Here is a 223,448-nt window from a genome sequence, read left to right on the forward strand (position 1 = left end):
GCAAGATGCCGCCCGTTGCAAAGGCGCGGGGCGGCGCCTCTCGCCTCAGGCGAGCTCTGCCTCGGGATGCTTGCGCACGTAGGACCCGTAGGACAGCATCGTGACGCCGCTCGAGATCAGCTCGATCGCCAGCAGGATGCCGAGCAGTGAGACCGAGGCCGCGAGGAAATTGCCGAACACAATCACCGCCAGCACCACCGAGATCGCACCGGAGAGCAGTGAGAGCCAGAAGAAGCCCGATCCGCGCAGGCTGAAGGCGAAGACGATCTTCAGCACGCCGTTCACCAGGAACATGATGGCGGCCATCACGGTCAGCGTGACGATGCCGGCGAGCGGGTGAAACAGCAGGCCGAAGCCCAGCACCACATAGGCCACCCCGAGCAGGATGCCGAGCAGGCGCGCGCCCCAGCCACCGGCCCGGAAGGCCGCGCCGAATTGCAGCACCCCGCCGATCAGAAAGAACCAAGCCGCCATCTGTTCTGCCGCGACCGTGGCGACGAACGGGTTCATCAGCGCGAAAAAACCGCCGATGATGAGCAACACACCAAAGATGATCCACAAGACTGAATTCTTCATTCTATTTCCTCCTGACAGCGGGCCGGGCCGCGTCTTCAATGCGTTGAGTATTCAATGAATTCGCGTCGTTTCCTATCGAAAAGCGACCGCATCGGGCGAATGGCGGCCATGCAAATCCCGCGCCACCGAGGCTCTGGGCGCGCGCGGCGTGCTGCACGGGCCGCGCGTCGCACCGGCATCCGAGCGGAGAGCGGATCGCCCGGCTTGGCATGGCGAGCGCCGCGAAAGCACGGGATCGGTGCCTGGCCGGCGCGTCCTCTTCGCCCGGTCGGGCCGCCTGGAAGGGCGTCCGGCTGAAGCAGGAAGGCCCCCTGCGACGATGCCGCGCGGCGATTCAGCCGCTAAGCGTTGACCGGGGCAGCTCCGCTCTCTAGCCTGTTGAAAACAGGTCGATTGCCGGAGGTCGTCATGCGTTTTCTGAGATTCCTTCTCGTCCTGGTGATTGTCCTCGCGATAGCGATCGTGGCGCTGCGCCTGCTCTACCCGCTGCCCGATCTCGAGGGGCGCACCGAAAGCAGCCATCTCCCGATTTCTTCCGACACCACTCTCGGACAGAGCGTGATGACGGCGTCCGAGGCGCATCCCGGCGAAAGTGGCATCTGGCCGCTGGCCGACGGGCGCGAGGCCTATGCTGCGCGCATCCTTCTGGCGCGCGCCGCCGAGGAGAGTATCGACCTGCAATATTACATCTGGCAGACCGACACGACCGGCTGGATCCTGCTCGACGAGCTGCGCAAGGCCGCCGAGCGTGGCGTGCGGGTGCGGCTGCTGGTCGATGACAACGGCGTGCCGGGGCTCGATGCGGAGTTGGCGGCGCTCGACGCGCTGCCGCAGGTCGAGGTGCGGCTGTTCAATCCGTTCACCCTGCGCGATCCCAAGCTGCTTTCCTACGCGTTCGACTTCTCGCGCCTGAACCGGCGGATGCACAACAAGGCGATGATCGTCGACGGGGCCGCCACCATCCTCGGCGGCCGCAACATCGGCGACATCTATTTCGACTATGGCAGCGGCGTGCATTACTTCGACGCCGACGTGCTGGCGATCGGGCCGGTGGTCGGGGACGTGTCGCAGAACTTCGATGCCTACTGGGCCAGCGAGAGCGCCTATCCCGCGGAGCGCATCCTGCCGGAGGCCCCGGAGGGGATGGCCAGCCTGACGGGCGCCGCCGAGACGGCCCGGACCAGCGCCGAGGCCGCCGGCTATGACGAGGCCATCGCCAGCACCGCGCTGATGCAGGAGATCACCGCCGGCACGCTGGCCTTCGAGTGGGGCAATGTCACCTTCTTCAGCGATGATCCGTCAAAGGGCGTCGGGAAGGCCAGCGAGGACGAGCTCCTGCTCACCCGCATCCTCGAGATCGCCGATCCCACCACCTCCTTCGATCTCGTCTCGGCCTATTTCATTCCGGGCGACAGCGGCACCGACCGCCTCACGGGCTTCGCCGAGGCCGGCGTCGCGACGCGGGTGATGACCAATGCGCTGGCCGCCACCGATGTCGCCCCGGTGCACAGCGCCTACATGACCTACCGCGAGCGGCTGGTCGACGGTGGAGTCACGGTGCTGGAGCTGCGCCCGGAGGCCGAGCGCAAGCGCGAGCGAAACCTGTCGAGCATGATCGTCGGCTCCGCCTCGAGCCTGCACGCCAAGACCTTCAGCGTCGATGGCGAGCGGATCTTCGTGGGCTCGTTCAATTTCGATCCGCGCTCGGCCCGGCTCAACACCGAGATGGGCGTGCTGATCCCGAGCCCGCGGATGGCGGCGGGGCTGGCGCAGGTGATGGAGGCAACGCAGCAATCCTACCTGGTCGAGCGCGACGACGCCGGCGATCTGGTGTGGATCGCGACTGCCGAGGACGGCAGCCGCAGCGTGCTGACCGAGGAGCCCGAGACCGGCTGGTTCAAGATGCTGGTGGTGCGGGTCATCAGCTGGCTTCCGGTCGAGTGGATGCTCTGAGCCGGCGCGCTGCCGGGCTGAGGGCCCGGCGGGGCGCGGATGCGGGCTGCCGAGACCGGGATTTCCTGCCGCGGTGGCGCAATCCCTATGGCGTTGTGGCCGACTGCGTGTAGCATCGTCTTCCGCAGGACTCTCATCGACCGGATAGACTCATGGACGCCACCACCGCAGCGTCGCTCTACAAGAACATAGAGCTTCCCTCCTTGACGCTTTTGATGATCGCGCTGATCCTCTGCGTCAGCCTGCCGGCGATGGCAGTGATCGGCTATTGGGGCGGGCGGGCGCGGCGGCGCATGGTGCTGAGCGCCGGCGGCGAGGTCGATCACGTGATCGGAGAGACGACGCTCGCGGCGATCCTCGCGTTGCTCGGCCTACTGCTGGCCTTCAGCTTCGGCGATGCGCTGAGCCTGGCGCAGGCCCGCAAGGGGGCAACGGTGAACGAGGCGGCCGCGCTCGGAACCGCCTTCCTGCGCGCCGATTACCTGCCCGAGAGCGGCGGACGCGCGCTCCAGTCGGCGCTGCTCGCCTATGCAGAGACCCGGCTGCTTCCCGGCGATGCCGGCCTGGCCACCGCCGAGGATGCCCGCCTCTTCCTGCAGCGCTCGCTCGAGGCGCAGGCGCGGCTCTGGCCGCTGACCCTGGAGGCCACGCAGGATCCGGTGGCGCCGCCGATCAAGGCCTTCGTCGCCGGCGCGGTGAACGAGGCGATCGATGCGCATCTCTACCGTTTGCAGATGATGAACAGCCCGATGTCCGAGGTCGCCCATCTGATGTTGCTGGCCACCGCGCTGACCGCGCTGTTTCTGCTCGGCAACCGCGCCGGGCTGCTTGGCCGCAGGCTGACCTGGCGGATGTTCGTGTTCTCGGGCTTCCTGTTCATCATCATGTTCACCATCCTCGACACGCAGCGCGCCCGCGAGGGTTTCGTGCGCGCCGATGACCTGCCGCTGCGCGCGACGATCTTCGACATGCGCGCCGCGCTCGAAGCGGCGGGCTAGACGCGTATGGCGGCTGCGCAGGGGGCGCTGCCCCCTCTTGGCGCTCTGCGCCAATTCACCCCCGAGGTATTTGGAAACCAGAGAAGGCAAGGGCGCGGCGCCCCTGTCTTCTCTTCGTCAAAAATACTCCCGCCGGAGGCGCCTGACCCTGCCGCGGGCGCCGGGGCCGGGAGGCTGGCGGAGGCGGCGCCGTCTCGCTTCTGCGCGACGGGCGCGTGCGATCGCTGACGGGGAGACTCGTCGCGGGCGGAAAAAGGCGCTAAGCGGGCGGCATGGACGAGACATTCGAGATCTTCCTGGCCTGCGCGCCGGGGCTGGAGACGACGCTGACGGCGGAGGCCAAGGCGGCGGGGTTCGGGCCGTTGCGGCCCGCGGCGGGCGGCGTCGCCTTCGACGGTGGCTGGGCCGAGGTGATGCGGGCCAATCTCTGCCTGCGCGGCGCCGCGCGGGTGCTGGCGCGGATCGGCGGCTTTCCCGCGGTACACCTGGCGCAACTCGACAAGCGGGCGCGCAAATTCCCGTGGGGCGAGGTGCTGCGCGCCGACCAGCCGGTCAAGATCGAGGCGGTGAGCCGGAAATCGAAGATCTACCACGCCGGCGCGGCGAAGCAGCGGGTCGAGACCGCCATTGCCGAGACGCTGGGCGCGGCCCGCGGCGATGACGGCGTGCGGCTGCTGGTGCGCATCGAGGACAATCTCGTGACCTTCTCGGTCGACACGTCCGGCGAGCCGCTGCACCGGCGCGGCCACAAGGAGGCGGTCGGCAAGGCGCCGATGCGCGAGACGCTTGCGGCGCTGTTCCTGCGCGAGTGCGGCTATCGCGGCGCGGAGCCGGTGGTCGACCCGATGTGCGGCTCGGGCACCTTCGTGCTGGAGGCCGCGGAGATCGCCGCCGGCCTGGCGCCGGGGCGCAGCCGGCACTTCGATTTCGAGCGGCTGGCCGGGTTCGATCCCGAGGCCTGGGCGGCACTCAAGGCGGCGCAGGCGCCGCACGAGACCGCGCTGCGCTTCCACGGCTTCGACCGCGATGCCGGCGCGGTGCGTTCGGCCACCGCCAACGCGGAGCGGGCCGGCGTCTCGGAGATCACCCGGTTCGCCTGCCAGCCGGTCAGCGCGCTGGAGCCGCCCGAGGGGCCGCCGGGGCTCGTCATGGTCAACCCGCCCTATGGCGCGCGGATCGGCAAGCCCGGGCCGCTGCACGCGCTGCATCGCAGCCTCGGCGAGGTCCTGAAGGCGCGGTTCCGCGGCTGGCGCGTCGGAATCGTCACCTCGGAGCCGGGGTTGGCGCGCGAAACCGGGCTGCCCTTCCTGCAACCGGGCCCGCCGGTGGCGCATGGCTCGCTGAAGATCCGGCTCTACCGGACCGACCCGCTCTGAGCTCTCCTCTTCCCAGGGGCGCCTGAGGCCCTATATTCAGAGCCATGAAACAGCTCGCCGCCCTCTGTCTCTCGGCCAGTCTGCTGGCCATGCCCGTCGCCGCACAGGATGCTGGCGAGGAGGCGCCCGATGGCGGCGGCCTGATGAAGCGCGGCGCGCAGATGTTCTTCGAGGGGCTGATGGGCGAGCTCGACCCGGCCCTGCGGGGGCTCGAGGATCTTGCCGGAGAGATGGAGCCGGCGCTGCGCAGCTTCCGCGAGGAGATGGGCCCGGCGCTGCAGGACCTGATGGGGAAGGTGAAGGACTGGTCGGTCTACCACCCGCCCGAGATGCTCGAGAATGGCGATATCATCCTGCGCCGCCGCGAGCCTCTGGAGAGCGAAGACGACGGCATCCTCCCGCGCGACCGGGACTGGCCGGAGCGCAGGCGCGAGCTGCCGCCGCTCGACGGTACGCCGCCGGATCGGCAGTCGGGAGACGAGATCGAGCTCTGAGGTCGTCTCGCTTCGGAGCCCGGGGCGATGTGGGGCAATCCCGACACAGGAGGCGCGCGGCGATGCCGCCCGGCGCGCAAGGCCGAGGCTCCTGCGATTGTTGCACCGGGGAGATCCCGGCTGCTTGGTTTGCGGCGGAGGGGAGGTGGAGAGGTCTGGCTCAGTCGATCTCGACCTGCATGTCCTCGGCATTCAGCGCCCGCGCCAGCGACTTGAACCGCGCCTCGGCGACCTCGCCATAGAGCGGCGCCACGTCCGGCGTCATCCGCAGCGACAGCCGTCTGGCCTTGCGGTCCCAGGCGAGGGCGGCGCCCTCTTCCTTGCTGACATCCGACATCCACAGCATCGAGCCGAAGCGCATGGCCTTGCCGAGCACCTCGGCCTCCTGCAGTTCGTCCTCGCTCAGAAGCGCGTAATAGGCCTCGAACAGGCCTTCGCGCTTGTTCTTGTAGCGATGCAGCAGGGCCAGGCCGAGGAACACCCGTTCGGGGTGGGTGAGGCCGCCGAGATTGGCGCGGGTGGCATTGTCGAAGCAGGTCTGCGCCCGGTAATCGGGATGGGCGCGCCAGCTCACGTCGTGGAGCAGGCAGGCGGCCTTGACGATGCGCGTGCGGTCGGGGCCGGCATCGGCAAACAGCGGCTCGACGAAGCGGTAGAGCTTCTTGCCGAAGCCGGGCAGGCGGGCATCCTTGGCCTCGGAGAAGCGGCAGGCCTCGACCAGCGGGTCGCGGTCGCGCAGCTTCTGCGGCATCTGCTCGTAGAGCAGCCCCTCGCGGATGCCGTAGGAGGAGATCGCGATGCCGGCGGGCGAGAAGGTCTCGATCAGCCGCGCCAGCACCTCGCTGGCATAGGGCACGAGGCTCATCCGCGCCGAGGAGATCGAGCAGGCGCCGCGCAGCGCCTCGAGATCGGATTTCTCGATGAATTTCAGCGTCTCGGCGACCGCGTCCTTGTCCATGCGGTATTCGTGCAGGACATGCAGGGGATAGCCGCGGCGCTCCATGTCGATGCGGGCGATGGCGCGCCACGAGCCGCCGACGAGGAAGAGCTGCGCATCACGCCGCCCGATCACCTCGGCGAGCTTGTCGATATGCTTGGCGATGTGCTTCTCGCGGGCCTTCTTGCCGCCCTCGAGATCCTTGAAGCGCAGCGGACCGAGCGGCGAGGTGACGCGGCGGCCGACCTGACCGTCGGAGAGCTCGGCCAGCTCCATCGACGAGCCGCCGATGTCGCAGATCAGCCCGTTGGCGCCGGGCCAGCCCAGCAACACGCCCTGCGCCGAGAGCCGCGCCTCTTCCTCGCCGTCGATGACCCAGATCTTCAGGCCGGTCTGCTTCTCGATCTCGGCGCGGAAGGCGGGTCCGTCCTCGGCCTCGCGCATGGCGGCGGTGGCCACGGCGGTGAGCGGCGGCAGGTCCATGCCACGGGCCAGCGTCTGGAACCGGGCCAGCGCCGAAAGCGCGCGGGCCTTGCCCTCGGGATTGAGCCGCCCGGTCTCGGGCATGCCGGCGCCGAGGCCGCACATGATCTTCTCGTTGTAGAAATAGGCCGGGCTGCGCGCCGCGCCGTCGAAGACGACAAGGCGCACCGAGTTCGAGCCGATGTCGACAACCCCCACGCGCGACAGGCGTCGGGCCTGCGGATCCTCGAAAAGCGGGCGGCCGAAAGGCCCCCAGTCGCCTTGGGCGGAGTCGCTCTGTCCGTCCATCTGCATCCCCGGCTGTGGTCCGCCTCCGCTCTACCACGCTTCGGGCGCGTGGCGAAAGCTCTTCATTGGGGCAACGTCGCGGGGCGGGCAGTCGTTCCGCGGCAGGATCAGCGGAACAGCGAGAGCAGCGCGCCGGGAGCGCCGTTGGCGATGGAGAGCGCCTGGATGGCGAGCTGCTGCTGCACCTGAAGCGCCTGCAGCCGGGCCGAGCTTTCCTCGAGATCGGCATCGACGAGCACGCCGATTCCCGAGGTCATGGCATCGGTCAGGCTGGCGTTGAAGCTGGCCTGGGTCTCGAGTCGCCTCTGATCGGAGCCGAAGGCGGCGGCGGCGTTGGTCGAGATGTCGAGCAGCCCCTCGATCGTGGCCAGCGCATCGGCGGCGCCTTCGGCGGTGCTGACATCGAGATCGGCGAGCAGCTCCAGCCCGCCGCCGATGGTGTTGTCGGCATCCGCGTCGAGGGTATCGAGCCGCACCGCGATGGTGTCGCTCGCGGTGGTGACCTGCGAGGTGAGGGTGAGCGCGCTGCCCGAGGCCTGCACCTGCAGCACGGAGCTGTCGATCCCGGTGCGGGCGGCATAGCTGGCATAGCCGAGCGACAGCCGCGAGAGCACGTCGCCGATGCCGTCGCCGTCGCGGGCGACATAGGAGATCGGCGCGCTGGTCATCTCGGCGCGCGACTGGGTGGCCCCGGAGGTGGTGCGCAGGTCGGCCTGCACGAAGGTCGAATCGTCGCCGTCGGTGCCGTAGAGCGACAGGGAGAAGGCCATGCCGGCGGTCACCGTGATGCCGCTGGCATCGAGCGTGGCGCTGCGGGTGAGGGTGAGCGTCGCCGAGACGGCGGCGGCGCTGTAGGTGCCGCCAGAGGCGGTGATGACGCTGCTCGCGGTCGAGAGATCCTGCTTGCCGATGCTGATATCGACCCCGCGAACGCCCTGCGGATCGCGCTGCAGGAAGCCCAGCACCTGCTCGCTGCCCGAGCCCGCTCCGGCGTCGCGATTGTTGAGCAGGTTGAGGCCGTTGAACTGCGCCGCATCGACCACCGCGGCGATTTGGTCGCGCAGGGATGAGACGGTGTTCTGGATCTTGCCGCGGTCGACATTCTCCTCCTGCGCGGTGACCACCTGTGCCTTGATCTCGGTCAGCAGGTCGGTGATCGTCTCCGCGCCGTTGCGCGCCACCGCCAGCGTGGCACCGCCGAGCGCGAGGCTGTCGGACACCTTGCGGTAGCCCAGCACGTCGGCCTCCATGGTCTTGGCGATGGCCCAGACCGCGGCGTTGTCCTCGGCGCCGGCGACGCGGCGGCCGGTGGAGATCTCGGTCTGCACCTCGGCGATGTTGGTGTTGATGCTTTGAAGGGTCATCAGCGCGATGGTCGCGCTGTCATTGGTCAGGATACTGGACATGGGGTGCCTGTTCTCGGGGATGCCTGTACGGGGGCTGTTCGGGAAAAGCGCGCAGTTCACGCGAAGCGGGCCCGGGTCGGGGCATTCGTGGCAGCGATTTCGCCGCAAGCGGTGCGTCGTCCGGACCGGAAGCCGAGACAGTCTACGCCCGCGCCGCCGCCCCCATGGCGCAGTCCTCAGAGTGAGGGGGGCGGGTAAAGCGGGGGCTAAGGAAATGCGGCGCCGGAAGGGTGATTTGGCGGCGGTTATGCGGCGTAGTGGCTGGCTGCGGGCAGCGGGGTAGGGCAGGCGTCAAGAGCTGGACCGTCGCGGTCCGCAAGCTTGTCACGCGCGCCGATCCCGCATATGCAAGGGCTAAGGTGCCGGGCACCTGCCGCCTGCGGACGCAAGTCTCGGTGAAGCCCGGAACAAGACGACATCTCACCCTCGATGCATTTCGCTGGTGGGCAATGCAGGCTCCCTCCCGTTCCGAAATGCCTCTCACGAGGAGATTGCGATGTCTGTCCGACGCGCCAAGCCATCCTTTGCGGACCCCTGTCCGCCCCGCCCCGACCGGCGGTTCCGCCGGTTCGCCCCCCGTCCCGGGGTCCGCGCCTTGCCGGGCACCGCGCCCCGGGAGGTCGCATGACACCGGCGCTCCTGCCCCTCGACGCCGCCAAGGCGCAGGCCAAGGCCCTGCGCGAGGCGCTTGCCGCGCGCGGCACCGAGATCAGCCATTCGCACGCCCTCGAACTGGTGGCACGCCAGCACGGTGCGCGCGACTGGAACACGCTCCACGCCCGCCTGTCGCAACGCAACGCCCCACCCGAGCTGGCGCTCGGCGACCGGGTGTCGGGGCGTTATCTCGGTCAGGCCTATCGCGGGGTGATCGTGTCGCTTTCGGGCACGGGCAGCCACCGGCAGGTGGGCATCAAGCTCGACGCGCCGGTCGATACCGTCAGCTTTGCGAGCTTCTCGAACTGGCGGCACCGCCTGCGCGGCACCATCGACGCCGAGGGGCGCAGCCCGCGCCGGACCTCGGACGGCATGCCGCAGCTGACCGTGGAGAAGGCGCCGTCCTGAGCGGCCCACAACCCCGCAAACGAAAACGGGCCGCATCCCCTGCGGCCCGTGTCGCCATGTCCCGAAGCGTCAGTCCTCGCCGTGGGTCAGCTTCGGCACGTCACCGGCACCGGCGGAGCCGCGGCCCGAAAGCGAGGGGTTCTCCATGAAGAAGCGGTGGCAGCTGAACGGCGTCTCGCCCTCGCTCACCGGGTGGCGGGCGAACTTGCCTGTAGGCTCCATCACCCAGCTCTGCGCGGTATCTGCGAGATTGGCCGCCATGATCTGGCTGACGATCTGCGCCTTGACGGTCTTGTTGAGGATCTCGACCCCTGTCTCGATGCGGCGGTTGAGGTTGCGCCCCATCCAGTCCGCCGATGACATGAACACCCGCGCCTTGTCATGCGGCAGGCCGTGGCCATTGCCGAAGCAGGCGATGCGCGAATGCTCGAGAAACCGTCCGATGATCGATTTCACCCGGATGTTTTCGGACAGCCCCGCGATGCCGGGCTTTAGGCCGCAGATGCCGCGGATCACGCAATCGATCTCGACGCCGGCCTGGCTCGCTGCATAGAGCGCGTCGATCATGTCGGGTTCGATCAGCGAGTTCAGCTTGAGCCAGATCCGGGCCGGGCGTCCGGCGCGGGCGTGTTCGGCCTCGGCGGCGATCAGCTCGAGCATCTTGGGCTTCAGCGTGTGCGGCGAGATGACGAGGTTCTCCATTCCCTCGGGCATGGCGTAGCCGCTGAGATAGTTGAAGATCTTGGCCGCATCGCGCCCCAGTGCCGCGTCACAGGTGAAGAACGACAGGTCGGTGTAGATCTTGGCGGTGATCGGGTGGTAGTTGCCCGTCCCCCAGTGGGTGTAGGTCACCAGCTTGTCGCCCTCGCGGCGCACCACCTGGGAGATCTTGGCGTGGGTCTTCCATTCGAGGAAGCCATAGACCACATGCGCGCCCGAGCGCTCGAGCCGGCGCGACTGGCGGATGTTGGCGGCCTCGTCGAACCGCGCCTTCAGCTCGACCAGCGCGGTGACCGACTTGCCCTCCTCGGCGGCCTCGCAGAGCGCCTCGACGATGGGCGAGTCCTTCGAGGTCCGGTAGAGCGTCTGCTTGATCGCCACCACGTCCGGGTCGAGCGCCGCCTGCTTGAGGAAGCGCACCACCATGTCGAAGGTTTCGTAGGGGTGGTGCAGCAGCATGTCCTTCTGGGCGATGGCCGAGAACATGTTGCCATCGTGGTCCTGAACCCGTTCGGGCACGCGCGGGGTGAAGGACGGCCAGAGCAGGTCGGGGCGGCTGCTCAGGACGAGCTCCTTGAGATCGGCGATGCCGATCATGCCGTCGAGCTCGATGACCTCGTCATCCTGCACGTGCAGCTCGTTCTGCAGGGTGCGGCGCAGGTCCTTGGGCGCGCCCGCGGTCATCGTCAGACGCACCACCTCGCCGCGGCGGCGGCGCTTCAGCGCCACCTCGAACTCGCGCACCAGATCCTCGGCCTCTTCCTCGACCTCGAGGTCGCTGTCGCGCAGCACGCGGAAGCCGAAATGATCCTTCACCCGGTAGCCGGGGAACATGCTCTCGATGTGCAAGAGCAGCACGTCCTCGAGGAAGATGAAGCGGTGCTGGCCCTCGGGCGCGGGCAGCGCCATGAAGCGGTCGATCTGGTGCGGGATCGGCAGCAAAGCGTCGCGGGTGCGCCGGTCGCGCTTGCGCTCGAGCGAGATCGCGAGGCAGTAGCCCATGTTGGCGATGAACGGGAACGGGTGCGCCGGGTCGATGGCCAGCGGTGACAGCACCGGGAAGACCTGCGTGAGGAAGGCCTGCTCGAGATGGGCGCGGTCGGCCTCGGTGAGCTCGTCGCGGGGCACGATGTCGATGCCCTCGGCGGCCAGCTCGATCTCGAGCGCGTGCAGCACCTTCTGCTGATGCGCCATCAGCTTGCGGGCATCCTCGTTGATCTCTACGAGCTGCTGCGCCGGGGTCAGACCGTCGGCGGCGGGGTTGGTGTTGCCGGCATGGGCCAGTTCGCGCAGGCCGGCCACGCGCACGGTGTAGAACTCGTCGAGATTGGTGGCCGAGATCGACAGGAAGCGCAGCCGCTCGAGCAGCGGCACGCGCGGGTTCTCGGCCTCTTCGAGGACGCGCCAGTTGAAGCCGAGCCAGCTCAGCTCACGATTGTAGAAACGGCCCGGGCCTTCGAGATCGAGCTCGGTCATCTCGGTCGGGGCGGGCAGCGGGGCTTTCAGGAAATCTGCGATACTCATGTGGGGCTTATGCGCGTCCATTTGAAACAGGTTCGTGACGGTCATAGAGATTAATCTGCCTCCGGGCGCTGACCTGGATCAAGCCGGGTGAGGATGTCGCGGGCCAGGCTGCGGGTGATGCCCTTGGGCCGCCCCATGGCGTTGGCGTCGAGTGCCGTCACCAGCTCGCGCGCCATCGCGAAGCTGCGCGGCATGTGGCGCACGAGATAGGGGATGACGTCGGGCGCCGGCACGCATTGCCGGTCGGCCAGCATCTTGGCGATCACCGCCGCCAGTAGCGTGTCGTCGGGATCGGGCAGGGTGGCGGTCTGGGTGCCTTCCATGCGGCTCTTGAGGTCGGGGATCACCAGCGGCCAGAGCGAGGGCGCCGACCGGGCGGTCACCAGCAGCGGCTGGCGCTGCGCCAGCGCGAGGTTGTGCAGGTGGAAGAGCGCCTCCTCGGCGGCGCGGTCGCCGGCGATGCGGTCGCCATCCTCGACGCAGATCGGCGCCATGGCGAGGGACGGGATGTCGGCCTCCGGCAGGCTCGCGGCGGGCACGATGGCGGCGCCGGTCTCGGCGGCCCAGACATGCGCGAGATGGGTCTTGCCGGCGCCCGAGGGCCCCACCAGCACCATCTTGCCGTTGGGCCAGCTCTGCCAGTTGTCGAGCAGCGCCACCGCCAGCCCGTTGGACTGGCCGACGAAATAATCCTCGCGTCCCAGCGCGGCGCGAACCGGCAGGGGCAGGGGAAGCTGGTCGGGGGTGATCATCCTTGATCCTCGTCCGTCTCGAGACCGCGATAGAGCCGGCTGTCGGTGTACTGGTCGACGAGGAAGCGTGCCACCACGCCAAGCGCCGCGGCCAGCGGCACGGCCACGAGCATCCCGACGAAGCCGAAGAGCGAGCCGAAGACCGACAGGGCGAGGATCAGCCAGACCGGGTGAAGACCCACGGATTCGCCCACCAGCTTGGGGGTCAGGAAATTGCCCTCTAGGAACTGGCCGAAGAAGAAGATCCCGGCGACCGCGGCGATCCAGACCCACTCGCCCCAGAACTGGAACAGCGCCAGCCCGATGGCCAGCGCGCCGCCGACGATGGCGCCGACGTAAGGGATGAAGGTCAGCACCCCCGCGACGACGCCGACCACGAGGCCGAAATTCAGCCCCACCAGCCACAGCGCCAGCGCGTAGTAGATGCCGAGGATCAGGCAGACCGAGCCCATGCCGCGGATGAAGCCTGCCAGCGTGGCGTCGATATCGCGCGCCAGCCTGCGGATCACCGGCGCATGGTCGCGCGGCAGCAGGCTGTCGATGCGGGCGACCATGTTGTCCCAGTCGAGCAGCATGTAGACCGCCACCACCGGCACGATGACGAAGAGCAGCAGGATGTTGATCACCGACATCGCCGAGGTCAGCACCGCGTCGATCAGCTGCGCGCCGCGCTCCTTGATGGTCTCACCGATCGAGACCAGCGTCTCGCGCACTGGGCTGCCCTCGACCATGATCGAGGGGAAATGCGTCGCCAGGAAGGTCTGCAGCTGGCGGAACAGCTCTGGGGCGGTGTCGATCAGCTGGCTGGTCTGCCGGACCAGCGCCGGCACCACCGCCAGCGCGAGGATCACGAAGATCAGGATCATCGCCACGGTGATCGTGCCCGTGGCCATGCTGCGCGACAGGCCCATGCGCTCGAGCCGGTCGGCCACGGGATCGAGGAAATAGGCCACCGCGCCGCCCACCACGAAGGGCAGCAGCACATCGCCGAGAAACCACAGCACGACGATGAAGATCGCCGCCGCGAGGCCCCAGTATTTCAGCTGTGTCCGCACCGGCAGCGCCATGATCGGCCATTCCTTTTTGAAAACGTGTCCCTACATCGCGTCTCGCGCGCGATCTTGCAAGACTGGGCTGCGTCCGGCCGCGTGCTCTGCCCGGCCCCCCGCGCACGGCCTCTTGCTCTTGCGCGGCCCTTCGCTTAGGCCATCCCGGACCGTTTTCCAGCCCGGGAGCCCTGCCTCATGCGTCTGAGCCGCTATTTCCTGCCCGTCCTCAAGGAGACGCCTTCCGAGGCGCAGATCGTCTCCCACCGCTACATGCTGCGCGCCGGCATGATCAAGCAGGCCAGCGCCGGGATCTATTCCTGGCTGCCGCTGGGCTTCAAGGTGCTGCGCAAGATCGAGAACATCATCCACGAGGAACAGGCCCGCGCCGGCCACATCCCGATGCTGATGCCGACGATCCAGTCCGCCGAGCTGTGGCGCGAGTCGGGCCGCTACGACGCCTACGGCGCCGAGATGCTGCGCATCACCGACCGCCACGAGCGCGAGATGCTCTATACGCCGACCGCCGAGGAGCTGATCACCGACATCTTCCGCGCCAATGTCTCGTCCTATCGCGACCTGCCGCTGACCATGTACCAGATCCAATGGAAATTCCGCGACGAGATCCGCCCGCGCTTCGGCGTGATGCGCGGCCGCGAATTCTACATGAAGGACGGCTACAATTTCGACCTCACCAAAGAGGACGCGCTGCACGCCTACAACCGCCACCTGGTGAGCTACCTGCGCACCTACGAGCGCATGGGCCTGCAGGCGATCCCGATGCGTGCCGACAGCGGTCCGATCGGCGGTGACGACACGCACGAGTTCCTCGTGCTGGCCGAGACCGGCGAGTCGGAGGTGTTCTACGACAGCGAGATCACCGAGCTGAAATTCGGCGACCGCGCCATCGATTACGACAGCGTCGAGCAGTGCCAGGCGGTGCTCGAGGAGTTCACCTCGCGCTACGCCCGCACCGACGAGACCCATGACGAGGCGCTGTTCAACCAGATCCCCGAGGAGCGCCGCCGCACCGCCCGCGGCATCGAGGTCGGCCAGATCTTCTATTTCGGCACCAAGTATTCCGACGCGATGGGGGCCACGGTCTCCGACAAGGACGGCAACCAGGTGCCGGTGCACATGGGCTCGCACGGCATCGGCGTGTCGCGCCTGCTGGGCGCGATCATCGAGGCCAGCCACGACGACAAGGGCATCATCTGGCCCGAGGGCGTGACGCCGTTCCATTGCGGCATCGTCAACCTCAAGACCGGCGATGCCGAGGCGGATGCGGCCTGTGAGAAGATCCACGCGGCGCTGATCGCGCAGGGGCTCGATCCGCTCTACGACGACACCAACGAGCGCGCCGGCGCCAAGTTCGCGACGATGGACCTGATCGGCCTGCCGTGGCGCATCACCGTCGGCCCGCGCGGGCTGAAGAACGGCGTGGTCGAGCTGACCTCGCGCCGCAGCGGCGAGAGCGAGGAGCTGCCGCCGGAGGCGGCGGTCGCGAAGATCGCGGCGATCTACGGCGTCGCCTGATCCCTGGCGGGCCTGACAGGCCCGCTGATTTGCGCTACCCTGCTCCAATGGCCCCGCAGAGGGCTGTTGGAGGCAGTCATGATCATACGGGCGCTCGCCCTCGCCGCCGGGCTCGCCGGCGCGGCAGGGTTTTCCCAGTTTCCCGAATTCACCCAGCAATACGTGCAGCGCCTCGGCGGCGCGGTGGACGAGCTCGCGCGCAGCGTCGCGGCCTTCGACCGCGATGCCGCGGCGCTCGGCCTCGACAGGGAGGCGGCGCTGGGTCAGCTCGCCACCGGTGGCGCCTTCGGCGCCGCCCGGGCCGAGACGATGCGCGCGACGCTGGCGCGTCACGCGCGGCTCTTCGGCGATCTCGCTGCGCTCGAGGGCAGGAGCGCGCTGGCGCGCGTGCCGCTGGTGGCGCATTTCGCCGACCCCGAGATCGCCGGACGCACCTGGCAGGCCTACCGCCCTGGCGTGCCGGTGACCGCAGAAGGCGCGATCTTCGCCGGCACGGGCTTCGTCAGCGGCTGGCTGGCCGTGGCCTTCCTGCTGTCCTTGCTGAGTCTGCCGTTCCGGCGCCGATCATCTCGCAAGGCGGGGTACAGGGTCGAGCCGGTGCTGCATCGGCCCATGACGATGGAGCGCAAGCCGAGGCTTCGTGCCACCAGGGGCGCTGCCTCTGCGCGCGCCGGGGCGCGCTTACCCCGGGATATTTAGAGCCAGAAGAAGCCAGGGGTGCCTTTTCCCAGGTTTCTTCTGGCCACAAATATCCCCGCCGGAGGCTGCCGGAGGGCTCCGCCGGCGCAGCGTCGGGGAGGCGCGTCAGATAAGGGCCGCGCCGAGACGACGGGCCGGGCCCGGCGGCGAGATGACCTGCGCGCGCTGGCGCGCTCCGCAGGATGAGAGGGCGCGGATCAGACCGCGGCCTTGACCTCGGCGACGATGCCTTCGACCACCTGGCTCAGCAGCGCCTCGTCCTCGCATTCCGCCATCACCCGGATCAGCGGTTCGGTGCCCGACTTGCGGATCAGCAAGCGGCCCTTGCCCGAGAGCGTGGCCTCCGCCTCGGCGATGGCGCCCTGCACGCTGGCCGCCTCGAGCGGCGCTTGGCCGGCGGCGAAGCGGACGTTCTGCAGGAGTTGCGGCACCGGCTCGAAGCTGCGCGCCAGGCGCGAGGCGGGCTGGCCGGTGCGGACCATCTCGGCAAGGAACTGCATCCCCGCCATCAGCCCGTCGCCGGTGGTGGCGTAATCGGTCATCACGATATGGCCCGACTGCTCGCCGCCGAGATTCCAGCCCTTGGCGCGCATCGCCTCAACCACGTAGCGGTCGCCGACCTTGGTGCGCTCGAGACGCAGGCCGCGGCCGGTCAGGAAGCGTTCGAGCCCGAGGTTCGACATCACCGTGGCCACCAGCGTGCCGTCGACAAGCCGGTCTTCCTCGGCCCAGCGGGCGGCCATCAGCGCCATGATCTGGTCGCCATCGGCGATGGTACCGGTCTCGTCGATCAGCAGGATCCGGTCGGCGTCGCCGTCGAGGCAGATGCCCACGTCGGCGCCATGCGCCACCACCGCCTCGGCGGCGGCCTGCGGTTTGGTCGAGCCGCAATTCTGGTTGATGTTGACCCCGTTGGGCGCGGTGCCGAGCGGGATCACATCGGCGCCGAGCTCCCAGAGCACCTCCGGCGCGGTCTTGTAGGCGGCGCCGTTGGCGCAGTCGACGACCACCTTCATGCCGTCGAGCCGCATGCCGTGGGGCAGGGTGCCCTTGAGCCGCTCCTGGTAGCGGAAGCGGCCGTCGTCGATGCGCTTGGCACGACCAATATTGCCCGCCTGCGCCGGCGCCACCCCGGCCTCGACCAGCGCCTCGATCTCGGCCTCGGCCTCGTCGGAGAGCTTGAACCCGTCGGGGCCGAAGAACTTGATGCCGTTGTCGTCGGCCGGGTTGTGGCTGGCCGAGATCATGATGCCGAGATCGGCGCGCATCGAGGGCGTCAGCAGCCCCACCGCCGGGGTCGGCACCGGGCCGAGCAGCAGCACGTTCATGCCGGTCGAGGTCAGGCCCGCGGTCAGTGCGTTCTCGAACATGTAGCCCGAGAGCCGCGTGTCCTTGCCGATCACCACCCGGTGCACGCCGCCCTGTTCGCGGCGGAAATAGCGCCCGGCGGCGGCGCCGATCATCAGCGCCATCTCGGCGGTCATCGGGAAGGTGTTGGCGGTGCCGCGCACGCCGTCGGTTCCGAAAAGCTTACGCGTCATGGCCTGCTCCTGCTCCCTGTTCCACCGCCTGCCACAGCGCGATGGCCTGGCGGGTTTCCGCAACATCGTGGACCCGGAAGATCTGCACCCCCTGCGCGATCCCGGCGAGCGCCACGGCGATCGAGCCGGGTGCGCGTTTCTTCGGATCGGGCGCCTCGCCGATGCGGCCGACGAAGCCCTTGCGCGACACGCCCAGCAAGATCGGACAGCCAAGCCCGTGGAGCAGCGCCAGCCCGTTCAGCAGCGCGAGATTGTGCTCTTGGGTCTTGCCGAATCCGATGCCCGGATCGACGACGATCTTGTCGCGCGACAGCCCCTTGGCCTCGAGCATCTCGACCTGGGCTTCGAGGAAATCATAGACGTCGAGCAGCACGTCGTCATAGCGCGGCGCGTCCTGCATGGTCTCGGGGCCGCCCTGGCTGTGCATGATGCAGACCGGCAGGGCGTTCTCGACACAGAAATCGGCGAGCGCCGGATCGAAGGTCAGGCCCGAGACATCGTTGACCAGCGCGGCGCCGGCGCGGATCGCCGCCTTGGCGACCGGCTCCTTGCGGGTGTCGATCGAGATCGGCACCCCGGCCAGCGCCCGGATCACCGGCTCGGTGCGCGAGATCTCCTCGCCCAGAGGCACCTCCTCGGCGCCGGGGCGGGTGCTTTCGCCGCCGATGTCGAGAAGGTCGGCGCCGTCGGTCATCAGCCGCCGGCCGCGCAGCGCGGCCTCGGTGCTGGAGCCGTCGAGCCCGCCATCGGAGAAGCTGTCGGGCGTGACGTTGAGGATCGCCATGATCTGCGGCTGGTGCATGTCGAGCCCCAGCAGCGGCGCGCGCGGCGCGGTCAGCCGGGCCAGCGCCGCCTCGGGGATCTCGGAGGCGGGCATCCGGGTGACGCTGCCGTCGCGACGGTGCCGGGCGACATGGGAGAACCAGCGCGGGCCGCCGGCCAGCGGCAGGGCATCATCGGGGCGGGGGGCGTCGGAGCGGACGAGGGGGCGGTAATAATCTCGCATGATCGGGTTTTGACGCCGCGCGCCGGGATTGGCAAGCAGCGGCGTCGCCGCCTGTTTCAGACTGTGACAGCGCGCGCCGGGACGGTGACGTCCTCGGGCAGGGATTCGCCGATCACCACCAGCTCGGAGGCCTCCATGTGCTCGGCGAACCATCCGGCGAGCGCCACGCTGTCGCGCGGCCGCGTTGCCGGCCCCTGCGTGGCGTCGAGCACGATCTTGGAGGGTGCCCAGACGCAGATCTGGCCATTCTTCATCGCCCAGTCGAGTTCGGTGCGGGTGGCGACGACCTTGCAGCGCGGGTCGCGCGCGGCCAGCACCCAGCCGTTCTGCTCGATGGCGAGCAGGTCGACGCGGCGCTGCGCCAGCGGATGGCCGGCCTGCGGGCGCGCGAGGTCGGGGAGACCGACGCAGAGGATCAGCGGTGCGGGCTCTTCGGCGAAACCGTCGATCCAGCCGGTGAGCTGGTCGGAGGCGATGGCCGCGTTCGACAGGTAGATGATGCGAGGATGCGGGCGCGGCTGGGCCACCTCGTTGAGATGGGCGCCGAAGTCGCGCCGGGTGCGGACGATCTCGACCCCGAGCGCCCCGGGGCCGCGATCGAGCTTCTCGATGCGGACGAAGGCGCGCATGGCCTGCGGCTCGAGCAGGATGCGCTCGGCGATGCGCTCGGCAAGCGTCTCGAGGAGGTTGAGCCGCTCGGCCTCGAGCTCGGTGCTGATCGCCTCGGTGACCCGGTCGTAACTCAAGATGCGGTCGACATCGTCATCGAGATGGCCGCCCGAGGGGGTGACCTCGACCACCACGTCAAAGCGGATGCGCTGGGTGTGGCCGCGCTCCGCCTGAAAGGCACCGATCTCGACCTCGCGCACATGCTCGCGGAGCGAAATGCGGTCGCGCGGGGCCTCGCCCTCTGTGGCGATGGCGCGCTCGGACGGATGGGCAAAGGCTAGGCGGATTTCGTCGGCCATCGGGGGCCCTCGCATCTGGGGTCGTCAGGAGACCGTCGCGATGTGGCGCGGGGCGGCCGGGCGATCGGGCCATTCCCACACCGCGCGGTCGCGCGGATTGCCCGCAACCCTATCGCAGCGAATGGCCGCGCGCGAGGGCCGGAAAGCGGCGCTTTGCGCCGCGCCCGCGTCAGTTGCTGCTGATGCGGTAATCGGGGCGGTAGAACTGGTGCACGCCGATCGACGCGGTCTGGTTGAACTTGCGCGACCAGGACGGGTTCACCGCGTTGGTGTGGTAGTAGGTGGCGCCGCCGGTCAGCGCGCGCGGGGCGCCCGAGAGCATGATCTTGGCAACCTTGCCGACGCGCTCCCAGGCGCGGGGCTCGTTGATATGCTCGGGATTGCCGTCGCAGGTATAGGTGAACTGGCACGCGTATTTCCGGCCGGTGCCCTGCTTGATGACGCCGCAGACCGAATCCGGGAACTTTGCACTGTCGACGCGGTTGAGGATGACCTCGGCCACCGCGAACTGGCCCTTCACGGTCTCGCCGCGGGCTTCGAAATAGAGCGCCTCGGCAAGGCACTCCCACTGGGCGCCGCCGCTGGCCTTGGGCTGGCTCTCGAGCCAGGCGCGATCGTAGGAGAAGCCGCCGGTGGGCGCCTCGGGCGAGACGAGGGCGTTGAGATGCGCCTTGGTGGCGGCGTTGAGGCCGCGCTGCTCAAGCTTCACCAGACGGCGGAGATTGTCTTGTTTCACTTCGGCAGCAAGCGGAGAGGCCGCCGCCAGCAGCGCCAGCGCGGTAAACATAGCCTTCATTATCTGTCCCTCTTTACGTCACGTCCCCAGGTGGCGATTTCCCCAAAATCGCTCAAAATCGCGGCGTGATTAGTAAAATTGTTCCGAGCGGTCCAGCGTAAGGCGCAAAAATGGGCGGAAACCGGCCCAAGCGCGCGGGTCGGTTGACAGATCTTGTGGCACGGATGCCGCAGTCCTACCCGATTTTGTCACGTATTGCGAGTTGTGCTGCAGCGAGGCGTGCAACCGGAACGCGAAATGGCGAGCAGCTGACGTAATCGATTCCCGCTTCTCGGCAGAAGGCAATCGATTCGGGATTGCCGCCATGCTCGCCGCAGACCGACAGCATGACCCCGCCATTGCCCTGTCGCCCGCGCTCGACCCCGACCCGGATCAGCTCGCCGACGCCCTCGGCATCGAGCCGGTGGAACGGATCTTCCGGGAAGACTCCCTGTTGCACGTAATGCGACATGAAGCGCCCGGCGTCGTCGCGCGAGAGGCCGTAGGTCATCTGGGTGAGGTCGTTGGTGCCGAAGCTGAGGAAATGCGCGTGCTGGGCGATCTCGTCGGCGCGCAGGCAGGCGCGCGGGGTCTCGACCATGACGCCGAGCGAATAGTCGAACTCGCGGCCGCGCTCGTTGCGCACCGCCGCCGCCACCGCGTCGATCCGGTTGCGCACCAGCTCGACCTCGCGGCAGGCGGAGACCAGCGGCAGCATGATCTCGGGCACCACCGGCGCGCCCTCCTTGGAGGCCTCGAGCGTCGCCTCGAAGATGGCGCGGGCCTGCATGTCGTAGATCTCGGGCACCGCGATGCCGAGCCGCACGCCGCGCATTCCCAGCATCGGGTTGTATTCGCCCATGCTTTCCACCCGGCGGGTGACATCGGAGACCGGCAGGTCGAGCGCCTCGGCCAGATCGCGCAGACCGGCGCGGTCGGAGGGCAGGAACTCGTGCAGCGGCGGGTCGAAGAGGCGGATGCAGACCGGCATCCCCTCCATGATGCGGAACAGCTCGATGAAATCGGTGCGTTGCATCGGCAGCAGCCGGGCGAGGGCGGTCTTCCGGTCGTCGGGGCTGTCGGCGAAGATCATCTCGCGCATCGGCGTGATGCGCTCGGCCTCGAAGAACATGTGCTCGGTGCGGCAGAGCCCGATGCCCTGGGCGGCGAAGTTGCGCGCCGTGGTGGCGTCGGCCGGGGTGTCGGCATTGGCGCGGATGCCGATATCGCGCTCGGCATCGGCCCAGGACATGAAGACATGGAAGGTCTCGTCGAGCGCCGCCTCGATCATCTTCGGCGCCCCTGCGAGCACCTGCCCGGAGCTGCCATCGACGGTGATGGTGTCACCCTCGTGGAAGCGGCGGCCATCCTCGGCCAGTAGCGTCTTGTCGTTGAGGCGGAAGCCCATGCGCGCCGCCCCCACCACGCAGGGCAGGCCGAGGCCGCGACCGATCACCGCCGCGTGGCTGGTCATGCCGCCGCGCTCGGTCAGCACCGCCGCCGCCGCGTGCATGCCGCGCACGTCCTCCGGCGAGGTCTCGCGCCGGACAAGGATACAGGGCTCGCCGCGCGCCGCGCTGGCCTGCGCCTCGGAGGAGGAAAACACGATCTTGCCGGTCGCCGCGCCCGGCGAGGCGGCCACGCCGCGGCCGATGGCATCGCGCGTCGCCTCGGGATCGACCTGCCGGTGCAGAAGCTCGGAAAGCCCGCGCGGCTCCACCCGCATCAGCGCTTCCTGCTGCGAGATGATGCCGTCATTGGCCAGCCGCACCGCGATCTGCAGCGCCGCGCGGGCGCTGCGCTTGACCCGCATACCGTCGAGGATGTGTACCGCGCCGTTCTCGAGGGTGAACTCGATCTGCATCTCGGCACGCAGGCGGCGGCGCACCAGCGCGGCGTAGTCCTTGAGCGTCTCGAAAGCCTCGGGCGCCTGCTCTTCCAGCGAGGGACCGCGCGGATCGCGCTCGAGATAGAGCGAGCTCTGCTCGCAATGCAGCGCCTCGCGGCCCTGGCTCTGGCTCATGTAGCGGCCGGTGATCTGCGGCTGGCCGGTCTCGGAATTGACCAGCTGCAGCACACCCGAGCCGCATTCTCCGAGGCCCAGCCCGAGCGCCATTTCCTGTACGATGAGCCCGAGCCCGGCATCGACCGGCGCCCCCTTGGCCTGGCGCAAGAGCCGCGCGGTCGTGCCTTCCCAGGCGCGCGCCATCGAGCGCAGCACCTCGGCCAACTGTACGGCGGGATCCTGCGGGAAGGGCTCCTCGGCCTCTTCCTCGTAGCAGCGCAGCACCGCGTCGAGCCCTTCCTGGCCAGGGCTGTCGATCTCCTCGAACACGTCGGGATCGAGCCGTGCGACATGGATCGCGTAGGCGCTGACGAAGCGCTTGTAGAGATCGGTGGCCACGGCGCTGCCCATGCGCTCGGAGAAGGCGCGGAAGGCGGCGTCGTTCATGCCGATATTGAGGATCGAGCCGGGCCCGCCCCAATCGGGATCCTCGGAGGAGGGGCGCACGCAAAGCAGCGCGCCGGGGCCGAATTCCGAAAGGATCGCAGGGACATCGGGCATCTCGCCGGCGGCGATGCGATGCACCGTGTCGAAGCTCAGCGCGACGGTGCGCGGCACTGGCAGGTCGAGCCGCACGAGACGCTGCAGACACTTGGCACGCCCGCCATGCGTCGGCGTCGCGATCGGCGCCGATGGGGTGATGAGCGTGACCCGCGGGTCCTGGTCCTGTCGCAGCGTGTCGGGCACGGGAGATCCTGTTTTTCCGCGGTGCAGCATAGCCCGGATCGGGGCCTCCGCACCATCACCTTTTCAGGAGTACGTAAGGTTAAGACGCTGTGCCCAAGATGCCATCTGGTGGCACGCGCGTGCAAGAAATCTCGGCACGCGCGCTGCAAGTCTCTGGTGCGGAAGGGCTTTCGCGCAACGCGTGGTCAGCCCTCGAGGCGGTTCAGATCCGCCACCTGCAGACAGCTCGTGCGGATGCGCGACAGCAGGTTGAGGCGGTTGCGGCGCACCACCGGGCTCTCGGCATTGACCTGCACCGCCTCGAAGAAGGCGTCGATCGGCGCGCGCAGACCGGCCATCGCGGTCATTGCGGCGGCGAAATCTTCCTTATCCAGCGCGGGCTTGATCTCCGCATCGGCGGCATCGAGCGCCGCGAAGAGCGCCTTCTCCTCCTCGACCTCGGCAAACTTGGGATCGGCGCCGAAGCTGTACTCGACCCCGTCCTTCTCCTCGGCCTGGGTGAGGATGTTGTTGGCGCGCTTGAAACCCTGCACCAGGTTGGCGCCGTCCTCGGTGCCCAGCACCTCGCCAAGCGCCGTGGCGCGGTTGACCACCTGCGCGAGATCGTCATTGCCGGGCATGGTCAGCACTGCGTCGATCACGTCATGACGCACGCCTTCGCCCTTGAGGTGCACCTTGAGGCGATCGTGGAAGAACGCCAGCAGGTCGTCGCTCAGGTCGGGGCTGTGGTCGGTGACTTCCGAGACCCACTCGGCCGCGTCGCCCTCGATCTGGTCGATCACCGCCTTCACCGAGGAGCCGAACACCCCGTGTTGCGCGATCTCGCGCAGCAGCGCGTCGCGCAGCGCCTGCTGGTCGCTGTCTTCGCCGGTGTCGATCTTGTGGCGCAGGATCTGCGCGTCGAAGAGCCGGTCGAGATGCAGGCGCAGCCCGTTGACCAGCACCAGCCGGATCACCCCGAGCGCGGCGCGGCGCAGGGCGTAGGGGTCCTTCGAGCCGGTGGGCTTCTCGTCGATGGCCCAGAAGCCGGTCAGCGTGTCGAGCTTGTCGGCCAGCGCAACCGCCACCGAGACCGGCGCGGTGGGCACCGCGTCCGACGGCCCGAGCGGCGAGTAATGCTCGTCGCAGGCCGCGGCGACCTCTGCCGGGAGGCCAGCGGCCTCGGCGTAATAACGGCCCATAAGCCCCTGAAGTTCGGGGAATTCATAGACCATCTCCGAGCTCAGATCGGCCTTGGCCACGCGCGCCGCCTGCTCGGCCAGCGCTGCATCGGCCCCCACCATCGGCGCGATCTCGCGTGCCAGCGCGGCGATGCGCTCGATGCGGTCGCGCTGCGAGCCGAGCTTGTTGTGGAAGGTGACGTTGCCGAGCCGCTCGGTCCAGGCCTCTAGCCCGGCCGTCTTGGCGACGCGGAGATCGTTCTCCCAGAAGAACTTGGCATCCGACAGGCGCGCCGAAAGCACCTTGTTGTTGCCCGCAAGGATGGTCGCGCCGTCATCAGGCGTTTCCACATTCGCAACCGTCACGAACCCTTCGATGCGCTTGGTGGCTGGATTCTTGACCGAAAAGAACTTCTGGTGCTCTTTCATCGAGGTCTGCAGGACCTCCGGCGGCAGCCCGAGGAAGGCGTCATCGATCTTGCCCATCAGCACCACCGGCCATTCGACCAGGCCGGCCACCTCGGCCAGCAGCCCGCGATCCTCGACCACCTCGAGGCTCTGGGCGAAGGCGCGATTTGTCGCGTCATGCCAGATGGTTTCGGCGCGTTCCTCAGCCGAGAGGATGACCTTCGAGCGCTTGAGCCGGGTCTCGTAATCGGCAAAGGAGGTTACCTCGAAAGCGCCGTCGCCCATGAAGCGATGGCCTTCGGTGGTCTGGCCCGCAACAATGCCGTCGATCTCCAGCGGCACGACGTCATCGCCCGCCTCCGAGCTCAGCAGGCAGGTGATGCGGTGCAGCGGACGCACCCAGCGCAGGGTGCCGGCGCCCCAGCGCATCGACTTGGGCCAGGGGAAGTTGCGGATCGTCGCCTCGAGCACCTCGGCCACGATCTCGGCCGCCGTGCGGCCCGGCTTCTCGATGACGGCGTAGAGGAAGGTGCCCTTCTTATCCTCGCGCGCCTCGCATTGCTCGCGGCTGACACCGGCGCCGCGCAGGAAGCCCTCGATGGCCTTCTCCGGCGCATCGACCTTGGGGCCGCGGCGTTCCTCGCGGGTGGCGGGGGAGGCGTCGAGCAGCCCCTGCACGGTGAGGGTCAGGCGGCGCGGGGTCGAGAAGGCGGCGGCGCCGGCATAGGTGAGACCGCTTTCCACCAGACCGTCGGTGACGAGTTTCTTCAGATCCTCCGCGGCACGCGTCTGCATGCGGGCGGGGATTTCCTCGGAAAAGAGTTCGATCAGAAGGTCGGGCATAGTCTCACCAAAGCATCCGCCCGCGCCGGGATCGGCACGGGCTGTTGTTCGCTTCGGTGGATAACGGCCCCGAGGGCCGAGGTCCAGCGGTTAGCCGTCAGGCGGTGGCCTCTTGCAGCTTGCCCTCGGCCTTGAGCTTGGCGCGGCGCGCCAGGGTCATGACGTCGTCGCCGGAGCGGCGCGGCACGATGCGGTAGGCGGCCTCGATGAAATTCTCCACCGCGAAGCCGATCAGCCCCACCGCGATCACCCCGAGCAGCACGCGGCCATAGGCCACCGAGCGGATCTGGTCGAGTGCGGTGCCGACGCCGCCGGCCTCGCCGGGGCTGTGGGTCAGGCCCGCGTAGAAGATCGAGGCGCCGATGATGCCGATGACGACGCCCTCGGCGATCAGGCCGAACTTCATCACCGGGTCGAGCTTGCGCGCTAGCGGGGTCACGCGGATGTCGCGCTTGTATTTCTCCTTCAGCCCCTTGTGGGCGTAGTAGATGCCGGCGCCGATGGTCACCAGACCCACGGCCATCACCAGCCAGGTGCCCCAGGGCATCGCCATGAGCTTCTGCGTCGCGGTCTGCGCCCCGCCTTCGCCGCCGCTGTCGCCGCGCATCGCGGTGGTCGCGACCGAGACCCCGATGGCGCCATGGATCACCCCGGTGACCGCCTGGCCGGCGCGGGCCACCATGCCCTTGGCGTCGGTGCCGTGGCACTCGAGATCCATCCAGGCGTCGATCAGCCGCCAGACCATGTAGGCCATGAGGCCGATGGCAATGGCCCAGAGCAGCGCCACGCCCCACGGGACGCCGCGCAGCTCGGCCAGGGCATCGGTGGTGCCCTCGGCCTGTCCGCCACGCCAGGCGGCGAGCAGCGCCAGCCCCCCGACGACGGTATAAACGGCTCCGCGCGCGGCATAACCGGCGCGCATTACGGGAACGACCCAGGCGGGGGCTTTGTCTGACATGGCTGAACTCCTCGGTTGGGAAGACAGCGCCCAGAGCCGCAAAAAGTTCCCCGCGGCCTCACCACCCGCGCCCAAGCCCCTGTCTTCTCTGGTTCAAAAATACCTCGGGGGAATCGCAGCCCTGCTGCGATGGGGGCAGCGCCCCCGATGACCCATCCGCCAAAGCCGACCCTGGTTGAATGCGCAGACCATGCCCCTCTGACCGGGGTCTTCTTCTGGCTGAAAATATCCCGGGGGAATCCGCGGCACGCGGATGGGGGCAGCGCCCCCAACCCTGTGCGTCAACCGGCCAGGCGGAGCTCAGGACCCGGTCTCACAACACCGGTCCCCTCAGCCTCACTCCCGCGGGGGGCAATCCTCGCCGAGCGGCGTGCCGTCATAGGCCTTGTCGCCGCAATCGTTGATCTCTTCCCAGATGTAGCCGCGCCCGTTCTCGGTCACCGCGACCACCCGGTCGATGCCGTATTCAATGTTGCGCTCCGCGGTATAGACATGCGCCTCGCCGGTCTCGACCAGTTCCCCGATCGCCTCGGCGTCGAAGCAGCCGAACCAGAACGGCGCGTTGCGCGGCTCGGCGCCCTCGTAGCGCTCGAAACGCGCGTCGAGCCCCTGCGGGCGCTCCGGTGTGGTGAAACAGCCGCGGAAGCGGATCGGCGAGCTGCTGGCGTCGATGCCCTCGAAATCGCCATAGGGGATATGTTCGGGCGCGCCGCCATCCACCGGGGTCAGAAAGACCTGCCCGGCATCATCCTCGACGCGCTCGTAGTAATGGAAGACCTGGAAGTAATAGACCCCGGCACCGAAGAGCAGGGCGGTCACGATGATGGCGATGCCGAGTATCTTGCCGCTCATGTCTGCGCTCCGGTCGGGGTCTGTCTCAGTCTGTCTGGCTGTCAGCCTGCGCGGCTCACGCGGCGTAGCCGCCGGCCTCGGTCATCACGAAGGCGTCGGCGCAGCGCTTGGCCAGCGCCCGCACCCGGCCGATATAGGCCTGCCGCTCGGTGACCGAGATCACGCCCCGCGCGTCGAGCAGGTTGAACAGGTGGCTGGCCTTGATGCACTGGTCATAGGCCGGGTGGGCCATGACGATGCGCTTGCCGGTCTTGGGATCCTCGGCCTCGGCCTCGAGGATGCGCTGGCACTCGGCCTCGGCGTCCTCGAAATGCTTGAGCAGGATCTCGGTGTCGGCGACGTCGAAGTTCCAGCGCGAGTATTCCTCCTCGGTCTGGCGGAACACGTCGCCATAGAGCAGCGGCTGCGGCGATTGAGGATCGTTGAACGGCATCTCCATGACGTGGTCGATGCCCAGAACATACATCGCGAGGCGCTCGAGCCCGTAGGTCAGCTCGCCCGAGACCGGCGTGCAGTCATGCCCGCCGACCTGCTGGAAATAGGTGAATTGCGAGACTTCCATGCCGTCGCACCAGACCTCCCAGCCAAGCCCCCAGGCGCCCAGCGTCGGGCTTTCCCAGTCGTCCTCGACGAAACGCACGTCATGCATCGACATGTCGATGCCGATGGCCTCGAGCGAGCCGAGATAGAGATCCTGCAGGTCCGGCGGCGACGGTTTGATCAGCACCTGGAACTGGTAGTAATGCTGCAGCCGGTTCGGGTTCTCGCCGTATCGCCCGTCGGTCGGGCGGCGCGAGGGCTGGACATAGGCCGCCGCCCAGGGCTTGGAGCCGAGCGCGCGCAGGGTGGTCGCCGGGTGGAAGGTGCCGGCGCCGACCTCCATGTCGTAGGGCTGCAGCACGGCACAGCCCTTGGCGGCCCAATAGGTCTGCAGTCGCAGGATGATCTCCTGGAAGCTCCGCGGTTTGCTGCTGGTGTCGGTCATCGCATCGGCCCTGTCTGAGAGTTGCCGTCTGATTATGCGCCACAGGCGCAAGGGTCAATTGCGGGGCTGACCATATTTTGAGGTGACGGCCCGACCCGCTCTGGTAAACACGGGGACAGAGCAAAATAAGATTTCCGACGCAAGGGACAGATACAGGGATGTTGAGGTCAATACTGATGGCGGGCGCGGCAAGCGTTCTGGTCGCGCAGGCTGCCATCGCGCAGGAGCGGGTGTTTATCCAGATCGAGGCCCAGCCCAGTCTGGCGCAGGCCGAGGCGGCGCTGCGCGGCTACGCGAACCGCCTCGACAACGTCAACGGCTTCTCGCTGGGCGGCGGCTGGTATGGCATCGCGCTCGGCCCCTACAGCCCAGACGATGCCGGACAGCTGCTGCGCAACCTGCGTGCCAATGGGCTGATCCCGCGTGACAGCTACCTCGCCGCAACCTCGGAATACCGCGATCAGTTCTGGCCGGTGGGGGCGGGGCTCGCCACCGACGCGCCGGTGCTGCCCGCGCCGCAGCCCGAGCCGGAGGCCGAGGCGGCGCCCGCCGATACCCCGGTGGTCGAGGCCGCACCCGAGCCCGAGCCGCAGCCGGTGATCGACGAGACCCCGCGCGAGGCCCGGGCCAGCGAGGCGCTGCTCAACCGCGCGCAGCGCGAGCAGTTGCAGATCGCCCTGCGCTGGGCCGGGGTCTATGACGCCGGTATCGACGGCGCCTTCGGACGTGGCACCCGCAACGCCATGGCGGCGTGGCAATCGCAGAACGGCTACGAGGTCACCGGCATCCTGACCACCGCGCAGCGCGCCGCGCTGATGGGCCAGTACAACGCCGTGCTCGACGGGCTCGACATGCGCATGGTGCGCGACGAGCGCGCCGGCATCCGCATCGAGATGCCGACCGGCGTGGTCGGCTTCGACCGCTACGAAGCGCCCTTCGCCCTCTACGAGCCGACCGGCGATCTTCAGGCCCGCGTGCTGCTGATCAGCCAGCCCGGCGACCGCCAGAGCATGGGCGGGCTCTACGAGATCATGCAGACGCTCGAGATCGTGCCGCTCGAGGGCGCGCGCGAGCGCAGCCGCGACGGCTTCACCCTGACCGGCGCCAACAGCCGCATCGTCAGCCACACCGAGGTGAGCCTGCGCGACGGCCACATCAAGGGCTTCACCCTGATCTGGCCCGCCGGCGACGAAGAGCGCCGCGAGCGGGTGCTCGGCGTGATGCAGTCGAGCTTCGCCAGAACCGATGCGGTGCTCGATCCGGCCGAGGTCAGCGATGCGGGGCAGTCGGTCGATCTGGTCTCCGGTCTCGAGATCCGCAAGCCCATCGCCACGGTCTCGGGCTTCTTCATCGATGCCGGCGGCGCGGTGGTGACCTCGGCCGAGGCGGTCGCCTCCTGCGGCCGCATCACCCTCGACGATGTCTACGAGGCCACGGTGGTGGCGCGCGACAGCACGCTTGGCGTCGCCGCGCTGCGCCCGGAGACGGCGCTGGCGCCACGCTCGGTGGCGATCTTCCGGCAGGACACGCCGCGGCTCAATTCCGAGGTCGCGGTGGCCGGCTACCCGTTTGGCGGCGTGCTGAGCGCGCCCACGCTGACCTTCGGTGCGCTTGAGGACCTGCGCGGCCTCGGCGGCGAGGAAGAGCTGCAACGGCTGGCACTGGCGGCCCAGCCCGGTGACGCCGGCGGCCCGGTGATCGATGCCGGTGGCGCGGTGCTGGGGATGCTGCTGCCGAAACCGCGAAACGGCCAGTCGCTGCCCGGCGACGTTGCCTTCGCTGCCGATGCCGCGGCGCTTCAGGCCTTCCTGACCGGCGCCGGTCTGCGCAGCGCCGCGACGCAGGGCGAGGGCGCGATGGCGCCCGAGGATCTAACCTCCGCCGCCGGGGCAATGACCGTCAAGGTCAGCTGCTGGGAGTGATCCCGGCGACTGCCAACGCATAACCGCTTGATCCGGCCCGCCCTTGCGCGGTTATCCTTCGGGGGAGAGTTCCCCCGGAGGTGCAAATGCTTGGCTATCTCACCCTGATTTTCACCTGCCAGCTCGCCGGCGAGCTGCTGGTCGGCACGCTGGCCATGCCGGTGCCCGGGCCAGTCGTCGGCATGGTGCTGCTGTTGCTCTACCTCGCGCTGCGCCGCTCGGTGCCCGAGGGGCTGGGGCAGGCGGCGGGCGGGCTACAGCGGGCCATGTCGCTGCTCTTCGTGCCGGCAGGCGCTGGGGTGATGCTGCATTTCCACCTGCTGGCCGAGGCCGCGCTGCCGCTGGGACTGGGCCTGCTCGTGAGCACCGTCGCCACCATCGCGATCACCGGCCTGCTGATGAGCTGGCTCGGACGCGGGGCGCGCGACGATGGATAACCTCGAGAATCTCGCTGAGACCTGGGTCTATCTCAGCGCCTCGCCGCTGTTTCACCTGACCCTGACACTGGTCGCCTTTCAGGGCGCCTCGTGGCTCTTCGAGAAGGGCGGGCGCAATCCGCTGCTGAACCCGGTGCTTGGGGCGGTGATCGTAGTGGTGGCGGTGCTGGTCGCCACGGGCACCGATTACGCCACCTATTTCGAGGGCGCGCAGTTCGTGCATTTCCTGCTTGGTCCCGCCACCGTTTCGCTCGCCGTGCCGCTCTACCGGCAGTGGGCCTTGGTGCGGCGCTCGGCGCTGGCGATCACCGTCAGCCTGCTCTGCGGCTCGCTGACCGCGATCCTGACCGCGGTGGGCGTGGCGGGGCTGGCGGGCGGCGGCGGCGAGGTGCTGGCCTCGATCGCGCCCAAGTCGGTGACCGCGCCGGTCGCAATGGCCATTGCCGAGGAGCTCGGCGGCGTGCCGTCGCTGACGGCGGTGCTGGTAATCGTGACCGGGATCCTCGGCGCCATGCTCGGCCCGATGGTGCTGACCTTCGCCGGGGTCAGGGACTGGAGCGCCCGCGGCCTCGCCATGGGCACCGCCAGCCACGGCATCGGCACCGCCCGTGCGCTGCAGGTCAACGAGACCGCCGGCGCCTTCGCGGGGCTGGCGATGGGGCTCAACGCGCTCGCTACGGCGCTGTTGCTGCCGATCCTCTGGGGGCTGCTTTTCTGACGCGAAGTCAGGGGAATGAAGTTTGCGTGACGGCACTGGTCCTCCCCATTTTCGCGGGCTAGGTCCCCTCCTGATACAACTGGAGGGGAATCGGACATGGGTCTTTTCGGAATCATCCTGTCACTTGGGCTGCTGATGTATCTCGCCTATCGCGGGATCAACGTGCTGATCCTCGCGCCGCTTCTGTCGGCGCTTGCGGTGCTGATGTCGGGCGGCCTGCCGGTGCTGGCGACCTACACGCAGGTCTTCATGGAAAGCCTCGGCGGCTACGTCATCACCTATTTCCCGCTGTTCCTGCTGGGCGCGATCTTCGGCAAGGTGATGGCCGATGGCGGCGCCGCGCGCACCATCGCGGAGCGCATCGTCGACTGGGTCGGGCCGGGGCAGGCGATCCTCGCAGTGGTGCTGGCCTGCGGCGTGCTGACCTTCGGCGGCGTCTCGCTCTTCGTGGTCGCCTTCGCGATCTATCCCATCGCCAACGCGCTGTTCCGCCGCGCCGACGTGCCCAAGCGGTTGCTGCCAGCGGCCATCGCGCTGGGCTCCTTCACCTTCACCATGACCGCCTTCCCGGGCACCCCGGCGATCCAGAACGCCATCCCGATCCCGTTTTTCGGCACCAACGTCTTCGCCGCGCCGCTCTTCGGCACGCTGGCGGGGGTCATCATGCTGGGCGGCGGCACGCTCTGGCTCAACCGCCGCCGCGCCAGCGCGCAGGGCCGCGGCGAGGGCTATGGCGAGCATGACAGCACCGGCGCCGACAGCACGCTGCCCGCCGACGTGCAACTGCCGAACTTCGCCGTGGCCATCGCTCCGGTGGTGGCGGTGATCGGGCTCAACGCGCTCTTCACCTATGTGCTGATCCCGATGATGTCGGCCGATTATCTTGCCGAGCCGCAATACGGCGAGACGTCGCTGAGCTCTGTCGCGGGCATCTGGGCGATCATCGTGTCGCTGACCTTGTCGATCCTGCTCGCCATCGGGCTCAACTGGAGCCGTTTCAAGGACGTGCTCGAGACCGTCAACACCGGCACGATGGGTTCGCTGCTGCCGGTCTTCAACACCGCGTCCGAGGTTGGCTACGGCGCTGTGATCGCCTCTCTGCCGGCCTTCGGCATCATCCGCGACGCGGTGCTGGGGCTGTTCCCGAACAACCCGGTGGCCTCGCTGGCGGTGGCGGTGAACGTTCTTGCGGGCATCACCGGCTCGGCCTCGGGCGGCATGTCGATCGCGCTCAATGCGCTCGGCGAGCAGTTTGCCGAGATGGGGCAGGCGCAGGGCGTGAGCATGGAGCTGATGCACCGGGTCACCGCGCTGAGCTCGGGCGGCTTCGACGCGCTGCCGCATAACGGCGCGGTCATCACGCTGCTGGCGATCACCGGGCTGACCCACAAGAAGAGCTATGGCGACATCTTTATGGTCGCGGTGGCAATCCCGGTGCTGGCGACGATCACGGTGATCGTGCTGGGCTCGCTGGGGCTCTGAGACGCGAAACTGCCGCTTTCTTGGGCAGTCTGCCCGGGTTCTGGCGGAAAAGGCGGAGGGGTCATGCTGCATTGCAGCATGACCCCTCTCCATTCATTCGATCTTCGGGTAGGGTGAGAGCGGGAGGACCGGACCAACACGCATTGAAGGACCTCTCCCCATGTGCCTGACCGCCGAAGCGCTCTTCCTCTTTCTCTCTGTCCTGCCGCCCGAGATCGTCGAGGTCTCAGACACCCGCATCACCGTCGCCGCCGAAACCCGCGAAGCGGTGTGGCTGGCGAAGGAGGATGAGTGGTGTACCTCCGCGCCGCAGATCGATGCCGCGATCCGGCTCAAGAAGGGCGAGGCGCTCTGAGACCCCTTGAGACGCAAAAGCCCGCGCCGGTGAGGGCGCGGGCCTGATCCGGCCCGAGGGCCGGAGGGGTCAAGGGGCGATCAGTTCTTCGCCTTGTCGACCATCTTGCCGGCGGAGATCCACGGCATCATGTCGCGCAGCTTTTCACCGACCTGCTCGATCTGGTGCTCGTCATTGGCGCGGCGCGAGGCCTTCAGGGTCGGCTGGCCAACGGCGTTCTCGAGCATGAAGTCACGCACGAACTTGCCCTGCTGGATGTCGGTCAGAACCGCCTTCATGCGCTGCTTGGTCTCCTCGTAGGGGAGGATGCGCGGGCCGGTGACGTACTGGCCATACTCGGCGGTGTTGGAGATCGAGTAATCCATGGTGGCGATGCCGCCTTCATAGATCAGGTCGACGATCAGCTTCACCTCGTGGAGGCACTCGAAATAGGCCATCTCGGGGGCGTAGCCGGCTTCCACCAGGGTCTCGAAGCCGCAGCGGATCAGCTCGACGAGGCCACCGCAGAGCACGACCTGCTCGCCGAAGAGGTCAGTTTCGCACTCTTCGCGGAAGTTGGTCTCGATGATGCCCGAGCGGCCGCCGCCGATGGCAGAGCAGTAGGACAGGCCGATCTCGAGCGCCTTGCCGGTGGCGTCCTGGTCGACGGCCACGAGGCAGGGCACGCCGCCGCCCTTGACGTATTCGCCGCGCACGGTGTGGCCCGGGCCCTTCGGTGCCATCATGATGACGTCGACGCCGGGCTTCGGCTCGATCAGGCCGAAATGCACGTTCAGGCCGTGGGCGAAGGCGATCGCCGCGCCGTCCTTGAGGTTGTCATGCACGTACTTCTTGTAGGTCTCGGCCTGAAGTTCATCGGGCATGGTGAACATGATCAGGTCGCACCAGGCCGCCGCTTCGGCGATGCCCATGACCTGCAGGCCTTCGCCTTCGGCCTTCTTGGCCGAGGGGGAGCCTTCGCGCAGGGCGACGACGACGTTCTTGGCGCCGCTGTCGCGCAGATTCAGCGCGTGCGCGTGGCCCTGGCTGCCATAGCCGAGGATCGCCACTTTCATGTCCTTGATCAGGTTGATGTCGCAATCGCGGTCGTAATAAACGCGCATGGTCTCGTCCTTCCTAGGTGATCTTGTTTTTGATCTCGTTGTGGCGGGCAATCTAGCGGGCTGCGGACGATGGTGCTTGCGTAGTTCTTGAATTTTCCGCCTGATGGTGAAAAATCATTCTCGCATTTCTGATCTGGCGGTGAATTCATGCTCGACGATACCGACCGGCGTATCCTGCGCCAATATCAGGCCGCGCCCGAGATCGCCTCGACCGAGCTGGCCGAGCGCGCCGGCGTCACGCCCTCGACGCTGGCGCGTCGGCTCGCCGCGATGCGCGAGGGCGGCGTGCTGCGCGGGGTGCGTGGCGTGGTGCATTGGCCGGCGCTGGGCTATGACATCGAGGTGATGCTGCGGGTGACACTGGAGAAGACCCACCCGCGCGCCTTCGACGAGTTTCTCGCCGGCGCCCGCGAGGTGTCCGAGGTGACCGAGATCCAGACCTTCCTCGGCTCGGTCGACATCCGGCTCGTGGTGATCGCCCGCGATCTGGCGCATTACCAGGCGCTCTACCGCGAGAAGCTGCTTACCCTGCCGCATATCGCCGATATCGAGGGTCTGATGCATGTCTCGCTGGTGAAATCCGACGAAACGGTGCCGCTGTGAGCGCGCTGGAGGATCTCGACGAGATCGACCGCGCCCTGATCCGGTCGTTGGCCGAGGATGCCAATGCCAGCGCCGGGGCGCTCGGGCGCCGGCTCGGCCTATCGCAGCCGGCCTGCTGGCGCCGCATCCAGCGGCTGCGGGCGGCGGGAGTGTTTCGCGGCGCGCGACTCGATCTCGATCTCGAGCGGCTGGGCTTCGGGGTGACGGTGTTCCTCGGCATCAAGCTGGCCACGAAGGGCCGGGTGAGCCTCGAGGATTTCGAGCGCGCGGTGCGGGCGATCCCGGAGGTACAGGTGGTCGACCACGTGCTCGGCGCCTTCGATTACCGCCTGCGGGTGGTGGCGCGCGACCTGCCGGATTTCGAGCGGGTGCTGCGGCGGCGCATCATGACGCTGCCGGGCGTCGGCAACGTCGAGGCCAACGTGATGCTGAGCGAGGAGCGCCGCCCCGGTCCGGTCTGAACGCTCCGAACGGTGGGACGGCGCTCGCCTGCGGCAGTCGCCCCGCCCGCCGTCCCATGAATGCCGCCCTTCGGAGGCGTTGCGTTTGGCGCTCTATGGGGTATCGAGAGGGTCAAACAGACAGGAGCTTGCCATGCCGCTGCGCGATGATGTCGATCCCAACGGGCTCGAGGAATTCTCGGTCGTCTTCACCGACCGCTCGCTGAACCACATGTCCGCCGATTTCCAGCAGGTGATGCGCGACATCTCCTCGATGCTGCGCGAGGTCTACGGCGCCGAGGGTGTCGCGCTTGTCCCCGGGGGCGGCACCTTCGGCATGGAGGCGGTGGCGCGGCAGTTCGGCCAGGGCGCGAAGGCGCTGGTGGTGCGCAACGGCTGGTTCTCGTTCCGCTGGTCGCAGATCTTCGACGCCGGGGCTTTTGGCGGCGAGGTCACGGTGATGAAGGCGCGCCAGACCGGCAACGAGCCGGTGGCCCCCTTCGCGCCGGCGCCGATCGAGGAGGTGGTCGAGGCGATCCGCCGCGAGGCGCCGCAGATCGTCTTCGCCCCGCACGTGGAGACCAGCGCCGGCATCATCCTGCCCGATGATTACATCCAGGCGCTGGCCGAGGCCGCGCACGACGTTGGCGCGCTGATGGTGCTCGACTGCATCGCCTCGGGCTGCATCTGGGTCGACATGGCGGCGACCGGCGTCGACGTGCTGATCTCGGCGCCACAGAAGGGCTGGTCGGCGACGCCCTGCGCCGGGCTGGTGATGCTGTCGCAGCGGGCGCTCGAGCGGATGGAGGAAACCGCCTCGAACTCCTTCGCCATGGACCTGAAGAAATGGCGCGAGATCATGGCGGCCTACGAGGCCGGAGGCCATGCCTACCACGCCACCATGCCGACGGACGGGCTGAAGATGTTCCGCGACGCGATGATCGAGACCCGCGACATGGGCTTCGATGCCGCGAAGGCTGCACAGTGGGAGCTGGGCAACAAGGTGCGCGCGCTGCTGGCGTCGCGCGGTATCGCCTCGGTCGCCGCGGAGGGCTACGGCGCTCCGGGCGTGGTCGTGAGCTACACCGACGATCCGGAGATCAAGACCGGCCGGGCCTTTGCCGAGAAGGGCACCCAGATCGCCGCCGGCGTGCCGCTGCAATGCGATGAGCCTGCCGGGTTCTCGACCTTCCGCCTCGGGCTCTTCGGGCTCGACAAACTGGCGGATGTCGATGGTACCGTGGCGCGGCTCGAGGCGGTGTTCGACCAGGTGATCTGAGCGAAGCTGTCGGAGAAGGGGGGGGGCGCTGCCCCCTCTTGGCGCTCTGCGCCAATTCACCCCCGAGGTATTTTGAAACCAGAGAAGACAGGAGCGCCGCGCCCCTGTCTTCTCTTCGTCAAAAATACTCCCGCCGGAGGCAGGCCGATGCTTGCCGCCTATGCGCGCTCGGGCAAGGGCGCGATCTTCCGGCGTGGGCGAGGACGCCCGTCAGGGCGGAGGAGCGGCGCCCCCGATCAGGTCTTGGTGCCCAGGCCCAGCTGCATCAGGGTGCGGCGCACCGGTGCGATGCCGTAGAGCGCATCGAGGGCTTTCGCGCGGGCGTCTCGCAGCGGTGGTGCGGAGAGCATCGAGGTGCGGTTGAGAAGCGTGATGCCGGCCACGCGCGCGCGGATGTCGACGATGCGCTGGCGGTGGTAGGTTTCGAGCATCTGGCGGTCGCCGAGCCGGTCGGGGGCGCGGATCGCCAGCTCGTTCAGCGCGCGCAGATCGTTCAGCGACATGTTGAGCCCCTGCGCGCCGATCGGCGGCACCACGTGGGCCGCCTCGGCGACCAGGGCCAGCCGCTCGCCGGACAGGCGCTCCGCGTGCTGGGCGATGATCGGCCAGAGCGTGCGCTGCGAGGCCAGCTTGAGCGGGCCGAGGATGTGACAGGAGCGCTCCGACATGGCCGCTTCGAGCGCCGGCGTGTCGAGCTTGAAGAGCGCTTCGGCCTTCGGCCCTTCCTCCATCCAGACCACCGCCGAGGAGGGCGCCCCATCCAGATCCGGCAGCGGCACGAGGGTGAAGGGGCCGCCGGTGCGGTGGATCTCGGTCGAAACATTGCCATGCGGGATCGGGTGCGTCACCGCGAAGGCCAGCGCCTTCTGGCCGAACCGCGTGGTCTTCACCCCGATCCCGGCGGCGCGGCGCATCGGCGAGTTGCGCCCGTCGGCGGCGATCACCAGCCGCACGGTGGCGTGGCTGCCATCCGACAGACCGACGCGCGCCGCGGCCTCGCGGGTGAAGAGCGTCGTGGTGCCGGTGCCGGGGCGGAAATCCACCCCCGGCATCTCGTGCAGATGGGCCGAGATCTCCCGCCGCAGCAGCCAGTTGGGCAGGTTCCAGCCGAACGGCCGCTCCGAGATGTCCTCGGCGTCGAAATCCCGCGTCACCCGCGGCTCGGGCCGCTCGCCGCCGGCATCGATGATGCGCATCACCTGCAGCGGCATGGCGTGGCCCTCGAGCCGCGCCCAGAGCCCGCACTGGTCGAGGAAATCCCGCGCCGGCTGCAGGAAGGCAGTGGTGCGCAGATCGGCGCCCGCGGCCTCGCGGTCGGTCACCGGCGGTGCTGGATCGACGCAGAGCACCGAGAACCCGGCGGAGCCGAAGGCGGCGGCCGCGGTCAGACCCGCGATGCCGCCGCCCGAGATGACAATGTCGTAATCCATGACCGCTCTCCTTTGCCTCTCTATCTAGGGCAGGCGCAGGCAAGAGGCCATGCCGCTCACTTGCCGACGGTGATCAGCAGGATCGCCGCGTAGCAGACCGGCACGCAGGCCAGGGCCGACATCGCGAGACCGGCGGCACCCCAGATCACCGTGGCGGTGATCACCAGCGCGAGAAACACCGCGACGCCTGCGAAGAGCTTGGCCTCGATGCTGATCCCGCCCGAGCGGGTCTGGCTGGCGGTGAGGGCGGTGTCGGCGGCGTTGGTCATGGTCATGCAGGGATCTCCCTGGAACGGTTGCGGCGCCGCCTGGGCGGCGGCTGGTTCGCAGCGGAGATAATGATGCAGGCCGCGCATATCATCTGTCAGAATTGCCGCAGGCACGAAATGTCGCAGCCGGCCGCGCGCGGGGGATCAGCGCAGTCCGCGCAGGAAGTCGGCGAGATCGTCCGTGTGGTGCTCGATATGCGCGCCCTCGCCGCGCTCGGGGGCGACATGCACCGTGCGCATCCCCATCGCATGCGGCGCGCTGAGATTGCGCGGGTCGTCCTCGAACATCGCGGCCCGCGTCGGATCGGTGCCGTCGAGCGCAAACACCGTGCGGAAGGCGCCTTCCTCGGGCTTGGGGCGATATCCCGCATGTTCGACCCCGTAGATCGCGTCGAAGGCCGCATCCAGACCGCGCGCCTGCAGCACCTGCGCCGCGTAGGGGGCGCTGCCGTTGGTGTAGACGATCTTGCGCCCGGGCAGGTCGGCGATCAGCTCGGCCAAGTGCGGATCCGGGCTGAGCGCGTCGAAGGTGATGTCGTGCACCTCCTCGAGATAGGCGTCGGGATCGATGTGATGCTCGGCCATCAGCCCCGCCAGCGTGGTGCCGTGCAGGTGCCAGTAGGTCTTGCGCAGGGCGTCGGCCTCGCCGTGGTCGGCGCCGGTGACGCGCATGACGAAATCGGTCATCTTGCGCTCGATCTGGTCGAAGAGCCGGGCGGCGGGCGGGTAGAGCGTATTGTCGAGGTCGAAGACCCAGTGACGCACGTGGGAGAAATGCTGTTTGACCATGCGCGCGACCCTAGTCGCGACGCGGCGCCGCGGCAATGGGCGCATTGATCCCGGTGGCGTGATGGCGCTATCGTCGCGGAACCGCCCGAGGAGACATGCATGAACCAGATCCGCACCCCCAACAAGGACGCCTACACGCTGATCCTCGAGGCCATCGATTCCGGCGTCTATCGGCCCGGCGACCGGCTCGTCGAGAGCGAGCTGGCAGAGCGGTTCGGGGTCTCGCGCACGCCGATCCGCGAGGCGCTGCAGCGGCTCGAGACGCAATCGCTGCTGGCCCGCGACGGGCGCTCGCTGATCGTCGCCTCGCTCGATCATAACCAGATGGCCGAGCTCTACGTGGTGCGCACCGAGCTCGAGGGGCTCGCGGCCCGGCTGGCGGCGCGCCATGCCACCGAGGAGGAGATCCAGGTGCTGCGCGACATGGTGGCCGAGGACCAGGCGCTGGTCGACGATCCCTCGGCCCTGGCCCGCGCCAACCGGCGCTTCCACCGCATGATCCACCTCGCATCGCACAATCGCTTCCTGGTGCAGCAGCTCGACCTGGTGCACCGCTCGATGGCGCTGATGGCAACGACCTCGCTGGCGGCACAGGGCCGGGGCGAGATCGCGCTCGGCGAACACCAGGCCATCGTCGACGCGATCTCGCGGCGCGACGAGGATGCCGCCTACCGGGCGCTGCGCGACCACATCTCGGTGGCCTTCGTGACCCGGCTCAAGCTCGACAGTCAGAAGATCGACTGACGCCCCGTTTCGCGGCCCTCGGCTGCGGGCAGATCCGCGCCGGGATGGTCGGGCGCCGAGTGCCCGTGCATGGTCTTTTCCCAGTGGAACGGCCGCGCGATCAGCTCGAAGAGCGCCTTGTAGATCGCCACCGTCGCCAGCGGAAAATAGAGAAACAGCGTCGGCACCCAGGGCAGCAGGCCAGCATGCGGGCTGCGCGCCACCGCGAAGACGCTGACCACCAGAGAGACCGCCTCGCTGGCGATCAGGCAGCCGAAGAGCAGGCGCAGCTGACCCGGGTCGAGCGCGGCGATCATCTCGGGCTGCCAGCCCGCCAGCAGCAGCCAGAAGGCCCAGAGCGCCGGGGCGAGCAGGAATTGCAGGATCGTCGTCAGGAACAGCACCTGCATGCCGAAGAACCGCCACGCACCGAGCGCGCGCAGCAATGCGAGCGGGCGGCGCGAATGCACCAGCCAAGTGATCATGTAGCCCTTGAGCCAGCGCGAGCGCTGCCGCACCCAGGGCCAGGGCCGGTTGTTGGCCTCTTCTCGGGTCACCACGGGCAGCAGCTCGGTGACATAGCCGAAGCGGGCGAGGCGGATGCCGAGATCCGCATCCTCGGTGACGTTATGCGCATCCCAGCCGCCGACCCGCTCAAGTGCCTCGCGGCGGAAGAACACGGTGGTGCCGCCGAGCGGGATGGCGAAGCCCAGCCGGGCGAGGCCGGGCAGCACGACGCGGAACCAGGTGGCGTATTCGATGCAGAAGCAGCGCGACAGCCAGTTGGCGCGCGGGTTGTAGAAATCGAGGATGCCCTGAAGGCAGCCGGTTTCCGGGGGCGCGCGGCAGAAATGGCCGACCACGTGCAGAAGCTGGTCGGGGGCGGGGGAATCCTCTGCATCATAGATCCCGATGATCTCGCCACGGGCGAAATTCAGGCCGTAATTCAACGCCCGCGGCTTGGTGGTGATGGGCCCTGTCGGCACCTCGATCACCCGCACCCACGGCGGCAGCCGGGTGGCGGCGAGCGCGGCGCGCGTGGTGTCGTCGCGGGCCTCGAGCAGCAGCAGCACCTCAAGCCGGTGGCGCGGATAGTCGAGCCGGGAGAGCCGCTCGATCAGCGCGCTCGCGATGCGCTCCTCGCGAAACAGCGGCACCAGCAGGGAGACCATCGGCCAGCGTTCGGGGCGCGGCGGTTCGGGCGGTGCGGGGCGGCGGCTGGCGAGCAGCGCGGCGAGCCGGGTGAGCTGCGCGAGGGCCAGCATGGCGATGGCGATCGCCGCGGCGCCGGCGAAGAACAGCGCCGGTGCGAGGGTGAGGGCGCAGAGCCCTGCGAGCGCGACCCCGCCGCCGATCAGCGCGCTGTGCAGGGTCAGGCGGTTGAGATCGCGGCAGCTGAGCTCGGGGCGCAGCCCGGTCTCGGCCCGGCGGACGAGGGCCTCGCCGTGGCGCGCCGCGATCTCGGCCTCGATATCCTCGAGCGTGGCCTGTGCCATGACCACCTCGCCGCAGCCGGCGGGCAGGGCGGCGCGCGCCGCCGCGAACCCCTCGGGCTGGGCGGCGGCGAGAAACAGCGTCTCGCCGACGCGCAGCCAGGGCAGGGCCGTGTGGCGCAGGCACAGATCGGCAGGCAGGAGCTCGGCAAGGGCGGGATCCGGCGGCCGGCTGGCCCGCTCGAAGCTGAGCGGCGGGCCACGCCAGACCGGCCCGGGGGCCTCGGCGAGCCGGCGCGCGCGGGACGTCGCATTGGCGAAGCGCCGCAGGTGATCCGCGACCGGATCGCTTGGCTCGCCGAGCGCAGGCGGCGCAGGCGGCGCAGAAGTCGAACCCGGCGCATGCCGGGACGAATGAAAGACCGGTTTGAGCTCTGGCATGGCCCCCTCCTGTGCCGAGACAGGAGGGTTGTCGGCCCGTTAAGGTAAAGCGCGAGTTAATTTCGGCGGGTCGCGCTGAAAATTTTGCCTCACTCACATTGCCTGAACGAAGCGCTCGAACAGGTAGAAGCTGTCTTGCGGGCCAGGGCTCGCCTCGGGGTGGTGCTGGACCGAGAAAACCGGACGGTCGCTCATGCGGATGCCGCAGTTGGAGCCGTCGAACAGCGAGACATGGGTCTCGACCACGCCCTGGGGCAGCGACTGGCCATCGACCGCGAAACCGTGGTTCATCGAGGTGATCTCGACCTTGCCGGTCTCGAGCTCCTTCACCGGGTGGTTGGCGCCGTGGTGGCCGTGGTTCATCTTGACGGTCTTGCCGCCAAGCGCCAGCGCCAGCATCTGGTGGCCGAGGCAGATGCCGAAGACCGGCAGCTCGGTATCGTCGAGGATGCCCTTGATCATCGGCACCGCATAGGCGCCGGTGGCCGCCGGGTCGCCGGGGCCGTTCGACAGGAACACGCCGTCGGGATTGTGCGCCAGCACCTCTTCCTTGGTGGCGGTGGCGGGCAGCACGGTGACGTCGCAGCCGGCGGAGGCGAGGCAGCGCAGGATGTTGCGCTTGGCGCCGTAATCGATGGCGACCACCTTCTTCTTCGGCGCGGTCTGCGGCGCGTAGCCCTCGGGCCAGGCCCACCGCATCTCGTCCCAGCGGTAGCTCTGGGCGCAAGTGACGCCCTTGGCGAGATCGACCCCGGTCAGGCCCGGGAAGGCGCGCGCAGCCTTGACCAGCGCCTCGACATCGAACTTGCCCTCGGGATCATGCGCCAGCGCCACGTGCGGCGCGCCGGATTGCCGGATGGCGCGGGTCAGGCGCCGCGTGTCGATGCCGCCGATGGCGATGCGCCCGCGCGAGGCCAGCCACTCGGAGAGCTCCTGCACCGCGCGCCAGTTGGAGCTCTGCGTCGGCATCCACTTGACCACCATGCCCGCGGCCACCGGATCCTGGGTCTCGTCATCCTCGGGATTGACGCCGACATTGCCGATATGCGGGAAGGTGAAGGTCACGATCTGGCCCGCGTAGGACGGGTCGGTCATGATCTCTTGGTAGCCGGTCATGGCGGTGTTGAAGCAGAGCTCGGCCTCGGTCTGGCCGGTGGCGCCGAACCCCTGTCCGTAGAACAGCGTGCCATCGGCGAGGGCGAGGCAGGCGGTAGGTTTGGCGATCGGCGGCATGGCGCGACTCCTTTTGGCAGCTGGCAGACGGCAAATTGCGCCTTAGGTAAGGTGCGCGGGACTTGGGGTCAAGTGCTATCCTGAAAACGGAATCTGTTTAAAATCAATGGCTTGTCGCGGGGTCGCGCAGAGTTGCGCCGCGCCGGGGCATTCGGTAGGTTGGGCTCTTGAAACGTCAACGGGGATTATCGTTTCCATGCAATTGCGAGAACGCATCTCGGCTGCGACCAAGCAGGCGATGAAGGACCGAGCGACCGACAGGTTGTCGACGCTGCGGCTGATCAACGCCACGTTCAAGGATCGCGACATCGCGGCACGGGGCGATGGCAACGAGACGGGGGTCGACGAGGCCGAATTGCTGGCGCTGCTGGTGAAGATGGTCAAGCAGCGCAAGGAAAGCGCGCGGACCTATGAAGAGGGCGGCCGGCTCGACCTTGCCGAACAGGAACTGGCCGAGGTCGAGGTGATCGAGGAATTCCTGCCAAAGCCTTTGAGCGACGAGGAAATCTCGCAGGCCGTCGACAGCGCCATGAGCGAGGTCGGCGCCAGCTCGATCCGCGACATGGGCCGGGTGATGGGGGTGCTCAAGGGGCGCTACCAGGGCCGGATGGACTTCGGCGCCGTGGGCCCGATGGTCAAGGATCGGCTCGCCGCGGCGGGCTGATCGGGGCGCGGCTCAGGGCTCCGGGAACTGCTCTCGGGCCGCCGCCCAGTCCTTTGGGTCGACGGGAAAGCGCTGCACGAAGCGGGTCTTGAAGCCGACCCGGCCGCGCCGCGCGCCGAAGTTTTCACCGTGATTGAGCACGTAGAGCACCGCCGGGCGGCGCAGGGCCGAGAGGCTGCGCCCGGCGAGTCGCGCCAGAAACGGGAACATGCGGTGCTCATGCGCCGTCATCTCGCGCAGGAAGGCGGCGCTCTCGGGCAGATCGGGATCGTGCAGCAGCGCGGTGCAGGAGCCGCAGAGCTTCCAGAACGGCTTACGCAGCGGCTTTGTCAGGCTACGCGGACCGGCCAGCGCCACATCGCCCGTCGCGTGATCCATGACATAGCCGCTCTCGACGAGGTAGCCGGCCTCCTGCCGCTCGAGCATCTCCGACACCGTGCCGTCGCGCAGCAGATCGTCGGCATCGAAGCTCATGACATAGGCGGCGCCGGTCTCGCGCGCGGCGAGGTCATCGCAGAGCGCCGCGAGCTTGCGCCACTTGTCGTTGCCGGGCGTGGGGTCGTCGAAGGGCAGCCAGCGCAGGCGCGGGTCGTCGGGCAGGGGCGGGCGCTCCTGGCAGCAGATCACCGCCTCCCACGCGCCGTCCTGCCGGCGGAAGCTATCGATGGTCGCCTGCAGCCGCTCGGTCACCGCCTGCCAGTCGCCCACGTGATGCGGGCCGACCAGCGGCACGAGGAAGATCACCTTCTCGGCCCGGGGCCTTGCCTTGCCGCGCGTCGCTGCGCGCAGCGCCAGCGCCGCCTGCTCGGAGGGCGCGGGCGAGAGCCGCGCGGCCAGCGAGGGCGCGAGCGCCGCGGCGGCGCGCAGGGCGTAGCGTTTGAGCTTGGGCGTGGCGGGGGCCTGGGCCATGGGAAATCCTTGCGGGGGCCGGGCGGCTTTAGGGGCGGGCGAGCACGCGCACCCGGTCGCTCAGCTCGGCGAAGAGGGTCTTGCGCTCGTCTTCGCTCAGAAACGCGCCGATCTCAACCTCCCGCCCGCTGCCTTGGAGCGTCACGTAATAGGGCACCGGGCCGCCGCGCTCGTGCATTGCGACCTTGACCCAGTAGGGGTTGCCCTCCCAGTCTTGGTCCGGGCCGCGCGGGTTGTGGCGCACGAGGCGCAGGGTCTCGTGGTCGATGGTGAGGATCTCGAGGATCTGCCGGTCGCGGTTGTTGCGCCGGATGGCGAGCCAGATGCCGCCCACCGCCAGCAGCATGAAGGGCAGCAGGCCCCAGAGCAGCACGGTGCCGATCAGCCCGAAGAACGGGATCAGCGCCAGCAGGAAGAAGCTCAGGATGAAGATCGAGAAGCCCTCGGCCGAGAGCGATTGGTGCGGCCAGAGATGCAGCTCTGCCCGGTCGGATGGTGCGTTTGTCTGTTCCCAGCGATACGGCATGACGGGCGAAATTTAGCACCTCCAACGCACCGGTCGACAAGAAAGATGCCGCAGCCCTGCAGCTTTGGCGGGGGAGGCGCGGTTCAGCCCGAGAGCCAGCCTGTCTCGAGCGCGCTCGCCCATTCGTCGCGGCCTCGGGCGCGGGCGAGCGCGGCCATGCGGCGGCTGTCATAGGGCACGTGGCGGTGGCTCACCTGCCAGTCCTCGCCCACGCGGGTCAGCACCGCGTAGCAGGCATCGGGCGTGCCGGTCTCGACGACATGCGGCACCGGGTGGATGTCATCGTAGCCGGGGCAGCCGACGCTGCCGGGGTTGACGATGAGCTGACCGTTCAGGCGCAGGGCGCGGGGCAGGTGGGTGTGGGCGCAGAGGATCAGCGGCCTGGTGACGCCGCCGAGTCGCGCTGCGATGGTTGCATGCGGGGCAGGGTGAACGAGGCCCTGCGGGCTGACCTCGTCGAGCCAGTAGGTGTGATCGTTGCCGGGGGTGGCGTGGCAGAGGAACGCGTCGCCCAGCTCCAGCACCATCGGCAGGCTGCGCAGCCAGCCCATCGCCTTCTCGGGCAGCTCGTCGCGGGCCACGCGGTCCGAGGCCATGAGCTCTTCGCGTGGGTGGTCGATCAGGTGACGGTCGTGGTTGCCGCGCACGGTGGGGAAGGCGCGGTCCTGCAGGATCTCCCAGGTCTCGGCGGCGGCGAGCGGGCCGCTGAACACGTCGCCCAGGTTGACCACCGTGCCGATGCCGAGCGCGTCGATGTCGGTCAGTACCGCGCGCAGGGCGTCGGCGTTTCCGTGAATGTCGGCAATGGCGGCGAAGCGGTTGGGTAGGGTCATGGGGCAAGTGCAGCCGGTTTTGCAGGTCCGCGCAAGGAGGCAGATCAAACCGAGGGGGGATGCCTGCAAAAGAAGAAGGCCCCGGGGCTATGCTCCGGGGCCTTCGATCATTTCGGAGTCAGCCTGGCTCAGTGAGCGTGCTGCTTGTCCCAGTCTTCGCGCTTCGGCAGTTGCTCGAAGGTGTGCTCCGGCGGCGGCGAGGGCAGGGTCCACTCGAGCGTGTCCGCGTATTCGTTCCAAGGGTTGCGCTCGGTGGCCGGTGCGCCCTTGCGGATCGTGTAGATCACGATGCCGAAGAACAGCAGGAACGAGGCGAAGGACAGGAGCGCACCCCAGCTCGACACGAAGTTCCAGGTGGCGAAGGCCTCCGGATAGTCGATGTAGCGGCGCGGCATGCCTTGGCGGCCCAGGAAGTGCTGCGGGAAGAAGGTCAGGTTCACGCCGATGAAGAACATCCAGAAGTGAAGCTTGCCCAGCGTCTCGGGGTACATCTTGCCGGTCATCTTCGGCAGGTAGAAATAGACCCCTGCGAAGATGGTGAAGGCCGCGCCCATCGACATGGTGTAGTGGAAGTGCGCCACGACATAGTAGGTGTCGTGATAGGCGCGGTCCACGCCGGCCTGGCTCAGCACGATGCCGGTCACGCCGCCGATGGTGAACAGGATCAGGAAGCCGAGGGCAAAGAGCATCGGCGTCTTGAACTCGATCGAGCCGCCCCACATCGTCGCGATCCACGAGAAGATCTTAACGCCGGTGGGCACCGCGATCACCATCGTGGCGAGCATGAAGTAGCTCTGCTGACGCAGCGACATGCCGACCGTGTACATGTGGTGCGCCCACACGACGAAGCCGAGCGCGCCGATCGCGATGATCGCCCAGACCATCGGCAGGTAGCCGAAGACCGGCTTGCGCGAGAAGGTGGCGATCACGTGGCTCGCGATGCCGAAGCCCGGCAGGATCACGATATACACTTCCGGGTGGCCGAAGAACCACAGGATGTGCTGGTAGAGGATCGGGTCACCGCCACCTGCGGGGTCGAAGAAGGTGGTGCCGAAGTTGCGATCGGTCAGCAGCATGGTGATGGCGCCGGCCAGGACGGGCAGGGCCAGCAGGATGAGCCACGCCGTGACGAAGATCGACCAGGCGAAGAGCGGCACCTTGAACAGGGTCATGCCTGGGGCACGCATGTTCAGGAAGGTGGTGATGATGTTGATCGCGCCGAGGATCGACGAGGCGCCCGAGACGTGCACCGCGAAGATCGCGAGGTCGGTCGACATGCCGGCTTCGGTGGTCGAGAGCGGCGGGTAGAGCACCCAGCCGATGCCCGAGCCGAGCTGGCCGTTGCCGCCGGGCGAGAACACCGAGCAGACCGCCAGCGTGGTGCCGGCCGCGTAGAGCCAGAACGACAGGTTGTTCATCCGCGGGAACGCCATGTCCGGCGCGCCGATCTGCAGCGGCATGAAATAGTTGCCGAAACCGCCGAAGAGCGCCGGGATCACCACGAAGAACATCATCAGGATGCCGTGGCCGGTGATCATCACGTTCCAGAGATGGCCGTTGGGCGTGCAGTTTTCGGTGGCGGTCGGAATCAGACGCGCCCCTTCCATGCACATGAATTGAACGCCCGGCTCCATGAGCTCGAGTCGCATGTATACGGTGAAGCACACCGAAATGAGGCCCACGATCGCCGAGGTGATCAGGTAGAGAATCCCGATATCCTTATGATTCGTCGACATGAACCAGCGGGTGAAGAACCCCCGGTTATCCTCATGTTCGTGGCCGTGAATGGCGGCGTCTGCCATTGTCTGCCTCCTGTTGGTCCGTCCCTGGCGGCTGCTTGAGAACCACAACCCACCTCTCTATCAAGTGTCTCTTTTAGAATGTCACTAAGGACGCGGCAATATTGCCGTTTGATCTGGATCAAACTTTATTGTCGCACCTCCCTTGCAGCGCGCGCAGCTCTTCCCATGAGCGCCGGTTGAGCGCATTTCGGCTCAACCCCGCTGTGATCGGCGCTTTCTGGCGCAACCGTTGGGCGTATGCGCGTGCTGCTTGACGCGTTGCTGCCGGCCACGTCAGGTTTTCCGGACCTGCCGGCATCGGTGTTCGGTGCTAGCGTCATGACATTGATACCAAGTTTTTTGTTTTCAGCGGAGAAGCCTTCAATGGCCTATTTCGAGCAGACGGTTTTCGAGACCCTGTGGCGCACGCTGATGCGCCGGCTGGCAGCGCCGGTCAGCAGCCGAAGGAAACAGGTTCTCGAGCAGCGCGCGACGCTGCGCAGGATGTCGGATGACGAGCTCCGGCAGATCGGTCTGACCCGTGACGATCTTCGCGACGAGATGTTCCGAACGCCCTGATCGGGGCTCCTCCCAGCCCGGAACCACCCGTGCCGGCAGTGCCGGACGGGTGCGCGCGCCTGCCGGTGTTGTTCCCCACCGAGACAGGCTAGCCTGACCGGAGCGGCGCTTTTCCCCTGACGCGCCGCTCCGGTCTCTTTGCACAAGGAACTCTGCCATGACCGAGACGCCCCCGCGCATCACGCAAGCGGTGCCGCCCGATCTTGCCGAGGTCGAGGCGATCGTCGAGGCCGCCTACCGGCCCTACGTGGCGCGCATGGGCATGCTGCCCGGCCCGATGCGCGACGATTACGCCGCCCATATTGCCGCGGGGCAGTTGCGGCTGTTGCGCGATGCCGAGGGGGTGGCGGGGCTTCTGGTGCTGATCCCGGAGGAAGGGCACATGCTGCTCGACAACGTGGCCATCGCGCCGCGGGCGCAAGGCCGGGGCTACGGGCGGCGGCTGCTCGAGTTCGCGGAGGACGAGGCGCAGCGGCAGGGATTCGCGGTGATCCGCCTCTACACCCATGTCAGCATGACCGAGAACATCGCGATCTACGGCAGGCGCGGTTATGTCGAGACCCATCGCGCCGAGGTCGCGGGGCTGCACCGGGTCTACATGGAGAAGCGCCTGGGCTGAGCGCCTCAGTCGCCGAATACCTCGTCGAAGCTGCGCTTCAGTGCCACGTCGAGATCGTCCATGCAGACTGGCAGTCCGAGATCCACCAGGCTGGTGACGCCGAACTCGGTGATGCCGCAGGGAACGATGCCCTCGAAATGCGACAGCTCCGGTTCGACATTGATCGAGATGCCGTGGAAGCTCACCCATTTGCGCAGGCGAATGCCGATGGCGGCGATCTTGTCCTCGGTCATGCGCCCGTCGGGCAGCCGCGGCTTGTCCGGACGCTCGACCCAGACGCCGACGCGGCCCTCGCGGATGTGGCCAGTGACGTTGAACTCGGCCAGCGCCGCGATCACCCAGGCCTCGAGCTGCTGCACGAAGCGGCGGATGTCGCGGCCGCGCCGGTTGAGGTCGAGCATGACATAGATCACCCGCTGGCCGGGGCCGTGATAGGTATACTGTCCGCCGCGCTTGCTCTCGTAGACCGGGAAGCGGTCGGGCTCGCGCAGATCCTCGACCCGCGCCGAGGTGCCGGCGGTGTAGAGCGGCGGGTGCTCGAGCAGCCAGATCGCCTCGTCGGCCTCGCCGGCGGCGATGGCGGCGGCGCGCGCTTCCATGAAGGCAACCGCCTCTTCGTAGCCGGTCAGGCCATCGGTTGTGATCCACTCGGTCATGCTGGATCGGCTAGGCCCAGTCGGGCAGGGCGTCAAGAGCACCCGGTGCCGCGCGGGCCGGGGGCTGCGACCGGATTGAGATATTTTTGCATCACTCTTTGATTGACAGAATCGTGAAGGCCGCCGACCCTGAAGCCATAGAACGTCGACTTTCGCCACTTCATGCGCGACCGCGACTGCAATTTTCCTCGCGGTACGCTCCATTGCTTCAGGAGATTGACCGTGAGACACAGACTGATCGCAACTATTGTTACCTCCAGCATCGCGCTGACCCCGCTGCCCGCCCTGGCCGACAACGCCTTCGTCGGGGGCCTCGTGGGCGGCTTCATCGGCAGCGCCATCGCCAACCAGCCCAAGCAGCAGAAGGTCTACCGCGCCCCCGCCAAGAAGACCTACACCCGCAGCAGCTCGAGCAGTTCGGTCAGCAGCGCCCAGCGGCAGATCAACCGCGACACCCAGACCGCGCTGAACTATTTCGGCTTCAACGCCGGCAGTGTCGATGGCGTGATGGGCAGCCGCTCGCGCTCGGCGATCTCGAGCTACCAGGCCCACATGGGCTATAGCCCCACCGGCCAGCTGACCCAGTACGAGCGCGACTTCCTGATCGGCTCCTATCACCGGGCGCAGGCCGGCGGCCCGGCCACGTCGCAGCTGATCGCCTCGAACCCGCTCGGCGTGAAGGGGCTTCTGGTCGCCTATCGCGACGAGCAGATGAATGGCGGCGGCCGCGCCTCGACCGCCTCGATCGGTGGCCATTACGGCCTGCCGAGCGTTGTCGCCGCGGCGGTCAACGAGATCGCCAAGAGCTCGGACCCGACCGCCGAGCAGCTGGTGCAGCGCAGCGGCTTCATCCAGCTCTCCGACATCAACGGCGATGGCCAGACCGATTACATCATCGATACCTCGGTTACCGGATCGGCCTTCTGGTGCAGCGCCCAGAGCTGCATGGTGCGGGTCTTCGCCTCGACGCCCGATGGCTACGAGCGCAACGATTTCCAGGCCTTCAACGTGACGCCTGCGATGTTCACCTGCACCCGCGGTACCTGTTCCAAGACCGGCGGCCCCTCCACGATGACCGCCGTGGCGCCCGCGGTGCCGGTGCCGCCGGCGATCCGCACCCCCGACAGCCAGATGGCCGCCGCGCCATCGCCCTCGGCGACCCAGGCCGTGCCCGCGACCACCGCCGCCGTCAACGCCAGCCCGGCGCTGCCCAATTTCTTCGGAGGCGAGAGCGCCCCGGCCGAGGCTTCGCTGGCCTCGCATTGCAACACCGTCAGCCTCGTGACCTCCACCAATGGCGGCTACATCACCGCCGACACGCTGACCGACGCCAATGCCGCCATGGCCGAGCAGCTTTGCCTGGCCCGGACCTACGCGATCTCTGCCGGCGAGACGCTGATGGGCCAGGTGCAGGGCGCCAGCCAGCAGCAGATCGCCGATCAATGCGCCACCTTCGGCGCGCTGCTGAAGGAGCAGGTCGCCTCGGTTTCGCTGCAGCCGCGCGATCAGGTGCTGCAAAGCGTGGGCAAGTTCGTGCTCTCCACCGGCATGTCGCCGGCGCAGCTCGAGAAGACGGCGCAGATCTGCCTCGCCTCGGGCTACAAGTCGGATGACATGGGCACCGCGATGGGCGCGGCGCTGATGCTGGTGGCGCTGGGCAAGGGCCCCTATGCCGAGCTGATGGGCCACCACCTGAGCCAGGGCTTCGGCGCCACCCAGCGCGAGGATCTAGCGGTGGCGTGGTACGATCAGGCGCTGACCTCGCTCGACGGCGGCGCCACGGCGGTCTTCGGCCCCGGCCAGCCCGAGCGCGCCGGTCTGCTGCGCAAGGCCTCGATGATGATGGGCGGCAAGGCCGATGCCGGCGGCGAGACGCCAGAAGTCACCCAGGCAGGCCTGCCGGTATTCAGCATTTCCGAGTGATCGCGGGCCTGGGCCCCTGGTGCCGCGGCGGGCTCGAAAGGGCCCGCCGCGCCGCGTTTTCCGGGGCGTGCGAAAAAATCGTCACGCGGATGCATTTCCCTCTTTTCATCCCCCGCAGGCTTTTGTAGAGAGCCCCTCACCAAGTCAGGACAGTGCGGTCGTGGCGGAATTGGTAGACGCGCAGCGTTGAGGTCGCTGTGGGGTAACTCCCGTGGAAGTTCGAGTCTTCTCGACCGCACCATTCTCTCCGAACATCGGTGAGTGAGCCTTCGGGCGAGTAGCTTGCAGAGCATCGCTCGCAACGCGTCGGCCGCTTGCTCGGCCCGTCCTCGACCTTTCCCCGACTGCGACATTTTCCGCCCCCGCGCCTTGCGCTGGTCGCTTGCGCCATGGGCCCTGCTTGGCGACACTCGGCCGCGAGCGGCGATGCGGGGAAGTGTCATGAAGATCAATCTGTTCAGGGGCGTGTCCTTTCATTTTCTGCCGCTGATGCTGGGGCTCGTGCTGTTTGCCGCCTCGCTCACGCCCTCGCTGACGCCGCGAAGCTGGGAATTCCAGGGCGCGCTCGGCGGCGTCGTGACGGCGATGGGCTACCTGACCGGCCGCGCGGTGCAGCTGCTCTGGGCGGCGCTCGGCCTGCCGCCGCTCGGCGGACGCGCGGCGAGGATCGCGGCGGTGCTGGTTACGCTCGCGGCGCTGGGCAGCTGGATCTTCGCGGTGGCCCGCAGCACCGACTGGCAGAATTCGATCCGGGAACGGGTGGCGATGGCGCCGATCGAGAGCAGTCACCTGATTCCGATGATCGGCACGGCGCTCCTGGTCTTCCTCGCCTGCTTCGCGCTCGGCCTACTGATCCGGCTGCTGTTCCATACCCTTCGCAAGCGCCTGCTCAGAATCATGCCCGAGCGCACCGCCAACGTGCTGGGCGTCGCGGGGGCGGTGCTGCTGCTGTTCATCCTGACGATGGACGGGCTGGTGCCGCAGGTCATCCGTATGCTCGACAGCTCCTATGCCGAAGCGCAATCGCTGTTCGACACCGCGCCGCCGGCGCCCGGCGATCCGCGCAAGCCGGGCAGCGCCGAGTCGCTGGTCGATTGGCAGCTCATGGGCCAGCCGGGGCGCAATTTCATCGAGCGCGGGCCGGATGCCGCTCGGATCAGCTCGCTGACCGGCCGGCCTGCGATGGATCCGATCCGGGTCTATGTCGGACGCGCGCAGAGCAAGGATCCGCAGGTCCGGGCCGAGATCGCGCTCGAGGAGCTCAAGCGCCTCGGCGCCTTCGAGCGCAAGATCCTCGTCGTGGCCTCGCCCACCGGCACCGGCTGGCTCGATCCCGGCGCGCAGGACAGCATCGAGTACCTGCAGGGCGGCGACGTGGCGACGGTGGCGACGCAATATTCCTTCATGCAATCGCCGATGGCGCTGATCTTCGAGACCAGCACCGGGCTCGATCAGGCCGAGGCGACGCTCAACACAATCTACCGCTACTGGCGCGGGCTGCCCGAGGACAGCCGGCCGGAGCTCTACCTTCACGGGCTAAGCCTCGGCGCCTGGTCCTCGATGTATGCGCTCAATTTCTTCGAGGTCTTCGCCGACCCGATCCAAGGGGCGCTCTGGGCCGGGCCGCCCTTTGTCTCGACCAAGTGGCGCCAGATCACCGCCGCCCGCAACCCGGGCTCGCCCTTCGTTTCGCCGGTGATCGCCGATGGCTCGCTGGTGCGCTTCATGACCCAATTTGGCGGGCTCGAGCGCGCCACTGCGCCGTGGTCGGCGATCCGGGTGGTCTATCTTCAGCACGCCTCGGACGGCATCGTGTTCTACGAGCCGGCGTCGTTCTGGCGCGCGCCGCGCTGGATGCGCGAGCCGCCGGCGCCGGACGTGTCGCCGCTCATGCGGTTCCTGCCGATCGTCACGCAGTTCCAGCTGGCGCTTGACATGCTTCTCGCGACCGATTTGCCGGTGGGGTTTGGCCACAGCTACGCCGCGCACGAGTATATCGACGCGTGGATCGCATTGACCGATCCCGAGGGGTGGACGGAGGACGACACCGCCGCCCTCAAGGCGCGCTGCACCCGCGAGGTGCTGGGCTGCGAGGGCTGAGGCGCGGGATCAGTTGACCCGGTAGATGCGCAGGGCGCTATCGCTGTCGCCGGTCGGGATTTCGGTCAGGAAGCCCGGCACCGCGCCGTCCTCGAGCGCGTGGCCGAAGCCGTCGAACCCGGACTTTGCGAGGGTGGTGAGTTCGGGATCGGCGGGGCAGACCAGCATGTAGTCGATGCCATGCGTCTCGAGCGCCGCCTGCGCCGCCTCGGGCGTCTCGGCCAGGGTGATCTCGAGCTGGGCGCGCATGCCGTCCTGATTGCGGTGATAGGGGGCCGAGAGCGTGCGGTGCGGGCTGTGCAGCAGCACGTGGGTGCCGAAATTCGACGGCGCCGAGACCACGCCCTCGGGCAGCGCGGCGAGCGCCGCCATCGCGTCAGGGGTGAAGCAGGCCTGCGCTGGCGCATCCTTTGTCGCGGGAGCGGCGTTGGCGGGGCGGGCGACGTGGTCCATCACAGATTCCGCGCCGGTGGTGATCTGCACCCAGCTCATCGGGAGTGCGAGCAGCACGCAGGCCAGCGCCGCGAGGCCGCGGCTGGTGCCCCGCCCGTCGCGCCAGGCTTGGTGCAGGGCCGCCGCAGTGGTGCCGATCACCGGGGCGGAGAGCGCGGTGAGCACGAAGACGCCGCGCAGCTGGTAGCTGCCGATGGCGAAGGCGACGGCAAGCAGCAGGGCGACCAGCAGCCAGCCCCCGTCTCGGCGCTGCCACGCCTGGCCAAGCGCCAGCATGCAGGCCGCGAGGCCGAGCAGGTAGTAGCCGAAGAGGAACGGCTTGGCGTCGGTCGCGATCAGGTCGGCGAGGCTGCGCGCCTCGCGCACGAAGGCGAGCCAGCGGGCGTCGAGATAGGGATCGAGCCCGCCGTAGGGCTCCGAGAGGCAGGCCGGGGTGACGGCGAGCGTCAGCGCGCCGACCAGTGCGAAGAGCCCGAGCAGGACAGCGGCGCGGGTCTTGAGGGGCTGGTTCGAGACCAACGCCGCTGCCAGCGCCATTGACCCCACGCCGAGCGCCACGGGCAGGGCGAGGTCGATCGAGAAGGCATCGCAGAACCCGCCGACATAGGCCGAGGCGGGCGCCAGCGCCGGAAAGAGCAGTGCCAGCCCGCCCACCGCGCCGAGGGCGAAGCGCAGCACCGGGCCGCGCTCGGGGGCGCCGTTGACCAGCCAGAAGGCTGCCATCGCGAAGGTGCAGAGGGCCAGCAGCGGCAGCGTCTCGACCCCGATGGCGAGGCTCGCGGCCAGTGCCAGCCCCGAGGCCACCGGCAGCACGCGGCGGTCGCGGCGGTCGATGACGCCCCAGAGCAGCAGCAGGAGCAGGGTGATCTGCGCGTTGTGGTGGTCGATGGCTCCCGGCAGAAAGCGGGCGTCGCCCCAGAACATCAGCGCCGCCAGCGCGCCGGAGACGGCGCCGGCGGCCGGTCCGGCCAGCGCCGCGCCGATGCGGCTCACCAGCGCGACCACGGCGGCGAGCATCAGTAGCGGCCAGAAGGTCAGGGCGAGATATTCCGCCTGAAGCCTGCCGGCGAAGGGTTCGGCAAGCAGCACCAGCGCCCCGAGGGGGGCGTCGATCAGGCGCGACCAGTGCATCTCGAAGCCGCCCTCGAGCCCGAGCCGGTTCTGGGTCAGGTCGAACCAGCCCTGGCCGGCGAGCAGGTCGCGGATGCTCACCAGCCGCATCGCCGAATCATTGGCCAGCCCGTAGAACAGCTCGGAGGCGCCGGGAGCGCGGGCCAGCGTCATCAGGGCGACATAGGTGAAGGCGATGACGGGGAGCCAGCGCAGCTGCGGGCCTGGTCTGTCGGTCTGCTGGGTCATTCTGACGGCTCGGACATTCTCAACTGGTTAACAGAACCGCGCCAAGCTGGGCGCGGAAAACACTCGTGGCGGGCTCGCCACAACGGACGGGGCGCGGGGCGCTCCGACCTTGATCGAAGCGGGCAGGGCGGCGCATATCGAAGCCATCCGCAACCGCGAGGTGCCCGTGCCCGAGCGCTCCCAACCGATTGCCGCCCGCGAGCGGCGGCGCCATCTCGGTGGCTTTGCGCTGGCCGGTCTGGCCGGATTCGGCGTCGATGCGGGCGTGCTCTCGGCGCTGGTGGCGCTGGGCCTGCCCGCCGGGCTGGCGCGGGTGCCGTCCTTCGTGGCGGCGGTGCTCTCGACCTGGGCGATCAACCGGACCCTGACCTTCCGCACCTCGACCCGTGCCACGCTGCGTGAGTTCCTGCGCTACATCCTCGCCATGGGGCTGGGTCTCGCGATCAACTACGCCACCTTCCTGCTGGCGCTGCGTCTGAGCGAGACCGCCGCCGCGCAGCCGGTGCTGGCGCTGGTGCCCGCGACCGCTGCCGGCATGGTGGTGAATTTCCTCAGCTCGCGCCATATTCTTCACCGCTGACCGCATCGCCACCGCGCCCCGTCCGACCTCAGCCGTGCGGACCGGGGATCTGCAGATAGGTCATGTAGCGCGCCTCGCGGCGGCCACGGGCAACGGTCTCGAGGATCACCGCGCAGACCAGCGACAGCGCCGCCAGACCGATGCCCGAGAGCGACACGAAGAGTGACGGGAAGCGCTCGACCAGCCCGGTCTCGAGGAATTCGCCGAGCACCGACAGGAACACCGCCGCCGAGGGCAGGAAGAGCAGCGCCGCGACGGCGGAGAAGAACTGCATCGGCTTCTCTTCCTTCACCAACAGCCCGATCATCTTGAGGATGCGGAAGCCGTCGGAATAGGTCGAGAGCTTGGAGCTCGAGTTCTCGGGGCGGGCATAGTAGGGCGTCTCGATCTCGTCGGCGGGCATGCGCAGCTGCAGCGTGTGCACGGTCAGCTCGGTCTCGATCTCGAAGCCCTGCGACAGCGCCGGGAAGCTCTTGACGAAGCGGCGGCTGAACACCCGGTAGCCCGAGAGCATGTCGTCGAACTGGCGGCTGAACAGGCGGCGCACCAGCCCGGTGAGCAGGCGGTTGCCGAACTTGTGGCCGGCGCGGTAGGCGGCCTCGTCGGTGCTGCGGCGCGCGCCGTTGACCATGTCGAGCCCGCCCTCGCAGAGCCGCGCGATCATCGCCGGCGCGCTGGGCGCGTCGTAGGTCGCATCGCCGTCGGCCATGACGTAGACGTCGGCTTCGACGTCGGCGAACATGCGGCGCACCACGTTGCCCTTGCCCTTGCGGGGCTCGCGGCGGACGATGGCGCCGGCCTCGCGGGCCACCTCGGAGGTGTTGTCGGTGGAATTGTTGTCGTAGACGTAGATCTCGGCGCGGGGCAGGGCGGCGCGGAACTGGCGCACGGTCTGACCGATGGCGGCGGCCTCGTTGTAGCAGGGCAGGATCACCGCGACACGGGGCTCGCCCATCGGCGGACGGCCATTGCGGAGCGGACGATCGAGCAGGTCGAGCCCGCCATGTAGGTCGCCATGCGTCACGTCGCTGTCAAACGGTGTTGCGTAATCTCTCATCCGGCTGCCCCGTCTCGATCCCTGGTCCCCCCAACCTCGCGAAGCCGCCAGCCTGCTGGGGCGCGTTGCGTGGTCGCGGTCTGGCATCGTGGATAGAGGGGCTTTCGGGCGCCACTTGGCTCAGATTATGGCGGTTTCGGCGCAATTTGCCGGCGCCCGCGCGGGGCTCAGCCGGGCCAGTCGATCACGGGGATGTCGCGCGGGGCCGGCGGCGAGAGCCACTCGGCGCCGTTCTCTCCGATGACGATGTTCTCCTCGTGCACCAGCATCCGCCCCGGACCCAGCGGCAGCGATGGCTCGAGCGTCAGCACCATGCCGGGGCGCAGCGGGGTGTCATCGCCCGGGATCAGGGAAGGCCACTCGGTGAGTCGCATGCCCAGCCCGTGGCCGAGCCGGCCGCCGGGATCCTGCCCCAGCACATCCACGATCACGCGGTGCAGATCGGCGCAGGTGGCGCCGGGGCGGGCAGCCTCATGGGCGGCGCGCGCGGCGTCGTGCAGGCGGCGGTGGACGTCCTGCACCTCGGGCGTGGCATGGCCGATCGCCCAGTTGCGGTCATAATCGCAGAAATAGCCCTGCCGCACCGCGCCGGTGTCGAGCATCAAGACATCGCCCGCCGCCAGAGGGCGGTCATCGGCGGGGGAGATGACATCGCCATAGCCGCCCGGCGCGGCGCCGCCGGCGAGGTAGCTCACCCAGTCGGCGCCCTCCTCGAGCAGCAGCATCTGGAAGCGGCGGAACACCTGCGCCAGCGTCACGCCCGGAGAGAGCAGTTCAGGCACGCGCGCAAAGGCGCGGCCCGCAAGGGCGCAGGTCTCGCGGATCAGCGCGATCTCGGCGGGGGATTTCACCTCCTGCTGGGCCCGCAGCAGGGCCGAGACATCGCAGCGCGGGCGGTCTCCGATCCGGGCGCAGAGCCGCTCCCAATCGGCCGGCGGCATGCGCAGCGCGGTCTCGCGGCCCAGCGGCACGCCGAGCGCCTCGCCCGAAGGCACCAGCTCGCGGATCGCCTCGGCCAGAAGGCTGACGCCGTCATCGCGGTAATCGGGCGAGATCCACGTGCGGATGTCGGTGAGCCAGCTCTGCGCCATCAGCTCGGCGCCGATGGCCGGGATCACCGCCACCGGCGCGCCGTGGACGGGGACCAGCAGGAACCACGGGCGGGTGTGGCTCTCCCAGAAACGGGTGAGGAAGCCGGTGAAATAGCGCAGGTCCGGCTCGCTGGTGAGCAGCATCGCGGCGATGCCCTCCCGGGCCATCGCGGCCTGCGCGCTGGCGCAGCGGGTCTCGAATTCGGAGCGCGGGAAGGTCTGGGGCAAGGTCGGTCTCCGCCGGGTTCGTCCGGCGGATCATCGGCGCGCGGGGCGGGGTCGTCAAACCCCAGCCCGCAGACGCCGCATGGCTCAGAGCGTTCCGAGCCCCGCGAGCCGCTTTTCGCGGCGCAGCACCAGCAGGATCGAGACGATCGAGGCCACGCCGGTGAGGAACATCAGCCAGAGCAGCGGCCAGGCGCCGGTGCCGGGCTGCAGCAGCGCCCCCGCGAGCGCCGAGAGCGCCGCGCCGCCGCCGATCATGATCGCGCCGGAGAGGCCCGAGGCGGTGCCCGCCAGATGCGGCCGCACCGACAGCGCGCCGGCGGTTGCGTTGGGGATGGTCATGCCGTTGCCCAGGCCCACGAAGGTCATGAAGCCGAAGAAGGTCCATTCCGACTGGAAGCCGGCGGCAAAAACCAGGAGCGCCATGCCGAGGCCCGCGGCGTTGAGGATGCAGCCCCAGAAGATCATCCGGTTGATGCCGACCCGGGCCGAGAGCTTGCCCGAGAGCCCGTTGCCGGCGAAATAGCCCACCGCGGGCGCGCCGAAGAAGAAGCCGAGCGCCGCGGGCGACAGCCCGAACACCTCGGTGCCGACGAACGGCGCGCCTCCGAGATAGGCAAAGAAGGCGCCCGAGGAGAAGGCGCAGGTCAGGGCGTAACCCCAGAAGCGCGGGCTGCGGAACAGCTCGGGATATTCGCGGAACTGCTGGCCCAGCGACAGTCCGCGCGAGACCGAGGTCTCGCCGAGGTCGCGCCAGCTCATCCACAGGATGCCGGCGCCGAGCAGGAACAGCATCCAGAAGGTCGATTGCCAGCCGAAGATTTCGTCGAGTACGCCGCCGATCACCGGGCCGACCATCGGCACCACAGCGACGCCCATCGTCACGTAGCCGATCATCGAGGCGGCCTGGTCCTGCGGGACCATGTCGCGCACCACCGCGCGGCTCAACACCATCGCCGTGACGATTACCGCCTGGCACATCCGGAAGGCGAGGAAGACGGTGATGTTGGGCGCGAAGATGCAGCCCAGCGTCGCCACCAAAAACAGCGCCACGCCCCAAAGAATCACCGGACGGCGGCCAAACTTGTCGGAAATCGGCCCGATCACGATTTGCAGCGCCGCGTTGACCGCAAGATAGATTGCAACCGATAGTTGCATGACGCGGTATTCGGTGTCGAAATGCGCCGTCATCTTGGGCAGCGACGGAAGGAACACGTTCATCGCCAGCGCCGAGAGCCCGGCCAGCAGGATGAGTGTGACAATATGTGGCGGCGTGGTTTGATCCAGGAACCGGACCTTGGGCGGATTTTCCATGTACGGATGGGTAGGACCGAAACGGAGCCTTGTCCATTCGGGAACGATTTGCGGGCGCGTGATTTGCAGTTATGCAATTAGCGTATAGTGGCATTTCCCGCCTTTGCAAATTTGCCGAATTTGACTTGAGCGAGCATCGGGCCTCTGTATGGTCACGGCAAACGAAAGGGACGGCCATGAAAGACATTCTGCACGAACTGGAAGAGCGGCGCGCCGGCGCCCGGATCGGCGGTGGTCAGAAGCGCATCGACGCCCAGCACGCCAAGGGCAAGCTGACCGCGCGCGAGCGCATCGAGCTACTGCTCGACGAGGACAGCTTTGAGGAATACGACATGTTCGTCGCCCATCGCTGCACCGATTTCGGCATGGAGAAGAACCGTCCCTATGGCGATGGCGTGGTCACCGGCTGGGGCACGATCAACGGCCGCATGGTCTATGTCTTCAGCCAGGACTTCACCGTTCTGGGCGGCTCGGTCTCGGCCACCCATGCGCAGAAGATCTGCAAGATCATGGATATGGCGATGCAGAACGGCGCGCCGGTCATCGGCCTGAACGACTCCGGCGGCGCCCGCATCCAGGAAGGTGTCGACAGCCTCGCGGGTTACGCCGAGATCTTCCAGCGCAATATCGAGGCGTCGGGCGTGATCCCGCAGATCTCGGTCATCATGGGGCCCTGCGCCGGCGGCGCGGTCTACTCGCCCGCCATGACCGACTTCATCTTCATGGTGAAGGACACCTCCTACATGTTCGTCACCGGCCCCGACGTGGTGAAGACCGTGACCAACGAGGTGGTGACCGCCGAGGAGCTTGGCGGCGCCTCGACCCACACCAAGAAGAGCTCGGTCGCCGACGGCGCCTTCGAGAACGATGTCGAGGCGCTGGCGGAAGTGCGCCGCCTCGTCGACTTCCTGCCGCTCAACAACCGCGAGAAGCCGCCGGTGCGGCCATTCTTCGACGATGTGGCGCGGGTGGAAGAGTCGCTCGACACGATCATCCCCGAGAACGCCAACCAGCCCTACGACATGAAGGAGCTGATCCTGAAGGTCGCCGACGAGGGCGATTTCTACGAGATCCAGGAAGAGCACGCCAAGAACATCATCACCGGCTTCATCCGCCTCGAGGGCCAGACCGTCGGCGTGGTGGCCAACCAGCCAATGGTGCTCGCCGGCTGTCTCGACATCGACAGCTCGAAGAAGGCCGCCCGCTTCGTGCGCTTCTGCGACTGCTTCGAGATCCCGATCCTGACCTTCGTCGACGTGCCGGGCTTCCTGCCGGGCACCGGTCAGGAATATGGCGGCGTCATCAAGCACGGCGCCAAGCTGCTCTTCGCCTATGGCGAGGCGACGGTGCCGAAGGTCACGGTCATCACCCGCAAGGCCTATGGCGGCGCCTATGACGTGATGAGCTCGAAGCACCTGCGCGGCGATGTGAACTATGCTTGGCCTACCGCCGAGATCGCGGTGATGGGGGCCAAGGGCGCGACCGAGATCATCCACCGTGCCGATCTGGGCGATGCCGAGAAGATCGCCAAGCATACGGCGGATTACGAGGATCGCTTCGCCAACCCCTTCGTCGCGGCGGAACGCGGCTTCATCGACGAGGTGATCCAGCCGCGCTCGACCCGTCGCCGGGTCAGCCGTGCCTTCGCCATGCTGCGCAACAAGACGCTCAGCAACCCGTGGAAGAAGCACGACAATATCCCGCTCTGAGCAGGCCTTGGGGGAGGGGAGCCATGCGCCGCAGGGGCTGGCATACGCAAGAGCTGCAGGGTGAGCTGATCCTCGCCCGCCGCTGGCCAGCGCGTTTCGACCTGAGCGTCGAGACGCGGCTGCCGCCGGTTGGCCGCAAGGCCCGTCTGGCGCACCAGGTGCGCCAGGATCTCTGGCGCGCGCTGCAATCCCTGCGTGGCTTCTCGCCCTGCGTGTCCGTCACCGAAGAGGCTGGCGCGACGCTGCTCCGCGCCGGCGGTCAGCTGGATGGCGCCGCCCCGCGCGCGCAGGCCGAGGCGCGGCTCGTGGCGGTGCTCGGGGATCCGCGCAACCGCGCCCGCTGGCTGAGGTGGGCGCGATGAGTTTATGGCCTGCGCTCCTGCTGTTCTCCGCCTCGTCGCTTCCGGCGCTGGGCGAGGCCGTCGCCGTGCCCTCGGGCATGGAGGTGAGCTTTCACGACATGATCTGGGACGAGCCGGTCGGGGCGGGGCTGATCTATCGCTTCCGCTTCGTCGCGCCGGAAATCGGCGGCGATGCCCCGCGTGATTTTGCCGAAGTGTCGGGCGACATGGACGAGCTGTGCCAGGTGTTCGCGCTGCCGCGGCTGTCGTCGATCGGCCCGCAGCCGTCTCGGGTGATGATCTCGCTGATGGAGAGCCCGGTCGAATTCGGCGTGGCGAGTCCCGACGTGATCCAATATTTCGAGGCCTACTCGGTGAGCGACGGCCGCTGCATCTGGGAGGCTTTCTGATGCTCCCACAACATCTTGCAGGAAGAAGCTTAGATCCGCTCATCTATGAGGCTTTCGAGCCACAAATCGACCTATGCGCGCATGTTCGATATTGTCCCGCAAAACTTTGGGCTATGTTGGAGATTGATTGCACCCAAGCAATCGAAACCTCGGAACGAGGACGGACAGGGCAAGAGGCTCTAGTCGGTTCCGTCGAATGTGACAGGAGAATAAGATGTCCAAGAGCATCAAAGTGCTTGCAATGCTGGGTCTGTTCGGTCTCGCCGCGTGCGGCCAGCAGGAAGAAGAGTTCGTTGTCGTCGATCCCGAGCCGATCACGACCGAGCCGGTCTACACCGGTAAGTACAAGTAAGACCCTTGGGCGGGCCGCCAGGCCCGCCCTCCCTCCGACTTCGCCCGGTCGCGGTCATATTGACCAAGATCATGGCCGCCGTTCCCCCGATTGCTACTATCCGACGCAACGGGCTGCCGTATTCCCGGCATCCTGTGAGCAAAGGGGAGGACGAGAATGTCACCGAAAATCACAGTCTTCGCGGTCGGCGCTGTGGCGCTGGGCCTTGCTGCCTGCGCGCAAACCGAGCCAGAGCCGCTGCCGGTGCAGCCGCTCTATGACAAGTTCGGCAATGCCGAGTGTCCGGTGGGTTACGTGCTCTACGACGATTTCTGCGTTGTGCCGGCAGCCGGGGGCGCATCTGCGGGTGTTGCCGGCGCTGGCGGTATGGATGGCGGGAGCATGGATCCCGGCAGCACGGCCGAGGATCCGACCGATCCCGGCGCCGATCCCACGGACGTGCCCGACGACGATAGCGGCAGCGGCAACCAGAACCGCAACGAGAACCAGAACGAAAATCAGAACCAGAACCGGAGCGACACCGAAACCCGGACCCAGAACCAGAACGGTTGATCTTGCCGGGCCGTCCCTTGGCGGCCCGAGAGACCTTGCCGGCCGGGATCTGACCGCGGTTCAGGCGCAGCGGCGCCCGCTCCGTCTTGAGAGGGCACCATGCTGAAACACCGCGGCTTTCCCGGCCGTCTTCCCGGCACCGACTACCAGTTCGTCATTCGCCGCGCCAATCCGCGCGGGGTCACGCCGCTGACGCGGCGCGAGCGCTTCCGCGATCGCAAATCGGCGGACAAGCGCGCCGACTTGGCCTTCATGGCCTCGCTCTGGGCGCATTTCGGCACCGAGCCGTTCGAGCGCGGCAATCTCGATGCCGGACGCCTGAGCTGGCTCTTTGGCCGCGAAGTGCTGCCCTATGACGACCCCTTCGACCCCGCCAGCTATGAGTCGCTGCTCGTGATCGACGAACAGGCGGCCCGTGCGTCCTTCCCCGAGGCCTTCGAGGAGAACGAAGATTGGGCGTGATCCTGCCTGTTCCGGGCCGCGCTGAGCGGAGCGGCGCCGACATCGGGTCGGGCGTGCAATACCGCTATGCGTGTGCTGGCGACTCTGCAACACTACCAATGTTGCGAGTTGTCCGGCACCACCGCAGAGGTCCGGGCATTCACCGTTACCCTTCCCCTTGCGGGCGGCGCGGCACATCCCCTGGCCCGTCGTCCGCCTCTCTTTTTGCGACGCTCTCCAGCGACCCGCGGCATTCCGCCGCCGCTCGGCAGACCAGCGCCGGTCGTGGCAAGATCGTTAAATTTGGATGGAACCCTGTTCAGATCTGTGGCGTTGATCACCAGACAACGCAACAGGAACTAAGGGAATTCGACCCATGGCAAAATTCGCCGTTCGCACCGCCGCCATTCTTGGCCTTCTCACCGTCGCAGCCTGCGAGACCTCTGATCTTGGCCGCGCGGGCATCGGGGCCGGCAGCGGCTATCTCATCGACCGCGCCGTGGGCGGCGACGGCACCATCGGCGCAGCCGTGGGCGCGACCGCAGGCGTCGTCTGCGACGACGTCACCCCGCAATACTGCAACTGATCGCCTGATCTCCGCCGCGCCCCGCGCGGCGGCCAGCACAACATCGAAGCCATCGGAGCCGCGCGCTCCGGTGGCTTTTTTCGTGGCCGCGCCCGGGACGGGGCAGGGCCTGAGGAATACGTAGGAAAGGGACGAGGATGTTCGACAAGATCCTGATCGCGAACCGGGGCGAGATCGCCTGCCGGGTCATCAAGACGGCGAAGAAGATGGGCATCAAGACGGTGGCCGTCTATTCCGAGGCCGACAAGCACGCGCTGCACGTGGCGATGGCCGACGAGGGCGTGCATATTGGCCCGCCGCCGGCCAACCAGTCCTATATCGTGATCGACAAGATCATGCAGGCGATCAAGGACACCGGCGCGCAGGCGGTGCACCCGGGCTACGGCTTCCTGTCGGAGAACCCCAAATTCGCCGATGCGCTCGAGGCCGCCGGCGTCGCCTTCATCGGACCGCCCAAGGGCGCGATCGAGGCGATGGGCGACAAGATCACCTCGAAGAAGATCGCAAAGGAAGCCGGCGTCAGCACCGTTCCCGGCTACATGGGTCTGATCGAGGATGCCGACGAGGCGGTGAAGATCTCCGGCGAGATCGGCTACCCGGTGATGATCAAGGCCTCCGCCGGCGGCGGCGGCAAGGGCATGCGCATCGCCTGGAACGACCAGGAGGCGCGCGAGGGCTTCCAGTCGTCGAAGAACGAGGCCGCAAGCTCCTTCGGCGATGACCGCATCTTCATCGAGAAATTCGTCACCCAGCCGCGCCATATCGAGATCCAGGTGCTCTGCGACGCGCATGGCAACGGCCTGTGGCTGAACGAGCGCGAATGCTCGATCCAGCGCCGCAACCAGAAGGTCGTCGAAGAGGCGCCGAGCCCGTTCCTCGATCCCGAGACCCGCAAGGCGATGGGCGAGCAGGCGGTCGCGCTGGCCAAGGCGGTGGGCTACACCTCTGCCGGCACGGTTGAATTCATCGTCGACGGCGAGAAGAACTTCTACTTCCTCGAGATGAACACCCGCCTGCAGGTGGAGCACCCGGTCACCGAGCTGATCACCGGCATCGACCTCGTCGAGCAGATGATCCGCGTCGCCAATGGCGAGCCGCTCTCGATCACCCAGGACGACGTGAAGATCAACGGCTGGGCCATTGAAAACCGCCTCTACGCCGAGGATCCCTACCGCAACTTCCTGCCCTCGATCGGCCGCCTGACGCGCTACCGTCCGCCGGCGGAAGGCGAGCTCGGCGAGGGCATCGTGCGCAACGATACCGGCGTCTACGAGGGCGGCGAGATCTCGATGTATTACGACCCGATGATCGCCAAGCTCTGCACCTGGGGCCCGACCCGCGATGCCGCGATCGAGACCATGCGCAACGCGCTCGACAGCTTCGAGGTCGAGGGCATCGGCCACAACCTGCCCTTCGTGGCGGCGGTCATGGACCACGAGCGCTTCATCTCCGGCAACATCACCACCGCCTTCATCGCCGAGGAATATCCCGACGGCTTCGAGGGGGTGACCCTGTCGGACGAGAAGCTGCGCGAAGTGGCGGCGGCGGCGGCCGCGATGAACCGGGTGGCCGAGATCCGTCGCACCCGTATCTCTGGCACGCTCGACAACCACGAGCGCAAGGTCGGCGATGTCTGGAACATCTCGCTGCAGGGCGAGAGCTATGATGTCACCATCGCCGCCGACAAGGCGGGCTCGAGCGTGACCTTCGCCGATGGCGCGGTGATCCGGGTCGATGGCGACTGGACGCCGGGGCAGGCGCTGGCCCACATGGTGGTGGACGGCGATCCGCTGGTGCTCAAGGTCGGCAAGATCTCGGGCGGCTTCCGCATCCGCTCGCGCGGCGCCGATCTCAAGGTCCATGTGCGCACCCCGCGCCAGGCCGAGCTGGCGCGGATGATGCCCGAGAAGCTGCCGCCCGACACCTCCAAGATGCTGCTCTGCCCGATGCCCGGTCTCATCGTGTCGATGAACGTGGCCGAGGGCGACGAGGTCCAGGAGGGGCAGGCGCTCTGCACCGTCGAGGCGATGAAGATGGAAAACATCCTGCGCGCCGAGCGCAGCGGTGTGGTCAAGAAGATCAACGCCGGCCCGGGCGACAGCCTCGCGGTCGACGATGTGATCATGGAGTTCGAGTAACTCCGGCATGGGCGGGCAGGAGCGGGCATATGGTGGCCTCAGACTGGAGCGTGTCGTCGCTCCGGTGCTGGTGGCGCTTGCCTGCCTGCTGCTGTTCGTCTGGCCCGCGCTGCCCGAGAGCCTGCCGCAGCGGTTGGTGAGCCTCGCGGCGGTGCTGCTCGTGGCCTACTGCATCTTCGATGCCAAGGTGCTGCGGGTGTTGTGGAAGGCGGCGCTGGTCGCCGCCCCGATCTCGCTTCTGGGGCTGGCCTCGGTGCTGGCGCTGCTGCCGGTGATCGACGGGATCGAGACCGGAGGGGCGCAGAACCCGCGCTACCTCTACCAGGGCCTGATGGCTGGCGGCGTGGTCGCAGCGGGCTGGGTCTTCACCTTCCTCGTGCAGACATGGCGCGAGGAAAGCGCCCGCGACAAGGCGCTGAACGAGACGCTGCTTGCGCTGCGCTCCGAGGTGTTCGACTACCTCTCCGACCTGCTCGAGCTCTGGGAACGCCCGGCGCCCGACCGGGCAAGCGAGGAAGCGCGGCTGAAGGCGCTGATCGCCACCATGCTGGGCCATGATGCGCGCGGCCGCAGCGTTGCGCAGCGCATCGCGGAGGAGGGCTACGAGCCTTTCGTGCCCAGCGGCAAGGAGCCGGTGGTGCTGACCACGCTGGCGCCGAACCTGCAGCTGCTGCCCGATGACGTGATGCAGCCGGTGATCGGCTTCTACACCCAGCTCGGCGACGTGCAGCGGCTGGCGCAGGATCTCAACGGCGCGGCCTATCGCCGGCTCGGCCGGGCTCGCAGGGCGGAGATCTATTTCGATTTCGAGGAAGTGCGGCTGCAGACCGTGCGGGTCGGCTGTCAGGCTTGGCTGGCGCTCAATGCGCGCACCCGGCCTCAGAAGGAGGAGCCGGGGGTGTTCGGTCTTCTGGCGGAGGCGGATACGAGCCGTGCGCGGCCGGATTTCGAGGCGCTGGTGCCTGCGGGCGCAGACGACTCGCACACTCGGGACGGCTCCGGAGATGCGGAGCGTTCGGATGTTTAAGCTTTTGGAATCAGTAGCTGATCTTGGGACCGGATCGATGCGGCGAGCGTTCGACCGGCTCGGGAAGCGGCTTGAGGAAGATCCGCTGCAGGTATGTGATGAGCTTGTCCATGCCCTGAATATAGCGCGGGGCCGGGCGCATTTCAATCGTCACAACCGTGCGGCGGGCCCTGCGCGTCACTGGTCGGGCAGGGCGCGCCGGTCGCGCACCTCCTGCTTGCGCAGCGGCTGCTTGTCGATCGAGCGCGAGATCTCGCGCACGTCCCACGGCGCCGGCTTGCGCAGCAGGATGGTGCCATCCTTGGCGATCAGCACGAACATGAAGCCGCGGGCGCGCAGCTCGGTGCGGATCGGCGAGCGGGCGGCGGGATCGGTGTCTGTGATCACCACGACGTCGCGATCCTCGAGCGCGTCGAGCCGCTCCGAGATCAGCTGCATCTGCTGCACGTATCGCGGATCGGCCGGGTTGTCGGCAAACACCACCAGCGGGCGCTTCACCCAGAGGAAATCGTCGAGGGTGGCGTCTCCCGCCGGGCGGATCGTCGCGTCGAGCGTCTCCGGCGTCTCGGCTCCCTGCGCCGCGCCGAAGCTGGCGGTGAGGGTGAAAAAGGCGAGCGATGCGAGGGTCATGCGGCGGTTCATGCCGAGAGATATAGGCATGGCACCCGCGCCTGCACAACGTTTGCCGCAAGGTCGCGACGATTTTACCTCGTTTAACCCCGTTCTCATGGAGGGCCGCGCATGATGACGCGGATCACCGACATGAGAGGGCCGGGGCATGGAGATCATCCTGCACGCCGGGGCGCATCGCACCGCGACCACCAGCTTCCAGACCTACCTGCGCGGCGCAGCCCCGGGCCTCGCGGCGCAGGGTACCGGCTTCTGGGGGCCGTGGCGGACCCGGAAGGGGCTGTTTCACGGCCTGACCGGGGCCGAGCCGCTGCCCGGCGATCTGGCCCGGGCGCAGGCACGGGTGCGTCTGGCCGCCGAGGCCTCGGTGCGGCGCGGCGTGGCGCGGCTGCTCGTCTCCGACGAGAACATGCTGGGCACGCCCCGGGCCTGCCTGCGCGCCGAAGCGCTCTACCCGGAGGCCGCGGCGCGGCTGCAGCGGATGCGCGCCGCCTTCGGGCGGGTCGACCGGCTGGTGCTGCAGATCCGCTCGCCCGAGGCGTGGTGGAGCTCGGCGCTGGCCTTCCTGCTGGCGCGCGGCGTTGCACCGCCGTCGTCCGAGTTGCTCGAGCGGCTGTCGCGGGAGGGGCGGGGCTGGCGCGAGGTGATCGCGGATCTCGCCTGCGCCTTGCCGCGCGCCGAGATCGTGGTGAGCCGGTTCGAGAGCTGCGCCGCCCGGCCCGACGCGCTGCTGCTGGCGGCGACCGGAGGGGCGGGAGAGGCGCCGCCGCTGCCCGAGGCTGGCATCTGGGCGCATCGCAGCCCGAGCCTGTCGGAGCTGCGCGCGGCGCTGGCCGCGGCTGGCACCGAGGCCAAGGCATTGCCGATGGGGGAGGGCCCGTGGCGGCCCTTCTCGCAGGCGCAGTCGGCTCGGCTGCGCGAAAGATACGCCGACGATCTGTTCTGGCTGATGGCCGGGGCAGACGGGTTGGCACAACTGACAGAGGACCCGAAGCCCGGCAGGGACAGGAGGCACTGGCCGCCGGCTTCACAGAAAAGAGGACAGGACGATGACAGCCAAGGTGGACGACTGGCGGGCACTCGCTGAAAAGGAGCTGCGGGGCCGCCCGCTCGAGGATCTGACCTGGAAGACGCTGGAGGGCATCGAGGTCAAGCCGATCTACACGGCGGCGGATGTCGAGGGGCTGCCGCAGGTCGGCGAACTGCCCGGCTTCGAGCCCTTCACCCGCGGCGTGAAGGCGACCATGTATGCCGGCCGGCCCTGGACGATCCGGCAATATGCCGGCTTCTCCACGGCGGAGGAATCCAACGCCTTCTACCGCAAGGCGCTGGCTGCCGGTCAGCAGGGCGTCTCGGTGGCCTTCGACCTCGCCACCCACCGCGGCTATGACAGCGATCACCCGCGCGTCGTCGGCGATGTCGGCAAGGCCGGCGTGGCGATCGACTCGGTCGAGGACATGAAGGTGCTGTTCAACGGCATCCCGCTCGACAAGGTCTCGGTCTCGATGACGATGAACGGCGCGGTGATCCCGGTGCTGGCCAATTTCATCGTCACCGGCGAAGAGCAGGGCCACGACCGTGCGCTGCTCTCGGGCACGATCCAGAACGACATCCTGAAAGAGTTCATGGTGCGGAACACCTATATCTATCCGCCCGAACCCTCGATGCGGATCATTTCCGACATCATCGAGTACACCTCGAACGAGATGCCCAAGTTCAACTCGATCTCGATCTCCGGCTACCACATGCAGGAGGCCGGCGCGAACCTGGTGCAGGAGCTGGCCTACACGCTGGCCGACGGCAAGGAATACGTGAAGACGGCGATGGATGCCGGCATGGACATCGACAAGTTCGCCGGGCGGCTGTCGTTCTTCTTTGCCATCGGCAAGAACTTCTTCATGGAGATCGCCAAGCTGCGCGCCGCGCGGATGCTGTGGTCGCGCATCATGACCGAGCTCGGCGCCAAGTCGGCACGCTCCAAGATGCTGCGCACCCACTGCCAGACCTCGGGCGTGTCGCTCGCCGAGCAGGATCCCTACAACAACGTCATTCGCACCGCCTATGAGGCGATGTCGGCGGTGCTGGGCGGCACCCAGTCGCTGCACACCAACGCGCTCGACGAGGCCATCGCCCTGCCGACCGAGTTCTCGGCCCGCATCGCGCGCAACACCCAGCTCATCCTGCAGGAAGAGACCGGCGTGACAAAGGTCGTCGATCCGATGGCCGGCTCGTACTATGTCGAGAAGCTGACCGCCGATCTCGCCGAGGCGGCGTGGAAGCTGATCGAGGAGGTCGACGAGATGGGCGGCATGACCAAGGCGGTGGCCTCGGGCATGCCCAAGCTGCGCATCGAGGAGACGGCGGCCAAGCGCCAGGCCGATATCGACCGCGGCGATGACGTCATCGTGGGTGTCAACAAGTACCGGCTCGAGAAGGAAGACGAGCTCGACATTCTCGACATCGACAATGCCAAGGTCCGCGATGGACAGGTGGCCTCGCTGGAGCGCATCCGCGCGACCCGCGACCAGGCCGCCTGCGATGCGGCGCTGGGCGAGCTCGAGCGTCGGGCCAAGGAGGGCGGCAACCTGCTCGAGGCGGCCGTCGAAGCTGCCCGCGCGCGGGCCTCTGTCGGAGAGATCAGCATGGCGATGGAAAAGGTGTTTGGCCGTCACCGGGCCGAGGTGAAGACGCTGGCGGGCGTCTACGGCGCCGCCTACGAGGGCGACGAAGGCTTTGCCGCGATCCAGAAATCGGTCGAGGATTTCGCCGAGGAAGAAGGCCGCCGCCCGCGCATGCTGGTGGTCAAGATGGGCCAGGACGGCCATGACCGCGGCGCCAAGGTCATCGCCACCGCCTTTGCCGATATCGGCTTCGACGTCGACGTGGGGCCGCTGTTCCAGACCCCGGACGAGGCGGCGCAGGACGCCATCGACAACGACGTGCACATCATCGGCATCTCGTCGCAGGCGGCAGGCCACAAGACGCTGGCGCCGCAGCTGATCGAGGCGCTGAAGGCGCAGGGCGCCGAGGACATCATCGTCATCTGCGGCGGGGTGATCCCGCACCAGGATTACAAGTTCCTCTACGATGCCGGGGTGAAGGCGATCTTCGGACCGGGGACCAACATCCCCGACGCGGCGCAGGATATCCTCAAGCTGATCCGCGAAGCCCGCGGGTAACAGGGCAGGGGCCGGGGATCTTCCCCGGCCCTTTGCTTATTGAAAGAGGGATCACGCGAGCGCCGTGCGTCCGGCAGGACGGTGGCGCAGAGCGTCGCGTCGCCTCGGGCGTGCCGAGCGCCTCTGCCGCCGCTAACACTCCGCAAGGGGCCGCCCCGCCCCGTGATAGCGCGCAAACCCCGGGCGTTGATGCATTTTAGCCGTTGCGCCGCCGGTGCGCTCGCCTATCGTGACCCGAATGAACAACGACCCCGGGCGGCGGATGAAGCTGGAACTGGATCATATCGCGGTGGCGGGCGAGAGCCTCGAGGAGGCGGTCGCCCATGCCGAGGCCGCCGTCGGCATGCCGCTGCTGCCCGGCGGCGAACACCCGCGCTACGGCACCCATAACCAGCTTCTGGGCCTTGGCCGGGGGCTCTATCTCGAGGCAATTGCCATCGATCCCGCCGCGCCGCCGCCCGAGGGCGCGCGCTGGTTCGGGCTCGACGATTTCCACGGCCCCGCAAGGCTCGACAAGTGGATCTGCCGGGTCTCCGACATGGATGCCGCGCTCGCGGCGCTGCCGATGGCGGGCCAACCCGTCGATCTCGAGCGTGGACGGCTGCGCTGGGTGATGTCGGTGCCCGAGGATGGCCGTCTGCCCTTTGACGGCGTGTTCCCGGCGCTGATCGAATGGAAGAGCCCGGTGCCTGCCGGCGCAATCCTTTCGGCTTCCGGCACGAAGCTCGAGAAGCTCGAGGTGATCCACCCCGAGGCCGCCGAGCTCGAGGCGCTTCTGGCGCCGCATCTCGACGCGCCGCTGGTCTCCTTCATCACCGGACCGAAGCCGGGGCTGCGCGCCGAGCTGCGCACCGCGCAGGGCCAGCGTCGGATCCTGCAATGATCGTCCGCCCGGCCCGCGCGGCGGATGCCGCGCCGCTCGCAGCGCTCTGGAACCCGTGGATCGAGACCACCGCGATCACCTTCTCGACCGCGCTCAAGACCCCGGAGGGGCTGACCACCGACATTGCCGCGCGCGGCGACGCCTTCCTCGTCGCCGAGCAGGACGGCGCGCTCCTCGGCTTCGCCACCTTCTTCCCGTTCCGCGGCGGGCCGGGTTATGCCCGCACCAAGGAACACACGGTCATCCTCGCCCCCGAGGCAAGAGGTCGCGGGGCAGGGCGGGCGCTGATGGAAGCGCTGGAAGACGTCGCCCGCAGCCAGCAGGTGCACTCGCTCTTCGCCGGGGTTTCGGCGGAAAACCCTGCGGGCGTGGCGTTTCACGCCGCCATCGGCTTCATCGAGGCCGCCCGGCTGCCGCAGGTCGGCTTCAAGTTCGGGCGCTGGATGGACCTTGTCCTCATGCAGAAATTTCTCTGAACCGCGCTGACTTCGCCCCCGCAACGCACTAAAATTGCCGAATGTCGATCTGGACCCGCATCTCCGAGGCACTCTCCGCGCTCGCCAATGGCGAGGGCCTTGGCGCGGTGTTCGACCGCCTGCGCCAGCCGCCCGAGCGCAGCGTCGCCTTCACCATCGCGGTGATCGCGCTCTCGGCCAAGATGGCCAAGGCCGATGGCCAGGTGACCCGCAACGAGGTGTTGGCCTTCCGCGAGGTGTTTCATGTCGCCCCCGAGGACGAGGCGGCGGCGGCCCGGGTGTTCAACCTCGCCCGGCAGGACGTGGCCGGCTTCGAGGAATACGCCCGCCGCATCCGGCGCATGTTCGACGACAGCAAGGGGCCGATCTGCGACCTGCTGGAGGGGCTGTTCTACATCGCCATGGCCGATGGCCATTATCACCCGGCCGAGGAGGAATTCCTCGACCGCGTGGCCGAGATCTTCGAGGTCGCGCCCGCCGATTACCGCGCCATCCGCGCCCGCTTCGTGCCCGATGCCGCCCCCGATCCCTATGCCGTGCTCGGGGTCTCGCCGGAGGCCCCGCTCGACGAGATCCGCCAGCAATGGCGCCGCCTCGTGCGCGACAGCCACCCCGACGTGATGCAGGCGCGCGGCGTGCCCGAGGAGGCGGTGAAGCTCTCCGAGAAGCGCCTGATCGACATCAATCACGCCTGGGAAGAGATCTCGGCGCAGCGCGCGGCCTGAGGCGGATGCGCCTCGCCACCTACAATATCGAGTGGTTCGACGCCCTGTTCGACGATGCCGGCCGGCTGATCGACGATGGCGGATGGTCGGCGCGCCACGACATCACCCGCCAGCAGCAGACCGAGGCCCTGGGCATCGTCTTCACGGCGATGGATGCCGACGCGGTGATGATCATCGAGGCGCCCGACAGCAATTCCCGGCGCGACACCGACCGCGCGCTGAAGCACTTCGCCGAGGCCTTCGATCTGCGCACCCGCGAGGTGCTGACCGGCTTTGTCAACGACACCCAGCAGGAGATCGCGCTGCTCTACGATCCGGCAATGCTGACGGTGCGCCACGCCCCTCAGGAGAGCAACGAGGCGCCACGCTTCGACCGGGTGTTTCATATAGATCTCGATATCGACGCCACCCGCGACAAGGTCAGCTTCTCGAAGCCGCCGCTCGAGGTCGAAGCGGTGACCGCCTCGGGCAAGGTGCTGCGGCTGGTCGGGGCGCATCTGAAATCCAAGGCGCCGCATGGCGCGCGCAGCCGCGACCAGATCATGCGGCTGGCCATCTCCAACCGGCGCAAGCAGCTGGCGCAGGCGATCTGGCTGCGTCGCCGGGTCGAGGCGCTGCTCGAGGCGGGCGAGAGCGTCATCGTCATGGGCGATCTCAATGATGGCCCCGGGCTCGACGAATACGAGCACCTGTTCGGCCGCAGCTCGGTCGAGATCGTGCTGGGAGATGGCGGGCCGCGGCTCTTCGATCCCCATGCGGAGCGCGCGCTGGCGTCGAAATTCGGTGCCCAGCCGACCACCGCGCGGTTCTATCTCGGGCCCGAGCAGCGCTACATGCAGGCCCTGCTCGACTATATCATGGTGTCCGAGGATCTCGCCGCGACCGGCCCGTCATGGCGCATCTGGCACCCGTTCGACGACCCGGTCTGCTGGCGCACGCCGGAACTGCGCGCGGCGCTGCTCGATGCCTCGGACCACTTCCCGGTCACGCTCGACATCGATCTCTGAGAGGCTCAGCCCGCGAGGGCCTCGAGCGCCTCCTTCAGGTCGAGGGCGCCATCGTAGAGCGCCCGGCCCGAGATCGCGCCGTTGAGCGCTGCGCCGCAATCGCGCAGATCCTTGAGATCCTTGAGCGACGACACACCGCCCGAGGCGATGACCGGGATCGTCACCGCGCGAGCGAGGGACGCGGTGGCCTCGACATTCGGGCCCTGCATGGCGCCGTCGCGGTTGATGTCGGTGTAGATGATCGCGGCAACGCCGGCATCCTCGTAGCTCTTGGCGAGCTCGACCGCGTCCACATCGGTGACCTCGGCCCAGCCCTTGGTGGCGACGCGGCCGTCGCGGGCATCGATGCCGACGGCGATCTTGCCGGGGAAGGCGGCGGCGGCCTCGCGCACGAGGGCGGGGTTCTCCACCGCCACGGTGCCAAGGATGACGCGCGCCAGCCCTTTGTCGAGCCAGCGCTCGATGGTCGCCATGTCGCGGATGCCGCCGCCAAGCTGGGCCGGGGTCTTGGTCTGGCTCAGGATCGCCTCGACCGCCGCCGCATTGACCGGCTCGCCGGCGAAGGCGCCGTTGAGATCGACGAGGTGCAGCCACTCGCAGCCGGCGGCGACGAATTCCAGCGCCTGCGCGGCAGGATCGTCGTTGAACACGGTGGCCTTGTCCATGTCGCCACGCAGCAGGCGCACGGCCTTGCCGTCCTTCAAATCGATCGCGGGGTAAAGGATCATCGGCTCACTCGGCTCCGTCTCTGTCAGGTCTCGTGACGCGAGGTCTCATGAAAGCCTACCCTGCGTCAATGTTGAACGGAATCGGCGGCTTGCGTCAGGCTCCTGATACATTGCTCAGAGGGAGGAGACGAGCCATGAAAGCACTGGCATTGGCGGCGGGGCTGATCGGCCTTGCCGGCGCGGCGCTGGCGGACCCGGTGGAGGGGGTCTGGCAGACGCAACCGGACGACAACGGCAATTTCGCACTGGTCACCATCGCGCCCTGCGGCGCCGAGATCTGCGGCACGCTGGGCAAGGGCTATGACAGCGCCGGCCAGCCGATCGACTCGCCCAATATCGGGCGCCAGATGATCTGGGGCATGTCGCCCAAGGGCGGCGGCGCCTATGGCGGCGGCAAGATCTGGGCGCCGGATCGCGACAAGACCTACAACTCGAAGATGGCGCTCTCGGGCGACCGTCTGAAGGTCGAGGGCTGCGTTCTGGGCATCTGTCGCGGCCAGACCTGGCGGCGGGTGCAGTAGCGCCCGCGGGGGCGGGCGGCGGGGCCTCAGGGCCTCTCCGCCTCCTCCTGTTCGCCCTCGGCCTGCTCGACGGCCCAACTGGTGGCCGCCTCGATGGCCACCGGCGAGGTGGTCGGCAGCACGGTGAGGTAGCTGTCGCTATCCTCGACCAGCGGCGCCGGGCGCTGGGTCATCCGGTAGAGCGCGAAGAGGGCGATGCCGGCGAAGGTCACGGTCAGCACCAGCCAGAAGCCATGCGGGCCGAGCGCCTGCATGGCCCAGCCGCTGAGCAGCGGCCCCGCGATGGCCCCGAGCCCGAAGATGAACACGAGGCCGCCCGAGGCGGCGGGCATGTCGTCGGCGGGCAGATCGTCGTTGGTATAGGCGAGAAACAGCGAGTAGAGCGGCGTGGTGACGCCGCCGGCGAGGAAGGCGGCAACGAGCAGCAGCTCGGGATGCGCCTCGGTCATCAGCCCGAGCGCGCAGGCCGCTGCGCCGATGACGGCGGCGCCGAGGATCAGCTTGCGCCGGTCCATGACGTCGGAGAGCCAGCCGATCGGGTATTGCAGGAACAGCGCCCCGGCGAAGAGCGTCGCGACGAAGAGGGCGATCTGCGACGCCGAGAGGCCGATCTGGGTGCCAAACACCGCCCCCATTCCCGATTGCGTGGCGTAGATGCTGCCGAGGAAGAAGGTGCCCACGGTGCTGAGCGGCGCCAGTCCGAAGAGCTGCCGCAGCGACATCGGCCGCGCCACGCTGACCGCCGGGGTCGGGGTGACCGAGAGCAGGATCGGCCCGAAGGACAGCGAGACCAGGATCGAGGCGACGATGAACAGCGCCGAGGTGGCGGCGTCCCCGAAGGTCAGCAGGTATTGCGCGCCGATGACGCCGAGGGTCTGGGCGATCATGTAGGCGGAGAGGATCTTGCCGCGGGTGTCGTTGGTGGCGGCGTGGTTGAGCCAGCTCTCGGCGGCGACGTAGACGCCGGACATGCAAAAGCCGATGATCAGCCGCAGCGGCGTCCAGGCCCAGGTCTCGGTGACCAGCGGGAAGGCGATGAGGCCGGCGGACATGAAGCTGCCGAGCGCGGCGAAGACCCGGACATGGCCGACGCGGCGGATCAGGACCGGCGTCACCCGGGCGCCGGAGAGGAAACCGATATAGTAGCCGGAAGTGATGATCGCGAGGGCGCCGGCGGAGAAGCCCTCGATATCGCCGCGCAGGCCGATCAGGGTGAACTGCATGCCGTTGCCGAGCATGATCAGGAGGGTGCCGAGCAGGAGCGCCCAGACGCTGCCAAGGACGGAAATCATGCGGGGCCTCTCGAGTCGCGCGTTGGGATTTCCGATCCTGTTGCACGAAGCGCGGCACCTTGGCGAGCGCCGCCGCGTCATCCTCCATGCACTCCGCGACATTGCACAAGGATGCGGCAGTCCGGCGCGGCGCCATGACCGTCGCCCGGCCCGCTCGGCAAACGGGAGAAAGGGGCGCTGCCCCCTCTTGGCGCCGTGCGCCAATTCACACCCGAGGTATTTTTGAACCAGAGAAGGGTAGGGCGCGGCGTCCTTGGCTTCTCTTCGTCAAAAATACTCCCGCCGGAGGCGTCCGGGCGTGCCGCGAGAGCTGCCGCCGGGACAGCCTTGTGCGGGCGTCAGGGGCGCCAGGCGAGGAAGTTGGCGATCATGCGCAGGCCGGTGGCGGCGCTTTTCTCCGGGTGGAACTGCAGGCCGATCACCGTCTCGTGGGCGACGATGGCGGTGACGTCGCCGCCGTAATCGACATGCGCCACGCGCTGGGAGGCATCGCTCATGTCCATCTGGTAGGAATGCACGAAATAGGCGTGATCACCGGTCGAGACGCCCTCGAGCACCGGGTGGGGGTGGTCGATCACCAGATCGTTCCAGCCCATGTGCGGGACCTTGAGCGAGGCGTCGGAGGGCGCGATGCGCGCGACTTCGCCGTCGATCCAGCCGAGCCCGAGGGTCTCCTCGTATTCGTGCCCCTTGCGGGCCAGAAGCTGCATGCCGACGCAGATCCCAAGGAACGGCACGGCTCGGCGCTCGACCGCCTCGACCATCGCCTCGAAGCAGCCCGAGCGTCGCAGCGCCGCGGCGCAGGCCGGGAAGGCGCCGTCGCCCGGCAGCACGATGCGGTCGGCATTGGCCACGGTCTCTGGATCGGTGGTCACCACCACCTCGCCGGCGCCGGTCTCGGAGGCCATGCGCTGGAACGCCTTCTCGGCCGAGTGCAGGTTGCCGCTTTCATAATCGATGATTGCCGTCAGCATCGCGTGCGGTCCTTTCCGGTCAGAGGGCGGGGAGGGCGGGCGCGGGGGCGCCCTGCCGGCTCAGAGGAAATCGTATTGCGGCATGCCCAGCACGTGGTAGCCGCCATCGACACGGATGATCTCGCCGGTGGTACAGGCGCCGGCATCGGAGACCAGGTAGACCGCCGTGCCGCCCACCGCCTCGAGCGTCGCGTTGGAGCGCAGCGGCGTGTTCTGCTCGGTGAACTTGTAGGTCTTGCGGGCGCCGCCGATGGCCGCGCCGGCCAGCGTCTTCATCGGGCCGGGCGAGATCGCGTTGACCCGGATGCCTTCGGGGCCGAGATCGTTGGCGAGGTAGCGGGTCGCCGATTCGAGCGCCGCCTTGGCGACCCCCATGACGTTGTAATTCGGGAACACCCGTTGGCTGCCGTCATAGGTCAGCGTGAGCAGCGTCCCGCCGTTCTCGACCATCAGCGGGTGGGCGCGGCGCGCCACCTCGATGAAGCTGTAGCAGGAGATATCGAGCGAGTTGCGGAAGTTGCTGCGGGAGGTGTTGAGAATGCGGCCCGTGAGCTCCGACTTGTCGGAGAACGCGATGGCGTGGACCACGAAATCGATCGTCGGCCAGCGCGCCGCCAGGGTCTCGAAGCCGGCGTCGAGCGAGGCGTCGTCGGTCACGTCGACATCGACCATCAGGTCGCTGCCGACGCTTTCCGCCAGCGGCTGCAGGCGCTTGCCGAAGGCTTCGCCCTGATAGGTGAAGGCCAGCTCGGCGCCGGCCTCGTGCAGGGCGCGCGCGATGCCCCACGCGATGGAGCGGTCATTCGCCACCCCCATGACCAGCCCGCGCTTGCCCTTCAGAAGCTCCGACATGTTCTGTAATCCGCTGTTATTTTTGTAAGATCAGTCACTGTAGCGGCTCAGCAGCATCGAGCCGTTGGTGCCGCCGAACCCGAAGGAATTGGTCATCACCGTGTCGAGCCCGGCATTGTCGACGCGGGCGGTGGCGATCTCGGCCGGCTTCAGCGCCGGGTCGAGCTCGTCCACGTTGATCGAGGGGATGATGAAATCGTGCTCGAGCGCCAGCAGGCAGTAGATCGCCTCCTGTGCGCCGGTGGCGCCCTGGCTGTGGCCGGTCATCGACTTGGTCGAGGAGACCGGCGGGGTCTGGCCGTCGCCGAAGACCCGGCGCACCGCCTCGATTTCGCCGACATCGCCGACCGGGGTCGAGGTGCCGTGAGCGTTGATGTAGCCGACCTTGCGATCCTCGGGCAGGGTCGAGAGCGCGAGGCGCATGGCGCGCTCGCCCCCCTCGCCGGAGGGCGCGACCATGTCATGGCCGTCGGAGGTCGCGGCGAAGCCGGTGACCTCGGCGTAGATCTTGGCGCCGCGGGCCTTGGCGTGCTCGAGTTCCTCGAGCACGAGGATGCCGCCGCCGCCGGAGATCACGAATCCGTCGCGGCCGGCATCGAAGGCGCGCGAGGCCTTCTCGGGGGTGTCGTTGTACTTCGACGACATCGCGCCCATGGCGTCGAACAGGCAGGACAACGTCCAGTCGAGCTCTTCGCCGCCGCCGGCGAACATCACGTCCTGCTTGCCCATCATGATCTGCTCTGCGGCGTTGCCGATGCAGTGCAGCGAGGTCGAGCAGGCGGAGGTGATCGAGTAGTTGATGCCCTTGATCTTGAACGCGGTCGACAGGTTCGCGCTCACCGTGGAGCACATCGCCTTGGGCACCGCGAAGGGGCCCACGCGCTTGGTGCCGCCGGTCTTCAGAACGGTCTGGTGCGCGGTCAGCAGCGCCGAGGTCGACGGTCCGCCGGAGCCGGCGATCAGGCCGGTGCGCGGGTTGACCACGTCGGCCTCCTCGAGCCCGGCATCGGCGATGGCCTGTTGCATGGCGATGTGGGCATAGGCCGCACCGGGGCCCATGAAGCGCAGGGTGCGCTTGTCCACGTGCTCCGACACGTCGAGATCCACGGCCCCGGCGATCTGGCTGCGGAAGCCGTGTTCCTTCATCTGTTCGTTGGCAGTGATGCCGGAGCGGCCTGCCTTCAGCGAGGCGAGAACTTCTTCGGCGTTGGTGCCAATGGACGATACGATGCCCAGTCCGGTGACGACGACGCGACGCATGTTGCCTCCCATGAGTTTGTTGGGGGCTATGTAGGGCATGGGGCAGGGGGGACGCAAGCAGGGGATTGCCTCTGCGGAACCGTCGTGGAGGCTTCAGCGCAAGGCGCGCCGGCGGCTGAGCGGCGCGCTTTCGACGGCCACGCGCTGCACGTATTTCAGGTGACCGATGGCGCGCAGGAAGTCCTGGTGATCGCTGCGCTGCTCGAGATAGTCGGACAGGCGCAGCAGGTCGACCGGCTGGCGCACCACCAGCGCCTTGATGCGCTCGACCGCGTCATCGACCGTGTAGTGCCGGACGATATGGGCGGCGGTCTGGGTGGGGGTGAGGAGGTAGTAGTCCTGCGCCCGGCGCGGCGTGTCGCGCACCGCGTCGAAGGGCGAGGCGCCGAGGGCGCGGAACCTCGGGATATGGATGCGGGTGTCGAGCGCGGGGTTGTCGAGGGTCGAGCCGGTGGCCTGTCGGAACCCCATGGGCGCGAGGCGACGGGCGGCGTATGCGCGCATCGGGCCGGTCATCATGTCCATGTCGGCGCGGTCGTAGCGCAGGTCATCGAAGACCGAGAGCAGGCGCCAGCCGGTATCGGCGAGCATTAGGTAGGGATCGTCGGCGAGATCGGCCAGCGCGCTGCGCAGGGCTTCGGCGCGCTGGCGTCCGTCGAGATCGAGCGGCTCGAAGGCGCTGTAGCGCGGGCGGCGCAGAAGGCGCTTGGCGATCCCGGCGATCATGGTGGCGCTCCCTTCGCTGCGCGGTCCCGGCGCGGGGCGCGCGCTGGACAAGCAGGCGCCGCCGCTTATCTCGCAAGCTAGGAGCAAACGAGCGAGGGACCAGCCCATGCTGCAGGACAAGCGAAAGGATCTCGACGCGGAGAAACGCAAGAGGCTGCTGGAGCGCCTGTTGCAGGAGATCGGGCGCGAGCAGCCGGATCTCTACTACCAGTCGACCAGCGAAATCGCGCAGCGGTTGAAGCAGCACATCGCCAGCGGCGCGGCGCTGCATTCGGAGGATCGGGCGCTGGTGGCGCGGCTGAGCCCGCGCGACATCGCGGTTCTGCTCAGCCTGCATTGAGCGGCGCCGCGAAGGCGCCACTCGCAAGGATCAGCTCTCGGAGAGCGCGACCTTCATGTCCTTGACCTGGTAGATCACCTCGCCATCGGCCTCGACGATGCCGTCAGCGACGCCCATGGTCAGCCGGCGGGTCTGGATCGCCTTGGTGAAATCGATCTTGTAGGTCAGCATCTTGCGGTCGGGGCGCACCATGCCGGTGAGCTTCACCTCGCCAACGCCGAGCGCGTAGCCACGGCCCTGCCAGCCGCGCCAGCCGAGATTGAAGCCGGTCAGCTGCCAGAGGCCGTCGAGCCCGAGGCAGCCGGGCATGATCGGGTTGCCCGGGAAGTGACAGTCGAAGAACCACAGGTCGGGTGTGATGTCGAACTCGGCCAGCACGTGGCCCTTGCCGTGAGCGCCGCCATCTGCCGAGATATCGGTGATGCGGTCCATCATGAGCATGGGCGGGGCCGGAAGCTGCGCATTGCCCTCGCCGAACAGCTCGCCGCGGGAACATTTCAGCAGGTCTTCCTTGCCGAAGCTGGTGGGATAGTCGGCCATCGGTGACTGAGCCTTCGTGTCATGGGTTTCGGTTGCGGCCCCCTCTATCACCGCGAAAGCCTTGCTTGCAAGCCTGCGCAAGGGGGCGGCAGGCCCGTCGGAATCGTGTTTTTCGTTTGAATTTCCATCCCTGCGCTCCTTATATATGACAGAGACATGATGGCATCGGATAGGGCTATGACAGCAGAGGCCGTACAGAGAGGCACCGAATGGCTGGCGCAGGCAGACCTGCGCCCGACCCGGCAGCGCGTGGCGCTGGCGGCGCTTCTGGTTGGCGATGGCCAGCACCGTCACGTCACCGCGGAAAGCCTGTTCTCCGCCGTCAAGGAACAGGGCGAGAGCGTCTCTCTGGCCACCATCTACAACACCCTGCGCGCCTTCTGCGATGCCGGGCTGATGCAGGAAGTGACGGTCGACGGCACCCGCAGCTACTTCGACACCAACACCCACGATCACCCGCATTTCTACTGGGAGCATGATGGCCACCTGACCGATGCCCCGGCCGAGGAAATGGTGATCGCGCGCCTGCCCGACGTGCCCGAAGGCGCCGAGATTGCCTCGGTCGATGTGGTGATCCGCCTGCGCAAGCGCGACTGAACGTGCCTCTCCGGATCGTCTTTGCGATGCCCGGAAAACCGCGCCACCGTTGACCGCCCCGACAGGAACGGCCCTGACCGTTTCGTGACAGGTGCAAGTGACGCCCGCAGGAACCCCGGGCCGCGCTGGTCGTTGGTCTCCCAAAAGGAGACACCGCATGACACGTACGCTCACGCTTCGCAGCATCACCCCCGTCACCCACGACACCTACCGGCTCGCCTTCGACCGGCCCGACGATCTCGACTACACCCCCGGGCAGGCCGCGCATATGGCGCTCGACCAGGACGGCTGGCGCGACGAGATCCGCTCGTTCACCATGACCTCGCTGCCGGGCGAAGAGCAGCTTGAGTTCATCATTAAGTCCTACCCCGAGGAGGCCGAGGGCCATGGCGGCGTCACCGAGCGCATCGCCCGGCTGCAGCCCGGCGACACCATGCTGATCGAGGACATCTGGGGTGCCATCGAAGACAAGGGCGACGGCGTCTTCATCGCGGGCGGCGCCGGCGTGACGCCGTTCATCGCCATCCTGCGCGAGAAGCTCGCGCGGAAGGGCACGCTCAAGGGCAATACGCTGGTCTTCTCCAACAAGGCCGAGCGCGACATCATCCTGCGCGACAGCTTCGACAAGATGCCGGGGCTCAAGACCTGCTTCCTCGTCACCGACGAGGAGGACAGCCCGCTGCACCGGGGCCAGATCGATGCCGAACTGCTCAAGGAGCATGTCACCCCGGGCACCGACACTTGTTACATCTGCGGCCCCGACGCGATGCTCGACGACATCGCCGAGGCGCTGAAATCCATCGATGTGCCGGAGGGCGACATCGTGATGGAGCAGTTCGACTGAGGCTCAGCCCCTCAGGTCACGGGTATAGAACAGGTCGGTCTCGGGCCCCTCGGGGCCGATCACCGTGTTGGGCATCCGGCCCTGCCAGACGAAGCCGTGGCGCTCGTAAAAGCGGATCGCGCGGGCGTTGCGCTCGGCCACGCAGAGCTCGAGCTGCCAGACCCCGAGCGGGCGCACGTGGTCGATGATCGCGGCCAGCAGCTGCGCCGCGGCGCCGGCGCCGTGCAGCGCGGGGCGGATGTAGAAGGCGCCGATCTCCACCCGGTGCGCGGCGCGCGCGAAGGGCAGGCGGCGCAGCCCCACCATGCCGCTGAGCGTCTCCCCGTCGAAGAGCCCCAGCGTCATGCCCGCCGAGAGCGTCTCGGCCACCGCCTCGCGGCTCAGCGCCTGCACCTCCTCGGGCGTGCTGCAGAAGGCGGACTGGAAGCGCTCGACCGCCTCGAGGCAGAGCGCCGCGTAGGCCTCTGCATCGTCCGGGGTAAGGGTGCGGGGGGTCAGAACCATTGCCCGGGCTCCATCAGTCCGAGATCGAGCAGCTGGCGCGAATGCCATTCGAACTCGGTCGAGTTGTGCCAGCGGAAATCGCGGATGTCGTAGCTGCTGCCGGGGTTGCGCTTCAGCGCCTTGGCGGTGCGGAACGAGACCAGCGCGGCGGTGAGGTTGTTGTGCCACGGGCAGGCATAGGTGTTGTACTCCTCGTCCGAGAAGCTGTGATCGTCGCGCAGCGTCAGCCCGGGCTTGGCCCGGAACAGCGCGATGCGATCGATCTTGCGCCGCGCCTCGGGCACGTGCTCCTCGTAGCGCCAGCGCAGGCCGCCATAGAAATCCAGCTGCCGCTCCTTGGGATGGCCGCGCCGCGCGGCATCGCTGCGCGCCTGCGCGTAATAGCCCGACCGATCGAGATAGGCCCGGTCGAGCGACACGGCATCGGGAAAGCGCTTCAGGTCGCCGGCATAGAGGTCGATGACATAGGTCAGCATCGCGTCGCGCCGTTCCTCGGCGTGGAAGGCGAGCATCTCGCTGACCGACCGGGTCTCGCAATAGGGGTAGAACAGGTACTCGGCGTTGAAGCAGTAGAACATCCAGAGGCCCGGCCCGGCCCCGATCACCGCGTCGACGGCCCGCGGCACCGCGCGCTCCGCGTCCAGGTCGTAATCGACCCGGTGCACCCGCTCGCGCAGGTCCCGCGCCATCGCGAACGGTTTCGGCATGAAGGCGATGACGCAGCGGAAGCCCGATTGCAGGACGTGGCGCAGGGTGGTGTCGATCTCGACCTCGTCCTCGCAGAACACCATCGCCACCGGGCCGTCGCCGAGCGCGGTCTTCGCGCCGCGGAGGAACTGTGCAAGGCTCTCGTGATGCATGGTCTGTCTTCCTGCCCGATCCGCGCGCAAGGATTGGTGAATTCGACGGTCTTTGCAAGCAGCCGGGCGGCCCCCCCGGTCGCGATCTGGTCGCATCAGGTATTTGAAAACCGGAGAAGACCGGGGGCGCGCGCCTGATCTCGGGCAGCTCCTCGGGCCTCCGTCGCGCCATCGCCGGGGATCGCGGCGCGGCGGACACTGCGCCCCTGTCTTCTTCTGGCCAAAAATATCCCCGCCGGAGGCAGGCCGGCCCTCGCGGACGGGCACGCCTCCCGGACCGGCGCGCCGCCCCTCCCGGCCCGCGCCCCTCCGCGCACCCTTTTCACGCAGCCCGTTTTGCGCTATCCGCCCGCCCTTGAACCGCGCGACCGGGAGTCCCTCTCATGACCCAGCCCAAGAAGCTCTTCATCAAGACCTATGGCTGCCAGATGAACGTCTATGACAGCGAGCGCATGGCCGAGGCCATGGGCGGGCAGGGCTATGTCCAGACCGACAGCCCCGACGACGCCGACATGATCCTGCTCAACACCTGCCACATCCGCGAGAAGGCGGCGGAGAAGGTCTATTCCGAGCTTGGCCGCTACAAGGGGCTCAAGGCCGAGCGCCCGGATCTGAAGATCGGCGTGGCTGGCTGCGTGGCGCAGGCCGAGGGCGAAGAGATCATGCGGCGCCAGCCGATGGTCGATCTGGTGGTCGGCCCGCAAAGCTACCACCGCCTGCCCGAGCTCGAGGCCAGGGCACGCGGCGGCGAGAAGGCGCTCGACACCGACTTCCCCGAGGAGGACAAGTTCGAGCGGCTGAAATCCCGCCCCAAGGCCAAGCGCGGCCCGACCGCCTTCCTCACCGTGCAGGAGGGCTGCGACAAGTTCTGCGCCTTCTGCGTGGTGCCCTACACACGCGGCGCCGAGGTCTCGCGCCCGGCGGACCGCGTGCTGACCGAGGCCCGCGATCTCGTCGAGCGCGGTGTGCGCGAGCTCACGCTGCTGGGCCAGAACGTCAACGCCTATCACGGCCATGACCGCGGTCTCGCCGGGCTGATCCGCGAGCTGGCAAAGATCGACGGGCTCGAGCGCATCCGCTTCACCACCTCGCACCCCAACGACATGGATGACGACCTGATCGCCGCCCATGGCGATTGCGACAAGTTGATGCCCTACCTGCACCTGCCGGTGCAGGCGGGTTCCGACCGGATCCTCAAGCGGATGAACCGCCAGCACACCGCCGAGCAGTATCTCAAGCTCATCGAGCGGCTGCGCGCGGCGCGCCCCGACCTGCATCTCTCGGGCGATTTCATTGTCGGCTTCCCGGAAGAGACCGAGGCCGATTTCCGCGACACGCTGGCGCTGATCGAGGCGGTGGAATACGGCTCTGCCTTCTCGTTCAAGTATTCCGAGCGCCCCGGCACCCCGGCGGCGGAGCGCCCGCAGGTCCCTGAGGCCGAGAAGGACGACCGGCTGCAGCGCCTGCAGGCGCTGCTCACCCGCCAGCAGCGCGCCCTGCAGGACGCCATGGTGGGGCGCGAGGTCGGCGTCCTGTTCGAGAAGACCGGCCGCCTGCCGGGCCAGATGGTCGGCAAGTCCGACTACCTGCACGCGGTGCACGTGGCGGCCGAAGGTGTCGTGCCGGGCGATCTGCGCCGGGTCCGCATCGTCGAAAGCGGGCCGAACTCGCTGAAGGGCGTGCTCGCTTGAGTTGAACCCGCCGATCGGCCTGCATCTGCCGCGATCTTTTCGCGGCGGTCCGAGACAATGCGGCAAAGATCGGTGGTTTGTTCTGCTCCCTACCACAATATATGGTGGTTTTTCCTTCACAGGCTGGAAATGTCTGCTACTCTCTTGCCTTAGAGTAAAATTGCATCTTTTGCCCGTCCGGCGCCTGCGGCACAGCGGGCGGGCAACAAGCACAAAAAGGGGACAGAGGCTGTGGCGAAACGCATTTCCAAAGCCTTCAGAGGGGCGGTCGGCGCGCTGGCGCTGGCCTGCGCCGCGGTGGCCGGGATCAGCGGCCCGGCCGCGGCCGGCAGCGACGGCGAGGCTCTGAACACGCCGGTGATTTCCACCCAGAACACCCGCACCATCCGCGGCGAGCGCTACGTGCCGGGGATCTCCCTGTCGCCCGACGGCTGCGAGATCTGGGTGATGGATGACGGCGTCGAGGGCTACGCGGTGTCGCGCATGACCCCGGATGGCCGCCCGGTCTGCCGCGACATCAACGTCTGCGGCACGCTCAACACCGACCAGTACTTCGCCACCGACAAGTATTACATCTCGCCCAAGGGCAAGGCGCGGCTGGAAGAGTTCTTCAACAGCGCCGACGCCTTCGGCTTCATCATCGCCGGCCACACCGATGCCCGCGCCAGCCTCGAGTACAACCGCCGCCTGAGCTACAACCGGGCCAACGCGGTGGCCAAGGTGGCCCGCGGCACCGGCGCCCGCATCATCGACGTGCGCGGCTACGGCGAGGAATACCCGGTGGCGACCAACCGCACCGTCGAGGGCATGGCGAAGAACCGCCGCGTCGAAATCCTGTGTGTGCGCTGAGGAGACGACCATGACCGCATCCCGCTTCGTTCTCGTCCTCGGCGCCGCGCTGGCGCTCGCCGCCTGCGATGCCGGCCCTGACAAGAGCCAGGACCGCAACACCATCGACCGCAACGACCTCTCGCAGATCAAGTGGGGCGTCTGGGTCGACCCCGACGGCTGCGACAACTGGATCGCCGATGATGGCGTCGAGGGCTATCTCGCCCGGCGCTACGACCGCTACGGCAAGCCGATCTGCTCCGGCGTGGCCCCGCCGACCGTGGCCACCGGCGATTTCAAGCAAGGCGCCACCTCGGTGATCGGCGATCCGATCTGACCCGGTGCAGAGCCCGGCTGACAGACACGACCGCGCGGTGCCCATCGCGCGGTCGTTTTGCGTTTGCCGGGAGCGCGCGGTGATCGCGGGGCTTGCCCTTCGCGGGGCCGCTTGGCACGATGGACACGACTCTAGGCGCAGGAGACATGCGTGACGACAGGCACTCTGACAGAAGCCATCCTCGAATTCCCCGACAACCGGCTGCTGATCGATCTTTGCGGCGAATTCGACCGTAACCTCACAGACATCGAGACCCGGACCGGGGTGCAGATCCTGCGCCGCGGCAACCAGCTCGCGATCCACGGCCCCGAGGAGGCGCAGGCCGCCGCCCGCGAGGTGCTCAATGCGCTCTACCAGCGGCTCGAGCAGGGCCGCTCGGTGGGCCGGGCCGATATCGACCGCGAGTTCCGCCTCGCCCCCGAGGCCGAGGAAGAGGTCGCCGGCGGCCAGCTCGAGATGTTCGAGGGCGGCAAGGTCGAGATCAAGACCCGCAAGAAGCTGATCGAGCCGCGCACCGATGCCCAGAAGGCCTATGTGCGCTCGCTCTACCAGCACGAGATGTGCTTCGGCATCGGCCCCGCCGGCACCGGCAAGACCTATCTCGCCGTCGCGGTGGGCGTGAACATGCTGATCACCGGCGCGGTCGACAAGATCATCCTCTGCCGCCCGGCGGTCGAGGCCGGCGAGCGCCTCGGCTTCCTGCCCGGCACGCAGGAGGAGAAGGTCGATCCTTACATGCAGCCGCTTTACGACGCGCTCAACGATTTCCTGCCCGGCAAGCAACTCGCCAAGATGCGCGAGGAAAAGACCGTCGAGATCGCGCCTCTGGCCTTCATGCGCGGCCGCACGCTGTCGAATGCCTTCGTGGTGCTCGACGAGGCGCAGAACGCCACCACCATGCAGATGAAGATGTTCCTCACCCGCCTGGGCGAGGGCTCGCGCATGGTGATCACCGGCGACCGCACCCAGGTCGACCTGCCGCGCGGCGTGCCCTCCGGCCTGCAGGATGCCGAGCGCCTGCTGGCTTCGATCGACAAGATCGGCTTCAACTACTTCACCGGCAAGGACGTGGTGCGCCACCCGCTGGTCGCCGCCATCATCGAGGCCTACGAGAAAGACGTCGAGGGCTGAGCCCCGCATCGCCCCCGGGCAGCCTGAGCTTCGCGCTGCCCGGGGGCGGACGCAGCCCGCCGCGGACCGCCTTGATTCGACCCGCGCCCCGCACCGGAGCCGTCCGGCGCCACCTCGCCCCCTTGCGCAGAAGGCTGCAGCCGCTATACGCCCGGTGTCTTTCTCTGGTTGAAAAATACCTCGGGGGAGTCCCGGACGCAGGTCCGGGACGGGGGCAGCGCCCCCGGCCGCAACGCTGACACAGGCAGGACAGGCTCGATGCTGACCGACACCCTTCTCGAAGACCCGCGCTGGCAGGAGGCCGGTTTCGAGGCCCTCGCCGAGCGCGCCGCCCGCGCCGCATTGTCGCATCTTTCCCTCGATCCCGAGGGCTTCGAGATCGCGGTGCTGGCCTGCGATGACGCCCGCATCGCCGAGCTCAACGGCGATTTCCGCGCCAAGCCCGCCGCCACCAACGTGCTGTCCTGGCCGTCGGAGGAGCGCCATCCCGAGGAGCCGCCGCAAGGCGGCGAGGAGGGGATGCCGGAGGAGCTCGGAGACATCGCCATCGCCTGGGAAACCTGTGCCCGCGAGGCCGCCGAGCAGGGCAAGCCGCTCGCGCATCACATCACCCACCTGATGGTCCACGCGACCCTGCATCTGCTTGGTTACGATCACATCAGTGACGCGGAAGCCACGGTGATGGAAACTCTCGAGACGGAAATACTTGGCAAAATGGGTATCGAGGACCCATATTCGTAACGCTTGGGGCTAGGACCCCGTTTTTGGATAGGAACAATGGGCGATAACGACGGCTCGTCTACGGCAGCGCAAAGCGCGCAGCAGCTGACAGATGCACCCTCGGGCGATGGGCTTTTCCGCCGCCTTATCAAGGCGTTCAAGCCGGAGGGCGAGGAGGGCCAGGAGGCCGGAAACGGCTCCGTGACGGTCGCCATGCCGCCCCCCGGCATGATGAACCTGCGACGCATGCGCGTCGAGGACGTGGCGATTCCCAAGGCCGAGATCGTCGCGGTGCCCGACACCATCACCAAGTCCGAGCTGGTTCAGGTCTTCCGCGACAGCGGCATGACCCGCCTTCCGGTGTTCTCCGGGACGCTCGACACGCCCGTGGGCATGGCGCACCTGAAGGATTTCGCCCTGCGCCACGGCTTCAACGGCAGCGACGAGGATTTCGACCTCAAGAAGATCCTGCGCCCGCTGGTCTTCGTGCCGCCCTCGATGCCGATCGGCGTGCTGCTCACCAAGATGCAGACCGAGCGCCGGCACATGGCGCTGGTGATTGATGAGTATGGCGGCGTCGACGGTCTGGTGACCATCGAGGACCTGATCGAACAGGTCATCGGCGAGATCGAGGACGAGCACGATATCGACGAGGGCCGCAATTTCTTCCGCGAGAAATCCGGCAGCTGGCTGGCGCTTGCCAAGACCCCGCTCGAGGAGTTCGAGGCCCAGACCGGCATCGCGCTCACCGAGGACAAGGAGATCGACGAGGAGGAGATCGACACGCTCGGCGGTCTGGTCTTCATGCTCGCCGGCCACGTTCCGGCACGGGGCGAGGTGGTGCCGCATCCGGGCGGGTTCGATCTCGAGGTGGTCGACGCCGATCCGCGCCGCATCAAGCGCCTGCGCATCCGCCCGCACGAGCAGGCCGCCGCCGCCGGGCTGACCACCGCGCGCCCGGCCGAGCCGGTCGCACCGCTGGCGCCCGAGCCCCGCTCCGAGGCCTCGGCCGAGGCGCAGAGTGCCTGACACCACCGCTGCCGCGCAGAGCCGTCTCCGAAGCCTGGCGCGACTCGCGCTCGCCATTCTGGCGGGCGCGGCGCTGGGGCTGGGGCAGGCGCCCTGGGCGATGACCTGGGCCGGCTTCGCCGGTCTCGTCGCCATCGTCGCGCTGTTCTCGCTGGCGCGCGCTCCGCGCGCGGCGCTGGCCACCGGCTGGGGCGCGGGGCTGGGCTATTTCGCGCTTGTTCTCAACTGGGTTACCGAGCCGTTCCAGGTCGATGCCGCGACCACCGGCTGGATGGCGCCCTTCGCGCTGGTGCTGTTGGCTGCCGGGCTGGCGCTGTTCTGGGCGCTGGCCTTCTGGTGCGCCGCGCGCGCGGCGCCGGGCCGCAGGCTGCTCGCGCTCGTGGTGGCCTGGTCCGCCGTCGAACTGGCGCGGGCCTACGTGCTGACCGGCTTCGCCTGGGCCACGCTCGGCTCGCTCTGGGCGCCAACGGACGCGCTGCAATGGGCGGCCTGGATCGGCACCCACGGGCTTACGGTCGTGACCCTCGGCATCGCGGTGCTTGTGGTCGGCGGCGCGCGCGACGGCCGCGCCGGCCTGCCGCGGCTGGCCCTGGGCCTCGCAGGGCTTGCGGCGCTGGTCGTGGGCGGGGCGGCGATCACCCCGCCGCTGCAGGATCTGGCCGGACGCCCCGTCGTCCGGCTGGTGCAGCCCAACGCGCCGCAGCACCAGAAATGGGACCGCTCCTTCGTGCCGATCTTCTTCGAGCGGCAGGTCGAATACACCGCGGCCCCGGCCAGCGAGGGGCTCGACCGCCCGTCGCTCACCGTCTGGCCCGAGACCGCGCTGCCGATGCTGCTGCAGAACGCCGATGACGCGCTGGCCCGGATCTCCGACGCTGCCGGCCCCGCCAAGGTGGCGCTCGGCATCCAGCGCGTCGAGGACGGCACCTGGTTCAATTCGCTGGCCCTCGCCGGGCCCGGCGGCGCGGTCGAGGCGACCTATGACAAGCATCACCTGGTGCCGTTCGGCGAATACATGCCCTTCGCATCGCTCTTCGCGCGGATCGAGGTCGGCGGCCTGGCGCAGCGTGCCGCCGGCGGCTACGGCGCCGGGCCGGGGCCGCGCACCATCGATCTCGGGCCCGAGCTCGGCCGGGCGCTGCCGCTGATCTGCTACGAGGCGGTGTTTCCGCAGGACCTGCGGTCGCCGCAGCGCCCGGACCTGCTGCTGCAGATCACCAACGATGCCTGGTTCGGCACCGTCTCCGGCCCCTACCAGCACCTCTCCCAGGCGCGCATGCGGGCGGTTGAGCAGGGGCTGCCGCTGCTGCGCGCCGCCAATACCGGCATCTCGGCGGTGATCGACGGGGCGGGACGGGTGCTGGACAGCCTGCCGCTTGGCGAGGCGGGCTATCTCGACACAGCCCTGCCGCCGCCACTGCGGGTCACACTCTATAGCCGTACCGGGGATCTTCCGCTCGCCCTGCTGCTCGGCTTGCTGGCGTTTACGCTGTGTTTGCCGCGGCGCCGGGTTTCGGTTGACGGCGACTCCGCAACCACGTAGCGGTAACTGTCATATCCCCGTCACAACGGCTTCCTGGCGTGACGGCTGGTACCCAATGGAGCAAATATGTCCCGACAGAATTACACTTTCACCTCGGAATCCGTGTCCGAGGGCCACCCGGACAAGGTCTGCGACCGGATTTCCGATGCCATCCTCGATGCGCTCTTGGCCGAGGATCCGCTGGCCCGCGTCGCCTGCGAGACCTTCGCCACCACCAACCGCGTGGTGATTGGCGGCGAGATCGGCCTCACTGACCAGGACAAGCTGCACGAGTACATGCAGCGCATCCCCGATATCGCGCGCGCCTGCATCAAGGATATCGGCTACGAGCAGGACAAGTTCCATTGGGAGACCTGCGAGATCACCAACCTGCTGCACGAGCAGTCGGCCCATATCGCGCAGGGCGTGACCGGCGAGCGCGGCGACGAGGGCGCCGGCGATCAGGGCATTATGTTCGGCTATGCCACCAACGAGACGCCCGAGATGATGCCGGCGCCGATCCTCTATTCGCACGCGGTGCTCAAGAGGCTCGCGGAGGCGCGCAAGTCCGGTGCCGAGCCGCAGCTCGGGCCCGACGCCAAGTCGCAATTCTCGGTGCGCTACGAGAACGGCAAGCCGGTGGGCGTCACATCGGTGGTGCTGTCGCACCAGCATCTCGACCCGAGCCTCAGCTCGGACGACATCCGCGCCATCGCCGAGCCCTACATCCGCGAGGTGCTGCCCGAGGGCTGGCTCGGCAAAGAGACAGAGTGGTGGGTGAACCCCACCGGCACCTTCGTGATCGGCGGCCCGGATGGCGACGCCGGCCTCACCGGGCGAAAGATCATCGTCGACACCTATGGCGGCGCGGCGCCGCACGGCGGCGGGGCCTTTTCGGGCAAGGATCCGTCCAAGGTCGACCGTTCGGCGGCCTATGCGGCGCGCTACCTCGCCAAGAACATCGTCGCCGCCGGCATGGCCGAGAAGGCCACGGTGCAGCTGTCCTACGCCATCGGCGTGGCCAAGCCGCTGTCGATCTATGTCGATACCTTCGGCACCGCCGAGGTCGACCCGGCGGCGATCGAGCGCGCGATCCCCAAGGTCATGGACCTGACGCCGCGCGGCATCCGCACCCATCTCGCGCTCAACAAGCCGATCTACGAGCGCACCGCCGCCTACGGCCATTTCGGCCGCGCGCCGGATGCGGATGGCGGCTTCTCATGGGAGAAGACCGACCTCGCGGACGCGCTCGCCCGCGAAGTCTGAGGCAGGCAAGGGGGCGGCCTCGTCCGTTGCCCTCGACAATTGGCCTTGCGCGGCAGCGATGCCGCGCGGGGCAGGCCTGAAAGCGATGCCGCGCGGTGTGGGTTCAGGGACGATGCAGCAAACACAGCGGTGACGCCGCGCGGCTTACGCCCGCAGACTGGTGCCGCGCGCAGTGCGCGCAGGATTGGTGCCGCGCGTCAGGCGCGCAGGATTGGTGCCGCGCGTCAGGCGCGCGAGGGCGCTGCGGGATTGCCCCGCGCGCGGCTTGGCGCTAAAGCCCCCGGCCATGACCAGTTCGAACAAGCATCCCGGCGCCCCGTGGCGCAACTTCTACGGCCGCGTGAAGGGCAAGACGCTGAAGGCGTCGCAGGAAGCCTATCTCGACGAGGATCTCGCCAAGCTGTCGCCCGGTGCGGTGGATTGGGAGGAGAACCCCGAGCGCGCGCCGCTCGACATGGGCGCGATGTTCGGCGGCAAGCCGGTCTGGCTCGAGGTGGGCTTTGGCGGCGGCGAGCACATGGTGCACCAGGCCGCGACCTACCCAGGTGTCGGCGTGATCGGCTGCGAGCCCTTCATCAACGGCGTGGCGATGCTGCTCGGCAAGATCCGCCGGGCCGGCGTCGAGAACGTCAAGGTCTACCCGGGCGACGTGCGCAATCTCTTCGATGTGCTGCCCGACGCCTCGATCGACAAGGCCTTCCTGCTCTATCCCGACCCCTGGCCCAAGGCGCGCCACCACCGGCGCCGCTTTGTCACGCCCGAGCATCTCGAGCCGCTGGCCCGGGTGCTGAAGCCCGGCGCCGAGTTTCGCGTCGCAACCGACATTCCCGATTACGTGCGCCAGACCATGGTCGAGGTGCCCAAGGCCGGGTTCGAGTGGCTGGCGGAGCGGCCGCGGGACTGGCGCGAGCCTTGGGGCGACTGGATCTCGACCCGCTACGAGCAGAAGGCCCTGCGCGAAGGCCGGGTGCCGCATTACATGACGTTTCGCAAACGCTGAGCGGGGCAGGGGCGCTGCCCCTCTTGGCGCGATGCGCCAATTCACCCCGGAGTATTTGAAAACGAAGAGAAGACAGGGGCGCGGGCGGCTGCTATCAGCGCCGTGAGCGATAACAGAACAGAAGGCGAGGAGGCGAGATGTCGAGCCACGGGGAAGCCATTCCGATGATTGCACGCCGGTCCACGGGGCTGAGCGGCGAGGCGCATGTGCCGGGGGACAAGTCGATCTCGCACCGGTCGCTGATCCTCGGTGCCATGGCGGTGGGCGAGACCCGGGTGACCGGGCTGCTCGAGGGCCAGGACGTGCTCGACACCGCCAAGGCGATGCGCGCTTTCGGGGCGGAGGTCGAGAAGCGCGGCGAGACCTGGCACGTGAGTGGCGTCGGCGTCGGCGGCTTCGCCGAGCCCGGGCAGGTGATCGATTGCGGCAACTCGGGCACCGGGGTGCGGCTCATCATGGGCGCGATGGCCACCACGCCGATCACCGCCACCTTCACCGGCGATGCCAGCCTCAACAAGCGCCCGATGGCGCGGGTCACCGATCCGCTGGCGCTGTTCGGTGCGCAGGCGGTGGGCCGGTCGGGCGGGCGGCTGCCGATGACCATCGTCGGCGCGCGCGATCCGCTGCCGGTGCGCTACGCCACGCCGGTGCCCTCGGCGCAGGTGAAATCTGCGGTGCTGCTGGCGGGCCTCAACGCGCCGGGCGAGACCGTGGTGATCGAGCGCGAGGCGACGCGGGACCATTCCGAGCGCATGCTGACCGGCTTCGGCGCCAAGGTCGTCACCGAGGAAACCGAGGAGGGCCGGGTGATCACGCTCACCGGCCAGCCCGAGCTCGAGCCGCAGGTCATCGTGGTGCCGCGCGATCCGAGCTCGGCGGCCTTCCCGGTCTGCGCCGCGCTGATCACCGAGGGCTCGGACGTGCTGGTGCCCAATATCGGCCTCAACCCGACCCGCGCGGGGCTGTTCTTCACCCTGCAGGAGATGGGCGCCGACCTGACCTTCGAGAACCCGCGCGAGGAAGGCGGCGAGCCGGTGGCGGATCTGCGGGCGCGGTTCTCGCCCGATCTCAAGGGCATCGAGGTGCCGCCCGAGCGCGCCGCCAGCATGATCGACGAGTACCCGGTGCTGTCGGTGGTGGCGGCCTTTGCCGAGGGCAAGACCCACATGCCCGGGGTCAAGGAGCTTCGGGTCAAGGAAAGCGACCGGATCGACGCCATGGCGACGGGGCTGCGCGCCAATGGCGTCGAGGTCGATGAGGGCGAGGACTGGTGGACGGTGCATGGCCGCGGCCACGGCAACGTGCCGGGCGGGGCCGAGACCGAGAGCCATCTCGATCACCGCATCGCCATGTCGTTCCTCGTCATGGGGCTGGCGACGCAGGCGCCGGTCCGGGTCGATGATGGCGGGCCGATCGCAACCTCCTTCCCGATCTTCGAGCCGCTGATGGGCGGGCTTGGCGCGGTGATCGAGCGGCTCTGATGCGCAGGCTCCTGCCGCCCCTTGCGGCCTTTGCCGCGGCGATGCTGCTGCTGATGGGGTGGTACGCGGGGACGGTGCTGATCCCGGCGGCGGGCGGTCTTTGGCCGCTCGACATGCGCCCCTTGGGCTTCTCGGTGGCGGCGGCGCAGGACTACGTTGTGGCGCTCGAGGGGCGCGGGCGGGCGGTCATCCTGCTCGAGATGCGATGGCTTGGCGCGGGCTTCGCCTGGGCCTTCGCGCTGCTCATGGCGCTGGGCCTGCTGCGGCTGAGCCGGGGCCGGGCGATCTGGCTGCGGGCGTTGCTGCTGTTGCCGGTGGCGGCCTATCTCGGGGCTGACTGGGCCGAGGGCGTCACGGTGCGCGAGCTGCTGCTGCGCGGGCCGACGCATTTCCTGCCGCTGCTGGCGGAGTGGGCGGCGCTGTTCACCCGTATGAAGGCCGGCTTCGCGGCGCTGTCGCTCGGGTTGCTGGCCTGGCTGTGGTGGTTGGAGCGGCGCCAGGGTTGAAGCCCCGGGCGGCGCTCGCCATAACGGCGGGACGGATCAAGGAGGCCGCGCCATGAGCTTCACCATCGCCATCGACGGGCCGGCAGCCGCCGGCAAGGGCACCATCAGCAAGGCCGTCGCGGCGCATTTCGGCGTCGGGCATCTCGACACCGGGCTGCTCTATCGCGCCGTGGGCAAGCGCATGCTCGACGGCATCGAGCCGATCGAGGCGGCGCGGGCGCTGGTGGCGGAGGATCTGCAGGCCGAGGGGCTGCGCACGGCGGCGGTGGCACAGGCGGCGAGCAAGGTGGCGGCGATTCCCGAGGTGCGCGCGGCGCTGGTCGATTTCCAGCGCGCCTACGCCCGGCGCGCGGGCGGCGCGGTGCTCGACGGGCGCGACATCGGCACGGTGATCTGCCCCGAGGCCGAGGCCAAGCTCTTCGTCACCGCCAGCGCCGAGGTGCGCGCAAGGCGGCGCTTCGAGGAACTGCGGGCGGGCGGGGCCGAGACCGATTACGACACCGTGCTGGCCGACACCAAGGAGCGCGATCACCGCGATGCCTCGCGGGCCGACGCGCCGCTGCGGCCGGCCGAGGACGCGGTGATCCTCGACACATCGACACTGGATATCGCCACCGCGGTGGCCCAGGCCATCGCCGCGGTCGCGGCCAAACGCAGCGACGGAGAGACGGCATGAAGACACGGACCATCGGAACACTCGAGACCTCCTGCCTCGGCATCGGGGCGATGTCCTTCGCCGATTTCTACGGCGCCACGATGGAGGAGAACTCTCAGGCCATCCTCGACCTCGCCCATGAGCTGGGCGTACGCCATATCGATACCTCGAACGTCTATGGCATGGGCCGGTCCGAGCGCGCCATCGGGGCATGGCTCCGCGTCAATCCGGGCGCGCGCGAGGGGCTGCACATCGCCACCAAGGCGGGCATCACGACAGATGCCGAGGGCAATCGCCGCTTCGACAACTCGCTGGCGCATATGGAGGGCGAGCTTGACAAGTCGCTCGAACGGCTTGGACTGGACTGCGTCGACCTGTTCTACGTCCACCGCTACCAGGCCGAGATCCCGGCCGAGGAGGTGGCCGGCACGATGGGGCGGCTGGTCGAGAAGGGCAAATGCCGCAGCATCGGCTTTTCCGAGATCGCGCCCGCGACCCTGCGGCTGGCGCATGGCGAGCATCCTGTGGCGGCGGTGCAGGCGGAATACTCGCTTTCCACCCGCCTGCCCGAGATGGGAATGGTGCAGGCCTGCGCCGAGCTGGGCGTGGCGCTGGTGGCGTTCTCGCCGGTGGGGCGCTCGCTGCTGACCGACGATCCGATCGACCGCGAGCGCATCGCCGGCAACCCGTTCCTGGCCAGCAATCCGCGGATGATGGAGCCGAACTACAGCCGCAATCTCGAGATCGTGGCGGGGTTCCGGGCGCTGGCCGCCGAGATGGGGCTGAGCGCCGCGGGGCTGGCGATCGCCTGGACCCTGCACAGGGGCGATCACGTGCTGCCGATCCCGGGTACCCGCTCGGTTGGCCATTTCCGCGAGCTGGTGCAGGGCGCCGAGGCCAGCCTCACGCCCGAGGACATGGCCCGGATCGAGGCGGTTCTGCCGATCGGCTGGTGCCACGGCGACCGTTACTCGCGGGCGCAATGGATCGGCCCGGAGAACTATTGCTGAGGCGCCGAGCGGCTCCTCGCGCCCGTGCGGGCGCTCCTCGCGGCGGCGGAAATCGCCGCGAAACCCTGCCTGGGCGGGGTTTGACGCCGCTCGGGGCTTGATCCGCCGGGCGCCTGGGGGTATATCGCGCGACGTCAAGACAGGCGCAAAGCTGCGGACAGGGAGGTGAGCAGGGTCGGAATCACACCGGCCCTCTTTGTTTTGTAGCGCCAGTACCGACCAACGTTGCCCGTTTCAGGCGGGTGGCAGCCAAGACCGGCGGAGACAACCGCCCGGCCAGAAAACCGTTTGTAAAGGAACAGAACGCCACATGGCTAACGCAACCATGGAGGAATTCGAGGCCCTCCTTAATGAAAGCCTCGAAATGGACACCCCGGACGAAGGTTCGGTTGTCAAAGGCAAGGTCATCGCGATCGAAGCGGGCCAGGCCATCATCGATGTCGGCTACAAGATGGAAGGCCGCGTCGATCTCAAAGAATTCGCAAATCCCGGCGAAGCTCCCGAGATCACCGTTGGTGACGAAGTGGAAGTCTTCCTCCGCGCGGCCGAGAACGCCCGCGGCGAAGCCGTGATTTCCCGCGAGATGGCCCGCCGCGAAGAGGCATGGGACCGTCTCGAGAAGGCCTATGCCGACGACGCCCGCGTCGAAGGTGCGATCTTCGGCCGCGTCAAGGGTGGCTTCACCGTCGACCTCGGCGGCGCCGTTGCCTTCCTGCCCGGTAGCCAGGTCGATGTGCGCCCCGTGCGCGACGCCGGCCCGCTCATGGGCCTCAAGCAGCCGTTCCAGATCCTCAAGATGGACCGTCGCCGTGGCAACATCGTTGTCTCGCGTCGTGCGATCCTCGAGGAATCGCGTGCCGAGCAGCGTGCCGAAGTCATCGCCAACCTGTCCGAAGGCCAGACGGTCGACGGCGTGGTCAAGAACATCACCGAATACGGTGCGTTCGTCGACCTGGGCGGCGTCGATGGCCTGCTGCACGTCACCGACATGGCATGGCGTCGCGTCAACCACCCGTCCGAGATCCTGTCGATCGGCGAGACCGTGAAGGTCCAGGTCATCAAGATCAACAAGGACACTCACCGTATCTCCCTCGGCATGAAGCAGCTGCAGGAAGATCCGTGGGATCTGGTTGCGGTCAAGTACCCGCTGGCATCGGTCCACAAGGGCCGCGTCACGAACATCACCGATTACGGTGCGTTCGTGGAGCTGGAGCCGGGTGTCGAGGGCCTCGTTCACGTCTCGGAAATGTCCTGGACCAAGAAGAACGTGCACCCCGGCAAGATCGTCTCCACCTCGCAGGAAGTGGACGTCATGGTGCTCGAGATCGACCCGGCCAAGCGCCGCGTGTCGCTCGGCCTCAAGCAGACCATGCGCAACCCGTGGGAAGTCTTCTCCGAGACCCACCCGGAGGGCACGCAGGTCGAGGGCGAGGTCAAGAACATCACCGAGTTCGGCCTGTTCATCGGTCTCGACGGCGAGATCGACGGCATGGTGCACCTCTCCGACCTCAGCTGGGACCAGCGCGGCGAGGAAGCCATCCAGGAGTACCGCAAGGGCGACGTGGTTCAGGCCGTTGTCACCGAAGTGGACACCGACAAGGAGCGCATCTCGCTCTCGATCAAGGCACTCGGCGGCGACAAGTTCGCTGACGCGGTCGGCGGCGTGAAGCGCGGCTCGATCGTGACCGTCGAGGTCACCGCGATCGAAGATGGCGGCATCGAGGTGGAATACGAGGGCATGAAGTCCTTCATCCGCCGCTCCGACCTGTCGCGCGACCGCGCAGAGCAGCGCCCCGAGCGCTTCTCGGTGGGCGACAAGGTGGACGTCCGCGTCACCAACATCGACAGCAAGACCCGTCGTCTGGGCCTGTCGATCAAGGCACGCGAGATCGCCGAAGAGAAGGAAGCCGTGGAACAGTACGGTTCGTCCGACTCGGGTGCATCGCTCGGCGACATCCTCGGCGCAGCGCTCAAGGGCGACAACTGAGCCTGAGGCGCTGACATGCTGAAGAGATTGGCCCCGCCGGAGAGATCCGGCGGGGCTTTTTGCAGGTTGTGCGCCGGTGATCGCGCTGGCGCTTGACTGCTTAGGGTTGCATGCGCAGGCTCGCGGCATTGTCACGCCAAGCCATTGCCCCATGCCCGATTTCCCGATCCGCCCCATCGCCGCCGCGCTGCTTCTTGCGCTGCCGAGCTGCAGCACCGGCCAGTCGCTCGACATGGTCACGCCCTTCGATCCCGAGTCCATGAGCCGCAGCGCGCGCCACTGCGAGCGACACTGGAACGAGATCTACGACGATCCCCGCCTGACGGAGCTCTGCGATGGCAGTTTCGTCTGCGGCGATGGCGGCTGCGAGACCGGCACGGTCATCGCCGTCGTGGCAAAGAGCCGCGAGGCAGAGATGCAGGCGCTGCTGGCGCAGCTGCCGCTGGAGCGCATGGCGCCCTGTGATCCGGGCGATCCCTTCGAGCGGCAATATGTCGATCCGCTGGGCGGGGAGGGTGCGCCATTCGGCCTCCATGGCGTGGTCGAGAAGCTGGAGGGTCGCGAGATCGTGGCCTATTGCGGCGAGACCCTGCCGGGATACGAGGCCGACGTGGTCGTCGCGCTCCGCCAGATGGGCGGGGCGGAGATCGCCGCGATCCGGGTCGGGATCGGTGCCGGGGCGCTGCCGGCGCAACTGCGCCTCACCGCGGTGCAATTCGCCGCCATTCGCGACGCCGGCGCGCTGCCGCTGCGCGCGCCGCTGGTGGCCGCCCTCGAGATCGCCACCGGGCTCCCGTGCGAGACCACGCCGCGGCAGACCTGCGCCGTCACCGCCGAGCGCGGTCGCCTCACGGCGCGGCTGCTGTTTCCGGACGGCGCACTGACGGGGCGGGCCGGGCACTGGGAGGAGGCCTATCTCGAGCTCTCCCCGACGAACCCCACGGGCGATCTCTACGAGCTCAGCGTCGACATGCCGATCACCGCCATCCGGCGCTGGCCGGGGGACCGTCGCAAGCCGACAGACGGCTTCCAGTCGCTCGACCGAGACCCCGGCTTCGAGGCCTTCCGACAGGGGCTTATGTCGGCGGTCTCGGGCGCGCTCGCGGATGGCCGGATCGGGGGCGAGTGAGATGTATCAGCGCAGCGCCCGGGCGCTCTTTGCTCTCCTGGTGGTCATCATGCACGTGGCTTTCGTCTCGTTCTGCGCGGTTTACCTGCAGAGCCGGATCACCAAGATCGAGACCTATGTCTCGACCATCGCGGTGTTCCTGCCGGTCTTCGGCATCTATGTCGGCGTGGTGGTGAAATCGGTGGGGCTGGGCAAGGGCCCGCGCGGCCGCAGGGTGAGCGGGCTCTTCCTGGCGCTGATGTCGATCCTCTTCTTGGCCTATGTGGCGGGCAACGCCTTCGTGCTCTGGAGCTACGAGACCGGCTTCATCGGCAGCGAGGACCTGCTGCCGGCGGCGGTATCGCTGGTCGAGAGCGCCTTCGGCGGCTTCTTCACCACGCTGTTCCTGACACTGTTCGGACAGGGGCGGGCCGGGGAGGGCGACTGAGCGAGGCAGGCGAATCGCATTTTGAAACCGAGATGTTTCCGCGCTGCAGCATCGCCATAGCGCGGCGCCGATCGGCCGCTCGGCCCGATGTGGGCCGACAAAGTGCTGCTTTCCAATGCTTTTCCACGTGATCAGCCGGTTTCCATTTGGCGCTAGAGCGGGAAGTGTCGTAGAACGTGATAAGCGCGACAAGACGCTTTGAGGGGATGTGCGAGGATGATCAGATCGGAATTGATCCAGAAGATCGCGGAGGAGAACCCGCATCTCTACCAACGGGATGTGGAGCGGATCGTGAACACGATCTTCGAGGAGATCACCAATGCCATGGCCCGGGGCGACCGGGTCGAACTGCGCGGATTCGGCGCCTTCTCGGTCAAGAAACGCGACGCGCGGCTCGGGCGGAACCCCCGCACCGGAGAAGCGGTTGAAGTCGAGGAGAAGCACGTGCCATTCTTCAAGACGGGCAAGCTGCTTCGTGACCGGCTGAACGGAAAGTAAGACAAGACATGCGTTACATTCGCTATGCGTTCCTGGGCGTTCTCGCGATCGTCCTCGTGGCCATTGCACTGGCCAACCGCTCGATGGTGGAGCTCAAGCTGCTGCCGCCCGACATCGCGACGCTGCTGGAATTCCAGCAGAGCCTGAACCTGCCGCTGTTCCTGGTGTTCTTCGGCGGCATCGTCGCGGGTCTGCTGATCGGCTTCGTCTGGGAATGGCTGCGCGAGCACAAGCACCGGGCCGCGGCCTCGGAGCGCAAGGCGGAAGTGCGCAAGCTCGAGCGCGAGCTGAAGAAGACCCAGGCCGAGCGCGACAAGGACAAGGACGAGGTCCTGGCGATCCTCGACCAGAGCGCCTGATCCCGGCGTGAGCCGTCCGGGGGCGTCTGGCGCCCGGGCGCCGCGTGGGATGGCGCGGGGCAGGAGAGGGGGCGCTGCCCCCGTCGCAGCAGGGCTGCGACTCCCCCGAGGTATTTTTGAACCAGAGAAGGCAGGGGCTCGCGCGCGGGCCGGAGAGGGCGATGCCATGAGCGAGATTCGCGTCAAGATCTGCGGCCTTACCCGGCCGGAGGACGTTGCGGCGACGGCGGAGGCCGGGGCGAGCTACGCAGGCTTCGTGTTCTTTCCGAAGAGCCCGAGGCATGTGAAGGTGGCGCAGGCGCGCGCGCTGGCGCTGGCGGCGCCGGTGGGGCTCGCCAAGGTCGGGCTCGTGGTCAATGCCGGGAATGATCTGCTCGACGAGATCCTCGCCGAGGTGCCGCTCGACATGTTGCAGCTGCACGGCCGCGAGAGCGTCGAGCGGGTGGCCGAGATCCGTGCGCGTTACGGCCTGCCGGTGATGAAGGCGGTGGGCGTGGCGAGCGAGGAGGACCTGCCGGCGCTGCTCGAGTATGGCAAGGTCGCCGACCAGATCCTCGTCGATGCCAAGGCGCCGAAGGGCGCGGCGCTGCCAGGCGGCAACGGCCTCGCCTTCGACTGGCGGCTGATCGCCGGGCGGCGCTGGCCCTGCCCGTGGATGCTGGCCGGCGGGCTGACCCCGGCCAATGTCGGACAGGCCATCGCGATGACCGGGGCGCGGCAGGTGGATGTGTCCTCCGGGGTCGAATCGGCGCCCGGGGTGAAGGATCCCGCCCGCATCGGCGCCTTCCTGCAGGCGGTGCGCGACGGCGCCGAGGCGCTGGCGGTGCCGCGGCTCTGAGCACCGCTTGCGGCCCGGTGCCGCGCCGGCGGCGTTGGGGCTGGCCGCGGGGCCGGGATCGGTGCTTCTCTCGGGGCGAAGCCAGGGAGGGGCGGCGATGCGGTTCTCGGTCCGACACGAAACCATCTACAGCTACGACAGGCCGGTGGTTCTGGCGCCGCACAGGCTGCGTCTGACGCCGCGCGGCGATGGCGGCCGGGTGCTCTCGCGCGGGCTGGTGATCGCGCCGGAGCCCGCGGTGATGCGCGAGGTGATGGATGCCTTCGGCAACCCGCTGGTGCTGGTGGAGTTCGGGCCGGGTGGGAGCGACCTGCTGCGCATCGACAGCCAGTTCGAGATCGAGACGCGGGAGGCCGGTGCCCCAGGGGCAGGGGGGCTGCCGCTGCTGCCTTGGCCCTGCCGTTCGGAGGCGCCGGGCGAGTGCCTGCTGGGGCGCGATCCGGGGCCGGAGGTGCGGGCTTTCGCGGGGGCGCTGGCCGAGGCGGCGGGCTGGCAGGCGATGGGGTTTCTCGACGCGCTGACCGGCACGCTTTACCGGCGCACCGACCGCCACATCCGCCAGGAGGGCTATGCCCAGAGCCCGCAAGAGACGCTGGAGCGAGCGCAGGGGGCGTGCCGCGACCTGGCTGTGCTCTTCATTGCCTGCTGCCGCCTGATGGGCCTGCCGGCGCGTTTCGTCAGCGGCTACCAGGCGCAGGCGGAGAGCGTCGACGGGCGGCGTCACCTGCATGCCTGGCCGGAAGTCTGGCTGGCGGAGGCGGGCTGGCAGGGATTCGATCCGACCCACGGCACCCGGGTGCGAGACGGCCACGTGGCGCTCTGCGCGGCGCCGGAGCAGGGGGCGACGATGCCGGTGGAGGGCGGTTATTACGGCCCGCCGGTGGCGGCCCGGCTGAGCTACCGCGTCGCGGTGGAGACATCGGGCTGAGCCGAGGGGGGGGAGGATGTGCTTGCTGAGCGGGCGGCGCGCTGAGGTCTGGACGGCAGGGGCCGGGCAGCGGATGGCGGGAACGCCGAGCCGTGGAATGCGCGCATTCGGAAAGCAGAAAGGCCACCCGAATGGGCGGCCCTTTCAAATTTCTCGTGATCGGTGTGCCCGATCTAAGGCGATCGATTCAGCCCTGGCGGGCTTTGAAACGACGCTGGGTCTTGTTGATCACGTAGACGCGGCCCTTGCGGCGCACAACGCGGCAGTCACGATGGCGCTTCTTGAGCGAGCGGAGCGAGTTTGCGACCTTCATGATGGTCTCTCCTCTTGTCGCGGCGCGCGAGCGCCTGGCGTTGCGGGACCTACCGTGGGCGCGACCCCGCGGAGGTGGTGAATAAGGACCATGGTGGGCGGTACTGGGATCGAACCAGTGGCCCCTACGATGTCAACGTAGTGCTCTACCGCTGAGCTAACCGCCCTCTCATGGCCTGCGCGATACCCGTGTCTCCGTGCCCCAGAAGTAAGTGGGGCGCGGGGAGAACCGCGCCGGTGGAGCGCTCTATAAGTGGAGTCGGAGATGGTGGCAAGGGCTTTTCTGGCAAAGAATGCCGGTTTCCATCCCGCGAAGAAAACAGGCTTTTTGCCCTCGGGGAAATCGCGCTAAACTATAGCCACCAGGAGGACGAATGCCAAAAGTCGCCTTTCATCTCGATCTGCCGGAGGCGGCCACCTCCTGCGCCGTGTTCGCCTCGCCGCATTCCGGGCGCGACTACCCGTGGAGCTTCCTGCGCAACACCGTGCTCGACGAGCATGCGATCCGTTCTTCCGAGGATGCCTTCGTCGACCGACTGTTCGACTGCGCGCCGCAATTCGGGGCGCCGCTGCTGCGCGCCGGGGCGCCGCGCGCCTTCATCGACCTCAACCGCGCCCCCGACGAGCTCGACCCGGCCTTGATCGAGGGGGTGCGCCGCGGTGGCCACAATCCACGCGTCGCCAGCGGGCTTGGCGTGGTGCCGCGGGTGGTGTCGAACGGGCGGGCGATCTATCGCGGCAAGATGCCCCTGGCCGAGGCCGAGCGCCGCATCACGCGCTACTGGCATCCCTACCATGCGCAGCTGCGCGAGCTGATCGAGAGCGCGCGCAGCCAGTTTGGCGAGGCGATTCTGATCGACTGTCACTCGATGCCGCACGAGGCGGTCGACGGCGTGGCGCGCAACTCGGCGCGGCGGCCGGAGATCGTCATCGGCGACCGGTTCGGGGCCTCGGCCTCAGCGGAAATCGTGTCGCGGGTCGAGGCGGCCTTCGTGCGGGCGGGGCTCTCGGTGGTGCGCAACGCGCCCTTTGCCGGCGCCTACGTGACGCAGGCCTATGGCCGGCCGTCGCGGCAGCAGCACGCGATCCAGATCGAGATCGACCGCTCGGTCTACATGGACGAGGCGCGAATCCGTCCCAGTGCCGATTTCCAGGCCTTCCGGCGGGTGCTGCGCGGCGTGGTGGCCGAGATCGCCGCCATCGGGCATCGCGATCAGGACAAGCCGCTGGCCGCCGAGTAGGGCGCCCTTACCGCTCCTTCCAGCCTTGCAGCGGCCCGTCTCAGGCAAGCAGCCGGTCGAGCGCCTGTGCCAGCGCCGAATCATCGTCGATCTGCAGCCGCACCGGCAGGGTCAGCACCTTGGGGCGGAACGCCGCCGGCAGGCGCACCGCATCCTTCTCGGTGGTGACGAGCTGGGCGCCAAGCCGGGCGGCATCGGTCTCGAGCCGGGTCAGCAACTGCGGCGTGAAGGTTTGGTGATCGTCAAGCGCGGTGGTGCCGCGCAGCTCGGAACCGAGCCCCTTCAGCGTGGCGAAGAACTTCTCCGGGTGGCCGATGCCGGCGAAGGCGAAGGCGGGCAGGCCGTCCCAGTCCATGCCGGTCTGCAGTGGGGCGAGGTGGCCGGTCAGGTGGGGCAGGGGGATCTGCGCCTGCCAGGCCTCGGAGAAGCGCCTCTGGGCGGCGGCAGGGCCGATGGAGAGCACGAGGTCGGCGCGGGCGAGGCCGGCCTCCACGGGCTCGCGCAGGGGGCCTGCGGGCATGCAGCGCCCGTTGCCAAAGCCCTTGGCGGCGTCGACCACGATGATCGAGAGATCCTTGGCCAGCGCCGGGTTCTGGAACCCGTCATCCATCACGATGACCTGCGCCCCGGCCTCGACCGCCGCCCGCGCCCCGGCGGCGCGGTCGCGCGCCACCCAGACCGGGGTGAAGGCGGCGAGCAGCAGCGGCTCGTCGCCGACATCCTCGGGGCCGTGACCCATAGGCTCGACCCGCACCGGCCCCTCGAGCCGGCCGCCATGTCCGCGCGAGACCACGTGCACCGCTTTGCCGCGGGCGCTCAGCCGCTCGATCAGGGCGATCACGGTCGGGGTCTTGCCGGTGCCGCCGGCGTTGAGGTTGCCGACGCAGATCACCGGCACCCCCACCTTTGCGCCGGGGGCAGAGATCCGGCGCGCGGTGGCACGGGCGGTCAGGGCGCCGAGCGGCGCCAACAGGCGGGCCGGCAGGGCGGGCTCCGCGGCGGGGGTGTACCAGAAGGCGGGCGGGCGCATCAGGCGGCCTCCCCGGCATCGCGGCCGCCGGTATCGTCGCGCGGGTCGTCCTCGCCGTCGAGCCAGCGGAACACCTGCGCGATCACCTCGTCGGTCAGCGCTGCGCCCTGGCTGACCACGTCCCAGCCGGCATGAGCCATGGCGGCGGCGCGATCGGGGGCAACGAGCTGCGAGACCGCCGAGGCGAGGCTGTCGAAATCGCGCACGATGCGGGCGGCACCGGCTTCGACGAGCCGGGTATAGGCGGACAGGTGGCGCCCGACATTGGGCCCGTAGAGCAGCGCCGCGCCATGGGCGGCGGCCGCAAGCGGATCCTCTCCGCCATGGCCGGGGCGCAGCGAACCGCCGAGAAAGACGATGGGGGCGAGGCGATACCAGAGCCCGAGCTCCGAATCGTCCTCGGTGACCAGCACCTGGGTGTTCTCGTCGGGCATCTCGCCATTGTCCCACGACACGCTGCGCAGGTCGGAGGCGCGGGCGATGCGGCAGATCTCGGCGCCATCCTCGCGGCTGGCGGGGACCATGAACAGGATCAGCCGGTGCGCGAGGCGGATGGCGCGGCGATGCGCCTGCAGGATTTCGGCTGCCTCGTCGGCGCGCACCCGGGCGGCCAGCCAGGCCGGACGGCCCGAGAGCAGCTGTGCCATCTCCTCGTGCAGCTCGGGGGCGCAATCGAGCGGTGGCGCGCTCTCGCTCAGCGGACCGGCGCGGCGCAGCCGCTCATCCGCGAGGCCCAACCGGCGCAGGCGGCGGTGTGCCATGTCGTCGATCGAGAAGATGCGGTCGAACAGCGCCAGCGTCGCGGTGGTGCAGTCGGGCAGCCAGACCGGTCCCGGCACGTGCCAGGGATCGTTGCCGGCATCGAGATGCACCAGCCTTGTGCCGCTGTCGGAGAGCCGCGACAGCAGCGCCGGTTGCAGCGTCTGCCCGGTCCAGAGGCCGATGTCGGGCCGCCAGTGGGCGGCGAAGCTCTGGGCGTCGGCGACGGTGTCGGCGGGCAGGGGCTGGCCGATGCAGCCGGGCCAAGGCTGTGCCGGCACGCTGGGGTGCCAGGTCAGCAGCACCGATATCTCGTCGCGTTGGGCGCGGATGCGGGTGGCGAGCGCCGCCAGCGCGCGGGCGCTGTCGAGCCGCGCGGCATGCATCCAGATCAGCGGGCCGTCAGGCCGCGGCACCACCGATGGCTGTGCGGTGGCGCGGCCGCGCGCCGAGGCGAGATAGGCCGAGAGCGCGAAGGGCTTGCGGGGCAAGGGGGTCAGCCGAGTTCCTCGGTGGTCGAGGCCTCTGCCTCCTCGTCGCGCAGGCGGTGGAGGTGGGCGATGTAGTAGCGCATGTGGGCATTGTCGACGGTGCGCTGCGCCTCGGCCTTCCAGGCGTCGTGGGCGCTGGCATAGTCGGGGAAGATCCCGACGATGTGCAGCTCGTCGACATTCTTGAAGACGTTCTTTTCCGGGGTCACGAGTTCGCCGCCGAACACGAGGTGGAGTCGTTGAACCATGCTCTGACCTTTCAGGTGAAGACGGGGGCAACCTACGATCCTGCCCGCCGAGGTCAAGCGCCGAGCGCGCGGGCAGATGGGCAGAAGTTTCCGAAAATTGCAGCCTTTTCCCGCCCGGAGGCGCGCCGCGGGGGCAGGCCGGATCAGCCCCTGGGGCGCAGGCGGTCGAGGATGGCGCCGTGCAGCGCCGGGTTGGCGGCGACCACGCCGTCATGCTTGGGGTGGGCGGCGTTGAAGCGGATGCGCTGGCCTCTGCGGTCGCTGATCATCGCTCCCGCCTCCGAAAGCAGCAGCGCGCCAGCGGCGATGTCCCATTCCCACGAGGGCCGCAGGGTCAGCATGGCGTCGAAGCGGCCCTCGGCGACGAGGCCCAGCCGGTAGGCGATCGAGGGCCGGTGGCTGCGCTTGAGCTGCGGCATCGGGCTGCGCCAGTGATCGGGCTGCATCGAGGGCTTGGTGGCCAGGATCTCGGCGGTCTCGAGCGTCGCCACCTCGCTGGCATGCACCTCGGCGTCGTTGAGCCGGGTGCCCTCGCCGAGTGCCGCGCTGTAGAGCCGCTCGCGCATCGGCAGGAACACCACGGCTGCGGTGATCTCGCCGTCCTGCGCCACCGCGAGCGAATGCGCCCAGCTGTCGGAGCCCTCGATGAAGCTGCGGGTGCCGTCTATGGGGTCGACGATGAACACCCGCTCGGCCCCGAGCCGCGCCGGATCGTCGGCGCTTTCCTCGCTGAGCCAGCCATAGCCGGGCCGGGCGCTGCGCAGCACCTCTTCGAGCACCGCGTTCACCGCCATGTCGGCATCGGTCACGGGGCTGCCATCGGCGGCCTTGTGGCGCACGTTCATCTCGCCGCCGATATAGCGGGTCGCGGTCTCGGCGGCGCGCCAGGCGGCGCGGGTCAGCAGCGCGAGATCACTCTCCGGCAAGGGTGAGCCCCTCCACCAGCAGCGAGGGCACCACGCGCGACAGCCAGCCGCGCGCGTCGTTGGCCGGGGTGATCCGGCGTAGCATGTCGCGCAGATTGCCGGCGATGGTCACGCCCGAGACCGGGTAGGCGACCTCGCCGTTCTCGACCCAGATCCCCGCCGCGCCGCGCGAGTAATCGCCGGTATTGGGGTTGATCGTGGCGCCGATCATCGAAGTCACGACAAGCCCCGAGCCCATCTGCGCGATCAGCTCGGCGCGGCTCTGCGTGCCCTGCGTCAGCGCGAGGTTCCACGAGGTCGGCGACGGCCCGCCGCTGGTGCCGCGCGCGGCGTTGCCGGTGGGGGTCATGCCGAGCTTGCGGGCATTGGCGAGGTCGAGCGTGTAGCCGGTCAGCACGCCATCCTCGACCAGCGCGCGGGCCTGCGTCGGCAGGCCCTCGGCGTCGAAGGGGCGCGAGCCGGGGATGCGCGGGCGGTGCGGGTCCTCGACCAGCGACAGCCCCTTCGGCAGCACCTCCTCGCCGATGGCCCCGCGCAGCCACGAGGCGCCACGCGCCACCGCGCCACCATTGGCGGCGGCGATCAGATGGCCGATCAGCGAGGCCGCGATGCGTTCATCGAAGAGCACCGGGTAGGCGCCGGTCTTGGGGCGGCGCGGGTTCTGACGCTCCAGCGCGCGCTCGGCGGCGCGGCGGCCGATCTCCTCCGCGCCGCGCAGGTCGGACTGGAAGGTGCGGCTGTCGCCGTCGTAATCACGCTCCATCTCGAGCCCGGTGCCGGCGATGGCGACGCAGGAGCGCGAGCGCGAGCTGCGCCAGTAGCCGCCCGAGAAGCCGTTGCTGGCAGCTAGATGCACGTGCCGGCGCCCGTAGCCCGCCGAGGCCGACTGCACCTGCGCGATTCCCTCGACCGCCAGCGCCGCCGCTTCCGCCGCGCAGGCGTCGTCCTGCAGCTCGGCCGGGGAGGGCGCATCGGACGGGTCGCACATCTCAAGCGCCTCGACGTCCCAGTCGCGCGCCAGCTGGTCGGGATCGGCGAGCCCGGCATAGGGATCCTCCGGCGCCTCTCGGGCCATCGCCACGGCGCGCTCGGCCATGGTCGCGATGGTGCTGTCCTTGGTGTCGGAGGAGGACACCACCGCGCTGCGCCGCCCGATGAACACCCTGAGCCCGATATCGGTGCCCTCCGAGCGCTCCGCCTGCTCGAGCGTGCCGTTGCGCACGTCGATCTCCGTCGAGCTGCCCTCGACGGCGAGCGCGTCGGCGGCATCGGCGCCGGCCTTGGCGGCGGCATCCAGAAGGGCTTGGGTCAGGCTGTCGAGGGGTCGGTTCATGGGGGCTCCGCGTTGCTGCCCCATCGAGGTAGGCCGCGGGGGCAGCGGGTGCAAGGGAAAGGCGCCGCTGCGTCCCGCCGGTGGCTACTCGTCGCGCTCCACGACGCCGACGATGGGCCCCATCATGCGCCCGATGTCGCGCCGCCCGACCTCGGGGGCGTAGAGACGCGAGACGTTGCCGTCGAGAAACAGCGCCTGCGGCAGCTTCAGCTCGTCGCGGAACAGCGAGGCGAACTCGTGGAAGGTCACCGCGGTCTCGGAGATGACGAAGACTGCGCGCGTGCCGTCGGCGGAGGTGCCGACGCCGTTGCGGATGTAGCGCGAGGTGCTGTCAGGCAGGAAGCGCGGGTGCAGCGCGCCGTCGATGACCAGCATCGGCCCCGATTGCGTGGCGTAGCGGCAGTTCGGGCGCTGGCGCAGGAAGGCGCGGGTCTCGATGACATCGGCGCGGTTGCGGCGGATGCAGAGGATGCCGTTGGGCAGCAGCCCGAAATTGCCGGGGCCGGCGCTCGAGATCACCCGCATTTCCTCGTCGCCGCGCTCGACGTAATAGCCGACCGGCGCGCGATCCTCGTGATACATCCCGGCATTCATCGCGAAGGCGAGGCGGCGGCCCTGCGGGCGCAGGGCGTTGTCGATGGCGGTGAACTGGCCCCAGGGGGCGCCGTCGCCGGTATAGAGGAAGGTGCGCAGCTCCTCGCGGGCCGGGGCGACCTCGCAGACGGTGTAGCGGTTGCCGGAATATTCGAGCGGTTCGCAGCCCACCGCCGCGGCGGGCCGCGGCAGCGCCGCGAGGATCAGCGCCGTGGCCGCGGCCAGAACGCCGCGCACCGGCCTAGTCCTCCACGTCGCGGCGCACCGCATCCTGCGAGAACAGCCGCCGGGTCTCGTCCAGCCGGTCGAAGGTCTCGTCGAGGCGGAAGCGCAGCTCGGGGGCGAATTTCAGCGTCAGCCCCTTGGACACCGCGCGGCGCAGCTCGGACTTGTTGCGCTTCAGGAGATCGAACATCTCCTCCGCGTTGCCGCCGCCCAGCGGCACCACGTAGGCCGTCGCGACCTTGAGGTCGGGCGACACGGTGACCTCGCCGACGGTGATCGACAGGCGGTTGAGCTCGGGGTCGTGGATGTCGCCGCGGGTCAGCACCTCTGAAAGCGTGCGGCGAATGAGTTCGCCGACGCGGAGCTGTCTCTGGCTCGGTCCGGGACCGTCTTGGAATCTGTTCTTGCCCATGTCTTCCCACTTAGTCCTTGCCCGCCCCTTTGCCAAGCGGGACGCTGCGCGCTAAGGAGGCGTCAACAGGAAGAACTGGAGATCAGGATGACCGAGAAGCCGGGCGTTGTTGTGACGGGCGTGTCGGGCCGCATGGGCCAGATGCTGGTGCGCGAGCTGCAGAAAAGCGACCGGCTGGCGCTGGTCGGCGCGGTCGAGCGGGCGGGCCACGACTGGGTGGGGCGCGATCTCGGGACCTGCATGGGCGGCACCGAGATCGGCGTCACCGTGACCGACGATGCGCTCGAGGCGTTCAGCAAGGCGCAGGCGGTGATCGATTTCACCGCGCCGGCGGCCACGGTGGCCTTTGCCGAGCTGGCGGCGCAGGCCCGCGCGGTACACGTGATCGGCACCACCGGGCTCGATGCCGAAGATCTCAAGAAGATCCACGTCGCCGGCCGCCACGCGGTGATCGTGCGTGCAGGCAACATGTCGCTCGGCGTCAACCTGCTTACCAAGGTCACCCGCCAGGTCGCCGCGGCGCTCGACGAGGACTGGGACATCGAGATCGTCGAGGCGCATCACAACCAGAAGGTCGACGCGCCGTCGGGCACCGCCCTGATGCTGGGCGAGGCCGCCGCCGAGGGCCGCGGCGTGGCGCTCGACGATGTTTCCGACCGCGGCCGCGATGGCATCACCGGCAAGCGCAAGCGCGGCGATATCGGCTTCCACGCCATCCGCGGCGGCGACGTTGTGGGCGAGCACGAGGTGATCTTCGCCGCCGCCGGCGAGCGCATCATGATCAAGCACATCGCCTCCGACCGCGCCCTTTTCGCCCGAGGCGCGCTGAAGGCGGCGCTCTGGGGCCAGGACAAGGCCCCGGGAGAATACGACATGCTCGACGTGCTCGGCCTCACCGACTGAGCCGAACCGGCAGGGGCGCGCCGCTCGTCGCACGCATCCCGCCCCCGGTTTCTTCTGGCCAGAAATATCCCGGGGTGAATTGGCCGCAGGCCAATAGGGGCAGCGCCCCTCCATCCTCCTCAGGGGCGCGCCTCCGCCGGGCCTGGGCAGCGCCCCTCTCTTCCCTTTGTTGGCGCACCTCCGGTGCGACAGGCGCAGCGCCTCACCACCCGGGCGCGGGCGCCAGCCCGCGCAACCCCTCAAGCAACCGTCACGATCAGAAGTCGATCGCGATGCCCTTCTTCTCCCAGTCGCCGTAGCGCGCCGGATCGAGCCCGTCGCGGCCACCGTATTCCTTCGGCGCGGGCGCCTTGCGCGCCGCCTCCTCGGCCGCGGCGCGGCGCTCCTCGGCCTCGGCCAGCGCGCGCTGCGCGGCGGCGGGCAGGTCCTTGCGGGCGGATGTCTCGTCGGTCATGGCGCTTTCCTCGTCTGGTCCCCCCTGATATAGGGCCCGCCAGCCCAGCGAGACAACCCGGGGAGAGACCTCCATGCCGCCCATTCCCACCGCCCGCGCCCAGAGCGTGGCGCTGCTCGGCCAGGTGCTCGGCCAGGGACGTCTGCTCTCCGACGCCATGTCCGGCCCCGCCTGGGAGGCGATGCCCGCCCCCGACCGCGCCGCCGCGCAGCGCATGGCGCTGGAGGTGCTGCGCAATCTCGAGCGCTGCGACCGGCTGCTGAAGCCGCATCTGCGCAAGGCACCGCCGCTCTTCGTGCGCAACGTGCTGCGGCTCGGCGCCTGGGAGCTGGCCACCGGCGGCGCGGCGCACGGGGTGGTCAATGACTGCGTCCAGATCGTCGCCGGCGACCGCAAGACCCAGACCATGAAGGGGCTGGTCAACGCGGTGCTGCGCAAGCTCACCGAAGAAGCGCCGGCGAAATGGCCCACCCTGCGGGTGCCGCGCCTGCCACGCTGGCTGCGCGAGCCGCTGGCGGCGGCCTGGGGCAACAAGGCGGTGTCGGCGATGGAGGCAGCGCATCTCGCCGGCGCGCCGCTCGATCTCAGCGCGAAAGGCGATGCGGGGGCGCTGGCGGCGGCACTCGGCGGCACGCTGCTGCCCACCGGCTCGGTGCGGCTCGCCAGCGCCGGACAGGTCTCGGCGCTGCCGGGCTACGACACCGGCGAATGGTGGGTGCAGGACGCCGCGGCGGCGCTGCCGGCGCGGCTGCTGGGCGACGTGACGGGTCTGAGTGTCCTCGACATGTGCGCCGCTCCGGGCGGCAAAACCATGCAATTGGCGGCGGCCGGGGCGAAGGTCACCGCGCTGGATCTCTCGGAGGCCCGCATGGGCCGGGTGCGCGAGAACCTTGCCCGCACCGGGCTCGACGCCCGGACCGTCACCGGCGATGCGTTGGAGCACGCGGGCCGCTACGATGCCATCCTGCTCGACGCGCCATGCTCGGCCACCGGCACCATCCGCCGCCACCCGGACCTGCCGCAGGCCAAGCAGGGCGAGGGCATCTCCGAGCTGATCGGGCTGCAGGCGGCGATGATCGACCATGCCATCGGCCTGCTGGCTCCCGGCGGGCGGCTGGTGTTCTGCACCTGCTCTCTGATCCCCGACGAGGGCGAATGCCAGGTCGAGGAGGCGCTGGCGCGCCATCCCGGGCTCGAGGTGCTGCGCCCGGAGGCCGAAGGGCTCGAGGACGGCTGGCGCTCGCAGGAGGGCGGCCTGCGGCTGCGGCCCGATTTCTGGGCAGAGCGCGGCGGCATGGATGGCTTCTACATGGCAGTGCTGCGCAAACCGGGCTGAGCGCCGCATTGCAAGGTGACTCGCGCCCCGCGCTTCGCTACACCTTTGGCAACGAAGAGCCGGCACAGATCGGGCACGAGGCACGAGAGGGCATGTCGAACAGGGGCAACTGGTCCACCGCGGTGACGCGGTTCCTGAACCGTCTGCACGCGCGTCTCGCGGCGCGCGCCCGTCCGGGTTCGGCCCTGGTCTCGCAGCCCGAACCCCGCAGCACCGGCAGCTTCGCGCGCGGCCGCCAACTCTGTGCCGGCAACCTGATGTTCGCCGGCCATCTCGTCGAAGCTCAGGGCACGATGATCTGGGACATCGCCCCGCCCGATCCGGCCTGGGAGGAGGAGATCCACGGCTTCCGCTGGCTCGACGACCTCGCGGCGGTGGGCGACGCCCGGGCCCGGCTGCTCGCGCGCGACTGGGTCTGGGGTTGGATCGAGCGCTACGGCCGCGGCACCGGTGAGGGCTGGACGCCGGAAGCGGCCGGGCGGCGTCTGATCCGCAGCATCCATCATGCGCTGTTCCTGCTGCGCGGCGCCGAGGCCGATCAGGCCGCGGCGCTCTACCGGGCGCTGGCGGCGCAGACCATCTTCCTGGCGCGGCGCTGGCAGAGCGCGCCGCCGGGGCTGGCGCGGTTCGAGGCGCTGACCGGGCTGCTCTATGCCGGGCTCTCCTTCGAGGGCATGGGCGGACATGCCGAGACCGCGCGCCGGGCGCTTGGCGTCGAATGCGCCGGCCAGGTCGATGCGCGGGGCGGCATCCCGACCCGCAATCCCGAGGAGCTGCTCGAGGTCTTCACCCTGCTGACCTGGGCGCGCGCGGCGCTCGAGGACGAGGACCAGCACGCCGAGGAGGCGCATCTCGCCGCCATCGCGCGCATCGCGCCGACGTTGCGGGCGCTGCGCCATGCCGATGGCGGGTTGGCCCGGTTCCAGGGAGGCGGTCGCGGGCTCGACGGGCGGCTCGACCAGGCGCTTGCGGCCTCGGGCGTCAAGCGGCGCCAGGCCGAGGGGCTGGCGATGGGCTATGCGCGGCTCTCGGCCGGGCGCAGCAGCCTGATCGTCGACGCGGCACCGCCACCGAGCGGCGCCGCCTCCTTCGATGCCCATGCCTCGACCCTGGCCTTCGAGCTCACCTCGGGCCGGCGTCCGGTGGTGGTGAGCTGCGGCTCGGGCGCCGGCTTCGGTGCCGACTGGCGTCGCGCCGGCCGGGCGACGCCGTCGCATTCGACGCTGTGCCTCGACGGCTATTCCAGCGGCCGGCTGGCGACGCCGGGGCGGGCCGGGGACGGGCCGCGCGAGCTGCTCGAAGACGGGCCGCGTCACGTTCCGGTGGAGATCGGCCATGTCGAGGACGGACTGCGCTTCGAGGGGGGCCATGACGGCTACCGCCGGACCCACGGCCTGACCCATGCGCGCATCCTCGAGCTGAGCCTCGACGGGCGCGGCCTGGCGGGCGAGGACATGCTGATCACCCTCGACGATGCCGACAAGCGCCTCTTCGACCGCCGGCTCGATGCCGCGACCCTGAGCGGGCTGCCGTGGCAGCTGCGTTTCCACCTGCACCCGGAGGTCGATGCGGCGCTCGACATGGGCGGCACCGCGGTGTCGCTGGCGCTGCGCTCGGGCGAGGTCTGGGTGTTTCGCCACGATCCCGGGCCCCGGTTGACGCTGGAGCCGTCGGTTTACCTCGAAAAAGGCCGTTTGCGGCCCCGCGCGACCAAACAGATCGTTTTATCCGGGCGCGCGATGGAGTATGCGACGCGCATCCGCTGGTCCCTGGCCAAGACGCAGGACACCGCGATCGCCCTGCGCGACGTGGTCATGGACGAGGCGGAGCCGACGCATTGAACCATCTGGGAACCCGATCCGTATGCCTGACCTGCACAAAGTCGCCCGCGCGCTGATTTCCGTCTCCGACAAGACCGGCCTCATCGATCTTGGCCGTGCCCTCTCCGAGCGCGGAATCGAGATCCTCTCCACCGGCGGCTCCGCCAAGGCGCTGCGCGACGAAGGCATCGCGGTCAAGGACGTGGCCGAGGTCACCGAGTTTCCCGAGATGATGGACGGTCGGGTCAAGACCCTGCACCCGCGCATCCACGGCGGCCTGCTGGCGCTGCGCGACGACGCCGCCCATGTCGAGGCGATGCAGGGCCACGCGATCCCCGAGATCGACCTGCTGGTGGTCAATCTCTACCCGTTCGAGGCCACCGTCGCGAAGGGCGCGGATTACGACACCTGCATCGAGAACATCGACATCGGCGGCCCGGCGATGATCCGTGCTGCGGCCAAGAACCACGCCTTCGTCAACGTGGTCACCGACATCGCCGATTACGAGCCGCTGCTGGCCGAGCTCGACGCCAATGGCGGCGCCACCTCCTACGCCTTCCGCCAGAAACTGGCGCTCACCGCCTATGCCCGCACCGGCGCCTATGACGCCGCGGTCTCAAGCTGGATGGCCGGCGCGCTGGAAGAGGCGGCACCGCGCCGCCGCGCCTTCGCCGGCGAGCTGGCCCAGACCCTGCGCTACGGCGAGAACCCGCACCAGCAGGCGGCCTTCTACCGCGATGGCTCGGACCGTCCGGGCGTCGCCAACGCGGTGCAGCACCAGGGCAAGGAGCTGAGCTACAACAACATCAACGACACCGACGCCGCCTTCGAGCTGGTCTCGGAATTCCTGCCCGCCGACGGTCCGGCCTGCGCCATCATCAAGCACGCCAACCCCTGCGGCGTGGCCAAGGGCGCGACGCTCAAGGAAGCCTACCAGAAGGCCTTCGACTGCGACCGCACCTCGGCCTTCGGAGGCATCGTGGCGCTCAACATGAAGCTCGACGCGGAGACCGCCGAGGCGATCGCCGAGATCTTCACCGAGGTGGTGATCGCGCCGGGCGCCGATGACGCGGCCAAGGAGATCTTCGCCAGGAAGAAGAACCTGCGCCTGCTGACCACCGAGGGCGTCGCCAACCCCGGCGCGCCGGGCCTGACCTACCGCCAGGTGGCCGGCGGCTTCCTGGTTCAGGACAAGGATGTCGGGCGGATCGGGCTCGAGGACCTGAAGGTGGTGACCAAGCGGCAGCCCTCCGAGGCCGAGCTCGAGGATCTGCTCTTTGCCTGGAAGGTGGCCAAGCATGTCAAGTCGAACGCCATCGTCTACGTCAAGGATGGCGCTACGGTGGGCGTCGGCGCGGGCCAGATGAGCCGGCTCGATTCGGCGCTGATCGCAGCGAAGAAATCCGAGCGCATGGCCGAGGCGCTGGGCCTGCCGGAGACGCTGGCCAAGGGGTCGGCTGTGGCCTCCGACGCGTTCTTCCCGTTTGCCGACGGCCTGCTCGAGGCCGCCGCGGCGGGTGCCACCACGGTGATCCAGCCGGGCGGCTCGATGCGCGACGCCGAGGTCATCGCGGCGGCCGACGAGGCCGGTCTGGCGATGGTGTTCACCGGCATGCGCCACTTCCGTCACTGAGGCCGGTCGGGGCGGGAGCGCTCCTCAAGCCCTTGCGGGCTTTCCTCGCGACAAGCAAAACGGCCGGTCCCTTGAAGGGGCCGGCCGTTCTGTTTGGCGCGGTTGGGTTTGGGGGAGGGGCGCTGCCCCTCTTGGCCCGTTGGGCCAATTCACCCCGGAGTATTTTTGACGAAGAGAAGCGCAAGGGGGGCGCCGGGACGGGCGCGCACCGGCTATTGGCCGGGGCTGTCTTCGAGGCCCTCGGGCTGGCCGACCACCACGAAGCGCAGCGCCTCGGGCTGCAGCAGCCGGGCGGCGACGCGGGCGATGTCGTCGCGGCTGACCGCCTCGATCTCGGCGTTGCGGGTGGTGACGTAGTCCGGGGTGAGCCCGTCCATCTGCATGCCCACGAGGATGCGCGCGATCGGGCCGTTGCCGTCGAAGCGCAGCGGGTAGGCGCCGGTGAGGTAGGTCTTGGCCTGCTCGAGCTCGGCCTCTGTCACGCCTTCTTCGGCCATCTTGCGCCACTCGTCGCGGATCACCGAGATCGCCTCGCCGATGCGGTCATTGGCGGAGGCGACGCGGCCCAGGTAGAGCGCCGAGTGGTCCATCGGCACGAGGTAGGAGTACACCCCATAGGTCAGACCACGCTTCTCGCGCACCTCGGTCATCAGTCGCGCCTCGAAGCCGCCGCCGCCGAGGATCTGGTTGAGGACGTAGGCCGGGAAGAAATCCGGGTCGTCGCGGGCGATGCCGGCATGGCCGAACATCGCCACGGATTGCGGCGTCTCGAACGGCACCACGGTGACCCCGGCGGTGGTCTCGGCAGCGATGTCGGCGGGCAGGGGGGCGCCGGTGGCGGGCAGGTCGCCCAGCAGCTCGTCGATCAGCGTGGCGAGCGCCTCGGCGGAGATGTCTCCGGCGGCGGCGATGTAGACCTTGTCGCGGGTCATGCCGGCCTGGTGGGCGGCGACCAGGTCGTCGCGGGTCAGGGCGGTGACGCTCTCCTCGGTGCCTTCCGGCCGTGAGCCGTAGGGGTGATCGCCGAACACCATCGCGTCGAAGCGGGCATTGGCGATGGCGTCGGGATCCCGGGCATCGCTGCGGATGCCGGAGAGCACCTGGGCGCGGACACGCTCGATGGCATCTTCATCGAAGCGCGGGTTGACCAGGCTTTCGCGCAGGAGGGCCGCCGCCTCGTCGCGGTTCTCGGTCAGGAAGCGCGCCGAGACCGAGATCGAATCGGGGCCGGAATCGTAGCGGAAGCTGGCGGCGAGCCCATCACGGGCCTCGGCGAAGCCGCGGGCATCGAGATCGCCGGCGCCCTCCTCGAGCAGGCCCACCATCAGGTTGGTGGCGCCGCGCTTGTCGGGGGCGTCGAGCGACGTGCCGCCCCGGAAGCGGATCTCGAGCGAGGTGAAGGGGATCGAGGGCTCCTCGACCAGCCAGGCGGTGAAACCCATCGGGGTCTCGACGGTCTGGATGTCGGTGGCCGCCAGCGCGGGGGCGGCGAAGAACAGGCTGAAGACGGCGGCGAGAAGCGGTTTCATTGCGAGACCTCATGCTGGGGGGCGTCGGCCGTCTCTTCAGCCATCAGGTAGCCGGTGACCGATTGCTTGCGGTCGAAGACCCGGGCGGCGGCCTCGACGATCTCTTCGGCGGTGATCGATTGCAGCAGCTCGGGCCAGTCCTGCACGTCCTCGATGGTCAGCCCCGAGGTCAGCGCGTTGCCGTAGCGCCGCGCCAGCGACTGGGTGCTGTCCTGCTGGTAGACCAGGTCGGCGTTGAGCTGGAACTTGATGCGGGCGAGCTGGTCGGCATCGACGCCCTCCTCGAGGAAGCGGTGCAGGGCCGCGTCGAGCGCCGCTTCGGCTTCCTCGAGGCTAACATCGGCGACGGGCACCACGACCAGTGTGAAGCTCGACTCGTCATAGGAGGTGCCGTCGTAATAGCTCGCGGTGTGGAGCGCGACCTGGCTGTCGAATTGCAACTCGCGGTTCAGCACCGAGGTCTGGCCGCTGCCAAGCACTTGGTCGAGCAGGGTGAGCGCGGCGGCTGTGCGCTGGTCGCCGGGATCGCGCTCGGGGGCGAGGTAGCGGCGCAACAGGTAGGGCTGGGCGACGCGCGGGTCGCGGTAGACCACCCGGCGCTCGGCCAGTTGCGGCGGCTCCTGCGGGCGCAGGCGCGGGGCGCCGACCTCGGGATTGGCGGCAATGGGGCCGTAATGCTCTTCGGCCAGCGCGCGCACCTCTTCGGGGGTGATATCACCGGCGACGATCAGGATGGCGTTGTTGGGAGCGTAGTGGCGCTCGTAGAAGCTGGTGGCGGCCTCGAGGTCGAGCGCCTCCATCTCGTGGCGCCAGCCGATGATCGGCACGCCGTAGCGGTGGTTCTGATAGAGCGCGGCGCCCATCTGCTCACGCATGAGCGCGGAGGGATCGTTTTCGACCCGCATGTTGCGCTCCTCAATGATGACATCGCGCTCGGTCAGGATGTCCTGCTCGTCGAGCTGGAGATTGACCATGCGGTCGGCCTCCATCTGCATCATCAGGCCGAGCCGATCGGAGGCGATGCGCTGGAAATAGGCGGTCTGGTCGAAGGAGGTGAAGGCGTTGTCGGTGCCGCCGTTCTGCGCCACGACCTTGGAGAATTCGCCGGGTTCCATCGTCTCGGTGCCTTTGAACAGCAGGTGCTCGAGGAAATGCGCGACGCCGGAGGTGCCGGCGGTCTCGTCGGCGGAGCCGGCGCGGTACCAGACCATGTGCACGACGACCGGAGCGCGGTGATCCTCGATGACCACGACCTCCATGCCGTTGTCGAGGGTGAAGTCGGTGACCTGGTTCGAGGTCTCCTCGGCCAGCGCCGGCGGCGTGGTCAGCGTGACGGCGGCGAGCGTGAGGGCCGCGGCAAGTCTCTTCATCGGCAGTATCCCGGTCTGATCCCTAGGTCAGAAGAAACTACGCGGAGTTGTCGGCTATTCAAGCCGGCCTTGCGGATTCGTGATGGCTCGGCGGGATGGGAAGAGACCGGGTGGGCGCTCGGCGAGCGCTCTACGGTGGGCTGGCGACATGTTGAGAGGGATCGTCCGACCCGGCGGACTGAAAGCGGTGGTCCGCAGGGTCGATCTCGGGCTGGCGTCGGGGGCGCCTAGGGTCGGACCGGGAGGCGCCTGCGCTGCGGTGGCAGGTCTCGGGCGCCGGAGGGAAACCCGGCCTGGCTCAGTCGTTCCAGCCTTCCGGCGGGGCGGAAGGCGTCTCGATGCCGGCGCGGCGATAGGCTTCGAGCGCGTCGTAGCTGTTGAGCCACTGCTCGCGATAGGCGTCGTAATACTCGTCTTGCGGCACGACCTTCCAGCTGAAGCGCGACTTGCGCTTGCGGTACTCGAGATCGGCGACGGCCAGTTCGGCGCGGATGTTGGGGTCGGTGCCGTAGCGGCCCGCGCGCTGCAGCAGCGCACCATTGCCAGCGGGGCTGCCGCCCTCGTTGAGGCGCGCCGGGTTGCCGCCCAGCGCGGCGACGGCATCGGCCTTGGGATTCTGGTCGGTGCGGTTGGCGCTGCCGGGGGTGGGCACCGGCAGGGCGTTCATCGCCGGGGGCGTCTCGAGCGGCTTGTTCGGGACGATGGCGAATTCCTCTGGCGTGCCACTGTTGGTCTTGAGGTAGTGCAGGCGGATGTCCCGCTCGCCCGACGAACAGCCGGCGAGACCCATCAGCCCCATCACGATCATGACCTGCGACAGCTTCATTGCCATTCTCCGGTTCTTGCCTGTGTCTGCTTTAACGTATCGAGCCCGCGTCGTCACGAGCCGTTTTTCCCGGCCTTCTTGCCGCCGCCGGGCGCGAAGACCAGCCCGAGCGCCCCGGCGAAGATCGCGATGTCGGCGACGTTGAAGGCGAAGGGGTTGTCGATGCCGCAGCATGACATGTTGAGAAAATCCGCCACCGCGCCGTAGAGCAGGCGGTCGATCACGTTGCCCAGCGCGCCGCCGATCAGCAGCCCGCCCGAGACCAGTCCGAGCCGGCCCGGCGGGTCGCGGCGCAGCCAGACCAGCACGAAGAGCACGATGCCCAGCGCCACCGAGATCAGGATCCACTTTGTGGCCTCGGTGCCGCCGTTGAGCAGACCGAAATTGATGCCGTAGTTCCATGCCATGCGGAAATTCAGGAACGGCGGCAGCACGTCGATTGCGAGCCGGCTGTCGAGCGACATCACATGCACCACCAGCCACTTGCTGAGCTGGTCGAGAACGAGGGTAATCAACGCTACCCAGGCCACTGTCTTCATGCTGTCTTCCCCGGTCTTGCCTGCGCGCCCCGATCTAGCCTGTGCGGGCCCGGATGGAAAGCCACGGCTCAGGACTGCCCGTGCAGGCTGCGCAGGAAGGCGCCAAAGGCGGCGATCGCGGTGGTCTCGGGGATCGCGCCGGGATCGTTGACGGTCAGCGCCACGCAATGCTGCCGGCCTTCGGTGTCGGTGAGCCAGGCGGTGAAGTTGAGCACGCCGGTCTCGGAGCCGCCCTTGTAGGAGATGCTCTGCCAGAGGCCCGATTGCGCGACGACGGGGCCGGGATTGACCTGCATCATCGGTAGCGCGGCCAGCGGGCTGCCCAGAGCGCAGAGCCGGTCGAGCGGGAGATACCATTCGAGCCCCGCATCGTGCGGGCCCATGACCGCCTCGATGGCGGGCAGGGTCTCGGCGGCGCTGGCGGCGATGGCGGGTTTGCCTGCGGGGGCGGCGGCGAGCCAGTCGGCGCGGCGGTCGGCATCGGCCTTGAGGGCGAAGAATTCGCGGGTGGTCAGCAGCTCTTCCGGGGCGATCCCGAGCTGTGCGGCCACGGGCGCGTGGCCCAGCAGGTCGATCAGCAGGTCGGAGGCGGTGTTGTCGCTCTCGGCGATCATCGCGAGAGCGGCGCTGTGCAGCGTTACCGGCGAATCGTCGGGGAAGTCCTGCATCCGCCCCGAGGGCAGCGAGCGGTGGCGCTCTTCCAGCCGCACCACATCGGTCCAGTCGCGGCGCCCGGCCTCGATTTCCTCGACCAACGCCGCCAGCACGCCGATCTTGAAGGCCGAGCCCACGGCGAGCGGCTCGGCCGCACGTTGCTCTGAGATCACCGTGCCGTCGCGTGTGGCGAGCCAGGCGACGTCTTCCCCGAGCTCGTTCAGCAGCGCCTCGGCGCTGGCGAGATCGGTGACGCGCGGCTCCGGCGCGCCGAACCAGAGCGTCGAGACCCGGCCCTCGGCGTCGAAGGCGATGCGGGCGGGCAGCCGGTGGGTGTCAGACTGCACCACGTAGTCGCGCCCCTTGCCGTCGATCCGGGCGACCGGGCCGATGGCGCTGCTCAGCCCGTCGAGAACCTGCGCGAGGGTCTCGGGCGGCACGCTGTCGAGAAAGGCCGGGGCCATCGCGACCTCTTCGCCGCCGCGCGACAGCAGCATGCGCAGGGCGCGCTCTTCATCGTCGCCCGCGCTGACCGCACCGGCGGGGGCGAGAAAGGCGAACAGGACTGCCAGGAACCGCATGGGCGCTCCTCTCCAGAGTTTCCGGCAGGCTGCGCAGGATTCCTTGTGATGGCAAGGTCTTGAAATGCAAACGGCCGGGACATGCCCGGCCGTTTCCTATCTTTGCGGCCGCGTGCGCGGCAACATGCCGGCTCAGTTCAGCAGGCCGGCATGGCGCAGCGCATCGTCGATGCGGGCGCGCACCGGCTCGGTCACCGGCAGCAGCGGCAGGCGCATCTCTTCATCGCAGAGCCCGAGGCGCGACATGGCGTATTTCGCGCCGCAGAGGCCGGGCTCGGCGAAGATCGCCTGGTGCAGCGGCATCAGCCGGTCCTGGATGGTGAGCGCCTTGCCGTAATCGCCGGCCAGCGTCGCCTCCTGCAGCTGCGAGCACAGCGCCGGGGCGGCATTCGCCGTCACCGAGATGCAGCCGACGCCGCCCTGGGCGTTGAAGCCATGCGCGGTGGCGTCCTCGCCGGAGATCTGCAGGAAGTCGGGCCCGCAGGTGATGCGCTGGGCGCAGACCCGCGCCAGATCGCCGGTGGCATCCTTTACGCCGATGATGCGCGGCAGCTTGGCCAGCTCGCCCATGGTGGCGGGCGTCATGTCCACCGCCGAGCGGCCGGGGATGTTGTAGATCACGATCGGGATATTGGCGCAGTCGTGCAGCGCGGTGAAATGCGCGATCAGCCCGGCCTGGGTCGGCTTGTTGTAATAGGGCGTGACCACGAGCGCGGCATCGGCACCGACCTTCTCGGCGAACTGCACGAAGCGGATCGCCTCGTCGGTGTTGTTGGAGCCGGCCCCGGCGACCACCGGAATGCGCCCCGCCACCGCGGTGACGACGCATTCGATCACCGCCTCGTGTTCCTTGTGGGTCAGGGTCGGGCTCTCGCCGGTGGTGCCGACGGGCACGAGCCCGTGGCTGCCCTGCTCGATATGCCACTCGACCAGCCGTTTGAGCGTGTCGAAGTCCACTGCGCCGTCTTTAAACGGCGTGACCAGGGCAGGCATAGAACCTTTCAACATGACACGCTCCTCTTGTGTGTTAACGTTCTCTCCGTGGATCTTCGCCAGCCTGAAGGGAATGTGAATTGAAGCCCACATGGCGCGCGATATCCTCTGGAGCGCGTCTATTCCTTTTCAGATCGGAAATTGCAAGCTCATGTCGCGCCTCTGGGCCATCCTCCTCTCGCTTACGCTGGGCATCCCGGCCGCTCTTCCCACTGCCGCAAGGGCCGACCGTCCGCTGGCTGAAGCCATGCAGGCCATGCGCGAGGGCAACTGGGCCGCGGCGCTGATCGATTCGCGCGGCGACGGCCAGCCGGCGCTCGACGTGATCCTCTGGCACTACCTGCGCGCCAGCCGCGGCGACCCCGCGCAGATCATGGCATTCATCGAGCGCAACCCCGACTGGCCGGGCATGCCCTACCTGCGCGAGAAGAGCGAGATCGCGATCTCTGAATCCGGCGACAACGCCGTCATCCGCGCCTTCTTCGACGGCTACCGCCCGCAGACCGGCGCCGGCGCGCTGGCGCTGGCGCGCAGCTACATGGCCGAGGGCGAGCGCGGCGCGGCGGAGGCCGAGGTCGTGCTGGCGTGGCGCACGCTGGCGCTGTCCTCCGAGGAGCGCTCGAGCTTCCTGTCGCAATGGGGCGAGCTGCTGAAAGCCCACCACGAGGCCCGGCTCGACATGGCGCTCTGGCAGGGCTGGGAATCCAACGCCCGTGCCATCCTGCCGCTGGTGAGCGAGGACTGGCGCGCGCTGGCCGAGGCCCGAATCGCCCTGCGCGACATGGCTCCCGGCGTCGACGGGCTGATCGAGAAGGTGCCCGCGGCGCTGCGCGATCACCCCGGCCTCGCCTATGAGCGTTTCCTCTGGCGCGTCCGCAAGGGCCGCACCGATGATGCCATCGCGCTGCTGCTCGAGCATTCGAAGAGCGCCGAGACGCTGGGCGAGCCGTGGGCCTGGGCCGGACGGCGCGACGATCTTGCGCATTCGCTGATGCTGAAAGGCGAGTATCGCACGGCCTACCAGGTCGCCTCGACGCACCATCTCTCGGAAGGCTCGGACTTTGCCGCGCTCGAGTGGCTCGCGGGCTATCTCTCGCTGCGCTTCCTCGACAACCCGCAGCGCGCGCTGGCGCATTTCCAGGGCCACGGCGGCGCGGTCGACACGCCGATCTCGCTCGGCCGTGCCGGCTACTGGACCGGCCGCGCGCAGGAGGCGCTGGGCAACGCCGAGGCGGCGCAGACCGCTTACGAGCAGGGCGCCCGCTGGCAGACCTCGTTCTACGGGCTCCTGGCTGCCGAGAAGGCGGGCGTGGCTCCGAACCCGGCACTGGCCGGCACCGAGGAATTCCCCGACTGGAACAGCGCCGCCTTCACCGAGAGCAGCGTCTACAAGGCGGCGATCCTGCTGCTGGCGTCGGGCGAGCTGACGCTGGGCGAGCGCTTCCTCACCCACCTGGCGGAAGGGCTCGACCGGCAGCAGATCGGCCAGCTAGGCGACATGCTCGCCGAGATGGGCCGGCCGCATGTGCAGGTCATGGTCGGCAAGCGCGCCGCGCGCTTCGGCGTCGAGCTGCCGGGGCCGTATTACGCGCTGCATCCCGATCTGGTCGCGACCGAGTTCCCGGTGCCCAAGGAGATGGTGCTCGCCATCGCGCGGCGCGAGTCGGAGTTCGACCCGGCGGTGGTCTCCCATGCCGGGGCGCGCGGGCTGATGCAGCTGATGCCGGGCACCGCGCGGGAGGTATCCGGTTGGCTCGACATCGCCTATTCCCATGACGGGCTGACCTCCGACCCGGCCTACAACGCACGGCTCGGCTCGACCTATCTCGCCCGGCTCTCGGATCGCTTCGACGGCAACGTGGTGATGATGTCGGCGGGCTACAATGCCGGGCCGGGGCGGCCGATCCGCTGGATGGAGCAGTTCGGCGATCCGCGGAAGGGCGAGATCGACGTGGTCGACTGGATCGAGATGATTCCGTTCAACGAGACCCGCAACTACGTCATGCGGGTCTCCGAAAGCCTGCCGGTCTACCGCGCCCGCCTGGGCCGCGATCCGCTGCCGGTGCCGTTCTCGGAAGAGCTGATCGGCAGCACCCTGCGCCGGACCGACTGAGGCCGGGCAGGGGGCGCGCATCTGGCGCGCCCCGAGCCCATTGCCATGTGAGGCGCGACAGACCGCCGACGATCCGCCCGCGGGCCGCTCGGTGTCGCGTCGGGAGGGCGGTGTCGCTTCGCGCTCAGCTCAAGGCGCGGCGCAGGATCTCCATCACGCCGTCGGCGGTCTCGGCGCTTTGCACGAAATCGAGCAAGGAATGGTCGGCGAAGCCCTCGTCGACCACGTGATGCAGCAGCGACTTGAGCGGACCCCAGAAGCCATCGGCATCGAGCAGCACGATGGGCTTGTCGTGCAGCCCGAGCTGGCGCCATGTCAGCACCTCGAAGAACTCATCGAGACTGCCGGCACCGCCCGGCATCATCACGATGGCATCGGCGTTCATCACCATGACCTTCTTGCGCTCGTGCATCGTCTCGGTGATGATGAAGCGGGTGAGATCGGTCTTGCCGACCTCGCGCTGCAGCAGGTGCGTGGGGATCACCCCGAAGGTCTCGCCGCCGCTGGCCTGCGCCGCGCGCGCCACGACCCCCATCAGCCCGACATCTCCGGCCCCGTAGACCAGCCGCCAGTTCTCGGCGGCCAGCGCCCGGCCCATTTGCTCGGCGGCGTCGGTATAGGAGGCGGCGCGTCCCGGGCGCGAGCCGCAGTAGACGCAGACGGATTTGTGGATCATGCTGAGACTCGGAAAAAATTGCGGTTTTGACCCCTGATAACGGGATTGTTATACCATCTCAACAGCGCTGCGCTGCAGCGTCACTTGGGGACATGGATAGCACGACGATGACAAAGGCTCTTGGCTGGGGGATTCTGGGCGCGGTGGCGCTGGCGGCACTGCTTTATCTGGCCGGACTGATCGGGCCGGAGACTGGGCCGCTCAGTCTCGTCGCGCCGGTCGAGACCGCGTCGGTCGAGGAGACCAGCGAGGACGGCGCCGCGCCCGCGCTGGCCTCTTCGGCGCCGGCAGCACCCGAGGCGCCGGATGCCTTGGCCGCTCCCGCCGAGCCCGCGGAAAGCGCCGCAACCCCGGACGAGGCGGTCGCCGACGCGCCCGCCGAGGCACCGGCAGAGCCCGCGCCGCCGCGTTTCGACCTGGTCCGCGCCGATCCCGGCGGGCAGACGCTGGTGGCCGGCAGCGCCGCGCCCGGTGCGCAGGTCTCGGTGCTGCTCGATGGCGAGGCGCAGCCTGTGGCCTCGGCCGATTCTTCGGGCCGGTTTGCCATGTTCCTCGACCTGCCGCCCTCCGCCGACCCGCGGGTGCTGCGTCTGAGCATGAAGCTCGACGGGCAGGAGATCGCCTCGAGCGAAGAGGTCATCCTCGCGCCGCCGCCGCCCTCCGAGACGCCGGAACCGCCGGCTGCCGGCGATGCCGCCGAGGCCGGCAGCGTTGCGAGCGCCACCGCCTCTGAGACGGACGCCGCTCCCGTTCCCGTTCCCGCAGCCGATGCGACCGCCGCGCTTGCCGCCGCGGAGCCCGAGACGGCTCCCGCCGTCCTGCTCTCCACCGAGGCCGGGGTCGAGGTTCTGCAGGGCGGCGAGGCGCTGCCCGAGGGGCAGGTCGCCATCGACGCCATCACCTATGACGAGACGGGCGGGGTGACCCTGTCGGGACGCGGCAGCAGTGCCGCCGGCCTGCGGATCTATCTCGACAACCGCGCCGTCGCGAGCGCCGAAGTGCCGGAATCCGGCCGCTGGCAGGTCGATCTGCCCGAGGTCGCGGGCGGCACCTACACGTTGCGCGTCGACCAACTCTCCGAGGCCGGCGCCGTCACCGCCCGCGCCGAGAGCCCGTTCCTGCGCGAGGAGCCGGCGAAGCTCGCCGCCGCCGCGGATGATGCGGATGCCGGCGAGGCCGCGCTTACCGCGGTCACCGTGCAGCCCGGTCACACGCTCTGGGCGCTGGCCCGCGACCGCTACGGCGAGGGGCTCGCCTATGTGAAGGTCTTCGAGGCCAACCGCGACCAGATCCGCAACCCGGACCTGATCTATCCCGGCCAGATCTTCGACCTTCCGGAGTGAGCCTGCGCCGCTCGCCCGGCCAAGGCGCGGGGCGGTGAGCCCGGACGCCTCCGGCGGGAGTATTTTTGACGAAGAGAAGACAGGGGTGCGGCGCTCCTGTCTTCTCTGGTTTTCAAATACCTCGGGGTGAATTGGCGCGTAGCGCCAAGAGGGGCAGCGCCCCTGCAACGCTGGACCGGCCCGCGCCGAGGCCGGGGGTGGTCTGGTTCTCCGCGGCGCGGCAAGGTAAGGCAGGCGGGACAGCTCGCCACCACGGACCTGCCATGCCGCCTGAGACCACCGCCGAGATCGCCCGCGAGGAACGTCGCTCGGGCCTGCGCACCATTCGCCGCGTCTGGCCCTATCTCTGGCCCGAGGGGCAGGCTTGGGTGAAGCGCCGGGTGGTGATCGCGCTGGGCTTGCTGCTGCTCGCCAAGCTGATCGCCGTGGGCACGCCGATCCTCTACAAGCGCGCCGTCGACAGCCTCTCGGGCGAGGTCCCCGACCTGATGCTGGGCGCGGTCGGGCTGACCATCGCCTACGGGCTGGCGCGGCTGATGACCGTGGGCTTCCAGCAGGCCCGCGACGGTGTCTTCGCCCGCGTCGGCCAGCGCGCGCTGCGCCAGCTGGCGCTCGAGACCTTCACCCATATCCACCGCCTGTCGCTGCGCTACCACATCAGCCGCAAGACCGGCGGGCTGTCGCGGATCATCGAGCGCGGGGTCAAGGGGGTCGAGTTCCTGCTGCGCTTCATGCTGTTCAGCGTCGGGCCGCTGATCATCGAGCTGACGCTGGTGGCGGGGGTGCTCTTCTTCCTCTTCGACGTCTGGTATCTCGCCGTCGTGGTGGTCACCATCGCGCTCTATGTCTGGTTCACCTTCAAGGTCACCGAGTGGCGGGTGCGGCTGCGCCGGACGATGAACCAGCAGGACACCGACGCCAACCAGAAGGCCATCGACAGCCTGCTGAACTTCGAGACGGTGAAGTATTTCGGCGCCGAGGCGCGCGAGGCGGCGCGCTATGACGCCGCCATGAAGGGCTACGAGGCGGCGGCGGTGAAGACCGCGACCTCGCTGGCCTTCCTCAATTTCGGCCAGTCCTTCCTGATCACCACCGGGCTCGTGATCGTCATGGTGATGGCGGCGCTTGGCGTGGAGAACGGCGCCCTGACGGTGGGTGATTTCGTGATGGTCAACGCCTACATGATCCAGATCACCATGCCGCTGAACTTCCTCGGCACGGTCTATCGCGAGATCCGCCAGAGCCTCGTCGACATGGGCGAGATGTTCGACCTGCTCGACAGTCCGCGTGATGTCACCGACAGGCCCGGCGCGCCGGCCATCGCGGTGGCGGGCGGCGTGGTGCGCTTCGAGGAGGTGCGCTTCGGCTACGATCCCGAGCGCCCGATCCTCAAGGGCGTCTCGCTCGAGGTGGGCGCGGGGCAGAACGTGGCGCTGGTCGGGCCCTCTGGGTCGGGAAAGTCGACCATCGGGCGTCTGCTGTTCCGGTTCTACGATGTCGGTGGCGGGGCGATCCGCATCGACGGTCAGGATCTGCGCGACGTCACGCAGGACAGCCTGCACGGCGCCATCGGCGTGGTGCCGCAGGACACGGTGCTGTTCAACGACACCATCCGCTACAACATCGCCTATGGCCGTGACGGCGCCACCGAGGACGAGATCGTGGCGGCGGCGAAATCGGCGCAGATCCACGATTTCATCCAGAGCCTGCCCGAGGGCTACGACACCCAGGTGGGCGAGCGCGGGCTGAAGCTCTCGGGCGGAGAGAAGCAGCGGGTGGGCATCGCGCGCACGCTGCTGAAGAACCCGCCGATCCTGCTGCTCGACGAGGCCACCTCGGCGCTCGACACAGAGACCGAAGCCGAGATCCAGACCGCGCTGAAGCGCGCGGGCGAGGGCCGCACGGTGATCACCATCGCGCACCGTCTCTCGACGATCGCCGATGCCGACCGCATCGTCGTCCTGGAGAAGGGCGAGGTCGTCGAGGAGGGCACCCACGAGGCGCTTCTGGCGCGCGGCGGGCGCTATGCCCAGCTCTGGGCGCGGCAGCAGGCGGATCGCGACGCCGCCTGAGTCCAGGCTCATTCCAGGCTGAAACAGGCACACCCCGCGCAAGGGGTGTGTCCCTGCGTGCCTAAATTGGTCAAATAAACTGACCGCACTTGTTTCCGATCGGAAACTCTCCTACACGTCGGGAAACTTACCACTGCCCGAATCCTGCCAGGAGGCTTGCCATGAGCGACCGCATCACCCGCAACGGTCTTCAGATCGACCGTGTTCTGTTCGATTTCCTCGAAAAGAAGGCGCTGCCGGGCAGCGGCGTGGCGGCGGAGACGTTCTGGGAGAAGCTCTCGGAGCTGGCGCATGGGTTCGGCCCGCGCAACGCGGCGCTGCTCGAGAAACGCGACCGCCTGCAGACGCAGCTCGACGACTGGCACAAGGCGCGCAAGGGCCAGGCGCATGACGTGCAGGCCTACCGCGCCTTCCTCGAGGAGATCGGCTATCTCGTGCCGGAGGGCGGCGCTTTCGAGATCGAGACGCAGAACACCGACCCGGAATTCGCCTCGGTGCCCGGGCCGCAGCTCGTGGTGCCGATCACCAATGCACGCTACGCGCTGAACGCCGCCAATGCCCGCTGGGGCTCGCTCTACGATGCCTATTACGGCACCGACGCGCTGGGCTCGCTGCCGGGCAAGGGCGGCTTCGACATGGCGCGTGCCGGCGAGGTGGTCAAGGCGGCGAAGGCCTTCCTCGACGCCACCTTCCCGGTCAATGGCGGCAGCCATGCCGGTGCCGATGCCTATACCGTCGAGGGCGGGACGCTGCGCGTCTCGGGCAAGCCGCTGCTGAGCCCGGCGCAGTTTGCCGGCTACCGCGGCGCGGCGGAGGCGCCGGAGGCGATCCTGCTGCGCAACAACGGCCTGCACGTGGAGCTGGTCATCGACCGGGACCACTTCATCGGCAAGACCGATGCGGCGGGGCTCGCGGATGTGCTGATGGAGGCGGCGGTCTCGGCGATCATGGACTGCGAGGATTCGGTCGCCTGCGTCGACGCCGAGGAGAAGGCGCTGGCCTATGGCAACTGGCTCGGCCTGATGAAGGGCGACCTGGTCGACACATTCGAGAAGGGCGGCAAGCAGGTCACGCGGAAGCTGCATGGCGACCGCGTCTACAGCGCGCCGGATGGCTCGGAGCTGGTGCTCAAGGGGCGTTCGATGATGCTGGTGCGCAATGTCGGCCACCTGATGACCAACCCGGCGATCCTGCTGGAGGACGGCTCGGAGATCTTCGAAGGGCTGATGGACGCGATGGTGACCACGCTGATCGCCAAGCATGACCTGTCGAAGAGTGAAGGGCCGCGCAACTCGGTCAAGGGCTCGGTCTACGTGGTGAAGCCGAAGATGCACGGGCCGGAGGAGGTCGCCTTCGCGGACGAGATCTTCAGCTTCGTGGAAGCGGCGCTTGGCCTGCCGCAATACACCGTGAAGCTCGGCATCATGGACGAAGAACGCCGCACCAGCGTCAACCTCAAGGAATGCATCCGCGCCGCGAAGCACCGCGTGGCCTTCATCAACACCGGCTTCCTCGACCGCACCGGCGACGAGATGCACAGCGTGATGGAAGCCGGCCCGATGATCCGCAAGGGCGACATGAAGGGCACCGCCTGGATCGCCTCCTACGAGGATCGCAACGTCGATATCGGCCTCGCCTGCGGACTGCGCGGCAAGGCGCAGATCGGCAAGGGCATGTGGGCCATGCCGGATCTGATGGCGGACATGCTGAAGGCCAAGATCGGCCACCCGAAGGCGGGGGCCAACTGCGCCTGGGTGCCGTCGCCCACCGCCGCGACGCTGCACGCGCTGCATTACCACGCGGTCGACGTGCTGGCGCGTCAGGCGGAGATCGCCGCAGGGGGCCCGCGCGGCACGCTCGAGGACCTGCTGAGCATCCCGGTGGCCGAGGGTGCCAACTGGTCGGACGCGGAGATCCGCGAGGAGATCGAGAACAACGCGCAGGGCATCCTGGGCTACGTGGTGCGCTGGGTCGACCAGGGCGTCGGTTGCTCGAAGGTGCCGGATATTCACGACGTGGGGCTGATGGAAGACCGCGCGACCTGCCGGATCTCCTCGCAGCACCTGGCCAACTGGCTGTATCACGGCGTGGTCTCGGAGGCGGAGGTCATGGCGGTGATGAAGCGCATGGCCGAGGTGGTGGACCGGCAGAATGCCGGCGACGCGGCCTACCGGCCGATGGCGCCGGGCTATGACGGGCCGGCCTTCAAGGCCGCCTGCGACCTGGTCTTCGAGGGGCGGGTGCAGCCTTCGGGTTATACCGAGCCGGTTCTGCACCGCCGCCGGCTCGAACTGAAGGCGGCCGGCTGAGCGCGACGAGGGATTGCGCCGCGGGCTTTGCCCGCGGCGCCCGGCCGGGGGGGCCCGGCCGGCGGCCCTGCGGGCCGCCGGCCGAGAGATGAGAGGTGCGCGCCGGCCCTGCGGGCCGGTGGTCGGGCAAGAGAGGTTGGGCAAGAAAAGCGCCGGCCCTGCGGGCCGGTGGTTTTGAGTGAGCAAGGGCTGCCGGTCCGCGAGGGCGGCGGACGAGGGGGAGGGGCGCTGCCCCTCTGCCGCGCGGGGCGCGCGGCATTCACCCCGAGGTATTTTTGAACCAGAGAAGATGCAGGGACGCAGAGGAGAGTATCGATGGCTGCAATTTCACTGAGCCGGGCGCGGGTGATGATCCGCAAGACCTTCGAGACGGGCAAGGAGATGGGGCTGAACCCGCTCTCGGCCGTGGTGCTGGACGCGGGCGGGCATGTCATTGCCTTCGAGCGCCAGGACGGCGCCAGCCCGGGGCGGTTCCAGATCGCCCAGGGCAAGGCCTATGGTGCCGTGATGCTGGGCATGCCGGGCAGTGCACAGATGGCGCGCGCTGAGGCACAGGCCTATTTCATCGCCGCCGCCAACGGCGCCTTCGGCGGCCAGATGATCCCGGTGCCGGGCGGCGTATTGGTCAAGGATTCCAAGGGCCGCGTCATGGGCGCGCTGGGCGTCACCGGCGACAGCTCCGACAACGATGCGACTGCCGCGAAAGCGGGCGTCGAGGCCGCCGGACTGGTCGCCGAGGTCTGAGCCACCTTTCGTAAGCCCTGCTGCTGCACTATGTTGCGGTGCAGCAGCAGCGAGAAAGAGGTTTTCATGGCCCGCCCCGTCGTCGGCATCATCGGCAACCAGCACCTTCTGAACGATCACTACCCGGCCCATGCGGGCGGGGAGATGAACACCGAGGCGGTCTCCTGCGTCTCGGGCTGTCTGCCGCTGCTGATCGCCGCCGACCCGCGCTTCGTCTCGGTCGAGGAGCTGATGGAGGTCTGCGACGGCTTCCTGCTCACCGGCGGGCGGCCCAACGTGCATCCCGAGGAATACGGCGAGGAGGCCACCGAGGCGCATGGCGCCTTCGACCGCGCGCGCGACGCCATCGTGCTGCCGCTCGTGCGCCAATGCGTCGAGCGCGGACAGCCCTTCCTCGGCATCTGCCGCGGCTTCCAGGAGGTCAACGTGGCGATGGGCGGCACGCTCTACCCCGAGATCCGCGACCTGCCGGGGCGGATGAACCACCGCATGCCGCCGGACGGCTCGCTGGAAGAGAAGTTTGCGCTGCGCCACAAGGTGACGCTGGCCGAGGGCGGCCGCTTCCACAAGCTCTTCGGCAGCACCGAGGTGATGACCAACACGCTGCACGGGCAGGGCATCAAGCGCCCCGGCAGCCGCATCGAGATCGAGGGCTTCGCCCCCGACGGCACGCCCGAGGCGATCCACGTCAAGGGCGCGGCGGGCTTCACCCTGTCGGTGCAGTGGCACCCGGAATGGGACGCGGCCAACGATCCGGTCTCGCGACCGCTCTTCGAGGCCTTCGGCAACGCGGTGCGCGACTTCGCCGCCACGCGCCGCGCGCCGCAGCGCATCTCGGCCTGATCCGCACCGGCTGGCGCCGCTTGCGCCAGAGCAAGGCGGGCCGCGTCGCGCGCTGCTAGGCTTGCCCCGGAACCGGGGAGAGGAGCCGAACCATGCGCATACTGATTGCTTACGCGACCACCGAGGGCCAGACCCGCAGGATCTGCCGCTTTGCCAGTGACAGGCTGGTGGCGGCGGGACACAGTGTCGAGCTGCTCAACGTCGGCGATGCCGAGGGGCTGGAGCCCGCGCGGTTCGACGCCGCGGTGCTGGCGGGCTCGGTGCATATCGGGCTGCTGCAGTCGGAGCTGATCGCCTTCGCGCAGGACCACGCGGCTGCGCTGGCGCGGATGCCGGTGCTCTACCTGCAGGTCTCGCTGGCGGCGGCGGGGCAGGATGCCGAGGAATGGCAGGAGCTGCGGGAGATCGCCGACAAGACCGTGGCGGAGTTCGGCTGGCGGCCGGGGCGAATCGAGCAGGTGGCGGGCGCGTTCCGCTTCGGGGAGTATGATTTCTTCAAGTCGTGGGCGATGCGCTGGATCGCGTCGCAGCATGGCCAGAAGGTCGATCCCAAGGCGGACCGGGAATACACCGACTGGGGCCGGCTTGCCGAGGTGGTGGACGGCTGGGCCGCGACAGCGGCCGAGCAGCGCTGAGCGCGGTGCGGCTCAGGCGGCGATCAGCTTGAGCCCGTCGCGCCATTCGAGCAGCGAGCGCACCTCGTGGCGGCGCAGACAGCGGCGCGCGGTGGGGCCGAAGCGGTCGGGATCGGCGCGCAGGTCGGGCAGGGCCGCGAACAGGCTGGCGCGGCCGGCCTCGGAGAGCGTCTCGAGCCCGGTGGATCCAAGATGGAAGCTCTCGGTGGCGAGCCCCTCGGCCTCGATCACGTGGTGACAATCCAGCAGCAGGTGGATGTAGGTGACGGTGCCGCCGGCAATGGTCTCGGCGGCGCCGTACTCGGCCAGGTGCGTGGCGCTGACGAAGACCTCGCGCTCGCCGAAGAGCAGCTCGGCACGATAGTCGCTCAGAAGCATCCGGTGCTGCGGTGAGACCAGCAGCGGGCGGGGGCCTCCCGGCACGCGCACCGGGGCGAGGCTGCCGGTGGCAACGACCTCGCGCGAGCCGACCCAGCGCAGCGGCCGGGGGCCTGCGTCGCGGGTGATCAGCAGATCGCCGGGGCGCAGCGTCTCAACCGGGCGCAGGCCGGTGGCGGTGCGGATCAGGGTGCCGGGGGTGAAGCAGATGATGCTGTCGATGTTTGAGAAGCTGACAGTGGTGCCGTCGAACATCTGCGCCGTACCGGTGAGTTCGCCGCCGGTGTTGTCGGTGATGTTGAGCGTGGTGCGGTCGACGAGCTGGTTGAGATCCAGGCGGTCGCCGCCGCTCTGGCCGGTGGTCTGGCCCTCGATATAGATCGTGCCGCCTGGGGTCTCGCCGAGATCGACGAGGCGGAACAGGTCGTCGCCATCGCCGCCATCGACGGTGTCGCCATGCGAGACCTCGATGGTGTCGTTACCGCCGTCGCCATAGACGTTGTCGGCCCCCGTGCCGCCGGCAATGAAATCGTCACCCGCGCCGCCGAAGATCGTGTCCTGATCACCGCCGCCGTCGATGCTGTCATTGTCGGCGCCGCCGTCGAGCCAGTCGCGCCCGGTCAGACCCGAGATGGTGTCGTCGCCGGCACCGCCGAGGATGACGTTGGTCCAGTAGCTGCCATCGGCATCCATGCCGTGGCCGTCATAGCCGGTGAGGGTGTCGTCGTAATCCGAGCCGATGATGCCGTCGATCCGGCCCCAGCTCACGTCGCCCTCGGCGTCGCCGCCCGAGAAGGTGCCGCTGCCGAGATTGACCGAGACCGCCGAGCCGGAGTTGGCATAGCTGATGTAGTCGAGGCCCCAGCCGCCATCGAAGGTGTCGGCACCCGCGCCGCCTTCGAAGGTGTCGGAGCCGGTGCCGCCGTAGAACAGGTCGTCGCCGTCGCCGCCGATCAGGCTGTCATTGCCGTCGCCGCCGTCGAGCGTGTCGTTGCCATCGCCGCCGTCGAGCGTGTCGTCGCCAGCCTCGCCGTAGAGCGCATCGTCGCCGAGGCCGCCGGAGAGGCTGTCGTTGTTGGTGCCGTCGGGGATGGCCGAGTATTGCAGGTCGGTGACCCAGATGCCCTGCGTGCCCGAGAGCGCGTTGGAATAGATGATCTCGACCGAGGAGACCGGTCCGGCGATCTCGACCAGCACCGAGCCGCCGGCATCGGCGGCATCTTCGGTCACCTGGTTGGCGGTGATGGTGTTGCCAGAGACGGTGTCGCCACCCGAGGGCGTGAGCGTCACCGTGACCGGGTTGCCGTTGGCGTCGTAGGCGTTGACGGTGACGATATCGAGGTGGTTGGCGTCGATCCAGTCGATGTCGTTGATGCGGAAGGCGAGGTTCTGAACCGCGTCCTCCGCAGCCGAGCCGGCTGCGGCGGTGAAATCGATCGTGGTCGTCGAGGTGGCGCCGTCGCCGGCGCCGGACAGCAGCAGGGCGTGGGTGGTCGAGAAAGTCTCGCCCGGGGCCCGGTACTGGGTGAAATCGGTGTCGATCTCGAAGGTCGGGGCGTTGTCGCCGTCGCTGACGAAGGAGAAGGTGACGTCGATGTCGCCGGTGGTCTGGGTGAAGCCTGCCGAGACATCGGTGTCGTTGCCGCCGATATCGGTCCAGGCCATGGTCTCGACCGGAGCGCTGTCGCCGTAATCGCCGTAGATCACGTCATTGCCGCTGCCGCCGTCGATGCTGTCGCTGCCCATGCCGCCATAGGCGGTATCGGCGCCATCGCCCGCGGCGATGCTGTCATCGTGTCCGAGCGCGCTGCCATCGACCTGCTCTCCCTGCGGATCGGAATAGGCGAGGTCGATGCGATCATTGCCGCCGGTGCCGTCGATCACCCCGTCCTGATACTCGGCATAGGTGAATGCGGCGTCGCCGATGGCGGCGTTGGAATCGCTCTCGTAGGCCACGACCTCATAGCTGCGCCCCGCGACAAGCGGTTGCTCCGACAGGGTATAGCTGCCTGCCGCCGCGCCGCTGTCGGTCGAGAAGAGCACGACCTCGAAGGTCTCGCCGGTGACCGTGTCGCGCAGGGTCCAGACGTCTTCGGCCTCGACCGCGCTGCCGGTGGAGGTGCCGGAGGTGGTGGTGACGTCGGCGGTCGCGGTCTCGCCGCCCCCGGCGTTGTCGTCGAGGGTCTGGCCCTCGATGCCGGCCTCGTTGTCGGTGATGACAGCGGTGCCCTCGCGCGTGGCGGGGCCGTTCCAGACGAAGCTCTGGCCGTTCGTGGTCGGAATGGTGCCGGTTGGGTCGAATAGATAGAAATCGACCGTATACGTCGCCATGATTGCTGCCCCACTCGTACTTTTTGACCGCCCGTCTCAACGCGGGCCTGACCTTTCCCCCAACGCACAGACAGGGGTGATCCCCGTACTTGGCGCCAAATGTGTCGGAAATGTGGCGTGATTTTCTTTATTTTAGATATATCATAAGCTTGCCACAGCTCTTCCCGTGCCGCGACGGGCCGGCATGGCGCTGCCTTATGGGCATCTGGCCGTGGCCGGGCGAGGGATGCCTCTGGAGGCCGGATCAGGCCGCGAAAGACACCGCGCGGTTCAGCGGCAGCGTCCTGTGGCGCGTGCCGGTGAGGTCGAAAAGCGCATTGGCCAGCGCCGGCGCGGCGGGCGGGGTGCCGGGCTCTCCGATGCCGCTGATCCAGCGCTGGGTCTCGAGGATGCGGGTCTCGACCTCTGGCATCTGCGGCAGGCGCAAGGCATCGTAATCGTAGAAGTTTTCCTGCTCGGCCATGCCGTCGGCGAAGGTGATCTCGCCCATTATCGCCGCCGAGAGCCCGTAGACCAGCCCGCCGACGAGCTGCTGGTCGAGGATGCCGGGATCGAGCGCCACGCCGACATCCGCCGCCATCCAGGCGCGTGGTATGCGGATGCCGCCGTCGCTCTCGGCCACCTCGATGACGCAGGCCACCGGCGTGCCGAAGCTGAAGCACATGGCGACGCCGCGCCCGGTGCCCTCGGGCTTCTCGGGCCAGCCCGACATCTCGCGCACCGCCTCGAGCACGCGGGCGGCCGGGCGCCAGGCCCTGTCTGCCAGCGCAATGCGGAACGCCAGCGGATCGGCCCCGGCGGCGTGGGCCATCTCGTCGAGGAAGCTCTCGTGGAAGAAGCCGTTATAGCTGTTGCCGACCGAGCGCCAGAACCCCACCGGGACCTTCAGTTCGGGCGCGATATGGCCTCGGGCGCGGGCGTTGGGGATGGCGTAGGGCTGGTTCCAGAGCCCTTCCACATGGACCTTGTCCGGCCCCGGCGGGGCGAATCCCATCCAGCGCTCGAGCGCCTGCCGGGCGGTGGAGGGGGCGGCGACGGCGGCATCGAAGAGTACGGCCTCGCCATCCTTCACCGCACCACGCATGCGGGCGATGGCGGCGGGGCGGTAGAAATCACGCCGCATGTCTTCCTCGCGCGACCAGGTGGTCATCACCGGCGTGCCGGGCAGGGCCGCGGCAACGCGGGTGGCGAGAACGGAGAAATCCAGCTCTCCGCGACGGCCGAAGCCGCCGCCCATCAGCGTGGTGTGAACGGTGACCCTTCGCTCGGGCAGTCCCGCCGCATCGGCGCAGGCGCTGCGGGTGAAGGTCGGCAGCTGGTTGCCGGACCAGATCTTCAGCCCCTCGGCGGTAACATGCGCGGTGGCGTTGAGCGGCTCCATCGTGGCGTGGGCCAGGAAGGGCACACGGTACTCGGCGCTGATCTCGCTGGCGCCGTCGGGCAGGCTGTCGGGGTCGCCGCGGTCGAGCAGGGTGCTGTCCGGAGCACGGTCGAAGGCGGCCTCGATCTCGGCCAGGATGGCATCGGTGGTCTCGGGGTAGGGGGCGGGCGCCCAGTCGATCTCGATGGCGTCGACCGCCTGCTGCGCCAGCCAGGTGTTGGTGGCGATGACCGCGACACCATCGCCGAGATCGACGATTTTCTCAACGCCCGCCATCTGCTCCGCCGCCTCGGCATCGAAGCGCAGCATACCGGCGCGCCGTGGCGACATGCGGAGCGCGGCGAAGCGCAGCCCCTCCGGGCGGACATCGATGCTGTATTGCGCGGTGCCGGTGGCTTTCCTGACCATGTCGAGCCGCGGCAGCGGTTTGCCGAGCAGGTTCCACTCCGACGGGTCGCGCAACAGCACCTCCCGCGGGGCATGGCCGCGCGCCTCCTCGGCCAGTTCCGTGTAGGGAAAGCGCTGGCCGTCCGGGCCGATCACCGCGCCGTTTTCCGTGGTCAGGAGGCCTGGATCGGTGTCGAGCCGCGCGGCGGCTGCGGCCTTCAGCATCTCGCGGGCGGCGGCGCCGGCGGCACGCATGCGCTCAAAGCCGTCCTTCATCGCGGTCGAACCGCCGGTGACCTGCATCCTGAGCGGCTTGCCGAGCGTGCCCAGGGCTTCGCCCACCGCATGCTGGAAGGCGCTCTTGCCGTAGGCGGGGCCGGGGGCGTTCTCGGCCATCAGGGCGCTGTTGTAATAGGCCTGCGCGGGCGGCCCGTGCAGCACCTGGACCTGATCCCAGGCGAGGTCCATCTCCTCGGCGATCAGCGCGGCCCAGGTGGTCTGGGTGCCCTGTCCCATCTCGGCGCGGGGCGCGATCAGGGTGACGCCGTTGCCGTCGATCAGCACGAAGGGGTTGAGGGTGGTCTCGTCGGGCTCCGGGCGCAGCGGGTTGGTGCCGGGGCTGCGCAGGTACCAGACGCCGAGCGCCACGCCGCCGGCGATTGCCACGGAACCGAAGAGGAAGCTGCGGCGGGCGATGGTGCCAAGACGCGACATGGTTCAGCCCTCCATGCCGGCGGCGGCGCGGATGGCGGCGCGGATGCGGGGATAGGTGCCGCAGCGGCAGAGATTGCCGGCCATGGCGGCGTCGATGGCGGCATCGTCGGGCTGCGGGGTTTCGGCAAGCAGCGCCGCGGCCTGCATGATCTGGCCCGACTGGCAGTAGCCGCATTGCGCCACCTGGTGGTCGATCCAGGCCTGCTGCAGCTTCGAGAGCGCCGCGGGCGTGCCCAGGCCTTCGATGGTGGTGACATCGCCCCAAACATCGCCGAGCGCCACCTGGCACGAGCGCACCGCCTCGCCGTCGATCTGCACCGTGCAGGCGCCGCAGGCGGCGACGCCGCAGCCGAACTTGGTGCCGGTGAGGTGCAGCGCGTCGCGCAGCACCCAGAGCAGGGGGACCTCAGCCGGCAGGTCGATCTCATGCGCGGTTCCGTTGACGGTGAGCGTGGTGGGCATCGCGGCCTCCTCCTGCCGGGAGCGTTTGCGGTCAGTGTCGTGGAACCGGGGCGGCGGGTCAATTCAGGCAGGGCGTGACGCTGCGGTGCTTGCGATGCGGAGCGCCTGCGGCGCGCAGGTTTTGTCGACTTGCGGCCCGTCGGGCCGCCGTCTCCGCGGGCTTGGCTGGCGTGACGCCTTTGCCCGGGGGCGGTGCGGGTGGTTTCGGGCGGGATTTGAGTATTTGCGACGTAGAGAAGGGGCTGGATTGGCGCGCTGGCCCCGGGGGTGTGCGGGGTGGCGATGGAGGCGTGGTGAGTGTTTGGGACGTAGGGAAGGCAGGGGGCGCGGTGCTGGCGGTTGGGCTCGAGGGCCGGGGAGCTGCGCGGCGTTGGGGGCCGCGCAGGGGAGGGTCAGGTGACGCGTTTGCGGCGTTGGTATTTCGGGTGATCCCAGAGCGCGCCGCGCAGCACGCGGGCCAGCACCTCGACCGCCTCGTGGATCTCGGCCTCGCCGATATAGAGCGGGGTGATGCCGAAGCGCAGGATGTCGGGGGCGCGGAAATCGCCGACCACGCCGAGATCGATCAGCGCCTGCATGATGGCGTAGCCATGCTCGGAGCGGAACGAGACCTGGCTGCCGCGGGCGGCGCCATCGCGCGGGGTGGCGAGGCGCAGGCCGGGGCAGTGTGTCTCGACCTCCTCGATCATCATGCCTGTCAGCGCCAGCGAGCGCTTGCGCAGCAGGGCCATGTCGACCTTGTCCCAGATGTCGAGCGCGGCGTCGAGCGCCGCCATCTGCAGCACCGGCGGGGTGCCCACGCGCATGCGCTCGATGCCCTCGCCGGGGCGGTAGCCCTGCTCGAAGGCGAACGGCGAGGCGTGGCCGAGCCAGCCGGCGAGCGCCGGGTCGGCCTCCTCGGCGTGTTCCGGGGCGACATAGATGAAGGCCGGCGCGCCGGGGCCGGCATTGATGTACTTGTAGGTGCAGCCGACGGCGAAATCCGCCTTGCCGGCAGCCACGTCGACCGGCAGGGCGCCGGCGGAATGGGCCAGATCCCAGATCGCCAGCGCGCCCATGTCATGCGCCTTTGCGGTCAGTGCCGCGACGTCGTGGCGGCGACCGGTGCGGTAATCGACTTCGGTGACCAGCAGCGCCGCGACCTCCTCGGTGATCGCGTCCTCGAGCTCGTGCGGGGCGACGAGGCGCAGCTCGTGGCGATCGCCGAGCAGGCGGATGAGCCCCTCGGCCATGTAGAGATCGGAGGGGAAATTGCCGCGGTCCGACAGGATCACCCGGCGCTCGGGGCGCAGCTGCAGCGCCGCGGCGAGGGCCTGGAAGACCTTGATCGACAGCGTGTCGCCGACCACGGTCTGGCCCGGCGCGGCGCCGATCAGTCGGCCCAGCCGGTCGCCGAGCCGCTTGGGCATGTCCATCCAGCCGCAGGCGTTCCAGCCGCCGATCAGGTGTTCGCCCCATTCCTCGGAAAGCATGCGCTCGAGCCGGGCCGGGGTCGCCTTCGGCAGCGGGCCCAACGAGTTGCCGTCGAGATAGATCAGTCCCAGCGGGATGTGGAACTGGTCGCGGGTCCAGGCGAAATCGGTCAAAATTCTCCTCCGGAAATCTGGATGGCCTGGCCGTCGATGCTGTCGGAGCCGGGACCGCAGAGCCAGAGCGCGGCTTGGGCGATGTCCTCCGGCGGGATCAGGCGGCCATGGGGGTTGGCGGATTGCACGAGGGCGGTGGCCGCGTCGCGGCTCAGCCCCTCGCGCTGCATGACGCGGGCGATGTTCTGCTCGACGATGTCGGTCTGGACATAGGCTGGGCAGAGCGCGTTGAAGGTCACCGGCTGGGCGAGGTGATCTGCGGAGAGGGCGCGCATCAGGCCGACGAGCCCGTGCTTGGCGGCGACGTAGGGCACGGCGCGCTTCATGCCCTTCACCCCGGCGATCGAGGCAATCGCGATGACGCGGCCCCAGCCGGCCTCGAGCATCGCGGGAAGCACCTCGCGGGTGGTCAGGAAGGCGCCGTCGAGATTGGCGGCGAGGCTCTCGCGCCACGCCTCGAGCGAGATGTCGGGAAACTGCGCGGGCTGCGCCAGCCCGGCATTGGCGATCAGGATCTGCACCGGGCCGTGGGCGGCGCTGGCGGCGGCGATGCCATCGCGCACAGAGGCCTCGGAGGTCACGTCCATGACCTGCGAATGCAGCGGCGGGCCTGCGGCCTCGAGCACGTCCGCGCGGCGGCCGCAGATCGTCACGCTGGCGCCGGCCTCGGCCAGCGCACGCGCGATCGACAGCCCGATCCCGGTGCCGCCGCCGGTCACCAGCGCGTGTCGTCCCTCCAGCATTCTGCCCCCTCCGACTTGGTCGCGCGACCCTGACGCGGTTTCACGTCGCAGGCAAGGTGCGGGATTGCCGCTTGTTTAACTCATGCACACATGTGAATGTGTGGTGTGCATGTGGAGGAGGAGAGATCATGCGGGTCTGGACGACGATGGCAGCGCTGCTGCTGGCCGGGACGGCAATGGCGCATGAGGATATCGCGGATCTCTATCCGCAGTCGGAGCTTTACAGCAAGCCGGTGGAATTCATCCCGCATGTCTGGAGCGCCATCGGTGCGACCGCGCCGCCGACCTACGAGAATTCGGGCCACAACAACAATCTGAGCTTCATCGTGACCGGCGACGGCGTTGTGGTGATCAATGGCGGCGCCTCGGTGCGGCTGGCGCAGGCGCTGCACGAGGAGATCAGGGCGGTCACCGACCAGCCGGTGAAGCTGGTGATCAACGAGAACGGGCAGGGGCACGCGGTGCTTGGCAATGCCTACTGGGCGGGGCTCGGGATCGACGTCCTGGCGCATGAAGATGCCATCGAAGTGGTCGAGGCGGATGGTGATTTCATCTTGCAGGGCATGCAGAGATACAACCAGGACAAGGCCGAAGGCACGGTGGTTTCGGTGCCGAACTTGTCTTTTTCCGACAATTATACGATCGAGATGGGGGATGTGAGCATCGAGGTTCTGCATCTCGGGCCGGCGCATGATCCAGGTGATGTTCAGGTCTGGATTCCGCAGTGGAGCATCGTCATCGCGGGCGACATCGCCTTCCACGAGCGCATGCCGCCGATCTTTGCCGAGACCTGCACGAGCTGCTGGATCGAGACCTTCGACGGGCCGTTCACCGATCTGGGCGCGACCTACGTGATCCCCGGCCACGGGCACCCGACCAACATGGCGCAGGTGACGCGCTACACCTCGGATTACCTCAAGGACCTGCGCGCCAAGATCCGGGCCCATATCGACGAGGGTGGTGATCTCGCGGGGGCGTTCTATGTCGACCAGTCGAACTGGGCGCAGCTCGACACGTTCGAGGAACTGGCCACCAAGAACGCGGGACGGGTGTTCGAGGAGATGGAATGGGAATGACCGGCAACGGGCCCGCGCGAGGCGGCAGGCGCGGCCACGGCAGAGGCTGAAGGCGCCGGCGCAACGCGACATAGGCAAAAGGTGGAGCGACGCGGGGCCTCTTGACCCGGCGTCGCTCTTGTCGCCTCTTGGCACGGGTATTTCTCAAAGAGGGCTGGGCTCGCGTGATACGGAAATGGATCGACATTCCGCCTGTCTGGCTGCTGGCTTTCCTGTGCGTGGCCTATTGGCAGGCGCGCAACCACCCTATTGGGCTGAGCTTCGGGCCGGTCTGGGCCGATCTGCTCGGAGGGCTGCTGGTTGGCGGCGGGCTGTTGCTGGCGGCTCTGGCGCTGATGGAGCTGCGCCGCAGCCGGACCAGCTTCATGCCGCACGAGGAGGCGGCGCAGCTTGTCACCGGCGGTGTCTTCCGGCTGTCGCGCAACCCGATCTACGTCGGAGACGTGATGATCCTGCTCGGGATGATCCTCTATCTCGACGCGGTGCTGTCGCTTGTGCTGGTTCCGATCTTTGTCTGGGTTGTGGAAAAGCGCTTCATCGAGAAAGAAGAGATGCGATTGCAGCGAAAGTTTGTTGCGCGTTACGTCAGGTACTCGCAACAAACGAGACGGTGGCTTTAAATTCGTGGTTGAATGTGATTAACCGGCGCGATGACATTGTGAGCCGCGGGTCGGCACGATAGACCCGGGCCATACGGCATGTGCCGCAACGTAAAACAAGACCTCAGGAACCAAGGGGGATCCAAGACGTGAAGATCGGAACGCCAAAGGAATTGGCGGCAGGAGAAAACCGGGTTGCGATGACGCCGGAGTCGGCGCTGCAGCTTCAGAAGCTCGGCTACGACTGCGTCATCGAGACCGGTGCCGGCGTGAAGGCAGGCTTTGCCGACGCCGCCTATGAAGAGGCCGGCGTCACCGTCGTTGACGGGCCGGACGCGCTCTGGTCCCAGGCCGACATCATCGCCAAGGTGCAACCGCCGACCGACGAGGAAGTCGGCCGCCTGAGCGCCGACAAGACCCTGATCTCGTTCTTCTGGCCGGCCCAGAACGAAGCGCTGATGAAAGAGGCGGCCGACAAGGGCGCCAGCGTCATCGCCATGGACATGGTGCCGCGCATCAGCCGCGCCCAGAAGATGGACGCGCTGAGCTCGATGGCCAACATCGCGGGCTACCGCGCGGTGATCGAGGCGGGCAACAATTTCGGCCGCTTCTTCACCGGTCAGGTGACCGCCGCCGGCAAGGTGCCGCCCGCCAAGGTGCTGATCGTCGGCGCCGGTGTGGCCGGCCTCGCCGCCATCGGCACCGCGACCTCGCTGGGCGCCATCACCTACGCCTTCGACGTGCGTCCGGAAGTCGCCGAGCAGGTCGAGTCGATGGGCGCCGAGTTCGTCTATCTCGACTTCGAGGAAGAGCAGGCGGACGGCTCGAGCTCCGGCGGCTATGCCTCGGTTTCTTCGCCGGAATTCCGCGAAGCACAGCTGGCCAAGTTCCGCGAGCTGGCGCCCGAGATGGACATCGTCATCACCACCGCGCTGATCCCCAACCGCGAAGCGCCCGAGCTCTGGACGCCGGACATGGTCGCGGCGATGAAGCGCGGCTCGGTGATCATCGACCTCGCGGCGGAGAAGGGCGGCAACTGCAAGCTCACCGTAAAGGACGAGAAGATCGTCACCGACAACGGCGTGACCATCGTCGGCTATACCGACTTCCCCTCGCGCATGGCGACGCAGGCCTCGAGCCTCTACGCCACCAACATCCGCCACATGATGACCGACCTGACGCCCGAGAAGGACGGCACGGTCAATCACAACATGGAGGATGACGTCATCCGCGGCGCGACCATCGCGCACAAGCATGACGTGACCTGGCCGCCGCCGCCGCCGAAGACCAAGGCGATCGCGGCTGCCAAGCCGAAGGAGAAGGCACCCGAGCTGACGCCGGAAGAGAAGCGCGCGGCGGAAGTCGCGGCGTTCAAGGCGCAGACCAAGCAGCAGGTCACCCTGCTGGGCATCGGCGGCGTGCTGCTGCTGGCGGTGGGCCTCGTGGCGCCCGCGAGCTTCATGCAGCACTTCATCGTCTTCGTGCTGTCGGTCTTCGTCGGCTTCCAGGTGATCTGGAACGTCAGCCACTCGCTGCACACCCCGCTGATGGCCGTCACCAACGCCATCTCCTCGATCATCATCCTCGGCGCGCTGATGCAGATCGGCTCGGGTTCGTGGCTGGTGATCCTCCTCGCCGCCGTTTCGGTCTTCATGGCCGGCATCAACATCTTCGGCGGTTTCATGGTCACACGGCGCATGCTCGCCATGTTCCAGAAGTCGTAAGGGGAGGCCAGAGACATGGAATTCGGATTCACCACGGCGGCCTATGTGGTCGCGGCTGTCCTCTTCATCCTCTCGCTCGGCGGCCTCTCGGGGCAGGAGAGCGCGAAACGTGCCGTCTGGTACGGCATCGTCGGCATGGCGCTGGCGGTGTTCGCGACGCTGATCGGGCCCGGCTCGGGCCTGTGGCTGCTGTCGATCATCCTGATCGCGGCCGGTGGCATCATCGGCATCTACGTGGCCAAGAAGGTCGAGATGACCGAGATGCCGCAGCTCGTCGCGGCGATGCACAGCCTCGTCGGCCTCGCGGCGGTGTTCGTGGGCTACAACGCGCATTTCACCATGAAGGCCGTAACCGGCCCGAATGCCGCCGAGGCGCATGGCGCCTTCGCGGAGCTGGTGGCGCACAAGTCCCCGGTCGAGCTCAGCATCCTCTCGGTCGAGCTGTTCCTCGGCGTGTTCATCGGCGCCATCACCTTCACCGGCTCGGTCATCGCCTATGGCAAGCTGGCCGGCAAGGTGAGCTCGGCGGCCAAGAAGCTGCCCGGCGGCCACCTTCTGAACGCGGCGGCGGCGGTGATCTCGCTGCTCTGCCTGTTCTGGTACATGGGCACCGGCGGCTTCTTCCCGCTGTTCCTGATGACGCTCTGCGCGCTGTTCATCGGCTATCACCTGATCATGGGCATCGGCGGCGCCGACATGCCGGTGGTCGTGTCGATGCTCAACAGCTACTCGGGCTGGGCCGCGGCGGCGATTGGCTTCTCGCTGGGCAATGACCTGCTTATCGTGGTCGGTGCGCTGGTGGGCTCCTCGGGTGCCATCCTGTCCTACATCATGTGCAAGGCGATGAACCGCTCGTTCATCTCGGTGATCCTTGGCGGCTTCGGCGGCACCGCCGGTCCGGCGGCGGAGATCGAGGGCGAGCAGGTGGCGATCGACGCCGACGGCGTGTCGACCGCGCTGGACGAGGCCGACAGCATCATCATCGTGCCGGGCTACGGCATGGCGGTGGCGCAGGCGCAGCAGAACGTGGCCGAACTGACCCGCAAGCTGCGCGCCAAGGGCAAGGAGGTTCGCTTTGCGATCCACCCTGTCGCCGGCCGTCTGCCCGGGCACATGAACGTGCTGCTGGCCGAGGCCAAGGTGCCCTACGACATCGTGCTCGAGATGGACGAGATCAACGAGGACTTCCCGGAGACCGACGTGGTCATCGTGATCGGCTCGAACGACATCGTGAACCCGGCCGCACAGGAAGACCCGAACTCGCCGATCGCCGGCATGCCGGTTCTGGAAGTGTGGAAGGCGAAGCAGGTCTTCGTGTCGAAGCGCGGCCAGGGCACCGGCTACTCGGGCATCGAGAACCCGCTGTTCTACAAGGACAACACCCGCATGTTCTATGGCGACGCCAAGGCATCGGTGGGCGATCTGCTGACCCGGATCGACTGATCCTATATGTGTGATTGGTGGGCCCGCGAGGGCTCATCCTGCGGGCGCGGCACCTCACGGTGCCGCGCCCTTTTCTTCGCCGCGGGCGCGGCGCCATCATCAAGCGTTAACAGGCGCTTGAGGGCCGGCGTTCGGTGCGGAAACTTGACCGACCGCGCGCTCGGGCGTAGCTTCTGCAGATGCTGGACAAGCCGCGCGCGGCCCCCGGGGACAGGCCCCCGAGGGGCTTTTTTGTTGCAAATGCACGGTGGCCTCGGGCGGAGACCCACAGGCAAGAAAGGTATCGAGCATGATCCTGGTCCACCTCGAAGAGGAGATGTCGCGACTCGAAGACGAGCGCGACCGCATCGCCGACGTCCTCAGGGATCTCGGCGAGGACATCAGACGCCTCAAGGCGCAGATCGAAGACGGGAAGGCGGTCTCGAAGACCGACGCGGGCAAGCTGATGAGCGATGTCCGCTACTGGATGAGGGCGTCGCATGAAACGGAGGCGCAGATCGCCAATGTCAGACGTAAACAGAAAGGGCTTGCCGGAGACTGGGCTCTCGATCTCGAACGCGCGCGCGATGAGATCGGGTGCCGCATGGCTCGCCTCCGCCGCTGCTGCGGTGCGGGAGAGCTTCCTGAGTGAGCTGAGCGAGGGGGAGTGCATGGCACTCCCCTTTCTTTTCGAGTTCTGGGCCATGCCGCACCAGTTGCCGCCCGAGGGTGACTGGCGCTCCTGGGTGATCATGGGCGGGCGCGGCGCGGGCAAGACCCGGGCCGGGGCGGAATGGGTGCGCGCTTGCGTCGAGGGGGCGCTGCCGCTGTCGCCGGGGCGCTGCCGGCGGGTGGCGCTGGTGGGCGAGACCCTCGACCAGGTGCGCGAGGTGATGGTGTTCGGCGAGAGCGGGATCCTCGCCTGCTCGCCGCCCGACCGGCGCCCCGATTGGCAGGCCGGTCGGCGCTGTCTGGTCTGGCCCAACGGGGCCGAGGCGATGGTATTTTCTGCGCATGACCCGGAGGGGCTGCGCGGGCCGCAATTCGACGCGGCCTGGGTCGATGAGCTGGCCAAGTGGAAGAAGGCGCGCGAGACCTGGGACATGCTGCAATTCGCGCTGCGGCTGGGGGAGCGGCCGCAGGTCTGCGTCACCACGACGCCGCGCAACGTGGGCGTGCTGAAGGAGCTCCTGGAGCTGGAGAGCACCGTTGTGACGCACGCAAAGACCGAGGCCAACCGCGCCAACCTCGCGGCCTCGTTCCTCGAGGAGGTGCGGGCGCGCTACGGCAACACCCGTCTGGCGCGGCAGGAACTCGACGGGGTGCTTGTCACGGATGTGGATGGGACGCTCTGGACTCAGGCGGTGCTCGAGCGGGCGCGTGGGGCGGAGGTGCCCGAGCGCTTCGACCGCATCGTGGTGGCGGTGGATCCGCCCGCGGGCGAGGGGCGCGCGGCGGATGCCTGCGGCATCGTGGTGGCGGGCGCGATCTGCGAGGGGCCGCCGCAGGCCTGGCGGGCCTGGGTGCTGGAGGATGCCAGTGTGCAGGGCAGCTCGCCCACCGGCTGGGCCGAGGCGGTGGCGGCGGCCTACGGGCGCTGGCAGGCCGACCGGGTGGTAGCCGAGGTCAACCAGGGCGGCGCGATGGTCGAGACGGTGCTGCGGCAGGTGGCGCCGCAGGTGCCGTTGCGCAAGGTCCATGCCACGCGCGGCAAGGCGGCGCGGGCGGAGCCGGTGGCGGCGCTCTACGAGCAGGGACGGGTGAGCCACTGCGGCGCGCTCGATGCGCTCGAGGAGCAAATGGGGCTGATGACGGTCTCGGGCTTTGCCGGGCAGGGCTCGCCCGACCGGGTCGACGCGCTGGTCTGGGCGCTGAGCGAGCTCATCGTGACGCCGATGCAGGGCTGGCGGCGGCCGGCGCTGCGGGTGATCTGAGCCGCCATGCGGTCCGGGGTGCGCGCGCCCCGGGCAGGCTCAGAGCGGCTTTTGCATGGCGTAGTTGATCAGCGCCACGCCGCGGCGGATCACGCTTTGCTGGCGCAGAAAGTAGAAGCCGTGGCGCTCGAAGAACGGCCGGGCGGCCTTGCTGGCATCGGTGGTGAGGCTGCGCGCGCCGCCGGCGAGGGCGATCTGGGTGAGGGCGGCGAGAAGCTCGGCCCCGACGCCATGACCGGCGGCGGCGGGTCGCACGAAGGCTAGGTCGATATGGCCGGGCGCTACCAGGGTCATGATCCCCACCGGTACGCCGTCGCGCTCGGCCATCAGCCCCACCGAGCTGCCGACGCGGTCGCGCCAGCGCTCCGGGTCGAGCTTGGGACCGGCCCAGGCCTCGCGCTCGGTTTGGGTGTAGTGGGCGGCGGTGCCGATGAGCACGGCCTCGCGGAAGATCTCGGCCACGGTGGTGGCATCGTCGGCCAGGAGCGGGCGCAGAGTGGTCTGTGTCATCTCGATGGTCATTCGGAACTTCCGTACAATTTCATTCGGACACGCGCAGCATTCTGTCGCGTTGGCGGAGACTATCGGGAGGCATCGATGAGCGCCAGTGCGCTGGGCGCATAGCTGCCTTGCCCCGTGATGGCCCGTTGCGCCGCCCCCGCGCGGAGCCGCCAGAAGTGCTTAACCTCTCGTTCATAGTGTCCTTCCTCAACGCGATGCGGACCCGGCGGTTCGCACCGGATCGGGTGAAGGAGCGGCGAGCGATGGTGTTCGATTTTCTGCGCAGGGATCGCGAGGCGTCGGTGGAGACCGAAGCCAAGGCCTCGGCCACCGGGCCGCTGATGGCCTATGCGGGGACGGGGCGGGTGGCGTGGAGCCCGCGCGATGGCGGCGCGCTGACGCGCTCGGGCTTCACGGGCAACCCGGTGGGCTTCCGGGCGGTGAAGCTGATCGCAGAGGCGGCCGCGGCGCTGCCGCTGGTGCTGCAGGACGCGGAGCAGCGCTTTGCCCGGCATCCGCTGCTGACGCTGGTGACCGCGCCGAACCCGGCGCAGGGCAAGGCAGAGCTCTTCGAGGCGCTCTATGGGCACCTGCTGCTTTCGGGGGACGCCTATGTCGAGGCGGTGCCGGGGGCGGCGGGGCGGCCTGCGGAGCTGCACGTGCTGCGCTCGGACCGGATGCGGTTGGTGCCCGGCCCGGATGGCTGGCCGGTGGCCTATGATTACATGGTCGACGCCCGCCGGCATCGCTTCGAGGTGCGTGAGAGCGGCTCCCCGATCTGCCATATCAAGGCCTTCCACCCGCAGGACGACCATTACGGCCTGTCTCCGGTGCAGGCGGCGGCGCAGGCGGTCGACGTGCACAACAGCGCCAGCCGCTGGTCGAAATCGCTGCTCGACAATGCCGCGCGGCCCTCGGGGGCCATCGTCTGGACCGGCGGCGACGGCCAGGGCGGCATGGCGGCGGACCAGTTCCAGCGCCTGCGCGACGAGATGGAGCTGTTGCACCAGGGGGCGCGCAATGCCGGCCGGCCGATGCTGCTCGAGGGCGGGCTGGACTGGAAGCCGATGGGGTTTTCGCCATCGGACATGGAATTCCAGAAGACCAAGGAGGCGGCGGCGCGCGAGATCGCGGTGGCCTTCGGGGTGCCGCCGATGCTGCTGGGGATCCCCGGCGAGGCAACATTCGCCAACTACCAGGAGGCGCACCGGGCCTTCTACCGGCTGACCGTGCTGCCGCTGGCAACGCGGGTGACGGCGGCGGTGGGGCGCTGGCTGGCGTCGCATTTCGGCGAGGAGGTCGCGCTGATGCCCGATCTCGATCAGGTGCCGGCGCTGGCCGCCGAGCGCGATGCGCAATGGGCTCGGGTCGCGGGGGCCGCGTTCCTCACCGCCGCAGAGAAGCGCCGGATGCTGGGGCTGCCGGAGCTGCCGAAGGGCGAGGCCGGTGAGTGACCGGCGGCTGGAGCACGAGCCCTTCGCCTGCGCGCCGGCGCTCAAGCTCGAGGCGCATGAGCGGATGAGCCGGGTGCAGGTCGATGCGCTGAACGCGCGGCTCGACCGGCTCGAGCTGCTGCTCGAGCGGCTCGAGCGGCGGATGTGGCTCGCGGTCTACGGTGTCGCGGGGGTGATCCTCGCGCAGGCGTTTCAGAGCGTCATCGCGGCGGCCCCCTGAGGGGCCGGCTGGGGGCAATAGGGAAAGGAACGGGAATGGATCTGGAGCACAAGTTCTGTCGCTTCGACACCGGGGTGACGCTCACCGAAGGCACACTGATCGAGGGCTATGCCTCGCTTTTCGGGGCCTGCGACCAGGGCGGCGACGTGGTGGCGGCGGGGGCCTACGGCGCCTCGCTCAAGCGGATGGCGGCGGAGGGGCGCGCGGTGAAGATGCTGTGGCAGCACGATCCGGCCCAGCCCATCGGCACCTGGGACGAGGTGCGCGAGGACGGGCGCGGGCTGCATGTGAAGGGGCGGCTGCTCGACACGGTCGAGCGCGGCCGCGAGGCGGCGGCGCTGATCGCAGCGGGGGCGATCGACGGGCTGTCGATCGGCTACCGCACCCTGCGCGCCACGAAGGACGGCACGGGGCGCAGGCTCCTGACCGAGCTGGAGCTCTGGGAGGTCTCGCTGGTGACCTTCCCGATGCTGCCCAGCGCACGGGTCGCGGCCAAGGGCACGAGCCCCGACGAGGCCGCGATGAACGAGCTGGCGCAGACGCTGGAGCGCGCGCGCCAAGACCTGGCGCGCGGCTGAGCGCGCCGATCAGGAACGGGATCGAGACCATGACCAACACCGAGAACGTCTCCCGGGCCGGGGACGGCCATCCGGCCACCCGCGTCGGCGCCGCCATCGCGGGGCTTGTGGGCGATATCAGGGCCTTGCGGGGCGACCTTGAGCTGAAGATGCAACAACAGGAAGAGCGATTGACCATGCTTGACGCGAAACACCCAACGCCGCGCGGACGCCCGGCCCTGGCCACCACGGCAGAGATCGGTGCCCCGCATCGCGAGGCTTTCGATGCCTATATCCGCACCGGTGACGATGACGGGCTGCGCGGGCTCGTGCTCGAGGGCAAGGCGCTGTCCACGGGGGTCGCGGGCGATGGCGGCTACCTCGTCGATCCGTCGACCTCGGAGACGGTGAAATCGGTGCTCGACAGCACCGCCTCGATCCGCGCGATTGCCTCGGTGGTGACGGTGGAGGCGACCTCCTACGACGTGCTGATCGACCAGGGCGAGACCGGCGCCGGCTGGGCCGACGAGACCACCGCCTCGAGCGAGACAGGCACCCCCACCATCGACCGCATCGCGATCAAGCTGCACGAGCTTTCGGCGATGCCGAAGGCGAGCCAGCGGCTGCTCGATGACAGCGCCTTCGACCTCGAGATGTGGCTCGCGGGGCGCATCGCCGACAAGTTCGCCCGCGCCGAGGCGGCGGCCTTCGTGCTGGGCGACGGGGCCGACAAGCCGCGCGGCTTCCTCAATCATGCCGCCGTCGACAACGCGGTCTGGACCTGGGGCAATCTCGGCTACGTGCCGAGCGGCGAGGATGGCGGCATCGGCGATGGCGACGCGATCATCGACCTGGTCTACGCGCTGGGGGCCGAGTACCGCGCGCGCGCGAGCTTTGTGATGAACTCGAAGACCGCCGGCGCGCTGCGCAAGCTCAAGGACATGGATGGCCGGCACCTGTGGTCGGACGGGCTGGCGGCGGCGGAGCCGGCGCGGCTTCTGGGCTACCCGGTGCTGATCGCCGAGGACATGCCCGACATCGGCAGCGGCACCGATGCCATCGCCTTCGGGGATTTCTCGGCCGGTTATACCATCGCCGAGCGCCCCGATCTGCGGGTGCTGCGCGATCCGTTCAGCGCCAAGCCGCATGTGCTGTTCTACGCCACCAAGCGGGTCGGCGGCGATGTCAGCGATTTCGCGGCGATCAAGCTGCTGCGCTGCGCCACGGCCTGATCCGGAAACGGGACACGGGGGGCGGCCTTCGGGTCGCCCGCGTGGGGCGCGTGCCGGGAAGCGTGTGTTGTCAGCTGCTCCCTCCGTCCGAGCAATGCACGCGGTGCGCGCCCGCTCGGGCGGGCGGTCGGGAGAGGTTTGCGGAGAAGAACGATGATGTTGATCGAAGAATCCCAGCTGCCCGAGGCGGCGCTGCCGGTCGCCGCGCTGAAGCGGCACCTGCGGCTCGGCACCGGCTTTGCCGAGGACGACCTGCAGGATGCGGTGCTGGGCTCGTTCCTGCGCGCGGCACTGGCGGCGATCGAGGCGCGCACCGGCAAGGCGCTGATCACGCGGGGCTTTGTCTGGACCCTACACCGCTGGCGCGACCCGGAGGCAGAGCGCTTTCCGATCGCGCCGGTCACGGCGGTGACGCGGGTCGATATCGTGGACCGCTTCGGGGCTGCCGAGGCCGTTGAGGAAAGTGCCTACCGGCTCGAGCAGGACGGACAGGCGCCGCGGCTCTGCGCGCAGGGCTCGGTGCTGCCGACGCTTTCGGAAGGTGCCGCGGCGGAGATCCGCTTTACCGCCGGGTACGGCGTGGCCTTCGAGGATCTGCCGGCGGATCTGGCGCAGGCGGTGCTGCTGCTGGCGGCGCATTACTACGAATACCGCGAGGCGACCGGGCTCGGGCAGGGCTGCATGCCGTTTGGCGTCACCTCGCTGATCGCGCGTTACCGCCCGCTGCGGATGGGGTTCGGCGCATGACCATTCCACTTCTCAACCGCAGGCTGGTGCTCGAGGCGCCGGTGGTCAGCCCTGATGGCGCCGGAGGACAGGTCGAGAGCTGGGCCGCGATGGGCACGCTCTGGGCCGAGATCCGCCCCAAGGTCGGGCGCGAGGCGACCGGCGAGGCCGGGGCGCTGTCGGTGCGGGCCTTCCGCATCACCGTGCGCGGCGCGCCGCAGGGCGCCTCGAACCGGCCGTTGCCGGGCCAGCGCTTTCGCCAGCAGACGCGGCTTTTCCGCATCGTGGCGGTGACAGAGGCCGAGCCCGGCGGGCTCTACCTCACCTGCGAAGCGCGCGAGGAGGTTTCGGCATGAGCTATGCGATGGCGGCGGTCCTGCAGGGCGCGGTCTATCAGAGGCTGGCCGGAGACGCGGCGCTCGCGGCGCTGGTGGGGGCGCATATCTACGACGCGCCGCCGGCAGGAACGTTGCCCGGCCTCTACATGACGCTCGGCGCCGAGACGGTCCGCGATGCCTCCGATGTGGATGGCCACGGCGCCTGGCACGACCTGACGGTTGCGGTGATCACCGACGCGGCCGGGTTCCAGTCGGCCAAGGAGGTGGCGGCGGCGGCCTGCGATGCGCTCGATGATGCGCCGCTGGCGCTGACTCGCGGGCGGCTGGTGAGCCTGCGCTTCCGGCGGGCGAGAGCGCAGCGCGAGAGCGGCGCGCTCAGGCGCATCGACATGATCTTCCGGGCCCGCGTCGAGGATGATTGAGGCGCCGGAGGACCCGGCCAGTGACACGTGGCGGAGGCTTCCGCCGATCAGCAAGGAGCAAGACAGATGGGTGCCCAGAACGGCAAGGACCTTTTGGTCAAGGTGGACCTGACCGGCGACGGCCAGTTCGAGACCATGGCGGGGCTGCGCGCCACGCGGGTGAGCTTCAACGCCGAGAGCGTCGACGTGACGACGCTGGAAAGCCAGGGCGGCTGGCGCGAGCTGCTGGCGGGGGCCGGGGTGAAATCGGCCAATATCTCGGGCTCGGGCGTGTTCAAGGATCAGGCCACCGACGAGCGCGCGAGGCAGATCTTCTTCGACGGCGACACGCCGGAGTTTCAAGTGGTGATCCCGGATTTCGGCACCGTCGAGGGGGCCTTCCAGGTCACCGCGATCGAGTATGCCGGCAGCCATAACGGCGAGGCGACCTACGAGGTCTCGCTGGCCTCGGCGGGGGCGCTGAGCTTCGTGCCGGTGCCGGTGGCCTGATGGTCAACCCGTGGCGCGGCGAGGTGGCGGTGACGCTCGACGGCGAGCGCCGGGTGATGCGGCTGACGCTGGGCGCGTTGGCCGAGCTCGAGGCGGCGTTGGGCGATGACACGCTGGTGGCGCTCGCGCAGCGCTTCGAGGAGGGGCGCTGCAGCACCCGCGACGTGCTGGCGCTGATCGTCGCCGGGTTGCGCGGTGGCGGCTGGGAGGGCGAGGCCAGGGATCTGCTCCGGGCCGAGATCGAGGGTGGGCCGATGGTTGCGGCGCGGGCGGCGGCGGAGCTGCTGGCGCGGGCCTTCATGTTGCCCGGCGAGGGCTGATGGAGCGCTTCGACTGGCCGGCGCTGATGCGCGCGGGGTTGCGCGGGCTGGGTCTGCGGCCGGCGGAGTTCTGGGCGCTGACCCCGGCGGAGCTGCGGCTGATGCTGGGCGGTGACAGCGCCGCCAGACCGATGGGACGGGCGCGGCTCGAAGAGCTGCTGGCGGCCTTTCCGGACGAGGTGAAAGGGGATCAGGAATGAGTGATTTCGGCAGTATGGACGATCTCGACGGCGAGATCGCGACGCTCGAGGCGAGCCTCGGCTCGGCCAGCGCCATGGCGGCGGGGTTCGATGCAGAGCTCAAGCGCATCCACCAGACCTTTTCCGCGACCGGGGGCAGCGTGACGCGGCTCGAACGCTCGCTGAGCTCGGGGCTGGGGCGCGCCATCGACGGGGTGATCCTCGACGGCATGAAGCTCTCGGATGCGCTGGGCGTGGTGGCGCGCTCGATGGTGGATGCCGCCTACCGAGCCGCGGTGCGGCCGGTGACGGATCACCTTGGCGGGCTGATCGCCGGCAGCATGGCGGGGATCTTCGGCGGGCTCTCGCCTTTCGCCCAGGGAGGGGCGTTCGCGCAAGGCAAGGTGATGCCCTTTGCCTCGGGCGGCGTGGTGAGCGGGCCGGTGGCCTTCCCGATACGCGGGGGCACCGGGCTCATGGGCGAGGCGGGGCCGGAGGCGATCATGCCGCTCTCGCGCGGGCCCGACGGGAAGCTCGGCGTGCGCGCCAGCGCCGCGCAGCAGCCGCCGATGGTGGTGATGAACATCACCACGCCCGACGTGCAGGGCTTTCGCCGCAGCCAGTCGCAGATCGCGGCGCAGATGAGCCGCGCGCTGGGGCAGGGCCTGCGCAACCGCTGAGGAGAAGAGCATGAGTTTCCACGAGGTGAGATTTCCCGCCGACCTGAGCTTTGGCGCGCTGGGCGGGCCGGAGCGGCGCACCGATGTCATCGAGCTGAGCAGCGGCTTCGAGGAGCGCAACAGCCCCTGGGCGCATTCGCGTCGGCGCTATGATGCGGGGCTCGGCCTGCGCGGGCTCGACGATATCGCGCAGCTTCTGGCCTTCTTCGAGGCGCGGCACGGTCAGCTTTACGGGTTTCGCTGGAAGGACTGGGCCGATTACCGCTCCTGCAAACCCTCGGGGACGGTGAGCCCCGGCGACCAGGTCATTGCGCGGGGCGACGGGGCGACGCGCAGCTTCCAGTTGGTCAAGGTCTACCGCTCGGGCAGCGCCAGCTATGCCCGCCCGATCAGCAAGCCGGTGGCGGGCACGGTGATCGCCGCGGTGCAGGATGTGGAGATGCGCGAGGGGGTGCATTTCTCGCTCGATCTGACCACGGGGATGATCACCTTCACCGATCCGCCGCTGGCGGGTGTCGAGATCACCGCCGGCTACGAGTTCGACGTGCCGGTGCGGTTCGATACCGAGCGCATCAACGTGAGCGTCGCGAGTTTCCAGGCCGGGCAGGCACCCGACGTGCCGGTGGTCGAGGTGCGGGTCTGATGGGGGCGGCGGAGCTTCATGCGCATCTCGCCGGGGGCCTGGGCACCGTGGCGCGCTGCTGGGCGGTGACGCGGGCCGACGGCCTGCGCCTCGGTTTCACCGATCACGATTGCGATCTCTCGTTCGACGGGCTGAGTTTTCGCGCCGATACCGGGCTCAGCGCCAAGGCGTTGCAGCAGGCCACCGGGCTCTCGGTCGACAATTCCGAGGCCATGGGCGGGCTGCGCGACGATGCGTTGTCGGAGGCGGATATCGAGGCCGGGCGCTTTGACGGGGCCGAGGTCGCGGCTTGGCTGGTCAACTGGCGGGACGTGAGTCAGCGCCGGATGCTGTTCCGCGGCTCGATCGGCGAGATCCGCCGGGCGGGTGGGGCCTTCCATGCCGAGCTGCGCGGACTGACCGAGGCACTGAACCGGCCCTTGGGGCGGGTCTTTCAGGGGCCTTGTACGGCGGTTCTGGGCGATGCGGCCTGCCGCGTCGATCTGGACGAGCCGGGGTATTTTCACGAGGGCACGGCCGTGCAGGTTGAGGCCAATCGCGAGCTGCTCTTCGGTGCGTTGAGCGGCTTTGAGAAGGGCTGGTTCCAGCGCGGTCGGCTGGTGGTGCTGAGCGGCGCCGCGGAGGGGCTGACGGGGGCGATCAAGCGCGACCGTTCCGGCGCTGAGGGCCGGCGCATCGAGCTTTGGCAGCCGCTGGGCGCGGCGCTGGTGGCGGGTGATCAGGTGCGGCTCGAGGCGGGCTGCGACAAGCGCTTCGAGACCTGCCGGCTGAAATTCAACAATGTGCTGAACTTTCAGGGCTTTCCCGACATCCCCGAGGAAGACTGGATGCTGGTGCACCCGACCCGGGCGAAGGCCAAGGCGGGGGGGAGCCGGCGATGAGCGCGCGGATCGTGAGCGCGGCGCGGGGTTGGATCGGCACGCCCTATCGCCACCAGGCCTCGCTCAAGGGGGCGGGCTGCGATTGCCTTGGCCTGGTGCGCGGGGTCTGGCGCGAGGTCGTCGGGGCGGAGCCGGAGGCGGTCCCGGCCTATAGCCGCGACTGGTCGGAGCCGCAGGGCGAGGAGGCGCTGCTGGCCGCCGCGCTGCGCCACATGGCGCGCAAGCCGCTCGAGCAGGAGGCGGAGGGCGATGTCCTGCTGTTTCGCATGCGTGACGGCTCGGTGGCCAAACATCTCGGCCTCCAGGCCGGTCTTGGCGAGGCGGCAAGCTTCGTTCATGCCTATAGCGGCCACGGCGTCGTCGAAAGCCGGCTGAGCCGGCCCTGGCGCCGTCGGCTGGCGGCGCGTTTCGCGTTCCCGGAAGGAGCAAGCTGATGGCGACAATCGTCTTTTCCGCCGTGGGCGCCGCCGTCGGCAGCGCCATCGGGGGCTCGATCCTCGGCCTGTCGATGACCGCGGTGGGCCGGTTCATCGGCGCCAGCCTCGGCCGCGCGCTCGACCAGCGTCTGCTGGGGCAGGGCTCGGAAAGCGTCGAGACCGGGCGCATAGACCGCTTCTTCCTCAGCGGCGCCGGCGAGGGCGCGGCGATCCCGCAGGCCTATGGCCGGATGCGGCTGGGCGGGCAGGTGATCTGGGCCACCGAGTTTCGCGAGCGGGTCGACAAGGAGAAGGTCGGCGGCGGCAAGGGCGGCTCTTCGAGCCAGACCGTGAAGAGCTACAGCTACTCCCTGAGCCTGGCGCTGGCGCTGTGCGAGGGCGAGATCACCAGCGTCAACCGGGTGTGGGCGGATGGCGCGGAGATCCCCGTCGGTGATCTCAACATGCGGGTCTATACCGGCAGCATGGACCAGCTGCCCGATCCCAAGATCGAGGCGGTGGAGGGCGTGGGGCAGGTGCCGGCCTATCGCGGCACCGCCTACGTGGTGATCGAGGACATGGCGCTGGAGAATTACGGCAACCGGGTGCCGCAGTTGAGCTTCGAGGTCACCCGCCCGGTGCAGGACGATCCCGAGGACGTGCCGCACATCATCCGCGCCGTGGCGATGATCCCGGGCACCGGGGAATACGCGCTGGCGACCGAGCCGGTGCATATGGGCTACAGCGAGAACGGCTCGGGGCTGCCGAACGTCAACAGCCCCGCCGAGGCGCCGGATTTCAACGTCTCGCTCGACCATCTGACAGAGGAGGTGCCGGGCTGCGGCGCGGTCTCGCTGGTGGTGAGCTGGTTCGGGGGCGACCTGCGCTGCGGCTCCTGCGAGATCCGCCCGAAGGTCGAGCAAAAGCAATTTGAGTCGAAAAACATGCCGTGGCAGGTCTGCGGCGTCACGCGGGGCATGGCGGAGGCGGTGCCCGAGCACGAGGGCCGCCCGGTCTATGGCGGCACGCCCTGCGATGCCTCGGTGATCCAGGCGATCCGACGCATGGACACGCAGGGGCTCGACGTCATGGTCTACCCGTTCATCCTGATGGACCAGATGGCGGGCAACGGCCTGCCGGACCCGTGGAGCGACGCCGAGGACCAGCCCGAACTGCCATGGCGCGGGCGCATCACGCTCGATGTCGCGCCGGGGCGGCCCGACTCGCCCGATGGCACGGCGGCGGCGGAGGCGCAGGTGGCGGCATTCTTCGGCACCGCGCATGCCTCGGATTTCACCGTCTCAGATGGCGCGGTGAGCTATGCCGGGCCCGAGGAATGGAGCTATCGCCGCTTCATCCTGCACCACGCGGCGCTCTGCGCGGCGGCTGGGGGCGTCGAGGCGTTCTGCATCGGCTCGGAGATGCGCAGCCTGACATGGATCCGCGGCGCGGGCGGCTTCCCGGCGGTGGCGGCGCTGCGCGCGCTGGCCGCCGAGTGCCGGGCGATCCTCGGGCCGGAGGTCAAGCTCAGCTACGCCGCCGACTGGTCAGAATATTTCGGCTATCACCCGCAGGACGGCTCGGGCGATGTTTATTTCCATCTCGATCCGCTGTGGTCGGATGACAAGATCGATTTCATCGGCATCGACAATTACATGCCGCTCTCCGATTGGCGCGATGGCAGCGAGCACGCCGATGCCCACTGGGGCGCGGTCTATGACCCGGGCTACCTGATGGCCAACGTGGCAGGCGGCGAAGGCTATGACTGGTATTACCCCTCGCAGCAGGCCCGCGACGCGCAGCGCCGGGAGCCGATCACCGATGGTGCGCATTCCGAGCCGTGGGTGTTCCGCTACAAGGACCTTCGCGGCTGGTGGCAGAATGCCCATCACGAGCGCATCGGCGGCGTGCGTCAGTCCAATCCCACCGGCTGGGTGCCGGGATCGAAACCGATCCGCTTCACCGAGCTTGGCTGCCCCGCGGTCGACAAGGGCACCAACCAGCCCAACAAGTTCCTCGATCCGAAGAGCTCCGAGAGCGATCTTCCGCATTATTCCAATGGTCTGCGCGACGAGCTGATCCAGCGCCAGTACCTGCGTGCGATGCATGGCTACTGGAGCGATCCGGCCAACAACCCGGTCTCGGAGGAATATGGCGCGCCGATGCTCGACATGGAGCGCGCCTATGTCTGGGCCTGGGATGCGCGGCCCTACCCGTGGTTTCCGGGGCTCTCGGAGCTCTGGGCGGATGGCGACAACTACCGGCGCGGGCACTGGATCAATGGCCGAGTGTCGTCGCGCACGCTGGCCTCGGTGGTGGCCGAGATCTGCGAGCGGGCGGGGCTGCGGGACTATGACGTGAGCGCGCTGCATGGCTGGGTGCGCGGCTACGTGGTCGGCGCGGTGGCCGATTCGCGGCGTGCACTGCAGCCGCTGATGCTGGCGCATGGCTTCGACGCGATGGAGCGCGACGGGGCGCTCACCTTCATCCTGCGCCGCGACCGCCCGGTGCAGCCGCTGGCGCTGTCGGAGCTGGCCGTGTCGGGCGAGCTCGACGGCGATCTGGTGCAGATCCGCGCCGCCGAGGCCGAGATGGCGGGACGGGTGCGGCTGCGCTTTCTCGAGGCCGATGGCGACCACGTCGCGGTCGCCGAGGAGACGGTGCTGCCCGACGACCGCACCCACGCGGTGGCCGAGACCGAGCTGCCGATGGAACTGACCCGGCGCGAGGCGCGGCTGACGCTGGAGCGCTGGCTCGCCGAGGCGCGGGTTGCGCGCGACACGCTGCGGTTCTCGCTGCCGCCGTCGCGGCTCGAGGTCAGCGCGGGCGACATCGTCTCGCTGCCGGGGGAGGCGGGAGAGGTGGTCGCACGGGTCGATCGGGTCGAGATCGGGGCGCAGCAGATGGTCGAGGCAGTGCGCTTCGAGCCCGAAGTCCACCTGCCGTCCGACTTCCCTGACGATGCCGCGATCCTGCGCGGCTTCGTGCCGGCGGTGCAGGTGCTGCCGCTGTTTCTCGACCTGCCGCTGATCACCGGCGACGAGATCCCCCATGCGCCGCATCTGGCACTCACCGCGGAGCCCTGGCCCGGCTCGGTGGCGGTCTACGATTCCGCCTCGGATGCCGATTATGCGCTGAACGAGATCATCGCAGCGCGCTCCGCCGTGGGCGTGACCGAGACGGCACTGGCGCGCGCGCCCTCGGGGCGGATCGACCGGGGCGCGGCGCTGCAGGTGCGGATGCTCTCGGGAGAGCTGGCCTCGATCGACGACGAGGGGCTGCTTGGCGGCGGCAATCTCATGGCGATCGGCGATGGCAGCCCCGGCGGCTGGGAGCTGTTCCAGTTCCGTGACGCCCAGATGGCGGGCGAGGGCACGTGGCTCCTGAGCCACCGGCTGCGCGGCCAGCTCGGCACCGATGCGCTGATGTCCGAGGTCTGGCCGGCGGGCTCGTGGGTTGTCCGGCTCGACGGGGTGCCGCAGCAGATCGCGCTGGCCGCGGCGCTGAGGCGGCAGCAGCGGCATTACCGCATCGGCCCGGCGCGGCGCGGCTATGACGATCTGAGCTACGTCCACGAGACCCATGCCTTTGACGGAAACGGTCTGCGGCCCTTCAGCCCGGTGCATCTGCGGGCCGAGGATCAGGGCGGCACGCTGGCGTTGAGCTGGATTCGGCGCACCCGCATCGACGGCGATGACTGGGAGCTCGCCGAGGTGCCGCTGGGCGAGGAGCAGGAACTCTACGTGGTCCGCGTGACGCAGGGCGGGGCGGTGCTGCGCAGCGCGCAGGTCAGTGCGCCCGCGTGGAGCTACGATCCGGCGGAAGACGGGCTCACCGGGCTCTTCGCCATCGAGGTGGCGCAGGTCTCGGCGCGCTACGGGCCGGGGCCGTTCGCAAGGTTGCCGCTCTCCGCATGAGGCCGGTGCTGCATGGCGACGTCATCTGCGCCGCCTGCGCCTTGCTGGCGGTGCGGCGCGGCGCGCGCTGGCGGCTGGCGCGCGAGATCGTGGCGCAGGCCGATGCCGCCGACCGCTACCGCCGCCATTTCGGGCGCGCCCATGCCGAGTGGGGCAATGGCACGCTGATGGCCGCGGCGCTGTCGCGCCCCGTCGCGCCGGAGCGCAGGCTCGACGATCCCGAATATGCCGATTGCCTTATCCTCGTGCTCGAGGCGGTGCGGCTGCGGCATCGATGAGGGACCCGGCTTCGCGAAATCATCAGCAGGCGAAATTCAAACCATCACGGTTTTGCGTTTCAGCCGCCTCGGCCTATCTGCTATAACAGCCGGATCAAACGGAGGTTACGATGGCCGAAACCCGTGCAAGGATTGCCGAGCTGGACCCGGTCTGGGCCCGCATCACCCGCGAAGCCGAACAGGCCGTCGCGGACGAGCCGCTGCTTGGCGGCATGGTGCATGTCTCGGTGCTGCACCACGCCACCATCGAGGGCGCGCTCGCCTTCCGGATCTCGATGAAGCTCGCCAACGGCGAGATGTCGGAGCAGATCCTGCGCGAGATCTGCGACGAGGCCTATGCCTCCGACCCGTGGCTGGCGCGCGCCGCGCGGGCCGATATCCGTGCCACGCACGATCGCGACCCGGCCTGCCACCGCTTCCTGCAGCCGCTGCTCTATTTCAAGGGCTTCCAGGCGGTGCAGAGCCAGCGCGTGTCGCATTGGCTGTGGGGGCAGGGGCGCAAGGATCTGGCATTCTTCTTCCAGATGCGCGCCTCCGAGCTCTTCGGGGTCGACATTCACCCGGCGGCCGAGATCGGCCAGGGCATCATGATCGACCACGCGCACTCCATCGTCATCGGCGAGACCGCGAAGGTCGGCAACGATGTCTCGATCCTGCACTCGGTGACGCTGGGCGGCACCGGCAAGGAAGACGAGGACCGTCACCCGAAGATCGGCGACGGTGTGCTGATCGGCGCGGGCGCGAAAGTGCTGGGCAATATTCACATCGGCAACGGCTCGCGGATTGCCGCGGGCTCGGTGGTGCTGGAAGAGGTGCCGCCCTGCAAGACCGTGGCCGGGGTGCCGGCGAAGATCGTCGGAGACGCCGGCTGCGATCAGCCGTCGCGCAACATGGATCAGAAGCTCACCGGCTGCAATTGCAGCGGCTGAGCCGGGGCCGCTCGGGACACGGGCCGAGCCGACAAGGGCGGAGCTGGCACGGGCCCCGAGCCGAAACAGACCGAGCCGAAACAGACCGAGCCGAAACAGACCGAGCCGAAACAGGAAGGGCCGGGTTCCCAGCGAGGAACCCGGCCCTTTTCATGTCTGGGAGCGGAGGCTTACTCCGCCGGCACCACCGCGCCGCGGCGCGGGCGGGCGTCGAGCCAGGCGAGCCCCAGCACCGCGACACCGGCCGCCCCGAGCCCCGCGCCGACGATGCCGGTGGCGCTGAAGCCGTGGCCCGCCGCCAGTGCCATGCCCGCGAGCCACGGGCCGAGCGCGTTGGCGGCGTTGAAGGCGGCGTGGTTGAGCGCGGCGGCGAGGGTCTGGCCTTCGCCGGCCACGTCCATCAGGCGCATCTGCAGCGGGATCACCAGGCCGGCGGTCAGGCCGAGCGCCATCACCACGAGGATCATCGCGATCCACTGGCCCATCACCGCGGCGTAGATCAGCGAGCAGACCACCATGCCGATCAGCAGCAGCAGGGTGCCGCCAAAATGCGACCACGCCGCGAGGCGTCCGGCGTAGTAATTGCCGGCGGTGGCGCCGATGCCGAAGCAGGACAGCGCCAGCGGGATCGCCCAGGCGGGGGCGTCGGTGGCCGAGATCAGCGCGGCGGAGAAGTAGGAATAGACCGCGAAGACCGCGCCGAAGCCCACGGCGCCCACCGCCAGCGTCAGCCAGACGGCACGGTTGGCCAGCGCCGAGAGCTCGCGCAGCGGGCTCGCCGCGGGGCCGTCCTGCGGCTGGGGCGCGACGCGGGCGATCATCAGCGCCGAGCCGGCGGCGATCACCGCGACCAGAACGAAGCACCAGCGCCAGCCGAAATACTGCCCGATGGCGCCGGCGGCGGGCACGCCGATGACATTGGCGATGGTCAGTCCCATCAGCACCTGCGCTACCCCCGCGGCCTTGCGGCCCGGCGGCATCATCTCGGCAGCAAAGAGCATGCCGATGCCGAGGAATGCGCCGTGCGGCAGGCCGGAGAGGACGCGCGCGATCACCAGCGTGTCGAGCCCGGTGGCGAGCGCGGTCAGCACGTTGGTCAGCATGAAAACTGCCATCAGAAGTACCAGCAGCAGCTTGCGCGGCAGCATGCTGCCCAGCACGGCCAGCACAGGTGCGCCGACCACCACGCCGATGGCATAGCCGCTCACCGCGAAGCCGGCCTCGGGCTCGGTGACGCCGAGATCAAGCGCGTAATAGGGCAGGAGGCCCATTGCGGCGAACTCGGTCACCCCGATGGCGAAGGCGCCAAGGGCGAGTGACAGGATCGTCAGGCGGGCCTGGCGGTCGGTATAGACCATGGATGAGCTCCGGAGTGTCGGGGTGTGTGTCGGGGGTCTTGGACGGCAGGCGTGGAGACGCCTGCCGCATTGCAGCATGTCTTACGCTAACGAGTCCGAGGGGGGCCGCACAAGCCGGGTTCTCTGCAAGGGGGCCATGCGCCGGAAACATACATCCGGGAAAAAGGAAACGCCCGCCGGTGGGCGGCGGGCGTCTCAATGATGCGGTCCTGACGACAGATCAGGCGAGCATCACCATGGGGTTCTCGAGGTTCTCGACGATGGCCTTGAGCAGCTCGGCGCCGAGCGCGCCGTCGATGACCCGGTGATCGACCGACAGCGTCACCGACATCACGGTGGCGACCGTCAGCTCGCCGTCGTCGCCGACGACGGGCTTCTTGACGCCGGAGCCGACCGCCAGGATGGCGCCATGCGGCGGGTTGATGACGGCGTCGAAATTGTCGATGCCGAACATGCCGAGGTTGGAGATCGCGAAGCTGCCGCCGACATATTCATGCGGCGCGAGCTTCCGGTCGCGGGCGCGCTTGGCGAGGTCCTTCATCTCGGAGGACAGCGCCGAGAGCGATTTCATCTCGGCATCCTTGAGCACCGGGGTGAACAGGCCGCCATCGACCGCCACGGCCACCGCCACGTCGGAGGGCTTGAGCTTGAGCATCCGGTCGCCGGCCCAGACCGCGTTGGCGTCGGGCACCGATTGCAGCGCCAGAGCGCAGGCCTTGATGATGAAATCGTTGACCGAGAGCTTCACGCCACGGCCTTCGAGCTGCTTGTTGAGCTGCGAGCGGAACTTGAGCAGCGCGTCGAGCTTGATGTCGCGGCGCAGGTAGAAATGCGGGATGGTCTGCTTGGCCTCGGTGAGACGCGCGGCGACCGTCTTGCGCATGCCGTCGAGCTTGACCTCCTCGAAGTCGCGGCCCTCGTACATCTTGATGACCTGCTCGGCACCGGGGCCGGCGGGCATGCCGGCGGCTGCCGGTTTCGCGGCGGGCGCCTCGGTGGCTGCGGGCGCAACCTTCTCGGCCGGCTTCGCGGTGGCGTTCTCGACATCGGCCTTGACGATGCGGCCATGCGGACCGGAGCCCTTGATCTGCGCCAGATCCAGCCCCTTGTCGGCGGCGATACGGCGCGCCAGCGGGGTGGCGAAGATGCGCTTGCCGTCCGAGCCCTGCGGCGCGGCAGGGGCGGCGCTGGCAGCGGCCGGGGTGGCGGCTGCGGCCTTGGCCTCGTCCTTGGCCGGGGCCTTGTCCTCGGCGGCCGGGGCAGGGGCGGAGGACGCGCTGGAGATGTCGTCGGCGCTCTCGCCCTCTTCGAGCAGCACGGCGATCGGCGTGTTGACCTTCACGCCCTCGCTGCCGGCCTCGATGAGGATCTTGCCGATGGTGCCTTCATCGACCGCCTCGAACTCCATCGTGGCCTTGTCGGTTTCGATCTCGGCGAGAATGTCGCCGGAATTCACGGTGTCGCCTTCCTTGACCAGCCATTTGGCCAGCGTGCCTTCCTCCATGGTCGGCGACAGGGCGGGCATCAGGATTTCGGTGGGCATGTTGTCAGCTCTCCTCGGCGAGGGTCACGAGATCGAAGGGCGGGCGCGGCTGGCGCGCCGCGGCCCGCGCGATCACCGCGGCCTCGATCTTGCCGCGATGGGCGGCGATCCATTCATAGGCTTGCTGGTGGCTCGGGCGCTCGCCCGGGCGCAGCGTTTCCATGAGGCACTCGGGCACGAAGGCCGTCCGCGCGACACCCGCCGCGTCCACCCGGACGCGGTAGGCCTCGCGCGCGACGTCGCGCCCGGTGACCTCGACCGGGCTCACCGGTAGGTCACCTGCTTGACCGCCTCGATGACCTCGGCGGTGGTGATCAGCGCGTGCTTCTCGAGGTTCGCCGCGTAGGGCATCGGCACGTCCTTGCCGGCGCAGTTGATCACCGGCGCGTCGAGATAATCGAACGCGTTCTGCATGACATAGGCGCCGATATGGTTGCCGATGGAGCCCACCGGGAAGCCTTCCTCGATGGTGACGCAGCGGTTGGTCTTCTTCACCGACTCGATGACCGTGCCGTAATCGATCGGGCGCAGGGTGCGCAGGTCGATCACCTCGGCCTCGATGCCCTCTTCCGCCAGCTTTTCAGCCGCTTCAAGCGCGTAGGTCATGCCGATGCCGAAGCTGACGAGGGTCACGTCGGAGCCCTCGCGCCAGATCTTCGCCTTGCCGAAGGGCACGGTGAAATCATCCAGCACCGGAACCTCGAAGGAGCGGCCGTAGAGGATCTCGTTCTCGAGGAAGATCACCGGGTTGGGATCGCGGATCGCCGATTTGAGCAGGCCCTTGGCGTCGGCCGCCGAGTAGGGCATCGCCACCTTGAGGCCCGGGATCATCGCGTACCACGCGGCGTAATCCTGCGAGTGCTGTGCGCCGACGCGGGCGGCGGCGCCATTGGGGCCGCGGAACACCATCGGTGCGCCCATCTGGCCGCCGGACATGTAGAGCGTCTTGGCCGCCGAGTTGATGATGTGGTCGATCGCCTGCATGGCGAAGTTGAAGGTCATGAACTCGACGATCGGCTTGAGGCCGCCGAAGGCCGCGCCCACACCGATGCCGGCAAAGCCGTGCTCGGTGATCGGCGTGTCGATGACGCGCTTGCCGCCGAACTCGTCGAGCAGGCCCTGGGTGACCTTGTAGGCGCCCTGGTACTCGGCCACTTCCTCGCCCATGACGAAGACGTTGGGATCCGAGCGCATCTCTTCGGCCATGGCATCCCGCAGCGCTTCGCGCACGGTCTGGGTCTTCATCTCGGTGCCTTCCGGCCAGTCCGGCGAGGCGGCGGCGGCGGGCACCGAGGAGGCGGGCTCCTGCGGGCCGGGGGCGGCATCGCCCTTGGCCTCGGCGGGCGCGCTGGCCTCTTCCTTGGCGGCGGGCGCCTCGGCGTCGTCGACGCTTTCGCCTTCCTCGACCAGCACCGCGATCGGCGTGTTGACCTTCACGCCCTCGGTGCCTTCCTCGATCAGGATCTTGCCGACGATGCCTTCGTCGACCGCTTCGAACTCCATCGTCGCCTTGTCGGTCTCGATCTCGGCGAGGATGTCACCGGAGGCGACGGTGTCGCCTTCCTTGACCAGCCATTTCGCCAGCGTGCCCTCTTCCATGGTGGGGGACAGGGCGGGCATCAGGATTTGCGTTGCCATATCGTGTTCTCTCCTGCCTCAGGCCTCGATCGCGTCGCCCTGGGGCACGTCGTCGGAATAGATGTCGGTCCAGAGTTCCTCGAGCGCCGGCTCGGGGCTCTCCTTGGCGAACTCGGCGGAGGCGTTCACGATGTCCTTGATTTCCTTGTCAATCGCCTTGAGATCGTCCTCGGTGGCGTGCTTGCCTTGGAGCAGCAGGTCGCGGACGTTCTGGATCGGGTCGCGCTCTTCGCGCATCTTCTGGACTTCCTCGCGGGTCCGGTACTTGGCCGGGTCCGACATCGAGTGGCCGCGGTAGCGGTAGGTCTTGATCTCGAGGATGTAGGGGCCCTTGCCGGCGCGGCAGTGCTCGACCGCCTTCTCGCCCGCCGCCTTGACCGCCAGCACGTCCATGCCGTCGACCAGCTCGCCGGGGATGCCGAAGGGCGCGCCCCGGGTGTAGATGTCTTCGCCCGAGGTCGAGCGCTTCTGCGCGGTGCCCATGGCGTACTGGTTGTTCTCGATGACGAAAACCACCGGCAGCTTCCAGATCGAGGCCATGTTGAAGGTCTCGTAGACCTGGCCCTGGTTGGCGGCGCCGTCACCGAAATAGGTGAAGGTCACGCGGCCGTTCTCGAGGTAGTTGTCGGCGAAGGCGAGGCCGGCGCCCAGCGGCACCTGCGCGCCGACGATGCCGTGACCGCCGTAGAAGTGCTTCTCGCGGCTGAACATGTGCATCGAGCCGCCCTTGCCCTTCGAGTAGCCGCCCTCGCGGCCGGTGAGCTCGGCCATGACGCCGTTGGGGTCCATGCCGCAGGCCAGCATGTGGCCGTGGTCGCGGTAGGAGGTGACGCGCTTGTCGCCCTCTTCCGCCGCGGCCTCGAGGCCGACGACAACGGCTTCCTGGCCGATGTAAAGGTGACAGAACCCGCCGATGAGACCCATACCGTAGAGCTGACCCGCCTTCTCTTCGAAGCGGCGGATGAGCAGCATGTCACGGTAGTATTGCTTGAGCTCCTCGGGCGAGACGTTCGGCTTGGCAGCAGATTTCCGGGCGGCCATGCGATTCCTCCCCAACTAGTTTAGTGTTAAACTTTCAGCCAGCCTACCCAGTGCGCGCGCGAGTGTCAAAGCCCGCTTCCCCGACGGCGCGAAAAAATCCGCGCAGCCGGGCAGGGTGTTCCGGCTCATGGATCGATCTGAGGAAGGAACTGGGGCGCGGCTGGCGCGGGGCAAGAAATCGCTTGCGCCGCAGGCGAGTTTTCGGAACAAATCCCGTAATAGAGAATTATTCCCGGAATCGATCATGGATCAGAGCCTCACCACCCGTCTGTCGCAGCGCCTCGCCGCGCTGCGCGCCGAGCGCGGCCTGACGCTGGAGGCGTTGGCGGCGCAAAGCGGGCTCAGCCGTGCGGCGCTGTCGCGCATGGAAAAGGCCGAGGTCAGCCCGACGGCGGAGCAGCTCGGCAAGCTCTGTGCTGCCTACGGGCTTACCATGTCGCGGCTGCTGGCGATGGTCGAGGAGGGCTTCCCGCCCTGCCTGCGCCGGGCAGAGCAGCCGGTCTGGCAGGATCGGGGCTTTTCCCGGCGGGTGGTGTCTCCGGGCAGCGCGGCGCTGGCGGGCGAGGTGCTCGACTGCACGCTCGCGCCCGATACCGACATCTCCTACCACCGCCCACCGGTGGCCGATCTCGAGCACCACCTGGTGCTGCTCTCCGGCCGGCTCGCGGTGACGCTCGATGACAGGCGCCACGATCTCGCCCCCGGCGATGCGCTGCGCTACCGCCTCTCCGGCGCCTCCCGCTTCCAGACCCCACCCCGCGAGGGCGCCCATTACATGCTGTTCCTGGTGACCCCATGACCGACCCGCTCGACGCGCCCGCCACGATCCGTCTGCTGTCGCCCGAGGAGGCGGCGCACTACCTCCCGGCGCTCGCGGAGCTCCTGCGGGCCTGCGTCGCGGATGGTGCCAGCGTCGGCTTCGTCATGCCCTTCACGGTGCAAGAGGCCTCGCGCTTCTGGGAGGCGGGGGTCCTGCCTTCGCTGGCCGGCGGCGGCCGCCTGCTCTGGGGCGCTTTCGTTGACGGCGAGCTGGTCGGTACGGTGCAGCTCGTGCTCGAGTTGATGCCGAACCAGGCGCACCGTGCCGAGGTCTCCAAGATGCTGGTCGCGCCCGCCTCTCGCCGCCGCGGCATCGCACGCGCCCTGATGCAGGCACTGCTCGCCGGCGCTGCCGCCGAGCGCCGCGACCTCGTCACCCTCGACACCCGCAGCGGCGACCCGTCGCAAGCGCTCTACGCCAGCTGCGGCTTCGCCGTCGCCGGCGAGATCCCGGGCTTCGCGCTGGCCCCCGAAGGCACCCCGCGCCGCGACCCCACGACCTACATGTATCGCCAGAGCTGACCGTCTCTCAGAGGCAGGGCCGGTCGTGCCGGGCGCTGCGGGCGGGGCGGTGGAAGGCTCGAAAGGGCGCTGTGGGCCGTGGAGGTGGGGCCGCCGCGCCTTGGTCTCTCGGATCGTCGAAAGAGCTCAGAGCTGTCCCTCGATCGGCAGGAGACCCGCGAGGCCGGCCGTTGCCTTGCGCAGGAAGGAGGCGCCGGGATCGGCCGAGAACACCTCCGTCGCGCCGCCATGGGACCAGGTCCAGCGTATCCTGTCTTGTTCGTCGAGCGCGAGGCGGAAGGTGTATTTCGGAAGGTCCTGCTCAATGGCGCGCAGGAAGCCCGTGGCGGCCTGCCGGCCCTCGATGAAGACCCCCATCTCGGTGTTCAGGTCGATCGAGCGCGGATCGAAATTCAACGACCCGACGAAGCTGGTGTCCTCATCGATGATGATGAGCTTGGTGTGCATCGTCAGTTGCGTCCCGCTCTCGGCAGCGACCTCGCCGATCCGCGAGAGCGCATCGGCCCGCACTTCGTAGAGCTCGACCCCAGCGGCCAGCAGAACGGCCCGGTGGCGCATGTAGCCGCCATGCACATAGGCATGGTTGTTGGCGGCCAGCGAATTGGTCACGATCCTGACCCGCACGCCGCGCTCGGCGAGATCGGTGAACAGCGCCGCGCCCCAGTTCCGGGGGACGAAATAGGGGCTGATGATCGTCACCTGGCTCTGCGCGCGTCGCAGCCGCTGCACCAGCGCATCCGCGACGCGGCGTTCGCCAGGGCCGGGCGCGAGGCGCAACTTCGACGGTGCGTCCGACACCACCCGGGCCCGCGCCCAGGTCGCCGGATGCCGCCCGCTGCGCAGATCCTTCAGGTAGGTCGAGCCCATCGCGCGGCGGTAGATGCCGCGCGCGCCCGCATCCGCGCGCGCCTCGAGCGTTGCGCGGACCTGCCCGGGATCGGCCTTGTCTGGCGTGAACGCCTCGATCGGGACGGACCAGCGGTCGTTCCAGAACGTCTCGAAAGCCTGCGACAGCCCGGCGACCGCCGGTCCCGCCATGAACAGATCGAAATCGGCAAACTCGGTGCTCGTATCGACCTGGTAATACTCATCCGCGATGTTGCGCCCGCCGATCACGGCGGTGCTGTGGTCGACGATCATCGCCTTGTTGTGCATCCTGCGGTTCACCCGCTGGAAATCGAGAAGGTAGTTCACTGCCGCGGGGCTCTGCCTCGAGAGGGGGTTGAACAGGCGCAGGGAGATCCCGGGATGCGCGGCGAGGTAGGCCAGTTGCCTGTCACTCGCCGTGGTGAAGACATCATCGACGAGAATTCTCACCTGCACGCCCCGGTCTGCCGCCCTGATCAAGGCAAGCGAGATCAGCGCCGCTGCGCGGTCCGGCTTGATCAGGAAGGTCTGCAGGTCGATCCGCTCTTCGGCGGCAGCGATCATCGAGAGCCGCGCGCCCAGAGCGTCGTTCCCCGAGACCAGCGGATGAAATGCCGTCTGCCCGTCGCGCCGCTCGCTCGCGCGGAACACGCGGGCTTCGGTCTCCGTGACGCTTGCCGCAACGGGCTTTGCCGCGCCATCGCGGGGCGCGTCGAACGGCACGTAGGTACAGGCGCAGAGCAACATTGCCAATGAGAGCTGCAACGCGACAAGCCGACCAATTCTCATGCGAAAGCCCCCGTAACCACCTGCGCGGCAGCGTTCCCTTGCAGACGCTGCCTCCGCCCATCCAGCCTGTGCGCTCGTGGAAAGGCAAGCGAGAGCGATCCGCACACGGATCGATCCAGGGCAATAGCGCATGTCCAGGACGATACGATCCGCATCACCTCTCGAGCCATGACCACGATAAATGCGAGTGTTCTTTGATTGAGATCATGGAATGCGAGTATCATTCTTGGAATACATCCTTCGATGGGGAGGGCCCGTTCCCCTTTCTGTTCCATCACTTGGTATGTTTGTCCGGCCTGACTGAAAGGCCGCGCGCAACCTGCCGGAAGACATCCACGTAACGGGTCGGCTTCGTATGTCGGTCTTAGAGCCAGGACCCAACTGGCCCTCCGACAAACGAACGCGGCAATGGCTCGAGCAGTGCATCGCGCCGCTCCGTGATCTGGTTCGCAACCGCGGCGAGAGCTGTCTTCCGCCCAGCGACCGGTTCCGGCGCGCGCCTGGTTTGTTAGGGAGGGACTTCACTTGCAACGCACTGCCATGCTCGCACCACTTCTGGCGTCGCTCAGCGTGTTCACCGCTGCCGTGCCGGCGGCCGCTCAGGACTGGGAATTCAAGGTCACGCCCTACGCCTGGATGTCCGGGCTCGAGGGCGATCTCGGGACCATACCGGGGTTTCCATCGCAATCGGTCGATCTCTCCTTCGGCGACATCTGGGACGATCTCGATTACGGGTTCTTCCTGTTCGGCAGCGTACGGAACGGGCCGTTGGTCATCTATTTCGAAGGCTCGGTGGTGCAGACCGACTCGACGCTGAAGATCGGAGGCCCCGAGGTCGAGAAGGTCGGCATCAAGAGCCGCACCTCGACACTGGCAATGGCCGCCGGCGGGACCATTTCGCAATCGCCCAGGCATCATGTCGATCTCTACGGGGGCTTTCGATACTGGAACCTCGACAACGAGTACCGCGTCACCACGACGAGCGGAAAGATCAAGAAGGATACCGACGCCAGCTGGACCGACCCGATCATCGGGGTGGCCGGACGCTACGCCATCAATGATCGCTGGGAGGCCTTCGGGGCCGCGGATATCGGCGGCTTCGGCGTGGGCTCGGAGTTCCAGTGGTCGCTGACCGCGGGGCTGAACTACGCCTTCAACGAGAGCGTTGCGCTTGGCGTCGGCTGGCGTGTCCTGGATGTCGATTACGACGACGACGGCGTTGTCTATGACGCCAGGCAATCCGGGCCGATCCTCGGCGTAACCTTCCAGTTCTGATCTTCACCGCGGCCCCGGACCACCAGCGTCCGGGGCCGCTTCACAATGGGAAAGAGGTTGCCGGATCTCAATCCGATCGGCCCATCGGCCAGCGCGGCGCAGGGGGGAGGTCTGCGCCGAAGATCGGGCCATCGAGACGCCCGCAGGCAGGGGCGCCGGAGGTCAGCGCCCGCCAAGCCGCAAGGCTTCGAAGAGCACGACATCTGCAAGCCACGGCGCGGCGGAGCCTGACGCCACGGGGCTACGGGCCGCGCATCACGGGCCGGCCGCGAGACGCGCCCGCTGCACTCAGTGCGAAAACCACCACGCCACCTCGCCGGGTCGGCGCAGCGCACCCGCGGCGCTGCCAAATGGAAGAACCAATTGAAAGGGAGAGACATGAAATCCGCATCGCTTCTGACGACGCTTCTGCTGACCACCTTTCCGGTCGCCGCAGCGGCGCAATTCATACCGTCCGAGGAGTCTATTGAGGGGCTCTACCACGGCAAGACCTATTCGCCCTACGCCCAGCGCTCCTTCCCGAGCCAGGTCTTCTGGGGCGATACTCACCTCCACACGGCGTTGTCCGTCGATGCCGGGCTGTTCGGCAACACGCTCGGCCTCGATGCGGCCTACCGTTTCACCCGGGGCGAAGAGGTGACATCGGCCACCGGGCTGCCGGTGAAGATGGGCCGACCGCTCGACTGGGTGGTGATCGCCGACCATTCCGACATGATGGGCTTCTCCATCGACATCGCCGCCGGTGCGCCCAACATCCTCAGCGTGCCGCAAGGCAAGGCCTGGTATGACGGCCTGCAGGCCGGCGGACAGGCCGCCGCGGACGCGGCGCTCGACCTGATCACGACCTTCGCGCAAGCCGAGCTTCCAGAGCAGTTCCTGGAGGATTACGCGCCCGGCTCCAAGGTCTACAACAGCGTCTGGGGCGATGTCATCGACGCCGCGGAGCGGTTCAACAACCCGGGCTACTTCACCGCCTTCATCGGCTACGAATGGACCTCTCTCGACAGCGGCAACAACCTGCATCGCAACGTGATCTTCCGCGAGGGCAAGGACAAGGCATCGCAGGTGGTGCCGATGGTCACCCAGCCCCCCTATGGAAGCACGGATCCCCTCGACCTCTACCAGTACCTCGAGGATTACGAGGCCAAGACCGGGGGCTCCGTTCTGGCGATCGCGCACAACGGCAACCTGTCGAACGGCATCATGTTTCCCGTCGATCAGCAGTTCACCGGCAAGGCCATCGACGCGGATTACGTCGAGAAGCGCGCCAAGTGGGAGCCGCTCTACGAGGCCACCCAGATCAAGGGCGACGGCGAGGCCCACCCGCTGCTCAGCCCGGACGACAGGTTTGCCGATTACGAGACCTGGGATGTCGGCAATCTCGATCTCAGCGCGGCAAAGACGGACGACATGCTGAAGGGCGAGTATGCCCGCGAGGCGCTGAAGATCGGGCTGCAGCTCGAGGATCGGCTCGGAACGAACCCCTACAAGTTCGGCATGGTCGGATCGACCGACTCCCACACCTCGCTGCCGGCCATCGAGGAGGAGAACTTCTTCGGCAAGGCCGCCTCCGCCGAACCCTCGCCCACACGCATGGAGCATCCCTTCGCAAAGTCCGAAATGGGCACCTTCGAGGGCTACCAGCTCACCGCGTCGGGCCTGGCCGCGGTCTGGGCCGAGGAAAACACGCGCGCGTCGATCTTCGACGCCATGGAGCGCAAGGAAGCCTATGCCACCACCGGGCCGCGCATGATGGTGCGCTTCTTCGGTGGCTGGGATTTCACCGAGGACGACCTGCGCTCGCGCCAGCCGGCCTTTGTCGGCTACGAGAAGGGCGTGCCGATGGGTGGCGACCTGCGCGATGCGCCTGAGGGGGCGGAGGCGCCGGTCTTCATGGTCTACGCGCTGCGCGATCCGGTTGGCGCGAACCTCGACCGCATCCAGATCATCAAGGGCTGGATGGACGCAGCCGGAGAGACCCGGGAAAAGGTCTTCGACGTCGCCTGGTCGGGCGGGCGCGAGATCGGCGCGGACGGCACGCTTCCCGATGTCGGCAACACCGTCGATATCGCTGCGGCCACCTGGTACAACACCATCGGCGCATCCGAGCTTGCGACGATCTGGACCGATCCGGAGTTCGACCCGGCGCAGAAGGCCTTCTACTACGTGCGCGTCCTCGAGATCCCGACGCCGCGCTGGGTGGTCTACGACGCCCAGCGTTTCGGCATCGAGATCCCCGTAGGCGCCGAGACCATCGGCCAGGAACGCGCCTATACCTCGCCGATCTGGTACACGCCCTGACCGGCAACCCGACCGGACGGGTCGAGACCTGAAGCGTGGTCTGAGGCCATCGCCGAAGGTTTCGACCGGTCCGACCGTGTTGAACGGAGAGGCGAGGGGGACTGGCAGCCGAAATCCGGACACCGGGCTGGCTAGGAGTTGCAGTCTGTTGATCTCCGGCGAGATGGAGATCTGCCGGGACAAAACGCAAGCGGCAGGCGCCTGACTCCAAGGCGCGGATCGCGCTGGACGCCCTTGAGGGCGAGGGTGCGAAGGTCCGCCGCACCAGTGGCGCGGCGCAAGTCCCGGCAATGCCGCGGCGCCGGCGAGCCGGTTCGGAGCACACCAGACGATGATGCGTTTCTGTACGCAGGCCCCTCGCGCACGCTCGGGCGACAGGATCGAAAACGAAAGCGCCCATCCGGAAATGGGTGACCCTCTCCAACCACGAGCGCCCTCACTCGGCCCTCGGCGGCAAGCCCCCGGCGCTGGCCTGTTGGCGGGGAAGCGTATCAGCCAACCCGACCAGCAGGTGCACCGCGAAGCCGGAATTTCGCCAGATCCAGTCCAGTGAACAGGGGGAGCTCCCTATCTTTCGGCTGCCACCAGTCCGGAAGGGAGTGGCTTTTCGCAGAAGAAGGCCCCTTGCCCATGAGCGCCTTCGGTTGTCATCGGGCTTTCGTTGGCACTGACGACCATGAAGACGGCCTCCATGCGATAAATCGCTTCACCATCCGGAAGCTCGAGGAATGGCTCGAGTTGCATGACATTCAGCGTTGCATTCGGTCCAGCCGCGGCGCTCGACATGCAAATCCCGTCCTTGCAAGTCCAGACGTCCTCCGCGACGAAATCCTCTGCACTCAGGAAGAGGGCAATCTCGGCCGCATCCCGGGACTCCCGCACAGCGAGCCGAAGCGGCTCGACCTGAAGCTCGGAGGCAGCCTCGCCTTCGGTCCACGTGACCGCGCCTGTGCAGATGATGACCGGCCCACCGAGAGCCTCCTCAACGACGCCTTGCGCGTCTGCCGGCAGTGCCGTGCACAAGCCGGCAAGGAGCGTTGTTGCGGGAAGAATTCGATGCGTCAAGGAAGCCTCCTTTTCAGGGTGGCGGGTTCAGTCGCCGATCGGCATTGAGACCGGCGGGAGCCTCAAGGCGCAGCTTCGACCACGCTCAACCCGCAGCCCCGTAGGGCCAGGCAAGATTCAGGATCATCAGCGCGATGAACAGCACGACCAGGGTCACGATAGCCCTTTTGCCTTTCGACGCGTTGTCGAAACGGCGGTTCACGATGGAGACGACGATCAAAATGATCACTGCGGTGGCGATCATGTGAGGGATGTCGAACGTTATTGCATGTTCCTTCTTGGCGGGCTCATGACCCGGCAAACCGTGCCGAGGATCACGATGTTAAGCAGCGGCGCGAAGACGGCGAGCCACGGCTTCAGGCTGTCTGCGACACCATCGAGCCAAAGCACCCATGGCAGACCGAGCGGGATCAGGAAGACGCCCGACAGTGGATCGCGCTCCTGACCGAAAAGCCCGAAGGTCCCGATCAGCAGCAACGCCAAAGCCACTAGGTAAAGCGCTGCGAAAATCCTCACGACCCATCTGCAAACGGTCGCCATCGGTGGGCTCAGTTCGCGAACTGCGAGAAGGCGGTGTAGCTGCCGTCATCCTCGATCCGGCACCCCCAGCTGGCGCCATCGACCGTCATGCCCACGAAGACCCGATTGTCGGGGCCGGCGGTGATCGGCGGGCGGGTGGAGATGCTTGCGTCAGGCTGGCCGACACGGACTTGCCGGATGCACTCGTCGACCATTCCTGGCGGCGCGACGATCCCGCCCGGCGAGGTTTCGGATCCGCTCGTCTCCACGCATCCAGCGAGAGCAGACAACACCGCGGCGCCGACGATGATCTGGGTCATAAGCTTCATGTTTCCGGTCCTTTTCTCGCGGCTCAATTCGCCGCTTTGCGGATGAGGCGGACGATAAGGATGATGACGACCGCACCGATCAGGGCTGCGATGAAGCTGCCCACTGTTCCAAAGGTCAGGCCCGCCGCGGACAGCCCGTAGGAGGCGAGGATCGAGCCTCCGATGCCGGCGGCGATGTTGCCCAGCAGGCCCGAGCCATGCCCCTTGACGATGAGGCCGGCCAGCCAACCGACGATGGCACCGATGACGATGACCAGCAGCAATCCGATGACACCGCCGACTGCAACGCCCACGGCCTCGGAGGTGTCGTCCTGCGCGAACGCAGGGCCACACATGATGGGGAAGGTCAGCGCCGATGCGACGGCGCTGCGGAAACGGGGATCTGTGATGAACGTCATTCGCGAGGACCTCTTCCTGTCAGGTGTCGGGGGGGCGCATGTTTGCGTGTGCCGGAGCGGTGCAGACCTCGGTCGGCACTGCGTCCGCATGGGTCTCAGACGCCGTCGCTGCCCATGAACATGGTCGACGGATTGCTGCCGTCGGCGCTGACCAGGCAACGCCACGGGGCGCCGTTGGCCCCCACGCGCATGTAGACCGCATGCGCGGCTTCCGACGATTCCGAGCCAACCACCCTCACGCCGCCGTCGGTTTGCGAGGCAAGCAGGCTGCGGCAGGCATTCGTTGCTGCGTCGCTGGCTCCGAAGCTCCCCTCGATGAACGGCGGGCTGCCGGGCGAGACGGGCATCTGGCTGGGGGCCGGGCTGTCCGTCGTCTCGACGCATGCGCTCACCGCGGCAAGCGCAGCAAGGCTGAAGAGCAGTCTCACTGAGGTTCTCATCTTATCCCTTTCTAGCAAGCGGTTGGAATGCCGTGCGGGCTCACTCGATCCCGAAGATGACGGCGTATGATTGAGCGCCGTTTGACGTGTTGTAGACGGTCACGCTGTGATCGCCGGTCTGCCAGAGCTGGCCACGGTATTCCTGCGACGCGCTCATTTCGTCGAGCAGGATCGACCCGTCGGGATTGGCGATGACGTAGGTCATGCCGGGCCCATTCGCCGCGAGGCGGAAATAGAGATCCTGGCCTTTGGATGCGCCGACAATGTAGCGACGTGATTGCTGCGGGAGGAGCTGCCCGCTGAGCTCGGCGCCGCTCGTTCCCGCAGCGAATTGCACCCTGACGGCCTCTCCGGAAGCACCGGCCATCGCCCCGCCGCCGTCATCCGCCGTGGCGGTGTCTTCACCTGGGGGGCCGGGCAAACGCAGAAAGCGGGCTGCGACCCATCCGGTGATACCGCCACCTTCGGCCTGAACGTTGCACCACTGATCTCCGTCCGACACAGTGCAGCCGCCGCGGTTGGACACACTGGTTCCGTTCGGAATCGTTCCCAGCAGGGCGCCGGAGGCGCGGGGCGCATCCCGCACGTTCAGCTGCCCGCCGGAGGTCGAGAGGTCGACCACGAAGAAATCCTCTTCGGGCAGGAGCCCCGCGCCGCCCGAAGAGCCGCCCGTCGCGCCGCCGCCCGGCGCGATGAGGACATCGATCGAGTAGCCGACGGTCTTGCCGGTGTCGGCATCGTTGCCCATCAGGTAGACCCGGATCGCCCAGTCCTGGCTTTCGGGCAGGGTCACCTCGGCGCGCCGCCCTTCGTTGCTGCCATTGAAGAGGGCCGGAAAATCCTGTCCGGCCGGCACGATGTTGAAGAAGGCGGACCCGTTGCCATTGGTTCCGGTCACTGCAAGCGAGACAACCATCGTCTGACCGGCGCGGGCGCCAAGCACGTAGTCGATATACTCGCCCCCGACGATCGTGCCGTTGATCGTGGCGCTGGTTGCGCCGGGCTCGAACTCGATGCGGACGCTCTCCTGTGCGGCGGCCGGTCCCGTCAGCGCAAGCGCGGCTGCAAGAACAAGCGGCAATACTCTCTTCATGGATTGCATTCCTCTTGGTGGGTCTCTGGCCTGCGAGACATCTCGCCTCGGTCGATCCCGAAGATCGGTCTGAAATAACGTTGGTCCAATTGCGCTGCCGAGATTTCGGCTGGCGGCAAGGGCGCAGCATTGAGCTTTGAAACGATTTGGAAAAAAGGGCTCCAAACACCCGCGCCGCACCCAGAAAGCTATCGTCATGATTGCAGGACGTTGGCGACTGGTCTATCCAATTTGCGAAGGAGTTGTCCAATATCCGAAAAAAGCGAAAAAATGTCTGATCGAGACTCGGAAGCGCGCCATTCCTTGGCCGCTCTCGCTCCTTCGGTCCTGGGCCACGGCTCGGCGGATGCGCTTCCGCGCGCGTCCGGTGAATTCCGGCTCAGCGCATTTCATAGCGGCGAGCGCTCGAAGCGCGCGAGACGCCAGTTTACCGGGACGAGCGTCCTTCGCCTGCATGACGCGCGGGACGGGGAGGCCGCCGTCGCGATCAGCGATGTCGGCTCGATGAGCCTCGCCTATGTCCGATCGTCCGGGCACGATGTTCTGGTCTCGGAGCTCCAACGTCCAAATCTTTTGGTGGCCGTAACCGGAACGCTGTCGAGCCAGAACCGGAACATGCGGATTGAGCGCGAGACCGAGCCGTGGATCCTGTTTGGTCGCGGCCCCCGCGAGACCACCGTCCGTCCTGCGCAGGACGCGCCCTACCAGGCCTTCGTGCTTTCGATGCCGCCGCAACTGCTCGGTGACCGCCTCACACGGTTGGAGGCGCGCGGTGGCATCATTCGTGGGAAAGCTTCCGGAGGCGACGATCTGCACCTTGCCCGCCTCACCCTCGCACTTGCCACACAGCTCTCCCTGTCCGCCGAGACCGCCCTGGAGCCGCGGCTGGCCGAGGCGTGGACGACGGTTCTGGTCGCGCAGATCGGTCGCTGCCTCGACCTGCACCTCCTGCCCGGAGGGCAAGCGCCATCAGACCAGTCGCACGACCCGTCCTTCGCCTATGTGCGCAGGGCCGAGGAGCTGATCTACGAGCAGCCGATCGCCAGTCTTCGGGAGGTCGCGCGCTCCGTGGGTGTCTCGGAACGGACCCTCCAGACCGCCTTTCGCAAGATACGTGGTGCCACGCCCTCTCAGGTGCTGTCCCAGGCAAGGCTCCACTGTGCAAGGCGCGCGCTGCTCGACCTCGCAGGCCCGCCCACCGTATCGGAGGTCTGCTCCCTTTGCGGCATCGATCATCACGGACGGTTCAGCCGCCTCTACAAGGACGCCTTCGGCGAATACCCCGTCACAACGCTCAAGGCGCGTCTGCGGAAATGAACCACCGAGGTCTCCCCGCGCTGCCGCGAGCTCGGTCGAAACCGTCCATTCGATGAGGGCTTGGAGCGCCTCAAGATCATTGAGGCCGGCAGGGCACATGCGCGACAAGGGCAGGGACATCGGAGTTTCTTTTCTTGGCGATCGCGATGGCTTGGCACACAGTGATCGAAACGGTCGCTTGGCCCGTGTCGATCTCGTCAGCTTGCGCTCGAGATGATTGCGAAAGCGAGCAGGCAAAATCCGTCGCTTGATCTCGTGCCAGAGAACGGCCGCTGCCGCACCGCGTGTCGGCGGCCAGCGTCATGCTGCATCTAGCAGGGTGTCGTGGAGGGGCAGCCCTCTGCCACGCAGTGCACATCACTTGAGGGGTCCGGCAGCGTCCACAATCTGGCTGAGGCCGCGCCGAGGAGGATGCACTCTCTCGCGCATGATTGGCGCGATGACTTCCGAGATCAACGTCGTACGGTGGCCCTTGGACAGAGAGCTGGAATGAGCGGGGGCGCCTGTCTTCGGCGGGAGAGACGCGCGCATCCGGATGTTGCGCGAAATTCGCGGCCATCCACAGCCGGAAAGGGGGCGCTGCCCCCTCTTGGCGCTGTGCGCCAATTCACCCCCGAGGTATTTTGAAACCAGAGAAGACATGAGCGGAGCAATCTTGGCTTCTCTTCGTCAAAAATACTCCCGCCGGAGGCAGGCCGTCCGATGCCGCGGGCGATGATCTCCGGCAAGGGCGTCAGCTCTGCCAGGGCCCCGAGACCGGCGCCCGGAGGCGACGGGTGAGATGATCCGTGCGGCGGCACGCCGCGCCGCCTTGTTTCCTCACAGCGCCCGGCGCGCCAGAGGCCCCCGGAAAAACCGCGCCGAGCCCTGAATCTCCTGTCGCCACAGGCCAAAGCCATGCCTATAAGGCCGCGACACACGAGGAATCTGGGAGATCACCATGAGCGGAGAGCTTTCGCCCATCGACAAGGCCAAGTTCGTGGCGGCCAAGCGCGCCGCGGAATACGTCCAGAGCGGCATGCGCGTCGGGCTCGGCACCGGCTCCACCGCCGCCTGGCTGGTGCGCTGCCTCGGCGAGAAGGTGCGCGAGGAGGGGCTGCGCTTCCGCGGCGTGCCGACCTCGACGCGGACCGCCGAGCTGGCCCGCGAGGTCGGCATCGAGGTGATCTCGCTCGACGAGGCCGGCTGGCTCGACCTGACCATCGACGGCGCCGATGAGTTCGACAGCGAGCTCAACCTGATCAAGGGCGGCGGCGGCGCGCTGCTGCAGGAGAAGATCGTCGCCACCGCCTCCGACGAGATGATCGTCATCGCCGATGCCGCCAAGCACGTGGAAACCCTCGGCGCCTTTCCGCTGCCGGTCGAGGTCATCCCGTTCGGCTGGACCGCGAGCCAGGCGCTGCTCGAGGAGGCGCTGGTGACGATGGACGTGCTCGGCCGCAAGACCACGCTCCGGATGAACGGCGACCGCGCCTACATCACCGACGAGGGCAATTACATCCTCGACCTGCACCTGTCGCGCATCGGCAATGCACGGCAGCTGGCGATGCTGGTCAACCAGATTCCCGGCGTGGTCGAGAACGGCCTGTTCATCGACATCTGCGACCGCGTGATCATCGGCTACGGCGATGGCCGGGTCGAAACCCGCGACATCAACGCCGGCACCGTCTCGGAAGAGCGCGTCGATTTCGTCGAGGACGACAACCTCTTCCGCGACATCTGATCCCGGGCCTGCGGGGCGGCCCTTGCGCCGCCCCGCGGCTCACTCCATCGACACCAGCCTGTGGTGTTGGCCGACGCCCTGCGCGATGGCTTCGTAGAAGCCGCGCAGGATGGCATCGGCCTCTTCCTCGCTCACCCCGTCGGCCTCGAAGCTGCCCTGCCAGCTCAGTACCGCCATACCGTCGCCGGCATCGCGCACCCGGACCTCGCCCACGTAGTTCTTCACCGGCAGCGGCGAGGACTGGATCACGTAGTTGAAGCCGTGGCCCTCGGGATCGTACCAGGCCAGCAGAAGATGCGCCTCGCCCCCCTGTGCCAGCCGGTTCACCTTGGTGGCCCCGAGCCCGTCGCCCTGGCGCTCCGAGCTCGCCACCGGCGGCATGATGGTCTCCGAGGGCTGGTGGAACTCCACCGTCTGCCACAGCGCCTCGGGGCTGGCCTCGTAGGTTGCGGTGATGCCGGTATCGGCGAGGGCGGCGACGGGCAGGGCGCAGGCGGCCGCCAGCAGGATCGCTTTCGTCATGGTCTCTCCTCCTCTGATCGCCTGAATCTGGGGCGCGCCGGGCCGCCGGCCATGCGACATTCGTCGCGGCGGGGGCAGGGGGCTCGCGGCGGGCTCAAATGCCCGTGCCCGTCTGGCCTTCGCGAAAGCGCTGTGAGATACCAGTGCGAACTCTAATCAAGGAGACCCCTGATGGCCGGTTTCGACTATGATCTCTTTGTCATCGGCGGCGGCTCGGGCGGCGTCCGCGCGGCGCGCGTCGCGGCCGGAGAGGCGGGCGCCAAGGTCGCGCTGGCGGAGGAGGATCGCTACGGCGGCACCTGCGTGATCCGCGGCTGCGTTCCCAAGAAGCTGATGGTCTTCGCCAGCGAATATGCCGAGGTGGTCGAGGATGCCGCCAATTACGGCTGGCGCCTCCAGGAAGGCCCGTTCGACTGGCCGAGCTTCCGCCAGCGCCTCAACACCGAGCTCGACCGGCTCGAGGGCGTCTACCGCTCGCTGCTGAAGAACTCCGGCGTCGACAGTTACGACGCCCGCGCCACCATCAAGGACGCCCATACCGTCGCGCTGTCGACCGGTGAGACCTTCACCGCCAAGCACATCCTCGTCGCGACCGGCGGCCGACCGGTGCGCCCGGAGGTGCCCAACGCCCATCTCGGCCTCGTCAGCGACGACATCTTCCACATGGAAGACCTGCCCAAGCGCATCCTCATCGTCGGCGGTGGCTATATCGCCTGCGAGTTCGCCTGCATCCTGCACGGGCTCGGCGTCGAGGTGACGCAGTATTACCGTGGCGCGCAGGTGCTGCGCGGCTTCGACGAGGAGGCCCGCGGCCTGATCGCCGACGCCATGAGCGAGCGCGGCATCGATCTGCATCTCGGCACCGACATTGTCGCCATGCGCTGCGCCAGCGAGGAGGATCTCGCCGGCCATGACGCCAACGGCATCCCGATGGGCGCGGCCGTGGATGAGGCCGATTACGTCGAGGAGGACAATTCCAACCCCGACGGCCCGATCTGGGTCAAGGCCACCAACGGCAAGACGCGGATCTTCGACAAGGTGTTCTTCGCCACCGGGCGCGCCCCCAACACCCCCGAGATGGGGCTCGAGGAGGTCGGCGTGAAGCTCGGCCGCAAGGGCGAGATCGAGGTCGATCAATACAGCCAGACCGCGGTGCCCTCGATCTACGCCATCGGCGATGTCACCGACCGGGTGAACCTCACCCCGGTGGCGATCCGCGAGGGCATGGCCTTCGTCGAGACCGTGTTCCACGGCAACCCGACGCCGGTGGATCACGAGCTGATCCCCTCGGCGATCTTCACCCAGCCCGAGTTCGGCACCGTGGGGCTGTCGGAAGAGCAGGCGCGCGAGCAGGAGCCGATCGAGGTCTACGCGACCTCGTTCCGCCCGATGCAGACTGCCTTCGCCGGCCGGCCCGACCGGGTGTTGATGAAACTCGTCGTCTCGCAGGAAAGCCGCAAGGTGCTGGGTTGCCACATCGTCGCCCCGAATGCGGGCGAGATGATCCAGCTCGCCGGCATCGCGGTGAAGATGGGCGCGACCAAGGAAGATTTCGACCGCACCGTCGCTGTGCACCCGACCATGTCGGAAGAGATCGTGACGATGCGCAAACCGACCCGCAGCGCTTGAATTTGAAAGCAAAATGCACAGGTATGTGCGGGATACGGATGACAGGACCTAGAGGGGAAGGAAAACAGCTTCATGGCAGGTAACAGCGGCGGCCCTTGGGGCGGCGGAGGAAATCAGGGCGGAAGCCGTCCGCCAAGCGGCGGAGGCGGCGGCAACAACGGTGGCCGTAGACCCGAGGATCCGCAGATTCCCGAGATCGACGAGCTGATGAAGAAGGGCCAGGAGCGCCTGCGCGTGCTCATGGGCGGACGCGGCGGCGGCAATGGCGGCAACGCGCCCAAGGGCGGCGGCAGCGGCGGCCCCGGCATCAGCAAGGGCACGATCGGCATCGCGGCGCTGGTGGCGCTCGGCCTCTGGGGCTACATGAGCTTCTACACGGTGAAGCCGGAAGAGCAGTCGGTTGAGCTGTTCCTCGGCAAGTACAGCTCGACCGGCAATCCCGGTCTGAACTTCGCGCCGTGGCCGTTCGTCACCGCCGAGGTGGTCAACGTGACCTCCGAGCGCACCGAGACCATCGGCGCCGGCCGCGACGCCGACGGGCTGATGCTGACCACCGATGCCAACATCGTGGACATCGAGTTCCAGGTGGTCTGGAACATTTCGGACCCGTCGAAGCTGCTGTTCAACATCCGCGACCCGCAGCTGACGGTTCAGGCGGTCTCCGAGGCCGTGATGCGCGAGATCATCGCCGCGTCGAACCTCGCGCCGATCCTCAACCGCGACCGTGGCATCATCGCCGACACCGCGATGGAGCAGATCCAGGCGACGCTCGACGAGTATGACAGCGGCATCAACGTGGTTCGTATCAACCTCGACACCGCCGATCCGCCGCGCGAGGTGATCGACGCCTTCCGCGAGGTCCAGGCGGCCGAGCAGGAGCGCGACCGGCTCGAACGCCAGGCCGACGCCTATGCCAACCGCGTTGTCGCCGAGGCCCGTGGTCAGGCGGCGCAGATCCGCGAACAGTCTGAGGGCTACCGCGCTCAGGTGGTCAACCAGGCACTCGGTGAAGCCAGCCGTTTCAGCGCCGTGCGCGAGGAATACGCCAAGGCCCCCGAGGTCACCCGCCGCCGTCTCTACCTCGAGACCATGGAGCGCGTGCTGGGCGATGTCGACAAGACCATCCTCGACGAGGCACTCACCGGCGCGGAGGGCGGCGTCGTGCCGTATCTGCCGCTCAACGAGCTGAACCGCAGCCGTAACACGACGTCGGAGGGCAACTGATCATGCGCAAGACGACCTTCATTTTGCCGGCCATCGTGGTCGTGATCGTCGTGTTCCTGTCGTCGATCTTCGTGGTGGACGAGCGCGAGAAGGCGCTGGTCCTGCAGTTCGGCCAGATCAAGGCGGTCAAGGAGGATCCGGGCCTCGCCTTCAAGATCCCCTTCATCCAGGAAGTCGTGAAATACGATGATCGCATCCTGTCGCTCGACACCGACACCATCGAGGTCACGCCGTCGGATGACCGCCGCCTCGTGGTCGACGCCTTCGCGCGCTACCGCATCGCCGACGTGGTGCAGTTCCGCCAGGCCGTGGGCGTGGGCGGTGTGCGCACCGCCGAGGATCGCCTCTCGGGCATTCTCAACGCGCAGATCCGCGAAACGCTCGGTGCCGACCAGGTGACCTCCGACGTGATCCTCTCCGAGGACCGTCGCTCGCTGACCAACCGCATCCGTGACAACGCCCGCGCCTCGGCCCGGTCGCTGGGGCTCGACGTGGTGGACGTGCGATTGAAGCAGACCAACCTGCCGTCGCAGAACCTCGAGGCCACCTTTGCCCGGATGCGCGCCGAGCGTGAACGGGAAGCGGCGGACGAGATCGCCCGTGGTAACGAGGCGGCGCAGCGGGTGCGCGCGCTGGCCGACCGGACCGTGGTCGAGACCCAGTCGGAAGCCGAGCGCGAGGCCAACGTGATCCGCGGTGAGGCCGACGCCGAGCGCAACGCGATCTTCGCCGAGGCCTATGGCGCGGACCCGGAGTTCTTCGCCTTCTACCGGTCGCTGCAGGCCTACGAGACGGCGCTCGAGGGCTCCAACTCGACGCTGGTGATGACGCCGCAGGGCGAGTTCTTCGAGTATTTCAACGGCCAGGGCGGCACCGCGCCCTCCGGTGAGGGCGAGGCGCAGTCCGCTGCCGCCGCGCCGGCCGAAGAGACCGCGCCAGCGGCCGAAGCGGCTCCGGGGTCTGCCGAAGACGCTGCGCCCGCGGCCGAGGAGGCTCCGGCCTCCGAGGAGGACGCGGCCCCGCTGTCGCAATGACACCGGGTGACATCGGAACGGGGATCGCGATGGTCCTCATCATCGAGGGGCTGGTGTACGCACTGGCCCCTTCGCTTGTCGAACGCCTGCTCGAGGCGCTGCGCCAGATGCCCCTCGAGACGCGCCGCAGGCTCGGCTTGATCACCGTGGCGACCGGGGTGTTGATGCTCTGGATCTTCCGAGGCTGACCGGCCCGCGCTGACAGACCCCTGCAAGGGGCTCCTGCAAGGGCGGCGCGCAACGGCCCCGCGAGCAAAAGCGCGGCGCAACGGTCCCGGGAGCGAGAGCGCGGCGCAGCGGCTCCGGGAGCGAGAGCGCGGCGCAGCGGCTCCGGGAGCGAGAGCGAGTCGCTGGGGCCACGTGAGCGAGAGCGAGGCGCAGCGGCTCCAGGAGCAAAAGCGGCGCGCAATGGCTCCGGGAGCAAGAGCCGTGCGCAGCGGCCCCAAGATCAAGAGCGCGGCGCAACGGCCCCGGGACCGGTGCCAGTGCTCAGGCGCTCGCGCCTCGGCTTTCGGGCCTTGGCCCTCGTTCTCGGCGCCTGCGGGGCACCGCATGCCGGCCCTGGGCGCAGTCCCCCAACCGATCCCGCCTTCTGACCCTCCGCAGGCCGCAAGGGCTCAGCCGGTGCGAATGCTGTCCTGCGTGTCCCGCGCCTGCGCTACCGCCATCTCCTCGTCCCAGCCATGCGCGGTGTTGGCGCTGGCCGCGTCCTCACCGGACCGATAGACCAGCCCCGCGATCCGGCCCTGCATGTCGTGAGTCATGGCGCTGATCTTCGACATCGCGCCGGAGGTCTGTTCCACCATCGAGGCGTTGCTCTGGGTGATCCGGTCGAGATCGACGATGCTCTGGCTGATCTCGTCGAGCCCCTTGGACTGGTCCTGCGTGGCGGCGGAAATGTCGGTGACGATGCGGTAGATCTCGTCGAAGCTGTCGACCACGTGCACGATCGAGCGTCGGGCATTCTCCACCAGCACCGCGCCGTCATTGACCTGCGCCGAGCTCGACTGGATCAGCGCGCGGATCTCGCTCGCCGCTTCCGAGGAGTTGGCCGCCAGCGTGCGGACCTCGCCCGCGACCACCGCGAAGCCGCGCCCGGCCTCGCCGGCGCGCGCCGCCTCGACGCCGGCGTTGAGCGCGAGGAGGTTGGTCTGGAAGGCGATGTCGTCGATCAGCCCGATGATCTGGGCGATCTTCTCGGAATCCGCCTTGATCCGGCCCATGACATCGGCCGCGTCTCCGGCCACGCGCGAGCTGTCGCGCATCTCCTTCTGGGCGCGGTCGAAAAAGGCGGCGGTCTCGCTGGTCTTGCTGCTGGTGTCGCGCACGCTCTCGCTGATCATCTGCATCGCCGCGGTGGTCTCCTCCAGCGACGCCGCCTGGCTGCTGGTGCGCCGCGAGAGATCCTCGGCGGAGCCGGCCACGGTGGTGGTGATGCTCTGCAGCGCACCCATCGATTGCCCGATGCCGGCGACCAGCGTTTCGAGGGTGCGCGCCGCCTCGTTCATGGCGAGGCGCATCTCGTCGTATTTCCGGGGGAAATCGCTGTCGTCGGGGCCGGGCACGGCGTGGGCGAGGTTGCCCTGCGCCATTTCGCGAATGCCGGTCGCGAGATGATCGAGCGCCACCTTCTGCTCCTCGCCCCAGACCCGGAAGGTGATCGAGGTGACCTGTTCGATATCGAGCGCGAAGGCGCGGTTGAGCACCCCGAGCATGCGGCGGCTGCGCGCCGCGCGCGGGCCGACAAGCTGCCACGCGGTTTTGGCGAGGAAGCGTTCGAGCAGGTCCGACGTCGCGGCGGAATAGGCCGACATGTAGAGATCGAGCGGCAGCTCGATCCGCGCATGGGTGCGCCCGATGCGATCGAGCGAGGCGAAATACTCCGCGTCGAACCGGGCCTCGAGAAGGCGGCTCCAATGCGCCTCCTGGGCGGCGCGGGCATGGGCGACGCGGTCATCGCTCGTGAAGAAGGCGGCCGAGGCGGGATCGGCCAGCGCCCGGGCATAGAAGCCCTGGAGCACCTTGCCAAGCTCGGGCCTGAGCAGGCGCCCGGCGGCCTTCAGAAGCTCGAGATCGCCATCGGTCAGGCCGAATTGGTCGAGTTTTTCCTGCGTCATGGCGCCATCCGCTGTTTCCGCGGGCTCCCCTATAGGCAGCAAGTCTTTCCAATTTCCGAACGGCGCCAGGGCGATCGCGGGTGATTTCCTGACATTCAGCGCTATCACCGGGTTTTCACATGCGCTTGAAGCGTTGCAACCTTTTCTTTGGTGGCGCCGGATTGCTCCTATGTTAGCCTCATCGTGAGAAGGCAGGGCAGCCGTGCGGGGCTTTGCGCGGGCCGCTGCCGCAGAAAAGGAGTTCCAGGTGAACCAGGTGAAACCGCAAGCACTTGCAGTGACACGCGACGCCGCCAGGCCGCTTCGGCTGTTCTGGCTGGCCGCGGTGTCGATGTTCCTGATCGTGTCCCAGACGCTGATGGCATCGGCCCAGAACGCGCCGGAAAGCTTTGCCAAGCTCGCCGAGCGCATCAGCCCCGCGGTGGTGAACATCACCACCTCGACCACCGTTGCCGGGCGCACCGGCCCGCAGGGCATCGTTCCCGAAGGCTCGCCCTTCGAGGATTTCTTCCGTGAATTCCAGGATCGCAACGGCGGCCCGGGCGACCGCCCGCGCCGCTCTTCGGCCCTGGGCTCGGGCTTCGTGATCTCGGAAGACGGCTACATCGTCACCAACAACCACGTCATCGAGGGCGCGGACGAGATCGAGATCGAGTTCTTCGAGGGCTTCACGTTGCCGGCAGAGCTGGTCGGCACCGATCCCAACACCGACATCGCGCTGCTCAAGGTCGAGGCCGACGAGGCGCTCAAGTTCGTCTCCTTCGGCAACAGCGACAACGCCCGCGTCGGCGATTGGGTGATGGCGATGGGCAACCCGCTGGGGCAGGGCTTCTCGGTCTCCGCCGGCATCGTCTCGGCGCGCAACCGGGCGCTTTCGGGCACCTATGACGACTACATCCAGACCGACGCCGCCATCAACCGCGGCAACTCCGGCGGCCCGCTGTTCAACATGGGCGGCGAGGTGATCGGCGTGAACACCGCGATCCTGTCGCCCAATGGCGGCTCGATCGGCATCGGCTTCTCGATGGCGTCGAACGTGGTGACCAAGGTGGTCGACCAGCTCAAGGAGTTCGGCGAGACCCGCCGCGGCTGGCTCGGCGTGCGCATCCAGGACGTGACCGAGGACATGGCCGAGGCGCTCGGCCTCGCCTCGACCGACGGCGCGATGGTCTCCGACGTGCCCGAGGGCCCGGCGATGGAAGCCGGCATGCAGGCCGGTGACGTGATCGTCAGCTTCGACGGCCGCGAGGTGCAGGACACCCGCCAGCTGGTCCGCATCGTCGGCAACACCGAGGTCGGCAAGTCGGTCCGCGTGGTGGTCAACCGCAACGGCACCACCGAGACCCTGAAGGTCACGCTGGGCCGCCGCGAGGAAGCCGAGCGCACCTATCCGGCGAGCCAGGAGGTGACCCCGGAGGAGCCGGCGGAATCCGAGCTCATGGGCCTGACCCTGAGCCCGCTGACCCAGGAGCTGCGCGACGAGATGGGCCTTGCCGCCAACGCCACCGGCCTCGCGGTCACCGGCGTCGACGAGACCTCGGAGGCCTACGAGAAGGGCCTGCGCTCGGGCGACATCATCACCGAGGCCGGCCAGGCCGAGGTGCTGAGCATCTCCGAGCTCGAGACCAAGATCGAGGAGGCCAAGGAGGCCGGCCGGAAGTCGATCCTGCTGCTGGTCCGCCGCGGCGGCGACCCGCGCTTCGTGGCGCTGTCGCTCGAGGCCGACGAGTAAGGCTCTTCGATTTAGAGACGCGAATGGGCGGGTCCGCTGGGCCCGCCCTTTTTGTTTGGACGCTTAAGGGGGCTTTGTCTTGGGCGAGGAGGAGCGCATGGTCGTGGATGCCAGAGGCGGCAGGCAGACAATGTTGGCTGAGCGGACTTTCCTGACAGTCCAAATCTTTGAGAGACAGGCCGTTTTTGCAGACGCTACATGTCGACGATGATCGGACAGTGGTCCGAAACTTCGGGGTCGTAGATAACGTCAAACCCCTTCACGGCCTCTGGGCTATTGATCAGCATGTAGTCGGCGAAGCGGCCCGGCTTCCTGTAGTGCGAGTTGCGGGTGCCCTCGAACCCGTGGGTCGTCACGAGTTCGGTCATTCCGGCATCGGCAAAGATCGAGAGCGTCTTGCTGTCCGGCTCGACGTTGAAGTCGCCGCAGATCACCCTCAAATCGTCGGGCGCCGCCAGTTGGCTCGAGAGATCGCGCAGCCGATGTGCTTGTTCGAGACGCTCCGGCGTGTCCATCTTCCCTGCCAAGTCTCGGAGCCCGTGCATGTGCGTGACGCTCAAGGCGCAGTCCGCGTCGTAGTCCCACACGCGGACCCCATGAGCGCTTCGGGAGCGCGGGTGATCGCCGAAGCCGAGGGGAGAGTAGTCCTTGTGAATGAAGCCCTGAACCTGTCCGATGATCGGGAAAGAGCGATGAACGAAAGTCGCCAAACCCCACTGCGAAGGGATCGACACGTCGCCGTCCCAGAGGACGCCTTGCGCCGCGGGACAGAAGATAGCCACGTGGTCCGGCAGCGCCGATGCGACGTCGCGAAACAGGTTCGCGCGTTGGGGCAGGACGTGATCGCCGTCCCGATAGGTCAGCCAATCCTTTTCGGACGATGGGCTGTGGATGACCTCCTGAAGGCAAAGGATATCGGGCGCGGTCGAGGCCAGATAGGGCAGCATCACGTCATGAAGCTTGCCGCCCCAAGCGTTCAAACACATAATTTTCATGGCCCGTCATCCTCCTCGATGCTGACCTTGGTTAACGGGGCAGCGAGGTGCAAGTTGGGCTCGGAGCGGTAACCGTGCTCGGCCCGATCGCGCAGTTGCATGAGGCACTGCAGCGACCTCGGATCCTCGGCCCAGAGCCCCCGCCAAGTACCACAGCCCCGCAGCCGCCTCAGAGCAGCAGCAACACCAGCAGCTGCGGCGCGAAGATGCGCAGGCCCATGACCAGCGGGTAGATCGTCGCGTAGGCCACCGAGGCGGCGGGGGAGTCGTCCTGGGCGTTGGCGAAGGCCAGCGCCGGCGGGTCGGTCATCGAGCCCGCGAGCACGCCGCAGAGCGTCAGGTAGTTCAGTCCCAGCACGAAGCGCGCCACCAGTCCCACGATGACCAGCGGTGCCAGCGTGATGGTGGCGCCGTAAAGCACCCACGACAGGCCGTCGCCGGTGATCAGCGTGTCGAGGAAGCGGTCGCCGGCCTTCAGGCCCACGACGGCGAGGAAGAGGATGATGCCGAACTCGCGCAGCGCGTGGTTGGCCGCCGGCGGCATCACCCAGGTGAACGGCCCCCAGCTTCCGAGCCGTCCGAGCAGGATCGCCACCACCAGCGGCCCCCCGGCGAGCCCGAGCTTCAGCGGCGCCGGCAGGCCCGGGACGGCGATCGGGATGCTGCCAAGGAGCACGCCCAGCACGATGCCGAGGAACACGCCCGGGAAATCCACCCGGTCGAGCAGGCGCTTCTCGTCGCCGAGGATGCCGCGCACCTTCTGAATCATGTCGCGCGGGCCGACCACGGTGACGATGTCGCCGAACTCGAGCGTGCCGTCGCCCTGGGCCGGGATCTCGACGCCGGACCGCATGATCCGTGACACCGAGACGCCATAGCTTTCCTCGAGCCGCAGCGAGCGCAGCCGATGGCCCGAGGCGGCGTTGTCGGTGACCAGGATGCGGGCCCAGGAGAGCTCGGTGCCCTGGGTGCTGAGCCTGGTCTCCGATTCGACGCCGAGCACCAGCCGCATCGCCTGCAGCTTCTCGGTGGGGCCGACGAGGTGGAGGATGTTGCCGACCGCGAGCACCGTGTCGCGCTGCGGCACCAGCAATTCGCCATCCTTGCGCATGCGCGACGGCACCACGCCGGCGTCGAACAGACCCGGCACCTGGCCCAGGGTCAGCCCGTCGAGATTCTCGTTGCGCACCACCACGTCGAGCGAGGGCAGCGTGCCCGAGCCCTTGCGGCGTTGCGCGTCATAGGCGCGCGCCTCGGCGGGGATGTCGATGCGGGCGGCGAAGCGCACCAGCAGCATGGTCAGCAGGATGCCGATGATGCCGAACGGGTAGGCCACCGCGTAGCCCAGCGAGGGCGTCGCCACCGCGTCGGCCCCGGCGCCCATGTCCGAGAGCGCCTGCGTCGCGGCACCGAGCCCCGGCGTGTTGGTCACCGCGCCCGACATGATGCCCACCAGCGCCGGCACGGGGATGTCGAAGGCGTAGTGCAGCGCTACCGTGACCGCCACGCCCAGTAGCACGATGGAGGCGGCGAGCGTATTGAGCTGCAAGCCGGATTTCCGCAGTGAGCCGAAGAAGCCGGGGCCGACCTCGATGCCGATGGTGAAGACGAAGAGGATCAGGCCGAACTCGCGCACGAACTCCATCATTTCGGGATTGAACTGGACCCCGGTGCGGCTGGCGAGGTCGCCAAGCGCGATGCCCGCGAACAGCACGCCGCCGATGCCGAGCCCGACGCCGCGAATGTTGAGCTTGCCCAGCAGCAGCCCCAGCACCCCGGCCAGCGCCAGCGCCACGGTGGCCTGCGCCACCTCTCCCAGTCCGAACACCGTCCCGGTCATGGTCCTGTCCTCTCGAAATCGGCACGTCGTGCGGTGCCTTGGCCTCCTTCTCGACCCTTGGGGCGAGTGCGGACAATGCTTTAGATCAAAAAACGTTGTTTGCGCAGGGACCTGCCCAAGAAGCGGCCGGATCTGCCTGTCGCTGCGGCGCGGGGCGTCGGGCGGCGGCCTTGCCTGCAGCGCAGGGCGGGCCACCAATTTGATGGTTTCGCCCGCCCACGCGCTTCGCTATACGGAGCCCGTTTTGGATCTCCAAAAGGACAGGTGAGCTATGGCAAACGTGGTCGTCGTGGGCGCCCAGTGGGGCGACGAGGGCAAGGGCAAGATCGTGGACTGGCTGTCGAGCCGGGCCGATGTGATCGCCCGTTTCCAGGGGGGCCACAACGCAGGCCATACCCTGGTTATCGACGGCACCGTCTTCAAGCTCAACGCGCTGCCCTCGGGCGTGGTGCGGGGCGGCAAGATGTCGGTGATCGGCAATGGCGTGGTGCTCGATCCGTGGCACCTCGTGAAGGAGATCGAGACGATCCGCGAGCAGGGCGTGGAGATCACCCCCGAGACGCTGATGATCGCCGAGAACACGCCGCTGATCCTGCCGATCCACGGCGAGCTCGACCGCGCCCGTGAAGAGGCCGCCGCCAAGGGCGCCAAGATCGGCACCACCGGCCGCGGCATCGGCCCGGCCTACGAGGACAAGGTCGGCCGCCGCTCGGTGCGGGTCGCCGATCTCGCCGACCGCGCCACGCTGGAAAGCCGCGTCGATCGCGCGCTGACCCACCACGACGCGCTGCGCAAGGGCCTCGGCATGGAGCCGGTGGACCGCGAGGCGCTGATCGAGAAGCTGCTCGAGATCGCCCCCGAGGTGCTGCAATATGCCGGCCCGGTGTGGAAGGTGCTCAACGAGAAGCGCCGCTCCGGCAAGCGCATCCTCTTCGAGGGCGCCCAGGGCGCGCTGCTCGACATCGATTTCGGCACCTATCCCTTCGTGACCTCGTCGAACGTCATCGCGGGGCAAGCGGCCACCGGCACCGGCATCGGCCCGGGCGCCATCGATTTCGTCCTCGGCATCGTCAAGGCCTACACCACCCGCGTCGGCGAGGGCCCGTTCCCGACCGAGCTCGACGACGAGGACGGCAACCGCCTCGGCACCCGTGGCCACGAGTTCGGCACCGTGACCGGGCGCAAGCGCCGCTGCGGCTGGTTCGACGCGGTGCTGGTGCGCCAGACCTGCGCCACCTCGGGCGTCAACGGCATCTCGCTGACCAAGCTCGACGTGCTGGACGGGTTCGAGAAGATCAAGATCTGCACCGGCTACGAGCTTGACGGCGAGCTGCTCGACCACCTGCCCATCGCGACCGAGCAGCAGGCCCGATGCGTGCCGGTCTACGAGGAGATGGACGGCTGGAGCGAGTCGACCGAGGGCGCGCGCTCGTGGAACGACCTGCCGGGGCAGGCGATCAAGTACGTGCGCCGCATCGAGGAGCTGATCGGTTGCCCGGTCGCCATGCTCTCGACCTCGCCCGAGCGCGAGGACACCATCCTCGTCACCGACCCGTTCGAGGACTGATGGCGCTTTCGCACAAGACCCGCAAGCGCCTGTCGCTGCTGCTGTTGGTGGTCTGGCTGCCGCTCTACATCGTGGCGGCGGTCAGCATCGTCAACGCGCTGGACCGGCCCTCGATCCTCGTCGAGCTGCTGGTCTACGTGGTGCTGGGCTTCCTCTGGGCGCTGCCCTTCAAGGTCATCTTCAAGGGCGTCGGTCAGCCCGACCCGGATGCGCCGCGCCCGCCGGAGGACAAGGGCTGAGCCCCGCAGCGATGCCGTAGACAAGAAAACGCCGCCCGCGAGGGCGGCGTTTTGCATTGCTGAGAGGGCGCTTGCTTCGGCGGGGCTCGGTGCCGCCCGAGCGGAGCCTGCTCGAAACAGCGAGTGGCGCTCAGACGTCGCCAACCTCCGGCCAAGGCTCAGAAATCACCCAGCGCCTCGATCTCCGCCAGCCGCGCGGCGATCAGCCCGAGCGCACGCGCCGTCTCGACCGAGAGTTGGCCGCTCTCGAGACCGCGCTCGCTCTGGTAGCGCCGGATCGCCGCCACCGTGGGCGCGTCCATCTGCCCGGTCACCGCGCCGTCGAAATAGCCTCGGGCCAGCAGCGCGCGCTGCAGCGAGGACACCAGCTCGGGCGTCACCAGCTCGGGGCAGGGCACCTCGAAGCGCAGCTCGCCGCGCGGGCTGATCACCTTGGGCACCGGCTGGCGGCGATAGATGGGCGGCCGGATCACGGTGCCATCCTCGGCGATCTCGGCCTGAACCACCTGCACCTCGCCCATGACCTCCTCGTAGACCGCGGGCACCACCTCGCGCGCCTGACAGGTGCCATCCGGCATCCGCTCGGGCTCGGGCGGCGCCTCGCCGGGCCAGACCGTGCCGGATTGCTCGGGCGCGGCGCAGGCGGCAAGGATCAGCGCCAGTGCTGCGATCTGGGCGGGGATGCGGGTCATCTGCTCGGGCCTTCGTCTCGGGCGGTGTTTTGCGGAGCAGAGTAGCCGCTTCCGTTTCGGCTGGAAAGCGTTGAGGCTCCGCCTATCGGGTGGCGAGGTTTTGAGCAGTTGCGCCCGCCCGCGACCATGGTTTGAACGGGGAGGGTGGCGAATGGGCTGGCGCAGGTGGCACGCGATGACTAGGAAAGGGGGGCGAATTCGAGACGATGGAGACGACCCGGCCATGGCCAAGATTACCTATATCGAGCATGACGGCACCGAGCACGTCGTGGACGTTGCCAGCGGCATGACCGTGATGGAAGGCGCGCGCGACAACAACATCCCCGGCATTGATGCCGATTGTGGCGGCGCCTGCGCCTGCTCCACCTGCCATGTCTACGTGCATCCCGACTGGATCGAGAAGCTGCCCGCCAAGGACGACATGGAAGAAGACATGCTCGACTTCGCCTTCGAGCCCGATCCGGCACGCTCGCGGCTGACCTGCCAGCTCAAGGTCTCCGACGCGCTCGACGGGCTCGTCGTGCAAATGCCCGAAAAGCAGATCTGATCCGGTGCCGCGCCGGCTGCTGCCCTGCCTCGCCCTCTGGGTGTCGCTGGGAGTTGCCGCCGGCGGGGCGCAAGCGCAGGCGCTGACCGGCGCCACCTATGTCGAGCCGACGACACGCTACGATCACGGCGTGCTCGGCGATGCGGTGGAGTGGGGCGCGTTGCGCCTGAGCCGCGACGGCGCGCCGGATCTGCTGATCCGCCTGCCACAGACCCGCGTCTTCGAGGATCTGGCGCCGCGGCTTGTCGATCTCGGTGAGCACCGCGCCGCGATGGTGGTCGAGAGCGATCTCGAGCGCGGTGCGCGGCTGGCGCTCTACACCGCCGACGGCCTTCTCGCTGCCACGCCCTTCATCGGCCAGCGAAACCGCTGGCTGGCGCCGGTGGGGGCGGCGGATCTCGATGGTGACGGGCAGGTCGAGCTGGCCTATATCGACCGGCCGCACCTCGCCAGGCAGCTGCGCATCTGGCGCGTCGTGCCGGGCGCGCAGGCGCTCCGAGAGGTCGCCTCTGCGCCCGATCTCACCAATCACCGCATCGGCTGGGACTCTATTGCCGGGGGGCTGCGCGACTGCGGCGCCGGCCCCGAGATGGTGCTGGCGAGCGGCGACTGGTCCCGCGTCATCGTGGCGCGGGTGCGCGGCGGCGAGATCACCCGCGAGGCGCTCGGGCCCTACAGCGACGCGGCCATGGCGCGGGCGCTGGCCTGCCGGTGATGCAGCGAGAGCGCGCCTGGAATGCCTTGCGGTCAAAGATCTCTTTGCTTTCGCGCCGCGCGCGCTTAGGGATGCGCACATGAGATTGCTATTTCTTGGTGACGTGATGGGCCGCGCCGGGCGGGCCGCCATCGCGGAAAGACTGCCCAAGCTCCGCGAGTCGTGGAAGCTCGATTTCGTCGTGGTCAACGGCGAGAACGCCTCGAACGGCATGGGGCTGACCGCCGAGCACGCCAAGGGCATCCTCGAGGCCGGCGCCGACGTGGTGACGCTGGGCGATCATGCCTTCGACCAGAAGGACATGCTGACCTTCGCCGAGAGCGAGCCGCGCATCATCCGCCCGCTGAACTTCGCCAAGCAGGCGCCCGGGCGCGGTGCCGGGCTCTTTACCGACCGCCGCGGCCGCAAGGTGCTGGTGACGCAGGTGCTCGGGCAGGTGTTCATGAAACGGCCCTTCGACGATCCGTTCTCGGCGATGGACGCGGTGCTGCGCAAGCACCCGCTGGGCGGGCAGGCGCAGGCGGTGCTCGTCGACGTGCATTGCGAGGCGACCTCGGAGAAGATGGCGATGGGCCATTTCTGCGACGGCCGCGCCAGCATGGTCGTCGGCACCCACACCCATGTGCCCACCGGTGACGCGCAGGTGCTGCCCAAGGGCACCGGCTATCTCACCGATGCCGGCATGTGCGGCGATTACGACTCGGTCATCGGCATGGACAAGGTCGAGCCGATGCGCCGCTTCGTCACCGGCATGGGCAAGACCCGGTTCCAGCCGGCGCTCGGCGAGGCGACGCTTTGCGGCTTCTATGTCGAGACCGACGACCGCACCGGCAAGGCCGAGCGGGTCAAGATGGTGCGGCAGGGCGGACGGCTCGAGGCGATCGGGCCGTGAGCGCCGCGAAGGGGCGGCGTCATTTCGCGTCGCAAATCTGATCTTAACCATATTAGGGCGACACAGGGGCTGTGCCGCCGTCAGCAGCGCACGCCGTCGCGCTTGAAGTTTCACGGCGCTTTGTCAGTATGTGCCGGGTTGAGCAGAGGCAGATTTCCCGAATGCAATTTTTCGACTTGAGCCAGACGGCGCAGGCTTACATCACCCTTGCCACGGTGGTGGGCATGTTCGTGCTCTTCGTCCAGGAACGCTATCCCACCGAGGTCGTGGCCATCGGTGGCGTCGGCGTGCTGCTGATGCTGGGCGTTCTGCCCTATGACGCGGCGCTGGCGGTGCTGTCCAACCCGGCGCCCTGGACCATCGCAGCGATGTTCATCGTGATGGGGGCGCTGGTACGCACCGGCGCGCTCGATGCCTTTGCCAGCTACGCGCAGGGCGAGGTCGCCAAACATCCGCGGCGGGCGATCGCGGTTATCATGTCGGTGGTGATCGTCGCCTCGGCTTTCATGAACAACACGCCGGTGGTGGTGATGATGCTGCCGATCTTCGTGCAGATCTCCAACCAGCTTGGCGTGCAGCCCTCCAAGCTGCTGATCCCGCTGAGTTATGCGGCGATCCTCGGCGGCACCACCACGCTCATCGGCACCTCGACGAACCTGCTGGTCGACGGGGTCGCCCGCACCAACGGGCTCGAGCCCTTCACCATCTTCGAGGTCACGCCGCTGGCCATCATCCTCGTCGCCTGGGGGATGTTCTACCTGGTGGTGGCGGGGCGATTCCTGCTGCCCGAGCGGCACTCGATGGCCGGCATGCTGTCGGACCGGTCGCGGATGAAGTTCTTCACCGAAGCGGTGATCCCGCCCGACAGCAACCTCATCGGCCGCGACGTTTTGGGCGTGCAGCTCTTCAAGCGCGAAGGCGTGCGCTTGGTCGACGTCGTGCGCGGCGACGAGTCGCTGCGGCGCAACCTGCAGGGCGTCACCCTCGAGGTCGGCGACCGGGTGGTGCTGCGCACCCAGATGACCGAGCTTCTGAGCCTGCAGCGGAACAAGGAGCTCAAGCGGGTCGACCAGATCTCGGCGCGCGAGACCACCACCGTTGAGGTTCTGATCTCGCCGGGCTGCAAGATGGTCGGCCGCTCGCTGGGCGCGCTGCGCCTGCGCCGGCGCTACGGCGTCTACCCGCTGGCGGTGCATCGCCGGAACCAGAATATCGGCCGCAAGCTCGACGATCTCGTGGTGCGGGTCGGCGACACGCTGCTGCTCGAGGGTGCGCCGGAGGACATCAAGCGCCTGGCCGACGAGATGGAGCTGGTCGACGTTTCGCACCCCTCGGCCCGTGCCTTCCGCCGCGGCCATGCCCCCGTCGCCATCGGCGCGATGGCGGCGATCGTGATCCTCTCGGCGCTCGGCGTGGCGCCGATCCTGTCGCTGACGGTGATCGCGGTGGCGGTGGTGCTGCTGGCGCGCTGCATCGATGCCGACGAGGCGTTTTCCTTCGTCGAGGGGCGCCTGCTGGCGCTGATCTTCGCCATGCTGGCGATCGGCGCGGCGCTCGACGCCTCCGGCGCGGTCGAGCTGATCGTGCGCGCGGTGGCGCCGTTGATGCAGGATCTGCCGGGGCCGCTGCTGGTCTGGGCGGTGTTCCTGCTCACCTCGGTGCTGACCGAGGCGGTGAGCAACAATGCCGTGGCGGTCGTGGTGACCCCGATCGCGATCTCGCTGGCACAGGCGCTGGGCATCGATCCGCGCCCGCTGGTGGTGGCCGTGATGGTGGCGGCGTCATGCAGCTTCGCGACGCCGATCGGCTACCAGACCAACACGCTGGTCTATGGTCCGGGTGGCTACCGCTTCTCGGATTTCCTCAAGGTCGGCGTGCCGCTGAACCTCACCGTGGGCGTGCTCTCTGCGCTTCTGATCCCGCTGATCTGGCCGCTCTGAGCGCGGCGCCGGGCCAAGATTTTTCGTCCGAAAAATCTTGGCCTCAAGAATCTTAGCCAAGATTTTTGAGGCGGGGCCTCAGCCGTAGCGCTGCACGAAATTGCGCAGGATCTGTTCCGGCCAGATCACCTCCGCCGCCCGACACATGGCGATCAGGTCATCCGCCTCGGAGGGGTCGAAATAGCCCTTGTGGCGGTAGATGCGGATGCGGGTCTCGAACCCGGCCGCATCGGCCTCGGGGTGGAACTGCGTGGCATAGACGTTGGCGCCGTGGCGGATCATCTGGAACGGGCAGGGGCCGGAGCTCAGCAGATGCGCCGCGCCCTCGGGCAGGTGCTGCACCGCCTCCTTGTGGCCCACGAAGGCATCGAACCGCTCCGGGAGCCCCTCGAGCAGGGGATCGCGCGCCCCGGCCTCGGTGCGGCTGCAGGTCACCGCGCCCACCGGCTCGCCATAGCGCGCCTTGTCGACCTCGGCGCCGAGGTGATGCGCGAGGATGCCGATGCCGTAGCAGCAGCCCAGGAACGGCACGTCCTCGGAGGTGATCGCCGGCATCAGGGACAGGCAGGCGGCTTCGATCCGCGCCTCCACCGCCGATTTGCTCTCCGCCGGGTCCGAGACGCAGCCCGGGCCCCCGCCGACGATGACGCCCGCGTAGTCCCGCGGGTCGAGCCCCTCGGGCAGCTCTTCGCAATCGAGCCGGATGCGATGCACCCGCTCGGGGGAGAGATCGCCCTTGGCGAGGAAGGCGGCAAACTCGTCGTCGCTGGCCTCGGCCTCCGGGCGCAGCTGCAGGATCAGGAAACGGCTCATGCGCAAGGCTTTAGCCCGCCGCGTCCGATCCGCAAAGCGCAGATGTGATCGGCCCCCCGCTTGATTGCCCCACCCTGAAGAACATAACATGAACAAATGGCCCGACTCACTCTCGATCAGAAGCTCGCGATTCTCTCCGACGCGGCAAAATACGATGCCTCCTGCGCCTCGAGCGGGGGGCAGAAGCGCGACTCGCGCGATGGCAAGGGGCTGGGCTCGGTCACCGGCTCGGGGATCTGCCACGCCTACGCGCCCGACGGGCGCTGCATCAGCCTGCTCAAGATCCTGATGACCAATTTCTGCATCTACGATTGCGCCTACTGCGTGAACCGGGTGAGCAGCAACGTCCAGCGCGCCCGCTTCTCGCCCGAGGAGGTGGTGACGCTGACGCTCGAATTCTACCGGCGCAACTATATCGAGGGGCTGTTCCTGTCCTCGGGCATCATCCGCAGCCCCGACGAGACCATGACCGACATGGTCCGCATCGCCCGCACCCTGCGGCAGGAGCACGGGTTTCGCGGCTATATCCACCTCAAGACCATCCCCGACGCCGCGCCGGAGCTGATCGAGGAGGCGGGGCTCTATGCCGACCGGCTGTCGATCAATGTCGAACTGCCGACCGACGGGGCGGTGAAATCCTACGCCCCCGAGAAGGACCCGGCGCAGATCCGCAAGGCGATGGCCGATGTGCGGCTCTCGCGCGAGGCCCGCAAGGAGCGCAGCTTCACCGGCAAGCGCCCGCCGCGCTTTGCCCCCGCAGGGCAATCGACGCAGATGATCGTCGGGGCCGACGGCGCCGATGACACCACCATCCTCGGCACCTCGACGCGGCTCTATTCCAGCTACCGGCTCAAGCGGGTCTATTATTCCGCCTTTTCGCCGATCCCCGACAGCTCGGCGGCGCTGCCTCTGATCAAGCCGCCGCTCATGCGCGAGCACCGGCTCTACCAGGCCGACTGGCTGCTGCGCTTCTACGGCTTCGAGCTGGGTGAGATCGCCTCGGCCACCAAGGGCGGCCATCTCGATCTCGAGATCGACCCAAAGCTCGCCTGGGCGCTGGTCAACCGCCACCGCTTCCCGATCGACGTCAACCGCGCCGAGCGCGAGCTGCTGCTGCGCATCCCCGGCGTTGGCACCAAGAGCGTCGGGCGCATCCTCGCCACCCGCCGGCACCGCACCCTGCGCTACGAGGACCTGCGCCGCATGGGGGTCAACCTCAAGCAGGCGCGGCCCTTCCTTACGGCGCTCGACTGGCGCCCGCGCGGGCTCGACGCCGCCGATCTGCGGGCGCGCTTCGCGCCGCCGCCCGAGCAGCTCCAGCTCATCTGATGCGCCGGGTCGTGCTGCCGGAGATCGGCACCTTCGAGGCCTGGCGCGACGAGGCGCGGGCGCTGCTGGGCGCGGGCGTGCCGCCCGAGGAGGTGCTTTGGCATCGCGGCGCGGCGGAGGCCGATCTCTTCGCCGAGGCGCTGCCGCCGGTGACGGGCGGGGCGGTGACGGTGCCCAAGGGCTTCGTCGATCTCGCACGGCTGGTGGTCTGGCACAGCGATCCCGAGCGCTTTGCCCGGCTCTACGCGCTGCTCTGGGCGCTGGGTCACAACCGCCGCCTGCTCGAGGATCGCGGCGATCCGCGCATCGACCGGCTGCGGCGGATGGCCAAGGAGGTCAGCCGCGACCGCCACAAGATGACCGCCTTCGTCCGTTTCCGCGAGATCGGCGATCCCGCCGCTCCGCGCCGTCGCTTCGCCGCCTGGTTCGAGCCCACGCATTACATTCTCGAGCTCACCGCACCGTTCTTTGCCAAGCGCTTCGGGGATATGGACTGGTCGATCTTCACGCCGGATCTCACGGCGCATTACGACGGGTTCGAGATCCGCTTCGCCCCCGCCGAGGCGCGGCCCGATCTGCCCGACGATGCCGCCGAGGATCTCTGGCGCACCTATTTCCGCAACATCTTCAACCCCGCGCGGCTCAAGGTGAAGGCGATGCAGGCGGAGATGCCGAAGAAATACTGGCGCAACATGCCCGAGACGGCGCTGATCCCCGAGATGATCGCTGAGGCCCAGTCGCGGGCGCAGGCGATGGCCGAGGCGGCGCCGACGCTGCCGCCGGTCCGCGCCGAGCGCATCACCGACCGTCTGCGCGCTCCCGAGGCGCCGGCGCCGGTGGGCGACCGCGACGCGCTGCTCTCCGGGCTGGCGGGCTGCCGGCGCTGCCCGCTGTGGCAGAATGCCACCCAGCCGGTGGCGGGCGAGGGCCCGCTCGATGCGGCGCTGATGATCGTCGGCGAGCAGCCCGGCGACCAGGAGGATCTCGCGGGGCGGCCCTTCGTCGGGCCGGCGGGGCAGCTCTTCGACGCGGTGGCCGAGCGCGCCGGGCTGGCGCGTGACCGGGCCTATGTCACCAACGCGGTGAAGCATTTCAAGTTTGCTCCGCGCGGCAAGCGGCGGCTGCACCAGTCTCCGAATTCGGGCGAGATCGCGCATTGCCGCTGGTGGCTCGACATGGAGCGCCAACTCGTGCGCCCGAAGCTCATCGTCGCCATGGGGGCGAGTGCTGCGGAAAGCCTGACCGGCGACGGCCGCCGCATCGGCACGCGGCGCGGCGCGCTCGAGAGCGCGCCCGACGGCACGCCGGTGATGCTGACATGGCACCCGTCCTACCTCCTGCGCCTGCCCGAGGGCGCGCGGGGCGCGGCCGAGGCGGCCTTCGAGGCGGATCTGCGCCGCGCCGCCGCGCTGATCGCCGAGGGCGATCCCGCCGCCTGACACCCCAGGGGCGCAACAGGGGCTTTACCGGCGCGGCGGGGCAGGGCAGAACAGCGCCATGACCGAGACACACCCCTCCCAAACCCTTCCCGAAACCCGTGGCCGCCTGACCCCGGACCGTGACCTTTCGTCCCTCACATGGCTGCGCGTCGGCGGGCCTGCGGACCTGCTGTTCCAGCCGGCCGATCTCGAGGACCTGCAGGCGTTCCTGCGCGCATTGCCGCCGGAGCGGGCGGTCTTTCCGATGGGCGTCGGCTCCAACCTGATCGTGCGCGATGGCGGGCTGCGGGCGGTGGTGATCCGGCTCGGGCGCGGCTTCAACGGCATCGAGATCGACGGCACCCGCGTGACCGTGGGCGCGGCGATGCTCGACGCGCAGCTTGCCAAGCGGGCGGCGGCGGAAGGCGTCGACCTGACCTTCCTGCGCACCATCCCCGGCAGCGTCGGCGGCGCGGTGCGGATGAACGCGGGCTGCTATGGCACCTACGTGGCCGACCACCTGGTCGAGATCCGCGCGGTGACCCGCGAGGGCGATCTGGTGACGCTCTCGAAGGACGACCTCAGGCTCGCCTATCGCCACAGCGAGCTGCCCGAGGGCTGCGTGATCGTCGAGGCGGTGTTCGAGGGGCTGCCGGGAGATCCGGCCGAGCTCGAGGCGCGCATGGAGGCGCAGCTGAAGAAGCGCGACGAGACCCAGCCGACCAAGGACCGCACCGCCGGTTCGACCTTCCGCAACCCGGCGGGCTTCAGCTCCACCGGGCGCGAGGATGACGTGCACGACCTCAAGGCGTGGAAGGTGATCGACGATGCGGGGATGCGTGGGGCAACCCTAGGTGGCGCCCAGATGTCGCCCAAGCATTCCAACTTCCTGGTGAACACCGGGGAGGCAACGGCGGCCGATCTTGAGGGGCTTGGCGAAGAAGTTCGAAAAAAGGTTTTCCAACACAGTGGAATAGAGCTACATTGGGAAATCATGCGGGTCGGTGAACCCGCACAGAAATGACGCCGACAACCGGCGCGTGACAGGCACGGCGGCTCGCCGATCAAAGAGCAAGCTGTCGAAAAGAACAGGACGGGTCCGGTTTGCCGGGCAGGTGAGTCCTGAAGCAGAACAAAAGGGGCAGAAAGCCCCGTGATTTCGAGGCGGTTTTGGGGATGTCGAGCAGGGCAAACCCGAAAGTGGCGGTATTGTTGGGCGGCCCCTCAGCCGAGCGCGAGGTGTCTCTCAGTTCCGGGCGGGAATGTGCCGCCGCTTTGAGGGCAGAAGGTTACCAGGTCACCGAGGTCGATGCCGGCCGCGATCTGGCGCAGCGTCTCGAGGCGCTCGCGCCCGATGTCGTGTTCAACGCGCTGCATGGCCGTTGGGGCGAGGACGGCTGCGTGCAGGGGCTGCTGGAGTGGATGGGGATTCCCTACACCCATTCCGGCGTGCTGGCTTCGGCGGTGGCGATGGACAAGGAACGCTCCAAGGAGGTGTTCCGCGCCGCCGGGCTTCCGGTGGTCGAGAGCCTGCTCGCGAGCAAGGCCGAGATCTCGGCACGCCACATGATGGCGCCGCCTTATGTGGTCAAACCCTATAATGAAGGCTCCTCGGTCGGTGTCTACCTCGTGCAGGAGGGGGCCAACACGCCGCCGCGCATCGCCGAAGACATGCCCGACACGCTGATGGTCGAGACCTACGCGCCGGGCCGCGAGCTCACCACCACGGTGATGGGCGACCGGCCGCTGACCGTCACCGACATCATCACCGAGGGCTGGTACGACTACGACGCCAAGTACAAGGAAGGCGGCTCGCGCCACGAGCTGCCTGCCGACGTGCCGTCCGAAATCTTCGACGCCTGCCTGGACTACGCCCTGCGCGCCCACGTGGCGCTTGGCTGCCGGGGCGTGAGCCGCACCGATTTCCGCTGGGACGAGAGCCGCGGGCTCGACGGGCTGATCCTGCTCGAGACCAACACCCAGCCCGGCATGACGCCGACCTCGCTGGTGCCGGAACAGGCCCAGCATTGCGGCATTTCCTTTGGCGCGCTGATGCGCTGGATGGTGGAGGATGCCTCGTGCAACCGTTGAGCGCACCGCCCCGGCAGCAGGCGAACCAGCAGGTGAACCGCCCCGATCCGGCGCCGTCGCGCCTCAAGTATCGGCTTGAGCGGCTGATGCTGACGCCGATGTTCCGTCTCGCGCTGCGGGTCGGCATCCCGGCGGTGATCGGCTTCGGCGCGGCGAGCTGGTATTTCTCCTATGAGGAGCACCGCACGCAGGTCGTCGATACGGTGGCGCATATCCGCAACCAGATCGAGACCCGGCCCGAGTTCATGGTCAACCTGATGGCCATCGACGGCGCCAGCAGCGGCGTCTCGGACGACATCCGCGAGATCATCCCGCTCGATTTCCCGATCAGCTCCTTCGACCTCGACCTCGACCACATGCGCGAGACCATCACCGGGCTCGACGCGGTGAAATCCGCCGAGCTGCGCATCCGGCAGGGCGGGGTGCTGCAGATCGACGTGACCGAGCGGGTGCCGGTGGCGCTCTGGCGCCATGCCGGAACGCTCGAGCTTCTCGACATGGAAGGCGTGCATGTGGGGCCGATGACGCGGCGCTCGGAGCGGCCCAACCTGCCGGTGATCGCCGGGCGCGGGGCCGATCGCCATGTGCCGGAGGCGATGGCGCTGATCCGCGCGGCGGCCCCGCTCGAGGCCCGGATGAGGGGCCTGGTGCGCATGGGTGAGCGCCGCTGGGACGTGGTGCTGGATCGCGGCCAGCGCATCATGCTGCCCGAGACCGGCGCCGTGCGGGCGCTCGAGCGGGCACTGGCGATGGATGCGGCGGTCGACATGCTGGGGCGCGACATCGCCGCGGTCGACCTGCGTCTGCCGCGCCGCCCGACCCTGCGGATGACGGGTGGTGCAGTTGAACAATATTGGCGGATCAAAGCCTTAGAGACCGGAGAACAACAACAATGATCGAGCTCTATGAATCCCAGCGCGCGATGCGCAACATGCGCAAGGCGGCGATGCAGCGCGGTGTCGTGGCGATCCTGGACGTGGGCAGCTCCAAGATCGCCTGTCTCGTTCTGCGCTTCGACGGCAACGAGCAGATCCTCGATGACGGCATCGGCTCGCTGGCCGGGCAGTCGGGCTTCCGGGTGATCGGCGCCGCGACGACCCGCTCGCGCGGGGTCAAGTTCGGCGAGATCGCCGCCATGGGCGAGACCGAGCGCGCCATCCGCACCGCGGTGCAGGCGGCGCAGAAGATGGCCAATATCCGGGTCGATCACGTCATCGTCTGCTTCTCCGGCGCCGAGCCGCGCAGCTACGGGCTTGCGGGGCAGGTGGAGGTCGATGGCACGATGGTCTCCGAGCAGGACGTGGCGCGGGTGCTCTCGGCCTGCGACGTGCCCGATTTCGGGGTGGGACGCGAGGTGCTGCACGCGCAGCCGGTGAACTTCGCGCTCGATCACCGTTCCGGGCTCGACGATCCGCGCGGCCAGATCGGCCGGGCGCTGGCCACCGACATGCACATGCTGACGATCAACGCGCAGGCGATCCAGAACATCGCCCATTGCGTCAAGCGCTGCGATCTCGAGCTCGCGGGCCTCGCCTCCTCGGCCTATGCCTCGGGGATCTCGGCGCTGGTCGAGGACGAGCAGGAGCTCGGCGCGGCCTGCATCGACATGGGCGGCGGCACCACCGGCGTGTCGATCTTCATGAAGAAGCACATGATCTACGCCGACACGGTGCCGATGGGCGGCAACCATGTCACCAGCGACATCTCGATGGGTCTGCAGATCCCGATGGCGATGGCCGAGCGCATCAAGACCTTCTACGGTGGCGTCGTTGCCACCGGCATGGACGATCGCGAGATGATCGAGATCTCCGGCGATACCGGCGACTGGCACCATGACCGGCGGCAGGTCAGCCGCGCCGAGCTGATCGGCATCATGCGCCCGCGGGTCGAGGAGATCCTCGAGGAGGTGCGCGCCTCGCTCGACGCGGCCGGTTTCGATCACCTGCCGAGCCAGCAGATCGTGCTGACCGGGGCTGCGAGCCAGATCCCCGGGCTCGACGGTTTGGCGAGCCGCATCCTCGGCTCGCAGGTGCGGCTGGGCCGCCCAATGCGCGTCCATGGCCTGCCGCAGGCGGCGACGGGTCCGGGCTTTGCCAGCGCGGTGGGGCTCTGCCTCTTCGCGGCGCATCCGCAGGACGAATGGTGGGATTTCGAGATCCCGGTCGACAAGTACGCCTCCGGCGGCCTCAAGCGCGCCGTGAAGTGGTTCCGCGACAACTGGTGAGCCGGGGCAGGGGGCCTCGGACCTTTTGGGGCAGATGGACGCCCTCGCAGAACGCTGCGGGGGCGTTTCGCGTATCTGAGGGGGATCCCTGCCCAAGCGCGGAATCAAGGCGAAGCCGCCGCGCCATCGCCTGCCCGCCCCAACGGGCTGGCGATCTGGTGACGCCGGCGCTCAGTTGTGAGGTCCTTCGGATTTGGCCGGGATCAATCGAGGGATTCCGCACTTAGATCGCCACCCCGCGGGCAGGCGATGGCGCGGCGTCACGGTCGTCGCGAAAGAGGGTCGGAGAGTGTCCGCTTCACAACAAATGAGGCCATGGAGGGGGTAGCGGACCGCCCGCGGTTTCGCGGAATTACCCCGCCAGCAGCGCCCGCGCTGCGGCGCGCGCTTCCTTGGTGACCGTGTCGCCCGAGAGCATGCGGGCAATCTCGTCCTCGCGGTCGCCGGCATCGAGCGCCGCGACGGTCGACAGCGTGGCGTCGTTCTCCACCCGCTTCTGCACCCGCCAGTGATGCGCGCCGAGTGCCGCGACCTGCGGCGAGTGCGTCACCACCAGCACCTGCCCGCCCTCGGCCAGCGCCTTCAGGCGGCGGCCCACCGCATCGGCGGTGGCACCGCCGACGCCGCGGTCGATCTCGTCGAAGATCATCGTGACGCCCCGGTTGCGCTCTTCCGACAGGCACACCTTCAGCGCCAGCAGGAAGCGCGACAGCTCGCCGCCGGAGGCTATCTTGTTGAGTGGCCCGGCGGGAGCGCCGGGGTTGGTCGCCACGGTGAAGGCCACCGCGTCGCGGCCCTCGGGGCCGGGCTCGCCATCCGCCACCTCGGTGCGGAACACCGCGCGCTCCATCTTGAGCGGCGCCAGCTCGGCCGCCATCGCGGCATCGAGCCGACCGGCGGCCTCGCGGCGCGCAAGGCTCAGCGCCTCGGCGGCGGCGTCGTATTCGGCATCGGCGGCCGCCACCGCGCGGGTCAGCGCGGCGATGTTCTCGGCGCCGCTTTCCAGCGCCGCCAGACGCCCCGACAGCGTCGCCGCGAGCTCGGGCAGCTCGTCGGGGGCGATGGCGTGCTTGCGGGCGAGGCCGCGGATGGCGAAGAGCCGTTCCTCGGTCTCCTCGAGATCCTGCGGGTTGAACTCCAGCGCATCGAGACAGTCTTCGACCTCGCGGCCGGCCTCGTCGAGCTCGGCCATGGCGCGGGTGAGGGCGGCGATCGCGCCCTCGAGCCGGCCTTCGGCCTTCTCCGAAGCGCCCTCGAGCCAGCGCAGCGCGTTGGCCATGGTGCCCTCGGCGCCGTCATTGCCGAGCGCCTGCGCGGCGCGCACGATGTCCTCGCGGATGCGCTCGGCGCTCTGCATCATGCGGCGTTTGGTGTCGAGTTCGGCCTCCTCGCCGGGCATCGGCGCCAGCCGGTCGAGCTCGTCCACCGCGTGGCGCAGGAAGTCTTCCTCGGCGCGCACCGCCTCGAGCGCCGCCTGCGCAGCCTCGAGCGCCTTGCGGGCCTCGCGCCGTGCGCCCCAGGCCGCACGCGCCGCGCCAAGCTCGGCGTCAATGGCGGCATAGCTGTCAAGGATGGTGCGGTGGCCCGACGGGTTGAGCAACCCGCGATCGTCATGCTGGCCGTGCAGCTCGACCAGCGTCTCCGATAGCCGCCGCAGCACCTCGCCGCTGGCGCGGCGGTCGTTGACCCAGCCGGTCTTGCGGCCGTCGGCGGTGTTGACCCGGCGCAGGATCAGCTCTTCCGAGACCGGCAGCCCGGCCTCTTCCAGCACTGCGCGCGCCGCGTGGCTCGGCGACAGCTCGAACACCGCCGTCACCTCGCCCTGCGCGGCACCGCTGCGCACCAGCTCGGCGCGGCCGCGCCAGCCCAGCACGAAGCCCAGCGAATCCAGCAGGATCGACTTGCCGGCGCCGGTCTCGCCGGTCAGCACGTTGAGACCGGGCTGGAACGCGAGGTCCAGCCGGTCGATGATCAGCATGTCGCGGATCTCAAGCGCTCGAAGCATGTGATGCAAGGCAGGCCGTCAGCCCGCCATCCCTTATAGCCACTCGCCCTTCACCATCTGGCGATAGGCCTGCGCCAGCCAGTTGTCGCCCTGCGCCTCGAGCGGCAGGCCGCGGTTGGTCAGCAGCTTGTAGCTGTCGCGGTACCACTCGGAGCCCTGGTAGTTGTAGCCGAGGATCGCGCCGGCGGATTGCGCCTCCTGCACGAGCCCGAGCGAGAGATAGGCCTCGACCAGGCGATGCAGCGCCTCGGGGGTGTGGGTGGTGGTCTGGAAGTCCTCTACGACGACGCGGAAGCGGCTGATGGCGGCCCCGAAATGCTTGTCGCGCAGGTAGTAGCGCCCGATCTCCATTTCCTTGCCGGCGAGGTGATCGAAGGCGAGATCGAATTTCAGGATCGAGCTGCGGGCGTATTCGCTGTCGGGGTAGCGCTCGATCACCGTGCGCAGCGCCTGCAGCGCCTGGAAGGTCAGGCCCTGGTCGCGGCCGACCTCCTCGATCTGGTCATAGTAGGAGAGGGCGAGGAGATACTGTGCATAGGCGGCGTCTTCATCGGTCGGGTAGAAATCGATGTAGCGCTGCGCCGAGGAGCGGCTGTTCTCGTAATCCTTCTCGATGTGGAAGGCGTAGGCCTGCATGATCAGGGCGCGCTTGGACCATTCGGAATAGGGGTAGAGCCGCTCGACCTCGCTGAAGTAGTAAGCGGCTTCCTCGCCATCGCGGCGGTCGAGCTCGTACTCGCCTCGCTCGTAGATCTGTTGGGCGGAGAAGGTCTCGAGCGGGATGTTGCCGCGGGCGTAGCCCTCGCGCTCCCGCGCTGTGCACCCCGCCAGCAGAATAGCGGAAAAAGCCACTCCGATCACCAGCTTACGCGATCTTCCGCCTGCCATGCCCGACTAACCTCATGTTCGTTCTTCAGGGCCGCCGGACGGCCCTTGGCACGGTCCTAGCACAGAAAATTCCGGTGCAAAACGCCTTAACGGCGTTTTGCGTCCGGCCCCCTGTCAGGCCACTGCCGGGATCTCGTCGCGCTCCACCCCGGCGCCGGGAAGGCGTGCCGAGAGGGTGTCGTCGCAGAGGGTGATGCGGTAGGCATCCGGGGTCGAGAACAGCTCGCGCAGGAGCATGTTGGTCATCGCGTGACCGGCCTTGTGACCCTCGTAATGGCCAATGATCGGGGCGCCGGCGGTGTAGAGATCGCCAAGCGCGTCGAGCATCTTGTGGCGCACCGCCTCGTCGCCGTGGCGCAGGCCGCCGGGCGAGAGCACCTTGTCGCCATCGACGACGACGGCGTTCTCGTAGGTGCCGCCAAGCGCAAGGCCGTTGGCCTGCATCGCCTCGACATCGGATTGCCGGCAGAAGGTGCGGCTGTCGCAGAGCTCGCGCACGAAGGCGCCGTTGGCGAGATCCATGCTGCGCTCCTGGGTGCCGATGGCATCATCCTCGAAGGCGATGTGGAAATCCATCGTCAGGCCTTCGCCCGAGCGGGCGGGGGAGAGCCGCGCCCAGCCCTTGTCGGTCAGCACGGAGACCGGCTTGAGGATCTCGATGGCATAGACCGGGGCGCGCAGGGCGCGGGTGCCGCGCTCGAGGATGGCGCGCACGAAGGGCGCGGCGGAACCGTCCATGATCGGCACTTCCGGCCCGTCGATCTCGATCAGGGCGTTGTGTACGCCGCAGCCCGAAAGCGCGGCCATCACGTGTTCGATGGTCGAGACCGAGACACCGGCGGCGTTGACGATGCGGGTGCAGAGCGGGGTCACCTCGACGGCGTCCCAGCGCGCGGGCACCAGCGTGTCGCCCAGCAGGATGTCGGTCCGCTTGAACCAGATGCCATGCTCGGCGGAGGCCGGGCGGATGGTCATGCGCGCGGGGCGGCCGGAATGCAGGCCAACGCCCTGGAAGGTTACAGCGGATCTCAGAGTGGTTTGCACGGTCTTACCTCAGTCATAGGAGGCTCCACCCCACTGGAGGCTCCTTTGATGGTGGAGATATAGACCGGCCCCTGTCAGCTCAAATCAAGTATTGTAACCACCTGAAACATCGCAGTAACGGAATAAGCGGAACATTGCAGGTATCTTTTGCGCGCGCTCCAATGCTTTGAGTGCAAACGAAAAACGCCCCCTCGATGAGGGGGCGTTCCGTCGCGGTAGCTCGCGAAATGTCAGTTGGCCTGGCGCCGCAGGAAGGCCGGGATCTCGATCCGGTCCTGATCCTGCTGCTCGTCCTCGTCGACCACCGGGGCCGGCTGGTGGGCCTGCATCGGCGGCTGCTGGCGGCGCGGGGCGGGGGCGTCGTGGCCGCCCTGACCGCCCTGGGTGTGGCCGTGGCCGGTCATGCGGTTGATCAGCGAGTTGATCCCGAAGCGCGGCTTGTCGGCCTCCGCGGCGGGGCGCTGCATGCCGGCGGGCTGCTGCGGCTGGGCGGCCGGGCGCGGCGCCTGAGCCGGCTGCTGGCGGCTGTGCTCGGCCGCGGCGCGCAGGCGCGCCAGGGTCTCGGGCGAGGGGGTGCCGGGGGCCGGGGCCTTGGGCGCGACGAAGGTGTCGGGCTCGGCGTCGAGCGCATTGGTCTGCGGCTGGAACTGCGCCACCTGCGGACGGTAGGCCGGCGGCGGCAGGTCGTCCTGCGCCTGGGCGGGCTGCTCGTAGACCGGCTGTTGCGCCGGCTGCTGGTCGAGCGAGCCGAAGAGGGACGGTTCGTCCTCTTCGTATTCCGGCTCGGGGGCGCGGGCGGCGACCGGCTGCTGTGCGGGGGCCGGCTGCGGTGCCACCGGTGCGGCGGCGACCTCTTCCGGGGCCTCTTCGATCATGTTGGGCTTCAGCGGCTCGGCCAGCTTGCGGCGCGGCACCGGAACGTCGTGCTGGACGTTGCTGGCGTCAATGCCGGTGGCGACGACGGAGACGCGCATGTTGCCTTCCATCGTGTCGTCGAGGGTCGAGCCCACGATGATGTTGGCGTCGGCGTCGACTTCCTCGCGGATGCGGTTGGCCGCCTCGTCGAGCTCGAACAGGGTGAGGTCGTGGCCGCCGGTGATGTTGATCAGCACGCCCTTGGCGCCCTTGAGCGAGATCTCGTCGAGCAGCGGGTTCGCGATGGCCTTCTCGGCGGCCTGGATCGCGCGCTCTTCGCCATCGGCCTCGCCGGTGCCCATCATCGCCTTGCCCATCTCGTCCATCACCGAGCGCACGTCGGCGAAGTCGAGGTTGATCAGGCCGGGGCGGACCATCAGGTCGGAGATGCCCTTGACGCCCTGGTAGAGCACGTTGTCCGCCAGCGCGAAGGCCTCGGTGAAGGTGGTCTTCTCGTTGGCGAGACGGAACAGGTTCTGGTTCGGGATGATGATCAGCGTGTCGACGACCTTCTGCAGGGCTTCGACGCCCTCCTCGGCCTGACGCATCCGCTTGGCGCCCTCGAACTGGAACGGCTTGGTCACGACGCCCACGGTCAGCACGCCGAGCTCACGCGCCGCCTGCGCGATGATCGGGGCCGCGCCGGTGCCGGTGCCGCCGCCCATGCCGGCGGTGATGAAGCACATGTGCGCGCCGGCGAGGTGGTCGACGATCTGCTCGATGCTCTCTTCGGCGGCGGCTGCGCCCACCGAGGCGCGGGCGCCGGCGCCGAGACCCTCGGTCACCTTGATGCCGAGCTGGACCTTGGAGGTCGCGAGGCTCTGCTGCAGCGCCTGAGCGTCGGTGTTGGCCGTCACGAAGTCCACGCCCTCGAGCTGCTGGACGATCATGTTGTTGACGGCGTTGCCGCCGGCACCGCCTACGCCGAAGACCGTGATCCGGGGCTTCAGCTCTTCCTGTCCTGGCATCGAAAGGTTGAGTGTCATGTGTTTTGTCCGCCTGCGTTTTTGACTTGTTACACGCCTGTCCTGCGCCTTTACCGGCAATTCTTACCGACATATTAGCAACGGGTCACGTAAAAAACGCAAAATGACCACGAAATATGGGGTGAAACCGGCTAATCCGCGCGGGATTTCGCCGACACCCCCAGATTTTGGGGTTTACACGAAAATTAACGCAAAACGAGAGCGGGCGGCGCGCCATGGGGCGGTCGCTGATCGTCTTGCTTCGGTGCTGTCGGGAGGTCTGCTCGACATCCCCTCATTCCGCCTCTGTGTGCGGTTCTGTGGATAAGCTAACAAAGCCCCGGGCGGGCGTCATCCCCGAAAATCGCGGGTTCGCGGTTTTCCGCGCTCACGGTTTCGTTGGGACGGTGGCGACGGGGCGCTAGTGGAAGTCGCGGCTCGGAAATAGCCGCTTGGCCTGCTCGCGCGGGTGCTTGGCGGCGGGGGCGGGCCGTGCCGGGCGCGGCGCCTCGTCGGCGGCGGGGCTGGTGATGCCGATGGCATCGTCGAGCGGGTGGCCGAGATCGCCGAGCCGCGACGACAGGTCCTCGATATTTTCGGCGATCAGGTGGGTGACGATGCCCTCGCGCTGCAGATGCCCTGTCACCCGCAACAGCCGCCCGCCCATCACCGCGCGGCGGAAGCGCTCGTAGACCTTGGGCCAGACCACCACGTTCGCCACCCCGGTCTCGTCCTCCAGCGTCATGAAGATCACCCCCGAGGCGGTGCCCGGCCGCTGCCGGGTGATCACCACGCCACAGACCGAGAGCCGCCGCAGCGGCGTGCTGGCAAGCTCCGAATGCGGCACGATGTCGGGAAGGTCGGGCCGCAAAAGCTCCATCGGGTGGGCCCGCAGCGACAGCCGCATCGAGACGTAATCCTCGACCACCTCCTCGCCCAGATGCATCGCCGGCAGCTCGACATCGGGCTCGCGCAGCCCCTCGCCGTCGAGCGGATCGGCAAACAGCGGCAGCGGCGCGGGCGCGCGGATGGCGCGCACCTGCCAGAGCGCGTCGCGCCGGGTCAGCCCCATGCCGGCGAAGGCATCGGCCTCGGCCAGCCGCTCGAGCACGCCGGGCAGCAGCCCGGCCCGCAGCCACAGGCTTTCGGGATCGGGATAGCCATTGCCGCGCGCCGCCACGATCCAGCCCGCATCCTCCTCGCGGAAGCCCTTGATCTGGCGAAACCCAAGCCGCAGCGCCAGCCTGCCGTCGGCGCGGCGCTCGAGCACGTTGTCCCAGGCGCTGTGGTTGACGCAGATCGGCCGCAGCTCGATGCCGTGATCGCGCAGGTCGCGGACGATCTGCGCCGGGGCGTAGAACCCCATCGGCTGCGAATTCAGCAGCGCGCAGCCGAAGATCGCCGGGTGATGGCATTTCAGCCAGGACGAGACATAGGTCAGCATGGCGAAGGCGGCGGCGTGGCTCTCGGGGAAGCCGTAATCGGCGAAACCCTCGATCTGGGTGAAGCAGCGCTCGGCGGCCTCGCGGGTGTAGCCGTTCTTGAGCATGCCGCGGATGAAGCGGTCGCGGTGCTCGCCGATGGTGCCCATGCGCCGGAACGAGGCCAGCGAGCGGCGCAGCCGGTCGGCCTCTTCGGCAGAGTAGCCGGCGCCGACCACGGCGATCTGCATCGCCTGTTCCTGGAACAGCGGCACGCCGAGGGTCTTGCGGGTGACCTCCGACAGCGCCGGGCCGAAGGGCTCGGGCCGCTCCAGCCCCTGCCGGCGGCGGATATAGGGCTGCACCATGCCGCCCTGGATCGGGCCGGGGCGGACGATGGCGACCTCGATCACCAGGTCGTAGAAGGTGGCGGGCTTCATCCGCGGCAGGAAGTTCATCTGCGCCCGGCTCTCGACCTGGAACACCCCGACTGCGTCGGCCTTCTGCAGCATCCGGTAGGTCGCCGCGTCTTCCTGCGGCACGGTGTCGAGCGTGTGCGCGAGGCCCTCGTGCTGCTCGAGCAGGGCAAAGGCCTTGCGGATGCAGGTCAGCATGCCGAGGCTGAGCACGTCGACCTTGAGGATGCCGAGCGCGTCGATGTCGTCCTTGTCCCACTCGATGACGGTGCGGCCCTCCATCGCCGCGTTTTCGATCGGGCAGAGCGCGTCGAGCCGGCCCCGGGTGATGATGAAGCCGCCCACGTGCTGGCTCAGGTGGCGCGGGAAGCCGATGATCTCGCCAATGAGGCCGATGGTCTGCGCCAGCCGCCGGTCGCCGGGATCGAGCCCGAGCTCGCGGATGCGCTCGGGCTCGGCGCCGCCGTTGGACTGGCCCCAGATCTGCCCCGAGAGCGCCGCGGTCACGTCCTGGCTGAGCCCCATGACCTTGCCGACCTCGCGGATCGCCGCGCGGCTGCGGAAATGGATCACCGTGGCGCAGAGCCCGGCGCGGTGGCGGCCGTATTTCTCGTAGATCCACTGGATCACCTCCTCGCGCCGCTCGTGCTCGAAATCGACATCGATATCGGGCGGCTCGCCGCGGTAGCGCGAGATGAAGCGCTCGAAGACCATGCCGATGAGGTCGGGGCTCACGTCGGTGATGCCGAGCAGGTAGCACAGCACCGAGTTCGCCGCCGAGCCGCGCCCCTGGCACAGGATGCCGCGCGACCGGGCGAAATCGACGATGTCGTGCACGGTGAGGAAATAGGCGGCGAAGCCCAGCTCCTCGACCACCCGCAGCTCCTTGGCCATCAGGTCGAAGACCTTGTCGGGCGCGCCCTCGGGATAGCGCCTCTCGAGCCCGGCATGGGCCAGCCGCTCGAGCCGCGCCTGCGGGCTCTCGTCGCCGGCGATCTCGTCTGGATACTCGTAGCTCAGCTCGCCGAGATCGAAGGCGCAGCGCGCCGCGATCTCCAGCGTGCGGCGCAGGGCGGCGGGGTGGCGGCGGTAGAGCCGGGCCATGTCGGCGGCCGGCTTGAGCCGGCGCTCGGCATTGGCCAGGGCGCGGGTGCCGATGGCGTCGATGGTGCAGCCCTCGCGCAGGCAGGTCAGCACATCGGCGAGCTGGCGCCGCGCTGCGCGGTGCATCAGCACGTCGCCCACCGCCACCATCGGCGTGTTCATCCGGAGCGCCAGCCTTGAGCAGGCGTCGAACCAGGCCTGGTCGGAGCCGTCGTAGCGCGGCGGCGCGCCGAGGAAGACATGCCCCGGAAAGCGCCGCTGCAGCCGCTTGAGGGGGCCGGTGGCCCGGGACAGGTCTTCGGGGGCCAGATCGCCGGGGGGCAGGGCGATCAGGATCAGGCCGCGGCCATGCTCTTCGAGATCGGCGAGATGCAGCGTGCAGCGGCCCTTCTCCGCCCGCCGCTTGCCTGAGGTGAGCAGCCGCGACAGGCGCTCATAGGCGGCGCGGTCGGTGGCCAGGGCGAGCCACTCGACGGGCTCGTCCTCGAGCACCAGCCGGCAGCCGGTGATCAGCCGCGGCAGCAGCCGGCCGGCGCGCAGGGCGATCTCCCGCGTGCCGGGCTCGGGCTGGCGCGAGGACGGATCGGTGCGCTCGGTCGATCGGATGCGCAGCGCCTGCTCGGCCTCGTCGCGCAGGGTCTTCAGCGCCGACCACGCCCGCACCACGCCGGCCAGCGAGTTGCGGTCGGTGATCGCCAGCGCCGAGAGCCCGAGCTCGGTGGCGCGCGCCACCAGCTCCTCCGGGTGCGAGGCGCCGGTGAGGAAGGTGAAGTTCGAGGTGATGCAGAGCTCGGCATAGGTGGTGGGGAGGGCGGTGTTCTGGTCGTCGGGGTGTGTCGGGTGGAGGGGGGGATTGGGGGCGCTGCCCCCGTCCGCCGGAGGCGGACTCCCACGAGGTATTTGCGAACCGGAGAAGAGCGGGGCGTTGGTGTGGGATGGAGAGGGCGGTTGGGGTGTGGGAGGATTTGCGGCGTCGGGACGATGGGGGGCGGGAGAGCGGGTGGAGAGGGGGATCGGGGGCGCTGCCCCCGTCCGCCGGGGGCGGACTCCCCCGAGGTATTTTGGAACCAGAGAAGATGTGGGGGCGGCGGGGGTCACGGGAATTCTCCGTGCACGAACCAGCCGGGGGCCTGCGGGGTGTGGAACAGCCACAGGCGGCGGCCTTCGCGGGTTTCGATCTGCCAGTAGTCGCGGGTGCCGTGGCGCCAGGCCTCGTCGGGCAGCCACCATTCCGGGGCGATGCGCTCGGGGCCGGTGGCGCGGGCGGTGGCGAGCTGCAGGGCACGCCAGCGGAAGCGGCGCGGCGGGCGCGGGCCCCGGGCGGCGATGGGCTCGGGAGGGAACAGTCGCAGGGGGCGCGGGCGCGGCGCCGGCCAGCCGCCGGAGGCGGGGGCGGAGAAGGCGGCGGGTGCGACGCTGAAGGCGCGCTCGGGGATGTGGCTGTCGGCGGGCAGCAGGCGGCGGATGTTCTCGAGCCCGATGCGGGTGCCGATGCGGGTCACCAGATCGTCGAGCGCCGGGCCCTCGGGCGCCGCGCCGCGCGCCGCCACCGGGCCGCCGAGCTGCTGCACCGGCAGATCCTCGACCACCAATGCCTCGAGCCGCAGCTGGTCGATGCCGAAGCCGGCCTCGGCGGCCTCCACCCCGCGCCGGAACAGCGGCAGGATGCGGTCTGCTTCGCGCATCGGGCTAGCCAGCCGCAGCTCGACCCGGGCCGCGCCGCCATCGACCCGGCGCAGGCTCAGCTCGAGCACCCTTGCGCCGGCCTCCCGCGCCAGCAGCTGCGCGCAGAGCCGCTCGAGCAGGCGCGCGGTGCCGGCCATCACGTCCTCGGTCAGGCCGATGGGCTCGGGCAGGCTCAGCCGGATGCCGTAATGCGGCGGCTCGGCGTCGGGGGCCACGGGCTCTGGCAAATGCCCCAGCGCCTGGTCGAGGCGGGCCAGTAGGTCGGGGCCGAAGCGCCGGGTCAGCGGCGGGCGCGGGCGGGCGGCGAGATCGCCGATCGTGCGCAGCCCGAGCCGCTGCAGCGCCGTCACCACCTCCGGTTCGAGCCGCAGCGCCGCCACCGGCAGGGGCGCGAGCGCCGCCAGCGGATCGCCCGGCGGCGCCACGCCCTCGCCGAAGCGCGCCAGCGCCCAGGCGCCGCCGCGGCTGTCGGCCAGGCCCAGCCGCAGCGCCAGCCCGGCACGGGCGGCGCGGGCGCGCATGTCGGCCAGCATGGCCGCCTCGCCGCCATGCAGATGGGTGGCGCCGGTGACATCGAGCACCAGCCCGTCGTCCCCCTCGGCCCCGACCCAGGGGCAATAGCGCGTGGCCCAGCGGCGCAGCGCCGCGAGGAAGCGCGCATCGCGGCCCGGATCGGCCGGCGCGGTGAGCAGCGCCGGGCAGTAGATCCGCGCATCCGCCAGCGCCATGCCGCGATGCAGCCCCTCGGCCTCGGCCCGCGCGTTGAGGCAGTAGAGCCGCTCGGCATTGGCCTGTTTCAGCACCAGCGCGAAGGGCGCCTCAACCGGACGCGCGCGCAGAACCCGGTCGCTCTGCAACCGGGGAAACCACATGGAGACGATGCGCCGTGTCCGTCCAAAGAACATCCCAGGCTCCCAGTGTTCCTGATTTGTTCTTTATAATTTCCCATCGCAGCGCTGTCGAGTCCGCCTCCTCTTCGGCGGCCAGACGCGGGGCGGCGTGCCAGCGGGTCTCGGCGGCGTTGCTGCCCATGCCCTCGGGAATCAGGCACAGCCCGGTGCTGCCGCCGGTCTTGGCGGCGAGCTGCAGGCGGCGGCCCTGGCGCAGGTCGAGCGGCCTGGTGATCTCGGTCACCACCAGAGGCACCGCGCCGTCGCGCAGCGCCTCCTCGCTGACCGCCAGCGCATCGGTGGGCGAGGGCGCCTCGGCGATCAGCAGCCGCGCCGGATCGAAGAGGCGCGCCAGCCCCTGCGGGTTCAGCGCCTCATGGCTCCAGCCCGGGCGCACCCAGAGCACCGGGCCCGTGCCCTGCGCCGCGAGGATCGCGGCGAAGCTGGTGGCGCCGGGGCCGCAGACCTCGTGGACGCGGGCGGGGCGGAGGGGGTAGCTGTCGAACAGATTCGCGGGCATGGGGGCAGGATACAGGGCCGGGCCGGGGTGGGCCAAGATCCTGCATCGCGCGACGCTTGGAAAGCGGGCAGATCTTGCGTGCGGGCGGTGCCGGATGCATCGCCGCGATTGACGCAGGGCGCGCGCGGTGCGCCACTGTCGCGATGATGAGACGTTCCCTTGCCGGGGCAGGCCGCCGATGAGCGCGCCACTGCCCTACCGCCTTGGACCCGCGCGCCCGGCGCTGGGGCTCGTCGTGTTGCAATCGGATGAGACCGTCGAGGCCGACATGCGCCGGCTGATCCCGCAGCGCGGCAACCTGATGGTGACCCGGGTGCCCTCGGGCGCCGAGGTTACCCCGGAAACGCTGGCCGAGATGGAGGGCCACCTGGGCCGGGCGGCGGGGCTGTTCCCGCCCTGGGCGCGGTTCTCGGCGGTGGGCTATGCCTGCACCTCGGGCACGGCGCAGATCGGCGCGCCGCATGTGGCGGCGCAGATCCGTTCGGCGGTGGAGACGGAGGCGGTGACCGAGCCGGTCTCGGCGCTGATCGCCGCCTGCGCGGCGCTCGGAGTGCGCAGGCTGGGGCTGATCTCGCCCTACGTGGCCGAGGTCTCGGGGCGGCTGCGGGCGGTGCTGGCGGAGGCGCGGATCGAAACGCCGGTCTTTGCCAGCTTCGAGGTGCCCGAGGAGGCGCGGGTGGCGCGGATCGGGGCGCAAAGCCTGCGCGATGCGGCGCTGCGGCTGGCCGGAGAGGCGCCGCTGGACGGGCTGTTTCTCTCCTGCACCAACCTGTGCACGCTGCCGGTGATCGATGCGCTGGAGGCCGAGCTCGGGATGCCGGTGCTGTCGAGCAACCAGGTGTTGGCCTGGCACCTGATGCGGCTCGCCGGGATCGCGGCGCCGAAGCGGGCGCCGGGGCGGCTTTTCACGCAGACGCGGTGACCGCGCGGCGGGCCTGCCAGAGCTGGCGGGCGGTCTCGAGCGGCGCGTCCTGACCCAGCGTGTCGAGCGCCAGCGCGGCGGTGCCGAGCACCACGGCCTCGGCGAAGGGATCCTCGCGCGCACCTGACCAGAGCGCGGTGAGCAGGGCGGGATCGCTCTCGCCATCATCGAGCCGGCGGGTCTCCTCGGGCAGCATCGCCGGAAAGCTGGTTTCCCACGCCGCGCCGCCGCGCAGGCCGAAGCCGGCGATGGCCTTGGCCGGGTGGCGCTCGAACTCGCCGCCGCCGCCCTTGATGACGGTGAGCGCGTCGAGCCCGAGGAGCGCGCCCGCATCGGCCTGCAGCAGGCGATAGGGCGGGTGGAACACGCCCTGGACCGAGGCCGTCGCGCGCGCCGGGTTGAGCATCCGGCAGACGGTGTTGACGCAGGAGCGCAGATGCAGCACGTCGCGCAGGCGCAGCAGCCGGAAGAGCGCTGGCGAGAGCGTCTCGAGCGGCAGGTAGGCGATGCCGTGGCGCGCCATCAGCGCGGCGGCCTCGGAGGGACCCTCTGCCACCGGGATGTCGGCGGCAGCGAGCCCGTTGCGCACCGCCGCGTCGGCGCCGTTCCAGCCATGCATCAGGACAGGATGGCCGGCATCGGCCACCAGCCGCGCCGAGAGCAGGAACCACGGTAGCCCGCGGGTGCGCCCGGCGGCATAGGACGGCCAGTCGAGCGCCGGGCGGGGCAGGGCCGGCAGGCTCTGCTGCGCAGCTTCGGCAAAGCCTGCGATCTCGTCGGCGGTCTCGCCCTTCATCCGCATCAGCATCAGCAGCGCGCCGATGGCATGCGGATCGGCCTCGCCCGAGAGCATCAGCCGCATCGCATCGAGAGCTTCCTCGCGGCTCAGCGAGCGCGACCGTCCGGGGCCGCGCCCCAGCGTGCGGACATGGGCGCCAAGGCTCATTCCGCGGCCACCTTCGACTGGGTCGCGGCAAGGATCGAGGCCAGCTCGGGGCGGCAGGAGCCGCAATTCGTCCCCGCCTCCAGCGCAGCGCCGATCTGCTCGACGCTGACCAGCCCCTGCGTCTCGATGGCGGCGACGATGGTGTTGAGCCCGACATTGAAGCAGGAACAGACCAGTGGGCCGGGATCGGGGCGGTCGGCCGGCGGTTGGCCGGTGAGCGCGTCGGGGGCCTCGGTGCCCGGCAGGGTGGCAAGGAAATCGCGCTTCAGCGCCACCGGTTCGGGGCCCGCAAACAGCGCCGCGATCAGCCGGTCGCCGTCGTGGAAGGCGATGCGGGCGAGGCCACGGCGGGCGTCGATCAGGGTCTGGCACTCGGCGTCCGGCAGGCCGAAGAGGGCGCGGGCATGGGCCTCCCAGTCGTCGGGCTGGGCCGCGGCGGCAAGCTCGGCGCGCCAGCCGGCGCGGGTCCGGGCGCGGGCCCAGTAATCGGAGGTGGCGGTGAATTCGGTGGCGGACACGGCATAGCCGTACCACGCCGCGTCGAACCGTGCCACCGCCGTCACGCTGGCCTTGCTCTCGGGCTGGCCCGAGACCGGGTCGGTGTTTGCGGCGACCAGCGCGTCGATGCGGGCCGAGGGCGCGGTCTCGCCGGTCCAGTGCATCGGCGCGAAGACATCGCCCGGCGCCACCGCGTCGGTCAGGCGTGCGCGCAGGATCGCCTTGCCCTGCGGGTTCTCGAGCCGCACCAGATCGGCGGGCGCGATGCCGAGACGACGGGCATCCTCGGGGTGGATCTCGAGGAAGGGCTCGGCGAGATGGGCGGCCAGCCGCGGCGAGCGCGCGGTGCGCGTCATCGTGTGCCATTGGTCGCGGATGCGCCCGGTGTTGAGCCGGAACGGCAGCTCGACGCAGGGCTGCGAGGCCGGGGCGCGGTAGCGGATCGGCAGCATCCGGGCCTTGCCGTCGGCGTGGTAGAACTTGCCGTCGGCGAAGAAGCGGCCGCCGTTGCGGCTGGCGCTGGCGGGCCAGCGGAAGGGCGGCATTGCCATGTAGGCGCTGTCGGTCAGCTCGGCCTTGGAGGAGATGTCGAAATCGCGCCCCAGCTTGCCCGCGAGCCCCGAAAGGGCGGCGTATTCACGGAAGATCTCGGCCGGGCAGGCGTAGTCAAAGGCGTCGCGCCAGCCCATGCGGCGGCCGACCTCGGCGAGGATCTCCCAGTCGGGGCGCGCGCTGCCCGGCGCGGGCAGCACGGCGCGCTGGCGGCTGATGGTGCGGTCGGAATTGGTCACCGTGCCCTCCTTTTCGCCCCAGGCTGAGGCGGGCAGTAGGACATGGGCGAGCCGGGCGGTGTCGGTGGCGGCGGTGATGTCGGAGACCACGACGAAATCGCAGCCCGCGATGGCCTTGGTCACCGCGTCGGCCTCGGGCATGGTGACGGCGGGGTTGGTGTGGATGATCCACAGCGCCTTGATCCGGCCGTCGCCGGCGGCGCGGAACAGGTCGACCGCCTTGAGCCCCGGCGCGTCGGCCATGCGCGGACTGTCCCAGAACTCGTGCACCGCGGCGCGGTGGTCGGCATTCTCGATGTCGAGGTGACAGGCCAGCATGTTGGCCAGCCCGCCGACCTCGCGCCCGCCCATGGCGTTGGGCTGGCCGGTGATCGAGAACGGCCCGCAGCCGGGGGTGCCGATGCGGCCCGTGGCGAGGTGGCAGTTGAGGATGGCGTTGACCTTGTCGCTGCCCGAGGTCGACTGGTTGACGCCCTGCGAATAGACAGTGACGACCTTCCGGGTGCCGATCCAGAGCTTGTAGAACGCGGCAAGCTGCTCTTCCGACAGCCCGGTGACGGTGTCGCGGTCGCTCGAGGCGGCGGTGAGCGCCTCGTTGAAGCCGGTGACGTTCTTCAGGAAGCCCTTGTCGAGCGCGCCGGCCTCGTGGATCGCGCAGAGCAGCCCGTTGAACAGCGCCGCGTCGGTGCCGGCCTTGAGCGCGAGATGCATGTCGGC

The 223,448-nt window shown here is 68.6% G+C and carries 210 protein-coding genes, 2 tRNA genes and 1 riboswitch (1 of these 213 cut by a window edge); of the genes, 121 read left to right on the forward strand and 91 right to left on the reverse strand.

Annotated elements, in window-relative coordinates; translation table 11 throughout:
- Nucleotides 1-45 precede the first annotated feature (45 nt).
- Nucleotides 46-576: an HdeD family acid-resistance protein gene (locus KUV62_RS10270; protein ID WP_261395546.1), complete on the reverse strand. Its 531-nt coding sequence runs from the start codon at nt 574-576 to the stop codon at nt 46-48.
- A 408-nt stretch (nt 577-984) separates the two neighbouring features.
- Between KUV62_RS10270 and KUV62_RS10275 the strand changes: the two genes are divergently transcribed.
- The 4 genes from KUV62_RS10275 to KUV62_RS10290 all read left to right on the forward strand — a co-directional run bounded on the left by KUV62_RS10275 (nt 985) and on the right by KUV62_RS10290 (nt 5,397).
- Nucleotides 985-2,529 (forward strand): phospholipase D family protein, encoded by a 1,545-nt coding sequence (locus KUV62_RS10275; RefSeq protein WP_222603604.1) that lies wholly within the window; start codon nt 985-987, stop codon nt 2,527-2,529.
- 152 nt (nt 2,530-2,681) lie between these two features.
- A complete protein-coding gene (locus tag KUV62_RS10280; RefSeq protein WP_222603605.1) occupies nt 2,682-3,527 on the forward strand; it encodes a hypothetical protein in 846 nt (281 codons plus the stop codon).
- Between the two features lie 272 nt (nt 3,528-3,799).
- Nucleotides 3,800-4,903, forward strand: coding sequence for a class I SAM-dependent RNA methyltransferase (locus tag KUV62_RS10285; protein WP_222603606.1), 1,104 nt, complete (start codon nt 3,800-3,802; stop codon nt 4,901-4,903).
- Between the two features lie 44 nt (nt 4,904-4,947).
- A complete protein-coding gene (locus KUV62_RS10290) occupies nt 4,948-5,397 on the forward strand; it encodes a hypothetical protein (protein WP_222603607.1) in 450 nt (149 codons plus the stop codon).
- Nucleotides 5,398-5,557: 160 nt separating this feature from the next.
- On the opposite strand, the gene KUV62_RS10295 is transcribed toward KUV62_RS10290, so the two are convergent.
- On the reverse strand, nt 5,558-7,105 hold the full coding sequence (locus tag KUV62_RS10295; protein ID WP_222603608.1) for a Ppx/GppA family phosphatase: 1,548 nt from the start codon (nt 7,103-7,105) through the stop codon (nt 5,558-5,560).
- Nucleotides 7,106-7,212: 107 nt separating this feature from the next.
- A complete protein-coding gene (locus KUV62_RS10300) occupies nt 7,213-8,511 on the reverse strand; it encodes a flagellin (protein WP_222603609.1) in 1,299 nt (432 codons plus the stop codon).
- Nucleotides 8,512-9,135: 624 nt separating this feature from the next.
- On the opposite strand from KUV62_RS10300, the gene KUV62_RS10305 reads away from it, so the two are divergent.
- Nucleotides 9,136-9,573: a glyoxalase superfamily protein gene (locus tag KUV62_RS10305; RefSeq protein ID WP_222603610.1), complete on the forward strand. Its 438-nt coding sequence runs from the start codon at nt 9,136-9,138 to the stop codon at nt 9,571-9,573.
- A gap of 69 nt (nt 9,574-9,642) precedes the next feature.
- Here the strand turns inward: KUV62_RS10305 and KUV62_RS10310 are convergent, their stop codons facing one another.
- Genes KUV62_RS10310 through KUV62_RS10320 form a run of 3 tightly spaced genes read right to left on the reverse strand, consistent with a single transcriptional unit; the run spans nt 9,643 to nt 13,636 of the window.
- A complete protein-coding gene (locus KUV62_RS10310) occupies nt 9,643-11,817 on the reverse strand; it encodes an RNA degradosome polyphosphate kinase (protein WP_222603611.1) in 2,175 nt (724 codons plus the stop codon).
- A gap of 50 nt (nt 11,818-11,867) precedes the next feature.
- Nucleotides 11,868-12,569: a chromosomal replication initiator DnaA gene (locus KUV62_RS10315; RefSeq protein ID WP_222603612.1), complete on the reverse strand. Its 702-nt coding sequence runs from the start codon at nt 12,567-12,569 to the stop codon at nt 11,868-11,870.
- A complete protein-coding gene (locus KUV62_RS10320; RefSeq protein WP_222603613.1) occupies nt 12,566-13,636 on the reverse strand; it encodes an AI-2E family transporter in 1,071 nt (356 codons plus the stop codon). The genes KUV62_RS10315 and KUV62_RS10320 overlap by 4 nt, the downstream gene beginning before the upstream one ends.
- Before the next feature lie 177 nt (nt 13,637-13,813).
- On the opposite strand from KUV62_RS10320, the gene proS reads away from it, so the two are divergent.
- Complete coding sequence (proS, locus tag KUV62_RS10325) at nt 13,814-15,151, forward strand: proline--tRNA ligase (protein ID WP_222603614.1); 1,338 nt, start codon at nt 13,814-13,816, stop codon at nt 15,149-15,151.
- Nucleotides 15,152-15,229: 78 nt separating this feature from the next.
- The gene (locus KUV62_RS10330) at nt 15,230-15,850 is read left to right on the forward strand and encodes a DUF2937 family protein (protein ID WP_222603615.1); all 621 of its coding nucleotides are present in this window, start codon (nt 15,230-15,232) and stop codon (nt 15,848-15,850) included.
- A gap of 197 nt (nt 15,851-16,047) precedes the next feature.
- Here the strand turns inward: KUV62_RS10330 and glmM are convergent, their stop codons facing one another.
- From glmM to KUV62_RS10375, 9 genes are all read right to left on the reverse strand, one after another.
- Nucleotides 16,048-17,391, reverse strand: coding sequence for a phosphoglucosamine mutase (glmM, locus tag KUV62_RS10335; protein WP_222603616.1), 1,344 nt, complete (start codon nt 17,389-17,391; stop codon nt 16,048-16,050).
- Entirely contained in the window at nt 17,381-18,397 is a 1,017-nt protein-coding gene (gene folP, locus KUV62_RS10340; protein WP_222603617.1) for a dihydropteroate synthase, read from the reverse strand. The genes glmM and folP overlap by 11 nt, the downstream gene beginning before the upstream one ends.
- A 56-nt stretch (nt 18,398-18,453) precedes the next feature.
- Complete coding sequence (locus tag KUV62_RS10345; RefSeq protein WP_222603618.1) at nt 18,454-19,365, reverse strand: dihydroneopterin aldolase; 912 nt, start codon at nt 19,363-19,365, stop codon at nt 18,454-18,456.
- A 169-nt stretch (nt 19,366-19,534) separates the two neighbouring features.
- A complete protein-coding gene (locus tag KUV62_RS10350; protein WP_222603619.1) occupies nt 19,535-20,161 on the reverse strand; it encodes a cell wall hydrolase in 627 nt (208 codons plus the stop codon).
- Nucleotides 20,162-20,336: 175 nt separating this feature from the next.
- Complete coding sequence (locus KUV62_RS10355) at nt 20,337-22,892, reverse strand: putative PEP-binding protein (RefSeq protein WP_315901577.1); 2,556 nt, start codon at nt 22,890-22,892, stop codon at nt 20,337-20,339.
- A 185-nt stretch (nt 22,893-23,077) separates the two neighbouring features.
- Entirely contained in the window at nt 23,078-25,303 is a 2,226-nt protein-coding gene (glyS, locus tag KUV62_RS10360; RefSeq protein WP_222603621.1) for a glycine--tRNA ligase subunit beta, read from the reverse strand.
- A 97-nt stretch (nt 25,304-25,400) separates the two neighbouring features.
- Nucleotides 25,401-26,261, reverse strand: a complete 861-nt coding sequence (locus KUV62_RS10365; protein ID WP_222603622.1) for a DUF1206 domain-containing protein — start codon at nt 26,259-26,261, stop codon at nt 25,401-25,403.
- A 336-nt stretch (nt 26,262-26,597) separates the two neighbouring features.
- Nucleotides 26,598-27,113 carry a DUF6446 family protein gene (locus KUV62_RS10370; protein WP_222603623.1) on the reverse strand — a complete coding sequence of 172 codons (516 nt, stop codon included), beginning with the start codon at nt 27,111-27,113 and terminating at the stop codon, nt 26,598-26,600.
- A 55-nt stretch (nt 27,114-27,168) separates the two neighbouring features.
- Nucleotides 27,169-28,098 carry a glycine--tRNA ligase subunit alpha gene (locus KUV62_RS10375; RefSeq protein WP_222603624.1) on the reverse strand — a complete coding sequence of 310 codons (930 nt, stop codon included), beginning with the start codon at nt 28,096-28,098 and terminating at the stop codon, nt 27,169-27,171.
- 176 nt (nt 28,099-28,274) lie between these two features.
- Between KUV62_RS10375 and KUV62_RS10380 the strand changes: the two genes are divergently transcribed.
- From KUV62_RS10380 to KUV62_RS10400, 5 genes are all read left to right on the forward strand, one after another.
- Nucleotides 28,275-30,020: a serine protease gene (locus KUV62_RS10380; RefSeq protein WP_261395549.1), complete on the forward strand. Its 1,746-nt coding sequence runs from the start codon at nt 28,275-28,277 to the stop codon at nt 30,018-30,020.
- 86 nt (nt 30,021-30,106) lie between these two features.
- Nucleotides 30,107-30,457: a CidA/LrgA family protein gene (locus KUV62_RS10385; RefSeq protein WP_222603626.1), complete on the forward strand. Its 351-nt coding sequence runs from the start codon at nt 30,107-30,109 to the stop codon at nt 30,455-30,457.
- Nucleotides 30,450-31,175: an LrgB family protein gene (locus KUV62_RS10390; RefSeq protein WP_222603627.1), complete on the forward strand. Its 726-nt coding sequence runs from the start codon at nt 30,450-30,452 to the stop codon at nt 31,173-31,175. The genes KUV62_RS10385 and KUV62_RS10390 overlap by 8 nt, the downstream gene beginning before the upstream one ends.
- 96 nt (nt 31,176-31,271) lie before the next feature.
- A complete protein-coding gene (locus KUV62_RS10395) occupies nt 31,272-32,657 on the forward strand; it encodes a GntP family permease (protein ID WP_222603628.1) in 1,386 nt (461 codons plus the stop codon).
- 160 nt (nt 32,658-32,817) lie between these two features.
- Nucleotides 32,818-33,012, forward strand: coding sequence for a hypothetical protein (locus tag KUV62_RS10400; RefSeq protein ID WP_222603629.1), 195 nt, complete (start codon nt 32,818-32,820; stop codon nt 33,010-33,012).
- Nucleotides 33,013-33,092: 80 nt separating this feature from the next.
- On the opposite strand, the gene ilvC is transcribed toward KUV62_RS10400, so the two are convergent.
- On the reverse strand, nt 33,093-34,115 hold the full coding sequence (ilvC, locus tag KUV62_RS10405; protein ID WP_222603630.1) for a ketol-acid reductoisomerase: 1,023 nt from the start codon (nt 34,113-34,115) through the stop codon (nt 33,093-33,095).
- A gap of 147 nt (nt 34,116-34,262) precedes the next feature.
- Between ilvC and KUV62_RS10410 the strand changes: the two genes are divergently transcribed.
- The 3 genes from KUV62_RS10410 to KUV62_RS10420 all read left to right on the forward strand — a co-directional run bounded on the left by KUV62_RS10410 (nt 34,263) and on the right by KUV62_RS10420 (nt 36,437).
- Nucleotides 34,263-34,718, forward strand: coding sequence for an Lrp/AsnC family transcriptional regulator (locus KUV62_RS10410; protein WP_222603631.1), 456 nt, complete (start codon nt 34,263-34,265; stop codon nt 34,716-34,718).
- 5 nt (nt 34,719-34,723) lie between these two features.
- The gene (locus tag KUV62_RS10415; protein WP_222603912.1) at nt 34,724-35,179 is read left to right on the forward strand and encodes an Lrp/AsnC family transcriptional regulator; all 456 of its coding nucleotides are present in this window, start codon (nt 34,724-34,726) and stop codon (nt 35,177-35,179) included.
- Nucleotides 35,180-35,312: 133 nt separating this feature from the next.
- Nucleotides 35,313-36,437: an aminotransferase class V-fold PLP-dependent enzyme gene (locus KUV62_RS10420; protein WP_222603632.1), complete on the forward strand. Its 1,125-nt coding sequence runs from the start codon at nt 35,313-35,315 to the stop codon at nt 36,435-36,437.
- Nucleotides 36,438-36,673: 236 nt separating this feature from the next.
- Here the strand turns inward: KUV62_RS10420 and KUV62_RS10425 are convergent, their stop codons facing one another.
- The 3 genes from KUV62_RS10425 to KUV62_RS10435 form a co-directional block, all read right to left on the reverse strand.
- Nucleotides 36,674-37,867, reverse strand: a complete 1,194-nt coding sequence (locus tag KUV62_RS10425; RefSeq protein ID WP_222603633.1) for a UbiH/UbiF family hydroxylase — start codon at nt 37,865-37,867, stop codon at nt 36,674-36,676.
- Nucleotides 37,868-37,923: 56 nt separating this feature from the next.
- Nucleotides 37,924-38,142 (reverse strand): hypothetical protein, encoded by a 219-nt coding sequence (locus KUV62_RS10430; RefSeq protein ID WP_222603634.1) that lies wholly within the window; start codon nt 38,140-38,142, stop codon nt 37,924-37,926.
- 138 nt (nt 38,143-38,280) lie between these two features.
- Nucleotides 38,281-38,925 carry a pyrimidine 5'-nucleotidase gene (locus KUV62_RS10435; RefSeq protein ID WP_222603635.1) on the reverse strand — a complete coding sequence of 215 codons (645 nt, stop codon included), beginning with the start codon at nt 38,923-38,925 and terminating at the stop codon, nt 38,281-38,283.
- Between the two features lie 99 nt (nt 38,926-39,024).
- Here KUV62_RS10435 and KUV62_RS10440 point away from each other — a divergent pair, with 99 nt between their 5' ends.
- A complete protein-coding gene (locus tag KUV62_RS10440) occupies nt 39,025-39,669 on the forward strand; it encodes a GntR family transcriptional regulator (RefSeq protein WP_222603636.1) in 645 nt (214 codons plus the stop codon).
- Here the strand turns inward: KUV62_RS10440 and KUV62_RS10445 are convergent.
- Nucleotides 39,654-41,522, reverse strand: coding sequence for a glycosyltransferase family 2 protein (locus KUV62_RS10445; protein WP_222603637.1), 1,869 nt, complete (start codon nt 41,520-41,522; stop codon nt 39,654-39,656). The genes KUV62_RS10440 and KUV62_RS10445 overlap by 16 nt on opposite strands.
- Nucleotides 41,523-41,615: 93 nt before the next feature.
- Entirely contained in the window at nt 41,616-42,755 is a 1,140-nt protein-coding gene (gene carA, locus KUV62_RS10450; protein ID WP_222603638.1) for a glutamine-hydrolyzing carbamoyl-phosphate synthase small subunit, read from the reverse strand.
- A 196-nt stretch (nt 42,756-42,951) separates the two neighbouring features.
- Here carA and KUV62_RS10455 point away from each other — a divergent pair, with 196 nt between their 5' ends.
- Complete coding sequence (locus KUV62_RS10455; protein WP_222603639.1) at nt 42,952-43,419, forward strand: GatB/YqeY domain-containing protein; 468 nt, start codon at nt 42,952-42,954, stop codon at nt 43,417-43,419.
- A gap of 12 nt (nt 43,420-43,431) precedes the next feature.
- Here the strand turns inward: KUV62_RS10455 and KUV62_RS10460 are convergent, their stop codons facing one another.
- The 4 genes from KUV62_RS10460 to ctaD form a co-directional block, all read right to left on the reverse strand.
- Complete coding sequence (locus KUV62_RS10460; RefSeq protein WP_222603640.1) at nt 43,432-44,328, reverse strand: hypothetical protein; 897 nt, start codon at nt 44,326-44,328, stop codon at nt 43,432-43,434.
- A 28-nt stretch (nt 44,329-44,356) separates the two neighbouring features.
- A complete protein-coding gene (locus KUV62_RS10465; RefSeq protein WP_222603641.1) occupies nt 44,357-44,854 on the reverse strand; it encodes a DUF2244 domain-containing protein in 498 nt (165 codons plus the stop codon).
- A gap of 83 nt (nt 44,855-44,937) precedes the next feature.
- On the reverse strand, nt 44,938-45,687 hold the full coding sequence (locus tag KUV62_RS10470; protein ID WP_222603642.1) for a metallophosphoesterase family protein: 750 nt from the start codon (nt 45,685-45,687) through the stop codon (nt 44,938-44,940).
- Nucleotides 45,688-45,815: 128 nt separating this feature from the next.
- Entirely contained in the window at nt 45,816-47,489 is a 1,674-nt protein-coding gene (ctaD, locus tag KUV62_RS10475) for a cytochrome c oxidase subunit I (RefSeq protein WP_222603643.1), read from the reverse strand.
- Between the two features lie 243 nt (nt 47,490-47,732).
- Here ctaD and KUV62_RS10480 point away from each other — a divergent pair, with 243 nt between their 5' ends.
- Together KUV62_RS10480 and KUV62_RS10485 are read left to right on the forward strand one after the other, a co-directional pair.
- Nucleotides 47,733-48,047 (forward strand): DUF1127 domain-containing protein, encoded by a 315-nt coding sequence (locus tag KUV62_RS10480; protein WP_222603644.1) that lies wholly within the window; start codon nt 47,733-47,735, stop codon nt 48,045-48,047.
- 157 nt (nt 48,048-48,204) lie between these two features.
- Nucleotides 48,205-48,666 (forward strand): GNAT family N-acetyltransferase, encoded by a 462-nt coding sequence (locus tag KUV62_RS10485; RefSeq protein WP_222603645.1) that lies wholly within the window; start codon nt 48,205-48,207, stop codon nt 48,664-48,666.
- A 5-nt stretch (nt 48,667-48,671) separates the two neighbouring features.
- Here the strand turns inward: KUV62_RS10485 and lipB are convergent, their stop codons facing one another.
- On the reverse strand, nt 48,672-49,322 hold the full coding sequence (lipB, locus tag KUV62_RS10490; protein ID WP_222603646.1) for a lipoyl(octanoyl) transferase LipB: 651 nt from the start codon (nt 49,320-49,322) through the stop codon (nt 48,672-48,674).
- 222 nt (nt 49,323-49,544) lie between these two features.
- Between lipB and KUV62_RS10495 the strand changes: the two genes are divergently transcribed.
- The 3 genes from KUV62_RS10495 (at nt 49,545) to KUV62_RS10505 (ending at nt 53,345) form a co-directional block, all read left to right on the forward strand.
- Nucleotides 49,545-51,245: a peptidoglycan-binding domain-containing protein gene (locus KUV62_RS10495; RefSeq protein WP_222603647.1), complete on the forward strand. Its 1,701-nt coding sequence runs from the start codon at nt 49,545-49,547 to the stop codon at nt 51,243-51,245.
- A 154-nt stretch (nt 51,246-51,399) separates the two neighbouring features.
- A tRNA-Leu gene (locus KUV62_RS10500) sits at nt 51,400-51,486 on the forward strand.
- A gap of 200 nt (nt 51,487-51,686) precedes the next feature.
- Nucleotides 51,687-53,345 (forward strand): alpha/beta hydrolase, encoded by a 1,659-nt coding sequence (locus tag KUV62_RS10505; RefSeq protein ID WP_222603648.1) that lies wholly within the window; start codon nt 51,687-51,689, stop codon nt 53,343-53,345.
- Nucleotides 53,346-53,354: 9 nt separating this feature from the next.
- Here KUV62_RS10505 and KUV62_RS10510 read toward each other — a convergent pair whose 3' ends face one another.
- Nucleotides 53,355-55,157, reverse strand: coding sequence for a hypothetical protein (locus KUV62_RS10510; protein ID WP_222603649.1), 1,803 nt, complete (start codon nt 55,155-55,157; stop codon nt 53,355-53,357).
- 109 nt (nt 55,158-55,266) lie between these two features.
- Here KUV62_RS10510 and KUV62_RS10515 point away from each other — a divergent pair, with 109 nt between their 5' ends.
- Nucleotides 55,267-55,737 carry a GtrA family protein gene (locus KUV62_RS10515; protein WP_222603650.1) on the forward strand — a complete coding sequence of 157 codons (471 nt, stop codon included), beginning with the start codon at nt 55,267-55,269 and terminating at the stop codon, nt 55,735-55,737.
- A gap of 28 nt (nt 55,738-55,765) precedes the next feature.
- On the opposite strand, the gene KUV62_RS10520 is transcribed toward KUV62_RS10515, so the two are convergent.
- From KUV62_RS10520 to KUV62_RS10530, 3 genes are all read right to left on the reverse strand, one after another.
- Nucleotides 55,766-56,794 (reverse strand): glycosyltransferase family 2 protein, encoded by a 1,029-nt coding sequence (locus KUV62_RS10520; protein ID WP_222603651.1) that lies wholly within the window; start codon nt 56,792-56,794, stop codon nt 55,766-55,768.
- Nucleotides 56,795-56,961: 167 nt separating this feature from the next.
- Nucleotides 56,962-58,113, reverse strand: coding sequence for a M24 family metallopeptidase (locus tag KUV62_RS10525; protein WP_222603652.1), 1,152 nt, complete (start codon nt 58,111-58,113; stop codon nt 56,962-56,964).
- Between the two features lie 84 nt (nt 58,114-58,197).
- On the reverse strand, nt 58,198-59,424 hold the full coding sequence (locus KUV62_RS10530; RefSeq protein ID WP_222603653.1) for a multidrug effflux MFS transporter: 1,227 nt from the start codon (nt 59,422-59,424) through the stop codon (nt 58,198-58,200).
- 176 nt (nt 59,425-59,600) lie between these two features.
- Between KUV62_RS10530 and KUV62_RS10535 the strand changes: the two genes are divergently transcribed.
- The 9 genes from KUV62_RS10535 to KUV62_RS10575 all read left to right on the forward strand — a co-directional run bounded on the left by KUV62_RS10535 (nt 59,601) and on the right by KUV62_RS10575 (nt 66,980).
- Nucleotides 59,601-61,133, forward strand: a complete 1,533-nt coding sequence (locus tag KUV62_RS10535) for an acyl-CoA carboxylase subunit beta (protein ID WP_222603654.1) — start codon at nt 59,601-59,603, stop codon at nt 61,131-61,133.
- Nucleotides 61,134-61,156: 23 nt separating this feature from the next.
- Entirely contained in the window at nt 61,157-61,495 is a 339-nt protein-coding gene (locus KUV62_RS10540) for a hypothetical protein (protein ID WP_222603655.1), read from the forward strand.
- Nucleotides 61,492-61,884: a DUF6497 family protein gene (locus KUV62_RS10545; RefSeq protein ID WP_222603656.1), complete on the forward strand. Its 393-nt coding sequence runs from the start codon at nt 61,492-61,494 to the stop codon at nt 61,882-61,884. The genes KUV62_RS10540 and KUV62_RS10545 overlap by 4 nt, the downstream gene beginning before the upstream one ends.
- Before the next feature lie 214 nt (nt 61,885-62,098).
- Nucleotides 62,099-62,236 carry a hypothetical protein gene (locus KUV62_RS10550; protein ID WP_007798398.1) on the forward strand — a complete coding sequence of 46 codons (138 nt, stop codon included), beginning with the start codon at nt 62,099-62,101 and terminating at the stop codon, nt 62,234-62,236.
- Between the two features lie 156 nt (nt 62,237-62,392).
- Nucleotides 62,393-62,788 (forward strand): hypothetical protein, encoded by a 396-nt coding sequence (locus KUV62_RS10555; RefSeq protein WP_222603657.1) that lies wholly within the window; start codon nt 62,393-62,395, stop codon nt 62,786-62,788.
- A 99-nt stretch (nt 62,789-62,887) separates the two neighbouring features.
- The gene (locus KUV62_RS10560; protein WP_222603658.1) at nt 62,888-63,250 is read left to right on the forward strand and encodes a hypothetical protein; all 363 of its coding nucleotides are present in this window, start codon (nt 62,888-62,890) and stop codon (nt 63,248-63,250) included.
- Nucleotides 63,251-63,605: 355 nt separating this feature from the next.
- Nucleotides 63,606-63,815, forward strand: coding sequence for a hypothetical protein (locus KUV62_RS10565; RefSeq protein ID WP_222603659.1), 210 nt, complete (start codon nt 63,606-63,608; stop codon nt 63,813-63,815).
- A gap of 137 nt (nt 63,816-63,952) precedes the next feature.
- Nucleotides 63,953-65,953 (forward strand): acetyl/propionyl/methylcrotonyl-CoA carboxylase subunit alpha, encoded by a 2,001-nt coding sequence (locus KUV62_RS10570; protein ID WP_222603660.1) that lies wholly within the window; start codon nt 63,953-63,955, stop codon nt 65,951-65,953.
- 7 nt (nt 65,954-65,960) lie between these two features.
- Nucleotides 65,961-66,980 carry a hypothetical protein gene (locus KUV62_RS10575; protein ID WP_222603661.1) on the forward strand — a complete coding sequence of 340 codons (1,020 nt, stop codon included), beginning with the start codon at nt 65,961-65,963 and terminating at the stop codon, nt 66,978-66,980.
- 177 nt (nt 66,981-67,157) lie between these two features.
- Here the strand turns inward: KUV62_RS10575 and KUV62_RS10580 are convergent, their stop codons facing one another.
- Nucleotides 67,158-67,622 (reverse strand): DUF4174 domain-containing protein, encoded by a 465-nt coding sequence (locus KUV62_RS10580; RefSeq protein WP_410000853.1) that lies wholly within the window; start codon nt 67,620-67,622, stop codon nt 67,158-67,160.
- Nucleotides 67,623-67,758: 136 nt separating this feature from the next.
- On the opposite strand from KUV62_RS10580, the gene KUV62_RS10585 reads away from it, so the two are divergent.
- The 6 genes from KUV62_RS10585 to KUV62_RS10610 all read left to right on the forward strand — a co-directional run bounded on the left by KUV62_RS10585 (nt 67,759) and on the right by KUV62_RS10610 (nt 73,880).
- Nucleotides 67,759-68,697, forward strand: a complete 939-nt coding sequence (locus tag KUV62_RS10585) for a hypothetical protein (RefSeq protein ID WP_222603662.1) — start codon at nt 67,759-67,761, stop codon at nt 68,695-68,697.
- Nucleotides 68,660-70,789: a methylmalonyl-CoA mutase gene (gene scpA, locus KUV62_RS10590; RefSeq protein WP_222603663.1), complete on the forward strand. Its 2,130-nt coding sequence runs from the start codon at nt 68,660-68,662 to the stop codon at nt 70,787-70,789. Before KUV62_RS10585 ends, scpA begins: the two co-directional genes overlap by 38 nt.
- Nucleotides 70,790-71,051: 262 nt before the next feature.
- Nucleotides 71,052-71,672 carry a VOC family protein gene (locus KUV62_RS10595; protein ID WP_222603914.1) on the forward strand — a complete coding sequence of 207 codons (621 nt, stop codon included), beginning with the start codon at nt 71,052-71,054 and terminating at the stop codon, nt 71,670-71,672.
- Nucleotides 71,669-72,148 carry a GNAT family N-acetyltransferase gene (locus tag KUV62_RS10600; RefSeq protein WP_222603664.1) on the forward strand — a complete coding sequence of 160 codons (480 nt, stop codon included), beginning with the start codon at nt 71,669-71,671 and terminating at the stop codon, nt 72,146-72,148. The genes KUV62_RS10595 and KUV62_RS10600 overlap by 4 nt, the downstream gene beginning before the upstream one ends.
- Nucleotides 72,149-72,189: 41 nt before the next feature.
- Complete coding sequence (locus tag KUV62_RS10605; protein WP_222603665.1) at nt 72,190-72,873, forward strand: molecular chaperone DjiA; 684 nt, start codon at nt 72,190-72,192, stop codon at nt 72,871-72,873.
- Nucleotides 72,874-72,878: 5 nt separating this feature from the next.
- The gene (locus tag KUV62_RS10610) at nt 72,879-73,880 is read left to right on the forward strand and encodes an endonuclease/exonuclease/phosphatase family protein (RefSeq protein WP_222603666.1); all 1,002 of its coding nucleotides are present in this window, start codon (nt 72,879-72,881) and stop codon (nt 73,878-73,880) included.
- 5 nt (nt 73,881-73,885) lie between these two features.
- Here the strand turns inward: KUV62_RS10610 and hisA are convergent, their stop codons facing one another.
- Nucleotides 73,886-74,608, reverse strand: coding sequence for a 1-(5-phosphoribosyl)-5-[(5-phosphoribosylamino)methylideneamino]imidazole-4-carboxamide isomerase (gene hisA, locus KUV62_RS10615; RefSeq protein ID WP_222603667.1), 723 nt, complete (start codon nt 74,606-74,608; stop codon nt 73,886-73,888).
- A 134-nt stretch (nt 74,609-74,742) separates the two neighbouring features.
- On the opposite strand from hisA, the gene KUV62_RS10620 reads away from it, so the two are divergent.
- Nucleotides 74,743-75,129: a DUF2147 domain-containing protein gene (locus KUV62_RS10620; protein WP_222603668.1), complete on the forward strand. Its 387-nt coding sequence runs from the start codon at nt 74,743-74,745 to the stop codon at nt 75,127-75,129.
- Nucleotides 75,130-75,155: 26 nt separating this feature from the next.
- Here KUV62_RS10620 and KUV62_RS10625 read toward each other — a convergent pair whose 3' ends face one another.
- The 5 genes from KUV62_RS10625 to KUV62_RS10645 form a co-directional block, all read right to left on the reverse strand.
- Nucleotides 75,156-76,421 (reverse strand): MFS transporter, encoded by a 1,266-nt coding sequence (locus KUV62_RS10625; protein WP_222603669.1) that lies wholly within the window; start codon nt 76,419-76,421, stop codon nt 75,156-75,158.
- 338 nt (nt 76,422-76,759) lie between these two features.
- Nucleotides 76,760-77,395 carry an imidazole glycerol phosphate synthase subunit HisH gene (gene hisH, locus KUV62_RS10630; protein ID WP_222603670.1) on the reverse strand — a complete coding sequence of 212 codons (636 nt, stop codon included), beginning with the start codon at nt 77,393-77,395 and terminating at the stop codon, nt 76,760-76,762.
- A gap of 60 nt (nt 77,396-77,455) precedes the next feature.
- Complete coding sequence (locus tag KUV62_RS10635; protein WP_222603671.1) at nt 77,456-78,247, reverse strand: enoyl-ACP reductase; 792 nt, start codon at nt 78,245-78,247, stop codon at nt 77,456-77,458.
- Nucleotides 78,248-78,277: 30 nt separating this feature from the next.
- The gene (fabB, locus tag KUV62_RS10640) at nt 78,278-79,507 is read right to left on the reverse strand and encodes a beta-ketoacyl-ACP synthase I (protein ID WP_222603672.1); all 1,230 of its coding nucleotides are present in this window, start codon (nt 79,505-79,507) and stop codon (nt 78,278-78,280) included.
- A 93-nt stretch (nt 79,508-79,600) separates the two neighbouring features.
- A complete protein-coding gene (locus KUV62_RS10645; RefSeq protein ID WP_222603673.1) occupies nt 79,601-80,233 on the reverse strand; it encodes a hypothetical protein in 633 nt (210 codons plus the stop codon).
- 106 nt (nt 80,234-80,339) lie between these two features.
- Here KUV62_RS10645 and KUV62_RS10650 point away from each other — a divergent pair, with 106 nt between their 5' ends.
- Nucleotides 80,340-80,573 (forward strand): hypothetical protein, encoded by a 234-nt coding sequence (locus KUV62_RS10650; protein WP_222603674.1) that lies wholly within the window; start codon nt 80,340-80,342, stop codon nt 80,571-80,573.
- Nucleotides 80,574-80,603: 30 nt separating this feature from the next.
- Here the strand turns inward: KUV62_RS10650 and fabA are convergent, their stop codons facing one another.
- Nucleotides 80,604-81,113 carry a bifunctional 3-hydroxydecanoyl-ACP dehydratase/trans-2-decenoyl-ACP isomerase gene (gene fabA, locus KUV62_RS10655; RefSeq protein WP_222603675.1) on the reverse strand — a complete coding sequence of 170 codons (510 nt, stop codon included), beginning with the start codon at nt 81,111-81,113 and terminating at the stop codon, nt 80,604-80,606.
- Between the two features lie 177 nt (nt 81,114-81,290).
- Here fabA and irrA point away from each other — a divergent pair, with 177 nt between their 5' ends.
- Together irrA and KUV62_RS10665 are read left to right on the forward strand one after the other, a co-directional pair.
- A complete protein-coding gene (gene irrA / locus KUV62_RS10660; protein WP_222603676.1) occupies nt 81,291-81,710 on the forward strand; it encodes an iron response transcriptional regulator IrrA in 420 nt (139 codons plus the stop codon).
- Between the two features lie 157 nt (nt 81,711-81,867).
- Nucleotides 81,868-82,554, forward strand: a complete 687-nt coding sequence (locus tag KUV62_RS10665) for an FAD-binding oxidoreductase (protein WP_222603677.1) — start codon at nt 81,868-81,870, stop codon at nt 82,552-82,554.
- Nucleotides 82,555-82,557: 3 nt separating this feature from the next.
- Here KUV62_RS10665 and KUV62_RS10670 read toward each other — a convergent pair whose 3' ends face one another.
- Complete coding sequence (locus KUV62_RS10670) at nt 82,558-83,058, reverse strand: GNAT family N-acetyltransferase (protein WP_222603678.1); 501 nt, start codon at nt 83,056-83,058, stop codon at nt 82,558-82,560.
- Nucleotides 83,049-83,918: a hypothetical protein gene (locus KUV62_RS10675; protein WP_222603679.1), complete on the reverse strand. Its 870-nt coding sequence runs from the start codon at nt 83,916-83,918 to the stop codon at nt 83,049-83,051. Before KUV62_RS10675 ends, KUV62_RS10670 begins: the two co-directional genes overlap by 10 nt.
- A gap of 383 nt (nt 83,919-84,301) precedes the next feature.
- On the opposite strand from KUV62_RS10675, the gene miaB reads away from it, so the two are divergent.
- From miaB to KUV62_RS10775, 20 genes are all read left to right on the forward strand, one after another.
- Nucleotides 84,302-85,609, forward strand: coding sequence for a tRNA (N6-isopentenyl adenosine(37)-C2)-methylthiotransferase MiaB (gene miaB / locus KUV62_RS10680; RefSeq protein WP_222603680.1), 1,308 nt, complete (start codon nt 84,302-84,304; stop codon nt 85,607-85,609).
- A 231-nt stretch (nt 85,610-85,840) separates the two neighbouring features.
- Nucleotides 85,841-86,458 (forward strand): OmpA family protein, encoded by a 618-nt coding sequence (locus KUV62_RS10685; protein ID WP_222603681.1) that lies wholly within the window; start codon nt 85,841-85,843, stop codon nt 86,456-86,458.
- A gap of 10 nt (nt 86,459-86,468) precedes the next feature.
- Nucleotides 86,469-86,774, forward strand: a complete 306-nt coding sequence (locus KUV62_RS10690) for a hypothetical protein (protein WP_222603682.1) — start codon at nt 86,469-86,471, stop codon at nt 86,772-86,774.
- A gap of 150 nt (nt 86,775-86,924) precedes the next feature.
- Nucleotides 86,925-87,905, forward strand: a complete 981-nt coding sequence (locus KUV62_RS10695) for a PhoH family protein (RefSeq protein ID WP_222603683.1) — start codon at nt 86,925-86,927, stop codon at nt 87,903-87,905.
- 258 nt (nt 87,906-88,163) lie between these two features.
- Nucleotides 88,164-88,646 (forward strand): rRNA maturation RNase YbeY, encoded by a 483-nt coding sequence (gene ybeY / locus KUV62_RS10700; RefSeq protein WP_222603684.1) that lies wholly within the window; start codon nt 88,164-88,166, stop codon nt 88,644-88,646.
- A 36-nt stretch (nt 88,647-88,682) separates the two neighbouring features.
- Nucleotides 88,683-89,654 (forward strand): hemolysin family protein, encoded by a 972-nt coding sequence (locus KUV62_RS10705; RefSeq protein WP_261395552.1) that lies wholly within the window; start codon nt 88,683-88,685, stop codon nt 89,652-89,654.
- Nucleotides 89,647-91,197 carry an apolipoprotein N-acyltransferase gene (gene lnt, locus KUV62_RS10710; RefSeq protein WP_315901578.1) on the forward strand — a complete coding sequence of 517 codons (1,551 nt, stop codon included), beginning with the start codon at nt 89,647-89,649 and terminating at the stop codon, nt 91,195-91,197. The genes KUV62_RS10705 and lnt overlap by 8 nt, the downstream gene beginning before the upstream one ends.
- 14 nt (nt 91,198-91,211) lie before the next feature.
- Nucleotides 91,212-91,260: riboswitch (SAM-SAH riboswitch) on the forward strand.
- 3 nt (nt 91,261-91,263) lie between these two features.
- Nucleotides 91,264-92,442: a methionine adenosyltransferase gene (gene metK / locus KUV62_RS10715; protein ID WP_222603685.1), complete on the forward strand. Its 1,179-nt coding sequence runs from the start codon at nt 91,264-91,266 to the stop codon at nt 92,440-92,442.
- Between the two features lie 286 nt (nt 92,443-92,728).
- On the forward strand, nt 92,729-93,442 hold the full coding sequence (locus tag KUV62_RS10720; RefSeq protein ID WP_222603686.1) for a tRNA (guanine(46)-N(7))-methyltransferase TrmB: 714 nt from the start codon (nt 92,729-92,731) through the stop codon (nt 93,440-93,442).
- 137 nt (nt 93,443-93,579) lie between these two features.
- A complete protein-coding gene (gene aroA, locus KUV62_RS10725) occupies nt 93,580-94,923 on the forward strand; it encodes a 3-phosphoshikimate 1-carboxyvinyltransferase (protein WP_222603687.1) in 1,344 nt (447 codons plus the stop codon).
- Entirely contained in the window at nt 94,923-95,429 is a 507-nt protein-coding gene (locus KUV62_RS10730) for a hypothetical protein (RefSeq protein ID WP_222603688.1), read from the forward strand. Before aroA ends, KUV62_RS10730 begins: the two co-directional genes overlap by 1 nt.
- Before the next feature lie 52 nt (nt 95,430-95,481).
- Nucleotides 95,482-96,105, forward strand: coding sequence for a (d)CMP kinase (locus tag KUV62_RS10735; protein WP_222603689.1), 624 nt, complete (start codon nt 95,482-95,484; stop codon nt 96,103-96,105).
- Nucleotides 96,102-97,094, forward strand: coding sequence for an aldo/keto reductase (locus KUV62_RS10740; protein WP_222603690.1), 993 nt, complete (start codon nt 96,102-96,104; stop codon nt 97,092-97,094). Before KUV62_RS10735 ends, KUV62_RS10740 begins: the two co-directional genes overlap by 4 nt.
- 310 nt (nt 97,095-97,404) lie before the next feature.
- Entirely contained in the window at nt 97,405-99,081 is a 1,677-nt protein-coding gene (gene rpsA / locus KUV62_RS10745) for a 30S ribosomal protein S1 (RefSeq protein WP_222603691.1), read from the forward strand.
- Nucleotides 99,082-99,232: 151 nt separating this feature from the next.
- Entirely contained in the window at nt 99,233-100,210 is a 978-nt protein-coding gene (locus KUV62_RS10750; RefSeq protein WP_222603692.1) for a hypothetical protein, read from the forward strand.
- Between the two features lies 1 nt (nt 100,211).
- The gene (locus KUV62_RS10755; protein WP_222603693.1) at nt 100,212-100,637 is read left to right on the forward strand and encodes a hypothetical protein; all 426 of its coding nucleotides are present in this window, start codon (nt 100,212-100,214) and stop codon (nt 100,635-100,637) included.
- Nucleotides 100,638-100,853: 216 nt separating this feature from the next.
- Nucleotides 100,854-101,135, forward strand: coding sequence for an integration host factor subunit beta (gene ihfB / locus KUV62_RS10760; protein WP_007792271.1), 282 nt, complete (start codon nt 100,854-100,856; stop codon nt 101,133-101,135).
- A gap of 8 nt (nt 101,136-101,143) precedes the next feature.
- Nucleotides 101,144-101,494, forward strand: coding sequence for a lipopolysaccharide assembly protein LapA domain-containing protein (locus KUV62_RS10765; protein ID WP_222603694.1), 351 nt, complete (start codon nt 101,144-101,146; stop codon nt 101,492-101,494).
- 166 nt (nt 101,495-101,660) lie between these two features.
- The gene (locus KUV62_RS10770; protein ID WP_222603695.1) at nt 101,661-102,332 is read left to right on the forward strand and encodes a phosphoribosylanthranilate isomerase; all 672 of its coding nucleotides are present in this window, start codon (nt 101,661-101,663) and stop codon (nt 102,330-102,332) included.
- Nucleotides 102,333-102,429: 97 nt separating this feature from the next.
- Entirely contained in the window at nt 102,430-103,260 is an 831-nt protein-coding gene (locus tag KUV62_RS10775) for a transglutaminase domain-containing protein (RefSeq protein ID WP_222603696.1), read from the forward strand.
- Between the two features lie 187 nt (nt 103,261-103,447).
- Here KUV62_RS10775 and ykgO read toward each other — a convergent pair whose 3' ends face one another.
- Both ykgO and KUV62_RS10785 read right to left on the reverse strand, forming a co-directional pair.
- Nucleotides 103,448-103,573: a type B 50S ribosomal protein L36 gene (gene ykgO / locus KUV62_RS10780; protein WP_007792261.1), complete on the reverse strand. Its 126-nt coding sequence runs from the start codon at nt 103,571-103,573 to the stop codon at nt 103,448-103,450.
- 91 nt (nt 103,574-103,664) lie between these two features.
- Nucleotides 103,665-103,739: transfer RNA gene (locus KUV62_RS10785), tRNA-Val, on the reverse strand.
- 207 nt (nt 103,740-103,946) lie between these two features.
- Between KUV62_RS10785 and KUV62_RS10790 the strand changes: the two genes are divergently transcribed.
- Nucleotides 103,947-104,813, forward strand: a complete 867-nt coding sequence (locus KUV62_RS10790; protein ID WP_222603697.1) for an N-formylglutamate amidohydrolase — start codon at nt 103,947-103,949, stop codon at nt 104,811-104,813.
- A 40-nt stretch (nt 104,814-104,853) separates the two neighbouring features.
- On the opposite strand, the gene lpxK is transcribed toward KUV62_RS10790, so the two are convergent.
- From lpxK to rbfA, 7 genes are all read right to left on the reverse strand, one after another.
- The gene (gene lpxK, locus KUV62_RS10795; protein ID WP_222603698.1) at nt 104,854-105,843 is read right to left on the reverse strand and encodes a tetraacyldisaccharide 4'-kinase; all 990 of its coding nucleotides are present in this window, start codon (nt 105,841-105,843) and stop codon (nt 104,854-104,856) included.
- Nucleotides 105,843-107,093, reverse strand: a complete 1,251-nt coding sequence (locus KUV62_RS10800; protein WP_222603699.1) for a 3-deoxy-D-manno-octulosonic acid transferase — start codon at nt 107,091-107,093, stop codon at nt 105,843-105,845. Before KUV62_RS10800 ends, lpxK begins: the two co-directional genes overlap by 1 nt.
- 5 nt (nt 107,094-107,098) lie before the next feature.
- The gene (locus KUV62_RS10805; protein ID WP_040544225.1) at nt 107,099-107,341 is read right to left on the reverse strand and encodes a DUF4170 domain-containing protein; all 243 of its coding nucleotides are present in this window, start codon (nt 107,339-107,341) and stop codon (nt 107,099-107,101) included.
- Between the two features lie 143 nt (nt 107,342-107,484).
- Nucleotides 107,485-108,267 (reverse strand): 3'(2'),5'-bisphosphate nucleotidase CysQ, encoded by a 783-nt coding sequence (locus KUV62_RS10810; RefSeq protein ID WP_222603700.1) that lies wholly within the window; start codon nt 108,265-108,267, stop codon nt 107,485-107,487.
- A complete protein-coding gene (locus KUV62_RS10815; protein WP_222603701.1) occupies nt 108,254-109,600 on the reverse strand; it encodes a TldD/PmbA family protein in 1,347 nt (448 codons plus the stop codon). Before KUV62_RS10815 ends, KUV62_RS10810 begins: the two co-directional genes overlap by 14 nt.
- An 84-nt stretch (nt 109,601-109,684) precedes the next feature.
- Nucleotides 109,685-110,431: a phosphodiester glycosidase family protein gene (locus KUV62_RS10820; RefSeq protein WP_222603702.1), complete on the reverse strand. Its 747-nt coding sequence runs from the start codon at nt 110,429-110,431 to the stop codon at nt 109,685-109,687.
- A gap of 4 nt (nt 110,432-110,435) precedes the next feature.
- Entirely contained in the window at nt 110,436-110,831 is a 396-nt protein-coding gene (rbfA, locus tag KUV62_RS10825; protein WP_222603703.1) for a 30S ribosome-binding factor RbfA, read from the reverse strand.
- An 87-nt stretch (nt 110,832-110,918) separates the two neighbouring features.
- Between rbfA and dapB the strand changes: the two genes are divergently transcribed.
- Nucleotides 110,919-111,734 carry a 4-hydroxy-tetrahydrodipicolinate reductase gene (gene dapB, locus KUV62_RS10830; protein ID WP_222603704.1) on the forward strand — a complete coding sequence of 272 codons (816 nt, stop codon included), beginning with the start codon at nt 110,919-110,921 and terminating at the stop codon, nt 111,732-111,734.
- Between the two features lie 256 nt (nt 111,735-111,990).
- Here dapB and KUV62_RS10835 read toward each other — a convergent pair whose 3' ends face one another.
- Nucleotides 111,991-112,188, reverse strand: a complete 198-nt coding sequence (locus KUV62_RS10835; protein WP_222603705.1) for a DUF1674 domain-containing protein — start codon at nt 112,186-112,188, stop codon at nt 111,991-111,993.
- Between the two features lie 73 nt (nt 112,189-112,261).
- Here KUV62_RS10835 and KUV62_RS10840 point away from each other — a divergent pair, with 73 nt between their 5' ends.
- The 3 genes from KUV62_RS10840 to purH all read left to right on the forward strand — a co-directional run bounded on the left by KUV62_RS10840 (nt 112,262) and on the right by purH (nt 116,977).
- Nucleotides 112,262-113,524, forward strand: a complete 1,263-nt coding sequence (locus KUV62_RS10840; RefSeq protein ID WP_222603706.1) for an RsmB/NOP family class I SAM-dependent RNA methyltransferase — start codon at nt 112,262-112,264, stop codon at nt 113,522-113,524.
- 92 nt (nt 113,525-113,616) lie between these two features.
- Nucleotides 113,617-115,365, forward strand: coding sequence for a heparinase II/III family protein (locus KUV62_RS10845; protein ID WP_222603707.1), 1,749 nt, complete (start codon nt 113,617-113,619; stop codon nt 115,363-115,365).
- Between the two features lie 22 nt (nt 115,366-115,387).
- Nucleotides 115,388-116,977, forward strand: coding sequence for a bifunctional phosphoribosylaminoimidazolecarboxamide formyltransferase/IMP cyclohydrolase (purH, locus tag KUV62_RS10850; protein ID WP_222603708.1), 1,590 nt, complete (start codon nt 115,388-115,390; stop codon nt 116,975-116,977).
- 212 nt (nt 116,978-117,189) lie between these two features.
- Here the strand turns inward: purH and KUV62_RS10855 are convergent, their stop codons facing one another.
- The 6 genes from KUV62_RS10855 to dapA form a co-directional block, all read right to left on the reverse strand.
- Nucleotides 117,190-118,506, reverse strand: coding sequence for a M16 family metallopeptidase (locus KUV62_RS10855; protein ID WP_222603709.1), 1,317 nt, complete (start codon nt 118,504-118,506; stop codon nt 117,190-117,192).
- Entirely contained in the window at nt 118,503-119,876 is a 1,374-nt protein-coding gene (locus KUV62_RS10860; RefSeq protein ID WP_222603710.1) for a M16 family metallopeptidase, read from the reverse strand. The genes KUV62_RS10855 and KUV62_RS10860 overlap by 4 nt, the downstream gene beginning before the upstream one ends.
- A gap of 298 nt (nt 119,877-120,174) precedes the next feature.
- Nucleotides 120,175-120,702: a DUF3035 domain-containing protein gene (locus KUV62_RS10865; RefSeq protein ID WP_315901579.1), complete on the reverse strand. Its 528-nt coding sequence runs from the start codon at nt 120,700-120,702 to the stop codon at nt 120,175-120,177.
- A gap of 53 nt (nt 120,703-120,755) precedes the next feature.
- The gene (lspA, locus tag KUV62_RS10870) at nt 120,756-121,241 is read right to left on the reverse strand and encodes a signal peptidase II (protein WP_222603712.1); all 486 of its coding nucleotides are present in this window, start codon (nt 121,239-121,241) and stop codon (nt 120,756-120,758) included.
- A gap of 68 nt (nt 121,242-121,309) precedes the next feature.
- Entirely contained in the window at nt 121,310-122,476 is a 1,167-nt protein-coding gene (locus KUV62_RS10875) for a serine hydrolase (RefSeq protein WP_222603713.1), read from the reverse strand.
- Between the two features lie 132 nt (nt 122,477-122,608).
- A complete protein-coding gene (gene dapA, locus KUV62_RS10880) occupies nt 122,609-123,484 on the reverse strand; it encodes a 4-hydroxy-tetrahydrodipicolinate synthase (RefSeq protein ID WP_222603714.1) in 876 nt (291 codons plus the stop codon).
- A 136-nt stretch (nt 123,485-123,620) separates the two neighbouring features.
- On the opposite strand from dapA, the gene KUV62_RS10885 reads away from it, so the two are divergent.
- Nucleotides 123,621-125,582 carry a lytic transglycosylase domain-containing protein gene (locus KUV62_RS10885; RefSeq protein WP_222603715.1) on the forward strand — a complete coding sequence of 654 codons (1,962 nt, stop codon included), beginning with the start codon at nt 123,621-123,623 and terminating at the stop codon, nt 125,580-125,582.
- A 124-nt stretch (nt 125,583-125,706) separates the two neighbouring features.
- Here the strand turns inward: KUV62_RS10885 and KUV62_RS10890 are convergent, their stop codons facing one another.
- Nucleotides 125,707-126,258 carry a TIGR00730 family Rossman fold protein gene (locus tag KUV62_RS10890; protein ID WP_222603716.1) on the reverse strand — a complete coding sequence of 184 codons (552 nt, stop codon included), beginning with the start codon at nt 126,256-126,258 and terminating at the stop codon, nt 125,707-125,709.
- 107 nt (nt 126,259-126,365) lie between these two features.
- On the opposite strand from KUV62_RS10890, the gene KUV62_RS10895 reads away from it, so the two are divergent.
- From KUV62_RS10895 to KUV62_RS10920, 6 genes are all read left to right on the forward strand, one after another.
- Nucleotides 126,366-127,601: a LysM peptidoglycan-binding domain-containing protein gene (locus KUV62_RS10895; protein ID WP_222603717.1), complete on the forward strand. Its 1,236-nt coding sequence runs from the start codon at nt 126,366-126,368 to the stop codon at nt 127,599-127,601.
- 263 nt (nt 127,602-127,864) lie between these two features.
- Nucleotides 127,865-129,673 (forward strand): ABCB family ABC transporter ATP-binding protein/permease, encoded by a 1,809-nt coding sequence (locus tag KUV62_RS10900; RefSeq protein WP_222603718.1) that lies wholly within the window; start codon nt 127,865-127,867, stop codon nt 129,671-129,673.
- Nucleotides 129,674-129,834: 161 nt separating this feature from the next.
- Complete coding sequence (locus tag KUV62_RS10905; RefSeq protein WP_222603719.1) at nt 129,835-131,982, forward strand: malate synthase G; 2,148 nt, start codon at nt 129,835-129,837, stop codon at nt 131,980-131,982.
- Nucleotides 131,983-132,297: 315 nt separating this feature from the next.
- On the forward strand, nt 132,298-132,726 hold the full coding sequence (locus KUV62_RS10910) for a GlcG/HbpS family heme-binding protein (RefSeq protein ID WP_207074495.1): 429 nt from the start codon (nt 132,298-132,300) through the stop codon (nt 132,724-132,726).
- A gap of 66 nt (nt 132,727-132,792) precedes the next feature.
- Nucleotides 132,793-133,569: a gamma-glutamyl-gamma-aminobutyrate hydrolase family protein gene (locus tag KUV62_RS10915; RefSeq protein WP_222603720.1), complete on the forward strand. Its 777-nt coding sequence runs from the start codon at nt 132,793-132,795 to the stop codon at nt 133,567-133,569.
- A gap of 92 nt (nt 133,570-133,661) precedes the next feature.
- Nucleotides 133,662-134,204, forward strand: coding sequence for a flavodoxin domain-containing protein (locus tag KUV62_RS10920; RefSeq protein ID WP_222603721.1), 543 nt, complete (start codon nt 133,662-133,664; stop codon nt 134,202-134,204).
- A gap of 12 nt (nt 134,205-134,216) precedes the next feature.
- Here the strand turns inward: KUV62_RS10920 and KUV62_RS10925 are convergent, their stop codons facing one another.
- The 5 genes from KUV62_RS10925 to KUV62_RS10945 all read right to left on the reverse strand — a co-directional run bounded on the left by KUV62_RS10925 (nt 134,217) and on the right by KUV62_RS10945 (nt 142,186).
- Nucleotides 134,217-136,913, reverse strand: coding sequence for a Hint domain-containing protein (locus tag KUV62_RS10925; RefSeq protein ID WP_222603722.1), 2,697 nt, complete (start codon nt 136,911-136,913; stop codon nt 134,217-134,219).
- A gap of 244 nt (nt 136,914-137,157) precedes the next feature.
- Entirely contained in the window at nt 137,158-139,395 is a 2,238-nt protein-coding gene (locus KUV62_RS10930; RefSeq protein WP_222603723.1) for a xanthine dehydrogenase family protein molybdopterin-binding subunit, read from the reverse strand.
- Between the two features lie 3 nt (nt 139,396-139,398).
- Nucleotides 139,399-139,857, reverse strand: coding sequence for a (2Fe-2S)-binding protein (locus KUV62_RS10935; protein WP_222603724.1), 459 nt, complete (start codon nt 139,855-139,857; stop codon nt 139,399-139,401).
- A gap of 392 nt (nt 139,858-140,249) precedes the next feature.
- Entirely contained in the window at nt 140,250-141,443 is a 1,194-nt protein-coding gene (gene kynU / locus KUV62_RS10940) for a kynureninase (RefSeq protein WP_222603725.1), read from the reverse strand.
- Entirely contained in the window at nt 141,440-142,186 is a 747-nt protein-coding gene (locus KUV62_RS10945) for an SDR family NAD(P)-dependent oxidoreductase (protein ID WP_222603726.1), read from the reverse strand. The genes kynU and KUV62_RS10945 overlap by 4 nt, the downstream gene beginning before the upstream one ends.
- Nucleotides 142,187-142,314: 128 nt before the next feature.
- Between KUV62_RS10945 and KUV62_RS10950 the strand changes: the two genes are divergently transcribed.
- The 6 genes from KUV62_RS10950 to KUV62_RS10975 all read left to right on the forward strand — a co-directional run bounded on the left by KUV62_RS10950 (nt 142,315) and on the right by KUV62_RS10975 (nt 148,941).
- Entirely contained in the window at nt 142,315-143,262 is a 948-nt protein-coding gene (locus KUV62_RS10950) for an MBL fold metallo-hydrolase (protein ID WP_222603727.1), read from the forward strand.
- 167 nt (nt 143,263-143,429) lie between these two features.
- The gene (locus KUV62_RS10955; RefSeq protein ID WP_222603917.1) at nt 143,430-143,882 is read left to right on the forward strand and encodes a methyltransferase family protein; all 453 of its coding nucleotides are present in this window, start codon (nt 143,430-143,432) and stop codon (nt 143,880-143,882) included.
- A gap of 128 nt (nt 143,883-144,010) precedes the next feature.
- Nucleotides 144,011-145,585: a Re/Si-specific NAD(P)(+) transhydrogenase subunit alpha gene (locus KUV62_RS10960; RefSeq protein ID WP_222603728.1), complete on the forward strand. Its 1,575-nt coding sequence runs from the start codon at nt 144,011-144,013 to the stop codon at nt 145,583-145,585.
- A 15-nt stretch (nt 145,586-145,600) separates the two neighbouring features.
- Nucleotides 145,601-147,028, forward strand: coding sequence for an NAD(P)(+) transhydrogenase (Re/Si-specific) subunit beta (locus KUV62_RS10965; RefSeq protein WP_222603729.1), 1,428 nt, complete (start codon nt 145,601-145,603; stop codon nt 147,026-147,028).
- Nucleotides 147,029-147,317: 289 nt separating this feature from the next.
- Entirely contained in the window at nt 147,318-147,659 is a 342-nt protein-coding gene (locus KUV62_RS10970) for a hypothetical protein (RefSeq protein ID WP_222603730.1), read from the forward strand.
- A complete protein-coding gene (locus tag KUV62_RS10975; RefSeq protein WP_222603731.1) occupies nt 147,595-148,941 on the forward strand; it encodes a DNA-packaging protein in 1,347 nt (448 codons plus the stop codon). The genes KUV62_RS10970 and KUV62_RS10975 overlap by 65 nt, the downstream gene beginning before the upstream one ends.
- Before the next feature lie 39 nt (nt 148,942-148,980).
- Here KUV62_RS10975 and KUV62_RS10980 read toward each other — a convergent pair whose 3' ends face one another.
- Nucleotides 148,981-149,451 carry a GNAT family N-acetyltransferase gene (locus tag KUV62_RS10980; RefSeq protein ID WP_261395566.1) on the reverse strand — a complete coding sequence of 157 codons (471 nt, stop codon included), beginning with the start codon at nt 149,449-149,451 and terminating at the stop codon, nt 148,981-148,983.
- Between the two features lie 254 nt (nt 149,452-149,705).
- Between KUV62_RS10980 and KUV62_RS10985 the strand changes: the two genes are divergently transcribed.
- The 17 genes from KUV62_RS10985 (at nt 149,706) to cysE (ending at nt 163,123) form a co-directional block, all read left to right on the forward strand.
- On the forward strand, nt 149,706-150,896 hold the full coding sequence (locus KUV62_RS10985) for a phage portal protein (protein WP_222603733.1): 1,191 nt from the start codon (nt 149,706-149,708) through the stop codon (nt 150,894-150,896).
- Nucleotides 150,889-151,116 carry a hypothetical protein gene (locus KUV62_RS10990; RefSeq protein ID WP_222603734.1) on the forward strand — a complete coding sequence of 76 codons (228 nt, stop codon included), beginning with the start codon at nt 150,889-150,891 and terminating at the stop codon, nt 151,114-151,116. Before KUV62_RS10985 ends, KUV62_RS10990 begins: the two co-directional genes overlap by 8 nt.
- Nucleotides 151,117-151,151: 35 nt before the next feature.
- Nucleotides 151,152-151,694 (forward strand): HK97 family phage prohead protease, encoded by a 543-nt coding sequence (locus tag KUV62_RS10995; RefSeq protein WP_222603735.1) that lies wholly within the window; start codon nt 151,152-151,154, stop codon nt 151,692-151,694.
- Nucleotides 151,695-151,723: 29 nt separating this feature from the next.
- Entirely contained in the window at nt 151,724-152,905 is a 1,182-nt protein-coding gene (locus KUV62_RS11000; protein ID WP_222603736.1) for a phage major capsid protein, read from the forward strand.
- A 153-nt stretch (nt 152,906-153,058) separates the two neighbouring features.
- Nucleotides 153,059-153,652, forward strand: coding sequence for a head-tail connector protein (locus tag KUV62_RS11005; protein WP_222603737.1), 594 nt, complete (start codon nt 153,059-153,061; stop codon nt 153,650-153,652).
- Nucleotides 153,649-153,987 carry a head-tail adaptor protein gene (locus KUV62_RS11010; protein ID WP_222603738.1) on the forward strand — a complete coding sequence of 113 codons (339 nt, stop codon included), beginning with the start codon at nt 153,649-153,651 and terminating at the stop codon, nt 153,985-153,987. The genes KUV62_RS11005 and KUV62_RS11010 overlap by 4 nt, the downstream gene beginning before the upstream one ends.
- A complete protein-coding gene (locus tag KUV62_RS11015) occupies nt 153,984-154,391 on the forward strand; it encodes a DUF3168 domain-containing protein (protein ID WP_222603739.1) in 408 nt (135 codons plus the stop codon). Before KUV62_RS11010 ends, KUV62_RS11015 begins: the two co-directional genes overlap by 4 nt.
- A 66-nt stretch (nt 154,392-154,457) precedes the next feature.
- Entirely contained in the window at nt 154,458-154,880 is a 423-nt protein-coding gene (locus KUV62_RS11020) for a phage major tail protein, TP901-1 family (protein ID WP_222603740.1), read from the forward strand.
- Nucleotides 154,880-155,200: a gene transfer agent family protein gene (locus KUV62_RS11025; protein WP_222603741.1), complete on the forward strand. Its 321-nt coding sequence runs from the start codon at nt 154,880-154,882 to the stop codon at nt 155,198-155,200. The genes KUV62_RS11020 and KUV62_RS11025 overlap by 1 nt, the downstream gene beginning before the upstream one ends.
- Nucleotides 155,200-155,400, forward strand: a complete 201-nt coding sequence (locus KUV62_RS11030) for a rcc01693 family protein (RefSeq protein ID WP_222603742.1) — start codon at nt 155,200-155,202, stop codon at nt 155,398-155,400. The genes KUV62_RS11025 and KUV62_RS11030 overlap by 1 nt, the downstream gene beginning before the upstream one ends.
- The gene (locus KUV62_RS11035) at nt 155,397-156,059 is read left to right on the forward strand and encodes a phage tail tape measure protein (RefSeq protein ID WP_222603743.1); all 663 of its coding nucleotides are present in this window, start codon (nt 155,397-155,399) and stop codon (nt 156,057-156,059) included. The genes KUV62_RS11030 and KUV62_RS11035 overlap by 4 nt, the downstream gene beginning before the upstream one ends.
- Before the next feature lie 10 nt (nt 156,060-156,069).
- Nucleotides 156,070-156,702 (forward strand): DUF2460 domain-containing protein, encoded by a 633-nt coding sequence (locus KUV62_RS11040; RefSeq protein WP_222603744.1) that lies wholly within the window; start codon nt 156,070-156,072, stop codon nt 156,700-156,702.
- On the forward strand, nt 156,702-157,583 hold the full coding sequence (locus tag KUV62_RS11045; protein WP_222603745.1) for a DUF2163 domain-containing protein: 882 nt from the start codon (nt 156,702-156,704) through the stop codon (nt 157,581-157,583). The genes KUV62_RS11040 and KUV62_RS11045 overlap by 1 nt, the downstream gene beginning before the upstream one ends.
- Nucleotides 157,580-158,017: an NlpC/P60 family protein gene (locus KUV62_RS11050; protein ID WP_222603746.1), complete on the forward strand. Its 438-nt coding sequence runs from the start codon at nt 157,580-157,582 to the stop codon at nt 158,015-158,017. The genes KUV62_RS11045 and KUV62_RS11050 overlap by 4 nt, the downstream gene beginning before the upstream one ends.
- A complete protein-coding gene (locus KUV62_RS11055) occupies nt 158,017-161,916 on the forward strand; it encodes a glycoside hydrolase/phage tail family protein (RefSeq protein WP_222603747.1) in 3,900 nt (1,299 codons plus the stop codon). Before KUV62_RS11050 ends, KUV62_RS11055 begins: the two co-directional genes overlap by 1 nt.
- A complete protein-coding gene (locus KUV62_RS11060; RefSeq protein WP_222603748.1) occupies nt 161,913-162,194 on the forward strand; it encodes a hypothetical protein in 282 nt (93 codons plus the stop codon). The genes KUV62_RS11055 and KUV62_RS11060 overlap by 4 nt, the downstream gene beginning before the upstream one ends.
- A gap of 110 nt (nt 162,195-162,304) precedes the next feature.
- Nucleotides 162,305-163,123, forward strand: coding sequence for a serine O-acetyltransferase (cysE, locus tag KUV62_RS11065; protein WP_222603749.1), 819 nt, complete (start codon nt 162,305-162,307; stop codon nt 163,121-163,123).
- A gap of 170 nt (nt 163,124-163,293) precedes the next feature.
- Here the strand turns inward: cysE and KUV62_RS11070 are convergent, their stop codons facing one another.
- The 5 genes from KUV62_RS11070 to pdhA form a co-directional block, all read right to left on the reverse strand.
- On the reverse strand, nt 163,294-164,481 hold the full coding sequence (locus tag KUV62_RS11070; protein WP_222603750.1) for an MFS transporter: 1,188 nt from the start codon (nt 164,479-164,481) through the stop codon (nt 163,294-163,296).
- Nucleotides 164,482-164,701: 220 nt separating this feature from the next.
- Complete coding sequence (locus tag KUV62_RS11075; protein ID WP_222603751.1) at nt 164,702-166,024, reverse strand: pyruvate dehydrogenase complex dihydrolipoamide acetyltransferase; 1,323 nt, start codon at nt 166,022-166,024, stop codon at nt 164,702-164,704.
- Between the two features lie 4 nt (nt 166,025-166,028).
- Nucleotides 166,029-166,292 (reverse strand): hypothetical protein, encoded by a 264-nt coding sequence (locus tag KUV62_RS11080; protein ID WP_222603752.1) that lies wholly within the window; start codon nt 166,290-166,292, stop codon nt 166,029-166,031.
- Complete coding sequence (locus tag KUV62_RS11085; RefSeq protein ID WP_222603753.1) at nt 166,289-167,662, reverse strand: pyruvate dehydrogenase complex E1 component subunit beta; 1,374 nt, start codon at nt 167,660-167,662, stop codon at nt 166,289-166,291. The genes KUV62_RS11080 and KUV62_RS11085 overlap by 4 nt, the downstream gene beginning before the upstream one ends.
- Before the next feature lie 18 nt (nt 167,663-167,680).
- Nucleotides 167,681-168,703 (reverse strand): pyruvate dehydrogenase (acetyl-transferring) E1 component subunit alpha, encoded by a 1,023-nt coding sequence (pdhA, locus tag KUV62_RS11090; protein ID WP_222603754.1) that lies wholly within the window; start codon nt 168,701-168,703, stop codon nt 167,681-167,683.
- Nucleotides 168,704-168,947: 244 nt separating this feature from the next.
- Here pdhA and KUV62_RS11095 point away from each other — a divergent pair, with 244 nt between their 5' ends.
- On the forward strand, nt 168,948-169,502 hold the full coding sequence (locus KUV62_RS11095; protein WP_222603755.1) for a helix-turn-helix domain-containing protein: 555 nt from the start codon (nt 168,948-168,950) through the stop codon (nt 169,500-169,502).
- Nucleotides 169,499-170,044, forward strand: a complete 546-nt coding sequence (locus KUV62_RS11100) for a GNAT family N-acetyltransferase (protein WP_222603756.1) — start codon at nt 169,499-169,501, stop codon at nt 170,042-170,044. Before KUV62_RS11095 ends, KUV62_RS11100 begins: the two co-directional genes overlap by 4 nt.
- A 126-nt stretch (nt 170,045-170,170) precedes the next feature.
- On the opposite strand, the gene KUV62_RS11105 is transcribed toward KUV62_RS11100, so the two are convergent.
- Nucleotides 170,171-171,805 (reverse strand): phospholipase D family protein, encoded by a 1,635-nt coding sequence (locus KUV62_RS11105; protein WP_222603757.1) that lies wholly within the window; start codon nt 171,803-171,805, stop codon nt 170,171-170,173.
- Nucleotides 171,806-172,225: 420 nt separating this feature from the next.
- Here KUV62_RS11105 and KUV62_RS11110 point away from each other — a divergent pair, with 420 nt between their 5' ends.
- Nucleotides 172,226-172,975, forward strand: coding sequence for an outer membrane protein (locus KUV62_RS11110; protein WP_222603758.1), 750 nt, complete (start codon nt 172,226-172,228; stop codon nt 172,973-172,975).
- Between the two features lie 378 nt (nt 172,976-173,353).
- Nucleotides 173,354-175,276 (forward strand): DUF3604 domain-containing protein, encoded by a 1,923-nt coding sequence (locus tag KUV62_RS11115; protein ID WP_222603759.1) that lies wholly within the window; start codon nt 173,354-173,356, stop codon nt 175,274-175,276.
- 567 nt (nt 175,277-175,843) lie between these two features.
- Here KUV62_RS11115 and KUV62_RS11120 read toward each other — a convergent pair.
- The 7 genes from KUV62_RS11120 to KUV62_RS11150 form a co-directional block, all read right to left on the reverse strand.
- On the reverse strand, nt 175,844-176,341 hold the full coding sequence (locus tag KUV62_RS11120) for a hypothetical protein (RefSeq protein ID WP_222603760.1): 498 nt from the start codon (nt 176,339-176,341) through the stop codon (nt 175,844-175,846).
- A gap of 85 nt (nt 176,342-176,426) precedes the next feature.
- Entirely contained in the window at nt 176,427-176,585 is a 159-nt protein-coding gene (locus KUV62_RS11125) for a hypothetical protein (protein WP_222603761.1), read from the reverse strand.
- Nucleotides 176,586-176,602: 17 nt separating this feature from the next.
- Entirely contained in the window at nt 176,603-176,857 is a 255-nt protein-coding gene (locus KUV62_RS11130) for a hypothetical protein (protein ID WP_315901580.1), read from the reverse strand.
- A gap of 32 nt (nt 176,858-176,889) precedes the next feature.
- Nucleotides 176,890-177,189 carry a hypothetical protein gene (locus KUV62_RS11135; protein WP_222603763.1) on the reverse strand — a complete coding sequence of 100 codons (300 nt, stop codon included), beginning with the start codon at nt 177,187-177,189 and terminating at the stop codon, nt 176,890-176,892.
- A gap of 23 nt (nt 177,190-177,212) precedes the next feature.
- Nucleotides 177,213-177,587: a GlsB/YeaQ/YmgE family stress response membrane protein gene (locus KUV62_RS11140; RefSeq protein WP_261395569.1), complete on the reverse strand. Its 375-nt coding sequence runs from the start codon at nt 177,585-177,587 to the stop codon at nt 177,213-177,215.
- Between the two features lie 95 nt (nt 177,588-177,682).
- Nucleotides 177,683-178,015, reverse strand: a complete 333-nt coding sequence (locus tag KUV62_RS11145) for a hypothetical protein (RefSeq protein WP_315901581.1) — start codon at nt 178,013-178,015, stop codon at nt 177,683-177,685.
- 52 nt (nt 178,016-178,067) lie between these two features.
- Entirely contained in the window at nt 178,068-179,120 is a 1,053-nt protein-coding gene (locus KUV62_RS11150; RefSeq protein WP_261395570.1) for an SH3 domain-containing protein, read from the reverse strand.
- A 270-nt stretch (nt 179,121-179,390) separates the two neighbouring features.
- On the opposite strand from KUV62_RS11150, the gene KUV62_RS11155 reads away from it, so the two are divergent.
- Both KUV62_RS11155 and rpiA read left to right on the forward strand, forming a co-directional pair.
- Nucleotides 179,391-180,437, forward strand: coding sequence for a helix-turn-helix transcriptional regulator (locus KUV62_RS11155; protein ID WP_222603766.1), 1,047 nt, complete (start codon nt 179,391-179,393; stop codon nt 180,435-180,437).
- Nucleotides 180,438-181,377: 940 nt separating this feature from the next.
- Nucleotides 181,378-182,160: a ribose-5-phosphate isomerase RpiA gene (gene rpiA, locus KUV62_RS11160; RefSeq protein WP_222603767.1), complete on the forward strand. Its 783-nt coding sequence runs from the start codon at nt 181,378-181,380 to the stop codon at nt 182,158-182,160.
- 39 nt (nt 182,161-182,199) lie between these two features.
- Here the strand turns inward: rpiA and KUV62_RS11165 are convergent, their stop codons facing one another.
- Nucleotides 182,200-182,682, reverse strand: coding sequence for an SRPBCC family protein (locus KUV62_RS11165; RefSeq protein WP_222603768.1), 483 nt, complete (start codon nt 182,680-182,682; stop codon nt 182,200-182,202).
- A 171-nt stretch (nt 182,683-182,853) separates the two neighbouring features.
- On the opposite strand from KUV62_RS11165, the gene KUV62_RS11170 reads away from it, so the two are divergent.
- The 4 genes from KUV62_RS11170 (at nt 182,854) to KUV62_RS11185 (ending at nt 186,757) form a co-directional block, all read left to right on the forward strand.
- The gene (locus tag KUV62_RS11170) at nt 182,854-184,311 is read left to right on the forward strand and encodes an FAD-dependent oxidoreductase (RefSeq protein WP_222603769.1); all 1,458 of its coding nucleotides are present in this window, start codon (nt 182,854-182,856) and stop codon (nt 184,309-184,311) included.
- Between the two features lie 72 nt (nt 184,312-184,383).
- Entirely contained in the window at nt 184,384-185,535 is a 1,152-nt protein-coding gene (hflK, locus tag KUV62_RS11175; RefSeq protein WP_222603770.1) for an FtsH protease activity modulator HflK, read from the forward strand.
- Between the two features lie 2 nt (nt 185,536-185,537).
- A complete protein-coding gene (gene hflC / locus KUV62_RS11180; protein ID WP_222603771.1) occupies nt 185,538-186,569 on the forward strand; it encodes a protease modulator HflC in 1,032 nt (343 codons plus the stop codon).
- The gene (locus KUV62_RS11185) at nt 186,566-186,757 is read left to right on the forward strand and encodes a DUF2065 domain-containing protein (protein WP_222603772.1); all 192 of its coding nucleotides are present in this window, start codon (nt 186,566-186,568) and stop codon (nt 186,755-186,757) included. Before hflC ends, KUV62_RS11185 begins: the two co-directional genes overlap by 4 nt.
- A gap of 429 nt (nt 186,758-187,186) precedes the next feature.
- On the opposite strand, the gene KUV62_RS11190 is transcribed toward KUV62_RS11185, so the two are convergent.
- A complete protein-coding gene (locus tag KUV62_RS11190) occupies nt 187,187-188,686 on the reverse strand; it encodes a globin-coupled sensor protein (RefSeq protein ID WP_222603773.1) in 1,500 nt (499 codons plus the stop codon).
- 331 nt (nt 188,687-189,017) lie between these two features.
- Here KUV62_RS11190 and KUV62_RS11195 point away from each other — a divergent pair, with 331 nt between their 5' ends.
- On the forward strand, nt 189,018-190,418 hold the full coding sequence (locus KUV62_RS11195) for a DegQ family serine endoprotease (protein WP_261395594.1): 1,401 nt from the start codon (nt 189,018-189,020) through the stop codon (nt 190,416-190,418).
- A 194-nt stretch (nt 190,419-190,612) separates the two neighbouring features.
- Here the strand turns inward: KUV62_RS11195 and KUV62_RS11200 are convergent, their stop codons facing one another.
- Complete coding sequence (locus KUV62_RS11200; protein ID WP_222603774.1) at nt 190,613-191,413, reverse strand: endonuclease/exonuclease/phosphatase family protein; 801 nt, start codon at nt 191,411-191,413, stop codon at nt 190,613-190,615.
- A gap of 169 nt (nt 191,414-191,582) precedes the next feature.
- A complete protein-coding gene (locus KUV62_RS11205; protein ID WP_222603775.1) occupies nt 191,583-193,253 on the reverse strand; it encodes a putative transporter in 1,671 nt (556 codons plus the stop codon).
- A 271-nt stretch (nt 193,254-193,524) separates the two neighbouring features.
- Here KUV62_RS11205 and KUV62_RS11210 point away from each other — a divergent pair, with 271 nt between their 5' ends.
- Complete coding sequence (locus KUV62_RS11210; protein WP_222603776.1) at nt 193,525-194,820, forward strand: adenylosuccinate synthase; 1,296 nt, start codon at nt 193,525-193,527, stop codon at nt 194,818-194,820.
- On the forward strand, nt 194,820-195,059 hold the full coding sequence (locus KUV62_RS11215; protein ID WP_222603777.1) for a DUF2842 domain-containing protein: 240 nt from the start codon (nt 194,820-194,822) through the stop codon (nt 195,057-195,059). The genes KUV62_RS11210 and KUV62_RS11215 overlap by 1 nt, the downstream gene beginning before the upstream one ends.
- A gap of 158 nt (nt 195,060-195,217) precedes the next feature.
- Here the strand turns inward: KUV62_RS11215 and KUV62_RS11220 are convergent, their stop codons facing one another.
- On the reverse strand, nt 195,218-195,751 hold the full coding sequence (locus KUV62_RS11220; RefSeq protein ID WP_222603778.1) for a peptidoglycan-binding domain-containing protein: 534 nt from the start codon (nt 195,749-195,751) through the stop codon (nt 195,218-195,220).
- A 223-nt stretch (nt 195,752-195,974) separates the two neighbouring features.
- Between KUV62_RS11220 and KUV62_RS11225 the strand changes: the two genes are divergently transcribed.
- The 4 genes from KUV62_RS11225 (at nt 195,975) to KUV62_RS11240 (ending at nt 199,845) form a co-directional block, all read left to right on the forward strand.
- Entirely contained in the window at nt 195,975-196,298 is a 324-nt protein-coding gene (locus KUV62_RS11225; RefSeq protein WP_222603779.1) for a 2Fe-2S iron-sulfur cluster-binding protein, read from the forward strand.
- A 4-nt stretch (nt 196,299-196,302) separates the two neighbouring features.
- The gene (locus tag KUV62_RS11230) at nt 196,303-197,013 is read left to right on the forward strand and encodes a VCBS repeat-containing protein (protein WP_222603780.1); all 711 of its coding nucleotides are present in this window, start codon (nt 196,303-196,305) and stop codon (nt 197,011-197,013) included.
- Nucleotides 197,014-197,092: 79 nt separating this feature from the next.
- Complete coding sequence (locus KUV62_RS11235; protein WP_222603781.1) at nt 197,093-197,905, forward strand: TIGR00282 family metallophosphoesterase; 813 nt, start codon at nt 197,093-197,095, stop codon at nt 197,903-197,905.
- A 161-nt stretch (nt 197,906-198,066) separates the two neighbouring features.
- Nucleotides 198,067-199,845 carry an SLC13 family permease gene (locus KUV62_RS11240; protein WP_222603782.1) on the forward strand — a complete coding sequence of 593 codons (1,779 nt, stop codon included), beginning with the start codon at nt 198,067-198,069 and terminating at the stop codon, nt 199,843-199,845.
- Between the two features lie 78 nt (nt 199,846-199,923).
- Here KUV62_RS11240 and KUV62_RS11245 read toward each other — a convergent pair whose 3' ends face one another.
- A complete protein-coding gene (locus tag KUV62_RS11245) occupies nt 199,924-200,658 on the reverse strand; it encodes a glutamine amidotransferase (RefSeq protein ID WP_222603783.1) in 735 nt (244 codons plus the stop codon).
- A 96-nt stretch (nt 200,659-200,754) separates the two neighbouring features.
- Between KUV62_RS11245 and KUV62_RS11250 the strand changes: the two genes are divergently transcribed.
- The 6 genes from KUV62_RS11250 to ftsA all read left to right on the forward strand — a co-directional run bounded on the left by KUV62_RS11250 (nt 200,755) and on the right by ftsA (nt 207,720).
- A complete protein-coding gene (locus KUV62_RS11250) occupies nt 200,755-201,987 on the forward strand; it encodes a putative DNA modification/repair radical SAM protein (RefSeq protein WP_222603784.1) in 1,233 nt (410 codons plus the stop codon).
- A complete protein-coding gene (locus KUV62_RS11255) occupies nt 201,987-203,426 on the forward strand; it encodes a UdgX family uracil-DNA binding protein (protein WP_222603785.1) in 1,440 nt (479 codons plus the stop codon). The genes KUV62_RS11250 and KUV62_RS11255 overlap by 1 nt, the downstream gene beginning before the upstream one ends.
- 58 nt (nt 203,427-203,484) lie before the next feature.
- Nucleotides 203,485-204,429 (forward strand): UDP-N-acetylmuramate dehydrogenase, encoded by a 945-nt coding sequence (gene murB / locus KUV62_RS11260; protein WP_222603786.1) that lies wholly within the window; start codon nt 203,485-203,487, stop codon nt 204,427-204,429.
- A 146-nt stretch (nt 204,430-204,575) separates the two neighbouring features.
- Nucleotides 204,576-205,496, forward strand: coding sequence for a D-alanine--D-alanine ligase (locus tag KUV62_RS11265; RefSeq protein ID WP_222603787.1), 921 nt, complete (start codon nt 204,576-204,578; stop codon nt 205,494-205,496).
- Nucleotides 205,493-206,392: a cell division protein FtsQ/DivIB gene (locus tag KUV62_RS11270; RefSeq protein WP_222603920.1), complete on the forward strand. Its 900-nt coding sequence runs from the start codon at nt 205,493-205,495 to the stop codon at nt 206,390-206,392. The genes KUV62_RS11265 and KUV62_RS11270 overlap by 4 nt, the downstream gene beginning before the upstream one ends.
- The gene (ftsA, locus tag KUV62_RS11275) at nt 206,389-207,720 is read left to right on the forward strand and encodes a cell division protein FtsA (protein ID WP_222603788.1); all 1,332 of its coding nucleotides are present in this window, start codon (nt 206,389-206,391) and stop codon (nt 207,718-207,720) included. The genes KUV62_RS11270 and ftsA overlap by 4 nt, the downstream gene beginning before the upstream one ends.
- Before the next feature lie 352 nt (nt 207,721-208,072).
- Here ftsA and recN read toward each other — a convergent pair whose 3' ends face one another.
- From recN to KUV62_RS11310, 7 genes are all read right to left on the reverse strand, one after another.
- The gene (gene recN / locus KUV62_RS11280) at nt 208,073-209,725 is read right to left on the reverse strand and encodes a DNA repair protein RecN (protein ID WP_222603789.1); all 1,653 of its coding nucleotides are present in this window, start codon (nt 209,723-209,725) and stop codon (nt 208,073-208,075) included.
- Nucleotides 209,726-209,758: 33 nt separating this feature from the next.
- A complete protein-coding gene (locus tag KUV62_RS11285; RefSeq protein WP_222603790.1) occupies nt 209,759-210,613 on the reverse strand; it encodes an outer membrane protein assembly factor BamD in 855 nt (284 codons plus the stop codon).
- Nucleotides 210,614-210,727: 114 nt separating this feature from the next.
- The gene (gene lpxC, locus KUV62_RS11290; protein WP_222603791.1) at nt 210,728-211,657 is read right to left on the reverse strand and encodes a UDP-3-O-acyl-N-acetylglucosamine deacetylase; all 930 of its coding nucleotides are present in this window, start codon (nt 211,655-211,657) and stop codon (nt 210,728-210,730) included.
- Between the two features lie 230 nt (nt 211,658-211,887).
- Nucleotides 211,888-213,558 carry a cell division protein FtsZ gene (ftsZ, locus tag KUV62_RS11295; RefSeq protein ID WP_222603792.1) on the reverse strand — a complete coding sequence of 557 codons (1,671 nt, stop codon included), beginning with the start codon at nt 213,556-213,558 and terminating at the stop codon, nt 211,888-211,890.
- A 400-nt stretch (nt 213,559-213,958) separates the two neighbouring features.
- A complete protein-coding gene (locus KUV62_RS11300) occupies nt 213,959-217,261 on the reverse strand; it encodes an error-prone DNA polymerase (protein WP_410000854.1) in 3,303 nt (1,100 codons plus the stop codon).
- 311 nt (nt 217,262-217,572) lie between these two features.
- Nucleotides 217,573-219,069, reverse strand: a complete 1,497-nt coding sequence (locus KUV62_RS11305) for a Y-family DNA polymerase (protein WP_222603793.1) — start codon at nt 219,067-219,069, stop codon at nt 217,573-217,575.
- A complete protein-coding gene (locus tag KUV62_RS11310) occupies nt 218,984-219,574 on the reverse strand; it encodes an ImuA family protein (RefSeq protein WP_222603794.1) in 591 nt (196 codons plus the stop codon). The genes KUV62_RS11305 and KUV62_RS11310 overlap by 86 nt, the downstream gene beginning before the upstream one ends.
- A 178-nt stretch (nt 219,575-219,752) precedes the next feature.
- Here KUV62_RS11310 and KUV62_RS11315 point away from each other — a divergent pair, with 178 nt between their 5' ends.
- Nucleotides 219,753-220,496, forward strand: a complete 744-nt coding sequence (locus KUV62_RS11315) for an Asp/Glu racemase (protein ID WP_222603795.1) — start codon at nt 219,753-219,755, stop codon at nt 220,494-220,496.
- Here KUV62_RS11315 and KUV62_RS11320 read toward each other — a convergent pair.
- Nucleotides 220,480-221,442, reverse strand: coding sequence for a glycosyl transferase family protein (locus tag KUV62_RS11320; protein ID WP_222603796.1), 963 nt, complete (start codon nt 221,440-221,442; stop codon nt 220,480-220,482). The two genes, KUV62_RS11315 and KUV62_RS11320, sit on opposite strands and share 17 nt — an antisense overlap.
- Nucleotides 221,439-223,448, reverse strand: the 3' portion of a protein-coding gene (locus tag KUV62_RS11325; RefSeq protein ID WP_222603797.1) for a nitrate reductase. 621 nt of this gene lie beyond the right edge of the window; the window shows 2,010 of its 2,631 coding nt (coding positions 622-2,631); the start codon falls outside the window, past its right edge; its stop codon occupies nt 221,439-221,441. The genes KUV62_RS11320 and KUV62_RS11325 overlap by 4 nt, the downstream gene beginning before the upstream one ends.

This window comes from Salipiger bermudensis, from assembly GCF_019801965.1.
GTDB classification, from domain to species: Bacteria; Pseudomonadota; Alphaproteobacteria; order Rhodobacterales; family Rhodobacteraceae; genus Salipiger; species Salipiger bermudensis_A.

What these genes read in the sequence shown, in the direction of transcription:
- KUV62_RS10410 (WP_222603631.1), top strand. Translation starts at nt 34,263, where the DNA reads ATGCTCGACGATACCGACCGGCGTATCCTGCGCCAATATCAGGCCGCG.
- KUV62_RS10560 (WP_222603658.1), top strand. Translation starts at nt 62,888, where the DNA reads ATGCTGAAACACCGCGGCTTTCCCGGCCGTCTTCCCGGCACCGACTAC.
- lpxK (WP_222603698.1), bottom strand. Translation starts at nt 105,843, where the DNA reads ATGCGCCCGCCCGCCTTCTGGTACACCCCCGCCGCGGAGCCCGCCCTG.
- KUV62_RS11135 (WP_222603763.1), bottom strand. Translation starts at nt 177,189, where the DNA reads ATGAAGCTTATGACCCAGATCATCGTCGGCGCCGCGGTGTTGTCTGCT.
- hisA (WP_222603667.1), bottom strand. Translation starts at nt 74,608, where the DNA reads ATGATCCTTTACCCCGCGATCGATTTGAAGGACGGCAAGGCCGTGCGC.
- KUV62_RS10595 (WP_222603914.1), top strand. Translation starts at nt 71,052, where the DNA reads ATGAAGCTGGAACTGGATCATATCGCGGTGGCGGGCGAGAGCCTCGAG.
- KUV62_RS11150 (WP_261395570.1), bottom strand. Translation starts at nt 179,120, where the DNA reads ATGAAGAGAGTATTGCCGCTTGTTCTTGCAGCCGCGCTTGCGCTGACG.
- KUV62_RS10345 (WP_222603618.1), bottom strand. Translation starts at nt 19,365, where the DNA reads ATGGCCGACGAAATCCGCCTAGCCTTTGCCCATCCGTCCGAGCGCGCC.
- purH (WP_222603708.1), top strand. Translation starts at nt 115,388, where the DNA reads ATGCCTGACCTGCACAAAGTCGCCCGCGCGCTGATTTCCGTCTCCGAC.
- KUV62_RS11020 (WP_222603740.1), top strand. Translation starts at nt 154,458, where the DNA reads ATGGGTGCCCAGAACGGCAAGGACCTTTTGGTCAAGGTGGACCTGACC.
- lspA (WP_222603712.1), bottom strand. Translation starts at nt 121,241, where the DNA reads ATGAAGACAGTGGCCTGGGTAGCGTTGATTACCCTCGTTCTCGACCAG.
- KUV62_RS10975 (WP_222603731.1), top strand. Translation starts at nt 147,595, where the DNA reads ATGAGATCGGGTGCCGCATGGCTCGCCTCCGCCGCTGCTGCGGTGCGG.
- KUV62_RS11050 (WP_222603746.1), top strand. Translation starts at nt 157,580, where the DNA reads ATGAGCGCGCGGATCGTGAGCGCGGCGCGGGGTTGGATCGGCACGCCC.
- KUV62_RS10950 (WP_222603727.1), top strand. Translation starts at nt 142,315, where the DNA reads ATGCGGGTCTGGACGACGATGGCAGCGCTGCTGCTGGCCGGGACGGCA.
- fabA (WP_222603675.1), bottom strand. Translation starts at nt 81,113, where the DNA reads ATGGCCGACTATCCCACCAGCTTCGGCAAGGAAGACCTGCTGAAATGT.
- KUV62_RS10550 (WP_007798398.1), top strand. Translation starts at nt 62,099, where the DNA reads ATGTCCAAGAGCATCAAAGTGCTTGCAATGCTGGGTCTGTTCGGTCTC.
- KUV62_RS10895 (WP_222603717.1), top strand. Translation starts at nt 126,366, where the DNA reads ATGACAAAGGCTCTTGGCTGGGGGATTCTGGGCGCGGTGGCGCTGGCG.
- KUV62_RS10600 (WP_222603664.1), top strand. Translation starts at nt 71,669, where the DNA reads ATGATCGTCCGCCCGGCCCGCGCGGCGGATGCCGCGCCGCTCGCAGCG.
- KUV62_RS10280 (WP_222603605.1), top strand. Translation starts at nt 2,682, where the DNA reads ATGGACGCCACCACCGCAGCGTCGCTCTACAAGAACATAGAGCTTCCC.
- rpiA (WP_222603767.1), top strand. Translation starts at nt 181,378, where the DNA reads ATGAGCGGAGAGCTTTCGCCCATCGACAAGGCCAAGTTCGTGGCGGCC.
- KUV62_RS10855 (WP_222603709.1), bottom strand. Translation starts at nt 118,506, where the DNA reads ATGAAACCGCTTCTCGCCGCCGTCTTCAGCCTGTTCTTCGCCGCCCCC.
- KUV62_RS11235 (WP_222603781.1), top strand. Translation starts at nt 197,093, where the DNA reads ATGAGATTGCTATTTCTTGGTGACGTGATGGGCCGCGCCGGGCGGGCC.
- glyS (WP_222603621.1), bottom strand. Translation starts at nt 25,303, where the DNA reads ATGCCCGACCTTCTGATCGAACTCTTTTCCGAGGAAATCCCCGCCCGC.
- scpA (WP_222603663.1), top strand. Translation starts at nt 68,660, where the DNA reads ATGACAGCCAAGGTGGACGACTGGCGGGCACTCGCTGAAAAGGAGCTG.
- fabB (WP_222603672.1), bottom strand. Translation starts at nt 79,507, where the DNA reads ATGCGTCGCGTCGTCGTCACCGGACTGGGCATCGTATCGTCCATTGGC.
- ftsZ (WP_222603792.1), bottom strand. Translation starts at nt 213,558, where the DNA reads ATGACACTCAACCTTTCGATGCCAGGACAGGAAGAGCTGAAGCCCCGG.
- proS (WP_222603614.1), top strand. Translation starts at nt 13,814, where the DNA reads ATGCGTCTGAGCCGCTATTTCCTGCCCGTCCTCAAGGAGACGCCTTCC.
- KUV62_RS11155 (WP_222603766.1), top strand. Translation starts at nt 179,391, where the DNA reads ATGTCTGATCGAGACTCGGAAGCGCGCCATTCCTTGGCCGCTCTCGCT.
- KUV62_RS10460 (WP_222603640.1), bottom strand. Translation starts at nt 44,328, where the DNA reads ATGGCCCAGGCCCCCGCCACGCCCAAGCTCAAACGCTACGCCCTGCGC.
- ihfB (WP_007792271.1), top strand. Translation starts at nt 100,854, where the DNA reads ATGATCAGATCGGAATTGATCCAGAAGATCGCGGAGGAGAACCCGCAT.
- KUV62_RS10315 (WP_222603612.1), bottom strand. Translation starts at nt 12,569, where the DNA reads ATGATCACCCCCGACCAGCTTCCCCTGCCCCTGCCGGTTCGCGCCGCG.
- KUV62_RS10930 (WP_222603723.1), bottom strand. Translation starts at nt 139,395, where the DNA reads ATGTCGCGTCTTGGCACCATCGCCCGCCGCAGCTTCCTCTTCGGTTCC.
- KUV62_RS10580 (WP_410000853.1), bottom strand. Translation starts at nt 67,622, where the DNA reads ATGAACCGCCGCATGACCCTCGCATCGCTCGCCTTTTTCACCCTCACC.
- KUV62_RS10465 (WP_222603641.1), bottom strand. Translation starts at nt 44,854, where the DNA reads ATGCCGTATCGCTGGGAACAGACAAACGCACCATCCGACCGGGCAGAG.
- KUV62_RS10985 (WP_222603733.1), top strand. Translation starts at nt 149,706, where the DNA reads ATGGTGTTCGATTTTCTGCGCAGGGATCGCGAGGCGTCGGTGGAGACC.
- KUV62_RS10285 (WP_222603606.1), top strand. Translation starts at nt 3,800, where the DNA reads ATGGACGAGACATTCGAGATCTTCCTGGCCTGCGCGCCGGGGCTGGAG.
- KUV62_RS10735 (WP_222603689.1), top strand. Translation starts at nt 95,482, where the DNA reads ATGAGCTTCACCATCGCCATCGACGGGCCGGCAGCCGCCGGCAAGGGC.
- metK (WP_222603685.1), top strand. Translation starts at nt 91,264, where the DNA reads ATGTCCCGACAGAATTACACTTTCACCTCGGAATCCGTGTCCGAGGGC.
- KUV62_RS10300 (WP_222603609.1), bottom strand. Translation starts at nt 8,511, where the DNA reads ATGTCCAGTATCCTGACCAATGACAGCGCGACCATCGCGCTGATGACC.
- KUV62_RS10665 (WP_222603677.1), top strand. Translation starts at nt 81,868, where the DNA reads ATGACACGTACGCTCACGCTTCGCAGCATCACCCCCGTCACCCACGAC.
- murB (WP_222603786.1), top strand. Translation starts at nt 203,485, where the DNA reads ATGACCGAGACACACCCCTCCCAAACCCTTCCCGAAACCCGTGGCCGC.
- KUV62_RS11305 (WP_222603793.1), bottom strand. Translation starts at nt 219,069, where the DNA reads ATGTTCTTTGGACGGACACGGCGCATCGTCTCCATGTGGTTTCCCCGG.
- recN (WP_222603789.1), bottom strand. Translation starts at nt 209,725, where the DNA reads ATGCTTCGAGCGCTTGAGATCCGCGACATGCTGATCATCGACCGGCTG.
- KUV62_RS10900 (WP_222603718.1), top strand. Translation starts at nt 127,865, where the DNA reads ATGCCGCCTGAGACCACCGCCGAGATCGCCCGCGAGGAACGTCGCTCG.
- KUV62_RS10675 (WP_222603679.1), bottom strand. Translation starts at nt 83,918, where the DNA reads ATGCATCACGAGAGCCTTGCACAGTTCCTCCGCGGCGCGAAGACCGCG.
- lipB (WP_222603646.1), bottom strand. Translation starts at nt 49,322, where the DNA reads ATGACCGAGTGGATCACAACCGATGGCCTGACCGGCTACGAAGAGGCG.
- KUV62_RS10980 (WP_261395566.1), bottom strand. Translation starts at nt 149,451, where the DNA reads ATGACACAGACCACTCTGCGCCCGCTCCTGGCCGACGATGCCACCACC.
- KUV62_RS10545 (WP_222603656.1), top strand. Translation starts at nt 61,492, where the DNA reads ATGAGTTTATGGCCTGCGCTCCTGCTGTTCTCCGCCTCGTCGCTTCCG.
- rpsA (WP_222603691.1), top strand. Translation starts at nt 97,405, where the DNA reads ATGGCTAACGCAACCATGGAGGAATTCGAGGCCCTCCTTAATGAAAGC.
- KUV62_RS10815 (WP_222603701.1), bottom strand. Translation starts at nt 109,600, where the DNA reads ATGAACCGACCCCTCGACAGCCTGACCCAAGCCCTTCTGGATGCCGCC.
- folP (WP_222603617.1), bottom strand. Translation starts at nt 18,397, where the DNA reads ATGCGAGATTATTACCGCCCCCTCGTCCGCTCCGACGCCCCCCGCCCC.
- KUV62_RS10705 (WP_261395552.1), top strand. Translation starts at nt 88,683, where the DNA reads ATGGGCGATAACGACGGCTCGTCTACGGCAGCGCAAAGCGCGCAGCAG.
- hflK (WP_222603770.1), top strand. Translation starts at nt 184,384, where the DNA reads ATGGCAGGTAACAGCGGCGGCCCTTGGGGCGGCGGAGGAAATCAGGGC.
- KUV62_RS10455 (WP_222603639.1), top strand. Translation starts at nt 42,952, where the DNA reads ATGCAATTGCGAGAACGCATCTCGGCTGCGACCAAGCAGGCGATGAAG.
- KUV62_RS11310 (WP_222603794.1), bottom strand. Translation starts at nt 219,574, where the DNA reads ATGCCCGCGAATCTGTTCGACAGCTACCCCCTCCGCCCCGCCCGCGTC.
- KUV62_RS10530 (WP_222603653.1), bottom strand. Translation starts at nt 59,424, where the DNA reads ATGGAAAATCCGCCCAAGGTCCGGTTCCTGGATCAAACCACGCCGCCA.
- KUV62_RS11070 (WP_222603750.1), bottom strand. Translation starts at nt 164,481, where the DNA reads ATGGTCTATACCGACCGCCAGGCCCGCCTGACGATCCTGTCACTCGCC.
- KUV62_RS10625 (WP_222603669.1), bottom strand. Translation starts at nt 76,421, where the DNA reads ATGATTTCCGTCCTTGGCAGCGTCTGGGCGCTCCTGCTCGGCACCCTC.
- ykgO (WP_007792261.1), bottom strand. Translation starts at nt 103,573, where the DNA reads ATGAAGGTCGCAAACTCGCTCCGCTCGCTCAAGAAGCGCCATCGTGAC.
- KUV62_RS10470 (WP_222603642.1), bottom strand. Translation starts at nt 45,687, where the DNA reads ATGACCCTACCCAACCGCTTCGCCGCCATTGCCGACATTCACGGAAAC.
- pdhA (WP_222603754.1), bottom strand. Translation starts at nt 168,703, where the DNA reads ATGGCCGCCCGGAAATCTGCTGCCAAGCCGAACGTCTCGCCCGAGGAG.
- KUV62_RS11060 (WP_222603748.1), top strand. Translation starts at nt 161,913, where the DNA reads ATGAGGCCGGTGCTGCATGGCGACGTCATCTGCGCCGCCTGCGCCTTG.
- KUV62_RS10330 (WP_222603615.1), top strand. Translation starts at nt 15,230, where the DNA reads ATGATCATACGGGCGCTCGCCCTCGCCGCCGGGCTCGCCGGCGCGGCA.
- KUV62_RS11170 (WP_222603769.1), top strand. Translation starts at nt 182,854, where the DNA reads ATGGCCGGTTTCGACTATGATCTCTTTGTCATCGGCGGCGGCTCGGGC.
- KUV62_RS10390 (WP_222603627.1), top strand. Translation starts at nt 30,450, where the DNA reads ATGGATAACCTCGAGAATCTCGCTGAGACCTGGGTCTATCTCAGCGCC.
- KUV62_RS11185 (WP_222603772.1), top strand. Translation starts at nt 186,566, where the DNA reads ATGACACCGGGTGACATCGGAACGGGGATCGCGATGGTCCTCATCATC.
- KUV62_RS10970 (WP_222603730.1), top strand. Translation starts at nt 147,318, where the DNA reads ATGATCCTGGTCCACCTCGAAGAGGAGATGTCGCGACTCGAAGACGAG.
- KUV62_RS10585 (WP_222603662.1), top strand. Translation starts at nt 67,759, where the DNA reads ATGGAGATCATCCTGCACGCCGGGGCGCATCGCACCGCGACCACCAGC.
- KUV62_RS11210 (WP_222603776.1), top strand. Translation starts at nt 193,525, where the DNA reads ATGGCAAACGTGGTCGTCGTGGGCGCCCAGTGGGGCGACGAGGGCAAG.
- rbfA (WP_222603703.1), bottom strand. Translation starts at nt 110,831, where the DNA reads ATGGGCAAGAACAGATTCCAAGACGGTCCCGGACCGAGCCAGAGACAG.
- KUV62_RS10570 (WP_222603660.1), top strand. Translation starts at nt 63,953, where the DNA reads ATGTTCGACAAGATCCTGATCGCGAACCGGGGCGAGATCGCCTGCCGG.
- KUV62_RS11195 (WP_261395594.1), top strand. Translation starts at nt 189,018, where the DNA reads ATGTTCCTGATCGTGTCCCAGACGCTGATGGCATCGGCCCAGAACGCG.
- KUV62_RS10555 (WP_222603657.1), top strand. Translation starts at nt 62,393, where the DNA reads ATGTCACCGAAAATCACAGTCTTCGCGGTCGGCGCTGTGGCGCTGGGC.
- irrA (WP_222603676.1), top strand. Translation starts at nt 81,291, where the DNA reads ATGACAGCAGAGGCCGTACAGAGAGGCACCGAATGGCTGGCGCAGGCA.
- KUV62_RS10375 (WP_222603624.1), bottom strand. Translation starts at nt 28,098, where the DNA reads ATGACCGACACCAGCAGCAAACCGCGGAGCTTCCAGGAGATCATCCTG.
- KUV62_RS11030 (WP_222603742.1), top strand. Translation starts at nt 155,200, where the DNA reads ATGGAGCGCTTCGACTGGCCGGCGCTGATGCGCGCGGGGTTGCGCGGG.
- KUV62_RS10420 (WP_222603632.1), top strand. Translation starts at nt 35,313, where the DNA reads ATGCCGCTGCGCGATGATGTCGATCCCAACGGGCTCGAGGAATTCTCG.
- KUV62_RS11205 (WP_222603775.1), bottom strand. Translation starts at nt 193,253, where the DNA reads ATGACCGGGACGGTGTTCGGACTGGGAGAGGTGGCGCAGGCCACCGTG.
- dapA (WP_222603714.1), bottom strand. Translation starts at nt 123,484, where the DNA reads ATGTTGAAAGGTTCTATGCCTGCCCTGGTCACGCCGTTTAAAGACGGC.
- KUV62_RS10565 (WP_222603659.1), top strand. Translation starts at nt 63,606, where the DNA reads ATGGCAAAATTCGCCGTTCGCACCGCCGCCATTCTTGGCCTTCTCACC.
- KUV62_RS10845 (WP_222603707.1), top strand. Translation starts at nt 113,617, where the DNA reads ATGTCGAACAGGGGCAACTGGTCCACCGCGGTGACGCGGTTCCTGAAC.
- KUV62_RS11125 (WP_222603761.1), bottom strand. Translation starts at nt 176,585, where the DNA reads ATGATCGCCACCGCAGTGATCATTTTGATCGTCGTCTCCATCGTGAAC.
- KUV62_RS11200 (WP_222603774.1), bottom strand. Translation starts at nt 191,413, where the DNA reads ATGAAAATTATGTGTTTGAACGCTTGGGGCGGCAAGCTTCATGACGTG.
- KUV62_RS11085 (WP_222603753.1), bottom strand. Translation starts at nt 167,662, where the DNA reads ATGGCAACGCAAATCCTGATGCCCGCCCTGTCCCCCACCATGGAAGAG.
- KUV62_RS11015 (WP_222603739.1), top strand. Translation starts at nt 153,984, where the DNA reads ATGAGCTATGCGATGGCGGCGGTCCTGCAGGGCGCGGTCTATCAGAGG.
- KUV62_RS11315 (WP_222603795.1), top strand. Translation starts at nt 219,753, where the DNA reads ATGAGCGCGCCACTGCCCTACCGCCTTGGACCCGCGCGCCCGGCGCTG.
- KUV62_RS10770 (WP_222603695.1), top strand. Translation starts at nt 101,661, where the DNA reads ATGAGCGAGATTCGCGTCAAGATCTGCGGCCTTACCCGGCCGGAGGAC.
- ctaD (WP_222603643.1), bottom strand. Translation starts at nt 47,489, where the DNA reads ATGGCAGACGCCGCCATTCACGGCCACGAACATGAGGATAACCGGGGG.
- KUV62_RS10885 (WP_222603715.1), top strand. Translation starts at nt 123,621, where the DNA reads ATGTCGCGCCTCTGGGCCATCCTCCTCTCGCTTACGCTGGGCATCCCG.
- KUV62_RS11190 (WP_222603773.1), bottom strand. Translation starts at nt 188,686, where the DNA reads ATGACGCAGGAAAAACTCGACCAATTCGGCCTGACCGATGGCGATCTC.
- KUV62_RS10395 (WP_222603628.1), top strand. Translation starts at nt 31,272, where the DNA reads ATGGGTCTTTTCGGAATCATCCTGTCACTTGGGCTGCTGATGTATCTC.
- KUV62_RS10995 (WP_222603735.1), top strand. Translation starts at nt 151,152, where the DNA reads ATGGATCTGGAGCACAAGTTCTGTCGCTTCGACACCGGGGTGACGCTC.
- KUV62_RS11025 (WP_222603741.1), top strand. Translation starts at nt 154,880, where the DNA reads ATGGTCAACCCGTGGCGCGGCGAGGTGGCGGTGACGCTCGACGGCGAG.
- KUV62_RS10875 (WP_222603713.1), bottom strand. Translation starts at nt 122,476, where the DNA reads ATGCGGTTCCTGGCAGTCCTGTTCGCCTTTCTCGCCCCCGCCGGTGCG.
- KUV62_RS10890 (WP_222603716.1), bottom strand. Translation starts at nt 126,258, where the DNA reads ATGATCCACAAATCCGTCTGCGTCTACTGCGGCTCGCGCCCGGGACGC.
- KUV62_RS10730 (WP_222603688.1), top strand. Translation starts at nt 94,923, where the DNA reads ATGCGCAGGCTCCTGCCGCCCCTTGCGGCCTTTGCCGCGGCGATGCTG.
- KUV62_RS10605 (WP_222603665.1), top strand. Translation starts at nt 72,190, where the DNA reads ATGTCGATCTGGACCCGCATCTCCGAGGCACTCTCCGCGCTCGCCAAT.
- KUV62_RS10430 (WP_222603634.1), bottom strand. Translation starts at nt 38,142, where the DNA reads ATGACCATGACCAACGCCGCCGACACCGCCCTCACCGCCAGCCAGACC.
- KUV62_RS10865 (WP_315901579.1), bottom strand. Translation starts at nt 120,702, where the DNA reads ATGAAGCTGTCGCAGGTCATGATCGTGATGGGGCTGATGGGTCTCGCC.
- KUV62_RS10755 (WP_222603693.1), top strand. Translation starts at nt 100,212, where the DNA reads ATGTATCAGCGCAGCGCCCGGGCGCTCTTTGCTCTCCTGGTGGTCATC.
- aroA (WP_222603687.1), top strand. Translation starts at nt 93,580, where the DNA reads ATGTCGAGCCACGGGGAAGCCATTCCGATGATTGCACGCCGGTCCACG.
- KUV62_RS11225 (WP_222603779.1), top strand. Translation starts at nt 195,975, where the DNA reads ATGGCCAAGATTACCTATATCGAGCATGACGGCACCGAGCACGTCGTG.
- KUV62_RS10835 (WP_222603705.1), bottom strand. Translation starts at nt 112,188, where the DNA reads ATGACCGACGAGACATCCGCCCGCAAGGACCTGCCCGCCGCCGCGCAG.
- KUV62_RS10690 (WP_222603682.1), top strand. Translation starts at nt 86,469, where the DNA reads ATGACCGCATCCCGCTTCGTTCTCGTCCTCGGCGCCGCGCTGGCGCTC.
- KUV62_RS11240 (WP_222603782.1), top strand. Translation starts at nt 198,067, where the DNA reads ATGCAATTTTTCGACTTGAGCCAGACGGCGCAGGCTTACATCACCCTT.
- KUV62_RS11075 (WP_222603751.1), bottom strand. Translation starts at nt 166,024, where the DNA reads ATGCCCACCGAAATCCTGATGCCCGCCCTGTCGCCGACCATGGAGGAA.
- KUV62_RS11045 (WP_222603745.1), top strand. Translation starts at nt 156,702, where the DNA reads ATGGGGGCGGCGGAGCTTCATGCGCATCTCGCCGGGGGCCTGGGCACC.
- KUV62_RS11040 (WP_222603744.1), top strand. Translation starts at nt 156,070, where the DNA reads ATGAGTTTCCACGAGGTGAGATTTCCCGCCGACCTGAGCTTTGGCGCG.
- KUV62_RS11035 (WP_222603743.1), top strand. Translation starts at nt 155,397, where the DNA reads ATGAGTGATTTCGGCAGTATGGACGATCTCGACGGCGAGATCGCGACG.
- KUV62_RS10905 (WP_222603719.1), top strand. Translation starts at nt 129,835, where the DNA reads ATGAGCGACCGCATCACCCGCAACGGTCTTCAGATCGACCGTGTTCTG.
- KUV62_RS10310 (WP_222603611.1), bottom strand. Translation starts at nt 11,817, where the DNA reads ATGAGTATCGCAGATTTCCTGAAAGCCCCGCTGCCCGCCCCGACCGAG.
- KUV62_RS10365 (WP_222603622.1), bottom strand. Translation starts at nt 26,261, where the DNA reads ATGTCAGACAAAGCCCCCGCCTGGGTCGTTCCCGTAATGCGCGCCGGT.
- KUV62_RS11250 (WP_222603784.1), top strand. Translation starts at nt 200,755, where the DNA reads ATGGCCCGACTCACTCTCGATCAGAAGCTCGCGATTCTCTCCGACGCG.
- KUV62_RS10425 (WP_222603633.1), bottom strand. Translation starts at nt 37,867, where the DNA reads ATGGATTACGACATTGTCATCTCGGGCGGCGGCATCGCGGGTCTGACC.
- KUV62_RS10790 (WP_222603697.1), top strand. Translation starts at nt 103,947, where the DNA reads ATGCCAAAAGTCGCCTTTCATCTCGATCTGCCGGAGGCGGCCACCTCC.
- KUV62_RS10720 (WP_222603686.1), top strand. Translation starts at nt 92,729, where the DNA reads ATGACCAGTTCGAACAAGCATCCCGGCGCCCCGTGGCGCAACTTCTAC.
- KUV62_RS10440 (WP_222603636.1), top strand. Translation starts at nt 39,025, where the DNA reads ATGAACCAGATCCGCACCCCCAACAAGGACGCCTACACGCTGATCCTC.
- KUV62_RS10925 (WP_222603722.1), bottom strand. Translation starts at nt 136,913, where the DNA reads ATGGCGACGTATACGGTCGATTTCTATCTATTCGACCCAACCGGCACC.
- KUV62_RS10965 (WP_222603729.1), top strand. Translation starts at nt 145,601, where the DNA reads ATGGAATTCGGATTCACCACGGCGGCCTATGTGGTCGCGGCTGTCCTC.
- KUV62_RS10945 (WP_222603726.1), bottom strand. Translation starts at nt 142,186, where the DNA reads ATGCTGGAGGGACGACACGCGCTGGTGACCGGCGGCGGCACCGGGATC.
- KUV62_RS11000 (WP_222603736.1), top strand. Translation starts at nt 151,724, where the DNA reads ATGACCAACACCGAGAACGTCTCCCGGGCCGGGGACGGCCATCCGGCC.
- cysE (WP_222603749.1), top strand. Translation starts at nt 162,305, where the DNA reads ATGGCCGAAACCCGTGCAAGGATTGCCGAGCTGGACCCGGTCTGGGCC.
- KUV62_RS10385 (WP_222603626.1), top strand. Translation starts at nt 30,107, where the DNA reads ATGCTTGGCTATCTCACCCTGATTTTCACCTGCCAGCTCGCCGGCGAG.
- KUV62_RS10740 (WP_222603690.1), top strand. Translation starts at nt 96,102, where the DNA reads ATGAAGACACGGACCATCGGAACACTCGAGACCTCCTGCCTCGGCATC.
- KUV62_RS11220 (WP_222603778.1), bottom strand. Translation starts at nt 195,751, where the DNA reads ATGACCCGCATCCCCGCCCAGATCGCAGCACTGGCGCTGATCCTTGCC.
- KUV62_RS10765 (WP_222603694.1), top strand. Translation starts at nt 101,144, where the DNA reads ATGCGTTACATTCGCTATGCGTTCCTGGGCGTTCTCGCGATCGTCCTC.
- KUV62_RS10750 (WP_222603692.1), top strand. Translation starts at nt 99,233, where the DNA reads ATGCCCGATTTCCCGATCCGCCCCATCGCCGCCGCGCTGCTTCTTGCG.
- KUV62_RS11010 (WP_222603738.1), top strand. Translation starts at nt 153,649, where the DNA reads ATGACCATTCCACTTCTCAACCGCAGGCTGGTGCTCGAGGCGCCGGTG.
- KUV62_RS10610 (WP_222603666.1), top strand. Translation starts at nt 72,879, where the DNA reads ATGCGCCTCGCCACCTACAATATCGAGTGGTTCGACGCCCTGTTCGAC.
- KUV62_RS10915 (WP_222603720.1), top strand. Translation starts at nt 132,793, where the DNA reads ATGGCCCGCCCCGTCGTCGGCATCATCGGCAACCAGCACCTTCTGAAC.
- glmM (WP_222603616.1), bottom strand. Translation starts at nt 17,391, where the DNA reads ATGACGCGTAAGCTTTTCGGAACCGACGGCGTGCGCGGCACCGCCAAC.
- KUV62_RS10270 (WP_261395546.1), bottom strand. Translation starts at nt 576, where the DNA reads ATGAAGAATTCAGTCTTGTGGATCATCTTTGGTGTGTTGCTCATCATC.
- KUV62_RS10370 (WP_222603623.1), bottom strand. Translation starts at nt 27,113, where the DNA reads ATGAGCGGCAAGATACTCGGCATCGCCATCATCGTGACCGCCCTGCTC.
- hisH (WP_222603670.1), bottom strand. Translation starts at nt 77,395, where the DNA reads ATGCTGACGGCAATCATCGATTATGAAAGCGGCAACCTGCACTCGGCC.
- KUV62_RS10645 (WP_222603673.1), bottom strand. Translation starts at nt 80,233, where the DNA reads ATGATCGCCGGGATCGCCAAGCGCCTTCTGCGCCGCCCGCGCTACAGC.
- KUV62_RS11115 (WP_222603759.1), top strand. Translation starts at nt 173,354, where the DNA reads ATGAAATCCGCATCGCTTCTGACGACGCTTCTGCTGACCACCTTTCCG.
- ilvC (WP_222603630.1), bottom strand. Translation starts at nt 34,115, where the DNA reads ATGCGCGTTTATTACGACCGCGATTGCGACATCAACCTGATCAAGGAC.
- KUV62_RS11095 (WP_222603755.1), top strand. Translation starts at nt 168,948, where the DNA reads ATGGATCAGAGCCTCACCACCCGTCTGTCGCAGCGCCTCGCCGCGCTG.
- carA (WP_222603638.1), bottom strand. Translation starts at nt 42,755, where the DNA reads ATGCCGCCGATCGCCAAACCTACCGCCTGCCTCGCCCTCGCCGATGGC.
- KUV62_RS11165 (WP_222603768.1), bottom strand. Translation starts at nt 182,682, where the DNA reads ATGACGAAAGCGATCCTGCTGGCGGCCGCCTGCGCCCTGCCCGTCGCC.
- KUV62_RS10775 (WP_222603696.1), top strand. Translation starts at nt 102,430, where the DNA reads ATGCGGTTCTCGGTCCGACACGAAACCATCTACAGCTACGACAGGCCG.
- KUV62_RS10670 (WP_222603678.1), bottom strand. Translation starts at nt 83,058, where the DNA reads ATGGTTCTGACCCCCCGCACCCTTACCCCGGACGATGCAGAGGCCTAC.
- KUV62_RS10445 (WP_222603637.1), bottom strand. Translation starts at nt 41,522, where the DNA reads ATGCCAGAGCTCAAACCGGTCTTTCATTCGTCCCGGCATGCGCCGGGT.
- KUV62_RS10650 (WP_222603674.1), top strand. Translation starts at nt 80,340, where the DNA reads ATGCTGCAGGACAAGCGAAAGGATCTCGACGCGGAGAAACGCAAGAGG.
- KUV62_RS11215 (WP_222603777.1), top strand. Translation starts at nt 194,820, where the DNA reads ATGGCGCTTTCGCACAAGACCCGCAAGCGCCTGTCGCTGCTGCTGTTG.
- KUV62_RS10575 (WP_222603661.1), top strand. Translation starts at nt 65,961, where the DNA reads ATGGGCGGGCAGGAGCGGGCATATGGTGGCCTCAGACTGGAGCGTGTC.
- KUV62_RS11005 (WP_222603737.1), top strand. Translation starts at nt 153,059, where the DNA reads ATGATGTTGATCGAAGAATCCCAGCTGCCCGAGGCGGCGCTGCCGGTC.
- ybeY (WP_222603684.1), top strand. Translation starts at nt 88,164, where the DNA reads ATGCTGACCGACACCCTTCTCGAAGACCCGCGCTGGCAGGAGGCCGGT.
- miaB (WP_222603680.1), top strand. Translation starts at nt 84,302, where the DNA reads ATGACCCAGCCCAAGAAGCTCTTCATCAAGACCTATGGCTGCCAGATG.
- KUV62_RS11245 (WP_222603783.1), bottom strand. Translation starts at nt 200,658, where the DNA reads ATGAGCCGTTTCCTGATCCTGCAGCTGCGCCCGGAGGCCGAGGCCAGC.
- KUV62_RS10620 (WP_222603668.1), top strand. Translation starts at nt 74,743, where the DNA reads ATGAAAGCACTGGCATTGGCGGCGGGGCTGATCGGCCTTGCCGGCGCG.
- KUV62_RS11255 (WP_222603785.1), top strand. Translation starts at nt 201,987, where the DNA reads ATGCGCCGGGTCGTGCTGCCGGAGATCGGCACCTTCGAGGCCTGGCGC.
- KUV62_RS10350 (WP_222603619.1), bottom strand. Translation starts at nt 20,161, where the DNA reads ATGAAGGCTATGTTTACCGCGCTGGCGCTGCTGGCGGCGGCCTCTCCG.
- KUV62_RS11320 (WP_222603796.1), bottom strand. Translation starts at nt 221,442, where the DNA reads ATGAGCCTTGGCGCCCATGTCCGCACGCTGGGGCGCGGCCCCGGACGG.
- KUV62_RS11140 (WP_261395569.1), bottom strand. Translation starts at nt 177,587, where the DNA reads ATGACGTTCATCACAGATCCCCGTTTCCGCAGCGCCGTCGCATCGGCG.
- KUV62_RS10840 (WP_222603706.1), top strand. Translation starts at nt 112,262, where the DNA reads ATGCCGCCCATTCCCACCGCCCGCGCCCAGAGCGTGGCGCTGCTCGGC.
- dapB (WP_222603704.1), top strand. Translation starts at nt 110,919, where the DNA reads ATGACCGAGAAGCCGGGCGTTGTTGTGACGGGCGTGTCGGGCCGCATG.
- KUV62_RS10380 (WP_261395549.1), top strand. Translation starts at nt 28,275, where the DNA reads ATGGCGGGCGCGGCAAGCGTTCTGGTCGCGCAGGCTGCCATCGCGCAG.
- KUV62_RS10635 (WP_222603671.1), bottom strand. Translation starts at nt 78,247, where the DNA reads ATGTCGGAGCTTCTGAAGGGCAAGCGCGGGCTGGTCATGGGGGTGGCG.
- KUV62_RS10290 (WP_222603607.1), top strand. Translation starts at nt 4,948, where the DNA reads ATGAAACAGCTCGCCGCCCTCTGTCTCTCGGCCAGTCTGCTGGCCATG.
- KUV62_RS10295 (WP_222603608.1), bottom strand. Translation starts at nt 7,105, where the DNA reads ATGGACGGACAGAGCGACTCCGCCCAAGGCGACTGGGGGCCTTTCGGC.
- ftsA (WP_222603788.1), top strand. Translation starts at nt 206,389, where the DNA reads ATGATCGAGCTCTATGAATCCCAGCGCGCGATGCGCAACATGCGCAAG.
- KUV62_RS10275 (WP_222603604.1), top strand. Translation starts at nt 985, where the DNA reads ATGCGTTTTCTGAGATTCCTTCTCGTCCTGGTGATTGTCCTCGCGATA.
- KUV62_RS10320 (WP_222603613.1), bottom strand. Translation starts at nt 13,636, where the DNA reads ATGGCGCTGCCGGTGCGGACACAGCTGAAATACTGGGGCCTCGCGGCG.
- KUV62_RS10485 (WP_222603645.1), top strand. Translation starts at nt 48,205, where the DNA reads ATGACCGAGACGCCCCCGCGCATCACGCAAGCGGTGCCGCCCGATCTT.
- KUV62_RS10860 (WP_222603710.1), bottom strand. Translation starts at nt 119,876, where the DNA reads ATGAAGAGACTTGCCGCGGCCCTCACGCTCGCCGCCGTCACGCTGACC.
- KUV62_RS10920 (WP_222603721.1), top strand. Translation starts at nt 133,662, where the DNA reads ATGCGCATACTGATTGCTTACGCGACCACCGAGGGCCAGACCCGCAGG.
- KUV62_RS10540 (WP_222603655.1), top strand. Translation starts at nt 61,157, where the DNA reads ATGCGCCGCAGGGGCTGGCATACGCAAGAGCTGCAGGGTGAGCTGATC.
- KUV62_RS10435 (WP_222603635.1), bottom strand. Translation starts at nt 38,925, where the DNA reads ATGGTCAAACAGCATTTCTCCCACGTGCGTCACTGGGTCTTCGACCTC.
- KUV62_RS10305 (WP_222603610.1), top strand. Translation starts at nt 9,136, where the DNA reads ATGACACCGGCGCTCCTGCCCCTCGACGCCGCCAAGGCGCAGGCCAAG.
- KUV62_RS11285 (WP_222603790.1), bottom strand. Translation starts at nt 210,613, where the DNA reads ATGGCAGGCGGAAGATCGCGTAAGCTGGTGATCGGAGTGGCTTTTTCC.
- hflC (WP_222603771.1), top strand. Translation starts at nt 185,538, where the DNA reads ATGCGCAAGACGACCTTCATTTTGCCGGCCATCGTGGTCGTGATCGTC.
- KUV62_RS10805 (WP_040544225.1), bottom strand. Translation starts at nt 107,341, where the DNA reads ATGGTTCAACGACTCCACCTCGTGTTCGGCGGCGAACTCGTGACCCCG.
- KUV62_RS10910 (WP_207074495.1), top strand. Translation starts at nt 132,298, where the DNA reads ATGGCTGCAATTTCACTGAGCCGGGCGCGGGTGATGATCCGCAAGACC.
- KUV62_RS10400 (WP_222603629.1), top strand. Translation starts at nt 32,818, where the DNA reads ATGTGCCTGACCGCCGAAGCGCTCTTCCTCTTTCTCTCTGTCCTGCCG.
- KUV62_RS10505 (WP_222603648.1), top strand. Translation starts at nt 51,687, where the DNA reads ATGAAGATCAATCTGTTCAGGGGCGTGTCCTTTCATTTTCTGCCGCTG.
- KUV62_RS10935 (WP_222603724.1), bottom strand. Translation starts at nt 139,857, where the DNA reads ATGCCCACCACGCTCACCGTCAACGGAACCGCGCATGAGATCGACCTG.
- KUV62_RS10535 (WP_222603654.1), top strand. Translation starts at nt 59,601, where the DNA reads ATGAAAGACATTCTGCACGAACTGGAAGAGCGGCGCGCCGGCGCCCGG.
- KUV62_RS10510 (WP_222603649.1), bottom strand. Translation starts at nt 55,157, where the DNA reads ATGACCCAGCAGACCGACAGACCAGGCCCGCAGCTGCGCTGGCTCCCC.
- KUV62_RS11100 (WP_222603756.1), top strand. Translation starts at nt 169,499, where the DNA reads ATGACCGACCCGCTCGACGCGCCCGCCACGATCCGTCTGCTGTCGCCC.
- KUV62_RS10520 (WP_222603651.1), bottom strand. Translation starts at nt 56,794, where the DNA reads ATGAGAGATTACGCAACACCGTTTGACAGCGACGTGACGCATGGCGAC.
- KUV62_RS11055 (WP_222603747.1), top strand. Translation starts at nt 158,017, where the DNA reads ATGGCGACAATCGTCTTTTCCGCCGTGGGCGCCGCCGTCGGCAGCGCC.